225 protein-coding genes, 2 pseudogenes, 1 riboswitch and 2 other annotated features (1 of these 230 cut by a window edge) are annotated in these 230,686 nt (G+C 36.4%); of the genes and pseudogenes, 164 read left to right on the top strand and 63 right to left on the bottom strand.

Annotated elements, in window-relative coordinates; translation table 11 throughout:
* On the top strand, positions 1–253 hold the 3' portion of the coding sequence (locus ACFTQ7_RS05360; protein WP_386827633.1) for a hypothetical protein. 449 nt of this gene lie to the left of the window's left edge; 253 of the gene's 702 nt are visible here — the last part of the coding sequence; the start codon falls outside the window, past its left edge; its stop codon occupies positions 251–253.
* A gap of 130 nt (positions 254–383) precedes the next feature.
* On the opposite strand, the gene ACFTQ7_RS05355 is transcribed toward ACFTQ7_RS05360, so the two are convergent.
* A complete protein-coding gene (locus tag ACFTQ7_RS05355) occupies positions 384–1,673 on the bottom strand; it encodes a replication-associated recombination protein A (protein WP_386827632.1) in 1,290 nt (429 codons plus the stop codon).
* A gap of 255 nt (positions 1,674–1,928) precedes the next feature.
* On the opposite strand from ACFTQ7_RS05355, the gene cymR reads away from it, so the two are divergent.
* The 4 genes from cymR (at position 1,929) to ACFTQ7_RS05335 (ending at position 5,694) form a co-directional block, all read left to right on the top strand.
* The gene (cymR, locus tag ACFTQ7_RS05350) at positions 1,929–2,348 is read left to right on the top strand and encodes a cysteine metabolism transcriptional regulator CymR (protein WP_053484768.1); all 420 of its coding nucleotides are present in this window, start codon (positions 1,929–1,931) and stop codon (positions 2,346–2,348) included.
* A gap of 82 nt (positions 2,349–2,430) precedes the next feature.
* The gene (locus ACFTQ7_RS05345) at positions 2,431–3,579 is read left to right on the top strand and encodes a cysteine desulfurase family protein (RefSeq protein WP_349660043.1); all 1,149 of its coding nucleotides are present in this window, start codon (positions 2,431–2,433) and stop codon (positions 3,577–3,579) included.
* A gap of 246 nt (positions 3,580–3,825) precedes the next feature.
* The gene (gene mnmA / locus ACFTQ7_RS05340; RefSeq protein WP_349660044.1) at positions 3,826–4,950 is read left to right on the top strand and encodes a tRNA 2-thiouridine(34) synthase MnmA; all 1,125 of its coding nucleotides are present in this window, start codon (positions 3,826–3,828) and stop codon (positions 4,948–4,950) included.
* Positions 4,951–5,034: 84 nt separating this feature from the next.
* The gene (locus tag ACFTQ7_RS05335) at positions 5,035–5,694 is read left to right on the top strand and encodes a tetratricopeptide repeat protein (RefSeq protein ID WP_349660045.1); all 660 of its coding nucleotides are present in this window, start codon (positions 5,035–5,037) and stop codon (positions 5,692–5,694) included.
* 131 nt (positions 5,695–5,825) lie between these two features.
* Here ACFTQ7_RS05335 and ACFTQ7_RS05330 read toward each other — a convergent pair whose 3' ends face one another.
* On the bottom strand, positions 5,826–6,107 hold the full coding sequence (locus ACFTQ7_RS05330; protein ID WP_349660046.1) for a 3-isopropylmalate dehydrogenase: 282 nt from the start codon (positions 6,105–6,107) through the stop codon (positions 5,826–5,828).
* A gap of 350 nt (positions 6,108–6,457) precedes the next feature.
* Between ACFTQ7_RS05330 and ACFTQ7_RS05325 the strand changes: the two genes are divergently transcribed.
* The gene (locus tag ACFTQ7_RS05325) at positions 6,458–6,859 is read left to right on the top strand and encodes a helix-turn-helix domain-containing protein (protein WP_386827631.1); all 402 of its coding nucleotides are present in this window, start codon (positions 6,458–6,460) and stop codon (positions 6,857–6,859) included.
* Between the two features lie 309 nt (positions 6,860–7,168).
* Here ACFTQ7_RS05325 and ACFTQ7_RS05320 read toward each other — a convergent pair whose 3' ends face one another.
* Together ACFTQ7_RS05320 and hisA are read right to left on the bottom strand one after the other, a co-directional pair.
* On the bottom strand, positions 7,169–7,912 hold the full coding sequence (locus ACFTQ7_RS05320) for a GTP pyrophosphokinase (protein ID WP_386827630.1): 744 nt from the start codon (positions 7,910–7,912) through the stop codon (positions 7,169–7,171).
* 254 nt (positions 7,913–8,166) lie between these two features.
* Positions 8,167–8,934 (bottom strand): phosphoribosylformimino-5-aminoimidazole carboxamide ribotide isomerase, encoded by a 768-nt coding sequence (hisA, locus tag ACFTQ7_RS05315; protein WP_386827629.1) that lies wholly within the window; start codon positions 8,932–8,934, stop codon positions 8,167–8,169.
* Between the two features lie 263 nt (positions 8,935–9,197).
* Between hisA and recD2 the strand changes: the two genes are divergently transcribed.
* Positions 9,198–11,630 carry an SF1B family DNA helicase RecD2 gene (recD2, locus tag ACFTQ7_RS05310; protein WP_386827628.1) on the top strand — a complete coding sequence of 811 codons (2,433 nt, stop codon included), beginning with the start codon at positions 9,198–9,200 and terminating at the stop codon, positions 11,628–11,630.
* Positions 11,631–11,677: 47 nt separating this feature from the next.
* On the opposite strand, the gene ACFTQ7_RS05305 is transcribed toward recD2, so the two are convergent.
* On the bottom strand, positions 11,678–11,866 hold the full coding sequence (locus ACFTQ7_RS05305) for a hypothetical protein (protein ID WP_386827627.1): 189 nt from the start codon (positions 11,864–11,866) through the stop codon (positions 11,678–11,680).
* A 343-nt stretch (positions 11,867–12,209) separates the two neighbouring features.
* Here ACFTQ7_RS05305 and hpaB point away from each other — a divergent pair, with 343 nt between their 5' ends.
* From hpaB to mtnN, 21 genes are all read left to right on the top strand, one after another.
* Positions 12,210–13,646: a 4-hydroxyphenylacetate 3-monooxygenase, oxygenase component gene (hpaB, locus tag ACFTQ7_RS05300; RefSeq protein WP_386827626.1), complete on the top strand. Its 1,437-nt coding sequence runs from the start codon at positions 12,210–12,212 to the stop codon at positions 13,644–13,646.
* Positions 13,647–13,750: 104 nt separating this feature from the next.
* Positions 13,751–13,916: riboswitch (M-box (ykoK) riboswitch) on the top strand.
* A 284-nt stretch (positions 13,917–14,200) separates the two neighbouring features.
* On the top strand, positions 14,201–15,166 hold the full coding sequence (locus ACFTQ7_RS05295) for a magnesium transporter CorA family protein (protein WP_349660052.1): 966 nt from the start codon (positions 14,201–14,203) through the stop codon (positions 15,164–15,166).
* Positions 15,167–15,236: 70 nt separating this feature from the next.
* Positions 15,237–15,451 (top strand) — a binding site (T-box leader).
* A 78-nt stretch (positions 15,452–15,529) separates the two neighbouring features.
* Positions 15,530–18,190 (top strand): alanine--tRNA ligase, encoded by a 2,661-nt coding sequence (gene alaS / locus ACFTQ7_RS05290; RefSeq protein ID WP_386827625.1) that lies wholly within the window; start codon positions 15,530–15,532, stop codon positions 18,188–18,190.
* A gap of 280 nt (positions 18,191–18,470) precedes the next feature.
* Complete coding sequence (locus ACFTQ7_RS05285) at positions 18,471–18,737, top strand: IreB family regulatory phosphoprotein (protein ID WP_004226839.1); 267 nt, start codon at positions 18,471–18,473, stop codon at positions 18,735–18,737.
* 2 nt (positions 18,738–18,739) lie between these two features.
* Complete coding sequence (gene ruvX, locus ACFTQ7_RS05280; protein WP_386827624.1) at positions 18,740–19,156, top strand: Holliday junction resolvase RuvX; 417 nt, start codon at positions 18,740–18,742, stop codon at positions 19,154–19,156.
* An 18-nt stretch (positions 19,157–19,174) separates the two neighbouring features.
* Positions 19,175–19,483 carry a DUF1292 domain-containing protein gene (locus ACFTQ7_RS05275; RefSeq protein ID WP_049667728.1) on the top strand — a complete coding sequence of 103 codons (309 nt, stop codon included), beginning with the start codon at positions 19,175–19,177 and terminating at the stop codon, positions 19,481–19,483.
* A 382-nt stretch (positions 19,484–19,865) separates the two neighbouring features.
* Positions 19,866–20,393, top strand: a complete 528-nt coding sequence (locus ACFTQ7_RS05270; RefSeq protein ID WP_386827623.1) for a DUF1292 domain-containing protein — start codon at positions 19,866–19,868, stop codon at positions 20,391–20,393.
* 320 nt (positions 20,394–20,713) lie between these two features.
* On the top strand, positions 20,714–21,523 hold the full coding sequence (locus ACFTQ7_RS05265) for a MetQ/NlpA family ABC transporter substrate-binding protein (protein WP_386827622.1): 810 nt from the start codon (positions 20,714–20,716) through the stop codon (positions 21,521–21,523).
* Positions 21,524–21,570: 47 nt separating this feature from the next.
* A complete protein-coding gene (locus ACFTQ7_RS05260; protein ID WP_386827621.1) occupies positions 21,571–22,650 on the top strand; it encodes a methionine ABC transporter ATP-binding protein in 1,080 nt (359 codons plus the stop codon).
* Positions 22,592–23,245, top strand: a complete 654-nt coding sequence (locus tag ACFTQ7_RS05255) for a methionine ABC transporter permease (protein ID WP_197144998.1) — start codon at positions 22,592–22,594, stop codon at positions 23,243–23,245. The genes ACFTQ7_RS05260 and ACFTQ7_RS05255 overlap by 59 nt, the downstream gene beginning before the upstream one ends.
* A 12-nt stretch (positions 23,246–23,257) precedes the next feature.
* A complete protein-coding gene (locus ACFTQ7_RS05250; protein WP_386827620.1) occupies positions 23,258–24,094 on the top strand; it encodes a MetQ/NlpA family ABC transporter substrate-binding protein in 837 nt (278 codons plus the stop codon).
* A gap of 79 nt (positions 24,095–24,173) precedes the next feature.
* Complete coding sequence (locus tag ACFTQ7_RS05245; RefSeq protein WP_386827619.1) at positions 24,174–25,517, top strand: LLM class flavin-dependent oxidoreductase; 1,344 nt, start codon at positions 24,174–24,176, stop codon at positions 25,515–25,517.
* Positions 25,517–26,704, top strand: coding sequence for an acyl-CoA dehydrogenase family protein (locus ACFTQ7_RS05240; RefSeq protein WP_386827618.1), 1,188 nt, complete (start codon positions 25,517–25,519; stop codon positions 26,702–26,704). Before ACFTQ7_RS05245 ends, ACFTQ7_RS05240 begins: the two co-directional genes overlap by 1 nt.
* 351 nt (positions 26,705–27,055) lie before the next feature.
* Positions 27,056–28,183, top strand: coding sequence for an endolytic transglycosylase MltG (gene mltG, locus ACFTQ7_RS05235; RefSeq protein WP_386827617.1), 1,128 nt, complete (start codon positions 27,056–27,058; stop codon positions 28,181–28,183).
* Positions 28,184–28,721: 538 nt separating this feature from the next.
* The gene (locus ACFTQ7_RS05230) at positions 28,722–29,354 is read left to right on the top strand and encodes an O-methyltransferase (protein ID WP_349660149.1); all 633 of its coding nucleotides are present in this window, start codon (positions 28,722–28,724) and stop codon (positions 29,352–29,354) included.
* A gap of 5 nt (positions 29,355–29,359) precedes the next feature.
* A complete protein-coding gene (locus tag ACFTQ7_RS05225) occupies positions 29,360–30,292 on the top strand; it encodes a peptidase U32 family protein (protein WP_386827616.1) in 933 nt (310 codons plus the stop codon).
* 14 nt (positions 30,293–30,306) lie between these two features.
* Positions 30,307–31,587 (top strand): peptidase U32 family protein, encoded by a 1,281-nt coding sequence (locus ACFTQ7_RS05220; protein WP_386827615.1) that lies wholly within the window; start codon positions 30,307–30,309, stop codon positions 31,585–31,587.
* Positions 31,587–32,225: a uridine kinase gene (gene udk / locus ACFTQ7_RS05215; protein WP_386827614.1), complete on the top strand. Its 639-nt coding sequence runs from the start codon at positions 31,587–31,589 to the stop codon at positions 32,223–32,225. The genes ACFTQ7_RS05220 and udk overlap by 1 nt, the downstream gene beginning before the upstream one ends.
* Positions 32,226–32,412: 187 nt before the next feature.
* The gene (gene greA, locus ACFTQ7_RS05210; RefSeq protein ID WP_049667741.1) at positions 32,413–32,901 is read left to right on the top strand and encodes a transcription elongation factor GreA; all 489 of its coding nucleotides are present in this window, start codon (positions 32,413–32,415) and stop codon (positions 32,899–32,901) included.
* A 456-nt stretch (positions 32,902–33,357) separates the two neighbouring features.
* Positions 33,358–34,005, top strand: coding sequence for a YrrS family protein (locus tag ACFTQ7_RS05205; RefSeq protein ID WP_386827613.1), 648 nt, complete (start codon positions 33,358–33,360; stop codon positions 34,003–34,005).
* A gap of 61 nt (positions 34,006–34,066) precedes the next feature.
* Positions 34,067–34,759 (top strand): 5'-methylthioadenosine/S-adenosylhomocysteine nucleosidase, encoded by a 693-nt coding sequence (mtnN, locus tag ACFTQ7_RS05200; protein WP_049667743.1) that lies wholly within the window; start codon positions 34,067–34,069, stop codon positions 34,757–34,759.
* 441 nt (positions 34,760–35,200) lie between these two features.
* Here mtnN and sigK read toward each other — a convergent pair whose 3' ends face one another.
* Positions 35,201–35,908, bottom strand: coding sequence for an RNA polymerase sporulation sigma factor SigK (sigK, locus tag ACFTQ7_RS05195; protein WP_049667745.1), 708 nt, complete (start codon positions 35,906–35,908; stop codon positions 35,201–35,203).
* An 87-nt stretch (positions 35,909–35,995) separates the two neighbouring features.
* Positions 35,996–36,496, bottom strand: coding sequence for a CDP-diacylglycerol--serine O-phosphatidyltransferase (gene pssA, locus ACFTQ7_RS05190; protein ID WP_386827752.1), 501 nt, complete (start codon positions 36,494–36,496; stop codon positions 35,996–35,998).
* Between the two features lie 136 nt (positions 36,497–36,632).
* On the opposite strand from pssA, the gene ACFTQ7_RS05185 reads away from it, so the two are divergent.
* The 10 genes from ACFTQ7_RS05185 to ACFTQ7_RS05140 all read left to right on the top strand — a co-directional run bounded on the left by ACFTQ7_RS05185 (position 36,633) and on the right by ACFTQ7_RS05140 (position 44,034).
* Complete coding sequence (locus tag ACFTQ7_RS05185; RefSeq protein WP_386827612.1) at positions 36,633–37,415, top strand: phosphatidylserine decarboxylase; 783 nt, start codon at positions 36,633–36,635, stop codon at positions 37,413–37,415.
* A gap of 36 nt (positions 37,416–37,451) precedes the next feature.
* Positions 37,452–37,973 (top strand): YqeG family HAD IIIA-type phosphatase, encoded by a 522-nt coding sequence (locus ACFTQ7_RS05180; RefSeq protein WP_349660068.1) that lies wholly within the window; start codon positions 37,452–37,454, stop codon positions 37,971–37,973.
* A complete protein-coding gene (yqeH, locus tag ACFTQ7_RS05175) occupies positions 37,970–39,073 on the top strand; it encodes a ribosome biogenesis GTPase YqeH (RefSeq protein WP_349660069.1) in 1,104 nt (367 codons plus the stop codon). The genes ACFTQ7_RS05180 and yqeH overlap by 4 nt, the downstream gene beginning before the upstream one ends.
* Positions 39,074–39,103: 30 nt before the next feature.
* Positions 39,104–39,934, top strand: coding sequence for a shikimate dehydrogenase (gene aroE, locus ACFTQ7_RS05170; RefSeq protein ID WP_386827611.1), 831 nt, complete (start codon positions 39,104–39,106; stop codon positions 39,932–39,934).
* 5 nt (positions 39,935–39,939) lie between these two features.
* Positions 39,940–40,242 (top strand): ribosome assembly RNA-binding protein YhbY, encoded by a 303-nt coding sequence (gene yhbY, locus ACFTQ7_RS05165; RefSeq protein ID WP_386827610.1) that lies wholly within the window; start codon positions 39,940–39,942, stop codon positions 40,240–40,242.
* Between the two features lie 9 nt (positions 40,243–40,251).
* The gene (locus tag ACFTQ7_RS05160) at positions 40,252–40,842 is read left to right on the top strand and encodes a nicotinate-nucleotide adenylyltransferase (protein ID WP_386827609.1); all 591 of its coding nucleotides are present in this window, start codon (positions 40,252–40,254) and stop codon (positions 40,840–40,842) included.
* Entirely contained in the window at positions 40,811–41,383 is a 573-nt protein-coding gene (yqeK, locus tag ACFTQ7_RS05155; RefSeq protein ID WP_349660073.1) for a bis(5'-nucleosyl)-tetraphosphatase (symmetrical) YqeK, read from the top strand. Before ACFTQ7_RS05160 ends, yqeK begins: the two co-directional genes overlap by 32 nt.
* A complete protein-coding gene (gene rsfS, locus ACFTQ7_RS05150) occupies positions 41,380–41,724 on the top strand; it encodes a ribosome silencing factor (protein WP_386827608.1) in 345 nt (114 codons plus the stop codon). The genes yqeK and rsfS overlap by 4 nt, the downstream gene beginning before the upstream one ends.
* 2 nt (positions 41,725–41,726) lie before the next feature.
* Complete coding sequence (locus ACFTQ7_RS05145; protein WP_386827607.1) at positions 41,727–42,467, top strand: class I SAM-dependent DNA methyltransferase; 741 nt, start codon at positions 41,727–41,729, stop codon at positions 42,465–42,467.
* Positions 42,468–42,858: 391 nt separating this feature from the next.
* Positions 42,859–44,034: a DUF4085 family protein gene (locus tag ACFTQ7_RS05140; RefSeq protein WP_386827606.1), complete on the top strand. Its 1,176-nt coding sequence runs from the start codon at positions 42,859–42,861 to the stop codon at positions 44,032–44,034.
* Between the two features lie 373 nt (positions 44,035–44,407).
* On the opposite strand, the gene ACFTQ7_RS05135 is transcribed toward ACFTQ7_RS05140, so the two are convergent.
* From ACFTQ7_RS05135 to ACFTQ7_RS05125, 3 genes are all read right to left on the bottom strand, one after another.
* Positions 44,408–46,993, bottom strand: coding sequence for a polynucleotide kinase-phosphatase (locus ACFTQ7_RS05135; RefSeq protein ID WP_386827605.1), 2,586 nt, complete (start codon positions 46,991–46,993; stop codon positions 44,408–44,410).
* 106 nt (positions 46,994–47,099) lie between these two features.
* On the bottom strand, positions 47,100–47,567 hold the full coding sequence (locus ACFTQ7_RS05130; protein ID WP_386827604.1) for a hypothetical protein: 468 nt from the start codon (positions 47,565–47,567) through the stop codon (positions 47,100–47,102).
* An 87-nt stretch (positions 47,568–47,654) separates the two neighbouring features.
* Entirely contained in the window at positions 47,655–47,951 is a 297-nt protein-coding gene (locus ACFTQ7_RS05125; RefSeq protein WP_386827751.1) for a hypothetical protein, read from the bottom strand.
* 378 nt (positions 47,952–48,329) lie between these two features.
* Between ACFTQ7_RS05125 and ACFTQ7_RS05120 the strand changes: the two genes are divergently transcribed.
* From ACFTQ7_RS05120 to ACFTQ7_RS05110, 3 genes are all read left to right on the top strand, one after another.
* Positions 48,330–48,977 (top strand): helix-hairpin-helix domain-containing protein, encoded by a 648-nt coding sequence (locus ACFTQ7_RS05120; protein ID WP_386827603.1) that lies wholly within the window; start codon positions 48,330–48,332, stop codon positions 48,975–48,977.
* Positions 48,978–49,393: 416 nt separating this feature from the next.
* Positions 49,394–49,963, top strand: a complete 570-nt coding sequence (locus tag ACFTQ7_RS05115) for a ComE operon protein 2 (RefSeq protein ID WP_349660084.1) — start codon at positions 49,394–49,396, stop codon at positions 49,961–49,963.
* Positions 49,964–50,103: 140 nt separating this feature from the next.
* Complete coding sequence (locus tag ACFTQ7_RS05110; protein WP_386827602.1) at positions 50,104–52,233, top strand: DNA internalization-related competence protein ComEC/Rec2; 2,130 nt, start codon at positions 50,104–50,106, stop codon at positions 52,231–52,233.
* A gap of 51 nt (positions 52,234–52,284) precedes the next feature.
* Here ACFTQ7_RS05110 and ACFTQ7_RS05105 read toward each other — a convergent pair whose 3' ends face one another.
* A complete protein-coding gene (locus tag ACFTQ7_RS05105; protein ID WP_349660086.1) occupies positions 52,285–52,422 on the bottom strand; it encodes a YqzM family protein in 138 nt (45 codons plus the stop codon).
* Positions 52,423–52,586: 164 nt separating this feature from the next.
* On the opposite strand from ACFTQ7_RS05105, the gene holA reads away from it, so the two are divergent.
* On the top strand, positions 52,587–53,597 hold the full coding sequence (gene holA, locus ACFTQ7_RS05100) for a DNA polymerase III subunit delta (RefSeq protein WP_386827601.1): 1,011 nt from the start codon (positions 52,587–52,589) through the stop codon (positions 53,595–53,597).
* A gap of 144 nt (positions 53,598–53,741) precedes the next feature.
* Here holA and rpsT read toward each other — a convergent pair whose 3' ends face one another.
* Positions 53,742–53,990, bottom strand: coding sequence for a 30S ribosomal protein S20 (gene rpsT, locus ACFTQ7_RS05095; protein ID WP_079562884.1), 249 nt, complete (start codon positions 53,988–53,990; stop codon positions 53,742–53,744).
* Positions 53,991–54,152: 162 nt separating this feature from the next.
* Here rpsT and gpr point away from each other — a divergent pair, with 162 nt between their 5' ends.
* The 4 genes from gpr to lepA all read left to right on the top strand — a co-directional run bounded on the left by gpr (position 54,153) and on the right by lepA (position 60,510).
* Complete coding sequence (gene gpr / locus ACFTQ7_RS05090; protein ID WP_349660088.1) at positions 54,153–55,169, top strand: GPR endopeptidase; 1,017 nt, start codon at positions 54,153–54,155, stop codon at positions 55,167–55,169.
* Positions 55,170–55,221: 52 nt separating this feature from the next.
* Entirely contained in the window at positions 55,222–56,091 is an 870-nt protein-coding gene (gene spoIIP, locus ACFTQ7_RS05085; RefSeq protein WP_386827600.1) for a stage II sporulation protein P, read from the top strand.
* 495 nt (positions 56,092–56,586) lie between these two features.
* Positions 56,587–58,482 (top strand): acyltransferase family protein, encoded by a 1,896-nt coding sequence (locus ACFTQ7_RS05080; protein WP_386827599.1) that lies wholly within the window; start codon positions 56,587–56,589, stop codon positions 58,480–58,482.
* A gap of 201 nt (positions 58,483–58,683) precedes the next feature.
* Positions 58,684–60,510 carry a translation elongation factor 4 gene (gene lepA / locus ACFTQ7_RS05075; RefSeq protein ID WP_197144966.1) on the top strand — a complete coding sequence of 609 codons (1,827 nt, stop codon included), beginning with the start codon at positions 58,684–58,686 and terminating at the stop codon, positions 60,508–60,510.
* Positions 60,511–60,615: 105 nt separating this feature from the next.
* Here lepA and ACFTQ7_RS05070 read toward each other — a convergent pair whose 3' ends face one another.
* Positions 60,616–60,912, bottom strand: a complete 297-nt coding sequence (locus tag ACFTQ7_RS05070) for a tyrosine-type recombinase/integrase (RefSeq protein ID WP_386827598.1) — start codon at positions 60,910–60,912, stop codon at positions 60,616–60,618.
* A gap of 208 nt (positions 60,913–61,120) precedes the next feature.
* Between ACFTQ7_RS05070 and ACFTQ7_RS05065 the strand changes: the two genes are divergently transcribed.
* From ACFTQ7_RS05065 to ACFTQ7_RS05045, 5 genes are all read left to right on the top strand, one after another.
* Positions 61,121–61,540 (top strand): phage holin family protein, encoded by a 420-nt coding sequence (locus ACFTQ7_RS05065; RefSeq protein WP_386827597.1) that lies wholly within the window; start codon positions 61,121–61,123, stop codon positions 61,538–61,540.
* The gene (locus ACFTQ7_RS05060) at positions 61,537–62,205 is read left to right on the top strand and encodes a M15 family metallopeptidase (protein WP_386827596.1); all 669 of its coding nucleotides are present in this window, start codon (positions 61,537–61,539) and stop codon (positions 62,203–62,205) included. The genes ACFTQ7_RS05065 and ACFTQ7_RS05060 overlap by 4 nt, the downstream gene beginning before the upstream one ends.
* 304 nt (positions 62,206–62,509) lie before the next feature.
* The gene (locus ACFTQ7_RS05055; protein ID WP_386827595.1) at positions 62,510–62,869 is read left to right on the top strand and encodes a BLB8/JUQZ-1 family protein; all 360 of its coding nucleotides are present in this window, start codon (positions 62,510–62,512) and stop codon (positions 62,867–62,869) included.
* A 155-nt stretch (positions 62,870–63,024) separates the two neighbouring features.
* Positions 63,025–63,246 (top strand): transcriptional regulator, encoded by a 222-nt coding sequence (locus tag ACFTQ7_RS05050; RefSeq protein WP_386827750.1) that lies wholly within the window; start codon positions 63,025–63,027, stop codon positions 63,244–63,246.
* Positions 63,243–63,605: a YhjD family protein gene (locus tag ACFTQ7_RS05045; protein WP_386827594.1), complete on the top strand. Its 363-nt coding sequence runs from the start codon at positions 63,243–63,245 to the stop codon at positions 63,603–63,605. The genes ACFTQ7_RS05050 and ACFTQ7_RS05045 overlap by 4 nt, the downstream gene beginning before the upstream one ends.
* A 19-nt stretch (positions 63,606–63,624) precedes the next feature.
* On the opposite strand, the gene ACFTQ7_RS05040 is transcribed toward ACFTQ7_RS05045, so the two are convergent.
* The 5 genes from ACFTQ7_RS05040 to ACFTQ7_RS05020 form a co-directional block, all read right to left on the bottom strand.
* Positions 63,625–64,668: an Ig-like domain-containing protein gene (locus ACFTQ7_RS05040; RefSeq protein ID WP_386827593.1), complete on the bottom strand. Its 1,044-nt coding sequence runs from the start codon at positions 64,666–64,668 to the stop codon at positions 63,625–63,627.
* Positions 64,669–64,814: 146 nt separating this feature from the next.
* Positions 64,815–65,096: a hypothetical protein gene (locus tag ACFTQ7_RS05035; protein ID WP_386827592.1), complete on the bottom strand. Its 282-nt coding sequence runs from the start codon at positions 65,094–65,096 to the stop codon at positions 64,815–64,817.
* A 194-nt stretch (positions 65,097–65,290) separates the two neighbouring features.
* Positions 65,291–65,755: a DUF4429 domain-containing protein gene (locus tag ACFTQ7_RS05030; RefSeq protein ID WP_386827591.1), complete on the bottom strand. Its 465-nt coding sequence runs from the start codon at positions 65,753–65,755 to the stop codon at positions 65,291–65,293.
* Between the two features lie 276 nt (positions 65,756–66,031).
* Positions 66,032–66,478: a hypothetical protein gene (locus ACFTQ7_RS05025; protein ID WP_386827749.1), complete on the bottom strand. Its 447-nt coding sequence runs from the start codon at positions 66,476–66,478 to the stop codon at positions 66,032–66,034.
* A 408-nt stretch (positions 66,479–66,886) separates the two neighbouring features.
* Entirely contained in the window at positions 66,887–67,411 is a 525-nt protein-coding gene (locus ACFTQ7_RS05020; protein ID WP_386827590.1) for a SpoIIIAH-like family protein, read from the bottom strand.
* Positions 67,412–67,714: 303 nt separating this feature from the next.
* Between ACFTQ7_RS05020 and ACFTQ7_RS05015 the strand changes: the two genes are divergently transcribed.
* Positions 67,715–68,218 (top strand): GNAT family N-acetyltransferase, encoded by a 504-nt coding sequence (locus ACFTQ7_RS05015; protein ID WP_386827589.1) that lies wholly within the window; start codon positions 67,715–67,717, stop codon positions 68,216–68,218.
* Positions 68,219–68,325: 107 nt separating this feature from the next.
* Here the strand turns inward: ACFTQ7_RS05015 and ACFTQ7_RS05010 are convergent, their stop codons facing one another.
* Positions 68,326–68,751, bottom strand: coding sequence for a GNAT family N-acetyltransferase (locus ACFTQ7_RS05010; RefSeq protein ID WP_386827588.1), 426 nt, complete (start codon positions 68,749–68,751; stop codon positions 68,326–68,328).
* A gap of 823 nt (positions 68,752–69,574) precedes the next feature.
* Here ACFTQ7_RS05010 and ACFTQ7_RS05005 point away from each other — a divergent pair.
* Positions 69,575–69,805: a hypothetical protein gene (locus tag ACFTQ7_RS05005; protein ID WP_386827587.1), complete on the top strand. Its 231-nt coding sequence runs from the start codon at positions 69,575–69,577 to the stop codon at positions 69,803–69,805.
* A gap of 137 nt (positions 69,806–69,942) precedes the next feature.
* The gene (locus ACFTQ7_RS05000) at positions 69,943–70,938 is read left to right on the top strand and encodes a zinc-dependent alcohol dehydrogenase family protein (protein ID WP_386827586.1); all 996 of its coding nucleotides are present in this window, start codon (positions 69,943–69,945) and stop codon (positions 70,936–70,938) included.
* 141 nt (positions 70,939–71,079) lie between these two features.
* Here ACFTQ7_RS05000 and ACFTQ7_RS04995 read toward each other — a convergent pair whose 3' ends face one another.
* A complete protein-coding gene (locus ACFTQ7_RS04995) occupies positions 71,080–72,075 on the bottom strand; it encodes a PLP-dependent cysteine synthase family protein (RefSeq protein ID WP_386827585.1) in 996 nt (331 codons plus the stop codon).
* 441 nt (positions 72,076–72,516) lie between these two features.
* Between ACFTQ7_RS04995 and ACFTQ7_RS04990 the strand changes: the two genes are divergently transcribed.
* From ACFTQ7_RS04990 to ACFTQ7_RS04960, 7 genes are all read left to right on the top strand, one after another.
* Complete coding sequence (locus ACFTQ7_RS04990) at positions 72,517–73,962, top strand: DEAD/DEAH box helicase (RefSeq protein ID WP_376076445.1); 1,446 nt, start codon at positions 72,517–72,519, stop codon at positions 73,960–73,962.
* 435 nt (positions 73,963–74,397) lie between these two features.
* Positions 74,398–74,772, top strand: coding sequence for a hypothetical protein (locus ACFTQ7_RS04985; protein ID WP_386827584.1), 375 nt, complete (start codon positions 74,398–74,400; stop codon positions 74,770–74,772).
* Positions 74,773–75,935: 1,163 nt separating this feature from the next.
* Positions 75,936–76,694: a formate/nitrite transporter family protein gene (locus ACFTQ7_RS04980; RefSeq protein ID WP_386827583.1), complete on the top strand. Its 759-nt coding sequence runs from the start codon at positions 75,936–75,938 to the stop codon at positions 76,692–76,694.
* 318 nt (positions 76,695–77,012) lie between these two features.
* Positions 77,013–77,315, top strand: a complete 303-nt coding sequence (locus ACFTQ7_RS04975) for a hypothetical protein (RefSeq protein WP_386827582.1) — start codon at positions 77,013–77,015, stop codon at positions 77,313–77,315.
* A gap of 104 nt (positions 77,316–77,419) precedes the next feature.
* Entirely contained in the window at positions 77,420–77,845 is a 426-nt protein-coding gene (locus tag ACFTQ7_RS04970) for a GatB/YqeY domain-containing protein (RefSeq protein WP_386827581.1), read from the top strand.
* A gap of 136 nt (positions 77,846–77,981) precedes the next feature.
* On the top strand, positions 77,982–78,560 hold the full coding sequence (locus tag ACFTQ7_RS04965; RefSeq protein ID WP_386827580.1) for a TetR/AcrR family transcriptional regulator: 579 nt from the start codon (positions 77,982–77,984) through the stop codon (positions 78,558–78,560).
* Between the two features lie 69 nt (positions 78,561–78,629).
* Positions 78,630–79,565, top strand: a complete 936-nt coding sequence (locus ACFTQ7_RS04960; RefSeq protein ID WP_386827579.1) for an SDR family NAD(P)-dependent oxidoreductase — start codon at positions 78,630–78,632, stop codon at positions 79,563–79,565.
* A 94-nt stretch (positions 79,566–79,659) separates the two neighbouring features.
* Here ACFTQ7_RS04960 and ACFTQ7_RS04955 read toward each other — a convergent pair whose 3' ends face one another.
* The 3 genes from ACFTQ7_RS04955 to ACFTQ7_RS04945 all read right to left on the bottom strand — a co-directional run bounded on the left by ACFTQ7_RS04955 (position 79,660) and on the right by ACFTQ7_RS04945 (position 83,613).
* Positions 79,660–81,357, bottom strand: coding sequence for a methyl-accepting chemotaxis protein (locus tag ACFTQ7_RS04955; protein ID WP_386827578.1), 1,698 nt, complete (start codon positions 81,355–81,357; stop codon positions 79,660–79,662).
* The gene (locus ACFTQ7_RS04950; RefSeq protein WP_197144938.1) at positions 81,335–82,984 is read right to left on the bottom strand and encodes a pyridoxal phosphate-dependent decarboxylase family protein; all 1,650 of its coding nucleotides are present in this window, start codon (positions 82,982–82,984) and stop codon (positions 81,335–81,337) included. The genes ACFTQ7_RS04955 and ACFTQ7_RS04950 overlap by 23 nt, the downstream gene beginning before the upstream one ends.
* A 470-nt stretch (positions 82,985–83,454) precedes the next feature.
* Entirely contained in the window at positions 83,455–83,613 is a 159-nt protein-coding gene (locus ACFTQ7_RS04945; RefSeq protein WP_386827577.1) for a hypothetical protein, read from the bottom strand.
* A 596-nt stretch (positions 83,614–84,209) separates the two neighbouring features.
* Between ACFTQ7_RS04945 and ACFTQ7_RS04940 the strand changes: the two genes are divergently transcribed.
* From ACFTQ7_RS04940 to mtaB, 14 genes are all read left to right on the top strand, one after another.
* Positions 84,210–85,400 carry a DHH family phosphoesterase gene (locus tag ACFTQ7_RS04940; RefSeq protein ID WP_386827576.1) on the top strand — a complete coding sequence of 397 codons (1,191 nt, stop codon included), beginning with the start codon at positions 84,210–84,212 and terminating at the stop codon, positions 85,398–85,400.
* Positions 85,401–86,021: 621 nt separating this feature from the next.
* On the top strand, positions 86,022–86,867 hold the full coding sequence (locus tag ACFTQ7_RS04935) for a DUF5643 domain-containing protein (protein WP_386827575.1): 846 nt from the start codon (positions 86,022–86,024) through the stop codon (positions 86,865–86,867).
* A gap of 104 nt (positions 86,868–86,971) precedes the next feature.
* On the top strand, positions 86,972–88,132 hold the full coding sequence (chrA, locus tag ACFTQ7_RS04930; RefSeq protein WP_386827574.1) for a chromate efflux transporter: 1,161 nt from the start codon (positions 86,972–86,974) through the stop codon (positions 88,130–88,132).
* Positions 88,133–88,438: 306 nt separating this feature from the next.
* A complete protein-coding gene (gene hemW, locus ACFTQ7_RS04925) occupies positions 88,439–89,584 on the top strand; it encodes a radical SAM family heme chaperone HemW (RefSeq protein WP_386827573.1) in 1,146 nt (381 codons plus the stop codon).
* 89 nt (positions 89,585–89,673) lie between these two features.
* The gene (hrcA, locus tag ACFTQ7_RS04920) at positions 89,674–90,702 is read left to right on the top strand and encodes a heat-inducible transcriptional repressor HrcA (protein ID WP_349660142.1); all 1,029 of its coding nucleotides are present in this window, start codon (positions 89,674–89,676) and stop codon (positions 90,700–90,702) included.
* 18 nt (positions 90,703–90,720) lie between these two features.
* Entirely contained in the window at positions 90,721–91,293 is a 573-nt protein-coding gene (gene grpE / locus ACFTQ7_RS04915) for a nucleotide exchange factor GrpE (RefSeq protein WP_386827572.1), read from the top strand.
* A gap of 78 nt (positions 91,294–91,371) precedes the next feature.
* Positions 91,372–93,210, top strand: a complete 1,839-nt coding sequence (gene dnaK, locus ACFTQ7_RS04910; protein ID WP_386827571.1) for a molecular chaperone DnaK — start codon at positions 91,372–91,374, stop codon at positions 93,208–93,210.
* Positions 93,211–93,690: 480 nt separating this feature from the next.
* A complete protein-coding gene (gene dnaJ / locus ACFTQ7_RS04905; RefSeq protein ID WP_386827570.1) occupies positions 93,691–94,797 on the top strand; it encodes a molecular chaperone DnaJ in 1,107 nt (368 codons plus the stop codon).
* Positions 94,798–94,818: 21 nt separating this feature from the next.
* The gene (gene prmA, locus ACFTQ7_RS04900) at positions 94,819–95,760 is read left to right on the top strand and encodes a 50S ribosomal protein L11 methyltransferase (protein WP_349660145.1); all 942 of its coding nucleotides are present in this window, start codon (positions 94,819–94,821) and stop codon (positions 95,758–95,760) included.
* 82 nt (positions 95,761–95,842) lie between these two features.
* Entirely contained in the window at positions 95,843–96,580 is a 738-nt protein-coding gene (locus ACFTQ7_RS04895) for a 16S rRNA (uracil(1498)-N(3))-methyltransferase (RefSeq protein ID WP_386827569.1), read from the top strand.
* A gap of 386 nt (positions 96,581–96,966) precedes the next feature.
* Positions 96,967–97,782, top strand: a complete 816-nt coding sequence (locus ACFTQ7_RS04890) for a CsxC family protein (RefSeq protein WP_386827568.1) — start codon at positions 96,967–96,969, stop codon at positions 97,780–97,782.
* A 584-nt stretch (positions 97,783–98,366) separates the two neighbouring features.
* Positions 98,367–99,815 (top strand): BC_2427 family protein, encoded by a 1,449-nt coding sequence (locus ACFTQ7_RS04885; protein WP_386827567.1) that lies wholly within the window; start codon positions 98,367–98,369, stop codon positions 99,813–99,815.
* Between the two features lie 146 nt (positions 99,816–99,961).
* Positions 99,962–100,729 carry a CsxC family protein gene (locus tag ACFTQ7_RS04880; protein ID WP_386827566.1) on the top strand — a complete coding sequence of 256 codons (768 nt, stop codon included), beginning with the start codon at positions 99,962–99,964 and terminating at the stop codon, positions 100,727–100,729.
* A 368-nt stretch (positions 100,730–101,097) separates the two neighbouring features.
* On the top strand, positions 101,098–102,447 hold the full coding sequence (gene mtaB / locus ACFTQ7_RS04875) for a tRNA (N(6)-L-threonylcarbamoyladenosine(37)-C(2))-methylthiotransferase MtaB (RefSeq protein ID WP_386827565.1): 1,350 nt from the start codon (positions 101,098–101,100) through the stop codon (positions 102,445–102,447).
* Between the two features lie 74 nt (positions 102,448–102,521).
* On the opposite strand, the gene ACFTQ7_RS04870 is transcribed toward mtaB, so the two are convergent.
* Positions 102,522–102,803, bottom strand: coding sequence for a hypothetical protein (locus ACFTQ7_RS04870; RefSeq protein WP_386827564.1), 282 nt, complete (start codon positions 102,801–102,803; stop codon positions 102,522–102,524).
* Between the two features lie 191 nt (positions 102,804–102,994).
* Between ACFTQ7_RS04870 and deoC the strand changes: the two genes are divergently transcribed.
* The 5 genes from deoC to ACFTQ7_RS04845 all read left to right on the top strand — a co-directional run bounded on the left by deoC (position 102,995) and on the right by ACFTQ7_RS04845 (position 106,139).
* Positions 102,995–103,666 carry a deoxyribose-phosphate aldolase gene (gene deoC / locus ACFTQ7_RS04865; protein WP_079563484.1) on the top strand — a complete coding sequence of 224 codons (672 nt, stop codon included), beginning with the start codon at positions 102,995–102,997 and terminating at the stop codon, positions 103,664–103,666.
* Between the two features lie 579 nt (positions 103,667–104,245).
* Positions 104,246–104,731: a DedA family protein gene (locus tag ACFTQ7_RS04860; protein WP_349660400.1), complete on the top strand. Its 486-nt coding sequence runs from the start codon at positions 104,246–104,248 to the stop codon at positions 104,729–104,731.
* 227 nt (positions 104,732–104,958) lie between these two features.
* Positions 104,959–105,186, top strand: a complete 228-nt coding sequence (locus ACFTQ7_RS04855; RefSeq protein ID WP_079563482.1) for a spore coat associated protein CotJA — start codon at positions 104,959–104,961, stop codon at positions 105,184–105,186.
* A complete protein-coding gene (locus ACFTQ7_RS04850) occupies positions 105,179–105,442 on the top strand; it encodes a spore coat protein CotJB (RefSeq protein WP_386827563.1) in 264 nt (87 codons plus the stop codon). Before ACFTQ7_RS04855 ends, ACFTQ7_RS04850 begins: the two co-directional genes overlap by 8 nt.
* 127 nt (positions 105,443–105,569) lie before the next feature.
* Positions 105,570–106,139, top strand: coding sequence for a manganese catalase family protein (locus tag ACFTQ7_RS04845; RefSeq protein ID WP_079563480.1), 570 nt, complete (start codon positions 105,570–105,572; stop codon positions 106,137–106,139).
* Positions 106,140–106,207: 68 nt separating this feature from the next.
* Here ACFTQ7_RS04845 and ACFTQ7_RS04840 read toward each other — a convergent pair whose 3' ends face one another.
* On the bottom strand, positions 106,208–106,864 hold the full coding sequence (locus ACFTQ7_RS04840) for a potassium channel family protein (RefSeq protein ID WP_386827562.1): 657 nt from the start codon (positions 106,862–106,864) through the stop codon (positions 106,208–106,210).
* A gap of 25 nt (positions 106,865–106,889) precedes the next feature.
* Positions 106,890–108,227 (bottom strand): TrkH family potassium uptake protein, encoded by a 1,338-nt coding sequence (locus tag ACFTQ7_RS04835; protein ID WP_386827561.1) that lies wholly within the window; start codon positions 108,225–108,227, stop codon positions 106,890–106,892.
* Positions 108,228–108,450: 223 nt separating this feature from the next.
* Here ACFTQ7_RS04835 and rpsU point away from each other — a divergent pair, with 223 nt between their 5' ends.
* The 14 genes from rpsU (at position 108,451) to ACFTQ7_RS04765 (ending at position 123,010) form a co-directional block, all read left to right on the top strand.
* On the top strand, positions 108,451–108,624 hold the full coding sequence (gene rpsU / locus ACFTQ7_RS04830; protein ID WP_004227078.1) for a 30S ribosomal protein S21: 174 nt from the start codon (positions 108,451–108,453) through the stop codon (positions 108,622–108,624).
* Between the two features lie 323 nt (positions 108,625–108,947).
* Positions 108,948–110,276: an NfeD family protein gene (locus tag ACFTQ7_RS04825; RefSeq protein WP_386827560.1), complete on the top strand. Its 1,329-nt coding sequence runs from the start codon at positions 108,948–108,950 to the stop codon at positions 110,274–110,276.
* 3 nt (positions 110,277–110,279) lie between these two features.
* Positions 110,280–111,284 carry a flotillin-like protein FloA gene (gene floA, locus ACFTQ7_RS04820; RefSeq protein ID WP_349660395.1) on the top strand — a complete coding sequence of 335 codons (1,005 nt, stop codon included), beginning with the start codon at positions 110,280–110,282 and terminating at the stop codon, positions 111,282–111,284.
* A 27-nt stretch (positions 111,285–111,311) separates the two neighbouring features.
* Positions 111,312–111,794 carry a hypothetical protein gene (locus ACFTQ7_RS04815; protein WP_349660394.1) on the top strand — a complete coding sequence of 161 codons (483 nt, stop codon included), beginning with the start codon at positions 111,312–111,314 and terminating at the stop codon, positions 111,792–111,794.
* A 55-nt stretch (positions 111,795–111,849) separates the two neighbouring features.
* The gene (locus ACFTQ7_RS04810; protein WP_079563475.1) at positions 111,850–112,110 is read left to right on the top strand and encodes a hypothetical protein; all 261 of its coding nucleotides are present in this window, start codon (positions 111,850–111,852) and stop codon (positions 112,108–112,110) included.
* Positions 112,100–113,218, top strand: a complete 1,119-nt coding sequence (locus ACFTQ7_RS04805; RefSeq protein ID WP_386827559.1) for a sporulation protein YqfD — start codon at positions 112,100–112,102, stop codon at positions 113,216–113,218. The genes ACFTQ7_RS04810 and ACFTQ7_RS04805 overlap by 11 nt, the downstream gene beginning before the upstream one ends.
* Positions 113,219–113,220: 2 nt before the next feature.
* Positions 113,221–114,177, top strand: a complete 957-nt coding sequence (locus ACFTQ7_RS04800) for a PhoH family protein (protein WP_349660392.1) — start codon at positions 113,221–113,223, stop codon at positions 114,175–114,177.
* Positions 114,178–114,803: 626 nt separating this feature from the next.
* Positions 114,804–116,924, top strand: a complete 2,121-nt coding sequence (locus ACFTQ7_RS04795) for an HD family phosphohydrolase (RefSeq protein ID WP_349660391.1) — start codon at positions 114,804–114,806, stop codon at positions 116,922–116,924.
* Positions 116,925–116,932: 8 nt separating this feature from the next.
* Entirely contained in the window at positions 116,933–117,406 is a 474-nt protein-coding gene (gene ybeY, locus ACFTQ7_RS04790) for an rRNA maturation RNase YbeY (RefSeq protein ID WP_349660390.1), read from the top strand.
* Positions 117,407–117,757 (top strand): diacylglycerol kinase family protein, encoded by a 351-nt coding sequence (locus ACFTQ7_RS04785; RefSeq protein ID WP_349660389.1) that lies wholly within the window; start codon positions 117,407–117,409, stop codon positions 117,755–117,757. It begins immediately after the preceding gene.
* Between the two features lie 458 nt (positions 117,758–118,215).
* Positions 118,216–118,629, top strand: coding sequence for a cytidine deaminase (locus ACFTQ7_RS04780; RefSeq protein WP_386827558.1), 414 nt, complete (start codon positions 118,216–118,218; stop codon positions 118,627–118,629).
* Complete coding sequence (gene era, locus ACFTQ7_RS04775) at positions 118,616–119,533, top strand: GTPase Era (RefSeq protein ID WP_386827557.1); 918 nt, start codon at positions 118,616–118,618, stop codon at positions 119,531–119,533. Before ACFTQ7_RS04780 ends, era begins: the two co-directional genes overlap by 14 nt.
* Positions 119,534–119,667: 134 nt before the next feature.
* The gene (gene recO / locus ACFTQ7_RS04770) at positions 119,668–120,462 is read left to right on the top strand and encodes a DNA repair protein RecO (protein ID WP_349660388.1); all 795 of its coding nucleotides are present in this window, start codon (positions 119,668–119,670) and stop codon (positions 120,460–120,462) included.
* 829 nt (positions 120,463–121,291) lie between these two features.
* Positions 121,292–123,010 carry an HD-GYP domain-containing protein gene (locus tag ACFTQ7_RS04765; protein ID WP_386827556.1) on the top strand — a complete coding sequence of 573 codons (1,719 nt, stop codon included), beginning with the start codon at positions 121,292–121,294 and terminating at the stop codon, positions 123,008–123,010.
* 218 nt (positions 123,011–123,228) lie between these two features.
* Here the strand turns inward: ACFTQ7_RS04765 and ACFTQ7_RS04760 are convergent, their stop codons facing one another.
* Positions 123,229–124,614 carry a glycine--tRNA ligase gene (locus ACFTQ7_RS04760; RefSeq protein WP_079563879.1) on the bottom strand — a complete coding sequence of 462 codons (1,386 nt, stop codon included), beginning with the start codon at positions 124,612–124,614 and terminating at the stop codon, positions 123,229–123,231.
* Between the two features lie 456 nt (positions 124,615–125,070).
* Here ACFTQ7_RS04760 and ccpN point away from each other — a divergent pair, with 456 nt between their 5' ends.
* The 11 genes from ccpN to ACFTQ7_RS04705 all read left to right on the top strand — a co-directional run bounded on the left by ccpN (position 125,071) and on the right by ACFTQ7_RS04705 (position 135,679).
* Positions 125,071–125,703 (top strand): transcriptional regulator CcpN, encoded by a 633-nt coding sequence (gene ccpN, locus ACFTQ7_RS04755; protein WP_079563877.1) that lies wholly within the window; start codon positions 125,071–125,073, stop codon positions 125,701–125,703.
* Positions 125,704–125,722: 19 nt separating this feature from the next.
* A complete protein-coding gene (locus ACFTQ7_RS04750) occupies positions 125,723–126,535 on the top strand; it encodes a pyruvate, water dikinase regulatory protein (RefSeq protein ID WP_386827555.1) in 813 nt (270 codons plus the stop codon).
* 207 nt (positions 126,536–126,742) lie between these two features.
* Positions 126,743–128,575: a DNA primase gene (gene dnaG / locus ACFTQ7_RS04745; protein WP_386827748.1), complete on the top strand. Its 1,833-nt coding sequence runs from the start codon at positions 126,743–126,745 to the stop codon at positions 128,573–128,575.
* A gap of 32 nt (positions 128,576–128,607) precedes the next feature.
* Positions 128,608–129,735 carry an RNA polymerase sigma factor RpoD gene (rpoD, locus tag ACFTQ7_RS04740; protein WP_386827554.1) on the top strand — a complete coding sequence of 376 codons (1,128 nt, stop codon included), beginning with the start codon at positions 128,608–128,610 and terminating at the stop codon, positions 129,733–129,735.
* Between the two features lie 250 nt (positions 129,736–129,985).
* Positions 129,986–130,549 carry a hypothetical protein gene (locus tag ACFTQ7_RS04735; protein ID WP_386827553.1) on the top strand — a complete coding sequence of 188 codons (564 nt, stop codon included), beginning with the start codon at positions 129,986–129,988 and terminating at the stop codon, positions 130,547–130,549.
* 473 nt (positions 130,550–131,022) lie between these two features.
* Entirely contained in the window at positions 131,023–131,373 is a 351-nt protein-coding gene (locus tag ACFTQ7_RS04730; protein ID WP_349660383.1) for a c-type cytochrome, read from the top strand.
* Positions 131,374–131,863: 490 nt separating this feature from the next.
* Positions 131,864–132,556, top strand: a complete 693-nt coding sequence (locus ACFTQ7_RS04725; RefSeq protein WP_349660382.1) for a tRNA (adenine(22)-N(1))-methyltransferase — start codon at positions 131,864–131,866, stop codon at positions 132,554–132,556.
* Between the two features lies 1 nt (position 132,557).
* Positions 132,558–133,679, top strand: coding sequence for a Nif3-like dinuclear metal center hexameric protein (locus ACFTQ7_RS04720; protein WP_386827552.1), 1,122 nt, complete (start codon positions 132,558–132,560; stop codon positions 133,677–133,679).
* Positions 133,680–133,694: 15 nt separating this feature from the next.
* Positions 133,695–133,919, top strand: a complete 225-nt coding sequence (locus tag ACFTQ7_RS04715) for a hypothetical protein (RefSeq protein ID WP_386827551.1) — start codon at positions 133,695–133,697, stop codon at positions 133,917–133,919.
* Positions 133,920–134,681: 762 nt separating this feature from the next.
* Complete coding sequence (locus tag ACFTQ7_RS04710; RefSeq protein ID WP_349660379.1) at positions 134,682–134,930, top strand: DUF2164 domain-containing protein; 249 nt, start codon at positions 134,682–134,684, stop codon at positions 134,928–134,930.
* 212 nt (positions 134,931–135,142) lie between these two features.
* Complete coding sequence (locus ACFTQ7_RS04705; protein WP_386827550.1) at positions 135,143–135,679, top strand: NADPH-dependent FMN reductase; 537 nt, start codon at positions 135,143–135,145, stop codon at positions 135,677–135,679.
* A gap of 97 nt (positions 135,680–135,776) precedes the next feature.
* Here ACFTQ7_RS04705 and ACFTQ7_RS04700 read toward each other — a convergent pair whose 3' ends face one another.
* On the bottom strand, positions 135,777–136,277 hold the full coding sequence (locus tag ACFTQ7_RS04700; RefSeq protein ID WP_386827549.1) for an amino acid oxidase: 501 nt from the start codon (positions 136,275–136,277) through the stop codon (positions 135,777–135,779).
* Between the two features lie 290 nt (positions 136,278–136,567).
* On the opposite strand from ACFTQ7_RS04700, the gene lepB reads away from it, so the two are divergent.
* Together lepB and ACFTQ7_RS04690 are read left to right on the top strand one after the other, a co-directional pair.
* A complete protein-coding gene (gene lepB / locus ACFTQ7_RS04695; protein ID WP_386827548.1) occupies positions 136,568–137,134 on the top strand; it encodes a signal peptidase I in 567 nt (188 codons plus the stop codon).
* A 40-nt stretch (positions 137,135–137,174) separates the two neighbouring features.
* Positions 137,175–138,061: pseudogene (locus tag ACFTQ7_RS04690) on the top strand (PhzF family phenazine biosynthesis isomerase).
* A gap of 64 nt (positions 138,062–138,125) precedes the next feature.
* Here ACFTQ7_RS04690 and ACFTQ7_RS04685 read toward each other — a convergent pair.
* From ACFTQ7_RS04685 to ACFTQ7_RS04670, 4 genes are all read right to left on the bottom strand, one after another.
* Positions 138,126–138,305 carry a hypothetical protein gene (locus ACFTQ7_RS04685; protein ID WP_349660374.1) on the bottom strand — a complete coding sequence of 60 codons (180 nt, stop codon included), beginning with the start codon at positions 138,303–138,305 and terminating at the stop codon, positions 138,126–138,128.
* A gap of 382 nt (positions 138,306–138,687) precedes the next feature.
* On the bottom strand, positions 138,688–139,227 hold the full coding sequence (locus tag ACFTQ7_RS04680; protein ID WP_386827547.1) for a tubby C-terminal domain-like protein: 540 nt from the start codon (positions 139,225–139,227) through the stop codon (positions 138,688–138,690).
* A 201-nt stretch (positions 139,228–139,428) separates the two neighbouring features.
* The gene (locus tag ACFTQ7_RS04675) at positions 139,429–140,691 is read right to left on the bottom strand and encodes a dicarboxylate/amino acid:cation symporter (protein ID WP_349660372.1); all 1,263 of its coding nucleotides are present in this window, start codon (positions 140,689–140,691) and stop codon (positions 139,429–139,431) included.
* A gap of 317 nt (positions 140,692–141,008) precedes the next feature.
* Positions 141,009–142,058, bottom strand: coding sequence for a TRAP transporter substrate-binding protein (locus ACFTQ7_RS04670; protein WP_386827546.1), 1,050 nt, complete (start codon positions 142,056–142,058; stop codon positions 141,009–141,011).
* A gap of 112 nt (positions 142,059–142,170) precedes the next feature.
* Between ACFTQ7_RS04670 and ACFTQ7_RS04665 the strand changes: the two genes are divergently transcribed.
* Positions 142,171–143,751 (top strand): ATP-binding protein, encoded by a 1,581-nt coding sequence (locus ACFTQ7_RS04665; protein ID WP_483869431.1) that lies wholly within the window; start codon positions 142,171–142,173, stop codon positions 143,749–143,751.
* A gap of 233 nt (positions 143,752–143,984) precedes the next feature.
* Complete coding sequence (locus ACFTQ7_RS04660) at positions 143,985–144,686, top strand: response regulator (protein ID WP_386827545.1); 702 nt, start codon at positions 143,985–143,987, stop codon at positions 144,684–144,686.
* Positions 144,687–144,729: 43 nt separating this feature from the next.
* Here the strand turns inward: ACFTQ7_RS04660 and ACFTQ7_RS04655 are convergent, their stop codons facing one another.
* The 4 genes from ACFTQ7_RS04655 to ACFTQ7_RS04640 form a co-directional block, all read right to left on the bottom strand.
* A complete protein-coding gene (locus tag ACFTQ7_RS04655; protein ID WP_386827544.1) occupies positions 144,730–145,698 on the bottom strand; it encodes a 4-hydroxy-3-methylbut-2-enyl diphosphate reductase in 969 nt (322 codons plus the stop codon).
* Between the two features lie 73 nt (positions 145,699–145,771).
* On the bottom strand, positions 145,772–146,314 hold the full coding sequence (gene vrrA / locus ACFTQ7_RS04650) for a VrrA/YqfQ family protein (protein ID WP_349660368.1): 543 nt from the start codon (positions 146,312–146,314) through the stop codon (positions 145,772–145,774).
* A 754-nt stretch (positions 146,315–147,068) separates the two neighbouring features.
* Positions 147,069–147,773, bottom strand: coding sequence for a response regulator transcription factor (locus tag ACFTQ7_RS04645; protein ID WP_386827543.1), 705 nt, complete (start codon positions 147,771–147,773; stop codon positions 147,069–147,071).
* 132 nt (positions 147,774–147,905) lie between these two features.
* Positions 147,906–150,623 (bottom strand): DUF4118 domain-containing protein, encoded by a 2,718-nt coding sequence (locus ACFTQ7_RS04640; protein ID WP_386827542.1) that lies wholly within the window; start codon positions 150,621–150,623, stop codon positions 147,906–147,908.
* 770 nt (positions 150,624–151,393) lie between these two features.
* Between ACFTQ7_RS04640 and kdpA the strand changes: the two genes are divergently transcribed.
* The 3 genes from kdpA (at position 151,394) to kdpC (ending at position 156,101) form a co-directional block, all read left to right on the top strand.
* The gene (gene kdpA / locus ACFTQ7_RS04635; protein WP_386827541.1) at positions 151,394–153,097 is read left to right on the top strand and encodes a potassium-transporting ATPase subunit KdpA; all 1,704 of its coding nucleotides are present in this window, start codon (positions 151,394–151,396) and stop codon (positions 153,095–153,097) included.
* A gap of 278 nt (positions 153,098–153,375) precedes the next feature.
* Positions 153,376–155,439 carry a potassium-transporting ATPase subunit KdpB gene (gene kdpB / locus ACFTQ7_RS04630; RefSeq protein ID WP_386827540.1) on the top strand — a complete coding sequence of 688 codons (2,064 nt, stop codon included), beginning with the start codon at positions 153,376–153,378 and terminating at the stop codon, positions 155,437–155,439.
* 11 nt (positions 155,440–155,450) lie between these two features.
* A complete protein-coding gene (gene kdpC / locus ACFTQ7_RS04625) occupies positions 155,451–156,101 on the top strand; it encodes a K(+)-transporting ATPase subunit C (RefSeq protein ID WP_386827539.1) in 651 nt (216 codons plus the stop codon).
* Between the two features lie 142 nt (positions 156,102–156,243).
* Here kdpC and ACFTQ7_RS04620 read toward each other — a convergent pair whose 3' ends face one another.
* Positions 156,244–157,299 carry a 2,3-butanediol dehydrogenase gene (locus ACFTQ7_RS04620; RefSeq protein ID WP_386827538.1) on the bottom strand — a complete coding sequence of 352 codons (1,056 nt, stop codon included), beginning with the start codon at positions 157,297–157,299 and terminating at the stop codon, positions 156,244–156,246.
* A 502-nt stretch (positions 157,300–157,801) separates the two neighbouring features.
* On the opposite strand from ACFTQ7_RS04620, the gene ACFTQ7_RS04615 reads away from it, so the two are divergent.
* Together ACFTQ7_RS04615 and ACFTQ7_RS04610 are read left to right on the top strand one after the other, a co-directional pair.
* Entirely contained in the window at positions 157,802–159,103 is a 1,302-nt protein-coding gene (locus ACFTQ7_RS04615; RefSeq protein WP_386827537.1) for a DEAD/DEAH box helicase, read from the top strand.
* A gap of 12 nt (positions 159,104–159,115) precedes the next feature.
* Positions 159,116–160,009, top strand: a complete 894-nt coding sequence (locus tag ACFTQ7_RS04610) for a deoxyribonuclease IV (protein WP_386827536.1) — start codon at positions 159,116–159,118, stop codon at positions 160,007–160,009.
* Between the two features lie 120 nt (positions 160,010–160,129).
* Here ACFTQ7_RS04610 and ACFTQ7_RS04605 read toward each other — a convergent pair whose 3' ends face one another.
* The gene (locus ACFTQ7_RS04605) at positions 160,130–160,366 is read right to left on the bottom strand and encodes a Nif11 family protein (RefSeq protein ID WP_386827535.1); all 237 of its coding nucleotides are present in this window, start codon (positions 160,364–160,366) and stop codon (positions 160,130–160,132) included.
* A gap of 307 nt (positions 160,367–160,673) precedes the next feature.
* Here ACFTQ7_RS04605 and ACFTQ7_RS04600 point away from each other — a divergent pair, with 307 nt between their 5' ends.
* From ACFTQ7_RS04600 to ACFTQ7_RS04590, 3 genes are read left to right on the top strand one after another with little or no spacing between them, the layout of a single operon-like run.
* On the top strand, positions 160,674–161,420 hold the full coding sequence (locus tag ACFTQ7_RS04600; RefSeq protein ID WP_386827534.1) for a metal ABC transporter ATP-binding protein: 747 nt from the start codon (positions 160,674–160,676) through the stop codon (positions 161,418–161,420).
* A 13-nt stretch (positions 161,421–161,433) separates the two neighbouring features.
* A complete protein-coding gene (locus tag ACFTQ7_RS04595) occupies positions 161,434–162,297 on the top strand; it encodes a metal ABC transporter permease (protein WP_386827533.1) in 864 nt (287 codons plus the stop codon).
* A complete protein-coding gene (locus ACFTQ7_RS04590) occupies positions 162,294–162,716 on the top strand; it encodes a transcriptional repressor (protein ID WP_197143382.1) in 423 nt (140 codons plus the stop codon). Before ACFTQ7_RS04595 ends, ACFTQ7_RS04590 begins: the two co-directional genes overlap by 4 nt.
* 220 nt (positions 162,717–162,936) lie before the next feature.
* Here ACFTQ7_RS04590 and serC read toward each other — a convergent pair whose 3' ends face one another.
* The gene (serC, locus tag ACFTQ7_RS04585; RefSeq protein ID WP_386827532.1) at positions 162,937–164,025 is read right to left on the bottom strand and encodes a 3-phosphoserine/phosphohydroxythreonine transaminase; all 1,089 of its coding nucleotides are present in this window, start codon (positions 164,023–164,025) and stop codon (positions 162,937–162,939) included.
* Between the two features lie 614 nt (positions 164,026–164,639).
* Between serC and ACFTQ7_RS04580 the strand changes: the two genes are divergently transcribed.
* Positions 164,640–165,179, top strand: coding sequence for a hydrolase (locus ACFTQ7_RS04580; RefSeq protein WP_386827531.1), 540 nt, complete (start codon positions 164,640–164,642; stop codon positions 165,177–165,179).
* Positions 165,180–165,214: 35 nt separating this feature from the next.
* On the opposite strand, the gene ACFTQ7_RS04575 is transcribed toward ACFTQ7_RS04580, so the two are convergent.
* Both ACFTQ7_RS04575 and ACFTQ7_RS04570 read right to left on the bottom strand, forming a co-directional pair.
* Complete coding sequence (locus tag ACFTQ7_RS04575; protein ID WP_386827530.1) at positions 165,215–165,724, bottom strand: PCYCGC motif-containing (lipo)protein; 510 nt, start codon at positions 165,722–165,724, stop codon at positions 165,215–165,217.
* Between the two features lie 79 nt (positions 165,725–165,803).
* Positions 165,804–168,116, bottom strand: coding sequence for a YhgE/Pip family protein (locus ACFTQ7_RS04570; protein WP_386827529.1), 2,313 nt, complete (start codon positions 168,114–168,116; stop codon positions 165,804–165,806).
* A gap of 203 nt (positions 168,117–168,319) precedes the next feature.
* On the opposite strand from ACFTQ7_RS04570, the gene ACFTQ7_RS04565 reads away from it, so the two are divergent.
* The 5 genes from ACFTQ7_RS04565 to ACFTQ7_RS04545 all read left to right on the top strand — a co-directional run bounded on the left by ACFTQ7_RS04565 (position 168,320) and on the right by ACFTQ7_RS04545 (position 173,731).
* The gene (locus ACFTQ7_RS04565; RefSeq protein WP_386827528.1) at positions 168,320–168,799 is read left to right on the top strand and encodes a thioredoxin family protein; all 480 of its coding nucleotides are present in this window, start codon (positions 168,320–168,322) and stop codon (positions 168,797–168,799) included.
* Between the two features lie 204 nt (positions 168,800–169,003).
* Positions 169,004–169,705 (top strand): O-linked GlcNAc transferase, encoded by a 702-nt coding sequence (locus ACFTQ7_RS04560; protein ID WP_386827527.1) that lies wholly within the window; start codon positions 169,004–169,006, stop codon positions 169,703–169,705.
* 295 nt (positions 169,706–170,000) lie between these two features.
* Complete coding sequence (locus tag ACFTQ7_RS04555) at positions 170,001–172,205, top strand: bifunctional diguanylate cyclase/phosphodiesterase (RefSeq protein WP_386827526.1); 2,205 nt, start codon at positions 170,001–170,003, stop codon at positions 172,203–172,205.
* Positions 172,206–172,286: 81 nt separating this feature from the next.
* Entirely contained in the window at positions 172,287–172,841 is a 555-nt protein-coding gene (locus tag ACFTQ7_RS04550) for a hypothetical protein (protein ID WP_386827525.1), read from the top strand.
* A gap of 236 nt (positions 172,842–173,077) precedes the next feature.
* The gene (locus ACFTQ7_RS04545) at positions 173,078–173,731 is read left to right on the top strand and encodes an alpha/beta hydrolase (RefSeq protein ID WP_197143428.1); all 654 of its coding nucleotides are present in this window, start codon (positions 173,078–173,080) and stop codon (positions 173,729–173,731) included.
* Between the two features lie 509 nt (positions 173,732–174,240).
* Here ACFTQ7_RS04545 and proC read toward each other — a convergent pair.
* The gene (gene proC, locus ACFTQ7_RS04540; protein WP_386827524.1) at positions 174,241–175,041 is read right to left on the bottom strand and encodes a pyrroline-5-carboxylate reductase; all 801 of its coding nucleotides are present in this window, start codon (positions 175,039–175,041) and stop codon (positions 174,241–174,243) included.
* 241 nt (positions 175,042–175,282) lie between these two features.
* On the opposite strand from proC, the gene ACFTQ7_RS04535 reads away from it, so the two are divergent.
* Both ACFTQ7_RS04535 and cyoE read left to right on the top strand, forming a co-directional pair.
* Complete coding sequence (locus tag ACFTQ7_RS04535; RefSeq protein ID WP_386827523.1) at positions 175,283–175,540, top strand: hypothetical protein; 258 nt, start codon at positions 175,283–175,285, stop codon at positions 175,538–175,540.
* A gap of 231 nt (positions 175,541–175,771) precedes the next feature.
* A complete protein-coding gene (gene cyoE / locus ACFTQ7_RS04530; RefSeq protein WP_386827522.1) occupies positions 175,772–176,722 on the top strand; it encodes a heme o synthase in 951 nt (316 codons plus the stop codon).
* Between the two features lie 34 nt (positions 176,723–176,756).
* Here cyoE and ACFTQ7_RS04525 read toward each other — a convergent pair whose 3' ends face one another.
* From ACFTQ7_RS04525 to ACFTQ7_RS04500, 6 genes are all read right to left on the bottom strand, one after another.
* The gene (locus tag ACFTQ7_RS04525; RefSeq protein ID WP_386827521.1) at positions 176,757–177,485 is read right to left on the bottom strand and encodes a metallophosphoesterase; all 729 of its coding nucleotides are present in this window, start codon (positions 177,483–177,485) and stop codon (positions 176,757–176,759) included.
* Between the two features lie 456 nt (positions 177,486–177,941).
* A complete protein-coding gene (locus tag ACFTQ7_RS04520; RefSeq protein ID WP_386827520.1) occupies positions 177,942–178,391 on the bottom strand; it encodes a helix-turn-helix transcriptional regulator in 450 nt (149 codons plus the stop codon).
* Between the two features lie 170 nt (positions 178,392–178,561).
* Entirely contained in the window at positions 178,562–178,966 is a 405-nt protein-coding gene (locus tag ACFTQ7_RS04515; RefSeq protein ID WP_349660343.1) for a hypothetical protein, read from the bottom strand.
* 167 nt (positions 178,967–179,133) lie between these two features.
* A complete protein-coding gene (locus ACFTQ7_RS04510) occupies positions 179,134–180,462 on the bottom strand; it encodes a hemolysin family protein (protein ID WP_386827519.1) in 1,329 nt (442 codons plus the stop codon).
* Positions 180,463–180,494: 32 nt separating this feature from the next.
* Positions 180,495–180,878 carry a MerR family transcriptional regulator gene (locus ACFTQ7_RS04505; protein WP_386827746.1) on the bottom strand — a complete coding sequence of 128 codons (384 nt, stop codon included), beginning with the start codon at positions 180,876–180,878 and terminating at the stop codon, positions 180,495–180,497.
* Positions 180,879–181,859: 981 nt separating this feature from the next.
* A complete protein-coding gene (locus ACFTQ7_RS04500; protein ID WP_386827745.1) occupies positions 181,860–182,354 on the bottom strand; it encodes a hypothetical protein in 495 nt (164 codons plus the stop codon).
* A gap of 198 nt (positions 182,355–182,552) precedes the next feature.
* Between ACFTQ7_RS04500 and ACFTQ7_RS04495 the strand changes: the two genes are divergently transcribed.
* A complete protein-coding gene (locus ACFTQ7_RS04495; RefSeq protein WP_276207774.1) occupies positions 182,553–182,681 on the top strand; it encodes a hypothetical protein in 129 nt (42 codons plus the stop codon).
* Between the two features lie 345 nt (positions 182,682–183,026).
* Here the strand turns inward: ACFTQ7_RS04495 and ACFTQ7_RS04490 are convergent, their stop codons facing one another.
* The 4 genes from ACFTQ7_RS04490 to ACFTQ7_RS04475 form a co-directional block, all read right to left on the bottom strand.
* Positions 183,027–183,599, bottom strand: coding sequence for a 5' nucleotidase, NT5C type (locus ACFTQ7_RS04490; RefSeq protein WP_349660341.1), 573 nt, complete (start codon positions 183,597–183,599; stop codon positions 183,027–183,029).
* A gap of 12 nt (positions 183,600–183,611) precedes the next feature.
* Entirely contained in the window at positions 183,612–184,727 is a 1,116-nt protein-coding gene (ispG, locus tag ACFTQ7_RS04485; RefSeq protein WP_349660340.1) for a flavodoxin-dependent (E)-4-hydroxy-3-methylbut-2-enyl-diphosphate synthase, read from the bottom strand.
* A gap of 95 nt (positions 184,728–184,822) precedes the next feature.
* Positions 184,823–185,167, bottom strand: coding sequence for a hypothetical protein (locus ACFTQ7_RS04480; protein ID WP_349660339.1), 345 nt, complete (start codon positions 185,165–185,167; stop codon positions 184,823–184,825).
* Between the two features lie 52 nt (positions 185,168–185,219).
* Positions 185,220–185,738: a DUF1189 family protein gene (locus ACFTQ7_RS04475; RefSeq protein ID WP_349660338.1), complete on the bottom strand. Its 519-nt coding sequence runs from the start codon at positions 185,736–185,738 to the stop codon at positions 185,220–185,222.
* A 451-nt stretch (positions 185,739–186,189) separates the two neighbouring features.
* On the opposite strand from ACFTQ7_RS04475, the gene ACFTQ7_RS04470 reads away from it, so the two are divergent.
* The 4 genes from ACFTQ7_RS04470 (at position 186,190) to ACFTQ7_RS04455 (ending at position 192,048) form a co-directional block, all read left to right on the top strand.
* Entirely contained in the window at positions 186,190–187,821 is a 1,632-nt protein-coding gene (locus tag ACFTQ7_RS04470) for a Na/Pi cotransporter family protein (protein ID WP_349660337.1), read from the top strand.
* Between the two features lie 382 nt (positions 187,822–188,203).
* Positions 188,204–188,683 carry a DUF456 domain-containing protein gene (locus ACFTQ7_RS04465; protein ID WP_386827518.1) on the top strand — a complete coding sequence of 160 codons (480 nt, stop codon included), beginning with the start codon at positions 188,204–188,206 and terminating at the stop codon, positions 188,681–188,683.
* Positions 188,684–188,859: 176 nt separating this feature from the next.
* Positions 188,860–189,465 (top strand): superoxide dismutase, encoded by a 606-nt coding sequence (locus tag ACFTQ7_RS04460; RefSeq protein WP_349660335.1) that lies wholly within the window; start codon positions 188,860–188,862, stop codon positions 189,463–189,465.
* A 378-nt stretch (positions 189,466–189,843) separates the two neighbouring features.
* The gene (locus ACFTQ7_RS04455; protein WP_386827517.1) at positions 189,844–192,048 is read left to right on the top strand and encodes a peptidoglycan D,D-transpeptidase FtsI family protein; all 2,205 of its coding nucleotides are present in this window, start codon (positions 189,844–189,846) and stop codon (positions 192,046–192,048) included.
* 137 nt (positions 192,049–192,185) lie between these two features.
* Here ACFTQ7_RS04455 and ACFTQ7_RS04450 read toward each other — a convergent pair whose 3' ends face one another.
* Entirely contained in the window at positions 192,186–192,383 is a 198-nt protein-coding gene (locus ACFTQ7_RS04450; RefSeq protein ID WP_349660333.1) for a hypothetical protein, read from the bottom strand.
* A gap of 383 nt (positions 192,384–192,766) precedes the next feature.
* On the opposite strand from ACFTQ7_RS04450, the gene ACFTQ7_RS04445 reads away from it, so the two are divergent.
* The 9 genes from ACFTQ7_RS04445 to ACFTQ7_RS04405 all read left to right on the top strand — a co-directional run bounded on the left by ACFTQ7_RS04445 (position 192,767) and on the right by ACFTQ7_RS04405 (position 202,368).
* The gene (locus tag ACFTQ7_RS04445) at positions 192,767–193,741 is read left to right on the top strand and encodes a PstS family phosphate ABC transporter substrate-binding protein (protein WP_386827516.1); all 975 of its coding nucleotides are present in this window, start codon (positions 192,767–192,769) and stop codon (positions 193,739–193,741) included.
* Positions 193,742–193,805: 64 nt separating this feature from the next.
* On the top strand, positions 193,806–194,753 hold the full coding sequence (pstC, locus tag ACFTQ7_RS04440) for a phosphate ABC transporter permease subunit PstC (RefSeq protein ID WP_386827515.1): 948 nt from the start codon (positions 193,806–193,808) through the stop codon (positions 194,751–194,753).
* Position 194,754: 1 nt separating this feature from the next.
* Entirely contained in the window at positions 194,755–195,633 is an 879-nt protein-coding gene (pstA, locus tag ACFTQ7_RS04435; RefSeq protein ID WP_386827514.1) for a phosphate ABC transporter permease PstA, read from the top strand.
* 12 nt (positions 195,634–195,645) lie between these two features.
* A complete protein-coding gene (pstB, locus tag ACFTQ7_RS04430; protein ID WP_386827513.1) occupies positions 195,646–196,479 on the top strand; it encodes a phosphate ABC transporter ATP-binding protein PstB in 834 nt (277 codons plus the stop codon).
* 13 nt (positions 196,480–196,492) lie between these two features.
* Positions 196,493–197,152 carry a phosphate signaling complex protein PhoU gene (gene phoU / locus ACFTQ7_RS04425; RefSeq protein ID WP_349660328.1) on the top strand — a complete coding sequence of 220 codons (660 nt, stop codon included), beginning with the start codon at positions 196,493–196,495 and terminating at the stop codon, positions 197,150–197,152.
* 583 nt (positions 197,153–197,735) lie between these two features.
* Entirely contained in the window at positions 197,736–198,608 is an 873-nt protein-coding gene (locus ACFTQ7_RS04420; protein WP_386827512.1) for a vWA domain-containing protein, read from the top strand.
* A gap of 250 nt (positions 198,609–198,858) precedes the next feature.
* Positions 198,859–199,929, top strand: coding sequence for a mechanosensitive ion channel family protein (locus ACFTQ7_RS04415; protein WP_386827511.1), 1,071 nt, complete (start codon positions 198,859–198,861; stop codon positions 199,927–199,929).
* Between the two features lie 37 nt (positions 199,930–199,966).
* Positions 199,967–200,231 (top strand) — a binding site (T-box leader).
* 182 nt (positions 200,232–200,413) lie between these two features.
* Positions 200,414–201,799, top strand: a complete 1,386-nt coding sequence (trpE, locus tag ACFTQ7_RS04410) for an anthranilate synthase component I (protein WP_386827510.1) — start codon at positions 200,414–200,416, stop codon at positions 201,797–201,799.
* Complete coding sequence (locus tag ACFTQ7_RS04405; protein ID WP_386827509.1) at positions 201,796–202,368, top strand: anthranilate synthase component II; 573 nt, start codon at positions 201,796–201,798, stop codon at positions 202,366–202,368. The genes trpE and ACFTQ7_RS04405 overlap by 4 nt, the downstream gene beginning before the upstream one ends.
* Before the next feature lie 80 nt (positions 202,369–202,448).
* Here ACFTQ7_RS04405 and ACFTQ7_RS04400 read toward each other — a convergent pair whose 3' ends face one another.
* On the bottom strand, positions 202,449–202,943 hold the full coding sequence (locus tag ACFTQ7_RS04400) for a hypothetical protein (protein ID WP_349660323.1): 495 nt from the start codon (positions 202,941–202,943) through the stop codon (positions 202,449–202,451).
* A 3-nt stretch (positions 202,944–202,946) separates the two neighbouring features.
* Positions 202,947–203,390 carry a hypothetical protein gene (locus ACFTQ7_RS04395; protein WP_386827508.1) on the bottom strand — a complete coding sequence of 148 codons (444 nt, stop codon included), beginning with the start codon at positions 203,388–203,390 and terminating at the stop codon, positions 202,947–202,949.
* Positions 203,391–203,549: 159 nt separating this feature from the next.
* Here ACFTQ7_RS04395 and rpmG point away from each other — a divergent pair, with 159 nt between their 5' ends.
* From rpmG to ACFTQ7_RS04375, 4 genes are all read left to right on the top strand, one after another.
* Complete coding sequence (gene rpmG, locus ACFTQ7_RS04390; RefSeq protein ID WP_008408521.1) at positions 203,550–203,699, top strand: 50S ribosomal protein L33; 150 nt, start codon at positions 203,550–203,552, stop codon at positions 203,697–203,699.
* Positions 203,700–203,766: 67 nt separating this feature from the next.
* Positions 203,767–204,351 (top strand): 5-formyltetrahydrofolate cyclo-ligase, encoded by a 585-nt coding sequence (locus ACFTQ7_RS04385; protein WP_386827507.1) that lies wholly within the window; start codon positions 203,767–203,769, stop codon positions 204,349–204,351.
* A gap of 2 nt (positions 204,352–204,353) precedes the next feature.
* Complete coding sequence (locus ACFTQ7_RS04380; protein WP_386827506.1) at positions 204,354–204,563, top strand: YqgQ family protein; 210 nt, start codon at positions 204,354–204,356, stop codon at positions 204,561–204,563.
* A 271-nt stretch (positions 204,564–204,834) separates the two neighbouring features.
* Positions 204,835–206,730, top strand: a complete 1,896-nt coding sequence (locus tag ACFTQ7_RS04375) for an LTA synthase family protein (protein WP_386827505.1) — start codon at positions 204,835–204,837, stop codon at positions 206,728–206,730.
* Between the two features lie 350 nt (positions 206,731–207,080).
* Here ACFTQ7_RS04375 and ACFTQ7_RS04370 read toward each other — a convergent pair whose 3' ends face one another.
* On the bottom strand, positions 207,081–207,260 hold the full coding sequence (locus ACFTQ7_RS04370) for a DUF2759 domain-containing protein (RefSeq protein ID WP_079563420.1): 180 nt from the start codon (positions 207,258–207,260) through the stop codon (positions 207,081–207,083).
* A 168-nt stretch (positions 207,261–207,428) separates the two neighbouring features.
* Between ACFTQ7_RS04370 and ACFTQ7_RS04365 the strand changes: the two genes are divergently transcribed.
* Positions 207,429–208,073 carry an MBL fold metallo-hydrolase gene (locus ACFTQ7_RS04365; RefSeq protein WP_349660319.1) on the top strand — a complete coding sequence of 215 codons (645 nt, stop codon included), beginning with the start codon at positions 207,429–207,431 and terminating at the stop codon, positions 208,071–208,073.
* A 184-nt stretch (positions 208,074–208,257) separates the two neighbouring features.
* Here ACFTQ7_RS04365 and ACFTQ7_RS04360 read toward each other — a convergent pair whose 3' ends face one another.
* Positions 208,258–208,500 (bottom strand): DUF2626 family protein, encoded by a 243-nt coding sequence (locus ACFTQ7_RS04360; protein WP_024361272.1) that lies wholly within the window; start codon positions 208,498–208,500, stop codon positions 208,258–208,260.
* Between the two features lie 119 nt (positions 208,501–208,619).
* A complete protein-coding gene (locus ACFTQ7_RS04355) occupies positions 208,620–209,330 on the bottom strand; it encodes a helix-turn-helix transcriptional regulator (RefSeq protein ID WP_386827504.1) in 711 nt (236 codons plus the stop codon).
* Positions 209,331–209,739: 409 nt separating this feature from the next.
* Between ACFTQ7_RS04355 and ACFTQ7_RS04350 the strand changes: the two genes are divergently transcribed.
* The 5 genes from ACFTQ7_RS04350 (at position 209,740) to ACFTQ7_RS04330 (ending at position 212,921) form a co-directional block, all read left to right on the top strand.
* Positions 209,740–209,964 carry a hypothetical protein gene (locus ACFTQ7_RS04350; protein ID WP_386827503.1) on the top strand — a complete coding sequence of 75 codons (225 nt, stop codon included), beginning with the start codon at positions 209,740–209,742 and terminating at the stop codon, positions 209,962–209,964.
* Between the two features lie 496 nt (positions 209,965–210,460).
* A complete protein-coding gene (locus ACFTQ7_RS04345) occupies positions 210,461–210,832 on the top strand; it encodes a GntR family transcriptional regulator (protein WP_386827502.1) in 372 nt (123 codons plus the stop codon).
* 4 nt (positions 210,833–210,836) lie between these two features.
* The gene (locus ACFTQ7_RS04340; RefSeq protein WP_386827501.1) at positions 210,837–211,700 is read left to right on the top strand and encodes an ABC transporter ATP-binding protein; all 864 of its coding nucleotides are present in this window, start codon (positions 210,837–210,839) and stop codon (positions 211,698–211,700) included.
* The gene (locus ACFTQ7_RS04335; protein WP_386827500.1) at positions 211,693–212,277 is read left to right on the top strand and encodes an ABC-2 transporter permease; all 585 of its coding nucleotides are present in this window, start codon (positions 211,693–211,695) and stop codon (positions 212,275–212,277) included. The genes ACFTQ7_RS04340 and ACFTQ7_RS04335 overlap by 8 nt, the downstream gene beginning before the upstream one ends.
* A 173-nt stretch (positions 212,278–212,450) precedes the next feature.
* The gene (locus ACFTQ7_RS04330; protein WP_386827499.1) at positions 212,451–212,921 is read left to right on the top strand and encodes a hypothetical protein; all 471 of its coding nucleotides are present in this window, start codon (positions 212,451–212,453) and stop codon (positions 212,919–212,921) included.
* A gap of 462 nt (positions 212,922–213,383) precedes the next feature.
* Here the strand turns inward: ACFTQ7_RS04330 and ACFTQ7_RS04325 are convergent, their stop codons facing one another.
* The 4 genes from ACFTQ7_RS04325 to ACFTQ7_RS04310 all read right to left on the bottom strand — a co-directional run bounded on the left by ACFTQ7_RS04325 (position 213,384) and on the right by ACFTQ7_RS04310 (position 217,412).
* Positions 213,384–214,721, bottom strand: a complete 1,338-nt coding sequence (locus ACFTQ7_RS04325; RefSeq protein ID WP_386827498.1) for a sensor histidine kinase — start codon at positions 214,719–214,721, stop codon at positions 213,384–213,386.
* A complete protein-coding gene (locus ACFTQ7_RS04320; RefSeq protein WP_386827497.1) occupies positions 214,718–215,356 on the bottom strand; it encodes a response regulator transcription factor in 639 nt (212 codons plus the stop codon). The genes ACFTQ7_RS04325 and ACFTQ7_RS04320 overlap by 4 nt, the downstream gene beginning before the upstream one ends.
* A gap of 11 nt (positions 215,357–215,367) precedes the next feature.
* Complete coding sequence (locus ACFTQ7_RS04315) at positions 215,368–215,940, bottom strand: glycoside hydrolase family 73 protein (protein ID WP_386827496.1); 573 nt, start codon at positions 215,938–215,940, stop codon at positions 215,368–215,370.
* A gap of 206 nt (positions 215,941–216,146) precedes the next feature.
* Positions 216,147–217,412 carry a glycoside hydrolase family 5 protein gene (locus ACFTQ7_RS04310; protein WP_386827744.1) on the bottom strand — a complete coding sequence of 422 codons (1,266 nt, stop codon included), beginning with the start codon at positions 217,410–217,412 and terminating at the stop codon, positions 216,147–216,149.
* 372 nt (positions 217,413–217,784) lie between these two features.
* Between ACFTQ7_RS04310 and ACFTQ7_RS04305 the strand changes: the two genes are divergently transcribed.
* From ACFTQ7_RS04305 to ACFTQ7_RS04285, 5 genes are all read left to right on the top strand, one after another.
* Positions 217,785–218,642 carry a metallophosphoesterase gene (locus ACFTQ7_RS04305; protein ID WP_386827495.1) on the top strand — a complete coding sequence of 286 codons (858 nt, stop codon included), beginning with the start codon at positions 217,785–217,787 and terminating at the stop codon, positions 218,640–218,642.
* 278 nt (positions 218,643–218,920) lie between these two features.
* The gene (locus tag ACFTQ7_RS04300; protein WP_386827494.1) at positions 218,921–219,907 is read left to right on the top strand and encodes a DUF418 domain-containing protein; all 987 of its coding nucleotides are present in this window, start codon (positions 218,921–218,923) and stop codon (positions 219,905–219,907) included.
* A gap of 183 nt (positions 219,908–220,090) precedes the next feature.
* Positions 220,091–220,648 carry a class I SAM-dependent methyltransferase gene (locus ACFTQ7_RS04295; protein ID WP_386827493.1) on the top strand — a complete coding sequence of 186 codons (558 nt, stop codon included), beginning with the start codon at positions 220,091–220,093 and terminating at the stop codon, positions 220,646–220,648.
* 40 nt (positions 220,649–220,688) lie between these two features.
* A complete protein-coding gene (locus tag ACFTQ7_RS04290) occupies positions 220,689–221,375 on the top strand; it encodes a response regulator transcription factor (RefSeq protein ID WP_386827492.1) in 687 nt (228 codons plus the stop codon).
* Positions 221,372–222,424: a HAMP domain-containing sensor histidine kinase gene (locus ACFTQ7_RS04285; RefSeq protein WP_386827491.1), complete on the top strand. Its 1,053-nt coding sequence runs from the start codon at positions 221,372–221,374 to the stop codon at positions 222,422–222,424. Before ACFTQ7_RS04290 ends, ACFTQ7_RS04285 begins: the two co-directional genes overlap by 4 nt.
* A gap of 195 nt (positions 222,425–222,619) precedes the next feature.
* On the opposite strand, the pseudogene ACFTQ7_RS04280 reads toward ACFTQ7_RS04285, so the two are convergent.
* Positions 222,620–222,859 (bottom strand): annotated as a pseudogene (locus tag ACFTQ7_RS04280) (FtsX-like permease family protein); the annotation flags it as partial.
* A 413-nt stretch (positions 222,860–223,272) separates the two neighbouring features.
* Between ACFTQ7_RS04280 and ACFTQ7_RS04275 the strand changes: the two are divergent.
* From ACFTQ7_RS04275 to ACFTQ7_RS04230, 10 genes are all read left to right on the top strand, one after another.
* Positions 223,273–223,530, top strand: coding sequence for a hypothetical protein (locus tag ACFTQ7_RS04275; RefSeq protein WP_386827490.1), 258 nt, complete (start codon positions 223,273–223,275; stop codon positions 223,528–223,530).
* A 658-nt stretch (positions 223,531–224,188) separates the two neighbouring features.
* A complete protein-coding gene (locus tag ACFTQ7_RS04270; protein WP_386827489.1) occupies positions 224,189–224,329 on the top strand; it encodes a hypothetical protein in 141 nt (46 codons plus the stop codon).
* Between the two features lie 43 nt (positions 224,330–224,372).
* Positions 224,373–224,642, top strand: a complete 270-nt coding sequence (locus tag ACFTQ7_RS04265) for a hypothetical protein (protein WP_386827488.1) — start codon at positions 224,373–224,375, stop codon at positions 224,640–224,642.
* Positions 224,643–225,220: 578 nt separating this feature from the next.
* A complete protein-coding gene (locus ACFTQ7_RS04260; protein ID WP_386827487.1) occupies positions 225,221–225,607 on the top strand; it encodes an ATPase, T2SS/T4P/T4SS family in 387 nt (128 codons plus the stop codon).
* Between the two features lie 128 nt (positions 225,608–225,735).
* Entirely contained in the window at positions 225,736–226,392 is a 657-nt protein-coding gene (locus tag ACFTQ7_RS04255; RefSeq protein WP_386827486.1) for an EcsC family protein, read from the top strand.
* Positions 226,393–226,473: 81 nt separating this feature from the next.
* Positions 226,474–226,722 (top strand): hypothetical protein, encoded by a 249-nt coding sequence (locus ACFTQ7_RS04250; RefSeq protein WP_386827485.1) that lies wholly within the window; start codon positions 226,474–226,476, stop codon positions 226,720–226,722.
* Entirely contained in the window at positions 226,697–227,116 is a 420-nt protein-coding gene (locus ACFTQ7_RS04245) for a hypothetical protein (protein WP_386827484.1), read from the top strand. The genes ACFTQ7_RS04250 and ACFTQ7_RS04245 overlap by 26 nt, the downstream gene beginning before the upstream one ends.
* Before the next feature lie 84 nt (positions 227,117–227,200).
* Positions 227,201–227,773, top strand: a complete 573-nt coding sequence (locus ACFTQ7_RS04240) for a hypothetical protein (RefSeq protein ID WP_386827483.1) — start codon at positions 227,201–227,203, stop codon at positions 227,771–227,773.
* A gap of 49 nt (positions 227,774–227,822) precedes the next feature.
* Positions 227,823–229,889: a tetratricopeptide repeat protein gene (locus ACFTQ7_RS04235; protein WP_386827482.1), complete on the top strand. Its 2,067-nt coding sequence runs from the start codon at positions 227,823–227,825 to the stop codon at positions 229,887–229,889.
* Between the two features lie 243 nt (positions 229,890–230,132).
* Positions 230,133–230,378 carry a toll/interleukin-1 receptor domain-containing protein gene (locus ACFTQ7_RS04230; protein ID WP_386827743.1) on the top strand — a complete coding sequence of 82 codons (246 nt, stop codon included), beginning with the start codon at positions 230,133–230,135 and terminating at the stop codon, positions 230,376–230,378.
* The last annotated feature ends 308 nt before the right edge of the window (positions 230,379–230,686 follow it).

The following is a 230,686-nucleotide window of genomic DNA, read 5'->3' as shown; positions in this document are numbered from 1 at the left end:
GGAGGATCAACTCTCTCCGTCAAGGGAGCAATCAATCGGTCAAGCGATTGCTGTAAAAGCAATTCGCTTTGAAGTACGGGAGAACTCTCAGGAATTTGCTAGTCTACTGTATCAAACTTATAATTTTCTTCATTATTTACATGATGAGCAGAAAGAGACGACTAAATTATCTGCAATTAGAAATATGAAAGATATATTGAACCGATTTTACAATAACCGTTACACAACAAATAAGGAGACTTTTACAGGATGATTGCTTAGACTCTTTCTGTTTTTAGGAATTAAGGGAATAAAAAAAGGCACTTCTAGTTCAGATTGAAGTGCCTACTTTTATGAAAAAACAGTATATTATGATTTTCAGTTAAGCTAATCAAGTAAAGATATTACTTTTCATCCTTATGAAAAGATTTAAGCTTTTCGTAGATTCCTGCCATTCGTTTTTCTTCACCTGCAATAACAGGTTTATAAAATTCTGTGCCTACTAGCTCATCAGGTAAATATTGCTGGTCAACCCAACCACCAAACGTGCCAATAGGGTTGTTGTGGGGATATTGATAGCCTACGTGACCTAAATCTTTTGCTCCCTCATAATGAGCATCGCGTAGATGATGAGGAATATCGCCAGTTTTTCCTTCATGAATGCTGGCAATAGCGGCATCGATGGCTGCAATTGCAGAATTAGATTTGGATGCAAGGCACATTTCAATAACAGCACTTGCAAGCGGGATACGTGCCTCAGGTAGCCCTAAACGCTCTGCCGCTTGTACAGCCGCAAGCATATGTGGTCCTACATCAGGATTGGCAAGGCCTATATCTTCATAAGCCATCACAAGTAAGCGTCGACTAACAGCTACTAAATCACCTATTTCCAATAAATGAGCTAAATAAAACAATGCTGCATTCGTATCACTTCCGCGAACAGATTTTTGCAACGCAGATAGCAAATTATAAAAATGAGATCCCTTTTTATCACCATAAACACCAATTCTCCCGATAAGATGCTTAAGAATATGATCAGCAGCAATTGTTCGACCATCGACTTCATCACTTGCATAATAAAGCGATTCAAGCAAAGTTAATGCCTTCCGAGCGTCACCATTAGCTGCTTCAGCAATTTGTTCAATTTGAGGATCTGTTAAGACAAAATGATGTTTACCTAACCCGCGTTTCTCATCAGAAAGTGCATTTTTTATAAGTTCGATGATATTTTCTATCGTTAAACGTTGTAGTTGGTATATTTCTCCGCAACGTGAGCGGATAGCGGGATTTACATCATGGTATGGGTTTTCCGTCGTAGCTCCAATTAACACGATTGAGCCATTTTCCACATGTGGCAACAAAGCATCCTGCTGTAATTTATTAAAACGATGAATTTCATCTAAAAAAAGAAGGACTTTTCCTGAGATTCTAGCTTCTTGTACAATATCCTCGACATCCTTTTTACCAGCGCGAGTAGCATTAAGCGCGAAAAAGGGAAGGTTCGAGCTTCCTGCTATGGCATTCGCAATTGACGTTTTGCCGATACCTGGTTCACCAAATAGTAGCATGGATGGGACGTGCTCATTTTGAATCATTTTATAAAGAGCAGTATTAGGACCGATAAAATCTTGGTGTCCTACAATTTCATCAAGGGTTAAAGGACGCATACGATAAGCGAGTGGTTCATTATGCATTGAAAATTCCCCCTTTCAACTGTTTTTATTGATTTTCAACTTATTTCAGCGGATGTCATGTAATTATGCCGAGGCATAGTTGATTTGCTGAATGTTTTTTTGCTTAAAATAAAACGATAATAGTATTTTGCCTAACTATACTAAGGCGCAATTAATAGTATATCATAACCTCCTGAGAGTATTTCCGAGTTATACGAGAGGAGATTATGATATACTGTTTGTAGTATTTTGACTAGACTATTTGAGGGTGATAAAATGAAAATTTCTACAAAAGGCCGTTATGGTCTAACGATTATGATTGAATTAGCAAAGCATTATGGAGAAGGACCTATTCCACTGCGAAAAATTGCTGCAGAAAAGGAGCTTTCTGAGGCATATTTAGAGCAATTAGTTTCACCATTACGTAATTCAGGCTTAGTGAAAAGTGTGCGTGGAGCATATGGTGGATATATGCTAGCAAATCCACCAAGTGAAATTTCTGCGGCTAATGTAATTAGTGTGTTAGAGGGTCCTATTCAACCAGTAGAAGGTATTGAAAATGAAGAAGCTCCTCAGCGAGAATTATGGCTTCGTATTCGTGATGCTGTGAAAAATGTATTAGATACAACGACAATTGAAGATTTAGCACAATATACAGAGGAAAATGTAGCGGAAGGCTATATGTTCTACATTTAAAATGTCTAGGCTAAAGCACATCTCCTTGCTCAATGGCATGGAGATGAATCTTTAGCGCTTTTCGTACAAAGGAGTTTTCAACATGAATTCATATATTTATCTCGATCATGCTGCGTCTTCACCAATGAATGACAATGTAATAAACGCTATGACTACAGCAATGCAACAAGTTTATGGGAATGCATCAAGTATTCATGGGATAGGTCGAGAGGCGCGCAAATATTTAGATGATGCACGTGAAATACTTGCCAAATCTATTGGTGCTCAACCTGGGGAAATTATTATAACAAGTGGTGGAACAGAGGCGGATAATACGGCTATTTTTGGCACTGTTTATGCACGGGCTGCTGAAGGAAAGCACATTATTACTACACAAATTGAACATCACGCGGTGTTACATACTTGTGAGAAGCTTGAGCGAGATGGCTTTGATGTGACATATTTACCGGTAGATGAAAATGGACGTGTGTCTGTAGAAGACGTGCGAAATGCATTGCGTGAGGATACAATTTTAGTAACGATTATGTACGGTAATAATGAAGTCGGTACAATTCAACCGATTGCCGAAATTGGTAATTTGCTACGCGAGCATAAGGCTGTTTTCCATACAGATGCTGTTCAAGCATATGGTTTAGAGTCGATTAATGTTGCTGATTTACATGTTGATTTACTAAGTGTTTCCGCACATAAAATTAATGGGCCTAAAGGTATTGGTTTCCTATACCAAAAAGCCGGAATACCATTCACTAGCTATGCATTAGGTGGCGCACATGAGAAAAAACGTCGTGCAGGTACTGAAAATGTGCCCGCAGTGATTGGCTTTGCAACTGCAGTGCAAATTGCAAATGAGTTGCGAGAAGAGAAGCGTGCGCTATATAATCGCTTTAAGCAAATTATGCTGGATGTTTTCACGAAGGAAAATCTAGCATTTCATGTGAATGGCGAGTTAGAAAATACGCTCCCACACGTTTTAAATGTAAGTTTTTCTGGTATGGAAGTAGAGTCATTCCTTGTAAATCTGGATATGGCAGGTATTTGCGTATCTAGCGGTTCTGCATGTACTGCTGGCTCCATTGATCCATCACACGTATTAGTTGCGATGTTTGGTCAAGATACAGAGGAATTACGTAACTCGATTCGTTTTAGCTTCGGCCAAGGTTTAACAGAAGCTGATGCACAACATGCGGCAGAAAAAACAACAGCGATTGTGAAAAGACTCGCGAAAAAATAGTTTGCAGAAAAATTCAGGCGTGTTGATTAGGAAAAAATAGGATTATTATTGAGCGATAAAAGGATTTTTTTATGGCCAATTTAACTGATTGTAACGTAGGGCTACTCGAGTGCTCCTGTCGCTTCGTATTCGTCGCAGAGCAAAGTTTCCCACGGGAAAGCGCATAACCCTTAGCGGAAATAGATGATCCGAATGGTTAATCAATACACTGTTAATGGAATTTAAATAAAAGAAAAGGTGACCATAATGAAAGAAACACGTGACCCCTCACAAATTCGTGTTGTTGTCGGCATGTCGGGTGGGGTAGATTCTTCGGTTGCTGCATATTTACTGAAACAACAAGGATATGAAGTAATCGGGATATTTATGAAAAACTGGGATGATACAGACGAAAATGGCGTTTGTACAGCTACAGAAGACTATGATGATGTTATTAAAGTATGTAATCAAATCGGTATTCCTTACTATGCTGTGAATTTTGAAAAGCAATATTGGGATAAGGTTTTCACTTACTTTTTAGAAGAATATAAAGCAGGACGTACACCAAATCCTGATGTTATGTGTAATAAGGAAATTAAATTTAAAGCGTTTTTAGAGCACGCGATGGATCTTGGAGCTGATTATTTAGCGACAGGTCACTATGCTCGAGTTGATCGAAGTGGTGATGGCGAAGTGAAAATGCTTCGTGGTATTGATAATAATAAAGATCAAACGTATTTCTTAAACCAATTATCACAGGAACAATTGTCGCATGTAATGTTCCCAATTGGACATATTGAGAAAAAGGAAGTCCGTAAAATTGCGGAGGAAGCTGGGTTAGCAACAGCGAAGAAAAAAGATTCAACAGGAATTTGCTTTATTGGAGAGCGTAATTTCAAAGAATTCTTAAGTCAATTTTTACCAGCTCAACCTGGTAAAATGGAGACGATGGATGGTGTCGTAATGGGCCAGCATGATGGATTAATGTACTATACGCTTGGTCAACGTCATGGTCTTGGAATTGGTGGCGACGGTGAACCTTGGTTCGTGTTAGGAAAAGATTTGGAGCGCAATGTGCTGCTAGTTGGACAAGGTTTCAATAATGATTCATTATTTTCTACTTCGCTGACTGCTGTGAAAATGAGCTATACTTCGACAAAAAAATTGCCCGGGAAATTTTCATGCACTGCAAAATTCCGTTATCGTCAAACAGATACACCAGTAGAAGTGGAAATTTTAGAAGATGGACGTACTCATATTACGTTTGCTGAGCCAGTACGTGCGATTACACCTGGACAAGCTGTAGTACTATACGACGGTGAAGAATGTTTAGGTGGCGGTACAATCGACGAAGTCTTTAAAAATAACGAAAAACTAACATATGTAGGTTAATTAGCGAAAAGACTGCTTATACTACTTTTTCTAAAGCGTATAGAATTAAAGCAGTCTTTCGCTACATAGAGGTGAAGAAAAACGATGAATTTTAACGAGCAGGGCATTCAAGCCTTTCAAGAAAAGCGCTACGAGGATGCTGCACAACTTTTTACACAAGCAATTGAAGCAGAGCCAGGAAACCCAATTGGTTATGTGAATTTTGGAAATCTCTTAGCGGTCTTAGAGGATACTGAACGTGCAGAACGCTTCTTTCAAAAAGCAATCACTGTTGATGAAACGGCAGCAACTGCTTATTATGGTTTAGCAAATTTATATTATAACGCTGAACGATATGCGGAGGCAGTAAAGCTTTATGAACAAGCGCTAAAGCATAAAATTGAAGGCGCAGATGTGTATTATATGATGGGCAAATGCTTTGAGCGAATGGAAAATCCGAAGCTTGCACTGCCATATTTACAACGAGCTTCAGAGCTTGCGCCGGAAGACACACAAATTCGTCTAGCATATGCAATCGTGCTATGTGCGCTAGAAATGTTCGTAGAAGGTAAAAAAGAATTAGATTATTTGATCGAACAGGATTGGAATAACGCAGATGCACATTACAATTTGGGTGTACTATATGCGGTATCTACTGAGCAAACAGAAGATGCTATGTACCACCTAAAACAAGCCTTTACGTTACAGCCAGAATACGACCAAGCACGTTATCTTTATGATATGATTGCACAGCGCTTTAATTAAAATATTAAAAGTTCTAAAAACACGAAAAGGATGCCGAAAATATATTGGCATCCTTTTGTGTTGCTGAACAATAAGATAATGCTGTTATTCAACTAACGCCCCTGAACGTATAAGTACATTTCTTCGCAAATTTACCCTATTACTTTCTTTACTACTGTTATTAAAATTGCAATAAACAATACAATCACGCCATTAATCATCAGAATGTACCCTATTTGCAAACCATAAAACATTGCAAAGGGATCATTAATAATAGCTATTGCTAATAAACTTCCTGCTCCACCAAATGCTATAGCTAAACCTAATATAGTTAAGGCGGCAGAATATACACTTTTCTTCTTTATAAACACAACGAATCCTATAATGTTAGCAATAATTGTAAGCATAAATATAAGTATTGTGAAGAAATCCATTATTTCGCTCCTTTAATAAACTTTGTTAATTCTTGTTTAAATTATATAATAATTACAATTTTTTTGTAAGAAGCTTATGTGCGAAAGCGAAGCGGCAGCAACAACGTGTTTTGTCTGTGCGAAAGCGAAGCGGCAGCAACAACGTGTTTTGTCTGTGCGAAAGCGAAGCGGCAGCAACATACGACGGAGTGACCTGACATCACTTTGGCCCAAAACCTCTGGCGGACGAAATTTTGCCGTGGCATAATTGATTTGCAACGGAGCGTTGCCAACTTGATACTATTGGTTTCTTTGCAATCGAAATAAATTTGGTATGGTGATGGTATCAAATATAAAAAGGAGTGATAAAGATGAAAATTAGCAGATCGATTTTAGATTATCGTAAACATAATAATGTAAGCCAAGAACAATTGGCAAATAAAATTGGTGTTACTAGACAAGCAATTTCAAAATGGGAACAAGAGAAAGGTGCTCCGGATATTGAAAATTTAATTTTATTAAGCGATGAAATGAATATTAGTTTAGATAATTTGATTAAAGGTGACATCAATATAAAAAAGCAAATCGTGAATAATGAAAAATCAGTAAAGTTTCATTTTCTAGTAATTTTATTTTTAGTTGCTATTGTAATTTATATAGCGTATTTTGCACTTGTACATGAAATTTTTATGATTGGATTCTTAATAGCAACACTCTTTATGCTAGGTATTGAACTGTATACTTATACGAAAAATTTTCGAATTAAAAAATAATGATGTTATTTATTTTTCTTTTCAAATGAGTGCAGCAAACTAGCGGTACGAGTTTCACCTTGCAACAAGTAAAAACGTTTTTTCACCAACGTTAAAACAACCTGCTTGATTTATTTGTTAACTGCATTTTCAGAGTTAGCATTCAACAACTTTTATCTCTGTGCATTCGCATGTTTCTTCTGACGTGAAATGTTAATTCAAAACGAGTGACGAGTAGATTGAAGCCAAGCACGAGGAAAGCGTCAATGCGGAGTGGTCATGTAGATAAATTGAAAGGATGCCAAAATTATTTCAGCATCCTTGTTGATTTTAGTCTTTATTGACCTTTGGAGGATAATAAAATGGTAGTTGATAAATATATTGTGCTAAATGTGCAATTGGGGCAGCATCTAACAATGAAGGTTCTGCTTCGTTCGCTTTTAAAATATTAATTTCTTTATTCAGTCTTTCCATCTTTCGATCCAGCTCAGCTACTTGAATAGCAGCTTCCTTCAATTCAAAACGGATATGTTCAGGTACTTCCTTGCTGTATTTGTAATAGATTTTATGTTCAAGGCTAGCCCAGAAGTCCATTGCAATGGTACGAATTTGAATTTCGGCATATACCTTCTCCATACGATCAGACATAAAAATAGGGATTTTTATTATAAGATGCAAGCTTTGATAACCATTTCCCTTTGGCGATGCAATATAATCTTTTACCTCTACAACTTCAATATCATTTTGTGCCTGTATCATCGCACTCACTTTATAAATATCTTCTACAAAGGAGCATGTAATTCTGATACCTGCAATATCACGAATGTTATCACGAATCGTTTCAATAGATGGCTCAAGGTTATTTTTCTTCATTTTCAATAATATACTTTTGGGTGATTTTACTCGAGTTGTTAAATGCTCGATCGGATTATATTCATGAATTAGCTGAAATTCTTCTTGTAAAATATTTATTTTCGTTTCTATTTCCTGCAAAGCGAATTTATAGACTAAAAAGAAGCGTGTTAATTCTGTTTGTAAAGTTTTTAGAGTAGTTGCTTCAAGTTCATTTCTCATGGTTCATAAAATCCTTTCTTTTAATAATATGTGCATAATGAAGTAGCAATATTATTTAACATTTTCAATACTAGCTTAACAAAAATAACTACTAAATAGAAATAAGTGCTCTGAATCTATGTATAGTATTCCTATTTCATAAATTTATATTGTAAAATCAAAAAAAGGGGATGTTTAGTCCCCTTAGTTAAACGATAATTTCAATATTTAAAGATTTCGAAAACTTAAGTAACATTTGTTCATCATCAAGCTGATCACAATACCCCGTTTTTTTTGCAATAATCCACCACGTCTGGATATGGTAAATTTCCACCAAAAATTGAAAGAGCGCTACCAATTGTAACGTGAAGTTTACCATTTGAAATATTTTCAAACCTCTTTAAGTCATCTAAAGATCGAACACCACCAGCATATGTTGTAGGAATCGTTGACCAGGTAGCTAAATCATGCACTAAACTTTCCTGCATACCGCCTTTTTTTCCTTCCACATCAACTGCGTGAATAAGTAGTTCATCACAGAAATTTTCGATAAATGCAATAGACTCAGCATTTACTTCAAAATCACTAAACTTTGTCCATTTATCAGTAACAACAAACCATTTTCCATCGCGCATACGGCAGCTTAAGTCGATGACAAGATGTTTTTTACCAATATTTTGTGCTAATTGTTTGAGTCGATCTAAATGGAGCTTACCATCATTGAATATAAATGATGTGACAATAACGTGAGTAGCACCTGCATCGATAAACTTTTTTGCATTTTCTGTCGTGATGCCGCCGCCAACCTGCAATCCTTGAGGATATGCTGCTAATGCTGCTAATGCGGCCTCTTCGTTTCCATCACCTAGCATGATGACGTGACCACCTGTTAATTGATCCTTGGCAAACATTTTTGCATAATAACTAGAGTCATGATTTGAAATAAAGTTCTCGACAACTTCTTGATCTTTATGACCTAGTGTGCTGCCAACAATTTGTTTTACTTTGCCATCGTGTAAATCGATGCAAGGTCTAAATTCCATTAGCTTCACAATCCTTCCGTACAATAAGTTCACCTATATCATAGCATGGATAGGTTGATAATAACTGTGAATTGTCAGTTATCGAAATATTCTTTCAGTAAAACTTTCGGATGCACTGTTACTGTACGAAAGCGAAGCGACAGCAATTATTATATCGAGGCATACGTGATTAAAATTTAGAGAATTCTCTTTTTAAACGATTTTTCAAGTTACGGTGTGGTAAAATATAATGATTGAAATGAACGGGAAAGGACGAACCGAAAATGGCAGATAATCTTGATTTATTTGAACTAAATAAATTTTTTATACTCGGACGTCCAATCGTCTCTATCTTCCATAATGCACAAAATATGTACTCAATAGTTCGTGTGAAAATTCAAGAGACTAACTTACAGTATGAAGATAAAGAAATAATTGTTGTTGGATATTTTCCACCTTTACAGATGGATGAACAATATCGTTTTACAGGATTATTGAAACAACATCCAAAATATGGTGTTCAATTTCAAATTGAGACGTTTACAAAGGAAGTGCCAGCAACTGAGCAAGGAATTATTCATTACTTATCGAGTGATTTGTTTGTTGGAATCGGAAGAAAAACTGCTGAAACAATCGTAGAAAAACTAGGCGCAAATGCGTTACGTCTTATTTTAGAGGATCCAAATGCGCTTGATGCTGTACCTCGTTTATCTGCTGAAAAAAAAGAGGTTATCCATCGGACGATTGAACAAAATCTAGGCTTAGAACGAGTGATGATTCAACTTAATGAATGGGGTTTCGGACCACAGCTCGGCATGAAAATTTACCAAACGTATCGCACAGAGGCAATCGAATTATTAACAGAAAATCCATATCGCTTAATTGAAGATGTAGAAGGTGTAGGTTTCTTTCGTGCCGATGAACTAGGTTCTAAATTAGGAATTACTGGCAATCATCCAGACCGTATTAAGGCGGCGATTCTACATACTCTCAATACTGCAGCATTATCGGATGGGCATGTGTATTTAGATGCAGAAAATGTTTTACCACTTGTAAAAGATATGCTTGAGCAGAGCCAACGAGAGGAAATTCCCTTTGAGACTATTTCTAAAGCTTGCATCGAATTGCGTGAGGAAAGTAAAATCTGTGGGGAAGAAACGAGACTCTATTTGCCATCCCTATATTTCTCGGAAGTAGGTATTGCATCAAAAATAGTAGCCTTAATCGAACGTAACAAGAAGGCTGAACATTTTAGTAAGGATGAAATACGCAAAGCGATTGGTGAAACAGAAGAGCTGCTCAATGTTACATATGCTGAAACACAAGCGAATGCTATTCAACAAGCGCTAAACTCAGCCGTTATGATTTTAACTGGTGGACCAGGTACAGGTAAAACAACAGTTGTTCGGGGAGTAGTAGAAGTGTATGCAAAGCTTCACGGACTATCATTAAACCCGAAGGAATATGCACAAAAAGAAGAGCCTTTTCCGATTATTTTATGTGCTCCAACAGGACGTGCAGCCAAGCGTTTATCGGAATCGACAGAGCTTCCCGCAATGACGATTCATCGATTGCTAGGCTTTACTGGTCAGGAAAAAGAGGAAGAAACTGAGCGTGAGGTTACAGGGAAACTCATTATTGTTGACGAAATGTCGATGGTCGATACTTGGCTCGCGCATCAATTATTAAAATCCTTGCATGAGGATGTACAAGTTGTATTTGTCGGCGATCAAGATCAGCTTCCGCCAGTAGGACCAGGACAGGTGTTAAAGGATTTGTTGGCTTCCGAGCAAATACCTACTGTCGAATTAACAGATGTTTATCGACAGGCCGAGGGCTCAACTATTATTGAACTTGCTCACCAAATTAAACGAGGAAATATTACAAATGACCTAACGTTAAAAACGTCTGATCGTTCATTTATTAAAGCCGCATCAGATCAAGTAGCAAGCGTTGTCACTCAAGTTGTGAAAAGTGCAGTTGCGAAAGGTCAAGAAATCCGAAATATCCAAGTGCTTGCACCAATGTACAAAGGTCCAGCAGGAATAGATAATTTAAATAAAATGATTCAGGAGCTCATTAATCCAAACGATACGGGTACTAGAAAAGAGCTCGTCTTTGGGGATGTCACATATCGAATAAAGGATAAAGTCTTACAGCTTGTCAATCAACCTGAAAGTAATGTTTTTAATGGTGATATGGGTGAAGTAATTAGTATTATCAAGGCCAAGGAAACAATTGAGAAACAAGATTTACTTGTTGTATCATTCGACGGTATTGAAGTAACGTATCAACGTAGTGATCTCAATCAATTGACACTTGCCTACTGTTGTTCTATTCATAAATCCCAAGGATCTGAGTTCCAAACAGTTATTATGCCGGTTGTACGAGGGTATTCTAAAATGCTGCGTCGTAATTTGCTATATACAGGTATTACGCGTGCGAAAAATTTCTTAATTTTATGTGGTGAGCCTGATGTGCTAGTGGATGGCTTACAGCGTACAGATGATTTACAGCGCTTTACGTCTCTACGTGCAAGGCTCAATCCAATGGATGTTGCAGAGGAAATTGTAGAAGTAGAAATGAATCCAGTAAACGAAGATTTACAAAATGAAAAACAAGCCATTGATTTCAAGCTAACTGTAGAAACAGAATCATATATCCATCCATTGATTGGCATGGATGGTATCTCACCATATGATTTCTTAGATGAGTAAAATACAAAACCCGATCAATTCTGAATTGATCGGGTTTTGTTGTACGATTAGTGAATACCAACTAAGTGATGTTTTACTACTTCATATGCTTGGCACACATTTTTAAATTGATCTTTTTCTTTGGCAATCAAATCTGAAGCTATAGAAAATAAAAGATTCTCTTCATTATGATCCTCCATTTTGTTCATTAAAACAGCTTCCATTTGAGCTACGTACGAGAGGATTTGTTTATTCATATATATTCTCCTTTTATTTAAAAGATGTTTTCGTTTTGGTTTCGAAGCTATCTTACACCTGCATAAATAAAAAATCTAGCAATTCTGTACTAGTCAAAGGAGACTTTTTCGTGAATGTGTCGCAAAAATGAACTTGTTTAAAAAGTGCTGATTGAAACCGTTTTTCTCTAAAGTAACTGAAAAATCATGCAATAAAGGCGGATTTTCAACTGTATTTATATATTGGTACAGTTTGTGGAATTCGAGGTCTGATATAATACAGTTTACTGAGACGGAACCTAAATTAGGAAGTTTCATATACTAAATTAGTATAAAATCATTTGTGACGTTTAGGGGTGACTGCATGCCAGTAATTACAGGACAGCAATATATTGACCGTATTGACGCTTTGCAAACCTACATTTCGATTGATGGGAAGGTTGTCACAGGGAAAGTGTCGGAGCATCCAGCATTTAAGGGGGTTATGAAGAGTCAGGCAAGGCTTTTTGATTTACAAAATGAAGATGCATTGTTCGAGGAGATGACATATGTTTCGCCATCGAGTAATAACCGTGTAGGTATGTCTTTTCTTCAGGTGATGGCAGTCGAAGATCTCGTGAAAAGACGCAATGCTGCACGACAATGGGCATTATCCAATAATGGCCTTATGGGTAGAAGTCCGGATTATATGAATACGACATTAATGGCTTTAGCATCCGCTGCGGAGTATTTAAAAGATAAGCCAAATTGTTTCCCTCAGCATTTATTAAAATTTTATGAGTATGCCCGTGAAAACGATTTAACTATGACACATACATTCATCGAGCCACAAGTAAATCGCCGAAAATTTTATTATGAAGATGAAGATGTTATTATAGCTGCTAAAATTGTAGATAAAACGAGTGAAGGGTTAGTAATTAAAGGTGCGAGACTGCTAGCGACACAAGGAGGAATTACAGACGAACTCCTTGTTATATCAACAAATGGCTATGATGAAGGTAAAGGCTTTGCTTTCTCAATACCAAGTAATACAAAAGGATTAAAGTTTTTATGTAGGCAATCATTTGTCGGAGGGGAATCGGCTTTTGATTATCCATTGAGTAGTCGTTATGAGGAAATGGATGCAATCGTTGTATTTGATAATGTTGTAGTACCGTGGGAACGTGTCTTTTATTATGAGAATGTGGAAGTTGCCAATAACTTTTTGAACGTAAGTGGTTTTCAAACATATGGTTTACATCAAGTTCTTACACGTCAAATTGCCAAAACAGAATTTGTCTTAGGTGTTGTACAGTCAATTGTAAATACGATAAATATCGGCGAATACCAACATGTGCAGCAAAAGGTTGTTGATATTATCGTGGCATTAGAAACGATGAAGGCTTTACTGTTAAAGTCTGAAATAGAAGCAAAAAGAGATGCTTTTGGTTTTCTAAGACCTGACCATGCGACAGTACAAGTAGCTATTCAGATTTTTCCTAAAGTGTATCCGACCTTTACAGAAATTATCCAGTTACTTGGCGCAAGCGGATTAATGTCCATTCCAAGTGAAAAAGCATTTGCGTCGGATGACAGCGACCTTGAGCATTATTTGCAGTCTTTTCAAGATGGTGGAGAGGAGCGCGTTAAAAAATTCCGCTTAGCGTGGGATTTAACGATGAGTAACTTTGGTACACGACAAACACTGTATGAGCGCTTTTTCTTTGGAGACCCTGTCCGTTTAGCTAGCGCGCTTTATAATTCTTACAATAGGGAAGAATTAGTTAGTCGTGTAGATAATTTTTTTGAAAATAACAATTAGTTTTCTAGAAGTCAGACGTAGCAATACTATTTATTTTTCTTATTTGTTTGACAATTACTTTACTTTACACTATGATTTACAGGAACTATAAAATAACTAAATAGCAATCCCTTCGTTAGGTGAGGCTCCTATGCTGGAGATACGCTACTGCCCAAAAATGTCGAGAGACGCCAATGGGTCAACAGAAATCATCGAAATAAGGTGTTTTTTAACGTAGCTGGTGTAATCCCTATGCCGCATAGTGCTAAAACTCAACGTTTGAAGGAAGAAAGCAGAGTAGTTTTTTAACGATACTGTTCTTTGTTATGTGTATTCAACACGCCTTCATTCGTAGAAGGCGTGTTTTTGTTATTTAAGGAAGGTGATGAGAAATGGATAGTAGCCCTGAACCGAATACGAAAATGTTAAGTAGTAGTAAACAAGTAAGGATTGTCGATTTCTTATCGCCAAAACAAATGGGTATTGATGAGAAATGCTTCTAAAACAAGCTAAATTACAATCAATAACGTCACCTGTTTGTTTCCCTTAAATAATAAAACATGAGGTGAAGAACAATGATTAAAATTAATTATTTTAAAAAAGGAAATAACACAGTACAGCATAATTTTGATATTAAAAAATTTAACCATAACCTTCATACAGAGGATTTGTTATGGGTTGATTTGTATGCATACAACTACAATGAATTGAATGATATAGCCGAAATATTTGGTTTCCACCCATTAGCAGTTGAGGATTGTCTTCATGAAGGCTCACGTCCTAAGATGGATAATTACGGAGAATATAAATTTTTCGTTTTTCATGCACCAATTTATAATGAAAAAAGCAGCAATGAAATAACAACAGTAGAATTAAATATTTTTATGGGTCCTAACTATGTTGTAACGGTTCATAAACAGAAACTTAAATGGCTAGGTCACATAGAGAATGTTTGCTTAAACAGTACAAAGTATTTAGATAAGGGTTCCGATTTTCTATTGCATACGATTATCGATGGAATTACGGATGAATATTTCCCGGTTTTAGAAAGAATTAGAGCACGGATAGATGAGCTTGAAGAAGAAATATATGAATATGAACCAAAAGAAGTTACAGAAGAATTCCTGGCATTAAAACGAACTATTATTTTAATTCGACAAGCAATTATGCCGCAAAAAAGAATTTTTTCAAATAGTAATGGTCAGTGGAAATTTGAAATTCGTGAGGGAAATATACCTTTCTATAAAGATTTAAATGACCATCTAGAACGAATTGTAGAATCAACAGAAACATATAGAGATTTGGTAAATAGTACGCTAGATACGTATTTTTCTATTATAAGTGGTAAATCGATTGAAAAGCTCAATTTATTAACTGTCATCTCGACTATTATGTTGCCTTTATCAGTAATTACAAGCTTTTTTGGAATGAATGTTCCGTTGCCATATCAAGATTCCCCAATAGCAACAATAACAATTAGTGTGTTCCTAGTCATTTTTACTTGGGGAATGTGGGCTTATTTTAAAAAAATGATTGCTTAGTTATGATTAGCAATTATAGTGCCAATTGACAGAAGAACATATTTTTTTTATAATTCTTGTTAGAAAATTGTAAAAAACGATGATGGAATAAGTACGTATTTGTGCGTGTAAAAGAAAGGGATTTCTTGGCTGAAAAAATCCTCACTATAACGAATACCGAAAGCTACTCCAGAGTGCAGTTAATCCCTGCCGTTCACTTACGTTACAAGTGCTAAAGAGGTAAGTATACTTTTACTTACAACTAGGGTGGTACCGCGAGACAAATTACAAGTCCTCGTCCCTTTTTTGGGATGAGGGCTTTTTTATGTTTATTTGCGGATTCATCTCGTAATTTTACAAAACATATAGGGAGGAACTTTTCAAATGAAAGCAGTAGAAATTCGTCGCATGTATCTAGAATTCTTTAAAGAAAAAGGCCATCATCATGAGCCATCAGCACCACTTGTGCCGATCAATGACCCATCATTACTTTGGATTAACTCAGGTGTTGCAACACTTAAACCATATTTCGATGGTCGTATCATTCCTGAAAATCCACGTATTACAAATGCCCAAAAATCAATTCGTACAAACGATATTGAAAACGTAGGTAAAACAGCTCGTCACCATACGTTTTTTGAAATGTTAGGTAACTTCTCAATTGGTGATTACTTTAAAAAAGAAGCTATTCATTATGCTTGGGAGTTCTTAACGGATAAAAAATGGATGGGCTTTGATCCAGAACTTTTATCGATTACGATCCATCCTGAAGACCAAGAAGCGTATGACGTTTGGCATAACGAAATTGGTATTCCGGAAGAGCGTTTAATCCGTCTAGAAGGGAACTTCTGGGATATCGGTGAAGGTCCTTCAGGTCCCAACTCAGAAATTTTTTATGACCGTGGGGAAGAATATGGTTCAGATGAAACTGATTCAGAAATGTATCCAGGTGGTGAAAATGAACGCTATCTAGAAATTTGGAACTTGGTGTTCTCTCAATTCAACCATAATCCTGATGGCACATATACACCACTTCCGAAGCAAAATATTGATACTGGTATGGGTCTAGAGCGTATCGTATCGGTAGTTCAAAATGTTCCAACGAACTTTGATACTGATTTATTCATGCCTATTATTGAAAAAATCGAGCAGTTAGCAAATCGCAAATACAAACGTCCAGGTGAAGTAGCACTAAGTGAAATCTTCGGTTCAGAAGAAGATATCAATACACCATTTAAAGTAATCGCTGACCATATTCGTACAGTGGCGTTTGCTATTGGGGATGGTGCTCTTCCTTCAAATGAAGGTCGTGGATATGTATTACGTCGTTTACTACGTCGTGCTGTGCGCTATGCAAAACAAATTGGCATTGAGAAGCCATTTATGTTTGAATTAGTACCAACTGTTGGTGAAATTATGAATGATTTCTACCCAGAAGTAACGGAAAAATGCGAGTTTATCCAACGTGTTATTAAAAATGAAGAACTTCGCTTCCATGAAACATTAGACGGTGGTCTTGCTATCTTTAACGAAGTGGTAGAAGCTCAAAAAGCAGCAGGCCATGACTATATTCCAGGTGCAGATGCATTCCGTTTATATGATACTTACGGTTTCCCAATTGAATTAACAGAAGAGTATGCGGAAGAAGTAGGCATGAAGGTAGATCATGAAGGCTTTGAGGTAGCAATGGAAGCACAACGTGAACGCGCACGTGCAGCTCGTCAAGATGTGGATTCTATGCAAGTACAAAACGAAGTGCTAGCAAACTTGACGGTTGAAAGTGAATTTGTAGGCTATGATACATTAACGACAGAAACAGAAGTGGCAGCGATCATTGTGAACGGCCAAGTATCAAAAGTAGCATCTGAAGGGCAAGAAGCATTAGTTATTTTAGCTAAAACACCGTTCTATGCTGAAATGGGTGGTCAAATTGCAGATAGCGGTGTGATTGCTAATGATAGCTTTACTGCCATTGTAAAAGATGTACAAAAAGCTCCAAATGGTCAGCCGCTTCATACTGTACTTGTAGAATCAGGAGAAATGCATGTTGAAGATGCTGTAAAAGCAGTAGTTAACCGTAATGAACGTAATTTAATTATTAAAAACCATACAGCGACACATATTATGCAACGTGCATTAAAAGATGTACTAGGCGACCATGTTAGCCAAGCTGGGTCATATGTAGGACCAGACCGTTTACGCTTTGACTTCTCTCACTTTGGACAAGTGACAAAAGAGGAATTACAACAAATTGAACGTATTGTAAATGAAAAAGTGTGGGATGATATAGAAGTCGTTATTGAAGAAAAAGGCATCGATGAAGCGAAAGCTATGGGAGCAATGGCACTATTCGGTGAGAAATATGGCGATATCGTTCGCGTTGTATCAATTGGGGATTACTCTATTGAACTTTGCGGTGGCTTACACGTAAAACGCTCTTCTGAAATTGGCTTCTTCAAAATTGTTTCAGAAGGTGGTATCGGTGCAGGTACTCGTCGAATCGAGGCTGTGACAGGTAAAGTTGCTTATGAAGCCGTAAAAGAGGAAGAAGCTTTATTAAACGAAGCGGCAGCATTATTAAAAGCAAATCCAAAAGATCTTGTGACAAAAGTACAAGCGTTGCAAGCTGATTACAAAGATTTACAACGCGAAAATGAAGCATTATCACAAAAAATTGCCAACGCACAAGCAGGAGCTATTGTGGACGCGGCGCAAACTTTTGGGGATGTAACTGTTCTTTCCACTAAAGTTGAAGCGAAGGACAACAATCAACTGCGTCAAATGATGGATGACTTGAAAGCTAAAATGCCTAAGGCTGTTATCGTTCTTGGTGCTGTCGATGGCGAAAAAGTTATGCTATGTGCTGGAGTAACAAAAGATTTAGTTGGTGGCAATTACCATGCCGGAAATATCGTAAAAATGGTAGCAGAAGCATGTGGTGGTAAAGGTGGCGGTCGTCCAGATATGGCGATGGCAGGTGCAAAAGAAGCATCAAAACTTGATGAAGCACTACTTTCTGTGTATGATTATGTTAAATCCATTTAACTTCTTTCAGTGGATGTCCAAACATCCACTGAAATAGAGGAACTCAGGCTAAGAACTTCACATCCTATGAAAACGCCTGAGTGACCAGCATCGTGCTGGCCTAAAGCCTCCGGCGGATGTCACGGAATCGGAAAAGGAGTTCTTTGTGCAAACACAAAGCCGATTCCGGACGCAATTATGCCGAGGCATAATTGATAATACGCCAAAACATGTTATAATAAAGAGAAATTGGAGATGAGCTTTTGCACATCTCCTTATTTCTGAAAGCGAGGTGCTGGTCATGAGTTCATTTGATCAAACTATGAAATTTAATTTTCCAGAAGAATCAATGGAACAGGAAGTCAAGCAGGTAATGTTGAAGGTACATTCTTCATTAGAGGAAAAGGGATATAACCCTATCAATCAGATTGTCGGTTATTTACTTTCTGGTGATCCGGCGTATATTCCTCGCCATCAGGATGCTCGTAATTTAATTCGCAAGCTTGAGCGTGACGAAATTCTAGAAGAGCTTGTTAAGTTTTATATTAAAAAGAATAACGAGGACTAGAAATGAGAATTATGGGATTAGACGTTGGGTCAAAAACAGTTGGCGTTGCTGTAAGTGACGCTTTAGGGTGGACGGCTCAAGGTATTGAAACCGTAAAGATTGATGAAGCTAACGGTGAGTTCGGTATTGAGCGAATAGCTGAGTTAGTGAAGGAGTACGCTATAACAGAATTTGTTGTAGGATACCCGAAAAACATGAATAATACGGTTGGACCGCGTGGGGAGGCTTCTGAAAACTATAAAAAGCTTTTAGAAGAGATATTTTCACTACCGGTCAAACTTTGGGATGAGCGTTTAACAACGATGGCTGCTGAGCGTATGCTAATCGATGCAGACGTGAGTCGCAAAAAGCGTAAGCAAGTCATTGATAAGATGGCTGCTGTGATGATTTTACAAGGCTACTTGGATAGCAAAAATTAATTGATGAGGTGACAAGCCATGGCACAAGAGCATAACCATGAAGAAGAACTACACGTACAACACATTACAGTAATTGATGAGAACGGAAATGAACAGCTTTGTGAAGTGATTCACGTACATGAATCAGCTGAATTTGGCAAATCATACGTATTTTACTCTATGGTAGGCGCAGAAGAAGATGAGGATGGCTCTGTTGAAATCTTCGTATCTTCATTCGTTCCATCTGAAAATGGTGAAGATGGTGAGTTAACACCAATCGAAACTGAAGCAGAGTGGGATATGGTAGAAGACGTATTAAACGCTTTAGAGGATGAAAACGAAGAATAATCATCATCGTAGTCACTAACTTCTTTCAGTATGCATCTCTCAACTCTATAGGTGGAGAGATGCATACGGCTATTAGTCACTTTTCAGCAAGTGTCCTGAAAGAAGTTAAAGCCTCCGGCGGATGTCACGGAATCGGAAAGGAGTTCTTTGTGCATGCACAAAGCCGATTCCGGACGCAATTATGCCGAGGCATAATTGATAAGTGTGGAACAAGGATGGCAACAAGCACTCCTTGTTCCTTTTTTACTTTTGAAAGAATAAAGCTGGCTCATTACTAAAAGTTGTGGAGGACATTTATATACATGCCCTATATATTGTTCCGAAATGGAAATCAACCACACGTTATGGTAATGAGCCATAAGGCTGTTAAGGAGGAAATTAAATGAACGAAGAAACGCAAGAATTTCTGATTATTGGAGAGAATGGCAAAGAGCAAAAGTGTCGTGTTGTTTTCACCTTCGATGCAGAAGAAAAATCATATGTATTGTTTTCGTTAATCGACGAAGATGGTAATGAAATTCCTGGTGACATTTCTGCTATGACATTTGATTATGATGATAACAATGGAGAAATGACAAATTTACAGCCTGTTGAAACAGAAGCAGAATGGGAAATGATTAATGAAGTAGTCCTAACACTTCTAGACGAGTTTGAAGAAGGGCCACAGCAATTTACAATTACAGATGAGCATGGGGCAGATCAAGTATGTGAAGTTATTCATACATTTTCATCAGAACAATTTGGCAAATCTTATGTACTTTATGTTCTAGCAACGGACGAGCCAATAGAAGATCGAGATATTTTTGCTTCTCAATACGTATCTGGAAATGACGGAACGATTGAAGATTTATTACCAATTGAAACAGATGAAGAATGGGCATTTGTTGAAGATGTATTAAATGAATTGTAATTAGAGCTCTGAGTAGTAAGTTGCTACTCAGAGTTTTTTTATTGAGTAACGATTAACATGGAGCGACGCCTGAGAAGTATTAATAGAAAATTTCTATCTATTATGTAAAAACATTCTATATAAAAATGATATTTATGTATTTTCGAGCAAATTTATATATTTTTCTAGATAAAATTAAATTTCTTGTATTTTATTTTATCTGAATTTTTAAATATCTATAAATAAAACGAGATATCAAACGTTGACCAATCATAAGTAAACAGATAAGATTTGTTTTACATTAAACCAAGTAAGTTTATTTACAAAGGGGGAAATTGAAAATGAGGACAAAATGGGGACTGCTAGTCGGTGTACTAGTGATAGGTTTGTTGGTAGGCTGCACAAACAAAGGAGAAGCAAGTGAAGACGAAACAGTAACATTAAAGGTAGGGGCAGCCAATGTACCACATGCGGAAGTATTAGAGTATTTAGCAAAGGATCTTGAAAAAGATGGCGTGGAATTAGACATTTCCATTTTAAAAGATGCTGTTCAAACAAATCAGCAAACGGCAGATGGTGAACTAGATTTCAATTACTTTCAACACATTCCGTTTTTAGAACAAACAAATAAAGAAAGCCATTTAGATTTAGTGAGTGTAAAAGGAATTCATATAGAACCATTTGGTGTGTACTCTAAAAAAATCAAAAATATAAATGATTTACCGCAAAACGCAAAGGTTTCCGTTCCAAATGATGTCGTCAATTTTTCTCGGGCTTTACTACTATTTCAGAATAATGGACTAATCGAATTGAATAAAGCAAAGGAAAATGATTTTACAATCGAGGATATTACAAAAAACGAAAAAAATATTCAATTTATCGGTGTTGATTCTCAGTTATTAACTCGTTCACTAGATGATGTAGACGCTTCGGCAATTAATACGAACTACGCCTTAGAAGGGGGCTATGACCCTGTGGAAGATGCACTTATTATCGAAGGACCCGAATCGCCATATGTCAATATTATTGCGACGACAAAAGAAAAGCAAAATGATCCAGCAATTCAAACAGTCGTTAAATGGCTGACGAGCGAAAAGGCGCGTACTTTTTTTGAAGATCAGTATAAAGGGGCTGTCGTTCCAGCATTTTAAGTCGGGCGTATCAAAAATAAATGAAATGCTAAGGAGGTAGACGTGAAATGATTGAATTTATCGAAACGACAAAGGAATTTCAGGTAGGAACAACCGTTGTAACGGCATTAAATCATATTAATTTAACGATTCAAAAGGGTGATGTTTTTGGTGTTATCGGCTTTAGCGGTGCTGGCAAAAGTACATTAATACGGGCAGTGAACTTACTGGAGGAACCATCGTCTGGTCGGGTTCTTGTGAATGGCAAAGAGCTGACAACATTAAGTAAAAAGCAGCTTCGCGAGGAAAAGAAAAACATTGGTATGATTTTCCAACACTTCAATCTTCTCCGTTCTAAAACTGTCTTTGAAAATGTAGCGATGCCATTAGTATTAAGTGGCATAAAAAAATCAAAAATTGAAGATCAAGTAAGTGAAGTTTTGGCATTTGTCGGTTTACAGGACAAAGCCGAGCGTTTTATCGATGAACTGTCAGGTGGACAAAAGCAGAGAGTGGGCATTGCTCGTGCACTTGTCACAAAGCCAACAATTTTATTATGTGATGAGGCGACTTCCGCTCTTGATCCACAAACGACTAAATCTATATTGGAGCTACTCAAGCGAGTCAATATTGAGTACGGCATTACCATTTTAATGATTACACATGAAATGGAAGTCATAAGGGACATTTGCAATCGTGTAGCTGTTATGGAGAATGGAAAAGTTATCGAAACAGGCAATGTACTTGAAGTTTTTTCTTCACCGCAAGAGGAGACAACTAAAAACTTTGTACAATCGGTAGTTCGAGATGAAATTCCACAATCTGTCTACGAGCAACTTAAAACGATAGATCATTCTAAAAAAATTTATAACCTGAAATTTATAGGTGTAGACGTTGGGCAACCAGTTGTCTCTCAAGTGGCAAAAAAGTTTGATGTTGATGTAAATGTATTGTTTGGCAATATTACAGAGCTACAAGGGATTCCCTTTGGTAATTTAATCGTTGAACTAGTTGGCGTAGACAAAGAAATAGAAAAGGCACATCAATTTATTCGAACGAAAGATATTCAAATAGAGGAGGTTATTGCACATGAAGGTGAGCTCACAAATCATTATCGACGCAGTGTTAGACACGCTGTACATGGTTAGTATTTCGTTATTTTTTGGTGCGATTTTAGGCTTTATTTTAGGGATTACTTTAGTTGTGACGAGAAAAGGGCATATTCTTGAAAATACAATAATTTTCTCAATCATCAATCCCATCGTTAATACCTTGCGCTCCATTCCGTTCATTATTTTGCTTGTTGCTATCATTCCATTTACACGCTTGCTCGTTGGAACAGCAATAGGTACGACAGCTGCCATTGTGCCACTCGTGTTGCATATCGGTCCATATATATCAAGATTAATAGAAAATTCATTATTGGAAGTAGATGAAGGCATTATTGAAGCAGCAAAGGCAATGGGTGCATCTCCACTTCAAATTATTCAAAAGTTTTTACTACCTGAAGCTTTCCCCTCTTTAATATTAAGTGTTACGACGGCAACAATTGGGCTTATTGGGGCGACTGCAATGGCAGGGGCAGTTGGAGGAGGTGGCCTTGGTGATGTAGCCATTACTTACGGCTATCAACGCTTTGACAATGTCACGATTTTAGTCACAGTGGTGATTCTAGTAGTACTCGTACAAATCATTCAAAGTATTGGAAATAGTCTTGAACGAAAATTACGCAGAGTGTCATAAAGGAGAATTGAAATGAGGAAACTAAATTATTTTTTCGGTTTAATCGCATTACTATTCCTACTAGTTGCTTGTGCAAAAGCAGATGAAAAAAATGCTGTGAAGGTTGGAATCCGCAGCTCGGAATTGAAAACATGGGAGTATATAAAAAAACAGGCTGCTAAGGAAGATATAAATCTCGATTTAGTGACATTCTCAGCACAATATGATCCGAACCAAGCATTGGCGGAGGGGGAGGTTGATATGAATGCATTTCAGCATGTCGCTTACTTAAATTTATTTAATACGAGTAACGATACAGATTTACAGGCAATTGGCACAACGATCATGGCTCCGATAGGCTTATATTCTAACAAATATAAATCCTTGGATGATATGAAAGAGGGCGCCAAAATTGCTGTACCAAATGATCCTTCTAACTGGGGTAGAGCGTTACTGCTGTTACAGGAAAATGGATTACTGACGGTTACGGATAATTTTGATGGCAACGGTGGAGAGGATCGGATTAAAGATAATCCGAAAAAATTAAACATTTTACCAGTAGATGGTGCGACGACACCGAGGGTTATGGAAGATGCCGATTTTGCGATCATTAATAATGGGGTTGCTGTCGAAGCAGGACTACTATTGAAAGACGCCATCATTCATGAGAATGAAACGGCGAAACCTTTTATTAATGTCATTGTTGCAAGGTCTGAAGATAAGGTCAATGAGACATTGAAAAAAATTATTGACATTTATCAGCGTGAAGAGACAGCTAAATTCATTGAAGATATTTCCAAAGGGAATTATATTCCTGTGAAAATGCCTTTAGATGAATTAGCTACATGGAAGGAATTTTACCTTCATTGACCAACACTATATTGACCTAATGCCTTTGTTTATATATGGATAGTGAAATTGATTCATATGAAAGGAAGATGACGACAAAATGACTAAGAAAAAAGAGTTAAAGCTTGCATTATATTTAATTGGGGCAGGTATGCATGTTGCAGCTTGGAAACATCCTTCAGCGAAAGTTAATGCAAGCATCGATATGAAAGCTTTACAGAAGGTGGCGCAAATAGCTGAAAAGGGTAAGTTTGATATTGCTTTTGTTGCGGATAGTTTAGCAATCAATCATGAATCACATCCACATATTTTAAATCGCTTTGATCCTCTTATACAGATTACAGCTTTGGCAGCTGCGACAACAAAAATTGGCCTTGGTGCCACTGCATCAACCACTTATAGTGAGCCATATGTATTAGCGCGACAGCTAATGTCCGTAGACCATATTAGTGATGGGAGAGTCGGTTGGAATCTAGTGACAACAGCAGATGCCACGGGAGAGACGGCTTTAAACTTTAGCCGTGACAAGCATTGGGAGCACGATCATCGTTACGAACGTGCGGAGGAATTTATCGATGTAGTTCAATCATTATGGGATTCATGGGAGGACGATGCTTTTGTTTACGACCGTGATAATAATATTTTTTATGACCGCAATAAAGTGCATGAGACCGCTTTTAAAGGCGAATATTTATCAGTGAAAGGTCCATTGAATATTGCACGTTCCGTTCAGGGGCAGCCTGTTATTATTCAGGCTGGTGCTTCAAAACCAGGGCAAAAATTAGCAGCACGAACAGCGGAGGTCGTTTTTGTGCATTGGGATGATATTGAGAAGTCCAAGGAGCATTATCGTCATTTAAAGGCACAGCTTGCTCCATTTGGACGCACTGAGGAGGAGCTTCTTGTGTTCCAAGGGATATCGCCAATTGTGGGGGATACTGAGGAAGAGGCTATCCATAAGTATAATGAATTACAGGCGTTGATTGACCCATATGAGAGTTTAAAATTTGTTTCGGGCTATATGGGAAATGTAGATTTTTCTAAATACTCGTTAGATACACCTGCAATCGAAGTGGATTTTCCTAAAGTCAACAGTATTCAAAGTCATTTCTATGAGCATTTAGAAATTATCAAAAAAGAAAATTTAAAGGTGGGCGAATTATATGCACGCCTATTTGGTCCTGCGAAGCGCGATGCCTTTGTTGGAACACCAACACAAATTGCTGATGAGATGGAGCGCTGGATTACAGAGGAAGCGGCAGATGGCTTTATGTTAATGTTTCCGTTATTACCACGTGATTTAGATGACTTTGTGAACAAGGTCGTGCCTATTTTACAAGAGCGGGGTATTTATCGAAAAGAATATACTGGTTCAACACTGAGGGAACATTTAGGACTCAAAAAACCACAAAATCGATTTACGAAAAGTAGGGTGACTTATTGATGAGTGATGTTTATATTCGTAACGATCGTGAGCAAAAGCTAGTTCAATATGCTAGTGAATTGGCACAACAAATTGACAAGACTGCTGATAAATATGATGAGAGTGGAGAATTTCCGTTTGAGCAATTTAAAATTTTAGAGGATGCTGGCTATTTTAAATTAACCGTGCCGAAAAAATACGGCGGTGAGGAAATTTCGCTTTATGAAATGTTATTAGTACAGGAACAATTAGCAAAAGGCGATGGTTCTACTGCATTGTCTGTTGGTTGGCACTTATTAACCTTTTTGAACGTTCGTGAGGCAAAGACGTGGCCCGAGCCAATATTTGCAGAATTAAGTCGTAAAGCAGTTAAAGAAGGCTATCTATTAAATATTATCAATAGCGAACGAGGGAAAGGTAATATTTCTCGTGGAAGTTTACCTGGCACAATTGCAAAAAAAGTGCCTGGAGGCTATCTCATTACAGGTGAAAAGGCTTTTGCTTCCCTAGCCCCCATTTTAAAACAATTTACGATTATCGCCTATATAGAAGAAGAGAATTTAACGGCTGAATTTTTAGTAACTAAAAATGATCAGGTAGAGGTTGTTAATACTTGGGATGCAATGGGAATGCGTGCAACAGGTAGTCATGATATTATTTTTCATGACACGTTTGTTCCGGAGGAGGCATTGCTATACAAGCATCGTCCAAATGAAATAAACCGTTTTTTAGCTGATGGTCGTGTCTATTCATTAGAAATTCCAGCTGTTTACTTAGGGGTTGCAGGGGCTGCTAGGGATTATGCAATAGAATTTGCTAAAAATACTTATTCATACAGTTTAGAAAATACAATCGCACACGCAAGTCATGTCCAACAAAAAATTGGTGAAATAGAAATACTTTATCAAACGGCACGTCGAACATTGTATAGTATTGCAGCGCAAGTAGAGCATAATCCTGCGATAAAGGATCAACTTTCTGAAGATGTTAGCATTGCAAAGTATGTCATTAGTAACAATGCCATTGATATCGTAACAAAAGCAATGCAAGTTGTTGGTGGACGAAGTCTGTCTAAGACTAGTAAATTACAGCGACTATTTCGAGATGTTCAATGTAGCCGCTTTAATCCTCCAGCAGATGATGTAGTTATAACACAGCTTGCAAAGGGATTATTAGTCGATGTCAAACAAGGAGCTTTTCAATTATAGATATCACTTTATCTAGATGTTTTTCCAACCGTTTTTGTGGAAAAACTATTACCTAGTCTGCTAACAATATTGTTGGCAGATTTTTGTTTTCTATGAAGGGGCTTTCCATACCAAATAATCAAAACGACCCATTATTATCTATCTAGTTTTCTCTAATATGTTATCAATGCTTTAAAACTGTTTTTGTCTCAGCTTTTTTTACTAATTCTAGGGAATCAACTTTTATTAATTATACTCATTCTATTGTCGCAAGCTATTTTTTTATGTGTGCTTTTTCTACTGAATTATCTATTTCTGTTTGTCGTGAAAGTTGATTTCTAGTATGATAATGGAGTGATAGGGGGGAAACCCGTGAATAACGGTTCAAAAAAACAAGAAATGTTTTCAAAAATGCAAGAAAGAAAATCCGAGGTAAAAATTGTGAGAAAAATCGTTGCTATTGTTGCAATTGCTTTGGTCCTAATTTTAGGGATAGTCGGTTTATTTGGCTATAATTATGTAAAGAGCGCATTAAAACCAGTAGATCCAGATGCGACTAAAACAATAGCAGTTGAAGTACCAATTGGTTCAGGTTTAAGCTCTATTTCGACTCTATTAGAGGAAAAAGGGTTAATTAAAGATGCTCGTGTTTTTAAATACTATGCCAAATTTAAAAATGAATCTCAGTTCCAAGCAGGCAAATATGATTTATCACAGTCAATGACATTAGACGAACTAATCAAAAGTTTAAAAACCGGAAAGGTCTACCGTACGCCAGTCTTTGCAATGACCATTCCTGAAGGCTTAACACTTGAACAAATCGGTAATATTGTGGAAAAGAAAACACCTTACACTCAAAAGGAATTTATGGACTTAGTAACAAGCGATACATTTGTTCAACAAATGAAGGCTAAATATCCTGAGCTTGTAACGGATGCGGTTTTAGCCGATAATATTCGTTATGATTTAGAGGGCTATTTATTCCCTGCAACGTATTCTTATTTTGAAGAAAAACCAACATTGGAATCGATTGTAGACGAAATGGTAGGGGCAATGGACAAGGTTGTGAAAAATTACAGCGATGTTCTTACTGAAAAACAAATGTCAGTACATCAATTAATAACGTTTGCTTCATTATTGGAAGAAGAAGCTACTGCTCAAACAGATCGAGAAACAATTGCGAGCGTATTCTATAACCGTATCAATCAAGGAATGCCTCTACAAACAGACCCAACTGTTTTATATGCACTAGGATCTCATAAAGATCGTGTACTTTATAAAGATTTAGAAGTAGATAATGCCTATAATACCTACAAAAATAAAGGCTTACCACCAGGTCCTATTGCGGGTGCTGGGAAAACTTCAATTGAAGCAGTGCTTAATCCAAGTGAAACAGATTATCTCTTCTTCTTAGCGGATAAACAGGGTGTCAATCACTTCTCGAAAACATATGATGAACACTTACAGAAAGAGCAAAAATATTTGCGCAATGCAGAGTAATTTCTGTTAACTTGTGAGATGTTAAGTTACTTTTCAGCGGGTGTCCATACATCTGCGAAAAAACGTAATTATGCCGAGATATACTGGATATTATTAAAAAATAAATAGTAATAATGTGGATAGAAGGAAAGAAAAATAGCTTTCCTTCTATTTTCATGCTATTATAAGTTGTGATTTTTAATCGATCCGCATGGGAAAAATTCAATCAGTCCGTTAATGCGGAAAAATATACGTGGTGGCAATTGTTTAAAGCTTATAAAAACAATTGCTCATTTTTGTATGACGAAGTACCAAGACATCACGTTTGGTCTTTTTCTTTTTGTTGTTAAATGATGAAGTACAGACAACGAGGATTACTTGTTGCCTTTTAACTTCTTTCAGCAGATGTCTTTTGTAGCGATAGCTACAGACGTCCAAGCATCCGCTGAAAGAAGTTAAAGCCTCTGGCGTATGTCACGAAATCGGCTGTGTGCTTGTACAAAGCCGATTCCAGACGCAATTATGCCGAGGCATAATTGATATGAGGGTGAACTTAAAAATGGAATTATCAGATGCATATATTCAATCATTTATTCAACCACGTAATGAATTGCTTTTAGAAATGGAAGCATTTGCGGAGGAGAATCATGTACCGATTATGCAGCTTGCAGGCATTGATGCACTAAATCAACTGCTACGTATTCAAAATCCGTCAAAAATTTTAGAGATTGGTACAGCAATTGGTTATTCTGCAATAAGAATGGCTGACGCTTTACCTAACGTGCATATCGTTACAATTGAGCGAGATACTGAGCGTGTTGCGAGAGCAAAGGCTTATATTGAACGTTCTACAGTTTCAGATCGTATTACGGTTATTGAAGGTGACGCCTTAGAGGTGAATGATGAAGCAATTCATACAACCTTCGATGCAGTTTTTATCGATGCTGCAAAGGGACAATATCAACGCTTTTTTGAAAAGTATGCGCCTCTTGTAAAATCTGGCGGAGTTCTATATATCGATAATATGTATATGCATGGCTTATCAGATTTGGATTTAAAAGATGTACCGCGTCGCAAGCGTACAATGATTCGAAATTTAAAAAACTTTACCGATTGGATTATGGAGCACCCTGATTATACAAGTGCATTTTTACCGGTCGGTGATGGTTTATTACTATGTTTGAAGAGGTGACTATTATGAAAAAACCTGAATTGCTTGTTACACCGCAATCAGTGGACCATGTAAAAGCACTTTTACAGGCTGGAGCAGATGCTTTTGTCATTGGTGAACAACAATTTGGTCTTCGTCTAGCAGGGGAATTTTCTGTTAGTGAAGTGGAAGAAGCTACAAAGTTGATTCATGCAGCGGGTAAAAAGGTTTATGTTGCGGTAAATGCGCTATTCCATAATGAAAAAATGGATGCGCTTGCCGAATATTTAAAAGAAATGCAACGTATTGGTGTTGACCGTTTAATTTATGGGGATCCAGCAGTATTAATCATTCGTCGTGAACAAGGTGTTACAATACCGCTACACTGGAATCCAGAAACGACTGCAACGAACTGGTTTACAGCAAATTATTGGGGGAAACGCGGAGCAACTCGCGCAGTACTTTCACGTGAACTTTCTTTAGATGAAGTGCTAGAAATTAAAGAAAATGTAGAAATAGAGGTTGAGGTTCAAGTACATGGAATGACATGTATGTTCCAATCAAAACGCCCATTACTAGGCCATTATTTCTTATATCAAGATAAAGTAATGGAAATTGAAAATCGTAAGGAAAATCGCAATATGTTCCTTCATGATGATGAGCGTAATAATAAATATCCAATTTATGAAGATGCTAACGGTACGCATATTTTCAGTCCAAATGATATGTGTATTATTGATGAGCTTGGCGAATTATTCGAAGGTGGCATTGATGCATTGAAAATTGAGGGTGTTCTTCAAACGCCAGAATATGTGGTCACAGTAACAGAAGCTTATCGTCAAGCAATTGACACATATTTTGACGAATCAGAAGATGCTTACGAAGATATTAAAGATGATTTATTAGTTAAAATTGAAGAAATTCAGCCTACTATCAGACCTCTTGATACTGGTTTTATCTTCAAGGAAACAGTTTACTAGGAGGTGGCAAGAACATGGCATTAGTATTAGAGCAAAATGACAAAATCCGTGAGATTGTAGACGGTAAACGTGTCATTACAAAAAAACCAGAGCTACTTGCCCCTGCAGGTAGTTTAGAAAAATTAAAAGTAGCAGTTCATTATGGAGCGGATGCTGTATTTATCGGTGGACGAGAGTTCGGTCTACGTTCAAACGCAGATAACTTCTCAATTGAAGAAATGCGCGAAGGTGTTGAATTCGCCAATAAATACGGTGCAAAAATATATGTTACGACAAATATTTTCGCACACAATGAAAATATGGACGGCTTAGAGCAATATTTACAAGATATTGAATCTGCAGGTGTTACAGGCATTATTGTAGCAGACCCATTAATCATTGAAACATGCCGTACAGCTGCACCAAAGCTTGAAATTCACCTTTCTACTCAGCAATCTTTATCGAACTGGAAGGCAGTACAGTATTGGAAAGAAGAAGGCTTACATCGTGTAGTATTAGCACGTGAGGTTGGCGGCGAAGAAATGAAGCTGATGAAAGAAAAAGTCGATATTGAAATTGAGGCTTTCGTTCATGGAGCAATGTGTATCGCCTATTCTGGTCGCTGTGTACTTTCAAATCATATGACTGCTCGTGACTCTAACCGTGGTGGTTGCTGTCAATCTTGTCGTTGGGACTATGATTTATATGAGCTAGAAGATGGCGAAGAAAAGGCACTTTTCGATGATAACCACGCATCTTTTGCAATGAGTCCTAAAGACTTAAAGCTGATTGAAGCAATTCCACATATGATTGAGCTTGGTATTGATTCATTAAAAGTAGAAGGCCGTATGAAATCAATTCACTATGTTGCTACAGTTGTTTCAGTGTACCGCAAAGTGATTGACGCTTATTGTGCGGACCCTGACAATTTCAAAATTAAACGTGAATGGCTTGAGGAATTAGACAAATGTGCTAACCGTGACACTGCAGAAGCATTCTTCCACGATGCACCTGGTCACGAGGAGCAAATGTTTGGTGTACATGGCCGTAAAACAACTTATGAGTTTGCTGGTTTAATTTTAGAGCATGACCCAGAAACGAAAATGGTAACAATGCAACAACGTAACTATTTTAAACCTGGCGATGAGGTAGAATTCTTTGGACCGGAAATCGAAAATTTCCGTCTTACAATGGGTGAAATTTGGGATGAGGATGGCAATAGCTTAGATGCTGCACGTCACCCACTACAAATTGTTAAATTTAAATGCGATACACCATTAAAACCACATAACATGATGCGAAAGGGGAATAATTAATGGCAGCAAAGCGTCCAGTCGTCATCGGAATCGCTGGTGGCTCGTGCTCGGGAAAGACGAGTGTGACCCGTGCTATTTATGATGTTTTTCGCGATCATTCAGTAGTTGTTATTGAACAAGATTTTTATTATAAAGATCAAAGTCATTTAACGTTTGAGGAGCGTTTAGGTACAAACTATGACCATCCGTTAGCGTTTGATAATGATTTGTTAATTGAACACATAAAAAAATTATTGGTCCGTCAACCAATTGAAAAGCCAGTATATGATTATGTGCAGCATACAAGAGCTCAAGAAGTTATTCATGTAGAGCCTGTAGATGTTATTATACTTGAAGGTATTTTGGTGTTAGAAGATGCAGATTTACGTGATTTAATGGACATTAAATTATTTGTAGATACGGACTCAGATTTACGTATTATTCGTCGTATAATGCGTGATATAAAAGAGCGTGGACGTACAACAGATTCTGTAATCGACCAATATTTATCGGCAGTGCGTCCAATGCATAATTTATTTATTGAACCGACGAAACGTTATGCTGATATTATTATTCCTGAAGGCGGGGACAATGAGGTTGCAATTGATTTAATGGTAACTAAGATTAAAACTATCCTTGAAACCGACAACGTATTGTAATAAGATAGAGTGGTATTGACAATATTTACATGCATATCTGTACATATTTCAGAAAGGCATGCATACTATTAGGTCAAAGCGTAATTTGAAACCGTTTAAAAATAATAAAATTCGATTAAGTGAATCCTACTAGGCACTTAATCGAGTTTTATGTTTTTATATTGACGAAAACAAGGAGTGAAGAACTTTGGCAAACGAAAAACAGTACCCAATGACAGCTGAAGGTAAAAGAAAATTAGAAGAAGAATTAGTGAAATTAGAAACGGAAACACGTAAGGAAATCGTAGAACGTATTAAAATCGCTCGTGATTTCGGGGATCTTTCTGAAAACGCTGAGTATGACTCTGCAAAAGAAGAACAAGCCTTTTTAGAAGGTCGAATTTCTACATTAAAATCAATGATTCGTAACGCAGTTATTATTTCTGAGGATGAAACAGACAACAGTGTAGTATCACTAGGGAAAACGGTTACATTTGTAGAAGTAATTAATGGAAAACCATCAACTGATGAGGAATCGTATACAATTGTTGGTTCGGCTGAGGCAGATCCAATGGAATTCCGTATTTCAAATGAATCACCAATTGCTAAAGGCTTGCTAGGTCGTGCTGAAGGCGAAGAGGTTGTCGTACAAACACCTGGTGGAGAAATGAAAGTTAAAATTATTTCAATAAAATAATTTTTGTACAAGCAGTTAGCTTTCTTTGTAAAAGAGAGCTAGCTGCTTTTATCTTCATTCAGCACAATGTATTGTATCTACAGCACCGCCAAGGCGATACTGTTCTTGATTCAATCATCTATGTGAGTTTTTACACTTCTTTTAGCAAAAGGCATTTGTAGCGACAGACGATACAGGAGTATCCCACTTTTATAGGTTGTGAGATGAATGCGGAGTATTGTAGCAATTTAACTGTGCGAATGCGAAGCGACAACAACATATGGCTGAATAATCAACGTCTTGTTGGCATAAAGCCGATTCCGTACACAATTACGCCGTTGCATAATTGATTCAATAGCCAACATCCGATAAATACCTTAAGAGGTCTTTGGTTTTGTCTATGATATAATAGGAGCACAATTATTTTGCAAGTGCTGTTGAACTTGATAAAATATTGGCTAGAGAGGGGGAGACTTCATGAGTGAACGAAAAACTCGAAGCAGTCGTCATTTGCAGCCATCTCATAATAAAAAGCTAGATAAACTATTGAATGTATTAATTGGTATTGTCGTGATATTAATTATTATAGTAGCCACATTTGTGTTTAAATGGCAGGATGATGCAGGGCAAGTTGAGAAAGATGAGCCAATACAGGAGCAGAAGAACGATAAAGAAGACGTGAAGGAAGAGCCTTCTAAAGAGAAAAATAATGATGAAACAGCTAAAGAGGAAACTGAGGAAGAGCCTACAGATGAACCTGAAACATCTGAACAGGATGCTACTACTGAAACCACGTCAGACAACCCAATTGTTGATAAGGTTGTAACCAATAAAAGCTGGAAGCCTACACCTACAACACAAACAGGTCAGCATGTGTCTTCTTACGATGTTAAATCTGTAGACTGGGCTGAAAAGGTGGCCACAGTTACAGCCGCTACTGGCATCGAAAAGGACAATATGATTATTTGGCGTATACAAAATAACGGTGGCGCTAATTCGGCTATTGCAACAGTTTCAACTAATGATAAGACACAAATGTATCGTGTCAGCATGGAATGGGTCGACAACGAAGGCTGGTTACCAGTCAAACTTGAGCAACTAAATACATTAAATGGCGCCTATTGACGAAAATAAAACGTTTGTTTATTTTTAATAGAGTTGATTAAAGAAGGGAAGTAACAGAGAGATGAAAATTGCAGTAATCGGCGCAATGGAAGAGGAAGTAGAGCTTTTACGAGCATCATTAGATAATGCAGAAAGCTCAACAATCGCAGGCAGTGAGTATACAACAGGAACTTATAAAGGGAAAGAGGTAGTTTTATTAAAGAGCGGTATTGGTAAAGTAAATGCTGCAATGTCAACTACTATTCTATTACATGAATTTAAGCCTGATGTAGTCATTAATACGGGTTCTGCTGGTGGCTATGATGAAACTCTTGAAGTAGGTGCAGTCGTTATTTCGGATGAAGTTCGTCATCATGATGTAGATGTTACGATTTTCGGTTATGAAATGGGCCAAATGGCTGGTATGCCAGCAGCTTATAAATCAGATGAAAAACTTATGAAAGTGGCTGAAGAGGCAGTAGAGGCTGTTGGAGAGCACCAATATGGTATTGGTTTAATTTGCTCAGGTGATGCCTTTATGAATGATCCTGTTCGTGTAGAAGATGTCCGTCGCCATTTCCCACAAATGAAGGCAGTGGAGATGGAAGCAGCAGCTGTTGCACAAGTGTGTTATCAATTTGGTACGCCGTTTGTTGTTATTCGTGCATTATCAGATATCGCTGGAAAAGAATCGAATATTAGCTTCGATGAATTTTTACCAGTAGCTGCAAAGCATTCCACACAAATCGTACTTAAAGCTATAGAATCGTTATAAATATTCCAGTGGGGTTTTCTTCATCCCCACTGATTTTTCGTATTCACAAATCTGCGGGATAAACTACACAAAATAGTCAAAATGAGTGGCTTTTAGTGTGAGAAAAATCACAGTTTGAAAGTCTCGCTAATGCTAAACTGTTGTTAATTAAATCTCTTCATATTCAGATGGGAGGCATGCAAAATGCTATTTTTAACAACAGGTGTAGTCATTATAACAATGTTACTCGGTACACTTATTTCAGCAGAACTTTCAGAATCTGTTGAAATTCATTAAGAGAAAAAGCTCTCTTGCGACATTTTAATGACGCAAGAGGGCTTTCTTTATTTTAGCAAATGTTTTCGTAGCGAAAGTGAAACGTCAGCTACAAATGTCTCCTTTTGTACCGATAAAAATACAAGATTCATTGCGGAATAATTTCATATATTTATTGAATTATTATTACTCAATAATTTTTTGATCTCGTTTATATAATTGATAGAGTTTAATAAGTGCTCGCTTTTCAATGCGAGATACATAGCTACGAGAAATATTTAAACGTGCAGCGATTTCCTTTTGTGTGAGTGCATCCTGCTGGTTAAGACCATAGCGAAGAGTAACGATTTCGAGCTCACGTTCGTCGAGCATATGCAAATAGTGATATAGTTGTGCAACATGCTCTTTATGTTCAATTTTTTCTGTTGCACTTTCTTCATCGCATTGTAAGAGATCTCGGATTTGTAGGGCGTTACCATCCTTATCTGTACCGATTGGCTCAAATAAGGAAACATCTTTTTGCACTTTTTTTTGTGTACGCAGATGCATTAAAATTTCATTTTCGATACAGCGGGCGGCATAAGTGGCAAGACGGGTCTTTTTGTCAGGCGTATAACTTTCTACGGCTTTCATCAGACCAATCGTACCGATGGAAATATAATCATCAAGTTGTTCATGCTTTGGGTGGAATTTTTTTACAACGTGTGCGACAAGTCTCATATTACGTTCAATTAGGTCAAGACGCGCTTGCTCATCACCGCCTAAAAATCGTTCAATACAAGCAGCTTCCTCTTCTTTTGAAAAGGGTTTATGGAAAGTTTGCCCCTTTAAATAGCCAAGTAATGCTGGGATCTCAAGCCATAACTGCAACATAGATGTAAAAATTCCGCTCATTGAATGATTTCATCCTTTCCCCATTTTTCGACAGTATATGTTTTAAAGCTGTGTTAAATGAAAAAAAGTGCAACAGCAAATGCGCTGTTACACTTTTTTTAACGTGAGTGTACTAATCATTAGTAATGCTAGTATAGGGAATAGGAAAAGATAAAATACCGGGTGGAACGTATTAGATGCGAAATACGTTAAAGTTAAGACTGTACCTGCCGCAGTAATCGGTAGCCCTGTGAAATAGCCGTTTGCTTCTGAAATGTTGAAGCGAGCTAATCTCATCGCACCGCAGACGATATACAATACTGTCATGGTCATACCGACAAAACCAAAGTCGACTAAGACAACTTTATACATTAATAATGCAGGTGCCACACCAAATGATATAATATCACTCATAGAATCTAATTGTTTGCCTAAATCAGACACTTGTCCAAGTGCTCTAGCCACCTTCCCGTCATAGCGATCAAGAAGGGCTGCGATAAAGATAAACAAGACACTGTAGCTATAGTATTCATGTAGTGTAGCCATTATGGCCGCGCCGCCGAAGGACATATTACTGATTGTGATAAAATTTGCAGCTTGCGATTTCATTTTCTTAACCGTGGTATCCACCAACTTGTGATAAAAAAACAAGGGGGATCACTCCTTTGCACTTAAGATATTGTACCATTATACTTCGAATGCGAAAAAATTGACAGTCTAAATTAATCGATAGGGGTTTTGTTTTATGAAAGAAAAACTATATCAACGCTTAATTGAATTAACAAACGGTAAGCAATCTTCCCAGCTTTTGCAATCTATTGCAAAAGCAAAGTGGAGTAAACGTATTATTCCTAGTTACATGAAAGTATACGATATTAAACTTGAAGAGGTTGCGAAAAAACAACAACATTTTTCAAGTTTACATGACTTTTTTACAAGAGAACTTTTAGAAGATGCACGTACAATTGAACAAAATCCCAGTACTTATGTGAGTCCAGTGGATGCCAAAGTAGAATCATTTGGGCGTATCGAATGGGATATGACATTTCTTGTAAAGGGTAAACCTTATTCATTACAAGATTTACTTGGCAATACAGAACGTGCTTCACAATATGCAGATGGGCATTTTATCGTGTTTTACTTGAGTCCGGCAGATTATCACCGAATTCATAGCCCGATTGATGGAGAGGTGTTACGACAGTATACACTTGGTCAAAAATCCTATCCTGTTAATCAGCTCGGTCTTACATACGGTAAAAAGCCAATATCGCACAATTATCGTTCGGTAACGGAGCTGAAAGTGGCAAATAAACAGCAGATAGCGTTTATTAAAGTTGGCGCTACCTTTGTAAACTCTATTGTGCTCACTAATACAACAACCCAGTGGCATAAGGGTCAAGAAGTCGGATATTTTTCATTTGGCTCAACAGTAGTTATGCTGTTTGAAAAGGATGCAATAGAATTTACGGAAAATGTTGTACAAGGAAGCCCAATTCAAATGGGTGAAGCCTTCGCAAATATGCTATAATGGTCGAATAATACGTTTAGATTAGGGGTCGCTATTTTGTATAATTTTTTATTACCAAATGAATTTGTCACGAGTATTTATGAAATTACACCGGAAAAGCTACAAAACTTAGGTATTAAAGGGATTATTACGGATTTAGATAATACGCTTGTGGAATGGGACCGTGCAGATGCAACGGAAGAGCTTATTATTTGGCTTCGCATTATGAAAGAATCTGGCATTCGTGTTATTATTGCGTCGAATAACAAAGAAGCGCGTGTTAAGCAGTTTGCTGAACCATTAGGTATTCCTTATATTCATAAGGCAAGAAAGCCACTTCGTAATGCCTTTTATAGCGCCATTATTCAATTGGGGCTACGACCGCAGGAAGTAGTAATGGTAGGAGACCAACTACTAACTGATGTAATGGGCGCAAATCGTCTAGGCTTGCATACGGTACTAGTAAAGCCGGTTGCACAATCAGATGGGCTCGTAACAAAATTCAATCGATTTATTGAACGCCGTGTGTTCAATACTTTAAAACGAAAAGGAATCAGTACTTGGGAGGAAAAAGAATGAACGAAATGCCAAATTGTATTGGCTGTGGTACAACAATTCAAACAGAAGATAAAACAGCAGTTGGGTATGCACCCCCATCATCATTAGAAAAAGACGTGGTCATTTGCCAACGTTGCTTCCGTTTGAAAAATTATAATGAAATTCAACCAGTGTCATTAACAGATGACGACTTTTTACGTATTTTAAACGGTCTTGGAACTCAGCAAGGCTTAATCGTAAAAATTGTTGATATATTCGACTTCAATGGGAGTTGGCTACCAGGACTGCACCGTTTCGTAGGGAAAAATCCTGTGTTATTAATCGCCAATAAAGCTGATTTATTACCGAAATCTGTGAAACCGAAAAAAGTGATTAATTGGCTAAAACGAGAAGCGAAAGCTCTAGGTCTACAACCTATTGATGTACTTTTAGTAAGTGCTCATAAAGGAAAAGGGATGGCTGAAGCGATGGAAGCCATTGATGAGTACCGTAATGGACAAAATGTTTACGTTGTAGGCTGTACAAATGTTGGGAAATCCACGTTCATTAATCGCATTATCAAGCAGGCTACGGGTGAAGGTGAAGTAATTACAACTTCTCATTTCCCAGGTACCACTTTAGATATGATTGAAATTCCACTAGATGATGGTAGCTCATTATATGATACACCAGGAATTATTAATCATCATCAGATGGCACACCATATTGACGCTAGTGAATTAAAATATATTATGCCTAAAAAAGAAATAAAGCCAAAAGTATATCAACAAAATGCAGGACAAACATTATTTATTGGTGCCCTTGCTCGTTTTGACTTTATTCAAGGAGATCGTTCCGCATTTACGGTTCATGTGGCAAATGATTTACCAATTCACCGTACAAAGCTTGAGAAGGCAGATACATTATATGCAGAACATAAGGGTGAGTTGCTTGCACCTCCAACTGCTGAATTTATAGAACAACTACCGCCATTAGTGCGTCATGAGTTCTCAATCAAAGAAGCGAAAACAGATGTTGTATTCTCAGGTCTTGGGTGGATTACTGTGCAGCATGCTGATGTAGTTGTAGCAGCTTATGCACCAAAGGGTGTACAAGTTTCAATTCGCCCATCACTAATTTAAGTTGTACAAGTAGAGAAGAGGGACTAGGAAATGAAGAAATGGTTTGCGGTTATTGGTGATCCGATCGAGCATTCAAAATCCCCATCGATGCATAATGCTTGGTTCGAGGAACTGTCGATAGATGCGACGTATATTCCAATTCGTGTATCTTCTGAAAGTTTGGAGTCAGCGGTTGCTGGTCTAAAAACATTAGGTGCAAGTGGTTGGAACGTTACAATTCCACATAAAACAGCGATCATTCCTTATTTAGATGAGCTAGATGAGTTGGCAGAAAAAATGGGAGCTGTCAATACGGTTGTCCGTACAAAAGAAGGAAAATTAAAGGGATACAATACAGACGGTGTTGGTTTTGTGCGCTCGCTTGAAGAGGCTGTTGGCAAGTCACATAAAGACAAGCCAGTTCTTCTGATTGGTGCGGGCGGTGCTGCTCGTGGCATTGCTTTTGCTATGCAGCAGCAAGGTTATACGAATTTAACCATTGCCAATCGCACAGTGGCAAACGCAAAGGTAATTGTCGATGAAATGGGTATAGGAAATGCTATTTCTTTAGCAGATGCAGAAGAATCATTAGCTGATTTCGGCATTTTAGTGCAAATGACATCGGCTGGCCTTGCTACGGGCAATTTTTCAATGCCATTTTCATTAGAACAACTTGCAGAAGGCGCAATTGTGGCCGATATTGTGTATAATCCATTAATGACGCCTTTTTTAAAAGCGGCTGATGAAAAAGGAGCAACCGTCGTTACGGGTCTTGGAATGTTTGTTCATCAAGGGGCTATTGCTTTTGAGCATTGGCTTGGTGAATACCCGAATACAAATTCAGTGATTGCCCAACTAAAGGTGCAATTAGGAGGATATTAATTTTTATGTTAACAGGTAAACAAAAACGTTTTTTACGTGCGGAAGCACATCATTTAACACCAATTTTCCAAGTAGGAAAAGGCGGCGTTAATGACGAAATGACAAAGCAAATTCGTGAAGCATTAGAAGTAAGAGAGTTGATTAAGGTACGTATTTTAGATAACTGTGAAGAAGACAAGCATGATGTGGCAGAAGCACTTGCTAAAGGTGCTCATGCAGAGCTTGTACAATTAATTGGACTAACAGTTGTTTTATATAAAGAGTCACGTAATAATAAAAAGATTGCATTACCAAAAGCAACGAAATAAGGTGAAACGATGAAAAAGGTCGGTTTACTGGGAGGTACATTTAATCCACCACATATTGGACATTTAATGATGGCTAATGAAGTACTTCATGCTTTAGATCTTGATGAAGTTCGCTTTATGCCCAATGCATTACCACCACATAAGTTTGCACCTCATGATGCTAGTGATGTGGAGCGCCTTGAAATGGTAAGGCGTGCAATAAGTCCATATCCGTATTTTTCTGTGGAGTCGTATGAGGTGGATAAGGGTGGCGTATCCTATTCATATAAGACACTTTCTGCGATGTGTATAAGAGAGCCTAATGTGAAGTTTTACTTTATCATTGGCGGCGACATGATTGATTCACTTCATACATGGTACTGTATTGATGAATTAGTGAAGCTTGTGCAATTTGTAGGAGTAAAGCGTCCAGGAACAGAGGCCACAACAGAGTATCCAATACTAATGGTGGAAGCTCCCCAAATCGATTTATCGTCCACACTGCTTCGTGAACGCCTTGCTACTGGAGGAACGGTTACTTTTTTACTGCCAGAAGCGGTAGAGACGTTCATACGAGAGGAAGGTCTTTATGGAACGCGAACAGTACCTAGCGGCGATTAAGCCACGCATGCCTGAGAAGCGCTATATTCATACCATTGGTGTAATGGAAACTGCCATTGAGCTAGCAAAATTTTATGGTGAGGATGAAAAAAAGGCTGAAATTGCAGCCATCCTTCACGATATTGCGAAATATGCAGATATTGAATGGATGGAGCAAATCGTCCTTGATGAAAAATTAGATGCTCGCCTTATTGGCTGGGGTAGTGAATTACTACATGGTCCAGTAGGTGCTTATATTGCAGAAAGCGAATTTGGCATTGTTGATGAGGATATGTTAAATGCTATTCGTTTTCATACAACAGGACGCGTAGGCATGAGCCGTTTAGAAAAAATTATTTTTGTTGCAGATATGATTGAACCGAATCGTAAATTTGATGGTGTTGATCGTCTGCGAAAAAAAGCAAAGAAAAGTTTGGATAAAGTGATGAGCGCTTGTGTACGCCATACATTGGGATTTTTAATTGACACAAAACAACCAATTTATCCATTATCAATAGAATGTTACAACGATATGATGAAAAGAGAGGACAGTGAAGGATGACTTCAACTTTATTACAATCAGCTTACAAAGCAATTGACGACAAACACGGTGAGGATATTGTCGTTTTAAATATGGAGGGCATTTCACTTTTAGCAGATTACTTTATTATTGCTCATGGTAATTCTGACCGCCAAGTGCAAGCAATCGCACGTGAATTACAAGAGGTAGCAGTAAAAGAGGGCTATGAAATTCGTCGTGTAGAAGGCTTCGATGCAGCACGCTGGGTTCTTGTGGATCTTGGAGATGTTGTAGCGCATGTATTCCACAAAGATGAACGTGCTTATTATAATTTAGAACGTCTATGGGGCGATGCACCGCAATTAGACATGCCAGAGGCTTAAGTGTGAGTAGCTACGAACGATTTGCACACGTGTATGACGAGTTGCAAACGGATATCCCTTATGAACGTTATGTAGGATGGGTTTTGCAGCATGCACCGAGCACTCAATACCCGAATCTTTTAGATATCGGCTGCGGTACAGGCGTGCTTAGCCTGTCGTTTGCGCAGGCAGGCTACAAGGTGAGTGGGGTTGATTTATCGGAAAGTATGCTCTCCATTGCTGCAGAGCGCTTTGCTGATGCAGGATTACATGTGCCTCTCTATTGTATGTCGATGGATGAATTAGATGGATTTGGGGCGCTTGACGTTGTAACGATTGCTATTGATTCGCTGAATTATGTAATGGACGAAAAAGCAGTTTATTCAACATTAGAACGTATTCATGCTGCTTTACGAGATGAAGGCCAACTGTTTTTTGATGTGCATTCGTTATTTAAAATGAATGATATATTTTTAGACGGTCCGTTTACGTATGACGATGGTGACATTAGCTATGTATGGCATACGGAGCCTGGCGATTTTGAACATTCCGTTGTCCACCAAATGACCTTTTATGTGCGTGATGCTGCGAGTGATTTGTATGAACGCTTTGACGAAGAGCATAATCAGCGCACGTTCTCAATCGATCAGTATATGGCATGGCTTCAGGCAATTGGCTTTAAACATGTAGAAGTAACAGCTGATTTTACTGATGAAGGTCCTGAATATGAAAGTGAACGCATTTTTATCCGTGCGGTGAAATAAAAGAACAGCTTGCTGGTAAACTGACTAGCAAGCTGTTTTTTTGCTTGTCATTATCAAACATTATTTTGCTCATCACCAGAACGTGTGGTTGATTTCCGTTCTGACTGGGCGCTTTGCTGCTGTCGCTTCGCTTTCGCACAGAGCAGAGCTTCCTGGGGGCGTCCGATGAGCCGCTTCGCTTCGCTGCAGGGTCTCGGGCCAACAGATGTCTTTTGCGCGAAAGCGTGAGTGGCAGCAGCAGGAATTGGTCACGAAGGCGTTATCACAGGATGTGATGCTCTTAGCCTTCGTTCCCCTATCGCTGATCCCCAAGGAGTCGCCCAGTCTCCACTCCAATCAACTTGAGCCAAGAGGTTTTTTCTTTTACTACCCAATTAAAGGAGCTGAAATTATGTGGCACTTAACAATGCAAGATAAAAAAGCATATGAAAATGCGATGAGACTATTTATTTACGAATCAGATGAAGAGTGGACAGATTACCTTGCCTATGCAAAGGAAAATGATATTGATCCATATAAGGAAAAGAAGCAAGAGTTAGATGTAATACGCGATAGTTTAATGAACTATTTACCACTGCGATTTCATCCATATATTTTAGATAGAACGTTGAATACACCAGATGTACCTAAACAAGTACGAGAAGATTTTTTAGGATGGAGAAATGAACAGGAGCAGCTATTTGAAAATATTCTCGATGCAGCATATGAGGAAAAGCAGAAAGCGTTAGTTTATATGAAACCGAAGGAGAGAGAGGTCTTTGAACAAAGCCTTCATGATGCAACAATAGTTAGCATTCAACGTAATGCTACTCATGTTGAATTAACATTTGATATGGCAGGGGGCTTTACTGCAAAATCAATCATTTCTCTAACGTTTAACAAAATTTTAAGTGAGGTAGGTCAAGTAGAACCAGAGCAGTTTTATATTTATGATGAGCTCAGAAAAACAGCGAATGGAATGGCACTACGTGTTATTTTTGATTGTCCAGAAGTGGAATGGACGATTGAAGCAGCGGAGTTAGACGCTGAATTTTATTATCGCCCAAAAACATATAGTGATTTTGCTGAAAACGGTAATTTTTCTACATACGTTCAAACATTGCAGCTAGAGCATGGTTTAATCTTTATTACACCACAATTAAAAAAACGAGTAATTGGGATTCAGCAACACGCACCATTTTTAGTTTTAGAAAATAGCAATCTATATGAAAATGATCAAGGCGTTTTTGTAGATACAATATGTGTGGCAGACAAATTAGATGATTGTATTCATTTTTTACATACAGATATATATGAAGACCCGTATGCACATTTTAGTGAGCCAGTACCAATACAGGACTTGGAGGAGGCGGCCCTCGGTACGGATTTAGAGTTAAAGGTTCGCGCATGGAATACAATGTATGCCAATCCAGTACAGCTCGCGGAGAAGATTAATCATATTTTAATGAAGATGAATCCCGCTCAAGAGGATGATATGATGCAAAATGTGTTTATTCGCCATTTTTACAATGAGGGAATCTTAACAATCGAGCTCCAAGCGAAATTTAAAGATATCTTAGCAGAATAACGCTTGTAGAAAGTAATGCTGAAAAGAGGCCGGGACAAAACTGGTCGAAACCTTAAAAAGTGCGAGAAATCAATTTAGAAACGTTGATTTCTCGCGCTTTTTTGATGTGAAAATTTTTATACGCAAATTATTAGTGCGGTCAGATAGTGTTGCATGAAGGTAGATGTCGATATTTTTCGAAAGTTGGTAGATAAATCGATAAAGTTGGTCGATAAACAATCAAAAGTTCTCGATAAATCTCAAAACTGCAGCTCAAAATTTATGACCATAAAAATAAAAGTGACGGATAGAATGTCAGAAAAAGAGTTCTTCACCAAAATGTTTGAGAAAGCAACACATTGTGTTCACCTCCACATGATGAGTGGCGATATTACTAAAGTCTAGGGTCGACAGGGTCACTTTCGAGTGCTAGTGTCCCGAGTACACATTCATGAATACGGGCAGTCGATTCCCCTTTAACAAAACGTTCTATTCCTTCTAGTCCGAGTGCGAATTCACGCAATGCATACTTCATTTTTTTACTTGGATTACGTTCCTTCAGTTTCGTTAAATGTGAAGGCTCTAAATAGTCCATACCATAAATAATTCGTAAATACTCACGACCACGTACTTTAATTGCGGGCTGAATGAGCTTGCCATTATATTTTGTGACAAATATTTCAGGTTTAATAACTATACCTTCATGACCAGCAGCAGTCATTTCCTCCCACCAAGTAATGATCTCCTGTTCAGAAGCTTCATCCGTAATGACTTTAAACTCTGTTTCAATAAATAGTGTTGAATTTTTGGCAAATAGTCGATTCATTTCCATATGCCATATATGCGGTTTATGGAAAAACGTTTCCGAACTATGAGCTAATACATGGAAGGGTGCAATTTGAATAGATGAAGCATCCTGGACATCCCAACAATAATTTTGGTAAACAGTTGAAAATCGTTGTGCATTTTCAAGTAATCCCTTATACTCCTGAAGCCATTCTGAAACATCGGTTTGTACTGTGTCACGTAGTTTCTCCATAAGCTTTGTACGGTCCATTAGTGCTTGCTCAGCGACATGTGCATACTGTTGATCGATTAGTTGTTGCGCTTTTAAGTTCCAAGGTAAAATTTCTGCATCGAGTAGTACGAAATTTGTATTAAACTGTTCGAAATAATTTTTCTTTATTAATTCTGTATGAAGTTGTTGCAAAATTTTTTGTTCCGTCTCTTTATCGAAAAACCGTCTTCCTGCTCTAGTTGTAATTATACCAAGTGTTTCTGTATCAACGTATTCCTTTGCAATAAGCGCATCTTTAAACAGTAAAAGAACAGCGCGACTGCCCATATGTTTTTTCTCGGCAATCATTGTCTGGACACCGTGCTTTTTATAATAAGCAAATGCTTCAGAAGGGTGTTCCAACGTATCTGCTAACGAAGATGTTTGTGGTGTTGGGCTCATCGTTGGTGGAATATAAACTAGCTGTTCTAACGGCAATGCATAATGAGAAACACTGTCGATCGCTGCCTTTGCATGAGCACTGCCTATTTGTACATTGTTAAAGTAGGCAGTTTCCACTGTGAATCCTTCTAAAAATGCCCCGATGTTTGGTGGTGCAAAACGTTGAGCTTTTGCCTCAATTAGAGGATTTCGTTCGATACCGGCATAGTTTTTATACGCCTTCACAAAGTCAATTGTCTTTTCAGGGTAGCGAAAAGCAGTTAGCTGCCCCCCGAAAACAACTCCTTGATCAATATTCAACGTATTATTTTGCTTTAACGGCTGAATTTTAGGATCATGCCCCCAAATAATAAGCTGTGATGTTTGATGCTCTATAAACCAATCATTACGAATAGGTTTTCCAGATTTATCTTGCCCCTGAACATCACCGTAACGACAAAAATCAGAAATTCTTGTCGATTGTTTGTCTATATAACGGTCACGGATACCTGCGTGTGTAACAACAGCTGAAGAAATGCCATTATTCACTAACAAATAGTGAGAGGGAGCAGCAAGTAAACATTTTGCGAGACGAGCTTTTAAGGCATTTGTTTTCTCCGCTCCGTAATCTTCTTCATAAACGTTAAATTCAGCTTCAACAAGCTCATCCCCATGATTTAATGTTACTTTGCGTCCATCTAACCAACGAGCGATTTTCCAGCCATGATTACTGTCAGTCATATAGGCAAGCCCACGATCAATATGGCGATCGAAAAAGTCCATTGTTGCGATTGATTTTGGTCCTCGGCTCATAATATCTCCAACTGAAACAAAGCGTCGACCTTGTGGATGAATATAGTAACCTTCCTCATTTTCTTCGTAGCCTAGCTTACCAAGTAATTCGATAAATTCATCAAAGCAGGCATGAATATCACCAATAATATCAAGCCCAGACTCTACATTTAACAGTAGCGTCGACTTTTGTCTTGATAATGTTAGTCCATCCGTCTCTGTTACAAAATAGGTTTTAGTAAACGACTCTTTTTTAATAAATCGTTTTTCTGATTTTAATAAGCGTGCCTGCTGTTTAATACGTTTACTACCTCTTGGGTCTTTGCGCAATGTATCTCGATGTAACAATTCATCAAGAGGAATGTCCAATACAATTGCACTAACAGGGACATGTAGTTTTTTTCCAAGCGAAATATATTTTTGACGTTCCTCTGATTGTAAATGTGTAGCATCAACAAGAGTACATTTATTTAATGAGCTTCTAGCCTCTATTACGCGTTCCATAACTGCAAAGGCTTGTGCTGAAATAGCGAAATATTCATCATATAATAAATCTGCTTCTTCCTTCGAAAGATGTTGAAAATCGATATAATCCGTATCGGAAACAAGTGTCCGATATGCATCAGAGCTAATAATTTCAGAAGGAGAAAGCATACCTGTATTAACCCATTGTTGTAAAAGAGTAGATTTTCCACTATTGGATGGACCAATTAGCAGAACAATCCCTGCATGTGGAATCTTGATGTTCATACATTCTCCTCCTTTTTCGTATAAATGCACATTTGGGTAGGTTGTCCGTATATTTCATGTTGATGGCCGATGCCAGTAAATGAAAGCGCATATTGTTCATTGCGATTCATCGCATGAACCACTCTTGAAATTGTTGGCGTGTCCATTCAAATCGGTGATCATCATGAAATCGTGCATCGTAATAAAATAGCGAGCCCCATGTAGGTTTTGGGGTTACAAATGCATCCGCTAAGCCTTCAAAACGCTTTATTGCTTTTTTCATTGCAGCTTTACTTGGTTCAACCGCAAGCAACTCATCAATTCCTTTAACATAGGCAAGTAAACTTGAAAGCTTTCCTTCACCAGAACCAAAGTCAACGATTGATGATTTTCGAGGTAGATTTTTAATGGCTTCAACAATTTTTTCGTAGTTTAATGTATTGAGTGACCGCGTTACATTTTGTGATGCTGTGTTACCATCATATAAATGGGAGAAGCGTAGAGCTTTTTTATCTTCATTCAGTAGAAGACTTCCATCTCTGAAGGCGGCGAGATAAATACAGATGTGTTTCCTTTTCAGTGGGTATCCAAACACCTACTGAATTAAGATAATGCCTCCGGCGGATGTCACGGATTTTGAAAGGAAGAAATTGTGCGAGCACAATTCAAAATCCGGACGCAATTATGCCGAGGCATAATTGATTGCAGTACCTAAAGCAGAACGGATAAGGGATAAAAAAATACTACTAGCGGCGAATTCACGGTCATTAATATAATGTGTAATATCAAGTGCATTGTCATTTTGAACAAGAGCGAGTGCATTTGGTGTAACGAATATTGTCACAACAAGGCTTGTTTCAGAAAGCTCGTGATAAACAAGTCGAACTAAATGATCTTTTACACGCCGTTCATATAAATTATTCGGATTTTTTGATAGTAAGTGGGAGATCGCTTTCACATTTTCTCCCTTTGCCTGTATTGTTAGCTACATATTCTTCCTCCATTCAGTACGCAAAGGCATTATGTATCTTTTTTATGTGGCTCATCACCAAAAGTTGTAGATGGCATTTGTTAAAACGTATGCCATATATATTGATTGGTTGAGTGGAGACTGGACCATAGACCCGAGAAAGCGCCCAGCCGGAACGGAAATCAACCACACGTTTCAGTGATGAGCCCTTATTATTCAAAGCATAACATAATTTTACTTCATTATGTCAGTGTCATAATAAGCAAAGATCAATGATGCTTTCGTTTTTGTCTTAATAAATAAATTATCTTTTCAACGCATGAATGATATTGTAAGATGAAATAGACTCCATATGATTACCTTTTGCAAAGGAAAGGATGTTAGTTGATGATCCAATCTTTTTGGCAAAAGTATAAAAAAAGTATGTTGATCCCCGGCATACTTGTTATCAGTGGACTTAGTTACTTCTTTTTTTCGAGTTCTGACTCTTCACCTCCCCAAGAAGAGCTCATCGAAACAATCCAACCTATTGAACAACATGAAATAAAAGAATCTGTTGATGAAGCGGTCAGACAGCAGGTATTTGTTGATATAAAGGGTGCTGTTATGTATCCTGGTGTCTATGAGTTACAGCCCGATAAACGCATTATAGATGCCGTACAGCTTGCAGGTGGCTATACCCAGGATGCTGATACGCAACTCATTAATCATGCGCAAAAAGTGGAGGATGAAATGGTTATTTATATTCCTCAAAAGGGTGAAAAACTGGACGAAATTTCGTCCTCTATTTTGACGATGCCTACTAGCGGAACTTCACAAGGCGACAACGGTTTGAAAGATCAAAAGGTCAATTTAAATAAAGCAGATGAAGCAATGCTTACGACATTATCAGGTATTGGTCCATCAAAGGCGCAAAGCATTATTTCGTACCGTGAGGAAAATGGTGGCTTTAAAACAATTGAAGATTTAAAAAAAGTGAGCGGTATTGGCGACAAAACATTTGAGAAGCTAAAGGATTTTATTACAGTTAAGTAATGGTAGCAGGCGTGTTGATTGATAAAAAACAGGTTTATTATTGAGCGATAAAATGATTTTTTTGTTGCTATTTTGCTAATATATGTCCATTTTTAAATGAATGTAGGGTAGGGCTACTCGACTCCCGCGGGAAAGCGAGACAGACGAGACCCTGCACGGAGCGGATGTTTTCTGTGCGACAGCAACGAAGCGGCTCGACGCTCGCCCGCAGGAAAGCGAGTAGCCCGTAGCGGAAATCAGTGCCTTCTAATTAATTAGAGTGGATAAAAATGGTTAATCAACATACCTGTAATGGCAGTAAGTTTTGAGATATTGACGACTCTTTTCAAAAAGGGCTACACTATAGTAGAAAAGGACTGTTGCAATAAAAGCACAGCGTAAATAATCAATATAAGTAAATTTTCGGAGGTAGTCATATGGAGCGAATTACTTGGGATCAATTTTTCATGGCGCAAAGCCATTTACTCGCATTACGTAGTACATGTACAAGGCTTGCAGTAGGAGCAACTGTCGTTAGAGATAAGCGAATTATTGCAGGTGGCTATAATGGCTCAATTACAGGTGATGAACATTGTATAGAAAATGGTTGCTATGTAGTTGATAACCATTGTGTGCGCACAGTGCATGCTGAAATGAATGCACTACTACAATGTGCTAAATATGGGACGCCTACAAAAGGTGCAGACTTATATGTTACACATTTCCCATGTCTACCATGTACGAAATCTATTATTCAAGCAGGTATTGAACGTGTTTATTACGCTACGGATTATAAAAATAACCCTTATGCACAAGAGTTATTTGAAAAAGCAGGTGTAGAGGTAGTACACGTTCCGTTTGATGAACGTAAAATCGACTTCTTAAGCGACGAAAAATTAGCCTTGTACATAGACATGCTAAATGAACTTCGTGAGAGTGGTATGCCAGCAGAAAAATTGCTTCCATATGAACAGAAGGTGAGTTCATTATTTGGCAAAAAGCTTTAAAGCATAAATGGATTTACGTAGCACTAGCTGTACTTGTTGCTTCAATAGCGGCACACAAGTCAGCTTGGCTACTTGCCGTTCTTCTACTTTTCACATTCTGGCTTAAATGGAAAGGTGAAATACGTTTAATTTCAGCGCTTGTGATTGTCTTTGGATTTCTTTCCTATTTCTTCATCGTTACAATTCAACTGACGGATTCTTCCCCTCTACCGTCAACATTCCCAATAACTTGGTCGAGTGAATATAAAATAAATGGTCAAAAGCTCAGAGGCTTTGTAAAAACTGAAACAGATGAGAAGCTGTATGTCGTCTATACTTTTTCGTCAGAAGAAGAGAAAAGCTTTTATGAAACTATGTCATTGACAGGTAGGACCTATTTAGTTCAAGGAGAACTAATAGCACCCCTTCCACCCGCACATGCGTATGCGTTTTCTATGGAAAAATATTTAATCAGTAAAGGTGCTAGGGGAATATATGAAGTTTCAACCTGGACCTTTATAGAAGAGAAAAAATCCATTCGTTCGTTTCTTTCTAAACAGAGACACTATATGAAAAAACATATTGAAATAACATTCCCGCAGTCGCTAGTTGCAGAAGCACAAGCACTTCTAATAGGATTGCCGGATCAGGTCGACCATGATCTTCAAAGAGCCTATCAAAAACTAGGCATCACACATATATTTGCTATCTCTGGTTTACATGTGGCGTTTGTCTCATGGTTGTTTTTTGAAGGTCTTCTACGTATAGGTGTAAGGAAGGAAATAGCGACCTTAGTGTTACTCATCATCTTACCAATATATGGTGTGATAGCTGGTGGTGCTCCTTCCGTATGGCGTGCAGTATCTGTCGTAGAATTAATCATGTTAATGCGGTACTTTAGGTGGCATGTATTTATTGATGATGCACTAGCCATTAGCTTTATTTGTTTTGTTCTTCTTGAGCCAGGTGTCATTTATCAGATTGGCTTTCAATTGTCATATTTAGCAGCGGTTAGTCTCGTTTATTCAGCTGTCATTTTTAGACGTTTTGCGAACTGGTTAATCCGCTCATTTTTCATTACATTCGTGTGCCAGCTTCTTGTTTATCCATTATTGCTCCATCATTTTTATGAAATTTCTATTTCTTCATTTTTAGCAAATATTATTTTCGTACCACTGTTTTCCTTTGTTATTCTGCCTTTTAATATGACTTTGTTTGTTATAACCATACTATCAAAGCCAGTAGCAAAAGCTTTATTTGATGTGTACGAGCCGCTCCGTATTTGGCTTACGAAGTTTATTTTATATCTTCAGGATTTGCCGTTTCAGCTGTGGTCGCCAGGGAAGCCTGTGATATGGCTTATTTGCGTGGCGTTAATAAGTGTCTTAGCTGGCCTCTATTTTATCGAGATAAAACAGTATGGTAAATTTGCAGTTGTGATCTTCATTCCTGCATTATGTATTCACTTTTTGCCGATGCTGTTTAGCGAAACTAAACTGACATTTTTAAATGTTGGTCAAGGTGATTGTACAGTTATTGAATTACCGTTTAGAAGGGCTGTGTATGTCATTGATTCAGGAGGCTTACTACGCTTTGAGCAGCAGGATATATGGAAGACGTCAGAAAGTCCATATGAGGTCGGGAGACAAGTTGTTGTACCGTTTTTGAAAGGAAAAGGGATACGAAACATTGATATTTTTATCGCCACTCATGCGGATGCCGATCACGTAGAGGGCGCTGAAGAGATTTTGCAAGAGATTAACATGCATGAAATTCACCTCACTCCAGGTTCAATGGACAAGCCAGTAATGCGGGATTTACTGATGGAAGCCAAAAAGAAAAAAGTTCCTGTGAAAGAAAAAATGAAGGGAACAGCGTGGCGCATAGGAAACACTAGTTTTCATTATTTATGGCCTCGTGACACTCTTTATGAGGGCAATGACGATTCGATCGTTTTATATATGCAACAGGGCTTATTTCGAGCATTGTTAACAGGTGACTTAGAGGAGCATGGCGAACAAGAGCTTCTTCATCTATACAACAAGCAGTTAGCGGATATGACATTGTTGAAGGCCGGGCACCACGGTAGTAAAACATCAAGTATTGAGCCTTTTGTAGAGCTGTTACGGCCTGAACTAACTATTTTCAGCGCTGGGCTCAATAATCGCTACCGTCATCCACATAAAGAGATTGTGGAGCGTTTTACAAGTCGACATTTATCTACATTAACAACTGGAATAGATGGGACGATTGAAGTAAGAATTCGTAAAAATAGTTGGTCTGTGCAATAGGAAAAAGACCTTGTCCAATGAGCAAGGTCTTTTTCCTAGACATAAAAATAATTATCTAGATGCTACTTCTACTATAATTGCGATAAGAAACATAAGCGTAAACATCCCAAATGATACACCGAAGCCAACTCCAGAATCGATTGCATCGTTGCGGCGACATTGTATGTTTTTTCCTTCAAATGGATTCATTGTTATCCCTCCAATTCTGATATTTATTATAAGACATCAATTTCATAAAAGCTATAAAGAAACGGAGAATTTGCCATATGGCAAGGAATCGACACAATTCGGTCAAAGTCACAAAGGAATATAAATCATGTATACTAGTAGTATTGCTACATGGAGGGAAAATTATGATTTCAACGGTTTGGAATAATATTAAAAAAGGCCAGCTCTCACCAGTTTATTTACTAGTTGGTGAAGAAAGCTATTTTATAGACGAAACAGTTAAACGGCTAAAAGAAGCGATAGGACCCGAAGAAGAGATTGAAATGTCAACATTTGATTTGGAAGAAATGCCGGTGGATGTCGTTATAGATGAAGCAGATACAATTCCTTTTTTCTCTGAGCGAAAACTTATTATTGCTAAAAATGCATCTTTTTTAAAGGCAACAGAAAAGGGAAAAGAAAAAATTGACCATGATATAAAACGTTTAGAATCATGGCTCGCTAACCCTTCTGATTTTTCAGTAACAGTATTTATCGCGCCATATGAGAAATTGGATGAACGTAAAAAAGTGACAAAGATGATGAAGGAGCATGCGTTATTAGTCCAAGCTGAAACACCAAAGGAGCAGGACTTAGCTGTGTGGATACAAAGTATAGTGAAAGCAGAAGGCAACAGCATAAATCAAAATGCAATTGAGCAGCTTGTCGCAATGGTTGGACCGAATATGCTACAGTTGCAAATGGAAATTGAGAAGTTAACTATTTATGTAGGCGAGGGTGGTGAAATAACTGCCACACTAGTCGAGGATTTAGTAGCAAAAACATTAGAACAGGATGCCTTTAAAATGTTAAATGCTTACTTTGCAAACGATTCTGTTGGAGCATTGTCTATTTATCACGATTTACTGCGTCAAAAGCAAGAGCCTATCATGCTTGTTGGATTGCTTGCATCAAATGTGCGTACGATGTCCAATGTCTTTTATTTATTAAAAAAGGGTTATCATCCACAGCAAATCGCAAAAAATTTAAAAATACATCCTTATCGTGTCAAGTTAATGGTTGAACAGCGTAATCGTCCGTCAGAGGAAAGCTTATTGAAGGCTTTATATCAGTTAGCAGAGGTCGATTTACAATTGAAATCAACAGGAGGCAATCGTGAGCGTTATTTAGAACTCTTCTTACTGCGCCGACTTTAAGGGAATAAAGGTTGTGTATAAAGAAAACAACTATTGATGAGCTGTCCGAAGCAATATGGGCAGCTCTTTTAGGCGTAATTAATTTTTCTTATAAATTAAAAAGATCAGCAACTCTTAATAGAGTATACTGATCTTTTACAACAATTACGCTTTTTTAGCAAGGCGAGACTTTTTACGAGCCGCCGCGTTTTTGTGGATAAGTCCTTTTGAAGCTGCTTTATCTAAAGATTTGTAAGCTGCTTGTAAAAGTTCTTGTGTGTTTTCAGCTTTAGCAGCAACAGCGTTTTCAGCTTTTTTCACTGTAGTACGCATTGCAGATTTAGCTTTTGTGTTAGCCGCGTTAGCTTTTTCGTTAACTTTTACGCGTTTAATCGCAGATTTAATGTTTGGCATATGTTTCACCTCCTAAAATAGGTACGAGATGATATCTTCTCATTAATTTCTTGTGTCAATACAACAAAAATCATTTTAACAAACGCTTGGCCAAATTGCAATAGATAAATGCAAAGAATATTTACTTGACAGTTTGAACAAACTACTGTTGAGGTGAACTGTATGCAAAATTTTAATTGGCAACGTACAGATTTAATCGATGAATCTGAAGAGGTTGTATTACATCAAACGAAAGAACAAAAAGAAACGCTTGAAGAGTCGAGTGGTATTCAAATTGAAGATCGGAATGCTGGTCGGGTAAAAATCACTGATGTAGTTGTGAATGCAGAAGGCGAACAACAAATTGGGAAAAAGAAGGGGCAGTATATTACCCTCTCTGTGCCTACTTTGACGTTGGAAGATCGAGATGGATTTGAGCAGCTTGAGAAAGAATTGCTTGTGAATTTTAAAAAAATGCATGAATCCATGTCATGGAAAGAAGATGACAAAATATTAATTATTGGTCTAGGTAATCGTACAATTACACCTGATGCTATAGGACCATATCTTATTGATCATTTGCATAGTTTAGATGTAATTGATGAAAAATTCGTCATGTATGCGCCTGGTGTAACGGGGCAAACAGGATATGAAACGGGTGAATTTGTAGCGGCGATAGCTGAACGATTAAAGCCAAAATTAATTATTGTTGTAGACGCACTTGCAACAAGAGCTAGTGACCGCTTATGTAAAACAATTCAATTAACGAATACAGGGATACATCCTGGTTCAGGCGTAGGAAATAAGCGTAAGGAAATCTCATATGAGATGCTTGGCATTCCTGTTACTGCAATTGGTATCCCAACAGTAGTTGATGCACCTGTACTAATTGCCGATGCTGTAGAGGTAATGCTACGTTCTATAGCTGCACGAGTGTCAGAGCGGAGTAAACCTTCATCAAAATTATCATTGTCTTCTTGGCAACCAGATATAAATAAAGAACTAGACATGTCTTTAGTACAGCCGATTTTTGGTGAATGGGCAACATGGTCTAAAGAAGAGCGTCAACAATTGTTTGCAGAGACTTTCGCCGGCTCTCATAACCAGCTGATGGTTACTCCAAAAGAAGCCGATTATTGGATAGATAATTATGCAAAACTCGTATCATCTATGCTTATGAATTGGGCAAATAATCTATAATTTTTTCCGTTCTAAAAGGCACATCCTCTCCATACGATAAGGGGAGGAGGGTGTGACTTTGCTAAAAAAACTACAGTGGTCATTTGGTTTATTATTGTTCTTCTTCGTATTACCTGTCATTGCTGGGCAACTTCCGTTCAACAAGCAAGCATCGACTCCGATTAAAGAGCCAGAGGATAAACCAGTCGTGTTTGCCGCTACTAATTCACCTGAACAAAGTTTCCTTGAGGAGACAAAAGAGGAGACAAAAGAGGAAATAAAAGAGGAAACAAAAAAGGAAACAAAAGATCCATTTAAAGTATTGTTAGTATTTACGCATTCAGAGGAAGCATATCAACCAATGGTGCAAGCTGTTAGCGGAAAAGCGGCAGTTTATGATGACAAAACAAATATTTTTAGTTTAAAAGATACTATTTCTAAGCATTTTAGTATGAACGGTATACAAACGGACGTTTTAGATGTTGATGTGATGAAGGAATTAAAACGTCAGAAAAAACTTTTTCCGGCAGCTTACAACGTCGTACGTCCTTATTTAGCAAAACGTTTACAAGAGCAATCCTACGATTTAGTGATTGATTTACATCGAGATTCTGCTAGGAAAAATGCGACAACGATAACTCATAATAATGAATCATATGCACGGATTGCAATTGTCATTGGTGCTGAGCATAAAAATTATAGATGGAATACTGCGTATGCAGAAAGTTTATCAGCTACAATGAATGAAATTGTGCCGAAAATTTCTAGAGGTGTTATATCAAAAAGTGGTGACACTGTGGATGGACGTTATAATCAAGATTTAACAAAAGAAATGGTCTTAATTGAAATAGGTGGAATTGACAATACAGAAGAGGAATTGAATCGTACAATTGCTGTAATAGGAAAAGCAATAGCAAAATCTTTCGTTACAGAAAAACAATAGTATTAGAGATTATCATAATAGTCTCTCTTTTGGCCAATTAGGCGTTGCATTTAATATTTTTTTAAAAGAATAAATGATGCAAAAATGCTAGAAATTTTTTTAGAAAAAATTGTAGTTAAGCCTTTTAATTATTCGTTTCTTGCCTTATAATTTTCGAGTCAGCACATAAGATTTGACTTTGAATTGTAAAAGTTTTGAGGCATATGCAATAGGCGAAATACGCTTTTGAAGCATCTACCATTTTTGGAGATGCTTTTTTGATGGGTAAAATGAACCTTTATTCCAAAAAGGATAAAGGGTAACTATACATATGAGAAGAATTTCGTGTTGTTTATGTGATAAAATGTAAACTTTTATAAATACTCATCCGTCAATTATATAAGTGAATGCACTGATTCAATCGTTAAAAGGGGACGATGTAACTTAAAACAAACGTTTACACTATAAAAATGTCGCAAAGGTTTATGGATTATCGGAAGAAGAGGACGGAATATTATGTCAGGCAAGGCAGTCAATCATCGTTATATCCCTGGGTTAGACGGGATTCGAGCTTTAGCAGTACTAGCTGTGATAGCTTATCATTTTAACTTCAGATGGGCCAGTGGTGGGTTCCTAGGAGTTGATATCTTTTTTGTTTTATCGGGTTACTTAATTACTTCTACTGTTTTACCCTTAAAAGGCAATCAGTTAACGGTAGGATTGGGGGCATTTTGGATTGGGCGATTTCGACGCCTACTACCTGCTGCATACGTAATGATTATTACTTCATTCGCGTGGGCTACCTTATTTCATAAGGAACTTCTAGATACATTGCGTGGAGATGCAATATCCTCTATTTTTTATTCAAGTAATTGGTGGTTCATTTTTCATAAACTCTCTTATTTTGATAGTTTTGGAACCCCTTCTCCTATAAAAAATTTATGGTCTTTAGCCATTGAGGAACAATTTTATTTGATTTGGCCAATTGTGTTAATGCTAGGACTTTTTCTTGTTAAAAAGCAGGCTAAATTAGCCATTTATATCTTTATCGCTGCAATATGCTCAGCTATTTTAATGGGCGTAATGTATGAACCAGGAGCGGATCCAAGTCGAGTATATTACGGGACAGATACGCGATCTTTTGAATTACTTATAGGCTGCTGGCTAGCGCTCGTATGGCCGATGAAAAGACTATCTTCTCAAAAATTATCTACTGACCATGTCAATAAACTAAATGCAATAAGTTTGGTTGCTTTTAGTATTTTTATTTTAAGTATTATTTTTGTAGATGAATATCAAACTTACTTATATAGAGGAGGTATGTTCCTTTTCTGTTTGAATGCAGCTATATTAATAGCATGTGTTTGTCATCCAATTAGCATTTTAGGAAAAATACTTTCGTTGAAGCCTCTGCGTTGGATAGGTTCAAGATCGTATGGAATTTATCTATGGCATTATCCGATTATGGTATTGGGTACGCCAGTCCATGAAATAGGTAATCCTGCGTACTGGCGAGTTGCATTACAATTAGTTCTTATTTTAATGATTGCTGAATTATCGTATCGATTTATCGAAATGCCAATACGGAAGGAAGGATTCCGTGCCTACTATCGACAGCACCTTGTCATTAATAAAAATAAGTGGAGTAGCCTAACAATTGCTAGAAAAATTTCAACGATGCTCGTTCCACTATTCTTGTTAGTATTTTTTACTGGGATGACAGGTGTAGTAGGTGAAGAAAAAACGGAGTCAAAAGAGTCTCAACCAACAGAAATTAAAATCGATGGCGGAGAACAACCGTCTAAGCAGAATGATGCAGTAGCGGAAAAAGAAGCACCAGAAAACGACTCAGGAAATGTTGAGAATGAAAAAGCTGAAGCTAGCCCTCCTGACAAAGAAGAACCTAAGCAAGGAGAAAATGATACAACTGCTAACCCTGAAAGTGAATCCTATAATGGAATATTAGCTATTGGAGATTCTTTAATGATAGATATCGCTTCAAGTTTACATAATATCTATCCAAACATTACAATTGATGCAAAAATTGGCCGCCAAGTTTCACAAGCAATCCAATTGGCACCTAATTATGCTAGTTTTAATCAGCCAAATAAAGCTGTTATTATTCAACTTGGCACAAATGGTTTCTTTACGAATGATCAGATTGATGCACTACTTGAAGCTTTCGCCAATGCCGATATTTACTTAGTGAATACACGGGTACCTCGTGCTTGGGAAGGTAAAGTGAATTATTCATTACAACAAAAAGCTCAAGAGCACGATAATATTACATTGATTGATTGGCATTCGACTGCTATCAATCATCCGGAATTTTTTGCTCCAGATGGCGTACATTTAGAACAAAAAGGTATTAATACGTTAACGAGCCTAATTCAACAATCAGTCAATATATAATTGTTCAATATTAAAATAGCTAGCAGGCACCATGTTATAGGTGTAGCTGGCTATTTTTTTGTTAAGAGTATAGGAAAACTAGAGGAAAACATACATTATTCAGCATAACGATTGACTTAACAGCATTTATGCCGTTCTATTGTTGTGGTTTGTATAAGGTTCATAGTATAATTCATTATAGTTTAATTAGGAGTGGAAAAGATGAACCGAGAAGCACGTTTAAAAAGACAAGAGAATATTCGAAATTTCTCTATTATTGCACATATTGACCACGGGAAATCAACGCTTGCTGACCGTATTTTAGAGCAAACGAAATCATTAACATCTCGTGAAATGAAGGCACAGCTCCTTGACTCAATGGATTTAGAACGTGAGCGAGGCATTACGATTAAATTAAATGCGGTACAATTAAAGTACGAAGCAAAAGATGGCGAAGTGTATACATTCCATTTAATCGACACACCAGGGCACGTCGATTTCACTTATGAAGTATCACGTAGTTTAGCTGCTTGTGAAGGTGCTATTTTAGTTGTAGACGCAGCACAAGGTATTGAAGCACAAACACTAGCAAATGTTTATTTAGCTCTTGATAATGACCTAGAAATTTTACCAGTTATCAATAAAATCGATTTACCAGCTGCAGACCCAGAACGCGTTCGTCAAGAAGTTGAGGACGTAATCGGGTTAGATGCTTCAGAAGCGGTTTTAGCTTCTGCTAAAGCTGGTATCGGAATTGAAGATATTTTAGAACAAATTGTAGAGAAAGTGCCTGCACCAACTGGTGATCCAGAAGCACCTTTACAAGCCCTTATTTTTGACTCTGTTTATGATGCTTATAAAGGTGTTATTATTTCCATTCGAATCATGAATGGTACAGTAAAACCTGGCGATAAAATTAAAATGATGGCTACTGGAGCAGAATTTGAAGTTATCGAAGTTGGTGTACACACACCGAAAGTTGTACCACAGTCTGAATTAACAGTTGGTGACGTAGGCTATTTAACAGCCTCCATTAAAAATGTAGGCGATACTCGTGTCGGTGATACAGTTACATTTGCTAATCGCCCAGCAGCTGAGCCATTAGCAGGTTATCGTCGTTTAAATCCAATGGTATACTGCGGATTATATCCAATCGATACAGCGAGATATAATGACTTACGTGAAGCGTTAGAAAAGTTAGAGCTTAATGACTCTGCACTTCAATATGAGCCAGAGACATCACAAGCACTAGGATTTGGTTTCCGCTGTGGCTTCTTAGGGCTTTTACACATGGAAATCATTCAAGAGCGTATTGAGCGTGAGTTTAACATTGATCTAATCACAACAGCGCCTTCTGTAATTTACAATGTTCACATGACAGATGGATCTACAGTTAAGGTTGACAACCCGTCATTTATGCCAGATCCTCAAAAAATTGATCGAGTGGAAGAACCATATGTAAAAGCGACAATTATGGTACCAAACGATTATGTAGGAGCTGTTATGGAGCTTTGTCAATTAAAACGCGGTAACTTCATGACAATGGATTATATCGATACTACACGTGTCAGCATTATTTATGAAATGCCGTTATCAGAAATCGTTTATGATTTCTTTGATTATTTAAAATCAAATACGAAGGGCTATGCGTCATTTGACTATGAACTCATTGGTTATCAGACTTCAAAACTAGTGAAGATGGATATCTTATTAAATGGCGAGCAAGTCGATGCACTAAGCTTTATCGTGCACCGTGACTTTGCGTACGAGCGAGGTAAAGTCATCGTTGAAAAATTAAAAGAATTAATCCCACGCCAACAATTTGAAGTACCAATTCAAGCAGCTGTTGGACAAAAAATTGTTGCTCGTTCAACAATTAAAGCTATGCGTAAAAACGTTTTAGCAAAATGTTACGGTGGGGATATTTCTCGTAAACGTAAACTTCTTGATAAACAAAAAGAAGGTAAAAAACGTATGAAACAAGTAGGTTCAGTCGAAGTACCACAAGAAGCATTCATGGCTGTTCTGAAGATGGATGATTCGAAGTAATATAGTAATGATAAGAGTTTGTGACGTGTTAAGGTGATTAATATAAGGGTTAAATGGTGGGGTTCCCCACCAATTCCCCACCATAAAAAAATATGTTAGCAATTCTTATATATCTTGAGCGAATGAATCAAAGATGTTTGCAGCATCTCTGGCCATTTTCTCACTGAGGTGGACATAGCGATCTTCTGTGACGGCAGCTCTGCTATGTCCCAATCTTTTTTGTACTGTTTTAACAGGTGTACCATTCTCTATTAGAGTTGTTGCATGTGTGTGACGTAATGAATGATAGTTAAAACTGATATTTAAATTTTCACTAATTTTTCTAGTATTATATTTGATGACACTTGGCGTACAATGTTCGCCATTTTCTTTTTTACATACATAATCATGTTCTGGATCCATTTTATAAAATTCACCGCAACAAGAAAACGATTTAAATAAAGCATATGACGATGCATACTCTAAACGTCAAATGTCATTAATGTCTTTTGCTGGATTGTTCGATGAATTTAAAGTTGAGATCAATAAAACAGGTTAAAACGATGGGGATTCTATGCCTTCCACAGATAATTGTGGAGGGCTTTTATTATGCAGAAAAGGAAGGTGTCAGATGAAAACAGACACATTATATAAATCATTAATTGGCGGTGCAATGGCATGGCTAGGATACCTTATTGGAGGTATTGACCACTTAATAAAAGCGCTAGCTATATTTATGGTTATCGATTACACATTAGGATTTATGGTTAGTTTAGTCTTCAAAAAAACTGAGAGTGAAAAGATGTTTAAGGGCTTAATCAAAAAGACAGCAATGGTATTGATGGTCATTGCAGCAGTACAGCTCGATTCAGCAACTGAGAGTGGTAATTTTATGCGTAATGCAATGATCCTGTTTTTAATCGGGATGGAAGGTATAAGTATGATTGAAAAAAATCTAGGGAAGTTAGGCATTATAGTACCTAAATTCTTAGCAAATGCTTTTACACAATTACAAATGGATAACGATGATAAGAAGGGTGATAAACAATGACTAGCGTAACTACAGCATGCAGAGACATTATGGAGCTATTACCAGCCTCACAATTAGCTTGTAAGCTATTGTTTCAAGAATGCTACAAAGCAGGTATCACTAATATCTTCATCACCGAAACACATCGCTCACAAGAACGGCAAAATTACTTATATTCACAAGGACGTACAAGACCAGGACAAATTGTTACTAGGACATTAAATAGCAATCATAAATCACGACTGGCATGGGACGTTGCTGTTGGCCCTCCACAATCTTTATATGATGTAGCAACACTTAGTCAAATAGGAGCCATTGCACGTAAGCTAGGCATTACATGGGGCGGTGATTGGGTAGGGAGCATTGACCGACCTCATTTTGAAGTTAAATCAAATTGGGTTATCCCTAAAGGTTATAAGCTTGAAGGACAAGTAATAGTTCCAACTAGTAGCGCAATAAAAGTTCAATTAATTGTGGAAGACAATAAGCCGAAAGAAACCGAAAAGGAGGATGATAAAATGCAATTTACAAACAAGACAACTAAAGCTGCAGTACGTGACCACATTAAACAAGCTGTAGATAAAGGTTTAATTGATAAGTCGTGGTTAGATAAATTTGATAATGGAACTATGACAAATGGTGATTATGAAGGTTTGAAACTCATCATTGTACAGCGTAGTAACTAAAAATTACTAAGACCAGCAAAGCTAATTTAGCCGAGCTGGTCTTTTATTATTGAACTCATAATATTAAAATTGATTGTTTAGTGAAAAAAATATATAAATATTTGAATGAAACTAAAAATATCAAGTACTTAAGTGAATAGTATACAAAAAAACATTACTTTTCTATTAAAAAATATTGAAAACACTAAATATTGGTAAAAAATAATTAATTGATTTCTATTTTAAGGAATATTAGAATAATAATAACTTTAGGGTAATATTATGCTATAGCAAATAAATATTTACATAGAAAAGGATGGAAAACATGAAAAAATTTAAAAAAATAGTTCTTAGTTCTGTATTAGCGTTATCTGCATTAGGGGTAGTTTCAGTTTCGGAAACAGAACAAGCATCTGCGGCAGTAGATAATTATTGGCCGGATAAATGTAAGAAAGACGACCTGTGCATGGGTGTCTTCCCTATGTCTATGAGAGTAGGAACAGAAAATGGATGGGCTCATACTAAGGTAGAGATAGTATCAGGTGCAGCTTCAGGTGTAGCTACTGTAACTTCTGATGGTAAAAAAGTTAAAGCATTGAAACCTGGGGAAGCAGTTGTTAAAATGTACGATAGAACTGGTGTCGAAACTGGCAAATATTCTATGTATATACTGACAATTAAATAAGTTATATAAAATTTTTAATTAAAGAACCAGACGCTCATAAAAAATGTGAGTACCTGGTTCTTTTTTTATTTCCAAAAACTTTTCCTTGCCAAAAGGCAAACAACTGTTCTAATATATTTACGAACAAACGTTCTTATTTGGAGGAGTTCTGAATGATGAAAGAACAACTGATTACAGCAATGCAGCGTAACCAATTTTTAAATATGATGTACATGGCTAAAGACGGTAAAGTGTCAAAAAGGCGTATCAAAGTTCTTAAGATTGTCGGTGATTCGTTTCAGGCATATTGTTTTACGAGGCAAGCAAAGCGTACATTTATGATTGATAGTGTGTTAGCAGTCGTTCCAATCATTCATAAGGAGCAAGAGGTTGTATGATAAGTTTTGAACAAAGGCGACTATTTCATAAATTTTTAATTCTAGAAATGGCTATGCAGTCATTGCAACGTGATTTCTCAGTAATTGAAAATTTGAAAATGAGTAAAGTTTATTTACCAATCCTTGAAAGGTTACTAAAAGACATAACCCAAGAATATTACGATTCAAAAAGGTTGCTGGCAAAAGAAAAAATAAGATTAGTAAAGCTAGAAAAGATAGACGAACATTTTACAGATGTTCATGTAGCTACAGCAGGAAATGATGTAGTTCTTCGATATGCTAATATGGCACTAAAAACGAAGGTTGAAAATTTATTATTGAGTCACCAAAATAAAGAACCAGGCGCTCATTGCAATTGAGTACCTGGTCTTTTTACGTTTAATATTCTCTTATTTCAAATGAAGCAATTTTATCATGTACGATATATTCTGTTACATTTTTATAAGGTGAAATTGTTTTTGAAAATTTGAATGTCGAAGTACCTTGTGCACTTTCAAACCAATTTAAGTAATTGTTTAAAACGGTATTTGTAACATCATATTCTTTTGTTACGCCGTTCACCAATGTGATACTTAGAATAGCATTCGATGATTCATTGTTTAATTTTTTAACGATAATTGTAGCAGTCGCAACTAGTTCAGTGTTTTCGACCTTGGCAGTAATAATTGCTTCACCTTCACGAATGGCAGTTACATTACCATTTTGATCTACAGTTGCAATTGATTCATCACTAGATGACCAAATTACTTTTGCTGTATCAGGTATAACCGTTGCTATTAACTTATCTTGACTAGCTTCTAGAAGTTCTAATACATTTTTATTTAATGAGATTGATTCAGGTTTTGGTGATGTTGAAATTTTTTCCATCATTTGTAGTTCTGATATTGCTGTATTTACGGCATGATATGTGCTATTAGTAAGTGTAATGTTAACCCTGTACTTGTTATAATAACTAGAATTTTCAAAAGTGAAGCTTTGTTTTGGATTCTTTCTCCAATCGTCTACTGTAACGTTGCTATGAGAATCTAATACTATCCAATTTGAACCGTCCCACGCCTCAAATGTCCATGTATTTGGAAAAAGTTCTGGCCAACTTCCTTGATTATTCATTACATATTTACTAATTGCTTTTGGACTTGAGAATTCATAGGCTAACCACCCAGTTTTTTCGGGCGTTCCCCAAGCATAGTTCGCATTGCCACTATTATAATATTCTATACCATCAAATGCTTTCCAACTAGGTGTTTCAACATGGTTACTTGAAGATGATGCTTTACCAAACTCTGATTCATCCGATGACATTTTAGGTATTAAATTTTCTGAATACCCATCTTCAGCTTGGGCATCTTCAACGCTAAAACTTACTATTGCTAAAAGAATTAATGTTAGATAAATAAAACTTTTCTTAAATAAATTAATCACTTATGTATCCTCCCTTTTCAAATCAAACTTGTAACATCTATTTTTATGTAACCTCCTTAAATAACAACTTTAACCATTTGTAATCTCATTTACCATGATAAAAATCGTTTATTTTTGACAATAAAAAAGCCACTCATTTGAGCGACTTAGTTTAGTTTAGCTTGCAATATTGCAGAATCATTTTCAATACTACTGTGGTATGTGTACATAAAAGGACTATGACTATGTGATTTAGTGTGATCAACTAATTTCCCATCACCTGTAAATCCAAGTTTCTCCAGAATAGCTGATTGTTGCTGAATACTTAACGTATTATCTACACTTTGTAATAATGCTTCGAATGCAATTTTTACTTCTTTATTTTGTGTTGCAAGAGCATTCGATGAGACAGCAGCACTAATTTTTTCAATGTGATTTTCTTTATTCATATCTATATCTCTTGCCATTTCATGAGTTAAATGGACATAGCTGTCTTCAGTAGTTTCTGATCTGCTGTGTCCTAATTTTTTTGGACAGTTTTTAAGGGTTGTCCACTTTCAATCAACATTGTAGCGTGCGTATGACATAATGAATGCTAGTTTTGATTTAAATTCCTAATAAAAAAGCCACTCATTTGAGTGACCTAGATCCCTAACAATTGCTTTTTCTTCGTGTCAAATTCTTCTTGTGTTAATATACCTGCATCTAATAGCTCTTTCATTTTAATAATTTCATCAGAAGCACTTAAAGCTGAAGTTTGAGCAGGAGATGAATTAGCATGACGTTTCAATTCAATCAAATCTACCATTTCGCGTGCTTGTTTTAATTCTTTTTTTATAAACGTAATTGAATTTTCGTCTTTTACAGCTGCCATTGTTCCGCCTTTTGTTTCACTAGACCCTGAATAAGCAAATTGAATATATCCAGTAGTAAGTCCAGGCTCTTTGAATTGAATAGCGGTTATAGATTTAATAGGTATAGATTTCTCACCTTTTGAACCACCTTTGTTAATGAAGTTTGAAAAACCTTTTGGCTTAATTTTTACATTGTAATCATCTACTGTTACTATAAATTTACCATTGGATTTAAACTCAAATATTTGTGTCATAACCAAACTTCCTCCCTTGAAATATATGCCTTTGTAATAAATTATATCAAATCATCCAAAATGTGTCAGTATTAAAAACAGACAACTAATTAGTAATCGAAAAAATTCTTTGTTCGTTTTGATTGCTATTAAGCCAATAAACAACTATTGACCAGGCGCTCATACAAAGTGAGTGCTTGGCCAATAGTTGTTATCATCAGACGGCATAATTTTTTGGGGGCGATGTCTGTTCATCTTTTTTTCTAGTAGCATGTCTTTAGGTAAGGGATGTTGTTTTTAAACAATATTAATTCCTGCACTCGCATTACCAATAATAATGTCAACTGCAATTTCTCCTGGTACCGATGAAATATAAAATACCATTAATAAACGATCACCTGCGGTTACTGGTACTGGTGGTATAGTAGCCGATGCAAATACTAAAAGGCCTACGGGTATAGGTGTTGTAATAGATGGAACTAAATCAACGCTAGCACTTGTACCAGTAAAAGTATTACTACCTACAGGTGCATGAAAAATTTGAGCACGGATTGTCAAAGCTCCTGATTCAACCTGCCCTGAGAGTGCATTATATGAGGCTGAAATAGCAGTTATCTTCCCGTCACGTGGGACGGTGAAGGCTTCACTAAAAAATGCAGTTAAATTAATCGTATTATTTGCAAGAGGTACAAGGTCTACAGCAGAACCAAACCCTATGAGACTAGCAAGTCTATTGCCAAGTATATTTTCAACGACTGTTTGTCTTCCAGAGGAGAAGGGAATTATTGAACCACCTTGATTTTATCCACCATTCCCATTTTTTGAATTGATACAATTGATATTTGTGGCCACAAATGGTCCTAGGTTATTACAGTCTTTTCTTACTGATGAACTATTACAATTATTTTTGCACACAAATTTCCCTCCTTTCATCGTTAGGATATGTGGGAGAAGGGAAGTGAGAAGGGCTATAAACTTGATAAATATTATTTCTTTGTTTTTAAACGATGAAAAAAGCCACTCATTTTGAGCGACTTAATGCTGTGATTTCTACTGGGTGAAGGGTGTATGCTATCGAAAAGATCATCTACATGTCGTAAATGCTACTCAGAAACGTTTGTTTATATATTGAAAACTATTTTTCTCTAGTCTTTAATAATTATTAGCACCGAATTTAACTTGCACATTAGCATCCCCGCATGCTTTTATTACCAGATAGATAATTTCGTTTGCGGAATATTTCGATAGTTCCTTTGCCATCACTGTTACATAAACTACTTTGCCTTCTATTTTTACTAAAGCATCGGGATAGCCTAGTAACTTAATTTGCATCTCAAGCATTGTTTCTGTAGATTCTTCTTTATTGAGAGTATCAATTTCAATAGCTGCCTTATTTTTTTCTTCAGCAAAATACCCATCTGATGTAATTTTTTGAGTTAATTTTTGGCGAAGTTGATTTCGTTCATTACTAACTTGTAGGCGCGTTTCTTCAAATAAAGAGCTTGGAGAGGAAACTTCCTTTGTCACATTCTGTAAAGTTTCTTTTTGATCTGTATCTTCTGTGAATGTAATCTCCTCTTTTGATTGTTTTGGTGAATCTATCAAAGAATAGACTGAAATAACCGCTACTAGAGTTAATAAAATAAGTAACCAAGACGATTTATTTTGTATGTGCATGCACTGTCGTCCCTCCATCAATAAATATGGTGAAATACCATTAAGCATCTTTTCAAAGTCTGTTTAATGAGAAATTTATGTAGCAGTATCGTTTATTATTTTAATGGCAAGAAATACGTAATTAATGAGCCCTCAATTGAATGAGAGTTAATAGAGCATCGTCTTATTTACCTTAAATATATTCCTAAGAAACTTAATTCTTACATAAACCTTGAAAATAAATTAAGTCCACAAATTTGCACAAGTCTGTTATGGATTGTTATAAACTTAGAATAAGAAAAACGATTTAAGGAGGGCATTATTTTGATAATTATGGAAACAGAAAGATTAGAATTACGAGAATTTAATGATGAGGATATTTCTGTCCTTTACACAATTTTTTCAGATGCTGAAACAATGAAATATTATCCTGCACCATTTAATTTAGAACAAACTAAAAATTGGATTGAGAAAAATAAACAAAGATATCGAGAAGATGGTTATGGTTTATGGGCTGTCTGTTTAAAAGAGTCGAATGAATTAATAGGAGATTGTGGCCTCGTTAAACAAATAGTTGATGGAAAAAATGAAGTTGAGGTGGGCTACCATATTCATAAAAAATATTGGTCTAAAGGATATGCAACTGAAGCAGCTAAATGTTGTGTGGAATATGGATTTGTACATTTGGGACAAGAAAAATTAATAAGTATTATTGACCCCAAAAATGGACCTTCTATTCGTGTGGCTGAAAAAAATGGTTTAATAAAGGAAAAGGAATCGTTTATTTTTAATAAAACTCACGATATATATTCATTAATTAAGTTGTAATTGTAAAACATAATGAAGACTAAATGATTACAACTACAACTTTTTGATACTTTATATAGAGGATTATTTATTATTTTAGTTAGATAGGAAGTTCCTTTAGGAGATTTTTATGAAAGATCCTTTTTTAAATAGTAGTGCTTATAATCCCGTCCAACATTGTCCAATGTACCGTAAACTTGATATCCGTGATTTTCATAAAAATCTAAAGCCTGAAAACTTAAAGTATCGACCTTTATGAAATCACAGTTGTTATTCAAAGCTATTTGTTCGATTTCTACTAATAATTTAGAGCCATAACCTAATCCGCGAATTTCCTCATCGATCATAAGTGTATGTATCTCTAACCAATTCCAACAAATTTCTCCCAATATGCCACCACGGACTAGGTCATTTTCATCTGTAAGGAAGAGGTTGATTTCTTGATATCGGCCTCTTAAATCTTTTGGAAAGTGTTTTAAATTGTATTCGTAAAGCTTTTTATTAATTAAAGATCTTTTATGTTCATTTTGCTCCTGTAAGATTTTATATTGCATAAATTTTTCCTCCTCTTTTATAATGGGAAATTTCGCTTCCAAATTATATGGTGACTATTCTCATTCTAATAATGCTCCGTTTCTGATTGTTCACATTTAAGGTAAATTTTAGATAATAGTAAAAAAGAAAAGAAATTACTATCCGTTATCTACCTTCGATATAATAAAATAGGGTCATCATAAAAAGTTTGGGATGGCATTCGTTAAATGTCTGTCACGTTATAAGTTTGGTTTGGTGATGAACTATACAATAGCAGGATTAATTTTTGTAGGTAAAGAAGCGGGTGGTAAAGTGAATTATATTCAAATTTATATTGGCCCAATGTCCGTTTGCAGTAGATATTATAGATGATTTGAAAAATATAGCAGAGAAAAGGGGCATTCCTTTTCATACATATAAACTAATGACGAAAGATGAAGCACAGAATGAATTATGAGTGCAAACAAATTCGAAAAAGTATTTAAATACATTATGAGCAGGTAATTTATCCCCTTTTGATGAACATTAAAATTAGAGCAAATAAACAAATACCTATAAAAGAACCTAGAGTAAACGACCAAGAAAAATAATCGAAAAAGATGTATGCAATTACGATTGCAAGCATATATCCGAGAACAGTGCCCAACAATTGTTTTTGGATATTCAACGTTCTCACTCCTTACTGCTTAGGATTTTTAAAAGTTATTACCCTTATTTATATTTTATAGAATTATCAGGTAAATATCCATAAGAATTAAGAATTCAGGTAGATCAGCTTTGAAATTTAGCAAACAGTATACAGAACATTGAATATGGGGAGATCAATATGATGGATGGCATTTAGTGAAAAATAATGATCTCAGTATTATTTTTGAGCGTATGGCTGCTAAAATAGTTGAGGTTAATCATAATCCCCATCATGCACAACAATTTTTCTTTGTGCTATTTGCAACAGCAACAATCGATATTGCCAGAGAACGAATTGTGTTACAAAAAAACGCACCAGATGGTAGAAAGTATAGTAAAGCTCACAAGTACAAAGGAGATGTTTTACGACCGAATCTCCTTAAGTGAAGCAAATCCAACAATAGAGTAATATATAGGATTACACCAAACAACAGGCTGGAACGCTTGGTGAGGATGAAGAAAGCTCCCTGAGAGGTTTCATTTTGGAGTAGTCACAAAAACTGCTATATAAAGGAGTTCATTTTTTGAAAGCAAAAAGCATTAAATTATATGAATTTGGAAGCCCTCGGGAAGTTTTGAAGTTTGAAAATAAAATGATTCAACCTCCTCAAGAACAAGAAATTCTTGTTCGAATGCTGGCGCGACCTATTAACCCTTCTGATTTAATCCCAATATGGGGGAGTTATGCTCATCGAATTTCTTTGCCAAATATCCCCGGCTATGAAGGGGTAGGTATTGTAGAGGATGTAGGCCCGTGTGTTTCTCAGAATCTTATCGGAAAGCGTGTATTACCTTTGCGAGGGGAAGGGACTTGGCAGGAAATTGTAAAAACAAGCGCAGAATTCGCAGTAGCCATTCCAGATACTATAGCTGATTTTACTGCGGCACAAATGTATATCAACCCAATGACAGCTTGGGTAACATGTACAGTCATATTACAATTGCAGCCAAATGATGTTTTAATAGTCAATGCTGGCGGGTCCGCAATTGGACACATATTTGCTCAGCTAGCAAAATTATTAGGTTTTCAATTAATCGCGGTTACGAGAAATAATAGACATACTAACGATTTAATTCAGCTTGGTGCTTCCTATGTAATAGATACTTCAAAAGCACCGCTTTATGAGACAGTAATGGAACTAACAAATGGTAGGGGCGCTGATGCTGCTATTGATTCTATTGGAGGGACAGCAGGCAATGACCTTGCTTTTTGTCTGAAATCTGGAGGGAACTTTTTAGCCATTGGTCTTTTATCAGGTGTACAAGTGAATTGGCAGAGAATCGTTAAAGAGGCAAATGTAAATGCAAATATGTTCCATTTGCGTCATTGGAATAAGCAAGTATCGGTGGAAAGATGGCAACGTACATTTCAGCACTTAATCCATCTAGTTAATAGTGGTAAATTAAAAATGATGACGGTGGATTCTCATTATGATTTGTTAGACATTAATAAGGCGATAACGGCTGTTGAATCGTCTAATACTACTAAAGGAAAGATTTTTTTAACAAGTTATCAATAAATAGAAAAACCGAACTATTCCGAAACACTTCATGAGCGTTTCATAGGGATAGCTCGGTATTTTTGTTAGCTGAAACACTTTTGTCCCAGCATCTTTCCTTATAAGTATGGCTTGCCTAAAAAATCTAAGCTTACTGTGATTCTAAAATAAATCAGTTGATAAATATCGCAGACCAGTATCAGGTAGGATAACGACAATTCGTTTTCCTTTGTTCTCTGCACGTTTTGCAAGTGCTGTGGCGGCAAATATAGCAGCACCTGATGAAGTACCTACTAATATACCATCTGATTTCGCAACTGCGCGTGCAGCCGCATAAGCTTGTGTAGTTTCTATCTCAAGTACTTCATCAATTATATCTAAATGAACATTTGATGGTACACGGACCTCGTCAGCATCGGAGAAGCGGTGAACACCTGTGATTTCAATGATATCTGGATTATTAATGGTTGCAATGGAATTAACAGCAGGCTCTACACCAATGATCTGAATAGCTGGATTTTTAGATTTTAAGTAACCACCAGCACCACTTATCGTACCACCTGTGCCGATTGCTGCCACAAAGATATCAATTTGTCCGTCTGTATCCTCCCAAATCTCAGGACCAGTGGTTAACTTATGAACATTTGGGTTGGCATCATTATTTAACTGATTTAAAAACACAACATTTTCTTCTTGTTCAACAACCGTTTCTCGAAATACTTTATTCGTTTCAACAAAGTCACCCTCTGTTTCCTCAAAAGCAGCGACCATTTCTGGGACATCTGAAAATGGTACAACCTCCGCTCCGTATGCCTTTACAACCTTTGTGCGCTCTTCACTAACACCATCTTGCATGTAAATTCGAAGATTATAGCCTTTTGCTGCTGCAATTGCTGCTAGACCAATACCAGTATTGCCACTTGTTGTTTCGATTATTGTTTTATCTTTTGTTAATACACCACGAGCTTCAGCATCCTCAATCAACGCTTTAGCAACACGGTCCTTCACACTATTTGCAGGATTAAAATACTCTAGCTTTACGATAATTTCGGCTTCTAGCTGTTGCTCTTTTATATACTGATTTAATGCTAATAGTGGTGTATGACCGATTAATTCTGTAATAGATTGTTTGATCTTATTCGTTACAATTTGACCCATCACAATCAACCCCTTATCTTTTGCCTACTTAACAAACTTGTTTTATATGAATTGATGGAATCGTATCACGATAAATCCTTATAAGCAATAAAATTCCAGATAGAAAGATTGAATATAGTAATAGAAAAAAATAATTAATTAAATTTGCTAATACAACGTCCTTCTTTTATGAATAGGTAACATGTAAGTGCACTATATACATGTCATGATCTATCTATTCATAATGCAAGGACTGGATCATTCCATCTGTTCAAATTGTAAATATTTTCGCAGGAGAATGTCTGAGAAAGCCTAATGGATAGAAGGTAAACTGATAATTCGGTAAGTTGAAATAACTCCGAGAGTAGTTATTATTCACTTTCGTATGTATAATGGGAGTCTATGTTAGGTAATTATCTTTCAGAAATAGTAAAAATAATTGAACATAAATGAGGCTTAATGATGAGTAAAAAAAGGTTTAAAGATTATGAATTAAGTAATGAAATAATAATGGCACTGGATAGCTTAGGATATGAACAACCAACAGAAGTTCAGAGTAAGGTCATTCCGTTAGCATTAGCAAAAACAGATCTTGTTGTAAAATCACAAACAGGTAGTGGGAAAACTGCATCTTACGGGATTCCAATTTGCGAAGCCATTGATTGGCTAGAAAACAAACCGCAAGCCTTAGTGTTAACTCCGACAAGGGAGCTTGCTGTTCAAGTAAAAGAGGATTTTACGAATATTGGCAGACTGAAGCGCATTAAAGCAACAGCGGTTTATGGAAAACAGCCGATTGCCATTCAAAAAACAGAGCTAAAGCAAAAAACACATGTTGTTGTTGGTACGCCGGGACGCATGTTAGATCATATTGAAAGAGGCACGCTTGTCTTAGACAAAATACGTTATCTTGTCATTGATGAGGCGGACGAAATGTTGAATATGGGGTTCATAGAACAAGTCGAAGCCATTATTAAACAAGTGCCTCAAAATCGTGTGACGATGTTATTTTCAGCTACGTTGCCAGAGAAGGTAAAAGACTTAGCTCTTAAATATATGAAAACACCTACTGATGTAGAAATTCAAGCTACGGGATTAACAACAGATAAAATTGATCATTCCCTTTACGTAGTGGATGAAGAACTAAAACTATCCCTGCTGCGCAAAGTTACGATTGTTGAAAATCCAGATAGCTGTATCATTTTTTGCCGCACAAAGGATAGAGTCGATACGTTATGTGAGCAGTTAATCAATTTCGGATATAGCTGCGATAAAATTCATGGCGGTATGATACAGGATGTACGACTTGAAGTGATGAATGATTTTAAAAGAGGCGATTTTAGATATTTAGTTGCCACAGACGTAGCGGCTCGAGGAATTGATATTGATAATATCACACATGTCATTAACTATGATCTGCCATTAGAAAAAGAAAGTTACGTCCATCGTACGGGAAGAACTGGACGAGCAGGTTTAAAAGGGAAAGCAATTACGCTTGTAACGCCGTTTGAAGATCGTTTTTTAAGTGAAATTGAAGACTATATTGGTTTTAAAATTCCAAATAAAGTAGTGCCAACTGAAGAAGATGCTTTAAAAAAGAAAGCAGCTTTTGAAGCGAAAATGGATATTGAACCAACCCTGAAAAAGGCGAAAAGTGAAAAGCTGAACGAGCAAATCATGAAGCTATATTTTAATGGTGGTAAGAAAAAGAAGCTAAGAGCTGTAGATTTCGTCGGGACGATTGCCAAAATCGATGGTGTAACAGTCGAGGATATAGGCATTATTACCATTACAGATGCTTTTACTTATGTAGAAATATTAAATGATAAAGGCCCGATTGTTTTAAAAAACATGAAGAAAACAACAATCAAAGGTAAGTTATTGAAAGTATATGAAGCCAATAAGTAGTAAGCGGTAAGCTTTGATAGAGTTGAGGGTCAAGTGGAAAAGGTGCTTGCCTCTATATTGAAGTTAGTATAAAAAAACAGCCAGTTCGCGGTATTTCACCGGGGACTGGCTGTTTATTTTGTTGAATATTAATTGGACGCAGAATCTCGAAGTATATACTTTTTACAACAAGTACTTGAATCCAATTTAACCCAATTGATGTAAAATTTTATGTTTTTTTAAAAAAATCATCTTGAAAATGGCTCTACACCAAAATCTGTTCTTGAATCAGTATATATTGATAAAAAAACATGGAACGGAGGGCGGCGACTTGAGCGGGAAAAGCGTGAGAGCTGAGATCAACTGATGATGAAATCAGGGCAACACGCATATTCTTACGATTTTTGATTATTTGATAAAGAAACAACCGACAGTAAAATTCAACTTTCGTTAGACATGATGAACCAACTGCCACTATTAAAACAGCCGACGTATTTATTGTGCGATAGCTGGTATACATCCCGTACGATCATTGAAGCCGCACTCAAAACGAACCGTATTTTGTATCCACAAGGCATCTGTATTCAAGCCAAACAATTCGCAACGCATATCAAAAAAGACGACACCGATCTCGTGACGATTGGTGGGAAAGTGTATCGCTATGAAGGTGCCTTAAATGATATTGAATACGGTGTCGTACTTCTATGTTGGCATCAAGCGGCATCGATAGAGCCAAAGAATATGCGCTGTTTTTTGATTAGAACAGTTAAAGGTTTTCTTTCAATCTATATTCTTATTCATTTTGTAATCAGAATAAAAGGAGATAAGTGACAGCACAAGTAGGATTAGCGGAAGAAAGAAGAAGCCTGCATCATATTTCACTGAATGTTCCATTTTTAAACCAAATAAATAAATGAATAAAGTAAAAGAAAAACATAAAGCAATCGTTCCAGCTATGGTTTTCATTTAAATCTTCCTTTCTAATTTTTCCCGCAGTAGCGGCTCCAACCTCCTATCTTTTCAGTCATATTTCCTACCTTTCTTCAAAAAAGTTCCCCGATAACCCGATCTTTTAAAAGCTTATTCTAAGGCAATTATACGTCAGAGGATGACCTATTAACATTGAATTGTTTAACTTCTTTCAGAAGAAGTCACCCACCTCTATAGGTGGTGAGATGAATGCGGTTTTAAGTCACTTTTCAGCGGGTGTCCAAACACTTGCCGAAATAGAGGAACTCAGTCTAAGAACGCCACGTCCTGTGGCAATGACTGAGTGACCAACATCGTGTTGGCCTAAAGCCTCCGGCGGATGTCACGGAATCGGAAAGGAATTCATAAAGGATGTTAGCCTAAAATCATTGCATCCATGCGATAACGGCTAACTGACCTGCATCCTGTTGCTGCCGCTACGTTAGCACTGCGCTTTCGCACAAAAAACATCTGCAGGCCTAAGCACAAAGCCGATTCCGGACGCAATTATGCCGAGGTATAATTGTTCCTATTTAACCTACTTGTTTTGTAGAGATTATTGGAATCACATCATGATAAATCCATATAAGAAATAAAATGCCTGATAAAAAGATTGAATCTAATGATAGAAAAAAATAATGAATCAAACCTACAAATTAATTTTTCCTGAGTTTAATGGGAGAAATATGGATTATTATTGACAATGCTTCTATGCGAAAGTGAAAAGCCTGTAACACAAATTGACGTTTTATCAGAAAGAAATTCCTGCATTATTTTGGATTAACTATCCCTTTTTAATCCAAACGGACTAATAGAAAACATAAAGTAATCTTTAAAGTGCATAAATATATGTTTATTTGGAGGGATTTACTTTAAATTTGCTAATTAACGATATTTTGGAATAATATTTGTTAAAATATAAGCCTTGTATAAAAGTTGGTTAGAGTGGAAACTAGGTGACTACTTGAGATCAACGTTAAAAATGAGCTATTAAATTAGCTTGATGTTGTTTGGGAGATGAAAATATGAAAGAAACAATTTCTACTGTTTGTATAACAGCTGAAACAAAAATTAACATGATGAAGCAAAAGCCTGCTAATTATTTATTGTTAGCTATTTTTGGCGGACTTTTTATCGGATTTGGAATTTTGCTCATCACTACTATTGGCGGTCTATTAAGTCCAGCTGGGGTACCGAGTATGAAGATCGTACAAGGATTAGCATTTGGTGTGGCACTTAGTATGGTCATGATGGCTGGGGCCAATTTATTTACCGGTGATAATCTAGTTTTAACGGTTAGTACACTATCAAAAAAATCATCGCCATTAGAGATGTTAGGCATTTGGACGTTTAGTTACATAGGAAACTTCTTTGGTTCTCTTTTAGCAGCCGCATTATTTTTTTACTCGGGGCTAGCAGTTGGAGACATAGCAGCTTACATTGAAAAACTGGCAACAGCTAAGATGAGTGGTAGTTTCGTTGAACTTTTATGCCGAGGTATTTTATGTAATTTGCTTGTATGCTTGGGTGTATGGTGTACCTATAAATTAAAAACAGAGACTGGGAAATTAGTGATGATTTTCTGCTGTATTTTCCCATTTGTCACAATTGGATTTGAGCACTGTATAGCAAATATGACATTGTTTTCCCTTGCTCTCTTTATACCTCATGGTGAACTAGTATCATTTGGTGGAGCCATTTCAAATTTATTACCTGTAACACTAGGTAATATTATTGGTGGAGCCGTTATTGGTTTTGTTTATTGGGTAAATGGCAGAGATTAATAAATCGCTGAATATTGCTAAAGTAGTCAGCTTAATTCCTTAATTGGAGTTAAATACAGCGTGCCATAGCAATTTGAGAAGTGATTGTAAAGACCTGTTTACATATACAGGAATATAATGCGATGCAATTATAGCAAGTGAAATTAACGGATGAATACTTGACAAATTCCATCTTTTAATATTTTGACTTTAAGATAAATCGTAGATAGAATGACAAGTAGAGTTGCTTATGTAACTCTACTTATTTATGTTTATAAGATAATTGCTGTGAAATTAATAGATAATGTAATGAATATAAAAGAGCGGAGGAACTCAAAAATGGAACAAGAAATCAACCAACATACGATTCTTCAAGCAATTTTAGAGCTTTCAAAGCAAATGCAAGACATGAAATCGGATCTTCAACAACAAATCGAAGCAGTTGAGAAGAGATTAGAAGGAAAACTCGATGCAGTTGAAAAGAGATTAGAAGAAAAAAACGAAGCTTTGGAAAAAAGATTAGACAAAGTTGAACAAAATTTAAGTCGAAAAATGGATCTAGTAGATGCAAAATTTGATATTTTATCATCGGATTTAATAACGACAAAAGCTGAAGTATCTATGCTTAAACAAGTAAAATAATATCAATTATGCCTCGGCATAATTTTATGACACATGCTACCGTATCCCTTAAGGTTACGGTATTTTTTTATGGTATAATAAATGTCACAAAGGAGTGAAAAAGATTGTTAAAAACAGAGGTATTTGAACTATTAAAAAAGGCAATGAAAGAAAAGGATGTATTAGCAAAAGGCGTATTATCGATTTTGAAATCTGCTCTAGATTTAGCTGAAAAAGAAAAGGGAGAAGCTTTATCGCCTGAAGAGGAAATGGCTATTATAAATCGTGAAGTAAAGCAAACAAATCAGGCTCTTGAGGGTGCTCAAAATGCAGGTCGAGCTGACTTAATTGAAAAAGAGGAAGCAAAATTAGTTCTGTTAAAATCATTTTTACCGGAGCAATTAACTGAAGAAGAAATTGCAGAAAAGCTTGTGGCAGCTGGCGTTGTAAAGGGAATGAACATGGGTGAAGCGATGAAAATTGCAAAACCTTTATTAAATGGTCAAGCTGAAGGCGCTGTTATTTCAAAAGTTGTGAAGGGCCTTATTTAATATCGTTAGAAACAGCCCCCTACTCTTAAGTAGTACGGGGTTGTTTTTTTGAATTACTATATTTTTTTGTAGTATTGCCAAAAAATGAAAATGCTTTTATACTTATTGTTAACCACTGGTCAAAAAGGAGGGCACTATGTCGCCACGTAAGCCATCAACAAAGGATTTGACGAAAGAAATGATTATAAATGAGGCTCATAAGCAATTTATCACGAAGGATTTTCAGCAAATATCAATGCGTAGTATTGCTAAAGAGCTTGGTTGTAGTCATGGGGCTATTTATTATCATTTTAAAAATAAAGCTGAAATATTTTATGCGATATTAAGTGACTATTTTTCTGAACTAAATAATACTTTAAATGAAAATATGAAAGGTCCTGAAGATCATAACACTAAACTGCTGAATGTTTTTGTAGGCTTTATGGCGTTTGGTTTAAATAATCAAAGTCAGTATGAATTAATGTTTATCATGAGGGATAGAGAAATCGATGGGCTATCGCAAGAGGCAGCAAACCTTAGCTATGAAAAATTTGCACAATCTGTACGTTCCTTATCAAAGACAGAACTGTTGATTTCAGATATACATTCTACATTTATTGCTCTTCATGGATTTGTAGCACATTATCGTCATTATGTAAAAAATTATGAGGAAGCGAAAGAAGCCGTGGATGTTCATGCAAAATTTCTTATCAAGGCTTTGACATTTAGAGAGTAGCTCTAGAAAAAAATCTAGAGCCTTCTTTTAGCAGTTATTTGACCAGTGGTTAATTAAAGGGGATATAGTATGCAAAAAGCATTAGTTATTGGGGCATCTGGTGGTATGGGTTATGCGCTTGTAAATGAACTAGTTAGTAGAAATATACAGGTGAGGGCATTTGCTAGAAATGAAAAAAAGTTAGTTGCACTTTTTCGGCAGCACAAAAATGTCGAAATCATTTCAGGTGATGTATTTAATGAACAGGACATGATGAGAGCTTCAAACGGTGTGAATATTATTTTTCATGCTATTAGTTTTCTGTATCAGGATTGGGAAAAGCTCCATTTGCGATGCTTAGATATGGTGATTAACATAGCCGAGAGGCGAGGAGCGAAGATTGCGTTTGTAGATAATATTTATGCATATGGAAGACAATCGATAAACCCTGTAATAGAACAAGCTAGAAAGGAACCACAGACGAAAAAAGGGAAAATTCGCTTAGCGATGGAAAATAAATTAAAAAACAGTACTGCACCCTCGTTAATTGTACATTTTCCTGATTTATACGGACCAAATGCAGAGAATACAATACTCTATGAAACGTTAAAAAATGTTGCGCAAGATAAAAAAGCTAATTTTGTAGGGAATATGCAAGTGAAGAGGGAATTTCTTTATACAGTAGATGGTGCAAAGGCTATGGTTGAGCTTGCTTTACGAGACGAGACCTATAATCAAAATTGGAATGTGCCAGCTGTACACCCAATTGCAGGGGAAGAACTAGTGAAAATTTTACGTGACATTACTGGCTACAAAAAGGGTATTCGTACAGTTTCTAAAGGCATGATCCGGCTGATTGGAATATTTGCTCCTTCTATGAAAGAAGTAGTTGAAATCTTTTATTTAACAGAAGAACCGGTCATTTTAAGTGGGGAGAAATTTGAAAGGGAAATAGGCGCTTTACCAAATACTTCATATAGAGTAGGACTAGAAGAAACGCTTGCATGGATGAACAAGAGAGCATAAAAAGACTTTTAAGAGTCAATGAAAAAATCCGCATAAACTTCTGTTGGTAGAAAATTACCTACAGAAAGCATAGCGGATTTTTTATTAGTATTTCTTACAGCTGAAATTTTTGTATGATATTACGAAGTTGTTGTGCCATCTCAGCTAAATTATTTGAAGACGCCGTAATCTCCTCGATACTAGCTGATTGTTCCTCAGAAGCAGCAGCCACATTTTGAATGTTTCCAGACGCTTGAACGGCTATTACACCAACTTCCTCTACAGAAAATGCAATGTTGTTAACCCCGTCATTAATGTTAGAAATGATATTATTGACATAATCCATTTCTTGAGTTAATGAAGTAATATTCGAATATATTTCTTTAAAGGCTACACCTGATTCATTAAAGCTAATAGAGCTTTCTGCAAGATTATTACTGCTAATCTCCATAGATTTCACAGCTTGAGTAGACTCTTCTTTAATCGTCTCAATACGTGTTCGAATACTATTCGTCGCTGCTAAAGATTGGTCAGCTAATTTACGCACTTCTTCAGCTACAACTGCAAAGCCTTTACCATGCTCACCAGCACGTGCTGCTTCAATAGATGCATTTAAAGCGAGTAAATTTGTTTGATCAGTAATCTCGTTAATTAAAGTAACAATGTCGCCAATCTCATTTGAATAAGTGCTTAAACGTTTCACAACATCGGAAGTCTCTTGAATAGCATTAGATGTTAAGGCCATTTTTTCTGTAGCGCTTTGAATCGTCGTATTACCTTTTTCAGAAATAGAAGATGCATTAGATGCTTTAGTAGTGACATCATTTACGCTCGATACAACTTCTGACATCTTTGTGGAGATTGTCGTAATATGAGTTTCTACTTCTTCAATAGATGAAGTTTGTTTTTCTGATCCTGCAGCTACCTCTTGCATAGAAGATGTAATCTGTTGAATGGATGCACTTGTTTGCTCAGAGCCTGCCGACAACTCTTCTGACATAGCAGCTACTTGCTCAGCATTTTCAGCAATTTGCTGAATTAGTGAGCGTAAGTCTTCGGTCATATTTTCAATGCCATCTGAAAGCTGTGCAATTTCATTAGAACCTTTTATGTTAAGTGATTCAACAGCTAAGTCTCCTTGTGCCACCTTACCAACATAACCAGTCATATTTTTAATTGGTTTAATAATGCCTTTACTAATGACATAAGCCACAATAATACCGAATATCAAAAACATCACAGTCATGATGATACAAATCCAAAGAGTTTCTGTTTGAAGCTCAGAAATAAAGGAAGCGTCCATATCTAAACCAAAAAGAATATCAGTATCTTTAAATGGTAAAAAAATCGATTTATGAATTCCGTATTCATCTTCATAAATATCACTGGATTGAACAGTTCCATTATCTAGAGCATCATTCATGTCCTGGCTAAAAACATAGCTCTCTTGATAATCATCTTTATCACTTAATGCCACGATATGTTCCTTACCGTTTGCCCGGGAAAGAACGTAGGCATTTTGAATATCATACTCTTTAAGAGCTTCATTTAATTCCTTTAATAAGTCATCATATTTATCCTTATCGCCGTCATCTGCAGCTTTGACGTCATTTATGTCAATATCATCAAAAATTACATTTGATATAATTTCCAACTCTGACTCAAATTGTGTAATAACATAATCATCGATGATCCGATAAGCTGTAATAAATAATACGATACTAAATATTACTGAAATAATAGCAATTGGAATAGTAAAACTTGCAATGTATTTATAGAGTAACGAGCTTTTAAATTTTTTGACTATACTCAACTTTAGCAGCCTCCAATACTTTCACCTTTTGTTGTAAGAAATGAACCATATCACTAATATGTTCTGTCTCAGTATAAGGAGAGATTGAAAAGAATTTTGCAGCAGCGACTGGAATTTGTTGTTTTGTATCGCTAGTGTTGACAGTGCAGACACGTGTTGTATCACCGAAAAATACTTCGTCGCGACCTTCTCCTATAATTTCAAATAAAGAAGCATTTAGACCATTAATATATTCAATCTGATCTTGTGTATAGCTATCTGACTGTTCAGATTTCCAATTCATGCCTTCTGGATATAAACGGAAGGCTGTGACTGGTCCAATATTAGACTCGTTGACTACTTGTAACATTGGCGTTTTCTCAGCTAACTGCGCACGGAACGCTAAATTTACACGTACATAATTAGCTAATATTTGTTGGTAGCCTTCTTTACCAAATGCCTGTAATGCAGCATAAATAGCAATTGAACTACCCATACGAGAGCACTCTAATGTATAGCCTGTATGGTAAGAACCATAGCCTCGATTACCTACATAAGGTGTGTCGAAATCATCAATATCTAATAGCTGTAAATGCTTTCCTTCTTTTATTAAGAATAAGCTTGTTAAATACGGTGTTTGACCAAGCTTTTGGAAGTCGAAGCAAAGGCTATCTGCAATAGGTAGATATTGCATACGTTCTCTAATTTGTTCAAGTCCTTGTAAAACATCAGTCTCGAACTGAAGTGGGTTTGCCTTAAAATCATAATCGTTGAAAAATGCGTAAAAACCACCTAACGCTGAATCAGCGTGAATATGTATAGGCTTTAAGGAATGTTTTTGTTCTAGCTCAGTTGTAACATTTTTGATTGCTTGTACATCATCAATAGCAAATTGATCTGTAGCGCCTGTTGTAGCAACTACATACACTGGAATGCCACCATTTTCGATAACCTCAGTCATACGCAAACGTAAGTCTTCGATATCCATTGAATGATCTTGTCCAGCTTTAACACGAATTAAATGCTTGCTACCGATGCCGACTGCTTCAATTGATTTTAATAAGCTGTAATGAGCATTTTCTGAAGCGAAGCAATATAAATTATTAGGTACGCCATCTTCCTTTGCGTTAGGGAATTGTTTAGCGATTGCAAGTCGAAGCCCACTGAAAACAGCCCCTTGTCCGCCCCAAGTTGTGTAACCAAAGCTTTGTGTATAGTCGTAGCCAACTAACTTCGACATCATTGCAACTACTTTTACCTCACATTCTGCGGCAGCAGGTCCGTATACATCCCATAGATTGTTACCATTAAGTAGAGCATTTGTAAATTGGCCTAATATGCCAGGAATGCTGGCCATTGGCAAAACATTTGTTACAAAGTTGCGTGTATGGTAAGGGTGTCCTTGCATCAATTTCGTTAATTCATTTACAACTTGATCAAGCCCGACACCTGAAACTGGTACTTGATTTTCTTGCATTAACTCTTTGTAGAAATTGTCAGAGCGTTCTTTCATCGGTCCAAGAGTCGTTGTTTGTGGATCTTTTAATGCATCTAATGATGTAACAATTTTCTCTAATAGGGTTAAAAAGTTCTCTCTTTGTTCGATATTTCCATCTTCACTTTGGAATAATTGCTGGATTTTTTTCATAGTCATCGTCCTTTTTAGTTCATTTTTCCTCTATTTTTTGTTTCATAAAAATAGGTCGTTTTACTAAAATAATGATAACATATTATAACAATAAATGAATTTATATTTTACCAGAAAAATAATTTGGACATTTCTAAATAGTCCGATTTATTTTGAGGCAAAATATTTGGAAGAAATAGTGTAGTGGGATTTTTCTAGAAATGTTGATTTTAAAGGGTTTTCATGACTCTTTTTTTATGAATTATTGCAAAGTTAGTGGCGGGGAAGTGCTAAGAGGAAAAGAAGCTTTTTATGGTGAATACTATGAAAATAATAATTTTAATTAAATAAAAAAATGCTGATTATTAATACTTTATGACTATTTATGAGAAGCGAATATTACTCAAAGGGAGTATGCGTTTTATTGTGATAATGCAGTTGCTTCATTGAACTAGAAAGGCACATCAGATAATCTTATATGATGTGCCTTTCTAATTTCTTAAGCTCCTCAATAGTGACAAATGTATAACCTTCTTCAATAAGGTCTTTAAAATCCCTTCAATTGCTTGTGATTCATTTCCAGTATCATTGTACATAGGATGCATCAAAATTATAGAGCCTGGTTGAATTTTTTCTTTAACTTCTTTCATCGAGTGTCCAAACACCCGATGAAAGAAGTTAAAGCCTCCGGCGGATGTCACTGAATCGGAATGGAGTTCTGTATAGGTTGTTAGCCAAAAAATCATCGCATCCATGCGATAATGGCTAACTGACCTGCATCGGTAAAAACGCCACGTCTTGTGGCATTACCGAAATGACCGACATCGTGTCGACCCTCGTGCAGGCCTAAGCACAAAGCCGATTCCGGACGCAATTATGCCGAGGCATAATTGAGCATAATTGATTTTTTCTCGACCAATGAGAAATATGAATCTGGCTTCAAATTCCACGTAATGGTATAACGATTATTTTTACTTAAGTAAAAGGTAAACCAATTAGTTTTTTACCATATGGCGGTCGAACAAGGGGAGTTTCTGTATAACCAATACTTCCAATAAGTACATCGGTTTTGTCGATTTCATTTTTGTAAAAAGTAGAACTTTTAAACTCAATATGTACCAAACCCTAAAGCAACAATGAATAATAGACCAAGTCCTAAATAAGTAATTCTCTTTTTCAGCATAAACACTCCTAACAATACCGATAATTTTTTAATGTTAAACCATACTAATTGGGAGGTGAAAAAATGTATAAATTGCTATCGCATAATGATTTAGATGGAATAGGTTGCGGAATTTTAGCCAAACTTGCTTTTCAAGATCAAGTGAAGGTAAGGTACAATTCGATTTCATCGCTGGATCGCGAGATTGAATTTTTTTTAGACACGAACGACCAAGGTGCTTTTTTATTTATTACAGACTTATCCCCAAACGAGGAAAATGAAAAGAGATTAGATGATTTTTATACCGCAACTGGCAATGTTCAACTGCTTGATCATCATAAAACAGCTTATCATTTGAACGATTATGAATGGGGTAAAGTAATAGTAGAAGATGAAAATGGGTATTTAACATCAGCAACGTCCTTATTTTATCAGTACCTTGTTTCACATGGATTTTTAGAACAAACAAATGCCATCACAGAATTTGTAGAGTTAGTGAGACAGTACGATACATGGGAATGGGAAAAGAATGATAATCAACAAGCACGTCGGCTAAACACTCTCTTTTTTTTAGTATCAATTGATGACTTTGAAGAAAAAATGCTTGAACGCTTAAAGACAAGCGAACACTTTGACTTTGATGATTTTGAAAAGAAAATGTTACGTATGGAAGAAGAGAAAATAGAACGGTACATCCGCCGAAAAAAACGGGAGCTAGTACAAACATCGATAGGAGATTACTTTACAGGTGTAGTGTATGCAGAATCTTATCACTCAGAGCTTGCAAATGAATTGGGGAAAGAAAATGTACACCTTGATTTTATAGTTATTTTAAATATGGGTGGCAAAAGAATTTCATTTCGAACGATTCATGATCACGTAGATGTTTCGGCTATTGCAGCAGAATTCGGAGGGGGAGGGCATCAAAAAGCTGCTGGTTGCTCTTTAACAGATGAAGCGTATGAGCAGTATGTAACACAAACATTTCATATAGCACCAATACCGGAAGACGCCAAACGAAATCGCTATAATTTAAGGTTTTCTTCGTTTGGGACAATGTATAAAAACCTTGAAGAAGGAAATTTCCTCCTATATTCAATAAGTGATTTTGATTGGATAATTGAAAAAAATAAACTTCCATTAGATCAAATATTTACAAGTTTTTATGAAGCGGAATGGTTTTTGAAAAGAAATTATCAAGCATGGTTAGTGAAAGATGAGTTGTTTGTAGATTATTTAATGGAAGAAGCCAAAAAGGTTCGTCATCAAGAGTAAGGAATAAAGCTCTTCGCAAAACGAGGGGGTGATTTCCGTTCCGACTGGGCGTTTTGTTGCTGCCGCTACGCTTTCGCACAGTTAAAACATTTGTAGCTGCCGCTTTGCTTTCGCTACAGAAAACATTTGTTGTTACTGTCGCTTCGCTTTCGCACATAGCAAAGCTTCCTGGGGGCGTCCGATGAGCCGCTTCGCTTCGCTGCAGGGTCTCGAGCCAACAGATGTCTTTTGCGCGAAAGCGTGAGTGTAACGTAGCGGCAGCAGCACGAAGTTGGTCACGAGGGCGTTATCACAGGATGTGATGATTTTAGCCTTAGTTCCTCTATCGCTGATCCCCGAGGAGTCGCCCAGTCGTAACGAAGATCAACCTCTTCGCATAGCATATATTTTCAGGCATGAGAAATCACTCTAATTTAATGTACTGCAACAATCACAAACATTTCATTGACCATTTTGTTCTTCAAGATTTGCAACAACATTAAAGGAATATACATTATTCCTTTAGATACATAGCGAAATCAGCCAAATCAAGACAACGTTAGAGGTTATATAATGTTCAACTGAAAACTACAATAAATAAAAAGCTTTTGTGCAGACATACTTTCTTAAAATGAGGTGTACATGATGTCCGATATGCTTCTAGTTGAGAACCAGCCAAAGGAAAATCGAGGACGCAAAATATGGTTTATTGTAGTACTGCTTTTATTGGTAGCTACTTGTGTCATTGTTTATTATTTTTTATTTAAGAAAGATTTGAATTTTGAAGCATACAAAACAGTTGTCGACAAAACTACTGAAAATGTTCTCGGACGTTTAACGTTAAATGAAATAATCATTGATGATAACCAAATATTATTGAACGCTACTTTTAAGCCAGTTAAGGACTTAAATTTCGACAATCAAATCTTTTTCTTTCCACAAGTTTTTGTGAATGGAAAAGAGCTCACGGTTAGAAATGGAGGACAGACAATCCAACAATCCGATAAAAGTTATACAATCTATAGTAGTGTGAAATTAAGAGAACTACCAGAAGATAAAATATTAAGCTTAGATATTCGTTATAACGACTGGAACGGGGAAAAAAAGATTGACGAGCCATGGGAATTTCAAGTGGAAGCTTCGCAAGAGCAATTACAAGCAGATAGAAATACCTTCTCTGTTGAGAAAAAAGTAAAGCTGTTAGATGGTCAGGAAATAACGATAGAAAAGGTTGTTTCTACACCAATATCTACAACGATTTACTTTCATTCCGAGAAAAGCTTACTAAATGAAGCGATACATTTTAAAATTCAATCAGCGTCAGGGGAAACTTGGCACATTAACTCTGCTTATCCTTTAAATGAAGATTATACGAAATGGGGTGTCCGCCTCGATGCATTATATTTGACCGATAATAGCTATGAGCTAATTCCGGTTGCTAAAAATGGAAGTGAACTGGGCTCTGCTATTAAAATTGAAGATAAATAACGAAACCTACATCCGTAAATTTTAAATTTTACAATATCTTAAACTAAAAAGATGATTACTCAATGTAATATGAATATATATGACATCGAAAGTAGTTGAAGATATTGCGAAGGTTATGGGGAATTTTTTTAGTTTCACTAAAATTAGGTTGTACATCCTTTGGGGGTCCTACTGCTCATTTAGGGTATTTTCAAAATGAATATGTTCAGAAACGTAAATGGTTACCTGATAAAGAATATAGTCAACTAGTTGGGCTCAGTCAATTTTTACCTGGGCCAGCATCGAGCCAGGTAGGGATGGGTATTGGCTTATTAAGAGGCGGCTTATTGGGTAGTATTGTGTCATTTCTTGGTTTTACATTGCCATCGGTTTTGCTCCTTATGGCATTTGCGTATTTTTCTGCACATACAGGGTTGGATATGGGCTGGGTTCATGGCTTAAAATTAGTGGCTGTTGCAATTGTTGCACAAGCAATTTTTGAAATGTCCAAAAAATTAATCCCTAGTATTCGACATTTTATAATCGCTTTGTTAGCACTTGCAGTAGTGCTTTTATGGGTTCATCCACTTGCTCAAGTAACTACTATTATTGTTGCTTCTTTTATAGGCTATCTCTTTTTTAAGTTGACGAATCAAAGAGAAGAACCAAAAGAAACGATTGTGCCGATTTCAAAAATAACCGGTATATGTTTTTTAGCGTTGTATGTTCTATTGCTTATCGGTTTACCAATCGCTAGCCCATTTATTCAATATGAATGGTTTATGTTAATTGAAAAGTTTTATTTATCTGGTGCATTAGTATTTGGTGGAGGACATGTCGTATTACCTTTACTAGAGGCGCAATTTGTCCAAAGTGGATTAATGAGTTCTTCCGATTTTTTAGCAGGATACGGAATGACGCAGGCAGTCCCAGGCCCATTATTTACGTTTGCTTCTTATATAGGTATGGTCATTGCTGGGGTGCCAGGGGCTATTATTGCAACGCTAGCGATTTTTTTACCAGCATTTTTGCTAATAGTAGGGGCAATGCCTTTTTGGCTAACTCTTAATCGTATTGCCGGATTAAGAGGAGCGATGGCTGGTGCAAATGCAGCAGTTGTTGGCATATTAGCTGCAGCTTTTATTCATCCGATTGTTACACAGACAATTCAAAATGGACTCGACATCGTAATCGCAGCCTCTTTTTTATGGTGCTTGATACGTTGGAAAGTCCAACCTTATTTGCTTGTTCTAATTGGCATTTGTGTAGGAATTGTATGTTATTAAGCACACACAAAAATATATTAATTTGCATTTATTCCTTTCTCGATAAATCAAACCCACTTGTTGCGGTGGGTTTGATTTTTTTGTGAAAGTTGGCTAATTAAATAAAGTACATACAGCTTTTTAACAATCTTCCCCTTTTAAAACATGTCCAGCAGGATTGATGTCATGTAATTTCTTATAGAAAAATAATGTCCCTACCATTTAGTTTTGATTTAGTTATTTTACTGGTTGGATTCATGGCGTTCCATGTCTTGATTGTTTATAATGAGGAAATGGAAAAAGACTAACGAGAAAGAAGGGATAGCTATGGCACGAGGTGTTTACATTCATATTCCTTTTTGTCATCAAATTTGCAACTATTGTGATTTCAATAAATTTTATTTTAAAAATCAACCAGTTGATGAATATATAGAAATGCTTGGCAAGGAGATGGAGCTTGCGACTAAAAAATATCCTGAAAGTTTTAAAAAAATCGAAACGATATTTCTTGGTGGCGGTACACCAACAGCATTAACACCGCAACAAATAGAGAGACTTCTTGAACTTATTCGTACGTACATTCCAATGGGCAGTGTGGCGGAGTTTACGTCAGAGGCCAATCCGGACGAGCTATCAGAAGCGAAATTACAGGCATTATTTGCTGGTGGTGTAAATCGCATAAGCATGGGTGTGCAATCCTTTGATCAAGAGTTGTTAAAAAAGATTGGCCGTACACATAGCAACAATCATGTCTATGAAACAATTGACTTAGCGAAAAAGGTAGGCTTTAAAAACATTAGTTTGGATTTAATGTACGGTTTGCCGGGGCAGACGATGGCGCAATGGAAGGATACTTTAGAAAAAGCGTTCGCGCTTGATATACCACATTATTCCGCTTATTCACTAATTGTTGAGCCGAAAACGATTTTTTATAATCAATACACAAAAGGTAAGCTTCATTTACCAACTGAAGATCTTGAAGCGGATATGTACGAGGTGTTAATGAACCAGATGGAGGCACATGGACTTCATCAATATGAAATTAGTAACTTTGCTCAATCTGGTTTCAGTTCTACACATAACAAAATATACTGGGAAAACGATGAATATGCAGGCTTTGGTGCAGGTGCTCATGGATATTTAGCTGGTGTGCGATATTCAAATCATGGACCATTGAAAAAGTATATGGATGCAGTAAATGCAGGAGAACTACCAATTGTATATGAACATGTTGTAACAAAGAAAGAAAAATGTGAAGAGCAAATGTTTTTAGGACTGCGTAAAACGGAAGGAATTACACACACTATATATGAAGAAAAATTTAATGAATCCATGCATAGGCATTACTCACATATCATAGAAAAATTAGTTTCAGAAGGTCTATTGGAGCATGATACTAAAGGAATTCGCCTTACTCGAAAAGGTCGTTTTGTAGGGAATGAAGTATTTCAACAATTTTTACTAGAAGATTGAGCGATATCGTTGACATAAAATGTAGGATTTGATAACTTAATAATAGTATTAGCACTCCTCTTGGTTGAGTGCTAACAGAGGTGATGATCATGCTAACAAATCGGCAATTACAAATATTGCAAGCTATAGTAGACGATTTTATTATGTTTGCACAGCCGGTAGGTTCTCGCCAAATCTCCAAAAAGCAAGAGATTACATTTAGTCCAGCCACAATTCGAAATGAAATGGCGGATTTAGAGGAATTAGGCTTCTTGGAAAAAACGCACACTTCCTCTGGTCGAGTGCCTTCGGAAAAGGGTTATAGATTTTATGTAGATCATTTGCTGAGCCCGCAAGGCATTAATTCAAGGGACATTCAGCAAATCCAATCAATTTTCAATGATCGTTTAGTAGAAGTAGAGCATATTATCCGAAAGTCAGCCAATATTTTATCGGAGCTGACATCGTATACATCGATTCTTTTAGGACCAGATGTCCAAAGGCATCGTGTTAAGCGATTTTCAATTGTGCCACTCTCTAGCGATGCAGCAGTAGCGATTATCGTAACGAGTAATGGGCATGTTGAAAATCGCATGTTTAATTTACCTCCTAATTTTACCGCTTCTGATTTAGAGAAAATGGTGAATATCTTAAATGAACGTCTAATTGGTGAGTCATTAGAAGATATTCATAAAAAACTCGAAGCTGAAGTGCTAACAGTATTACAACAGCATGTTCAATCAGCGGATGATTTTATTCGCTCTCTCGTGACAGCGACGATGCATAATTCGGAAAGTAAAATTTTTTATGGTGGTAAAACAAATATGTTCAACCAACCGGAATTCCACGATTTAAATAAAGTCCGGATGATTTTGGACTTAATGGAAACGACTAGCCAAGTGCAGTCGCTCTTCCATCCTAATGAATCGGGCATTCATATTCGTATAGGCTCGGAAAATAAACAACTAGAAATGGAAAACTGTAGTGTCATTACGACCACTTATTCTATTGGTGAAGAACAGCAAGGGGCTATAGCAATTATTGGTCCAACACGAATGGATTATAAACGTGTTGTTGCTTTACTAGATGTAATGCGCATGGATTTAACACAAGCCTTTACGAAGAATCGTAGTGATTGATAATGAGGAGGATTTCAAGTGACGGAAACAACTGAAAACAAAGACCTTGTACAAGAAGATGTACAAGCTGAAAATGAAGTAGAAGAAACAGAAGTTAAAGTAGAAGAACAAGAAGTCGAATTAACAATCGAAGAACAGTACGAAGCAAAGCTAGCTGAGTTACAAGCAAAGCTAGACGATGAGGAAAACCGTCATCTACGTTTACGTGCTGACTTCGATAACATTCGTCGTCGCAACCAACTTGATCGTGAGGCTGCTGAAAAGTATCGCGCTCAAACTTTACTGTCAGATTTACTGCCAGTCATCGATAATTTTGAGCGTGCTTTACAAGTTGAAGCGACTTCAGAAGAAACGGCTTCTATCGTAAAAGGTATTGAAATGGTGTACCGTTCTCTGATCGAAGCAACTGAGAAGGAAGGCTTGCAAATTATTAAAGCTGAAGGTGAGCAATTTGATCCAAATGTTCACCAAGCTGTTATGCAGGAGCAAGATAGTGAAAAAGAGGCTGGTGTTGTCTTACGCGAGCTTCAAAAAGGTTATATGTTAAAGGATCGCGTATTACGCCCAACGATGGTATCTGTGAACGAATAGACTTAGTACTATTTAGTTAATTACAATTATTAGTTAGAAAACGCATCATTTGCGTTTCAATAATAGGAGGAAATTTTAATGAGCAAAATTATCGGTATTGACTTAGGAACAACAAACTCATGTGTCTCTGTCCTTGAAGGCGGAGAACCAAAAGTAATTCCAAACCCAGAAGGAAACCGTACAACACCATCTGTTGTTGCATTTAAAGGCGGCGAACGTCAAGTTGGTGAAGTAGCGAAACGTCAATCAGTAACAAACCCTAACACAATTATTTCTATTAAATCTAAAATGGGTACATCTGAAAAAGTTCAAGTGGAAGATAAAGAATATACACCACAAGAAGTTTCTGCAATGATTCTTCAATACTTAAAAGGTTATGCTGAAGATTACTTAGGTGAAAAAGTAACAAAAGCAGTTATTACTGTACCTGCTTACTTCAACGATGCTCAACGTCAAGCTACAAAAGACGCTGGTAAAATCGCTGGTTTAGAAGTAGAACGTATTATTAACGAACCAACAGCTGCTGCACTTGCTTATGGTTTAGACAAACAAGATACAGATCAAAAAGTATTAGTATTTGACCTTGGTGGCGGTACATTTGACGTATCTATTCTTGAATTAGGTGACGGTGTATTTGAAGTATTAGCAACAGCTGGTGATAACAAACTAGGTGGGGACGATTTCGACGATGCTATCATCGAGTATCTTGTAGCAGAATTCAAAAAAGAAAATGGCATTGACCTTTCAAAAGATAAAATGGCTATGCAACGTCTAAAAGACGCAGCTGAAAAAGCGAAAAAAGACTTATCAGGTGTAACTTCTACTCAAATTTCTTTACCATTCATCACTGCTGGTGAAGCGGGTCCATTACACTTAGAAATTTCTTTAACTCGTGCTAAATTTGACGAAATTACATTACCATTAGTAAACCGTACAGTAGGTCCAGTACGTCAAGCATTATCTGATGCAGGTCTTTCAACATCTGAAATTGACCAAGTAATCTTAGTTGGTGGTTCTACTCGTATTCCAGCTGTACAAGAAGCTGTACGTAAAGAAACTAATAAAGAACCACACCGCGGTGTAAACCCTGATGAAGTTGTAGCAATGGGTGCTGCAGTTCAAGGTGGCGTATTAACTGGTGATGTGAAAGACGTAGTTCTACTTGACGTAACTCCACTTTCATTAGGTATCGAAACTATGGGTGGCGTATTCACAAAATTAATTGACCGTAATACTACGATCCCAACATCTAAATCACAAGTATTCTCAACTGCGGCTGACAACCAACCAGCAGTAGATATTCACGTACTTCAAGGTGAACGTTCAATGGCAGCTGACAACAAAACATTAGGTCGCTTCCAATTATCGGATATTCCGCCAGCACCACGTGGCGTACCACAAATCGAAGTAACATTCGATATTGATAAAAATGGTATCGTATCTGTTAAAGCGAAAGACCTTGGTACAAACAAAGAACAAACAATTGTTATCCAATCTGATTCTGGTTTATCTGAGGAAGAAATCGAACGTATGGTAAAAGATGCTGAGGCAAATGCTGAGGCGGATACTAAACGTAAAGAGGAAGCAGATCTTCGCAACGAAGCTGACCAATTAGTGTTCCAAGTTGACAAAACAATTGCTGACTTAGGCGAACAAATTACAGAAGACGAGAAAAAATCTGTTGAAGATGCTCGTGATGAACTGAAAAAAGCGCTTGAAGCTGGCGAATTAGAAGGCATTAAATCTGCTAAAGAAAAACTAGAAGGTGTATTACAACCACTAGTAATGAAAGTGTATGAACAAGCTGCAGCAGCTGCTCAAGCAGCTCAAGGTGGCGAAGCAGGTGCAGAAGCTGGCGAGGGTAAAAAAGACGACATCGTAGATGCTGACTTTGAAGAAGTAAAAGACGATAAATAATAGTAAGTTACACAGTTAAGTGAAGAAGCCAAAGACCGCTTGCGGCTTTGGCTTTTCTCTTTATGTTTAGCTATATCCTATGACCATGTAGTCGTCTAGTTGCTATATTATTTGTGAGAAAAGGGAAAAAACATGGATTAGGAAAATATAGGTTTATTACTGATTGTAGCGTAGGGCTACTCGACTCCAGCGGGAAAGTGAGACAGACGAGACCCTGCACGGAGCGCAGCGGCGGAAGCGGCGGAAGCGGCTCGACGCTCGCCCGCAGGAAGCCTTGCTCTGCGCGAAAGCGAAGCGTCAGCGACAAAGCGAGTGGCCCATAGTGGAAATCAGAGCCTTCTAATTAATAAGATTGGATAAAAATGATTAATCAACCCCTTTGGTACAACAATTGTAATGTATATTTAATAATAAAATAGAGGCAGTTTTTTTAACTGCATGATACAATAGATTTTATGCAAAAAGAGCGGAGTGTGAATCATGGAGAAACGCGATTACTACGAGGTGCTTGGTTTAACGAAATCGGCTTCTAAAGATGAAATTAAAAAAGCATACCGTAAATTATCAAAGCAATACCATCCTGACCTTAATAAAGAGCCAGGTGCAGATGAAAAATTCAAAGAAATCGCTGAAGCTTATGAAGTATTAAGTGACGATCAGAAAAAAGCACGCTATGATCAATTTGGCCACGAAGATCCAAATGCAGGCTTCGGAGGCGGTGGCTTTGGCGGCTTCGAGGATATTTTCAGCTCATTCTTTGGTGGTAGCGGTCGCCGTCAGGACCCGAATGCACCACGCAAAGGTGATGACCTTCAATATCGTATGAATATTACGTTTGAGGAAGCAATTTTCGGAAAAGAAACTGAAATCGAAATTCCTAAAGACGAAGTATGTGATACTTGCCAAGGTTCAGGTGCAAAACCAGGTACTAATCCAGAGACATGTTCAACATGTCAAGGTGCTGGTCAAGTAAATCAGGCAGTAGATACACCATTTGGCCGTATGATGAATCGTCGTACTTGTTCTACATGTCAAGGTGCAGGTAAAATCATTAAAGAAAAATGTTCTACTTGTCGTGGTGAAGGAAAAGTTCAACAACGTAAGAAAATCAAAGTTAACATTCCAGCAGGTGTTGACGATGGTCAGCAAGTTCGTGTGTCTAGTCAAGGTGAGCCAGGTATAAATGGAGGACCTGCGGGGGATTTATATATTATGTTCCGCGTTCAAGGACATAAAGAGTTTGAGCGTGATGGCGATGATATTTATTTCGAACTAAAACTGACATTCCCACAAGCAGCTCTTGGTGATGAAATTGAAGTTCCGACTGTTCATGGGAAAGTAAAACTACGTATTCCAGCGGGAACACAGTCAGGTGCACAATTCCGTCTAAAAGACAAAGGTGTTAAAAACGTCCATGGCTATGGTACAGGGAATCAATATGTAACAGTAAAAGTTGTAACGCCAGAAAAATTAACAGAAAAACAAAAGCAATTACTACGTGAATTTGCGGAAATCAGTGGTGATATTCCTGAAGAGCAAGGAAGCACACTATTCGATAAAATTAAGAAAAAATTCCAAGGTGAATAATTAGAGGAGCTGAAGAGCTACGTGAAGTGGTCAGAGTTATCCATTCATACAAAAAATGAAGCGGTAGAAGCAATTTCGAATATTTTGCATGAAGCAGGGGCAAGTGGTGTGGTTATTGAGGATTCTGCAGAATTTGCGAAGCCACGAGAAGATCAGTATGGTGAAATTTATGCGTTAAATGAAGCGGATTTTCCGAAAGATGGTGTTATTGTTAAGGCTTACTTATCAGAGTCTAGTTTTTTAAATGAAACAGTCGAAGAAATTAAGGCGGCTATAACGAATCTAACGAACTTCAACATCGATATTGGTGAAAATGTTGTTTCGATTGTGGAAGTTAACGAGGAAGACTGGGCAACAGCATGGAAGCAATACTATCATCCTGTAAAAATTTCTGAACGCTTTACAATCGTACCAACATGGGAAGAATATGTACCAGTATCAACGGATGAACTAATTATTGAATTAGATCCTGGTATGGCTTTCGGTACAGGAACTCACCCTACAACTGTTATGTGTTTACAGGGGCTTGAGAAGGTTGTAAAAGAGGAAGATATGGTTATCGATATCGGAACGGGTTCAGGCGTTCTATCAATCGGTGCAGCCTTACTAGGAGCAAAGAGCGTGCATGCACTTGATTTAGACGAAGTAGCTGTACGTTCAGCACAAGAAAATGTTGCATTAAATAAAGTGGATGATAAAGTTTCAGTATTCCATGGGAACTTATTGGATACTGTAAAGGAACCAGCTGATGTCGTTGTGGCTAATATTTTAGCAGAAATTATTATGTCCTTTACTGACGATGCATTTTCAATTGTTAAACCGGGTGGATTATATGTCACTTCAGGCATCATTGCCGCAAAACGTGATGATGTAAAAGCAGCACTAGAAGCTTCAGGCTTTGTAATCGAAGAAGTATTATTAATGGAAGATTGGGTAGCGATCATTGCCCGTCGACCACAATAAGTGGACTGAGGAAGCGCCAAATCGGGAGCCGAGTGCTTGTGATTTGGCGTTTTCTCTTCTTTCTAGAAAGGAGTACGGTTAAATGCAGCGATATTTTATTGAGACATCCATAGAGGAAGCACGAATTAGCGGAGAAGATGCCCGACATATTGAACGGGTAATGCGTATGAAAGAGGGCGACAAAATCGTAGTTGTCGCACAAAATACTGCTCATATTTGTGAAATTTCAGCCTTTGAAGGGGATGAGGTACACGTTCAAACTACGGGTGAAATCGTTCCTTCACCAGAGTTACCTGTCCATGTAACAGTGGGATGTGGGTTGCCGAAGGGCGATAAGTTAGAACTGATTACACAAAAGGCGACAGAGCTTGGAATGTTTGCCTTGTTGCCATTTGAAGCGGAGCGTTCCATCGTTAAATGGGATAAAAAGAAAGGTGCCAAAAAGCAAGAGCGTCTACAAAAAATTGCAAAAGAAGCAGCTGAGCAATCCCATCGTACACATATCCCAGAAATATATGAACCGATCTCTTTTAAACAGCTAGTAGAACAAGTAGGCAATTTCGACGCCGTTTTTATAGCGGATGAAGAAGATGCAAAAGCAGAACAACGTACAAGGTTTGCAGAGAAGCTAAAAAACGTGTATGACAAGAAGTCAAAATCTATTCTTATTATCTTTGGTCCTGAAGGCGGCATTGCACGAAAAGAAGCGGATGCCCTGCTTCAAGCAGGTGCTCAAACGATGTCTTTAGGACCCCGAATTTTACGAGCAGAAACGGCACCACTCTATGCACTATCTGCAATATCTTATGAATTTGAATGAGACAGCGTTTAACCATGTCAAAAGAGGATTTTCACACACTTATCAGTGCATGAGTAAACATCATTATTATTGCGTATATATGCAGTCGTGCAAGGTTTAAAAACTACATTCAATGACTGTTTTTATTAGGTAATCCTATAAGTAGAGCCGATTCAAAAAACTTTGAATCGGTTTTTTTAGTAAAATCCCATGTTGAAGGAACGTTGTCAAATCAGGTATCACAACGGTGAGTATATGGCATTGTGTTCATTTTTAACCCTCACCTCAAAAATCCCTTTATTTAAATGAGTAAAAAACTAGTATACGCGTCCATTCATAGATTTAATTGCTACATATTCTGATACTGAGAGCTCTCGAATACTACAAAATGAAAAGAGGGGAATTTTTTGAGTGGTCAATGTGAAAATCAAAATCAAGTGCCACCTTGTCCAGTAACATCAACTGAACAAATACCATTAAATAGTGAGGCTACTATACTAGCCGCTACACCGGTTACGGCACCAACTATTAAAGTTCCAGTTGCACTTGCAGAACCAACACTTCAAATAGTTGTGGAATCAGATATTACGCTGGATCCTGCAGCAACTGAAATCAAAAGAGTGAAAAAAAATGTTTTCCTAAATCAAGTTAAATTAGTGCCGGTTCGATTTGCACGTATTGATAACACTGATTTTTTTAGGGTAACAAGAGCTAAATTGTTTGTAGCAGGACATATTCGTAAAAATATAGAATATGCTTCAGCGGCATGTAATGGAGCGCTACAAGATAGAATTGCTGATGTTCCGTTTTCTGGTTTTACAGAACTTATTTTCCCACAAACACCTGGAGGCACTACTCCGATCATCGGAATTTCCGAGTTTGCCGAAGCGAACTTCCTGAATGAAAGAACTCAATTGGATGCTCGGTTGGATAAGGCTTTCTTCCAAAATCTTGTGAAGTACAATGAACAACCATTTGGCGAGTTAGTCGCTGCGAACTTCTTTGAACTTGATTTTTCGCCAGTTATGACATCACCAGAAGGTACTTTCCGCACATTGCGTGAAAAAATTGTTCTGGATCTTACAGTAAAAGTACTGCAAGTTCAACAAGTCCGCCTTGGGGCTGGTAGTGCTGTAATAACGCCTGTTTTACCAGGATTGACTCCACCGGTTAGTCCTGCTGATCCACCAGTTAGACCTGAGCCTCCTTCTAATCCTTGTTAAATCATTAGTTTTAGAGGAGCAAGTAGATAAAAACTGGTATTTCTAGGGGTACTGAAAATCCAATATTTGAGTTTTGGCAGTTGACAGTTTGATTGAATAGAACTGTTAACTGCCTTTTTGCTATATATTATCGGGTTGAAAACGAAATAATGTAAAGATAGATATTTTCTATTTAAGTAATCGTCTTAAACGCATGAATATCGAATTTTCTACAGAGATTTGGAAAGTACCGAGTGGCAAAAGTAAAAGTAATGCATAAAATGGATTGTAATTATAAATGCAACACTTAGATCAAAATAAAAGAAAAAGAGTTTAGCTGTTATCAGACATTAGAAAGAGAAAATGATAATCGCTGTCTTTAACCGATCAATATTCATTAAGGCAACGTGGAAATAATAAAAACGAAAAAGGGTTATAGTGTGAGTTTTTCTTGAAGAAACGGATTTTGAACATATCTCTCAAGAATAACGCATAAAGTCTGAATATTTGATCAAAAAGCTGTCTTGGCTGGAAAAATGCGTAGGAGTTTTTTACGGATCAACTGTTGCACGTTATTTGTCAATACATTATTTAGGAGTGAACTAATGAAAACTCCATGGATTAATTTTAGAAAAATGAAAGAAATAAGTTCCAAACAAAAAGTTTTTATCAATTGTAATTATCAAATTAAACCCAAGAAAAAGATAGATCATACACCTCAACTAGATACTACATGTGACATTTCATATTCTTTAAATGCCGATTTTATAAATAATGACCTTGCTATAGAAAAAGATGAAACCAGCCTTGCAACGCATCTAAATCCCGATAGTGAGCTACTCATTCCTCCTGAAATTGATGTTGAAAATGAAATGAACGATCCCCTTAATAAAGAAGAAGCTGATGATACCAGTCCTGTAGAAGAAGAGGATCTTGCAACGCATCTAAATCCCGCTAGTGAGCTACACATCCCTTCTGAAGCTGATGTAGAGAATGAAATGAATGATCTCCTTAATAAAGAAGAGGCGGATGAAACCAGTCCTGTGGAAGAGGATCTAGCAGCGCATTTAGATCCTAATAGCGAGCTACACATCTCTTCTAAAGTTGATGTAGAGAATGAAATGAATGATCTCCTTAATAAAGAAGAGGCGGATGAAACCAGTCCTGTGGAAGAAGAAGGTCTAGCAGCGCATTTAGATCCTAATAGCGAGCTACACATCACATCTAAAGTTGATGTAGAGATTGATACAGAAGAGATGGAGAAAAACAATTCTACAGGTGATATTAGTGTATCTACTAGTTCAGCGCAAGGGCAAATAAATTCTATAACCAAAAAAAGTCTAATTTCTACTCATATAGAAATTGATGATTTTCTTCATGCTCCTATTTGTGGTGAGGTTGTTAAAAATACATTTGATTTTCTTGATTTAAACAATCAACTTACCCCTCAACTTGAAACCAAACTATTTAATACGTCAACGGATTATCCTGAACAGCCCGATTGTCGTCTAGTTCACTCAAAAATTAATGAAATAATATTTTTAATGAAAAATGATACTTATGAAAAAAATAAACAGACGAGTAATCCGTCTAAATCAGTTGTAGTTCCTTTACATAACACACAATCAATTAAAAAGGGAGAAACAAATAATCACTCTTACGCTTCTGATGATGTTATGCATATTAGAGTTCCTGTTGTAGTAGGGGAATATAAAATTGAAATATGTCTTGAAGAATTTATTCAATTTGACAAAGGAATTGTGGGGGTAAAAGATATCTCGAATGAGGTAGTACTAACCAATTGTAGATTCGTACCTAGTCAGTTTTCCCGATCATTGAATAATGGGACATGTACAGCGTTAAAGGGAAAATTATTTATTGAAGGCTTTATAAATCAAAATATTGAATATACTACATTTCAGACTACAAATGCAGTACCTGCACAAGATGAATCATTAATTCATTCAAACCAATTGTGCCAAAATATAGTATTAGAATTAATCATTCATATGCTACAAGTACAGAAAATTCGAGTCCGTTATGACAGTCAGTAATTAAAACGTATCTCTTAGCTCAAAAAACCCTTTTTTTAATATCAGAAAAAAACTAGTATATACGTCCATGCATAGAGTTAATAGCTACATATTCTAGCAATATAGAGAGCGCTCTCTAATGACAAAAAATGAAAAGAGGGAATTTTTTGAGTGATCAAATAGAAAATCAAATGCTACCTTGTCCTGTAGCATCAACTGAACAAATACCTTTAAATAGTGAGGCTACTCCACTAATCGCTACACCAGTTACAGCTCCAACTATTAAAGTTCCAGTTGTACTTGCAGAGCCAACACTTCAAATAGTTGTGGAGTCAGATATTACGCTTACTCCTGCAGCAACTGAAATCAAAAGAGTGAAAAAAAATGTATTCCTAAATCAAGTTAAATTAGTGCCGGTTAGATTTGCACGTATTGATAACACTGACTTTTTCAGAGTAACAAGAGCTAAATTATTTGTAGCAGGACATATTCGTAAAAATATTGAATATGCTTCATCAGCATGTAATGGCGCACTTCGTGATAGAATTGCAGACGTTCCGTTTTCTGGTTTTACTGAACTAATTTTTCCACAAACACCTGGTGGCACTACTCCAATCATAGGAATTTCTGAGTTTGCCGAAGCGAACTTCCTGAATGAAAGAACTCAAATGGATGCTCGATTGGATAAGGCATTCTTCCAAAATCTCGTGAAGTACAATGAACAACCATTTGGCGAGTTAGTTGCTGCAAACTTCTTTGAACTTGATTTTTCACCAATTATGGCAGCACCAGAAGGTACTTTCAGCACATTACGCGAAAAAATTGTTCTGGATCTTACAGTAAAAGTACTGCAAGTTCAACAAGTTCGCCTTGGAACGGGTAGTACTGTAGTAACTCCTGTTCTTTTAGGACTTACTCCTCCAGTTAGCCCATAATTTAGTTTTTAGAGGTGCAGAACAACAGTACAAATTAAAGGGCTGTTCAATGAGAAAATGTAATTGAAAAAACTGCCCAAGACTATTTAAAGGCACTGATAAAAATTTACTATTTGAGTTGGCAGTTGAAAATTAGAGTGAATCTAAATTTTTAACTGCCTTTTTGCAATTTATTTTGAGATTGGGCTTTTTTTCTTTTATATTATTTGTATTTTTAGTAGAGTAACTCTTATTAGTAATTACTTTTCATTTATATATTTTTTGAAGCCTAGCCAAAAAGCTAGGCTCATTATATTTATTTGTGCTATTATAAGACACGTTGATAATTTAATTTATTGTAGTGTACTCTTGAAAGGATGATATATATTATGAGTAACGAGCGATCAAAAATCGTGAGTTTCCATACTCTAGGTTGTAAAGTAAATCATTATGAAACAGAAGCAATTTGGCAGTTGTTTAAAGAAGAAGGCTATGATCGTACGGAGTTTGATCGTCAAGCAGACGTCTATGTCATTAATACATGTACAGTAACAAATACAGGGGATAAAAAATCACGTCAAGTTATTCGTCGAGCTATTCGTCAAAACCCAGACGCTGTCATTTGTGTTACAGGCTGTTACGCTCAAACATCTCCAGCTGAAATTATGGCGATTCCTGGTGTTGACATTGTTGTAGGAACACAGGATCGTACAAAATTACTTGGCTACATAGATCAATATCTTACTGAACGCCAACCAATTAATGCTGTGCGCAATATTATGAAAAATCGTGTTTATGAGGAATTAGATGTGCCTGCATTTACAGACCGTACACGCGCATCGTTAAAAATACAAGAAGGCTGTAATAACTTCTGTACGTTTTGTATTATTCCATGGGCACGTGGGTTAATGCGCTCTCGAGATCCTCAAGAAGTATTGAGCCAAGCCCAACAACTAGTGGACGCAGGGTATCTTGAAATTGTTCTAACTGGTATTCATACAGGTGGCTATGGACAAGACTTAAAAGATTACAATTTAGCCCAGCTTCTACGTGATTTAGAGGCAAATGTAAAAGGCTTAAAACGTCTTCGTATTTCTTCGATTGAGGCAAGTCAATTAACAGATGAAGTGATTGAAGTTTTACGTGAATCAAAAATCGTAGTTAATCACCTACACATTCCAATCCAATCTGGCTCTGATACAGTTTTAAAACGTATGCGTCGTAAGTATACAATGGAGTTCTTCGGTGAACGTTTAACTAAACTACATGAAGCTTTACCAGACTTGGCTGTCACTTCTGACGTAATCGTAGGTTTCCCAGGTGAAACTGAGGAAGAGTTCATGGAAACATATAACTTTATTCGTGACCATAAGTTTTCTGAATTACACGTATTCCCATTCTCTCCACGTACAGGTACACCAGCTGCACGCATGGAGGACCAAATTGACGAAAATATTAAAAACGAACGTGTTCACCGATTAATCGCTTTAAATGATCAATTAGCGAAGGAATATTCTTCTCGCTTTGAAGATCAAGTGCTAGAGGTAATTCCTGAAGAATTCGTGCATGATGAAAGCGGTGAGGCAGGGCTTTTAACAGGTTATACTGATAATTACTTAAAAGTAGTATTTGAAGGTCCTGAAAGCCTAATCGGTCAGCTTGTAAAAGTGAAAATTACGCAAGCTGGATACCCTCATTCTAAAGGACAATTTGTTCGTGTATTAGAAACTATAAAATAACAAAAGAGTACCTATGAATAGAAACACCGTTCAAACTTTGAACGGTGTTTTGCTATATTTTAACTTCTTTCTGTCTAAATACCGCGGAAGTGAGGAATACCCGCGGAAGCGTGGGAATACCCGCGGAAGCGAAGCGAATACCCGCGGAAGGAGAGTGAATACCCGCGGAAGGAGAGTAAATACCCGCGGAAGGAGAGTAAATACTCGCGGAAGGAGAGTGAATACCTGGGGAAGTGTGGAATACCCGCGGAAGGAGAGTGAATACCCGCGGAAGCGAAGCGAATACCCGCGGAAGGAGAGTAAATACCCGCGGAAGCGAAGCGAATACCCGCGAAAGCGGAGTAAATACTCGCCAAAGCAGAGCCACGGAGTCGAATGTGCAAGCACAAACACGATTCCGGATGTAATTATGCCTAGGGATAATGGAGTTGTTTCTAAAATAATTTGAATTCATCTAATTTCATTCAAAATTAGACGGAAACGTTAAAAAATGTTATGATTCCAGAGAGGTACGTACAACTTGTTGATAGAAGGAGAGTCTAATAAAATGGAGCAAAATTTCGCACGTATGATTGATCACACATTATTAAAGGCTGAAGCTACAAAAGAGCAAATCGAAAAATTGTGTGCAGAGGCAAAACAATTTAACTTTGCTTCTGTTTGTGTAAATCCAACTTGGGTGAAATATAGCAGCGAGCTTTTACAAGGCTCAGATGTTTTAGTTTGTACAGTAATAGGCTTCCCTTTAGGTGCTAACACACCAGCTGTTAAAGCATTCGAAGCGAAAGATGCGATTGCTAACGGTGCAAAAGAGGTAGACATGGTTATCAATATCGGTGCATTAAAGGATAAAAACTATGACCTTGTGCAAGCAGATATTGCTGCAGTTGTTGAAGCGGCAAAAGGTAGCGCACTTGTAAAAGTAATTATTGAATCTTGCCTACTAACAGATGAAGAAAAAGTTAAAGCTTGTGAGCTAGCTGTGGCAGCAGGTACTGACTATGTGAAAACATCAACAGGTTTTTCTACTGGTGGCGCAACTGCAGAAGATATTGCCTTAATGCGTAAAACAGTAGGCCCAGATTTAGGTGTAAAAGCTTCTGGCGGTGTACGAAGCTTAGAAGATATGCAAAAGATGGTTGAGGCTGGAGCTACTCGTATTGGAGCAAGTTCTGGTGTTGCTATTATGAACGGATTAATTGCAGATTCTAATTATTAATAGTAAGGACTACGGGGCTGTTCGTTATGGACTAGCCCCGTTTTCATTGAAAATTTGATTGAGAGTCTAATAATGGAAAATATTCATTTCCTGAAATGATATTCCTGTACATAAAAAATGAGCAAATTGATAAATTCCATTACCATTTATGGATGATTATTATAAAAATTTAACCTATTGAACGATTGTTGTTGTTTTATTCACAATACACCTCTTTTTAACTCATGGTAGATGATGTATTATGAAAAGTACTTGTAAAAATGTACAGAGAGGAATATCATCATTTTTATGTGTTATCATTAAGAATCTTATGAATATAAAAATCTTGATGATTGGGTCATTTTACAAGAACTTTGTATAGATACGAACCGAATTTTTACATAGCTTAGTAACATCGATAATATAGGGAATTTAAGATTGAATGCGTAGATCATTAGCAGGTCAATCAAATACTATTATTTAATCTTAATTGCCTCTCCGTTTTTAATAATCCTTCGAGTGTTTTAAATGAAAAATGGGGGAATATATGATGTTTAATGAAATAGGTAACGATTTGTATTAAAAAAGGAGAAACTATTCGTGGAATTCATAAGCAGTTTTATAAGTCAATATGGATACCTAGCTATATTTTTAATCTTATCTTTAGGAATAATTGGCTTACCCATTCCCGATGAGATCTTAATGACGTTTGTGGGATTTTTGTGTCATGAGGGACATTTAAACTTTCTATTGAGTATTATCTTAAGCTTTTTAGGTGCATCCACTGGTATGGTATTTAGCTATGCAATTGGAAATAAATTAGGAACACCATTAATAATAAAATATGGAAAGTGGTTTGGACTAAATAATAGACGGTTTACTAAAGTTGAACGTTGGTTTCATCGTTTTGGACCGTGGACAATAATTATAGGATATTTTGTTCCGGGGATTAGACACGTTACAAGTTACATGTCTGGAATCACACAGATGAAGTTTAGTACTTTTCTGGCTTTTGCTTGTTTTGGGGCGATGGTATGGGTAATTATTTTTATTTCTATAGGGTATTTTCTTGGAGTAACATTTTAAAAATAAATAGGTGTAATTTTTATCTGTGCGTCTGATGAGCAAAGAGACCCTACCAAACTAAACATAAAATATAGCTCGCATTTTTTAAAATGCGAGTTTTATTACGTGTTCGTACTTATACATGATACGCGAATTATTTGCTACGATAAAATAGATCTACGTCTGAATAAAAATTAAATCTACCTCATATACTCCACTGATGTAATTGATACAGAAGGGAGGATACAATGTTTACTCAATATAAGTATTGGAAGCCTTTTGTTAGTCCGTTCGATCCATGTCCACCTATAAGGGTTAAAAGTTTTTCAACACCGCCTCAATTATATATGGGTTTTCAACCGCCTGGGCTACCGCAATATCCAACCCCTAGAGAAGCTCTCAAATCTGGCACGTTATGGCCTCAATTATTTAGCCCCTATCCAAATCCCCAACAAGGAGGGATAAAGAATGAGTAAGGAGATGCCACCCGAATATTATACGCTACTTGAAGAAATCCAAGCCATTGATTTTGTAATAGTGGAATTAAATCTTTATTTAGATACTCATCCTCACGATTTTGATGCCATTCAGCAATTTAACGAAAACACTGAAATCAGTATGCGGCTTAAGGTTGAATTTGAACAGAAATTTGGTCCGCTTATGAATTTTGGGAGAAGTTATTCAAATTATCCGTTTAATTGGATAGATACACCTTGGCCATGGCAAGTTTAACTTTTTATTGAAAGTGAAACGTCGGCTACCAAATGTATTAGGAGTTTTTTGTGCATGCCCAAAGCCGATTCTAAATGCAATTATGCTCCAGACATAATTGATTATGAGTAACTAGGAGGAACTATTTTTGTGGTATTATGAAAAAAAGCTCCAGTATCCAGTAAGGGTTAGTACATGCAACCCTATGCTGGCTAAGTATTTAATTGAGCAGTATGGTGGTGCAGACGGGGAATTAGCAGCAGCACTTCGATATATGAATCAGCGCTATACGATTCCCGATAAAGTAGTTGGACTGTTAACCGATATAGCGACAGAGGAGTTTTCTCACTTAGAAATGATTGCCACGATGATTTATAAACTGACAAAGGATGCGACTCCAGAGATGCTAAAAGAGGCAGGTCTGGGAGAGCACTATGTTAATCATGACAGGGCATTATTTTATCAGAATGCAGCTGGATCACCGTTTACGGCAACTTATATTCAAGCTAAAGGGGATCCGATTGCTGATTTGTATGAGGATATTGCAGCTGAAGAAAAAGCAAGGGCGACATATCAGTGGATTATTGATTTATCAGATGACACTGATTTAAATGATAGCTTGAAATTTTTACGTGAACGAGAAGTTGTTCATTCTCAACGATTCAGAGAAGCTGTAGAGATTTTAAAAGACGATAGGGATAGCAAGAAAATCTTCTGAAAAATAACGAAGGCTGTTTCAAAGGGGAAATCTTCTTCGGACACAACCTTCGATATTTTGTATTTTATCTATTCAACACTTGAAAATATAGTAAGATCCTTTCTATGGCCAATCATAACTAATAGATCGCTTTCTTCAATAATCTGATCAGGAGAGGGTAAGATGGTAATATTACCATCCCGAACTATGGCAATAACACTGACATTATATTTGGAACGAATGTCTAAATCCCGTAAACTTTGTCCGACCATTTTAGAAGGAATCATAATTTCCTCTATACTGTATTCCTTTGATAATTCAATATAATTCAGCATGTTTGGTGAAAGAAGCTGATTAGCTACTCGCTCACCCATATCTCTTTCAGGGTAAATAACCCAATCAGCTCCAACCTTTTCTAAAACCTGTCCATGTCTTTTGCCGAGAGCCTTTGCAATTATTTTTTTTATGCCTATTTCCTTTAATAATGAGACCGTTAAAATACTTGATTGCATATCAATACCAATAGCGACAATGACACAATCGAAATTTCTGATTCCGATGGAGTTAAGTGCTTTTTCTTCTGTCGTATCAGCAACTACTGCGTGTGTAACATAAGGTTCAGCATCTTCGACTTTTTCCTCATTAATATCGATTCCTAAAACTTCAATCCCAGCTTCATATAATTTGCGGGCTACGCTTACACCAAACCTACCTAGACCTATAACAGCATATTGTTTGATCGTCATTGTGTGCATCGCTCCTTTATTATGGTTAGCCAATCATAATTTTTCCTTTTGGATGACGGAAAGCCTCCGTTTTTCGACGATTTGTAATGGCGAAAGCAATTGTTAAGGGGCCTAATCTTCCTACAAACATTGTTAATATAATCAGAAGACGGCCGCCGGTTGATAGCTCGGGAGTTAGCCCCATTGTAAGTCCAGCTGTTCCGAATGCAGAAGTAGCCTCAAATAAATACATCATAAAACTATGACGTTGTTCAATAAGACTTAAGACGATGGTAACGATTACGACTATCATCATCCCACACATTGTAACTGTTAAAGCTTTCAAAATCGTTTCATTAACAATTCTACGCCTAAAAAGCACTACATCTTCTTTCCCTTTCATTTGACACCACATCGTAGCAACTAAAACAGCGAAAGTCGTTATTTTGATACCTCCAGCAGTTGATCCAGAACCTCCTCCGATGAACATTAACCAAATGATTAAAAATAATGTTGAATGTGTTAAATCACCAATAGGGAGGGTATTAGAGCCAGCAGTTCTAGGTGTCACAGCTTGGTATAATGAACCAAGAATTTTGCCCCATTCAGATAGTGGGCCAATGGTTTTACTATTGTTGTATTCAAATAAGAAAATTAATAGCGTCGAGCCTACTGTTAATATGAACGTAGTAGTTAAAACAATTTTTGTATGCACTGAAAGTCGCTTCGTTCCGCGGTATTTATATAGTTCGTTAATAACAATAAATCCTAAGCCACCAATCGTAATAAGTGCACAAATAGTGAATACGACGAAAGGATCATCTACATACTCTGTTAAGCTCTTAAAGTCACCCATTATATCGAAACCAGCATTATTAAAATTCGAGATGGCATGGAAATATCCGAAGTAAAAGGCTTTACCTACAGGCATATCGAACGAAAAACGAATAGATAAAATGAAGCCACCTATCATTTCAATTAATGCAGTAAATAACAGGATCCTTTTAACTAATTTAACTAGGCCAGCTATTGTAACGTTATTAAATGCCTCTTTTAACAAAAGTCGTTCTTTTAAAGAAATTTTTTTTCCTAAGAGTAAAAATAATAACGTCGCAAATGTCATAAAGCCCAGTCCGCCAATTTGGATAAGAAAAAGAATAACTAATTCTCCAAATATCGAAAATGTATCGCCGGTATCTACAACAATCAGTCCTGTTACACAAGTAGCGGAGGTAGCGGTAAATAGAGCATCTAAAAATGAAAGACCATTAGCGTCGACCGTTGCAATGGGGAGGGTTAAAAAAAATGTTCCGATTAAAATGATGATGGCGAAGCCCAAAACAAGTGCTTTTGGAGGATTTAATTTATTGATAAATGTTTTCATTTTATTCTCCTCATTGAACCTATAATTAATAAAATTTGTATGTTTATTGTTGTCCAAAAGTGAGCTGAAAATTCTTAAGGGAATAAAACCAAAAATTCACCAGATTAATTCGTACACTTTCTATTGACCATTTTTAGACAATACGTTATAATTCTTTAGTACACAGCAAATGGTTATTAGCCTATTTGTGTATTGACGTGTGTTCGGAGGGAGGGAAAGAGAGATGTCAAAAACTGTCGTTCGCAAAAACGAATCGCTTGAAGATGCTCTTCGCCGCTTCAAACGTACTGTATCAAAAAGTGGTACAATTCAAGAAGTTAGAAAGCGCGAGTTCTACGAAAAACCTAGCGTAAAACGTAAAAAGAAATCAGAAGCTGCACGTAAACGTAAGTGGTAATTTAATTTCCCATTAAAAATCCCTACGTTCATAACACGCAATTGTATGATTCACTGAGCAGACAAAAATATACCTGAAATTAATCTCATGTCGATTAATTTCAGGTATTTTACATTAGCTCAATTTTACGTACATATTGGAGAAGCCGAATGGGATCTTTGTGATTCATTCGGCTTTTATGTTACATACTTATAGTAGAAGCCTTATCCGGGGCCACATAAGTTAATAATTCACTGTATAATAAAATTATTAGGATTTATGAAACTTTTTGCATAGTCAGTCGTATATACAGGAGAGAAGCATGTTAGAAGGGAGGGAAAAAGATGCGAAGACGAAGAATCCTCAGCTATTTACTAGTTATTTGGATGACATTTTTGTTAGCGTTTCCACTAACGTCTGCTTTTGCAAGTAGCAAGGTCTACCACATACCAATTCATAATGAAGTAGAAAGAGGACTTCACGCATTTTTAGAACGAGCTTTTAAAGAGGCGGAAGAAAACAATGCAGAAGCGATTATTTTAGACATTCATACACCTGGTGGTTTTGTGAATGCAGCCGGTGATATTGCAATGCTTATGGATGCAACGGATATACGTAAAATTGCGTACATTAACAAAGATGCTCATTCTGCAGGTGCCTTTTTAGCCTTACATGCGGATGAAATCTACATGGTGCCAAATGGAACGATCGGGGCGGCTGCAGTTATTGATTCAGCAGGAAATGCAGCAGATTTAAAGGCTCATAGTGCATGGGTTGCTCAAATGGAGGCAGCTGCAGAATCAAAAAAACGCGATCCAAAATATGCACGAGCGATGGCTGATGTATCTGTTGATTTACCAGAATTTCGAGCAGGAGAAGGGAATTTATTAACGTTATCAGCTTCAGAGGCAGAAAAAGTTGGTTATTCTGATGGAACGGTTTCGAATTTCCAGGATCTTTTAAAAGCAACGCAAATAGATGAGCGTGACATCGTTCCGATTGAACCTACTTTTGCTGAAAAACTTGCTCGTTTTATTACAAATCCGATTATCGTTCCGATTTTATTGTCGATTGCAAGCTTGGGGCTTGTAGTTGAGCTATATTCGCCAGGTTTTGGTGTTCCGGGTATAATGGGATTGTCAGCGCTAGGATTATTTTTCTTCGGTCATATGGTGGCGGGCTTGGCAGGTTATGAGACATTACTTTTATTTATTGTAGGTTTAGCGCTTGTTATAGCGGAGTTTTTTGTCCCCGGTGGTATTGTTGGTATTTTAGGTGGTGCGCTAATATTACTAAGTCTAATACTGGCAGGTGCAAACATGATGCAAATGATTATAGCGATTTTCATTGCATTTGTTGTAGCGATAATAGGAATGGTGATCTTGATGAAATTTTTCGGTAAAAAATTACATGTTTTAAACAAGCTTGTCTTGATGGATGCGACAACGACGGAAGAGGGCTATGTATCTAACGTAAATCGCACAGAACTGCTTGGAAAAGTGGGTAAAGCGATTACACCCCTTCGTCCGGCGGGTACAATGTTATTTGGTAGTGAACGCATTGACGTAGTATCGGAAGGTGGCTATGTTGATGCTGGAAATCATGTAGAAGTTATTAAAGTAGAGGGCTCACGAATTGTTGTGAGACGAACAGAAAAAGAGATGGAGGAATAGTAAATGGGTTTTGATTTAGCTTTATTAGGTCCAATTGCAGGGCTAGTCTTATTATTCATTGTAGTCGCGGTATTCTTTACCTTTGTACCAGTAGCGCTATGGATTTCTGCACTTGCTGCAGGTGTCCGTGTTAGTATTTTCACATTAATCGGTATGCGTTTACGTCGTGTAATCCCATCACGAATCGTGAACCCATTAATAAAAGCACATAAAGCAGGATTACCTGTTACGATCAATCAACTTGAAAGTCACTATTTAGCAGGTGGTAATGTTGACCGTGTAGTAAATGCGTTAATCGCGGCTCATCGTGCAAATATTGAGTTATCATTTGAACGTTGTGCAGCTATAGATTTAGCGGGACGTGACGTATTAGAAGCGGTACAAATGTCTGTTAACCCGAAAGTCATTGAAACACCATTTATTTCAGGTGTTGCGATGAACGGGATTGAAGTAAAAGCGAAGGCGCGTATTACTGTACGAGCAAACATTGAACGTTTAGTCGGTGGTGCTGGTGAAGAAACGGTTATTGCTCGTGTAGGTGAGGGGATCGTTTCGACAATTGGTTCGGCTGTGCATCATACAGAAGTTTTAGAAAACCCTGATATGATTTCTCAAACGGTTTTATCAAAAGGTCTAGATTCAGGTACAGCATTTGAAATCTTATCGATCGATATTGCTGATGTTGACATCGGCAAAAACATCGGTGCTGAATTACAAATTGAACAAGCACAGGCTGATAAAAACATTGCCCAAGCGAAGGCTGAAGAACGTCGTGCGATGGCTGTAGCGAACGAGCAAGAAATGATTGCACGCGTACAAGAGATGAAAGCGAAAGTAGTAGAAGCTGAAGCTGAAGTACCACAGGCTATGGCAGAGGCTCTACGTTCGGGTAATCTTGGTATTATGGATTACATGAACTACCGTAACATTCAAGCAGATACTGCGATGCGAGACTCCATTTCTAAAGTAGGCTCAGATAAATCAGAAACTAATGAATCTAACCAATAAAAAAACTGAAAGGAGCGGTACTAATAAATGGAACAATTAATTATATTTGTGATAATTGCCATAGTCAGCTCTATTTTCGGTAAATCAAAAAAGAAAGAACAAAAACCAATGCCTCCTTTTAACAAGGATTCACAAGTAGAGCCTCCTGTTATAAAAAGAGCAGAGGTGACGCAACAGCAACAATCTAAACCACAGAGTTTTGAGGATTTTGCACGTGGGTTTTTAGGTGAATGGGAAAATGAAAAGCCCCAATTCGAAGAGCCGAAAAAAAATGTCGAAAAAACAGTAATTGAAAAAACACCGAGCTATGTAGCTCCCTCTTTAGTCCCGACTGAGAAAATGGGTCGTACGTCGAATAGAGAAAGTATTGGCCGTTTGGCAGCTGGAAAAAAAGTCGAGGGAGTAGCTGAACCACAATCGGCTTTTCAATTACCGACATCAAAAAAATCATTCATGCAGGCTGTTGTAATGGCAGAAGTTTTAGGCCCTCCAAAAGCAAAAAGAAAATAACTAGCATGTCCTCCTTTTTCGATGCATATATTGCCGAAGAAGGAGGCATTTTTTTATGAGAAAACTATTTCAATTAACGCCACTACTTGAATTATTACAATATGAAACACTAAAAATCATTGGCCCGTATCGTTTTCTACATGCTGATGCTTCATCGTGCTCTTTTATCTATGCAGACTATCATATTACTGTGCGTGGAAAATCGGTGGAAATTAATGCTCTTAAAGAAGATATGTTGCATCTTTCTGTAGAGGATTTACAGGAGCTTCAGATGAAAATGACAAAGAATATGGGTGTGAGCGATAATGTGGAATAATCGGCCAATTATCATACGTATAAAGCGCCATGAAAATGTTCATCCTTTTATTCAAGCATTGCATGTGCAACATGTGCCATTAAAGCGTGTTGTTTTTCGTGAGCAAGAGGTTGTCTTTGAAACAACTATGCATTATCTACCAAAGATTCGCCGTGTGCGTAGTCGTTACCGACTTAAAATGGCAATCTATTATGCAGATGAACTTCAAGTTTTTCGAGCGCAGCTTTGGACTTTGCTTGGCCTAGCGTTGATGATATTAATACCATTACTATGTGCGCAGGTTATTTGGCGGATTGATATTAAAGCGGCAACACCGGAGTTAGAGGAACGTCTAGGAAAGACCTTTCAAGATACATTTCAATTAGAAACACCCATTTCTAAAAAAAACTTACCCTCAGATGCTGTCATGCGACAGAAGCTATTAGAAGGGCATCGAGACCTTTCGTGGGTGCATATTGAAAAGTACGGTGGACGTGTAATTTTACGACCTCAGGAGTCCCCAAAACAAACTAAACAAACGAATGAAAAGTTAGCGGAGCATTTAGTAGCAACAAAAAGTGGTGTAATTACTCACTTTAATATTCAAAATGGAGAACGGAAAATTTCAGTTAACGATACGGCTTACGAAGGTGATGTTCTCGTAAGTGGCGTAATTGAAAGTGGTGAAGATCAAGTCTTTGTTGGGGCTAAGGGAGAAGTTTACGCAGATTATTGGCTTGAATGTTCATTTAAAATTCCAACAAAACTAACGATGGAAACGCTACAACAAAAGCAATGGCGCGTATTAGTGAAAGGCATTCATGAAGAAAAAGATAAAGTTGACTATGTGCAAAAGAAAGATTTACCTGATTGGCTCGATCCATATGTTTCAGTTGTTGAGGAGCAGTACTCAAAAAAAGTGCAAGTAGAGCTTAATGAATCCAAAATAGATTCATTGCTCATACCATTGCTTCATGAAAAGGTACTTCGTTCACTACCTGCGAAAACGGTTATAAAAAAAGAAAACCTTTTACAGGTAAAGTGGGGGAATGGTACAGTTGAAGGGAAAGTTCTATTTTTAGTCAATGAAAACATTGCCAGTCCAATACAAGGCCTACAAGGAGAATGATTATGTCAGAACATTTAACTGTATTACAAGTGGATAATCCAAACGAAGCGGTCATGCTACTCGGAATTTCCGATGCAAATATGAAATTAATCGAAGAGGCTCTAAAAGTCCACATTATTACACGTGGTGAACAAATTCAGCTTGCTGGTGAAGAGGATGCAAAGGAACAAGCAACATTCCTTTTACATGCTCTTTTAAAGGTCATTCGTAAAGGAATTAATATTGATCAGCGTGATGTTGCAACAGCAATTGAAATGACACAAAAAGGAACGATTGAATACTTTGCAGAACTTTATGATGAAGAAATAGCTCGCACGACGAAAGGCAAGCCTATTCGTGCAAAGACAATAGGTCAACGAGAATACATACAAGCAATCCGTCATAAGGACGTTATTTTTGGTATCGGACCAGCCGGTACTGGGAAAACGTATTTAGCGGTAGTCATGGCAACACAGGCGCTAAAAAACGGGCACGTTAAGCGTATTATTTTAACACGCCCTGCAGTAGAGGCAGGCGAGTCTCTAGGCTTTCTTCCGGGGGATTTGAAGGAAAAGGTAGATCCTTATTTACGCCCTCTTTATGACGCTTTAAACGATATTTACGGATCAGAACAAACACAAAGGCTTATTGAAAGAGGCACAATAGAAATTGCACCTTTAGCATATATGCGTGGCCGTACATTAGATGATGCCTTTGTTATTTTAGATGAAGCTCAAAATACGACACATCAGCAAATGAAAATGTTTTTAACGCGACTAGGATTTGGCTCAAAAATGGTCATTACCGGCGACAAAACACAAATTGACCTACCAAAAAATATGGAATCTGGATTAATCGTAGCAGAACGAACATTAAAGTACGTAAAATCTATACATTTCCAAACTTTAGAACAAGGTGATGTAGTACGCCACCCAATCGTAGCAAAAATCATCCAAGCATACGAAGAGCAGCAACTTTAATATGACCGCTTAGCGGTCATATTAAAGTCTGTACTGAAAGCACCAAAGTAACGCGATATACAAAACTTAGGTTCATCACCAAAAGTTGTGGATGACTTTTGTTTAAAACTTCTACTATGTAAAAAAGTTGATCTTCGTTACGACTGGGCGACTCCATGGGGATTAGCGATATAGAGGAACGAAGGCTAAAAACATCACGTCCTGTGATAACGCCTTCGTGACCAACATCGTGCTGCTGCCGCTACGTTGCACTCACGCTTTCGCGCAAAAGACATCTGTTGGCCCGAGACCCTGCAGCGTAGCGGATGTTTTCTGTGCGAAAGCGCAGTGCTAACGTAGCGGCAGCAAATGTTTTTTAACTGTGCGAAAGCGAAGCGACAGCAACAACAACAAATGTTTTCTGTAGCGAAAGTGAAGCGGCAGTAACAAAGCGCACAGTCGGAACGGAAATCAACCACACGTTTTGATGATGATCCAACACTTAACAAGCATGAAAAAGGTTTGAAAATGGAAAAATTTGTGACGGCTATACGATGTGTATAGCTGTTTTTTTACTTTCTTATACATTTTTCGGGAAAAATGTTTTTTGAATTGGTATGATAGTAGGTAGATAGAGGAGGTGCAAGATGGAGAAACAATTAAAAAAAATAACAGAACTTATTGGCTTTCGCTACTTTTTAATTGTCGTTCTCATCTTAACAGGAGCCCTACAATTTACTTTTATGTATGGCAATGTTAAAGGTGTTACATATGATTTTAAACCATTACAGCTAGCGCCTGAAACAGTACGATCTACTAAAACGATAGAAGATACTTATAAAACGCAACAGGAACGAGAAAAAGCAACAAATGCAGTTGCACCAGTCTATCAATTTTCTGCGGATGTTGCTAAACAGCGAGCTTCGATTGTAACGTCTTTATTCGACTATGTTCTTGAGGTAAAGGCAGATGTTGAGAGTAGCAAAGAACCTATTCCTGTTGTTGATCAAGTGGCGCAGCTTCGTAAAAAACTTGAATCTATAGATTCAGAGCAAATGCCCATTGTCTTCACTGATTCACAACTAGAAGGATTGTTAGTACAAAGTGAAGCGGATCTAAAAAGAACAAGTACACAACTATCAAAACTCGTACAGGAATATTTACAAAAATCCATTCGATCTGAAAATGTGTTTGCGTCTCAAAATGATTTTGAGACAAAAATTCGTGGACAACGAGGCTATCCTGATAAAATATTTAATACGGTAGTTTTAATTGGTCGTACGAGTATTATTGAAAACGAGACGATAAACGAGGAACAAACGAAAATTCGAAAGGAACAAGTGAGGGAATCGGTTGAACCAACTCGAATTCTTCAAGGACAAATCATCGTACAGGAAGGGCAAATTATTGATAATGAGGCGTTCCGTCAATTAGAGCTTCTAGGTATGGTAAGTAATAAGGCATCGATGAAACCGATTGCAGGGCTGATTATTTTAATACTTCTTGAAATGATGTTCATGTTTGTTTTATTCGAACGCTGGCATATAGATGAGTACAAAAAACGTAATGCCCTGTTGGTAACAGTAATTGTTTATAGTTTATCGATCCTGCTGATGAAATTTATTAGTCTAGTCTCAGGAGGTTTTGATGTTACGATTGCCTTCCTTTTCCCAACAGCATTGGCAACGATGCTAGTACGGTTATTAGCGGATGACCGTGCTGCAGTTCTTATTACGGTTATGACAGCAGCATCTGCGGGTGTTATATTCCAAGAGGGTTATTCATCTGTTATGCAGATGGAAATTACACTGTATATAATTTTTGGAGGATTTGCGAGTTTATTCTTTTTGCAAAGTATGGAAAAACGTTCGCATATTTTACATACTGTAGGTATTATAGGGCTCGTAAATATGTTATTTATTGCATTTTATTTACTGATGACACAATCTTCCTACGGCTTGTCAGAGTTAGTGTTTTACTTTATCGCGGCAATGATATCGGCTTTATTATCAGGAGCTCTTACAATGGGTCTCTTACCATTCTTTGAATCAGCATTTAGCTTATTGTCGTCGTTGCGTTTAATTGAATTATCGAACCCGAACCATCCATTGCTGAAAAAATTACTAATGGAGGCTCCGGGAACATATCATCATAGTGTTATGGTGGCGAACTTAGCGGAGGCTGCATGTGAGGAAATTGGTGCGGATGGATTACTAGCTCGTGTAGGATGCTATTATCATGATATTGGCAAAACGAAGCGCCCTGCCTTCTTCATCGAGAATCAAATGTCTGGTATTAATCCCCATGATTCATTGTCTCCGGAAAAAAGCGCGGAAATTATAATTGCGCATACTACTGATGGGGCTGAAATGCTAAAACGATATAAGATGCCACAGGAAATTATTGATATTGCTTTGCAGCATCACGGATCTAGTCTGTTAAAATACTTCTACTTTAAAGCGAAGGAAGAAGGAAAATGCTTAGATGATACAACGTACAGATATCCAGGTCCGAAACCACAAACGAAGGAAGCGGCAGTTATTAGTGTTGCAGATAGCGTTGAGGCAGCGGTTCGATCGATGAAGGAACCGAATGCGGAGAAAATTCAAAAGTTGGTACGAGCAATTATTGATGATCGAGTACAAGACAGTCAGTTTGATGAATGCGATATTTCGATAAAAGAGTTAAAATGTATAGAGAGAGTACTTTGTGAAACGTTGAATGGAATTTTCCACTCACGAATTGAATATCCAAAGGCAGATAAGTAGGAGGATCTATGATTTTAACAATTGATTTTACAGATGAAACAAATGAAGTGGCTACTGAGCATATGGAGCTTGTTGAAAAGCTTTTGCAGCTAGCTGCGAAACTAGAGAATATTGAGCCGGAAACGGAAGTGTCAGTGACGTTCGTTACAAATGAAGCGATTCAAGAAATAAACCGAGAATATCGTGACAAGGATCAACCGACAGATGTTATCTCATTTGCCCTGGAGGAATTAGGTGCGGGAGAAATGGAAGTAACATTTGAAGGGATGCCTCGTATATTAGGAGATATTATTATTTCAACAGATCGTACAAAAGAACAGGCAGCGGAATATGGGCATACATTTGAGCGAGAATTAGGCTTTTTAGCAGTCCACGGTTTCTTACATTTACTTGGCTATGATCATATGGTGCCAGAAGATGAAAAGGTGATGTTCGGAAAGCAGGATGAGATTTTACAATCTTTCGGCTTAGGACGAGAATAAATGAATGTTCGCAAATTTGTACGCTCTTTTGGGTATGCCTTTAAAGGTATTATTACAGCCTGTGCGGAGCAAAATTTCAAATCCCACTTACTTAGTGCGGGAATAGTTTTGATTGCTGGCTATTTTACGGGTTTATCTCGTATAGAATGGTATATTGTATTGTTATTAATTGCTCTAATGTTTGCACTTGAAATGATTAATACAGCAATTGAACGAGTAGTGGATTTAGCTTCACCTACGATCCATCCGCTTGCTAAGCAGGCGAAAGATCTTGCTGCAGGTGCAGTACTTGTATTTGCGATATTCAGTGCTATAATCGGATTACTCATATTTATACCGAAATGGTTTTAATACTACTGTTCGGTCATGAAGTAGTAGCAATTGTGCTGGAGAATTTACGATTTATTAGACTCACCAAAAGTTCGGGATGTCATTTGTTAAAATGAATTTTAAGTAGATTGGAGTGGAGGTTGGGCAACTCCTTGGGGCTCATCTGACGCCCTTAGGAAAGTGCCCAGCCGGAACGGAAATCAACCCCGCTTTAAGGTGATGAGCTATTTATCTTCATTCATGAAGATAAAGCCTCCGGCGGATGTCATGGATTGTGAAAGGAATGTACTAAGGATGTTAGACTAACAACTTTGCATCCTGCGAAAACGGCTAACTGACCTGCATCGGTAAAAACGCCTCGTCCTGTGGCATTACCGAAATGACCGACCTCGTGTAGGTCCTCATGCAGGCCTAGGCACAATTCAAAATTCGGACGCAATTACGCCGAGGCGAAATTGATTATGTAGAGGTGGACATTGATGACAATTGATATGCAAGCATTATTAGAAGAATCAAAAAAAGCGCGTGAAAAGGCTTATGTACCTTACTCAAAATTTAAAGTTGGCGCGGCGATTTTAACGAAAGATGGAGAGGTCATTCATGGCTGTAATATTGAAAATGCGGGCTATAGTATGACAAATTGTGCTGAACGTACAGCATTTTTCAAAGCTGTGTCAGAAGGTATTTATGATTTTGAGGCGATTGCTATTGTAGCTGATACGGATGGACCATGTGCGCCATGCGGAGCTTGTCGTCAAGTGATGATGGAGTTTTGCATGCCATCTATGCCTGTATATTTAACAAATTTAAAAGGTGATGTCACGGTAACGTCTGTAGGCGAATTACTACCGTTTGCATTTACAACGGAGGATTTAGAGAATGCTGGAAAATAATAATGGCTATAAGTCAGGTTTTATCTCCATAATCGGTCGACCGAATGTTGGGAAATCAACATTTTTAAACCGTGTTATTGGTCAAAAAATTGCGATTATGAGTGATAAGCCACAAACAACACGAAATAAAGTACAAGGTGTACTAACATCAAATGATAGCCAAATGATCTTTATAGATACACCAGGAATCCACAAGCCTAAACATAAGCTAGGGGATTTTATGCTAAAGGTTTCTAAAAATACATTGCGTGAAGTGGATGTTATTATGTTCATGGTTAATGCAGAGCAGAAACTTGGAAAGGGTGACGAATTCATCCTTGAAATGCTAGCGGGTAATCCAACGCCTGTCTTCCTGGTAATCAATAAAATCGATCAAATTCATCCGGATGAATTAATAGGGATAATTGAAAGCTACAAAGAGCGTTATGACTTTGCGGAAATTGTACCGATTTCAGCATTACAAGGGAATAATGTAGAAGATTTATTAACGACATTAACGAGATATTTACCCGAGGGTCCGCAATATTATCCAGCAGATCAAGTAACGGATCATCCTGAACGTTTCATTATTTCAGAGTTAATTCGTGAAAAGGTGTTGCATTTAACGCGCGAAGAGATACCTCATTCTATCGCTGTTGTGATTGATAAAATTCGCCGTGATGAAGAAAATGAAGATAAAATTCGTGTAGCAGCAACGATTATCGTAGAAAGAGATTCGCAAAAAGGGATTGTCATTGGTAAACGTGGTGCGCTATTAAAAGAAGTAGGGATACGTGCTAGAAAAGATATTGAGATGCTTCTTGGTTCAAAAGTGTATTTAGAGCTTTGGGTAAAGGTGCAAAAGGATTGGCGAAATAAATCAACGCATTTACGTGACTTCGGTTTCCGTGATGATGAATATTAATAGGATCTGTTTTTAAGTTAAGAAGCAACTTTACAACAATCTTATTTGTCGCTGTAGTTTTAAATGGAGCTGTCCAATAATTTTATTGGAGAGCTCTATTTTCATGCGAAACAGTGTAGAAAGGAGGGGGATCGATGCTTCATAAATGGGAAGGGATTGTCCTAAAGGTGCGTGCCTATGGAGAATCAAATAAAATTGTAACATTACTAACAAGAGAAGCTGGAAAGGTTGCGACGATGGCTCGTGGAGCGAAGAAGCCTTCCAGTAGACTAGCATCTGTGACGCAGCCATTTACGTATGGCATGTTTATGGTGCAGCATCATACTGGTATGGGAACATTGCAACAAGGTGAGCATCTCAATTCAATGCGCCATATTCGTGAGGATATTATGGCAACAGCATATGCTAGTTATATAATGGAACTTGTCGAGCGAGTAGTAGAAGAGGGTAAGCCTGAGCCATATGCATTTGATGTGCTCCTACAAGCATTACAAGCCATTGAGGAAGGTTATGACCCGGAGGCCATTACATTGTTCGTAGAATGGAAAATGCTACCCTATACAGGTGTGCAGCCTATTTTACATACTTGTGCTGCTTGTGGTGCCGTAGACGGTGAATTTGCATTTTCTTTTGCACAAGGTGGTTTTTTGTGTCATCGCTGTTATCACCATGATCCTTATATCATTCGATTAACACCGACCCAGCTTAAGCTTATTCGGATGTTCTATACTGTACCAATTGACCAGATTGGGAAACTAGACCTGAAAAAGGAAACAAAATATTTTATTAAAAAAATAATTACAACCATTTACGAGGAACAAACAGGAATTCGTTTTAAGACTAAAAAATTTATTGAACAGCTAGAGCGAACGCCTGAATTTCAGATAAGAACAAATACAGAACAAGAAAAAACGCCAGAAGACCATTAACATTGATCTTCTGGCATTTTTATGTTTTTAACAAATGTCATCCGCAACTTTTGGTGAAATACAGGGAAAAGGTTATTTTCTAATGTTCCTTATTCGCATGCTTGGTAGTTATTTTATCAAAATGCTATTTATTTTGGAGTTGCATTGATTTTTGTAAATGGCATTAGGACAAATTGATTAATCCTTTATCAATTGTAGAAATATTATTTATGAGAGAAATTTAACTATAACTTATAAATAAAAACTTATACTTATTGATATATAGGTCTTTATATACTTTTCATTTCAAATTAACGAGTGTTGCAATACAATTCGTTAGGTATAAAATATTAAATTTAGCAGAGTTTTTAATATAAACATAGTAGAAACTATTCATTCTTATGCCATATACTAGTTGAAAAGGCATTTTAATCTATGATATTGTAATTGATATAGATGATGATATTTAACTTCTTACAATAAATAATCTCTGTAGCGAAAGTTACGCATGTGAAAGAAGTTAAAGCCTCCCGCAGATGTCATGGAATCGGTAAGGAGTTAGCGTTGGATGTTAGCCTAAAACCATCTCATCCATGTGATAACAGCTAATGGACCTGCATCTGTAAAAAAGCCATGCTGTGGCATTACCGAAATGACCGACATCGTGTTGGCCTTCATATTGTTGCTGCTGTCGCCTTGCTTTCGCACAAAAAAAATTTGCAGGCCTAAATAAAAAGCCAATTTCGGACCAATTATGCCGAGGCATAGTTGACGAATAACGAACAACGCAGTCTTACGGGAGAAGGAGGGAGTCACATAATGCTTAAGCATCGCGTATGTGGCAGAAATTATGCTAAGAAAAGTGACGTTAAGTATTGATGAAGTCGAAGCGAATGATATTTTAGCTGAAGATATTTTTTCTGAATATCGTTTATTAGCTAAAAAAGATCTTGTTTTAACGGAACGAATTATTGCTTTACTTAAACTTAGAAAAGTTGATGAATTATCTGTTTATTTACCGACTGATTCAGTCCGAATTGTTCATGATTTGAGTGTTCAGCGTTCAAAGGATTACGAGGATGTTTTTGCACCGCTAATGGATAAAAATGATGATGCAGATGAGTATAAAGAAACAGTAAGTCAGCTTTTTATGACTACATTAGAGAATGTTGTGCATGAATTACGCTATGGCCAAATTTTAAAAAGCATCCAAGACACTGCTTATGTACGAGGTGTTTTTGAAAAAATTTTAGAAAAGAAACATCGCTATGAATTACTCATGCGATTAAAAGAATGGGATGAATATTCTTTTGTTCATTCATTTGATGTTTTCGTTTTAGGTACAATCTTCGCCCGTAATTTAGGTTTAATGGATATTGAAACGCTAGCAAGAGGCTATTTGTTCCATGATATTGGGAAGGTATGTATTCCACAAGATATATTAAATTTAAAACGAAAATTATCGGAAGATGAGTTTGATATTGTCAAAACTCATACGACTAAAGGTTATGAGCTACTCGTTGAAAATGGGGAAGACGATATTGCCTATTTAGCACGGGATCATCATGAACGCTTTGCTGGTAAAGGTTATCCGAATCAGCTTTGTGAGGATGATATGTGTGAGGGAGTTCAAATACTGCAGATTATTGATGTTTATTCAGCGATGACATCAAAGCGAGTATACCATTCGGGATATGCTGCAACAGATGCATTAGCTGTTTTATATCGTGATCGACATTTATATAACGAGAAATTTATGCATAAATTTGTAGAGTGTCTAGGAATTTTTCCTGTCAACTCAGTCGTTCAATTATCAGATAATCGAAGTGCACAAGTAGAACTTGTCTATGATTTATTCCCGACATTGCCTAAAGTTAAACTATTAGATGAGCAAAAGTCAATGATTTTACCTTTGAATTATAGTGTGAAAATTTCGAAAATGATAGATTATCGTACAAACAGCTTTGAAGAAATTTTTAACTTATTTGTAGAACAATTAATTCGCTGTGATGAAAATAGCTTAAGAGTTTACTTTAAAAGATTAATAGATCATTTACATCCTAAAGAAATTGTTTTAAAAATATTTTTACCTGCTTTTCAAATTCTACGTTTATTAACAAGAGAAATCCAAACGGATATGACAAAGTATAGAAATTCTATTGATATTCTAAAAAAGTTATTAGAAGAGCAAATAAATATATTGTATATGGATTACCAGCATGAAAAAACAACTGTAGTAGTTGTGAAAACTGCACTTCGTGAAAATTTCTTTATAAAACTTGTGCAAAGTATTTTGTATATTGACAAAATTGTTCCGTTTTTTATTAATCCAGATGATGACCAACGTATTTCGCAATTGATGGAACATTGTAACGTAAATGTAGCTTACTTTATTGAAGATAAACTAACAATCGATAAGAGGGTTCGCCCAATGCGAGAAGGAACCTTCCTTTATTATACGCTTGGAGATATAGAGGAAATTCTAATAAGCTTAGTAGGTATGAGTATGAAAAGATTTTCATTTGAGGAGAAGATGCAAGAGCGCTTGTTTTCATCAATTAAGACCTGACAAAAGATTGAAATGTGTATCCAAAAACTAAGGTTGATTTTCACTCCGAGTGGGCACTTTCTGCGGGCTTGGCCTCTACTTTCCGGAAGGGCTTACATTGCAAGTCATCTTGCTGGCCGAGGTAAATCGCCGGTTCCTCATCATTAGTACGAGTAGTCATTTTTCCACAGAAAGAGGGAGTCGCTTAAAATGCGACTCCCTCTTTATATCTTATGAACTTAGAATTGAAGATGTTTTTCAATGTATGCTTTAACATCTGTAATTGGCATACGAACTTGAGACATTGAGTCACGGTGACGTACTGTAACTTGACCATCCTCTTTTGAGTCAAAGTCGTAAGTGATACAGAATGGTGTACCAATTTCATCTTGACGACGGTAACGTTTACCAATTGATTGTGACTCATCAAAGTCAACTGGGAATGATTTACGAAGCTCTGCCCAAACATCAGTAGCCTCATCCGAAAGCTTTTTAGAAAGTGGTAGGACCGCAGCTTTAAATGGCGCTAGAGCAGGGTGGAAGCGTAAAACTGTACGTTTATCGTCGCCTTCAAGCTCTTCCTCGTCATAAGCATCGCAAAGGAATGCTAATGTCACACGGTCTGCACCTAAAGATGGCTCGATGCAATATGGTACATAACGTTCGTTTGATACTGGATCGATGTAAGTGAAATCTTCACCAGAATGCTCCATATGCTGTTTTAAATCGTAATCTGTACGATCCGCTACGCCCCAAAGCTCGCCCCAGCCGAATGGGAATTTGAATTCGATATCAGTTGTAGCATTTGAGTAGTGAGATAGTTCGTCTTCTTCATGATCGCGAAGGCGCATAGACTCTTCCTTCATGCCTAAATTTAATAACCAGTTTTTACAAAACTCTTTCCAGTATGCGTGCCATTCAAGATCTTCGCCTGGCTTACAGAAAAATTCAAGTTCCATTTGTTCGAATTCACGTGTACGGAAAGTGAAGTTACCTGGCGTAATTTCGTTACGGAAAGACTTACCGATTTGTGCAATACCGAATGGTGTACGTTTACGCATAGAACGTTGTACATTTTTAAAGTTCACGAAAATACCTTGTGCTGTTTCTGGGCGTAAATAAATTTCGTTAGTAGAAGATTCTGTTACACCTTGGAAAGTTTTAAACATTAAATTAAATTGACGAATATCTGTAAAATCAGCTTTACCGCAATCTGGGCAAACTACGTCATATTTAACCATTGTTTCTTTCATTTGATCAAATGTCATACCATCAACAATGATTTCATCGCCTTTAGCTAGCGCAGCATCCTCGATGATTTTGTCAGCACGATGACGCGCTTTACATGCCTTACAATCGATCATTGGATCATTAAAGTTACCAACGTGACCAGAAGCAACCCAAGCTTTTGGATTCATTAAAATTGCAGCATCGATCCCAACGTTGTGCTCTGATTCTTGGACAAATTTTTGCCACCATGCTTTTTTTACATTGTTTTTTAATTCAACACCTAGTGGACCGTAATCCCAAGTGTTTGCTAAGCCTCCGTAGATTTCAGAACCTGGGAAGACAAAGCCGCGATGCTTCGCTAATGATACAATTGTTTCCATTGATTTGTTAGCCATAAAAATAGCCTCCTTTATAGTTTTCAAAGAGTGAACTTTGATTTTGTTTTAGCGTATTTATACAATTGATAAATTCGCTGAGTATTTTTAATTTAGGTAAGACTAAATTAAAAATAGCACCCGTCTCCGGGCACGATAAATGCCCAGGGACGAGTGCTAAAACCCGCGGTTCCACCCTGATTGTTTTAAACGAATTGTTTAAAACCTCTTTTCAAAAAGTTAGCTCAAGGAGTGCCTTTTCTCTGTTGCTGTGTAGACTTTCACCATCTTCTACTCGCTTTAAAATGGAACAGATACTTTTTTCCCGTCATCGCCTATATAACGCAAATCACTCGAAAATACATCGAGAACAAGCGTATGTGTCAATATTGTAGCATGTAGTTCTTTTCTTCGCAATAATTATTAAAATAGTATATAATAATTGAGCATAAGTATAACACTATTAGATTTGAGGCGGTGAGTCCAATCGAACTCAATAAACGTCAGGAAGACATTTTACAAATTGTGAAAGAAAACGGCCCTATCACAGGCGAACATATTGCAGAACGTCTCAATCTGACAAGAGCAACTTTAAGACCAGATTTAGCAATACTAACAATGGCAGGCTTTTTAGATGCTAGACCTCGTGTTGGCTATTTCTATTCAGGTAAAAAAACATCCGTTACATTGACGGATAGTATTAACAATTTAAAGGTGAAAGATTTTCATTCAGGACCTGTTGTTGTACCAGAAACAATGACTGTTTATGATGCGATTTGCTTCATGTTTTCTGAGGATGTTGGTACACTATTTGTCGTAGATAAGAATGAATTTTTGACAGGGGTACTTTCTCGTAAAGATTTACTACGTACAAGTATTGGCACGCAGGATTTAAACAAAATTCCTGTACATATAATTATGACACGCATGCCAAATATATCGTACTGTGAAAGATCAGATTCTTTAGTCGTCGCAGCGAATAAACTAATTGATCGAGAAGTGGATTCGCTACCAGTAGTTGAGCCACAAGAAGGTGGATTGACGATTGTTGGACGTCTAACAAAAACGACGATTACACGAGCTTTCTTATCACTTGCACAAAATGACTAAATAGTTGAAGGAGAGCAGTATGAAAAGACTACGGGTTTTTGTTGTATCTGATTCAGTCGGTGAAACTGGTGACCAAGTAGCGAAAGCGGTTATTAGTCAGTTTCGACCTGGTTTGGAAAACACGATAATTCGTCGTTTTCCTCATATACAATCAGAGGAGCTCATTCGTAAAATTGTATGCCTCGCAGCGAAACAGAAGGCATTTATTGTATATACACTAGTTCGACAGGAGATGCGATCGTTATTATGTGAACTGTGTGAGCAAGAAAATGTATATGCCGTCGATATTTTAGGGCCTGCTTTAAAAACAATGGCAACCTTTGTGGAAGAATTTCCATTAGAGGCTCCAGGAATTGTTCACCAGCTAGATGATGATTATTTTAAAAAAATAGAGGCTATTGAATTTGCAGTGAAATATGATGATGGTAGAGATCCTCGTGGTCTTTTACAGGCGGATATCGTGCTAGTTGGTGTTTCCCGTACCTCTAAAACACCGCTATCACAATATTTAGCACATAAACGATATAAGGTGGCGAACGTACCCTTAGTACCAGAAGTGGAGCCACCTGAAGAACTTTTAAAAATTGATCCGAAAAAATGTTTTGGTTTAATTATTTCTCCTGATAAATTAAACTCAATTCGAAAAGAGAGATTGATGTCTCTAGGATTGAATGATGATGCTATCTATGCGCAGCATAATCGAATATTAGATGAAATCCAGCATTTTGAAAAAATTGTCTCTAAAATTGGTTGTAAAGTTATTGATGTGACAAACAAAGCTGTTGAAGAAACAGCAAACGTCATTATTGAGCATATTTTAAACTGTAAATAAGAAACAAATGATGATAAACCACCTCGGTTATAAGAGGCGGTTTTTTTGAGTCGGGTTTGAAAATAGTATAGATAAAAACTAATTTATGTTTTATAATAATAAAATTGTGGTAAAAATATTTATTAAGAGAAAAATCCTATTTTTTTGTCGAGAAATAAAGGATTTTTAAATCGGATAGCGAATTGTGTTTTAGAACGTAATTTAAAGATGGTGATGGATTTGGCAGGGAAGATTCCTGAAGAAGTGATTGAACAGATTCGCACACAATCGGATATTATTGATGTCATAAGCGAATACATGCAGCTTACTAAGCGTGGGCGCAATTGGTTTGGACTATGTCCTTTTCATGGAGAACAAACGCCATCTTTTTCTGTGTCATCAGACAAACAAATTTTTCATTGCTTCGGTTGTGGTGCGGGTGGTAATGCTGTTACTTTTGTCATGGATATAGAAGGTATTTCTTTTCCTGACGCTGTTGTGAAACTTGGTGAACGTATTGGCATACATTTAGATGTTGGGCCAAGTTTACCAGAAGTAACGAAAAAGGTATCTAAAGCAGAAGAAAGGATGAAAGAAGCACACGCTTTTGCAGCAGATTTTTTTCATCATTTACTGTTAAATACGGAAGATGGTGAAGAACCTTTAAATTATTTGCTAGAAAGAGGATTTACAAGGGAACTTATAGAATCTAATAGCATTGGATGGTCTCTTCCAAGCTTTGATGCATTAACGATATTGCTTGAAAGAAAAGGTTATAACTTACAAGAAATCGCGGAAAGTGGTTTAGTGATTAAGCGTGAAGGGGAAGAACGCTATTTTGATCGTTTTAGAGGGCGTATTATGTTTCCCATCCGTGATGAGAACGGTAAGATTATAGCATTCTCAGGACGAATTCTTACATCGAATGGTGAAGAGGCAAAATATTTAAATAGTCCAGAATCACCGATTTTTCAAAAGAGTGAAGTGCTATATAACCTAGATAAAGCACGAACCTCCATTAGAAAAAATCGTCAAGTAGTATTGATGGAAGGGTTTATGGATGTTTTAGCAGCAACTTCTGTTGGTGTAACGAATGCTGTAGCAACAATGGGCACTTCGCTTACGAATCAGCATATCACAAAGCTAAAGCGCTTAGTAGAGCAGGTTACGGTTTGCTATGACGGTGATAATGCAGGTTTTGATGCGGCAAAAAGAGCGGCACAGTTACTTCAAGTAGAACGTATGAAAGTCAATATTGCAGTGTTACCAGATAAGCTAGATCCCGATGAATACATTCGTAGTTTAGGTGGACAAGCATTTAAAGAACAAATTTTGGAAAACCCTCATGCGTATATTGCTTTTATGATGATGCATGCTAGACGAAATAAGAACTTTCAGTTTGAAAATGATACGCTTCAATATATTCAAGAAGTTCTTGAACAACTGGTAGGTAGATCGTCACCAGTTGAACGAGATTTGTATATAAGACAGCTATCGAATGAGACAAATATCTCGGAAGAAGCGATTTATGCTCAATTCCGAAAGCTAGAGGCAAATCAGGTGCGTTCTACAAAAGTAGAAATGCCAGTTCAGGCGCCTTCGATGCCGGTCACTCAGCAACATAAGCCTATGGACGCAGCAGAACGTGCAGAACGTTTATTACTGGCTCATATGCTTCATAATATAGATGTAGTGGACAGGGTATTACGTAGTGAGCAAAAAGAACCGTTTGTACGAGATGCCTATTTGGCTGTTTTTGTTCGCTTAGTAGGATTTTATGAGGAATATGGTCATCCTGATTATCAGCGTTTTGTTGAAATATTAGATGACTCTGAATTACGCAAGATAGTAATGGAAGCGGCTTTAACGGAACGGGATCCCGACCAAGCAGAGGCAGAGGTCACAGACTCAATACGTCAGCTGCAAAAATATAGAATTGAGCAAGAAATTCAACAAAAGATGCATGAGTCAAAGGAAGCGGAGAAGATGCACGAGTATGCGCGTGCACTTGAAATCGCCCAACAGATTATTCATTTAAGAAAATCGTTATCGGCGATTTAACCCGATTCGGTTGTTTAGAAGGAGGAAGGTTTATGGCGGACAAGTCAGAACGTTCAAAAGAGGTAGAAGTAGAAATTACATTAGATGAAGCAAAAAAGCTACTACAAGAAAAAGCAAAAACAGAAGGTGAAATTTCAATGAAAGAAATTTCAGAGAAACTTGCGCCTTATGAATTGGAGAACGAAGAGATTTTCCACTTTGCTGAGGATCTTGAAAAGGCAAAAGACATTCAAATCATTGGAAAAGAAGAGTTTGAAGAAGAAAGCTTAATGAAAGAAGAAGCAAGTGAAGAGACTTTCGATTTAAATGATTTGAGTGTACCACCGGGTGTTAAAATAAATGACCCTGTACGTATGTATTTAAAGGAAATTGGTCGGGTTGATTTACTTTCTGCCGAGCAAGAAATCGCTCTAGCTGAGCGTATTGAGCAAGGTGATGAAGAAGCACGTAAGCGTCTAGCGGAAGCAAACTTACGTCTTGTTGTATCGATTGCAAAGCGATATGTTGGCCGTGGAATGCTATTCCTTGATTTAATTCAAGAGGGTAATATGGGGCTTATCAAGGCTGTTGAGAAGTTTGACTACCGTAAAGGCTTTAAGTTCTCTACTTATGCAACATGGTGGATCCGTCAAGCAATTACACGTGCTATTGCGGACCAAGCACGTACAATTCGTATTCCAGTGCATATGGTCGAAACAATAAATAAATTAATTCGAGTACAACGCCAATTACTACAAGACTTAGGTCGCGAACCATCTCCAGAAGAAATTGGGGAAGAAATGGATTTAACACCTGAAAAAGTACGTGAAATTTTAAAAATTGCGCAAGAACCAGTATCTCTTGAAACACCAATTGGAGAAGAAGATGATTCACATTTAGGAGACTTTATTGAGGATTCTGAAGCTCAATCTCCATCTGACCATGCAGCTTATGAATTGTTAAAAGAGCAATTAGAGGATGTGTTAGATACATTAACTGACCGTGAAGAAAATGTACTTCGCTTACGTTTCGGTCTAGATGATGGTCGCACACGTACGTTAGAAGAGGTAGGAAAAGTATTTGGTGTAACACGTGAACGTATTCGCCAAATTGAGGCTAAGGCACTTAGAAAGCTACGCCACCCTTCTCGTAGCAAACGTTTAAAAGATTTCTTAGAATAAGGTTATACAGGATAGGGCTATCTAATTAGTGATGACTAATTGGATAGCCCTTTTTGTGCTACTATTGAATCAGGAGAATACTCGTGTATACAAAGTCTATCAAAAGAAAATATTGTTTAGAGAATGTTTATATCATGTACTAGAATGTAACAAACTAAATGTTTTTGCTACTTTATATAGATGTGTTCTGCAATGTTTTGAGATAAAATTGGAATAACAACCATATAAAGCAATGTTTGGAGCAAAAATTATGACAAATCCTCGAAAAAAAATAATCTTGAATGAGATTTTGTTTTGGAAGCAAAATAAGCTATTACCAGAACATTACTGTGACTTTTTAGCCGCTCTTTATGCAGAGGGGGAAAATTTAGAGGAGTTAGAACCAGTACATCATAAACAAGCTATTTTGCCTTCTGAAAAGAGAAAGCTGCTACTTGTAATTGCAGGTATATGTATTGCGATGATTACTCTGCTAACTTTTTATTTTACAATACCATCTTTCATGATCATATTAACGGTTGTTGTTGGAATAGCTGCTGTAGCGTTATTTCTGACGGCATTTCGAATGGCAAGAAAAAATGATTTATTAGCGCCTGTTTTCCATTTGCTAGCCGCTGTTTTATTGTTCAGTATGTCTATTCGAATTTACACTACATATTTTAACGGAAATAATATCGCATTGTTTTGCTTGATTGCAGCGAACTGTGGGGTTTGGCTTTGGTCAGGTTTAAAAATGAAGCTACTTTATTTCACGGTCTCAGGTGTCCTAGGGTTACTAGCACTGATCAGCTATTATATTATAAACTTATTATAACAACTCATTTTGTAAATTAGTTCGCCGACAAATGACAAGGATCTGTATGCTTTTATAAAGCTTACAGATTCTTTTTTTTGCTTCATGATTCTACATATAAGCTTAATTAGTAGCTGTATATTAAAGTGCAGCATATTCATTAGCTATTGAATTATTTCGATAGCAATTTTAAGAAGTTATTTTAATTTTCTTGGTATATGAATGCGCAAATAGAGGAAAGATAACAACGTGTAAAGAATCTGGACGCGATTTTGGAAAGGTATAATTAATTGCTAAAAAGATAATAGTTAGTCCAAATATTGGCGATTTCAAGACATATTTTATCCATTAGATACAGAAATGTCGAATTTGTTACAAACAAAGGAAAACTTAGCGAATGGTCTTTTCGTTTCACGGTTAATGAAGTACAATATTAGATGTTGACTGATTCTATATTATAATAGAAGTAGATTTACAATGAGGAGGGGAAACATATGAAAAACAATCCAGTCGTTCCTTACATCTTAATTCTTGCATTTGGTATTGGTCTTATTTTCTTCATGTCTTTAACAGGTGCAGATAACAAAAAAGAAATTGCTGCTGAAAAAGAGGGCGGTGGCGAAAAGACAGAAGCTACTGATGACGGCTCAGCTTTAGTACAATCTTGTATTGGCTGTCACGCTGCTGACTTAACTGGTTCTGTAGGGCCAAACTTACATGGTTTAGATGAGGCTCATATCGTAGACGTTTTAACTAACGGTATCGAAGGCACACCAATGACGCCTGGAATGAAAACTGAAGCGGAAGCAAAAGAAATCGCTAAGTACATTTCAACTCTAAAATAGTTTAACTTCTTTCAGCGGATGTCCAAATAAACATCCGTTGAAATATAGGAACTCAGTCTAAGAACGCCACGTCCTGTGGTAATGACTGAATGACCAACATCGTGTTGGCCTAAAGCCTCTGGCAGATGTCACGGAATCGGAAAGGAGTGCCTAGGGGATGTTAGCCTAAAATCATCGCATCCATGCGATAACGGCCAACTGACCTGCATCGGTAAAAACGCCACGTCCTGTGGCATTACCGAAATGACCGACATCGTGTCGGCCCTCGTGCAGGCCTAAGCACAAAGCCGATTCCGGACGCAATTATGCCGAGGCATAATTGATAAAAGTAGCTGCACTGAAAGCGTTTAATCGTAATTGGTGCAGCTACAATTTATTTATCTTCAATCAAAATGGAGTTGCTCAAAATTTTTGAGACAACTCCATTTGTTTTTTTTCTCGACATCATACATACTAAGAATGGAAACTATTGAAGACAGGCGGTAAAAAAATGAATGCACAAAAATTATCAAAACGATTAGAAACAGTAGCAAGCTTTGTTCCCTCAGGCGCAGTTGTAGCTGATATTGGGAGCGACCATGCATATTTACCATGCTACTTAATTCATAAAGGTATTGCTTCTTATGCAGTAGCAGGAGAAGTTGTGAAAGGGCCATTTGAATCAGCAGTAGGACAAGTGCAAAAAGAAGGCTTAACAGAAAAAATTACAGTACGACTTGCGAATGGTTTAGCAGCAGTGGAAGAAACGGACCATGTTGATACTGTTACTATTGCTGGAATGGGCGGTCCTTTGATTGTCTCCATTTTAGAGAAGCATCCTGAAAAATTAAATGGGGTAACAAGGCTTATTTTGCAGCCAAATATTCATGCTAAAGTGATACGCGAATGGGCATTAGCACATAATTGGGCAATCCAGGACGAAGAGATTTTAGAGGAAGACGAAAAAATTTATGAAATTCTTGTATTGCAAAGAAGCACAATGACGTTAACGGAACCGGAAATTATATTTGGTCCGAGATTAATGCAACGAAAATCACCAGCATTTATTAAAAAATGGGCGCGTGAAAAAGAAAATTGGCAGCGTGTATTACAGTCAATTGAAGGGGCAGATCAAACACCTGAAATTGAAGAAAAACGTGCAGAGTTAGTTGCTTTACTCAATTTAGTGGAAGGGGTTCTGTGAGATGAAAACAGTAAACGGTCAGGAAGTTATTCAATTGTTTGAATCATGGTCGCCTAAAAAGCTAGCCTGTATGGAAAATGACCCTATTGGTCTTGCAATTGGCACTTTAAACAAACCTGTATGTAAAGTATTAGTCACGTTAGATGTTAATGATGAAGTAGCCGATGAGGCTATTGCTCAAGGATGCGAACTAATCATTGCACATCATCCACCGATTTTTAGACGACTTTCGAATATTCGTACTGACAATCCAGCTGGGCGTTTATATGAAAAGCTAATTAAAAATGATATTGCTGTTTATGCAGCACATACGAATCTAGATGTGGCTGAAGGTGGTGTTAACGATTTACTAGCAGATGCTCTCCAGCTTGAAAACCGTTTTATTCTCGAAGAAACATATGCGGAAAATATGTTGAAGCTGGCTGTTTTTATACCGACTGCAAATGCCACTGATTTACGTGAGGCATTAGCAAAGGCAGGAGCAGGTCGAATTGGAGATTATGAAGCGTGTAGTTATACTACAATGGGGGAAGGGCGCTTCCGTCCACTAGAAGGTGCAAATCCACATGTAGGTGCTATTGGTGAATTACATGTTGAAGAAGAAGTGAAAATAGAAGTAGTATTTCCGGAATCCGTAAAAAATCGTGTGTTAAAGGCAATGTTAAATGCACATCCATATGAAGAGCCTGCCTATGATCTCATTCGTCTAGACCAGCAAACAAATGTAATGGGCTTAGGGCGAGTTGGTTATTTACCACAAGAAATGACTCTTCACGAATTCACACAATTTGTCAAGGAGCAGCTAGACGTACCTGCTGTACGAGTTGTTGGCGATTTACAGTCGAAAGTGAAAAAAGTAGCGCTTGTCGGAGGCGACGGCAATAAATATATCTATTCTGCGAAACGCGCTGGGGCAGATGTATTTTTAACAGGAGATATGTATTTCCATACTGCCCAGGACGCTCAAGCAATTGGTCTGCAAATCGTAGATCCAGGTCATCATGTGGAGAAGGTGATGATTGCCGGAGTAGCAAAAAAGATGGCAAGAATGTGTGAGGATAAAAAATATTCTGTTGAATTTGTACAATCTACTATTCATACAGAACCGTTTTTATTCGTGTAAGAGAGGGGAATATCTGTGGCGAATGAAAGGCCTGCTGGCAATAAAGGCGGCAAGTTATGGATCATGATCGGTTTGCTAATTGCTGTGTTTGGGCTAGGAATGACATTTATGACAAATACGATGAATGTCAAAAAAATTGATGCAATGACCGAGCAATGTGAAAAAGATGGCGGCGAAGCCATCGTCTCAAAAGAAAAGAAGTTTCTATCAACAAACTATTCATTTAAATGTAACCAGTAATAATAAAAAGGCTGAATTATAGTTGTAATATAATTCAGTCTTTTTATGTTGTTGAAAAACTATTGTGTCAATGAAATTTAGGTGTCCTATTAAATAAAGTATGATCTTCGGCAAAACTAGGGGCTAATGTCCGTTCCGGTTGGGCGCTTTCCTGGGGGCGTACGATGAGCCGCTTCACTCGCGTTGCTCGCTCCAGGGTCTCATCTGTGACGCTGATCCCCAAGGAGTCGCCCAGCCTCCACTCCAATCAGCCACTTCACATTATATAACTTCTTGCATGGTAGCCTAATTTATAGTTTAAAGCGAAATTTAGCAATGTATGATCTGTGCGATAGCAACAACAAGTGTAATATGTCGCGAAAAGATGGTATTAACAGGTGTGAAATTGCATCACTGATATAAGTCTTTTTTTGTTCGATTATGGTGAGTAGCACAATTATTTATAAAGACTCTACGCTATCGCTGATTGGAGTGGAAGGCTACTCGACTCCTGTGGGAAAGCGAGACAGGCGAGACCCTACACGGAGCGCAAGCGGAGGAAGCGGCTCGACGCTCGCCCACTGGAAAGCGAGTAGCCTGGAACGGAGATCACCCTCACTGAAAGTGCAATAACATTCACCAAATTTTTTTGCGTATTTTGTTTTTCAACACTATAAAAAGGCTGAATTATAGTTGTAATATAATTCAGTCTTTTTATGCATGGATTAATTTTAGAGTGTTATGATAGGTGAGAATAAATTGTAATGAGAGGAGAGTTTTGGATTGTTTATTCGATTAACAAAAGAACAACAAGAAACAATAATAGCTGATATTCAACGATTTTTTTACAATAATCGAGATGAGGATATTTCTGAATTTGAAGCAGAAAGAGTATTTGATTTTATAAAGGAAAATATTGCTCCGCATATTTATAATGCAGCTATATCGGATACCAAATATGTTGTAGAAAGACAATATGCATCAATTGAGGATGAACTCGCAGCATTAGAAAGACCTATTAAATTAAAATAATTTAGTTTGGATGAAATAATTGGCAATTTTTTAAAATATATGATATTTTTATCTTGGATTAAAGATAATTTAATTCAAAGTAAAAATGGTTTAATTAACTATATGTGTATTGAATAAAGAAATGGATTCCTGTGCAATATGGCTAAGAGAACCGTTTTAATGTAAGTGAATGATTCGGTCACAATTTGAGGGATGGATGAAGGAGGAGTCATATGTTGAAAATTGGGGTTATTTTAGGGAGTACTCGTGAAGGGCGTTTAAGCCCGCAAGTTGGCGAATGGGTAAAGGCAGTAGCAGAAAAGCGTAGTGATGCGGAATATGAAATAATTGATATCGCTAACTTTAAATTACCACTGCTAGGTGAGCCAGGAGGAGATACTTCTGGAGTAGCTGAGTGGTCACAAAGTGTTGCTGCATGTGATGGGTTTATTTTTATCGTTGGAGAATATAATCATTCCATTACCGGTGCACTAAAAAATGCATTAGACTACTTACGCGTGGAATGGAATAATAAGGCCGCAGGTATTGTTTCTTACGGTTCTGTCGGTGGTGCAAGAGCGGCTGAACATTTACGTGGAATTCTTGGTGAATTATTAGTAGCAGATGTTCGCGTGCATCCCGCTTTATCCTTATTTACTGACTTCGAAAACGGCACGGTCTTTAAACCGAAGGATGTGCAAGCAGATTCAGTAAATCAAATGTTAGATCAGCTTGTCCCTTGGGCAACAGCATTAAAAACGATTCGATAGGGATCTTTAGCAGTATGTACAGTAAAAAGTACATATTGCTTTTTTTATTTAACTCTTAATTGTTGTTTTTGATTGGCAAATACATAAAAATCTACCTTTATAACGTTTCAATCTTTTGAAAAATCTCTTTGTATAGGATATCTAACTCTTTTTCATCTTTTAAATAAAAATACCAAGCATCTTCGCGATTTGCATCGATATCAGATATATAAATTGTCGTATGAGAACCATTATTTAATGATTCCCAATGGGCTGTTTCATAGGTAAGCCCTTCGTTTGTAAATGGCAAATTACGTTTTCTTGAATCAAAAAAAATAATAGGCATTTTAGAATTTTTATAAACTTTAACAAATCTATCTTCTGATGCTTCTTCAAACATCACTGGTGTTATCATAACAGCATCAAAATTTGTTGAAATAGTCAATGTATCTTCACTAAATTCATCTAATGAAATTGGTTTGAAATGAATTTTTTCGTTATATAATTCAGGAATATCACCAACTACTGCAATTTTTAAAGGAGCTCCATCATATTTAACTTCATTATTTGAACACGCAACTAATAAAAACAAACTTACTATAAATAAAATTTTTTTCAAATTTATTAATGCCCCTTTTTTGTAATTCCGCCCTTTTATTAACTAAGATTGCTTATGTTTCTTTCATTATATATCGAAATAATACAAATATTCCTAAAAATTTATTGAGCTAATATTTTTCTTAAAGGTGTCGTTGAGGTAAAAGCTTCTGTGCTAATCCTTTTTATTAAAAGTAGAATATTTCAGAAACAATCAATGATTTTTAGAATTATGGAACTTTTCAGAATGGCACCCGTCTCCATTAATGTAATCAAATTGGATTTGAAGGAAAAAGGATTGGAGTGTAAAGTGTGACACAAAAACAAACTAAGAATGAATTTTGGTCATGGTTTAAAGTGATTGGAATAGCAATCATTTTTACAATGAGTGTACGTTATTTTATTCTATCTCCTGTTGTTGTAAAAGGAGCTTCAATGGAGCCGACTTTTGAAACTGGAGATAAAGTTATTGTTAATAAAGTGGGACCACGAATAACCAATTATGACCGCTTCGATGTTATTGTCTTTGAAACAAAAGAAGATAAGCATTATATTAAAAGAATTATCGGTTTACCAGGAGATCATGTAGCCTACAAAGATGACGTTTTATTTTTAAACGGGGAAGCTTTTGATGAGCCCTATTTAACAGAATATAAAGAAGGGTTACTTGATAAAGGTGATTTTACATATGATTTCACCCTTGAGGAGCAATTAGAAGAAATGACTGTACCAGAGGGGCATTTTTTCGTTCTTGGGGATAATCGCCGACGAAGTATAGATAGTCGGAGTTCGGATATCGGATTCGTGTCGCAGGATACAATTTTAGGGACAACAGACTTTATATTGTGGCCATTTGAAAGGCTTGGTAGTACACATTAGTTAGTGCGTAGCCTAACTTAAATAAAGGAAGGAAAAGAATTTGAAAATGGTTACCGTTGATCATTATGATGCGTTTAGCACGATCCCTAATATGGGGAATCCGGCAGGTGTCGTCGTTGTGGGAAATCAGTATAGTGAAATAGAAATGCAGCTATTGCTAAACAAATAGGCTTTAATGAAACAGCTTTTGCGCTAAAATCGGATAAAGCCGATTTACGTATACGTTATTTCACACCAGGGCATGAGGTGAATTTATGTGGACACGCAACAATGGCAACGATTTATGCACTAAAAACAAAAGGATTACTAGAAGATAAATCAAAACTAACTATTGAGACGAAGGCAGGAATTCTCGCAATTGAGATAAAAGAACAAAAAGCAGGACGAATTTACATTACTATGCAACATGCAATACCTCAGTTTGAAGCCTTTAACGGTTCAAAATTTAAACTTGCTCAATCAATTGGACTAACAGAGGACGCGATACATCCCGAATTACCGATAGTTTATGGAAGCACAGGAATTTGGACATTGCTAATCCCTATTTTATCATACTTTGACAAAATGACGCCGCATTCTGCAGATTTTCCAGCTATCCTAGAAGAAATGCCAAAAGCATCTTTGCATCCTTTTTGCTGAGAGGCAATTGATAAGAATGCTGATATGCACGCAAGACATTTCTCATCACCTTATTCTGGAACAATTGAAGATATAGCTACAGGTACTGCCTCTGGTGTTATGGGAGCATATTTTGCAAATTATATCAATCGAGAAACTCAATTGCTAAAAACAATTATTGTAGAACAAGGTCAGGAACTTGGAAAGGATGAGCGTGTGTATGTACATGTGAAAAACGACAAGGGGAAACTGAATATATCGATAACTGGAACTGCTGTACATGTGAAAGAACTACAAGTGCATATTTAAAAAGGGCTGCTTACAGTATTTTTATTGCTTAGGAAGTAGCCCTTTTGGATATGCATCCACTCCATTAATGTTTTATTTCTTCAATGACTTTCTCTTTTAAATCTGCATCCATAGAGGAAAGTTTAACGTTATTAGTGAGACGTTCTTTTAATTCTCTATCTGTCATAATACCGCGCTCCTCTAGAATTTGAACAAGTAGATCTAGTGTCATTAAATTTTTGATGTCTGCTGCTTTTGTACCCATTTTAAATACCCTCCAAAAGTATAGTATTTCTACCTCTTTAGTGTACTCCTCTTTTTGAGGGATAGCATAAAAAGGTCAAAACAAAGCGAATTTATTTCGTGTCCCGGAATATATTGAATGATTCTAGCAGTAGTGGAAGACATACACTGGCTTTTATGAGAAATTAACGACAAGTAATTGTAAATGCAATGAAGCTACTTATATAATTTCTACCATCAAAAAAACTCCTAGCAATAGGAGTTTTATCGTTCATATCTATTTAAACCGAATTTTTATGTATATACATTGGTGCGAGGCTTGTTGACTCCTAGGAATTTGCGACTGAAACCCCTAGGAAAGTGTCCAATTGGAATGGAACCGAATCACCGTTTTGGTGAGGAGCCTACTTATTACTCATTGAGAATAAAGCCTGATACAGAGTTGCTAGCAAAGCAACAAAGAGCGTATCGTCAGAGTTAAAAAGTTTAAAAGATATTCCAATACGCACAAGTTCAGTTTCTATAGTACTAGCACTTGCGATTTTTTCATCATTACAATACAAATAGGCGGTTGAAGTAAAATCCTTTTCAAAGCGAAAAGCGAGTCCATCCATTGTAAAGGCGTAGGAGGATTCAAGTAATTGAACCGTCTTCCGTTGTATCGGTAAAATGGATCCATCCGGCATAATAAGCTGATGGCTAACACCCTTTGTTAATGGTGTAAATTGCACTTGAAAAAGCGGTGCCCCTAAAGTAGTACGAGTTTCATAGCGATGTGGCAATGTCTGCTGTGCAGCAACTAACATTACAGCGTTGATTACTTTTCCAATAGATGAACGTTCTATCTTTTGTAGCAGACAAACCGTCTCATTTTGTTCATTCACAATAGGGATATTTGCAAAGCTTTCGAAAGCTTTTGGATAGGTAAGGGTAAATGTAGTCATAAAAAAGCCTCCAATCTACTTACTATACGGGGAAGCATAACCCCAGGTTTCACCTTCAACAAAAATTTTGATAGACAGTTAGAGAGAGGAATCACAAATGAATGATAAAATGCGTAAGTTTTTTTAAATAAATAAAGTTTAACAATAAAAAAGGCTGACCGATCATGCGAAATTTTCACGTTCGGACAGCCTTTATTTTTATTATTGAGTTGTGACTTCTCCTGCAAGGGCACGTTTTTCTTGTTCTGGATCGAATTCTTTTTCCATTTTTGACACGACAACAGTTGCTACACCATTACCAATTAAGTTTGTCACGGCGCGAGCCTCAGACATAAAGCGGTCGACCCCGATTAAAAGTGCAATCCCTTCCACTGGAATCATAGGGAATGCTGCTAATGTTGCTGCGAGCGTAATAAAGCCTGAGCCTGTTACACCAGCTGCGCCTTTAGATGTTAGCATTAAAATAGCAAGCAATGTAATTTGATGCCAAACATCTAAATCAACTCCATAAGCTTGTGCGATAAAAATAGCCGCCATGGATAAGTAAATGGACGTGCCATCAAGGTTAAAGGAGTACCCTGTTGGAATGACAAGACCAACGACCTGTTTTGAGCAACCATAGTTCTCTAATTTGCGCATCATCGAAGGCAATGCAGATTCTGATGATGATGTCCCAATAACGATAAAAATTTCATCTTTAATATATTTAATAAACTTAAAAATACTAAATCCGAAGTATCGTGAAATAAGACCAATGATCACTACGATAAAGATAAACATTGTAATATACACGGATAACATTAAAAATCCTAAGTTTCCAAGTGATTTAAGACCAAAATTTCCGATTGTGTAGCTCATTGCACCAAATGCACCAATCGGGGAAACCTTCATGACCATATTAACAATTTTAAAGAATATATCTGCTACTCGTTCGAAAAATGTAATAACTGGTTTAGCTGGTTCACCAATAGCAGCAGCAGCTACGCCAAATAAAACAGCTGAGAATAAAACAGGTAATAACTCTCCATTTGCAAGTGCTCCTACAACATTATCAGGTATAATTTGCATAATGAATGCACCAATACCATGTTCTGTAGCGGCTGCCGCCTCTGTATATTGAGAAACGTCTGCACCGTTAGCAGCTGCTGTATTAAATCCTTTACCAGGTTGTACAAGATTGACAACGATTAAGCCGATCGCAAGTGCGAAAGTAGAGACAATTTCAAAATAAATTAATGCCTTCCCGCCAATTTTACCAACTTTTTTTACATCACCCATACTACCAATTCCAATAACAACTGTTAAGAAAATGATAGGAGCTATTAACATCTTAATTAATTTAATAAAAATATCTGCTAATATTTTCAACTTCGCTCCGAATTCTGGGAACGTAGCACCTACAATAATACCTAGCACAATGGCAATCAGTACTTGTACAGTTAAGTTTTTAAAATTTATACGCATAAAGTTCTCCCCTTACACTACTTATGAATATTATGTGAACGCTTTCATGTGGTTATCATAGCTGAAATTTTCCGACAATAGTTTTTATGACCGTAATGTTTCTATTGTTCATTTTGTTCATTTTTAGTCGGAGGGCCGATAAAACTAGTCATAGTAAGGGTTTGGGGCTGTTTTATAGTAGATTTGCAATTTTGGAATCTATTATAATACAAAAGAAAAAAATCCCCACGAAAGTGAGGATTTCATCATTAATGAACAAAATTATTAATTTCATATTAATAGGCAGTGAAGAAACCTCACTGTTTAACAGTCTCACTTTAAGGAGATACAATTTTTTCTATTTCCGATAAAACATCGTTATTTTGTACATTGTTTCTATAAAAATCATAGACAGGTGCTAGTTTTTCTTTAAAACGTTGTCGTTCCTCATTGCTCATCGTATAAATCTCAAAATTATCTTGCTGCTCAAGTTTTTGTAAATCTTCTTTGTTCATTTCTACAGCTTGTTCAAATTGCCAGTCTGTTGTTTCTTTCATAGCCTCCATAATCTGTTTTTGGATTTTTGGAGGTAAAAATTTCCAAAATTTATCATTAATTAAAACCGCGTATCCTAAAATGCCATGCTTAGTTAATGTCATATGCTTTTGCACCTTATAGAAACCTTTAGAATAAATGTTTGACGCTGTGTTTTCCTGAGCATCAATAGTTTTCGATTCTAAATCAGTAAAAACCTCGCTAAAGGAAATTGGAGTTGGGGTAGCCCCAACAGCCTCGAATTGCTTTTCAAGCGTTTTACTTGGCATTGTACGGACTCGTAGGCCTTTTAAGTCTTCAAATGTACGAATAGGGTGATTGACAGTAGTTAAATGTTTAAAGCCATTATGCCAAAAACCTAGTCCTTTTATATGAAAAGGTTCAAGCTCATTTAACAATTCTTCACCAATCGAACCTGTAAGAACTTCGTGGACCTCATCATCCGTATTAAAAAGGTAAGGTAAATCAAGAACCTGCAAATTTGGTATATAGGATGTCATCTTTGAAAAAGTAGGGATAATCATTTCTACTTCTCCATTTTCTAAAGCCTGAAACTCATTTTCATCATTAAACAAAGAAGAGTTTGGATAGACGTGTACCTTCACCTCACCATTTGTTTTTTCCTGAACAAGTTCGGCGAATTTACTTGCCGCCTGTCCTTTTGGTGTATTCTCAGCTACCACATGACTTAAGTGAATCGTTATTTGTGTATCCAAGCCTTTTTGCTCATCGTCATAGGGAAGAGGCTTGGCGAATAGTAAGCCTTGTTGAACACCAATCGCTATCGTTAATAATAAAACGGTTACTATTGTTCCAATAATAAATTTTTTCATCAATTACACCCAATTTATTCGTATTTTCTGATGTTTTTGTTATTCTAACATATGGAGTAAGCTAAAATATAGTAGGAGGGAGGCGTACATCTTGAAATTTCAAAAATTATCGATGAAGAGAAAAATTATGTCTCTGACTTTTTTTATTCTCATGCTCTCCTTTAGTATAGGTGGTACATTTTTGCTAGGGTATGTCATGAATGAACAAAAAGATAAGCTTGGAAATCAGGCGCTGCTTGTCGCAAAAACAGTATCACAGCTTCCTGAGCTGAAAACGTACATTGCAAATAATAATTTTAACGAGGCTACGGAACACATTAACCCTGTAGTGGAAGAAATACGTGATATAAACGGAGCGCAGTATATTGTTGTCCTTGATATGCAAAGGCGCAAGTATTCACATCCAAAAACAGAAGAAATTGGTCGAGTTTCGCAATCAGGTGATCTAAATGCAGCGTTTTCTGAGCATTATTATACATCTATTGCACATGGTGAACATGGAGATATGATACGAGCATTCGTCCCGATTATGAGTAAAGAAGGAAAACAAATTGGTGTAGTAGTAGTAGGCTATAGTGTTTTAACTATTGCGGAGTTACTACAATCGATTCAAACAGAATTAATCATTACAATCTTATTGTCTCTTTTCTTTAGTGCATGGGGGGCTCATACGTTAGGCCTTCATATGAAAAAGCAAATGTTTGGGTTAGAGCCTCATGAAATTGCTAAAATGTATGTAGAACGAACAGAAACCTTTAACGCAATGCATGAAGGGATTATTGCTATAGATAATGAATTGACAATCACAATATTTAATGAAAAAGCATGTGAAATATTAGGTGTACATAAACAACCATCAACATTAATAGGGAAGAAAATTTTTGATATATTACCGGATACACGACTACCGGAAATTTTGGAGCTAGATCAACCTATTTTCAATCGTGAGCTCTATATTAATGATCACAGTATTATGAGTAATCGTATTCCTATACAAGTTAATGGAAAAACGGTTGGCGCTGTGGCCATGTTTAAGGATCGTACTGAAGTGAAAAAGCTTGCAGAGGAATTAACGGGTGTTAAGGCATTCGTACAAGCATTACGCGTACAAACACATGAGCATAAAAATAAATTGCATACAATTGCTGGTCTTTTGCAGCTTGGACATCAGGAACAAGCACTAACTTACTTAACGCAAGTAAAAGAAGAACACGATGAAATTACAAACTTTTTAAATGAACGGATTAAAAATGAAAATATTTCAGGGCTTCTCCTTAGTAAAATTTCCTATGCGAAAGAGCAGGGAATTCTACTGGAAATTGATAGAGAAAGCCGTTTGACAACTTTTCCTAACAATTTAGACCATCATGATTTTGTTATTTTATTTGGTAACTTAATTGAAAATGCTTTTGATGCATTAAAGGATGTACAAATTGAAGAAAAATTGATCCATGTTTCTGTTGATGAGGATGAGGATGTGCTTGCAATCCTAGTAACAGATAATGGTATAGGCATGACAAATGAAGTAAAATCACATATTTTTGATAACGGTTATTCAACAAAAGAGAAAAAAGGTCGAGGCATTGGACTTTATTTAATAAAAGAAATTGTACAAAAAGGAAAGGGGGAAATAGAAGTCATAAGTGAGCCGAATAAGGGAACAAGCTTTTTAATAACTTTTTACCATACTTAATAGGCGTATTACCAAAGGCTGAGAGTGACAATTGTTTTTTTATTAGAGTAAAGCCTGGGCAACTACTAATGGTTCATTTGACGTTCTAGGAAGTGGAAAGTTAAGGGATTTAAGTATTTATAATTGAAGTAGAAGCGAAAAATTTTATGGGAACGGTGTGACTTTCTTTAGAAGCATACTTTAGTGAAAATTTACACATTTAGAGATAGAACAGAGTGTATGGAGGGCTAACAGTGACACAAACAAAGGTTTTATTAATAGAGGACGATCCAATGGTGCGAGAAGTTAATCGCCAATTTATTGAAAAGATAGCTGGTTTTGAAGTAATTGGACAAGCCTCAAATGGAGTAGAGGGGATTGCTCAAATTCGAAAACTTAAACCAGAATTAGTATTTATGGATATTTTCATGCCAGAGCAGGATGGAGTGACAAGCTTACGAAAAATTCGTGAACTTGAATTACCAGTAGATGTAATTACGGTAACCGCTGCTAATGATATGGAAACTGTAAAACAGGTCCTTCATCTTGGCGTCTTTGATTATATTATGAAACCTTTTTCATTTGAACGAGTGCAAGGCACGCTTGAAAATTATTTGCGCTTCAAAAAGCAAATACAAATAGAGCGTGAGTTAACACAGGGGGAGCTCGATCAATTATTCCATTATCATGATGGGCATAATGAGGTGCAGCAAACAAATGTCGTACGCCCGGAAAAAAGTTTACCTAAAGGTTTTAATCGTGCAACACTAGAGAAAGTTGTGCACTATTTGCAATCTGTAGAAGGAGCATCGGCCGAAGAAGTTGCCAGTGGTGTAGGTATTGCACGCGTAACAGCAAGACGATACTTAGATTATTTAGAAAAGCAAAAGGAAATTACGATGGATGTACATTATGGTGGCATTGGTCGTCCGGTCAACTATTATTTTAGTAAATAATGAAAAATCCTGATTGTCGAAACAGACAATCAGGATTTTTCAGTTAGTACGGCATAATTTTATCAACAGGCTTTGGCGTTTTAATTTTAGGTAAAATTTTATTTAATGTAACTGTACGCTTAATGTCATGTGTTGATTCATCATTTTCATCGAATTGCTCAAGGAATGAAATAACCTCTTTTACAATTGGTGTTGGTGTTGACGCACCTGCAGTGACAGCGACGGAATTAATGCCTTTTAACCATTCAATTTTTAGCTCAGAAACGTCTGAAATTCGATATGATGGTGTACCTGCTATTTCAACAGATACTTGTGTTAAACGATTTGAGTTATTGGATTTTGGGTCACCAACAACAACAAGTAATTCTGCTTCCCCGGCTTGCTGAGCAACTGCCTCCTGACGTACCTGGGTTGCCAAACAAATCTCCTTATGCACTTCAATATGTGGGAATTTCTCTTTTAAACTATCCATTAAATGAGCGACATCCCATTGACTCATCGTCGTTTGATTCGTTACTAGTAATTTATCATTCGTTAAATTTAATGCATCAATATCAGTGGAGGATTGCACTAAATGCACGTGATCAGGTGCAACGCCAATAGCTCCTTCTGGCTCAGGATGGCCTTTTTTACCGATATAAATAATATCATAGCCATTTGATGATTTTTCACGAATTAAATCGTGTGTAACTGTTACGTCAGGACATGTAGCATCAATGGATACTAAGCCTTTTCGCTTCGCAATTTCACGAATTTCAGGTGAAACACCGTGCGCTGTGAAAATAACAGTGCCAGTTTCAACTTGTTCAATAATATCTAAACGATTCTCGCCATCTAATGTGATGATGCCATCTGCTTCAAAGGCATCCGTGACATGTTTATTATGCACAATCATACCTAAAATGTAGATAGGTCTTGGTAATGTTTTATCTAATGCGGCGTTTCGAGCGATGACCATCGCATCAACAACACCGTAGCAATAGCCACGTGGATTAATTTTTAATACTTGCATGGTTGTGACTCCTTTCAAGCTTACCTATCTACATTATAACGGACAGGAACGGCGAATACAAAGAAACCTTCATTTACATAGGTGGCTGGAAAATACGAGGCTTAGACGGAAGTGGATTAGCTGGCGTATATGATGTATTTTCTCGAGAAGCTGTTCGACTTTTGCTAGAACCTCCTCCTCCACTAGCTGCTGCTTCAGCTGCTACTGCTCCAGCCCCTGCGGCAGCTCCTGCAGAAGGAAGACCTTGAAATCCTTTATACAATTTTAAAAGTGACGGAATATTTTTCACCATTGGCATTGCTTGCTGAATGTAAGGCGTATATGTTTTCGCTGAGTTAAATAAGCTATTCGCCTGTTGTAGAAATGAACCAATTTTTGACGGTTCCTGCATAGATGGCATTGGCATTTGTCCTCCAAATGATCCTATTCCACTAGACATTGGAAAGCCACCCGGCATTCGTGCTTGATTTGGGAAGCCTCCGGGCGGGAAAAAGGACTGTGGTGACATCTGTGGAGGCATTTGCATTGGCATTTGCATCGGCATTTGCATGGGCATTCTTGGCATCCCCATGCCACCAGGATACATTGGGAACTGATAAGGTGGTCTAAATACCATAACGATCTCCTTTCAATAGTGATTTATCATTGATGACATACCTGATTATAAATATGATATGCAGAAGGGTAAGTTAGCGTTCGACACACAAAAAAATAACTAGGGCGATTGTAAATCTGCGACCATCAAGAAATTAATGCTGTTGCAAGGCATTAAGTGAAGAAGGGGGATCAGAAGGAAGAAATGAATAAATTTAAGAGGTTCATCACTGTTTTAAGGCTCACAAAAAAGCGAGATAGTTCCAATGGAATTTTTACATTTGGAATTACCTCGCTATATTCTCTACAAATTCATTTATGTGAAATATCTCTCTGTTTAGAAGGAGGGACACAAGTGTTAGAGGGCTGTTATAAATATAGAAACCATGTTTTTTAGTAATAGCCTTTATTTACATCTATTTGCTTCTTTATAGTATCACGCATCCTAGCTAACTGTTCAAAGTATTTCTTGTCTTTCAAATAGCATTAACAGCTTCATGTCCCATTAAAAAATGAATGATACATCCTCTTCTTTGTATGTCAAGAATATGCAATAATGCTTCAATTTTTGCGATAGCTTCTTCAATTAGGTCATCATAGGTTAATATAAAACGTTGTTGAGTACGGTCTAGGCATGAATAGCAGCATAAATACCTTGATACCTTTACTGAAGTAAGTGATAATCATTTTCAAAAAAATCGTTTTTATCAAGTCAATCAATAATAAATACCCTGTTTAAAGCAATGGCGATTAGCAAAGTTAAGAAAGGTCGAATCCTATTCTTCTTCATGACAACGAAGCATTCTGTACCCAACGCGGACATGTGTCTGGATTAACTTTGGGTTAGTTGGATTATCCTCTATTTTCTTTCTAAGAGTAGCCATGAAAACTCTTAAACTTGGAACATCCGATTGAAGTACGTTGTGCCAAATTTCCTTTAAAATAAAATTATGCGTTAATACTTTGCCGACATGCTTTGATAAAACAACCAAGAGCTTATACTCAATAGGCGTCAAATGTACTTCTTTACCATTTACAAACACAGTATTTGCCGCGTAGTTTATTTGTAAATTCCCATTTACAAAGACAGATGGTTCGTTTTCTAGCTGATGCTCGAACAACATTCTTCTCAAAGCTACTCGAATTCGGGCTAAAAGCTCTTCAACACTGAAGGGCTTTGTAACATAATCGTCTGCTCCAGCATCTAAAGCATTGATTTTATCGTGCTCTTCGCCACGTGCACTAACTACGATAATAGGTGTTTGAGTCCAGCTTCTAATCTTTGTTATAAGCTCTACACCGTCTATGTCTGGTAGTCCTAAATCCAATATAAATACGTCTGGATTCATGGCAAGAGCCTTTTGTAGAGCGCTATTACCATCTCGTGCAATGTCGAATTCATACTGCTGAGTAGCTAATGTCATTTTAATTAAATTTCCAATAGCTACATCGTCTTCTACTACTAGAATTCGTTTATTCATCGAATTTCATTACTCCTTTTTCAGCTCATCCCCATAACGCGGATGGGAGTTATTTCTGTTGCGATTGTGCGCTTACAAAGGGGGTTAATCAGAATCCCGCCTATGACGCTGATCCCAAAAAAGTCGCCCAATTTAATAAATGTTATCCTTAACTTTTGGTAAAGAGCTTTTTCTCAGTGGAAAATTAAAAATCGTTCCGTTTGGTTTATTATCTGATGCTGTTATTTCACTTCCATGTAATTTTAAAATTGTTTGACATAGAGCCAAGCCTAAACCCAGACCTCTTCGACTATCACTACGTTGTATTTTTCCAGTTGTAAATGGCTCAAAAAGGCTGCTTTTTATAGCATCATCAATGCCAGGTCCATCATCAGAAATGCTAAAGTGTACGAAATGTTCAGATTCTTTTACCCGTATAGTAATAACACTACCTGATGGTGTATAGGTCAATGCATTATCAATAATATTAATGAGAACTTGAATAATAAGTCGCGCATCCATTAAAGCAAATACAAATTCAGGTTCAATATGATAGGTTATTTCATGGGTATTATTTAGACGAACAACATGTGTTAGTGCCTCTTGAATAATTTCTTCTACAAGTTCCATTTGTAACTCTAAAGCAAATTGTCCATCTTCTAACTTAGACACAGCAAGTAAGTTTTCAACCATTTGTACAAGCCATTTCGAATTTTTATAAATATCCTCGTATATTTTGCTTTTTTCATCCTCTCGAATTTGGGATGCATTTGATAGTAATATATCTGCATTACCAGAAATAGCAGTTAGCGGTGTTCTTAAATCATGAGAAACTGCACGCAAAAGGTTTGCTCGTATTTGTTCCATTTCAGCTTCTCTAGCTACTTCTTCATTGAGTTTTTGTAAATACCATTTATCAAGGGCGAATGAAAAATCATTGATAATGGCATGCAAAATATTTCGCTCAAATGCAGGTAATGGTGATTGTTTTGACAGTGCAATACCAATCACGCCCTTAACACTCCTGTTTGAAATAACCGGTAAGTAGTAGGCATTCACTTCAGGAAATATATCAGTGGACACACCTGCTACATGCTTGTTATTGATAACCCAGCTTACTACACCATGTTCATTCGGATTCTCAAAGAAAGAAGCTATTTTATTATTTTCAATACTAGATATGCTTTCAGTACGGAAAAAAATTGAGTTCACAATTAAATTATTTTCTATTTCAAAAAATTGAACGGGTCTTTCTACTAACTTAACGATTTGTGACATGCCTTCAGTAATGATTTCTTCTATAGATTTAGCATGTTGAAGCCTGCGATTCGTATCAAGGAGCACTTCCATTCGATAAGATTTACGAACAGCTACAATAGTTTGCTCCTTTATTTTTTTTGTTAAGCTACTTGTAATCACTCCTGAAAGGAACATGATAACAAAGGTCATCGGATAGTCACGATGATAGGCGTTAAATGAAAAACGTGGTTCTGTAAAAAAGTAATTAAAAAGCAGTACAGCTATGATGGAGCTAATAATGCTCATCATCCATCCTGATGACCAAATGGCAAGAATTAAGACACCTAAAATGTAGATAGTGATGATGTTCGAGTCGCTTACACCAATTTTGTAAAAATATAGCCCAACAACTGATACTATGCCAAATACTATAGCCATTTTTAATAAGTCAAGCCATTCAAATGACAACTTATTTTTTACAGTAGGGAAATAGAATTGTTCGTTTTCCTGATCAGGCACTATGTGAATTGCTAAATTCGGTACAAATTCGTTGAGTCGATCACTAATTTTTGTACTTGGTCGCCACCATTTTTTTCTCATACTAGTTCTACCGATGACTAATTTGGTGACACCACTAATTTGTGCATAGTTGGCAAGGGCAGCAGCTACATCATCTTCCTGAACTATTACGACATGGCCGCCAAGCTGTTCAACAAGCTTCAGATGCTGCTGAAGTCGTTCTGAATTTGCGTTATTTTTATCATGCTCCTGTACGTTTTGTACGTAAAGAGCGGTGAATTTTCCATGTAATGCCTGTGCAAGTCGAGCGGCAGTTCGAATAACCTTAGCATTAGTAGGAGAGCTACTAATACCAACAAGTAAATGCTCTTCGATTTGTATAGGATTTTTCATAGATTCACTGCTGTTTACCTGTTTATAGTTAATCGTATCTGCAGCTCTTCGTAGTGCAATTTCTCGAAGTGATACTAGATTCTGTTTACGAAAAAAAGATTGCAATGCTTTTTCAGCTTGTTGTTTTACATAAATTTTGCCTTCTTGTAGGCGTTGAATTAACTCATCTGGTTCAATATCGACAATTTTTATTTGTGCAGCTTGATCAATTAAATAATCTGGAATACGCTCCCGCACTTTTATTCCGGTTATTTCCTCTACAATATCGTGTAGACTTTCAATATGTTGAATATTTACTGTTGTATATACATGAATGCCCTTTGCAAGTAATTCCTCTACATCTCCAAAACGTTTTTTGTGACGCATCGTTGGAACATTGGTATGTGCCAATTCATCAATAAGGACAATTTCCGGTTTACGCTTCAGTACTTCATCAATATCTAATTCCTGGAAAGGTTTACCTTTATAAATTATTTTTTTCGTAGGGATTTGCTCAAGTCCCTCAAGTAAAGATAACGTATCTGGACGAGGATGTGGTTCTACATAGCCAACTACCACATCTTTACCAAGTTTTTGTGCTTGATGTGCTGCATCTAGCATTGCATAAGTTTTACCTACTCCAGCAGCATAACCAAGAAAGATTTTTAATTTCCCTATAAATTGTTCTTCCTGTTGAAGCCTCGCTAAAAACGTCTCTGGAGTTGGACGTGTATTTTCCATCCTCTTTCACCTCAATTGTATTATAGCGCTATCTTCCATTAAGAAAGTATTAAGATTTTCTCTCTTTATAGTTTCTTAATAGAAAAAACGATTTCCTAACACTACATTAATTTGAAAGTCAGTATGATGAGAGCATCCAAAAGAGAGAAGGGGTGTTTCGAATTGATGGACTTTTATATGATTGGCGTACTCATCTTAAGCTTTGTATGTCTTTATGCGTTAACCGCATGGTGCTTTAAGCTAGTCGAAGAAAAGTAAGGGGGAATAACAGGCGTATTAATTAAGAAAATGTAGGTTTAATTATTGGCTGATAAAAGAATTTTTTGTTGATATTTTGCTAGTGTATACCTATTTTAACTGATTGTAGCGTAGGGCTACTCGACTCCCGCTGGAAAGCGAGACAGATGAGACCCCGCAAGGAGCGAATGTTTTCTGTGCGAAAGCGAAGTGCTAACGTAGCGGTAGCAAATGTTTTATCTTTGCGAAAGCGTAGTGACAGCAACAACACCAGCGGAGGAAGCGGCTCGGCGCTCGCCCGCAGGAAGCCTTGCTCTGTGCGAAAGTGAAGCGTCAGCGACAAAGCGAGTAGCCCGTAGCGGAAATCAGGGCCTTCTAAATAATTAGAGGGATAAAAATGGTTAATCAACACATTAGGGGGAATAAAAATGTGGATTATTATGGGGATTGTACTTGTGTTCCTTTTCGGTTATTTAGGGCATGCATTACTTTATCCTGAAAACTATTAATAGGCTTGTAGGAGGTATTGCGGTATGTGGCAAATCGCCATCGTATTAATTATTTATTTACCGATCGTCATTTTAACTGGGCACTATCTATTTCGGGTGACGATGCAACAAAAAACATGGCTTGATCCAATAATGGATAGATTTGATGCCGTTATTTATAAATTAAGTGGCATTAAGCAAGTAGATATGACTGGAAAACAGTATGTACTTTCGTTAATTTTGTCGAACGCTTTTATGGTGTTTATTGGATATGTTCTATTACGCATTCAAGCTATGCTGTTTTTAAACCCAAATGATATTGACAATATGGAAGCAACACTTTCGTTTAATACTATTATTTCCTTTATGACGAATACGAATCTTCAACATTATAGTGGCGAATCAGGACTTAGCTATTTATCTCAAATGTTAATCATTATCTTTATGATGTTTACATCTGCAGCTACTGGATATGCCGCTTGCATGGCGTTCTGCCGTCGCCTTGTTGCTAAAACAGATACTATAGGAAATTTCTTTGTAGATTTTGTTCGTGTTATTACACGTGTGTTAATGCCTTTATCTATTGTTATTGCCATTATTTTAGTATCTCAAGGTTCTCCGCAAACCTTAAGTGCGAATCAAACTGTTCAAACAATAGAAGGTAAAGTTCAAGATATTGCACTTGGGCCTGTGGCTTCTCTTGAATCCATTAAGCATATAGGCACTAATGGTGGTGGTTTTAATGGAGCGAATTCAACGACGCCTTTTGAAAATCCAACGGTCATTTCTAATATTGTGGAAATGCTATCTATGATGTTATTACCTGGTGCTTGTATAGTTGCATTTAGTTTAATGGTCGCACATAGAAAAGAGAAAACGATATTTGGCAAACAAGGGCTATCCATTTTTGCGGCGATGAGTGTGCTGTTCCTAGTCGGATTGGTGACTGTGTATGTGGCTGAGAGAGCGGGTAATCCAATCATTAGTGAGCTCGGAATTTCGCAGGAGCTTGGAAGTATGGAAGGAAAAGAGATGCGCTTTGGGGTAGCGCAATCAGCGTTGTTTACAACAGTGACTACAGCTTTTACAACGGGATCTGTTAACAATATGCATGATACATTAACACCGCTTGGTGGTCTTATCCCGATGTTTAATATGATGCTGAATGTTGTGTTTGGAGGCAAAGGAGTCGGCCTGATGAACATAATGATGTATGTGCTACTGACAATTTTCATCGCCTGTTTAATGATTGGTCGAACACCTCAGTTTTTAGGCAAGAAAATCGAAGAGAAGGAAATGAAGTTAATTGCTCTTTGTATATTAATCCACCCTGCTATTATCCTACTATTTTCAGCACTTGCAGTTACAACAACAGCAGGGGTAGCGGCCATAACGAACCCAGGTGCACATGGGTTATCGCAAGTTTTATATGAGTTTGCATCGGCCTCTGCGAACAACGGGTCAGGTTTTGAAGGATTAGCCGACAACTCAACATTTTGGAATGTGACGACAGGGCTTGCAATGTTCTTTGGACGTTATTTGACGATTATTATTCAACTAGCTATAGCGTCTTTACTTGCTAAAAAAATGTTTCATAGGGATTCGGTGGGAACATTGAAAACGGATAATACAACCTTTACATTTTTACTTGTTGCTATCGTTTTAATGATTGGTGCTCTTACGTTTTTACCAGCATTAGCTCTTGGGCCAATTACAGAGCACTTACAACTTTATCTTTATTCAGCTTAAGACTCCTATCTTTAATGTGGTGAGATGAATGCGGATGTGGCTCCTTTTCAGTGGAATACCTACTGAAATAGAGGAACTCAGTCTAAGAACGCCACGTCCTGTGGCGAAGACTGAGTGACCAACATCGTGTAGGCCTCTGGCGGATGTCAAGGATTTTGAAAGGAATAAATTGTGCGTGCACAATTCAAAATCCGGACGCATTGTTTATCTGCGCGAAAGCAAAGCGTCAGCGGCAATTACGCCAAGGCGAAATTGATTTTTAATAAGGAGAGACACTTATGGAAACAGCAAGAAAAAGTTTTATTACGGGCACTATGTTTAAAAGCTCTATGAGAGACGCTTTAAAGAAGTTTAGCCCAGCATATATGGTGAAAAATCCTGTTATGTTTGTAGTAGAAATAGGATTTATGTTCGTACTGTTATTAACACTTTTTCCGAATATATTTGGTAACGAGGTAGGAGAGCATGACCGATTGTATAATGCGATCGTCGCTGTCATTCTTTTTGTTACCATTCTATTTGCTAATTTTGCTGAGTCGATTGCAGAAGGACGGGGGAAGGCACAGGTTCAAACATTAAAAAAGACGAAAACAGTGACACAGGCTCGTGTTTTGCTTAGTGATGGCTCTGAAATACTTAAACAGGCACATGAGTTAAAAAAGGGCGATATCGTTTTAGTTCAGGCAGGAGAGGTTATTCCAAACGATGGTGAAGTCATTGATGGAATTGCAACAGTAGATGAATCGGCAATAACGGGTGAATCTGCTCCTGTTGTAAAGGAGCGAGGTGGTGACTTTTCATCAGTGACAGGTGGCACGGCGGTTACGAGTGATTGGCTGATGATCGAAATTACCTCGATGCCAGGGGAATCATTTTTAGATAAAATGATTACGCTCATCGAGGGAGCCAGTCGTAAAAAAACGCCAAATGAGGTAGCGCTAAACACACTTTTAGTAAGCTTAACAATTATTTTCTTATTAGTTGTTGTGACACTCTATCCAATGACAACTTATTTAAATGTTCCGATTTCTATTGCAACATTAATAGCCCTGACTGTTTGTTTAATTCCTACAACAATTGGAGGATTATTGTCGGCAATCGGTATTGCAGGAATGGATAGGGTAACACAGTTTAACGTTATTGCGATGTCTGGAAGAGCCGTAGAGGCGTGTGGAGATGTAGATACTTTAATATTAGATAAAACTGGAACGATTACTTATGGCAATCGCATGGCAGCTGAATTTCTTCCAGTAAAAGGGGTGGAAAGTAAAGATTTGATTCAAGCTGCATGGCTTAGTTCTTTAACAGATGATACACCTGAAGGAAAATCAATTTTGTCACTTGCTTGTGAATTAGGAGTGAATACTGACGATGAAGAAAACATTATCAAGTCAAGTGAACATATTCCATTTACCGCACAGACACGCATGAGCGGATTGGATATGAAGGATGGTACAAAAATTCGAAAAGGAGCCTATGATACGATAAAAAAAGAAAGCATGAATGCAGGTCATAACATTCCTACAAATATGGAACAGCTGATTCAGCAAGTATCTTCTGTTGGTGGAACACCGCTTGTAGTAGCGTTAAACGATAAAATTTTGGGTGTTATTTACTTAAAGGATGTCGTAAAGGCTGGACTCAAGGAACGCTTTGATCAGCTTCGTGCAATGGGTATTAAAACGATCATGTGTACAGGAGATAATCCACTAACTGCAGCAGCTATCGCAAAGGAAGCTGGCGTAGATAGCTTTATTGCAGAAAGTAAGCCAGAAGATAAAATTCAAGTTATTAAAGATGAGCAGGCACAAGGTAAAGTTGTAGCTATGACTGGTGACGGTACGAATGATGCGCCAGCACTGGCACAGGCGAATGTGGGGCTTGCCATGAATTCCGGAACGAATGCAGCGAAGGAAGCTGCTAATATGGTCGACTTAGATTCAAATCCAACTAAAATTATAGAAGTTGTAGAAATTGGGAAGCAATTGCTGATGACTCGAGGTGCCTTAACAACATTTAGTATTGCAAACGATATCGCAAAATATTTTGCCATTATCCCAGCTATGTTAATGGTTGCTGTGCCTGAGATGAGTGCATTAAACATTATGAATCTCAATTCACCTACAAGTGCGATTATTTCTGCTTTAATTTTTAATGCGGTCATTATTCCATTGTTAATACCAATTGCAATGAAAGGCGTCAAGTATAAGCCGATGAGTGCTGCAAAATTATTAAATAAAAATTTACTCGTTTATGGTGTAGGTGGTATTATTGCTCCCTTTATTGGTATTAAGTTGATTGATTTATTAGTTGGACCACTATTCCATACGTTTGGGTTATAGGAGGAAGTTACATGCGAAAGTTTTTTGAAAACTCAAAGCAAGCAATACTCATCACACTAACAATGTTCGTTTTATGTGGTTTTATATACCCATTTGCAGTGACTGCATTAGCCCAAGGGTTGTTTCATCACAAAGCAAATGGCAGTTTAATAGAGACGGATGGTGAAGCTGTTGGCTCAGAATTAATCGGTCAAGCTTTTACGGCACCAGAATATTTCTGGGGGCGTGTCTCATCTGTTAACTATAACGTTTATATGAAAGAGGATACGATACCAGACGAAAAGGGTCGGGTGAAATATAGTGGTGTTAGCTCTGGAACGTTTAACTATGCACCATCTAATCCAGAATTGGAAAAACGGATAGAAGCAGATATCGAGAAGTTTTTACTAGCAAACCCATCCGTAAAACGACAAGATATACCTGCTGATTTAATGACCGCTTCAGGTTCAGGATTGGATCCACATATCAGTGTGAAGGCTGCAGAAATACAAGTCGAGCGTATTGCCCAAGCAAGTGGGCTTTCGGAGGGTGAGATTGAAAAAATTATAGAAACTAATACGGAAGAACGTGCATTAGGGATATTTGGAGAGAATAAGGTGAACTACCTTATGGCCAATCTGGATATTATGAAAAAAATAGAGGGAAAAGTTGCTCGTAAATAAAAGTTAGGATGACTTATGTTAAAACGTATGCCATGAAAAGTTGATCTTCGTTACGACTGGGCGACTTCTATATAGGAGGAAACAATTTTAACAAATCAAAAACAGGTAGAGAAACTATTTTCTCTACCTGTCTCTCTATATATTATGCTTGTGAATTTACAAGGATTTTAATATGGTTTCGCTCTTTCATTAGTACTTCAAAGCCTTCTGTTACGACTTCCTCAAGAGCAATTCGTTTTGTCACAAGTTTTTCAGCAGGGAAGTAGCCTTGTTTCATTAATTCCATAACTGCTGGGAAAATATCGCGATAAGCAATGATACCCTTAACAGAACGCTCTGTTAGTACGATATTATTCGGTAGAATAGAAGCGTCTGTTTCCCAAATAGAAACGATAATTGTTTCACCTTCAAATGTTGTTGAATCAATTGCTTGCTGCAATACGACAGGAACACCTGTAACTTCAAATGCAACATCTACGCCACCATTTGTTAAATCATGTAGACGAGCTACTGCATCTTCATCTTTAGGATTAATAACGGCTGTAGCGCCAAGCTCTAATGCTTTAGTAGCACGCTCTGCTGAAAGTTCTACCGCATAAATTTCCGCTGCTCCAGCTGCTCGCAATGCTTCGATAACAAGAAGACCGATTGGCCCAGTACCAAAGACAGCTGCTGTATCGCCAGCTTTTAGTTTACTTTGACGAACTGCATGTAATGCTACTGCCGCTGGTTCAACTAGTGCACCTTGTTCATAGGAAAGGCCCTCAGGCATTTTATGTACCATTTTTTCATCTACCATTGTATATTCAGAGAAACCTCCGCCACCGCCAGAAAGACCGTGGAATCCTAAATGCTTACAAATATTATATTTCCCTTTTTTACAAGCGGCACATTCGCCACACGCAAGAATAGGTTCTACAACGACAGGATCTCCAACTTGTACCTTTGTAACACCATCGCCAATTTCTACTACTTCACCAGAAAACTCATGGCCCATAACAATTGGCGCAATATCTTTACTTACATAGTGAGGTTGTTCCACTGGAATGAATATTGGGCCAGCTGCGTATTCATGTAAATCACTACCACAAATCCCTGTCCAATGAACTTTAATTTTTACTTTTCCAGGTGCGATTACTGGTTCTTCAATGTTTTCTACACGGATGTCTTTTGCTTTATACCATCTTGCTGCTTTCATGATAAGTCAACCTCCTCTAGTATCTTACATCCTTATCGTAACATATGGTAATTCTGTAAGGCATTAGTTAACAATGAATTGACATAAATAATACTTATTTTCATAGCTTCTTCCAATAGCATTATGGTGCTTTCAGCTTGTCGACAAAATATTAAATATAAAACAAAGTGTCAGATGTGTTGATTAACCATTTTTATACATTTAAATTAATTCGAGGAGGCTGATTTCTGTTACGGGCAACTCGCTTTGTAGCTGCCGCTTTGCTTTCGCTACAGAAAACATTTGCCGCTGCCGCTTCGCATTCGCGCAAATGGGGCTTCTGTCTACGGGTCTGAGCGGATTTTTTATTGCATATTTACTGCATTTCGAGTAACTTTGATAAGGGCTTTGCTACAGCCATGATAAAAATATAAAATTCTGTTCATGCTTGAGATAAAAGGACGTTAATATACCTGGAGTTCGAATCATGATACAATGTGAAAGATGTTAGGAGGAACGAATTATGTCAAAATATACTGATTATAATTTTCAGCCATTTTTGCAGGACGCAATTGCAAAACTTGGCTTTACAGAACCAACGCCGATTCAAAAGGAAATCATTCCGCTATTATTAAAAGGAAAAAGTGCAATCGGACAAGCGCATACAGGAACAGGAAAAACACATAGTTTTTTAATTCCAATAGTGCAACGAATTAATGCTGACAAGCAGGAAGTACAAGCTATTATTACGTCACCTACACGTGAGCTTGCACAACAAATTTTTGATGCGTTAAATCAATTAATAGAAGGAACAACGATTCAAGCGAAATTATTTATTGGAGGTACGGACAAACAACGCTCCATTGATAAGTTAAAAACGCAACCACAAATTGTTGTCGGAACGCCAGGACGTATTCGTGATCTCGTTTCAGCGCAAGCGTTATTTGTGCATACGGCGCCAATTTTAGTTGTTGATGAGGCAGATTTAGCCTTCGATATGGGCTTTATAGAGGAAATCGATGGTTTTGCTTCCCAAATGCCAGAAAACCTTGAAATGTTTGTATTCTCAGCAACAATTCCAGAAAAGCTTCAGCCTTTCTTAAAAAAATATATGGAAGCACCTGTTCATATCCATATGAACGATAAACGCCCGGTCGCAGAAGGAATTGACTTTGTGCTTGTACCAGTGCGTTCTAAATCACGTAACAAACGTTTGTTGGAAGTTATTGAAGGAATCAATCCATTTTTAGCTGTCATTTTCACTAACACACGTAAAACTGCAGAGCAAGTTGCAGGCTACTTAAATGAAAACGGGATTCGCTGTGGTCAAATACATGGTGATTTAAGTCCGCGTGATCGTAAGAAGATGATGAAGCAAATTCGAGATTTAGATTATCAATATATCGTTGCAACAGATCTTGCAGCGCGTGGTATCGATATTCAAGGAATTTCACATGTCATTAACTACGAAATTCCAGAGGACTTAGAATTCTTCGTTCACCGTGTGGGACGTACAGCCCGTGCAGGGAATAAAGGAACGGCTATCACATTGTTTGAGCCATCAGATGAGGATGCAGTAGTACGTGTTGAGAAAATGGGCATTCCATTTGTTCAAAAAGACGTGAAAAATGGCGAATGGTCTGAACTAAAAGAGCGCCATGCACGTAAAAATCGTGTGAAGCAAGAAAATGAAATCGATGCGAAAGCTAAAGCATTAGTACGTAAGCCGAAAAAAGTAAAACCAGGCTACAAACGTAATATGAAATGGGAAATGGAAAAAATTAAAAAACGTGAACGTCGCATAAAAGCTCGCGGGAAAAAATAAGGAGGTATTCAAATGCTACTTGGATCACATGTTTCAATGAGTGGAAAAGAAATGCTCCTCGGGTCAAGTAAAGAAGCTCTTTCATATGGGGCAAATACCTTTATGATTTATACAGGAGCACCTCAAAATACTCGTCGTAAGGCAATTGCTGACCTTAATATTATGAACGGTTTACTACACATGAAAGAGCATGGCATGACAAATATTGTTGTACATGCTCCATACATTATTAATATTGCGAACACAGAAAAACCTGAAACTTTCCGCCTAGGTGTAGATTTTTTACAAACTGAAATCGAACGAACAGCGGCTTTGGAAGCAACACAAATTGTGTTGCATCCGGGTGCCCATGTTGGCGCGGGAGCAGACGCAGGGATTGCCAAAATTATTGAAGGTTTGAATGAAGTACTGTCACAGGATTACCCGGTACAAATCGCATTAGAAACAATGGCGGGAAAAGGAACTGAATGTGGTCGTTCTTTCGAAGAGCTTGCGAAAATTATAGATGGTGTAACACATAATGAACGTCTTTCAGTATGCTTTGATACGTGCCATACGCATGACGCTGGTTATAATATTGTAGAAGATTTTGATGGCGTCTTAAATGAGTTTGATAAATTAATAGGTGTTGACCGTATCAAAGTCTTGCATATCAATGATTCTAAAAATGTTCGTGGTGCAGGAAAAGACCGTCACGAAAATATTGGCTTCGGTCATATTGGCTTTGATGCATTAAAGAATGTTGTCCATCATCCGCAATTAATGGAGATTCCTAAAATCCTAGAAACACCATTTGTCGCATTAAATAGTGATGCCAAATCAAAATCGGCTCCTTATAAACATGAAATTGAAATGCTTCGTAATGGAGAGTTTAAACCAGAGTTAATCGACGCTCTAAGAGGATAGAATAAATAAGCCCGAAATCAGCTGCATGAGTACTGATTTCGGGCTATTTTATTTTTATTTAGTAAAAGTAATTGTAGCTAAAGTACAACGTCAGCTATAAGTATGCGAAGGTGAAATTGATTATTTCGTAAACAATGCAATTAGTTGTCTAGAACGCTTTCTACCTAAAACATCTTCAACCTCTACAAGAATATCTTTTGGAATACCTAAAAAGAGCCATGAAAATGAGAATTGCTCCAAATAAGGCCGGAGTTTTTTTACTTCAGAAGTAGTAATTTCAAAACCTTCAGAACGTGCAATCGCAACAATTTCCTTATCACTACTTTGTGTTAATTGCTGTAAAAATTGAATACTCAAAGCTAATCCTCCTTTTAAAGTTGTTTACTTTTTTAAAACAAAATCATTCTTGTGAACGTCGTGACAGCTATGAAATCCTTCACAATAAAATCTTATTTTCTGGCCATCACCAAAAGTTGTGGATACCATTTGTTAAAACGTATGCCATGTATTTAAGTTGATTGGAGTGGAGACTGACGCGCCCAATAGGAACGGAAATCAACCACACGTTATGAAAATCTTATTTTCTTTACAAAAACTGTACTTTCATTTATACTTACAACTTGTTAAATCGTAATGATTTTGAATTAGAAAGAAGAGAACATACATGAAAGCATCATTAATTGATATTGAAAACGTGTCATTTCAATATGACTATACACAAGTATTAAAAAATATCTCTTTCCGTGTGGAAGAGGGAGATTTTTTAGCACTTCTAGGTCCGAACGGTTCTGGGAAATCTACATTATTAAAAATTATTTTAGGGTTACTAAAACCAATGTCTGGAGAAATTAAACTATTTGGTGAACCAAGTACGACTTTTAATCATCGTGAATGGATTGGGTATGTGTCACAAAAATCGAATGCCTTCAATTCAGGGTTTCCAGCAACCGTACAAGAAGTTGTGAAAAGTGGATTATCCAAAAAATTAGGCTTATTTAAAAGACCTGGACGAGATGCAAAGGAAAACGTCTTAGAAGCATTAAAAGCTGTTGGAATGGAAGCATTTATGAATCGTAATATTGGAGAGTTATCTGGTGGGCAACAGCAACGTGTCTTTATTGCAAGGGCATTAGTTAGTGAACCGAAGCTATTAATATTAGATGAACCAACTGTCGGCATTGATCACGAGAATGTGCAGTCCTTTTATGATATGCTGGCGAAATTGAATCGGGAACAGGGAATTACAATGATTCTTGTTACACACGATGTGGATACAGTGTCCAACCGTATCAGTCATGTAGCATGTTTAAATCAAACTATCCACTTCCACGGTTACAAAAATGAATTTGATACAATTTCTCACGATGCGCTTGATGCTTGGTACGGTCATTCTGTGAGAAAGATTCACTAGAAGGAGAAGGCTAATGATTGAAGCAATATTTAACTATGAATTTTTACAAAATGCCTTTTTCTCTGGGCTAGTTATTGGCATATTGGCACCGCTGCTAGGTGTTTTTATTGTCGTTCGAAGGCTCTCACTTATTGCTGATGCCTTATCACATGTGACACTGGCAGGTATAGCGGGAAGCTTATATATCAGTCAATCTGTTACAGCCTTGGCAATGCTAAATCCAATATACTTAGGTATACTGGCCTCTGTCAGCGGTTCCATTTTAATTGAGCGTCTAAGACGTGTATATAAGCACTATGAAGAGCTTGCTATTCCGATCATTATGTCAGGTGGGATTGGTATTAGTGCAATCTTTATCTCGCTTGCAAGCGGCTTTAGCACCGATTTAATGAGCTATTTATTTGGTTCGGTGTCAGCTGTATCACGTCAGGATTTATGGGTAGTAGTAGGGGTTGCAGTTGTTGTCATTATCTTTTTGTTTATCTTTTTCAAGGAACTCTTTGTTTTATCTTTTGACGAGGAATATGCAAAAGCTAGCGGTCTACCTGCACGCTGGATTCATCTTTTATTTATGATTGTTACAGCGCTTGTTATTGCTGCAAGTATGCGCATCGTCGGCATTTTACTTGTATCATCACTTATGACGTTACCAGTGGCTGCTGCAATGCGACTTGCAAAGGGCTTTAAGCAAACAATCATCTATGCAATTGTCTTTGGCGAAGCGGCTGTGTTAGTCGGTTTAGTTAGTGCTTTCTATTTAGATTTAGCACCTGGTGGTACAATTGTCGTTACTTCTATCTTAATTTTGTTACTTGTTATTCTAGTGAAGAAAATAGTATTTAAAATGGCTACAAAACGGGAGGAGGTAGCGCAGTGAACGTTTCTAAAGCGTGGGAAATTTTAAAAGAAAACGGCTATAAAAAAACAGATAAGCGGGAGTTAATATTAGATATGTTTGCAGCAACAGATAAATATTTAACTGCTCGAGATTTATTAGGTGTTTTGAAAAAAGATTTTCCGGGTATGAGTTTCGATACGATTTATCGCAACCTTTCAACGTTTGTGAAGCTAGGAATACTGGATGAAACTGAGTTATCAGGGGAGCGGAATTTCCGTATGCATTGTGAATCTGAACATCATCACCATCATTTTATTTGTATGGATTGTGGCAATGTGAAGGAATTAAATCTCTGCCCTATGGAAATGCTTGGAGAAAAGCTGCCAGACTATGAAATTGAAAACCATAAATTTGAGATTTACGGTAAATGTCCCGAGTGTAAACCTGAAGCTTTGTAAAATTTGAGATGATAATACTTAAAGAAAGGGGTAATTCCAAGTGAGGTTTCACTAGGAATTACCCCTTTTATCATAACTATGTTGTTCTACTAGGAGCTTTAATGCCTCTTGACTATTATTGCTCTTATCCTATGAAAAGATATATCATGGAAATTTGACTTCGATCGCAAATAATAAAAAAGACGAATGATTTTAAATAAATCATTCGTCGATTTTTTTATTATTGATGTTTTTGTTGGAATTCTACCATAAAGTCACGTAATGCTTCGCAAGCCTCTAACGGTACAGCATTATAAGTAGAAGCACGGCAGCCTCCTACAGAACGGTGTCCATTAAGTCCAACAAAGCCTGCTGCTTTTGCTTCAGCAAGGAATTGCTTTTCTAGCTCCTCGTCAGTAACACGGAAAGTGATATTCATTAAAGAACGGCTTTCTGGTGTTGCATGGCCTTTATAGAATCCGTTGCTATTGTCAATGGCATCATAAATGACTTTTGCCTTTAACTCATTGTGCTTCTCAATTTCTGCAACGCCACCTTTTGATTCTACCCATTTTAATACTTCACCTAACATATAGATACCGAAAGTTGGTGGCGTATTGTATAAAGAGTTGCTGTCAGCATGCGTTGAATATTTTAACATTGTAGGAATGTTTTTATTCGCTTTCTCTAACAAATCTTTGCGAATAATAACTACTGTTACCCCAGATGGACCAAGATTTTTTTGTGCCCCTGCATAAATAAGACCAAATTTACTTACATCAACTGGTTTAGAAAGAATATCACTAGACATATCCGCGATTAAAGGTACATTTCCTGTTTCAGGGAATTCCTTCCATTGTGTACCGTAAATCGTATTGTTTGAAGTAATATGCAAATATGCATCCTCTTCATTGAATTGAATATCCGCTAAAGCAGGGATATTACGGTATTTATTTTCTTTTGTACTTGCAGCTTCTACAGGCGTACCAAATAATTTAGCCTCTTTGATTGCTTTTTCAGACCATGACCCTGATAATACGTAGCTTGCTTTTTGATCTGCTTGAAGGAAGTTCATTGGAATCATCGTAAATTGAAGACTAGCTCCACCTTGTAGGAAAAGGACTTCATAGTTTTCTGGGATAGCATAAAGCTTTTTCAATAAAGCAATTGCTTCATTATGTACTTCATCGAAAATGGCACTACGGTGGCTCATTTCCATAATAGACATGCCTGAGTCACGGAAGTTTACTAATTGTTGTTGGGCTTTTTCTAATACTTCTAGTGGTAGGGCAGATGGTCCTGCGTTAAAATTGTTTGCACGTTGTGTCAAAGTGGTACACTCCTTGTTTGGTTTTATAAGGTTAAACCTTATTCATAGGTTATTTAGTTCCTACTAATTGGTTGATGAATCTATCATGCTTTTACAGTCAGTTCAATATCATCTAGCAAAATTTTGCATTTAAGAACTTAGAAATAGATACCGACCGTTAAAGCGGATAAAAGCACTTTACTGGATTATAACTCAATTTTCAAGAGAAAAAATAAAATTCTCACTATTCGAGCAGAATAATGACAGGCTCGCAACAAAATGTACAAAATTGAGTTAAATTTATAATCGATATTGAAGATTAAACACGAACAAATAGACATATAGATATGTCAATATGAGTTAATACTTCGTGATTTAATACATTGCTTCCTCGGTGGAATTAAAAAATGTTCGTGTTTGTTTATGTGAGGAATAATTCCTCCCCAAATATGTACTCACGTGCATATTCCTCCTCGGAAGGACACATTTCGTGGGTAAGGTCTGAGCCCGGAGATGGTGTAGATCAAATATCGTGAAGGGTGGCCTACTGAAAGGACGATATTTTTCTAACCTTTCACAAAACCCAGTAACTTTCGGTATAATGAACTGTGAATATGGATTTAAGGGGTGTTTTGATGTTTACAATAGAAGAGGCGTGTTTAGTTGTCGTTGATGTACAAGGGAAGTTAGCGACAATTGTTGATGAAAGTGAAGCGGTGATTGAAAATGTGGCCAAGCTGGTACAGGCTATGGAAGCATTGGAGATACCGATTTTATGGCTTGAACAAAATCCTAGTCGTTTAGGTGGGACAGCGTTAGAGATTGCTCAGCATATTAAAGAGCAACAACCTATCGCTAAATTGGCTTTTAGTGCATGCCAGGAACAAGAGTTTATAGATGCATTGAAGGCAAGTGGTCGTTCTCAATTTATCGTGACAGGTATCGAAACACATATTTGCGTCTACCAAACAGCTCGACAGCTAAAAGAGCAAGGGTTTGAGGTTGAAGTGGTTGCAGATGCAGTGTCGTCTCGTACAAAGGCCAATAAAGAGGTAGGACTTGAGAAGATGAAGGCTCTTGGAATTTTACCAACAAGCGTGGAAATGATTTTATACGAGTTATTACAGCGTGCAGATCATCCACATTTTAAAACAGTGTTACAACTCGTTAAATAACAAAAAAACTCATCATAACGATGAGTTTTTTGTTATTAAGCAGGCATATCAGTCGGAGTTGGTTTTGCGTAGCCTTCTTTATAGTTATTATCAATTGTTTGACGAATTTCTTTGAGGTCCATACCATCTTTATGCATCTTTGCAGCTTGTACAGCAATTTCTAGGCAAACGAGACAACGGGTACCGTGATCATCCCAGACAATTGTTCCATCCTCTCGTTTTTCTTCAATAAAGCAGTTTAAATTGCTTTTATGACCAGCTGATTCGCCACAGCCACAATAGCAGGGCATCCACTCTAAAATTTCTGTAGATTGTCCAGCGATTTGATACACTAAGCGAATATCTTCTGATTTATTGTTTAAAAATGATGGTAAAACATCCGCTGATGCAGTTTCCTCCTGAATATCTCCAGAAGCATGTGCATGTTCTTCGTGTGAAGCTTCTTTTTGTGCTTCATTCTGATTTTTTTCAACAGCTTGTTGATCTTCACCACAAGCACTTAACACTAATAACGACAAAGCAAAAAAAGATAGAAGTTTTTTCAACAAAAGCGCCTCCTATATGTTTACAATACGCCCATTATAACATTGTTCGTTGAAATATTTACAAGGAGGCAAGTGAAAATCAATGAAATATATCTGATCCGCGTGTTTTGTTCATGAAATGTTCCATTTTTTCACTCAGTAATTTTTTCAAGAAGAAACCAAATAGAATGAAAATGAGCCAGAAGAATGATAAAAAGGCTAGATCAACCCATACCTTTGACCAAATAATACCACCAACTGCCTCGCGCATCATTTCAATTGCATAAGTGAAAGGAAGAAATGGATTTATAATTTGGAAAAATCCGGGTAGTAATTCTACTGGATATGTGCCACCAGAACCTGCAATTTGCAGTACTAACATGACAATGGCTAAAGCCTTTCCGACATTTCCGAATACGGATACTAGTGTATAGACAATCGTAACGAACACTAAGCTAATAAATAGCCCAAATGGAATAAAGAAGTAAGGGGCATTAATGGACCCGTTTAAAATAACAATATCTCCAATTGTAATAATGAGCGTTTGTATAAATGAAAAAGTTGCAAATGTTAATAAACGTCCAAAGTAAACTTGGCGAATACTGTAATGATCATTATTGTGAATATTGACAGATAGAAGAGAAATTAATAATAAACAACCAACCCAGATGGAAAGTACAGTGTAAAACGGTGTCATAGCTGTTCCATAATTAGCAATTGGAAACATTCTATGTTCCTGAAGCTTAATAGGCTCCTCAAAGAAATCTCGTTCTGCATTAACGTCGTTTTTCAATAATTGAACGATTTCTGAAATATCGGCTTCACTTTCTAATGTTCTCAGCTTGTCTGCAAGGTCCTTAATTTTTGTACTTAAAGCAGGGAAATTCGTTTGTACTGTACCAAGCGTCTTATTAGCCGTGGCTAACATATTTTTAGCATTTGTTAAACGATCTGTTGCTTGAGGCAGAAAACTTTTTACATTCGTCAGCATTGTAGATGCATTTGTTAATGTATTTTTGGCAGAAGCTAACGTCGTATGAATTTGTGGCTCTAACTGATCGTTATAATGAGTAAGGAATTGCTGCAGATTGTTAGAAACATTTTGGGCAACGTTTTGCACATCAGCAAGGTCTTTTTTTATCGTTTCGACATCTATCGTATTTAACTGCTGTACTTTACTTGAGATGTCCGTTAGTAATGTATTCAGCTGATTTAAAGCGGTTAGAGTGCTAAAAGAATAATCAGTAAAACTAGGATTTGCCTGTAAATCTCCACGTATAGTTTCAAGTTGTTCAATTATTTTATTGTTAGTTAGTAAAGTCTTCACATCTTCAGAATTACTTTGCTGTAGTGTCGTCTGGATGTTTTGAACCTTGTTTTCAAGCTGTTTACGAGTCGAAGCATCAGCTTGTGTTAATTTTTGAAGCGCTTCAATTGTTTGGATGCTAGTAGTTACTTTCTCACGTGATGCATCTAGCTGATTTTTAATTGTATCTTTTATTTGTGCAATGGTAGCTGAATCTACATTCGCATTTTGAAGCTTCCCTATTATATCTGTAAATCGTTGAGCAATATTTTGTACTGCTTCTAGATCTTTTTTGATGATAGGGGATAGCTCATTGAACAATGTATCAGCTTCATTGATCAAATTTAAACCTTGATGGATCGTGGTTAGACCATCATTCGTTAATTTTTCTACTTCGGGAACTTGGGTAATTGTGTGGTTTAGTAATGTCTCAGCTTCTTTTCCACCTTTAGCAGCTTGCGCTAAATATGTTTCGATACCTGGGAGATGTTGTTCGATTGTAAAAATATAATTTTCAAATTTTCTAAAGTCGGGAATTTCCCGTTCCATCTCAACACCGACCGTATTAAAAATAGAGAAAAGTGTTCCGCTGACAGTTGAAATAAACTCATTAGTTACTTGTTGCGTTAGGCCACTTGCACCTTTACTTGTGATTTTAGGAGCGATTGGATTGATTTTTTCATTTACATAATAATCGATATGCGCTTTTGTAGGCACATTTGACAGTATGGAGGTCAGCTTTTGTGAAAAATCATTAGGGACAACTATAACCGCAAAATAGTCCCCATTTTTTAAGTAATTTATAGCTTGTTCATGAGAAGTAAACTCCCAAGTAAAGTTTTGATTAGTACTTAAATTGTCTACTACCTCGTTACCAACATTAATATCTTCTCCTCTAACATTCGCGCCTGTGTCTTCGTTGACAACTGCAATTTTCATGTTGGCAGTATGGGCATAGGGATCCATAGAGGCGTAAATATTAAGCCACGCATAAAGAGAAGGTAAAAAAATGAGCCCACCAATAATGACAGCAACTACCCAGTTTGTTAATATATTATGGATATCACTTTTATAAATTTGAAAAATATTTCGGATAGTGTGTTTCATTTTATTTATCCACTCCACATTCATATTGAGCATTATAGATGTTATATGTATGTTTCCAAATTTGGAGCGAAATATGTTTGAATTATGAAAAAAGTCATTTTGAAAGACTAATTAGTTTACTAGGATTTAAAAACCATTTATAATCAATCGCGAATACACTAAAAATAGGGTTTTTTAGTGTGGAAAGGGAGGAATACATTCTCGTGAAAAAACTACTAATTATTGGATCGGTAATTGTTTTGTTATTTGCAGCAATTATTGTGTTAACTAAAGTCTCGAACAATAGCAAATTAGCAGGCGCAGAGAAACTTTATGGCGACAAAGATCTAAAACAAGAAACAATTGATCAATTGGATGATAAAAATTACCAAAATATTATGTTACCAGACGAACTTGAAAAAAAATTAAAAGCTGGTGAAGATGTAAATGCTTATTTCTTCAGTCCGACATGTGTACACTGTAAAGCTTTTACACCAGTGCTAATGCCGATTGCTAAGGAGCTTGGTGTTGATATTGCTCAATTAAATGTTTGGGAATACGAAGATTTATGGAATAAATATAACATTGAATACACTCCAACGTTCATTCGCTTTGAAGGTGGTAAAGAGGTTAAACGTTTTGTAGGTGCATTACCAGAAGAAGATTTACGTACATTTCTAAATAAAGAAGTATTAAAAAAATAAGCAAAGCTGAGACTGTATCAAAAGTTATTTTTGATCAGTCTTTTTTATAGTGAAAGTGAAGCGGGAGTTACTGAAGTCTTCTACCTCTATTGTTGAAAGAAGTTAAAGCCTCCAACCGATTATGGAATCAATTATGTCGAGGCATAATTGATTTTGTAGTGTATACTAAATATACTGAAGAGTTGTACATTGGAGGAATAATGAATGACAATGGATGATTATTTTTATAATGGTGAGCTGATGAAGTGCTATGAGGTAGCTAAGCAAGTTACTAATGAAAATGAGAAAAAGTTGGCTAAAAAATATATTAAATTATTAGAAGAGTATGATTTTGCGAGTTATCCAAAACCTACGCTGTCTGTGGAAACCCAACATGCAGAACGAGCAGATGAAAGCTATCCTGAATCGGATACCGTCGTCGAAATTCGTGCGATAAAAGATGAAGGAGAGTTTTCAAATCGTATTAAAGAACTAGAGGCTATAGCGACAACAGGCACTCCGAATGAAAGAGCCAATTCATTTTTTACACAGGGTGAACTGTTTTTGTTTGCACATCATTACAACGAGAGTGTTCATTGTTTTAAACAAGCAGTAAAAGAAAACCCTAACAAGGCGGTATATTGGGGAATCACAGGTCAAACGATGCACCGCTTTGGATGGATGCCATTCGATGCACTTGGCTACTTAGAGCAAGCTATTAACTTAGATCCAAATAATGCGCGTTGGAAATGGAATAAAGCACTTGTTCTTATTCAATTAGCGAAGGATTTGCAGATGGCACCGTTAATGGCAAATGCTGCGATTACATTGGAGGAGTCACTAGCGGCTTGTGCTGAGCATCAGCGATCGTTGAAAGATGCTATCCAAAATACAATAGATAATATGGATAGTTATGTATTTTCATAGCAAATAGAAGATGTCTCAAAAGATGAGGCATCTTTTTTATCTTTATTCAGCACATGTTTTTTGTAGCGATACTTTTCGAAAAAAGCCCAATTAGTAAAGATTAATAATCAGTGTAGGATGAAGAACCCTTTTTGCTGATTAAAATTTCACTTTATTTTATGATTTAGTCCTGAATTTTTATTCTTATTTTGGTTAAAAAGTAGATGATTCATAATAATTTTATAGTATAATTATCCTAAAACCATCAAATGAAACAGTAGATGGAGGAAATTATTTAGAGCTTAAGAAGGGAGTTATGATGTGGAAATATAATGAGGATTTTTCATTTGTGAAGCAGGGCATTCAATTCATCCTATTATCACTGATTTTATTAATTGTAATTGTTTTGGGCAGTGATAAATTTTATTGGATATTTGCAGAGAACAATTATGTAACGATTCATTTAATGATGGAAATGCTTATTACTGTAGTGACAATGTCTATTTCAATTCAGACATGGTTAATTACACCTTATATTTTATCAAATAGAGTCCTCTATGTTGGGGCATTATTTTTAACAATTAGCTTATTAGAAATGGCTCACGCACTTTCCTATAAAGGAATGCCATTTTTCATTACTGAAAGTACGCCGTATGCATCAACATGGTTTTACATGTTTTGTCGATTACTATTATCGATTGGTTTTCTCATCATTATTTTTATAAAGGAGAGAGAAATAAAAACAATTTATCGTTGGTTTATTTATAGCTTGCCGTTTCTAATAATCACTGGTTGTTTTGTCGTCATCTATGCCCCAACGCCTATATTGCCACCACTTTTAATAGAAAGTGAAGGTCCTACTGTTTTAAAAAATACTTTGCAATATATAGCTGTAGCGATACATTTAGTGGTTATGGTCCTGTTGCTTAAAAGTTTTAAAAAAGCACCTAAAATCGTATTTTTATTATTTGGTAGTTCGATTTATTTAATAATGAGCGATTTTCTTTATACAATTTATCAAGATGTTTATGATATTAAAAACTTCATTGGACATATTTTTGAGTTAGGTGCATCTTATCTTTTATTTAGAGCAATTTATTTTTCATCGATCGAAAAACCTTTTCAGCAGTTAGTTGATACACAAGAGCATTTAGAAAAATCTCGTGAAAAAATGCATTTCATGGCTTACCATAATGAGATTACAAATTTGCCAAATGAACGTTTTTTAATGGAAACTTTAAAAAAAGATTTATACATATCTAAATCACAAAAGGCAATACTTGCGATCGGTATAGAAAGAATATCTGCGATTAAAGCGTCTTTAGGTAGTACATATGCAGACCAAATGATAGGCTTAATCGCGCAAAGATTGAAAAATGTTTTACCGGAGAAGTATTTACTATGCATGCTGAGAGAAGACTATTTCGTCGTGTATATTGATGAGGTGAGCAATACCCATCAATTGACGCAGCTTAGTCAACAACTTCAAGTTGTCATGGAAGAATCATTCCAAATTCAACATTTTTCTTTAAATAGTCAATTAAATATTGGTATCGCTTTATTTCCAACAGATTCTTATAAAGAAGAGGAGCTTATTAGATTTGCACTTTATGCTATGCATGAAGCGCAGAAGATGCCAACTCGTATACGATTTTATGAGTCTTCGATTTCTAAAGAAACGACTGAACGTCTTATATTAGAAAATGATTTACATGATGCTTTAGCAAATCAAGAGCTTTTTTTAGAATATCAACCGCAACTTGATTTACGTACGGGTCAAATTAAGTCGGTAGAGGCTTTAGTTAGATGGCAGCATCCAAAGAAGGGGTGGATTTCGCCAGGAGTATTTATTCCAATTGCAGAGGAATCGGGATTAATTATTCCTATTGGACAGTGGGTACTAGAAACAGCCTGTCAACAAGTAAAGAGGTGGGAAGCAGCTGGATTGCCACCGATTAAAGTAGCGGTCAATCTGTCGTTAGGTCAACTTTTTCAGCAAAATTTAGTTGAAATAATTCATAATGTTCTTGAGAAAACACAATTAGAGCCCAAATATTTGCAACTCGAAATAACAGAAAGTATGACGATCAATATCGATCATATGACGACGATCTTACACAAATTGAAGGCACTTGGGGTTACGATCGCGGTAGATGATTTTGGGACAGGCTATTCATCATTATCTTATTTAAAGGATTTCCCTATAGATTGCTTAAAAATTGACAGGTCTTTCGTTCAGAAAATACAATCGAACTCTACCGATAAAGCATTAGTTGACATGATTCTCTCTATGGCCAAGCATCTACAGTTAAAGGTAGTCGCAGAAGGAATAGAAGAGATAGAACAGCTATCATATCTAGTAGCAAGCCAGTGTGATACTATACAGGGCTTCTTATTTAGTAAACCTGTATCTCCAAGAACATTACAGGAGAACTACCAAACGCTTCACGATGATGCAAAGTATATTTTAGATTCAATTTCTGCGTCTAAAGTACAAGGTGAGCATACATTGCAGACTTAAACGTTAACCGTTTCTTTATATTCTACAATCATGGTATGATAGGGAGGAATTGATTTGTAGATATAAAGGACGGGTTTTTTGATGGCACAAGAAACAGCAAATAAATTTATTGAAAATGTATGTAATCATTTAGTGCGCAACATGAATATTACGAAGGTTGAAGAGCACTTTAAAGCGGCAATAGAAATGCAGCGTAAATCAGCACAATCTCAAGTTGATTTTTGGGATATGTTAATGATGAATATGCTGTATTTTACAGAAATTGAGCAAGTTTGGGAAAAAGAATTTTTGAAGATGCTCGAAAAGAAAGAGTGGTTAAAGACCACGGTACTTGAGGAAGAGCTATTGATGCATCAAATGCGTATTCGTCAGCAGGTCGCGGAACAAATGGATGCCGCAAAGGAATTGTTTCATAAGCAGTATGTGACAGAAAATATGACAGAGGAAGATATTGTTTACGATTATGCGTATAGCTCTGCAGGACATTCCATGCGTGTAGATTTACTAACAGTACTTGTCTCAACACCAGAGCAATCAAAAGTGCTATATAACGCAGATCCACAAGAAACAATTCGCATAATTAACGGCTATATTGCTTATCACACTGATGGGATTATTAATAAAGTAAAACTTTAAAACGCATTCGTGACCATCATGTGCTTTTATTGAGTTTTTGTACATAATAGCTTCGTATCTCAAGCAGCTTACCGTATTCCTTAGGAAAGCGCCTGATCGGACAGACATCATTCTATCGTTATGGTGATGAGTCTATAGAAAAAGCTATTTATGATAACGGAGCAATCCTGTTTTTGTCTAGATATATTATGCAGTATAATAAGGTGACACTAAGTTCACCTGAAAGGAATTTTAAAATGAATACACCGTTTACATTTAAACATACACAACCAACGAATATGGACCCAAATAAAAAATATCCAGCGATTTTTTTATTACATGGAATGGGTAGTAATGAAGACGATTTACCACAATTAGTACAGGACTTTAAAGAGCAATGCCATGTATTTAGCTTACGTGGCCCTATTACGCAAAAACCTGGCTATGCTTTTTTCACAATCCAGGAGGTTGGTAAACCAGACCGCGAAGTTTTCGATAAAGTTTTAGTGGCTCTACAACAATTTGTTCTAGAGGCTATTGCTGAATATCAAATTGATCCACACAAAGTGTACGTACTTGGATTCAGTCAAGGGGCAGTTTTGGCACAGTCACTTGCTTTTGCAATGGGGAATTTAATTACAGGAATAGTAGCATTAAGTGGCTACACGCCAAAATTCGTTACAGAGGAATATGCAATTCGCCCAGTCAATCATTTACATGCATTTATTTCTCACGGTGATTATGATTATGTCATCCCGTCACAATGGGGCGTAGAAAGTAAAGAAAAGTTTGAGCAATTTGGTGCTACTGTGACATTTAAACAATATCCAGATGGTCACGGTGTTACACCAGAAAATTTACGTGATCTAACTGCATTTTTAGCACAGGAATTACAAGATAATATTCAATGACAAACAAAATAGTCAAGGAAATCCTTTAAATGAGTTGATTTCCGTTCAAGGCCATTCTCTTATGGGGTTATGTTGAGCCGTTCCAAAGCTTATGTTGTTGTTGCTGACGCTTCGCTTTCGCACAGAAAACAATTTGTTGCTGACGCTTCGCTTTCGCACAGAAAACAATTTGTTGCTGACGCTTCGCTTTCGCACAGAAAACAATTTGTTGCTGACGCTTCGCTTTTATGCAGACAAAACGATGATGTTAAAGTTTCGATTTATATAAATTATAGTTACATGACAGTAAGTTCATGTTACGTGAAGTGGTTGATTGGAGTGGAGACTGAGCGACTCCTTGGGGATCAGCAATAGAGGAACGGAAATCAACCCCTTGCTTTGCCGAAGAGCTATACTTTAATTAAAATTACCCTTAATTCCATTGATAGAATTAGTTTTTCAACAAAATGAAAACCGAGACATTTAAGGATGTCTCGGTTTCGTTTTATTTTTTAGTGTATCAATCAATATTATTTTGATAAGCTTCGATCTTTGTTAGTCACGGCCGTTACTGCATCGTGAATCGTTGTTTCAAAATGATTGCTTTGTAATGAAGATACACCTTGGATAGTAGTCCCACCTGGAGAGCATACTTGATCTACAAGTGCCCAAGGGTGTTCTTGTGATTGTAAAATCATTTTCGCACTGCCGAGGACTGCATTTGCCGCAATATCAAGCGCCATGTCTTTTGGCATCCCTTCACGTACAGCAGCACGTGCTAAAGCGTCAATATACATATAGGTGAATGCGGGTGAAGCACCACCAATCGTTGTAAATATTGAAAATAAGTTTTCAGGCACCTCGATAATTGTACCAACTGTTTCAAATAGGGAATTGACAAGCTGAAGTTGCACATTTGACACTTGTTCACTCGCTGTAAAACAGCTTGTAGAGGCACCGATAAGCGCATTAATATTTGGCATTACACGAACAATAGGGGTAACTTCAGATAGGTAACCTTGTAAATATGTTATATTTTTACCAGCAGCGATGGAAACAATTACGTGGTTATCTTGTAAATGCTTTTTCACCTCTGGTAAAACATCTGGTAACATTTGGGGTTTGACACCGAGGATAATAACGTCACATTTTGACATAATATCTTCAATAGAGCTTGCGGCTTGAATACCGTAAGAGGTTGTTAATTTTGTTGTTTTTGCTTTTGTACGATTATAGCCATAAATAAAAGTAGGATCAAAATCACCGCTTTTACACATTCCTTTAATAATAGCTGTAGTCATATTTCCAAGGCCGATAAATCCGTATTTCACGTGTTAGACACTCCTTCATATTGTTAAAACATACACCTTAGTATAGAGTAGATTGTTTTACTTGAATAGTAATATGCTAAGAATCAAGTCAATTAGGTTCAAATTCATGTCAGTCGGTGGTATCATAGAAGATGCTGTGAATGAACGTATATCTCTATATGAAAATAAAAAGAGTAAAGAAAATCATGTACTTTATGTGAACATTGAGACAGACTTTATCTAGAAGAGGTAGAATAATATTTTGATATGTTTACTTTTTTCAGCACATATCTTTCGTAACGAAAGTGAAGCGGCAGTTACATGTGTTTTAGGTAACGAAAGTGAAACGGCAGTTACATGTGTTTTAGGTAACGAAAGTGAAGCGGCAGTTACATGTGTTTTAGGTAACGAAAGTGAAACGGCAGTTACATGTGTTTTAGGTAACGAAAGTGAAACGGCAGTTACAAATGTTTTGGGTAACATAAGCAAAGCACCTGCTAAAAATCTACTACCGCTATAGGTGGGTGAGATGAATGTGGTTTTAAGTTACTTTGTGAAGGGTGTCTAGGCATCCGCTGGAATAGAGGAACTTAGGCTAAGAACTTCAGATCCTTTGAAAACGCCTAATTGACCTAACATCAATTGGCTTAAAGCCTCTGGAGCAAATAGGCCGAGGTATAATTGTTTTAATAATTTGTCGCTTTCTAATGGTAAAGCGTGAGAAATTAAGAGAGAAAAGGAATTAAGATGAATGGAACAAAATCTAAAAACGGAGCCTAAACTACAGTCTTCCAAGAAGTCAATGGAGAAGTCCACACGCTCTACTATTTTAGCGCAGACAGTGAAAACAGGAATCATTAAATCCAATTTAATTCCTATGTGGGCTGGATTAACGCTAGGTATGTACAAAAACAAAATGACTTTTGTAGAAAATATACCTGAAATTATTTTCGCGACAATTGGCTCTGCACTTGTTATTGGTGCCGCTGGAGCATTTAATAATGTGTATGATCGCGACATCGATGCTGTAATGCCTCGTACGCAAAGTCGACCAACTGTAACAGGTGAAATGTCAGCTAAATCAGCGTTAATTTTAGCTTTTGCGATGCTCATTATCGGGGCATCTGTGTTGGCACTTGCTTCACCACTAGCTGCAGCATTTGGTCTCTTAGGGGTGTTTTTATATGTAGTACCTTATACAATGTGGACCAAACGACATACGATTTATAACACGGAAGTTGGGAGTATAGGAGGGGCGATTCCACCGTACATTGGCTGGACGGCTGTTTCTTATGATATTACACATCCTGCGATACTTGGCCTATTTTTAGTTATGGTCATTTGGCAGATGCCACACTTCTATGCCATTGCTATTCGTAAGCATGCTGATTACGAAGCAGCCAACGTTCCAATGCTTCCAGTTGCAAAAGGGATGCGCCGTACTTATTATCAAACGAACTTTTATTTAATTTTATTGATCTTATCAAGCTTCTTATTTGGCACTTTAAGTGTTGGCATTATGCTTGTTGCACTATTGTTAAGCATTGCATGGCTTGTTATGAGTATTTACGGTTATCGCAGTAATAAAGATCAAACAAAGTGGGCAACAAAAATGTTTGTTTTCTCACTTATTCATATGACAATTTTATTTACAACAGTTATTGTCTACTCTTTAGTAGGTGTTATTTTTAAATTATATTAAAGCTTTCAATTAGCAGAAAAGCCAACAGGTTAATCTAACTTGTTGGCTTTTCTTTTTCCACCGAGATTATTTGACGACTTGGCCATTCTAATGCATGTAACTGCCCCCCAAAAACAGCCCCACCATCAATGCCAATTATATTATTTTCTCCAAAGTAGACATTGTAATCTGTTGGATTTTGGTGAAGTTTATAGGTAGGTGTATGGCCAAAGATTACCGTTTTCCTCCCTTGATAACCTGCATGAAATTCTTCACGTATCCATAAAAACTCCATAGGATCTGTATCTGCCATAGCTACACCAGGTACAACACCGCCATGTACAAAAATGGCATCCTCTAATTCGATGTAAATATCAAAGGTTTCGATAAGTTGTAAATGTTCTTCGAGCTTTGGTAAGGTTTGAATAAAGCTAGGTAATGTATCGTTTTCAATGGCTTCCTTAAAATCTTCTAATTGATAGCCATAGCTTGCAAGTGTTGCATCGCCACCGCAAAGTCCAACCCAATGATTCCACGGCTTAGGGTGACCAGAACGACAAGCTTTAAGCATGATGGCTTCATGATTTCCTAATAGAACACGTGCACCTTTTGTCTGTAATTCTGCCACTAAGTTTAAAACGCCACAAGATGCTGGTCCTCGGTCAATATAGTCGCCAAGTAAAAATAATCGATCTTGCAAAGTATCGTAATTAGCTTTCAATAATAATTCCTCAAAAAGTTCTAATTCCCCATGTATATCACTAATTGCTAGTATTCGATCCATAAAAAAGCATCCTTTCCAGTATTAGAGAAGCTACTATAAAGTATAGAGAGTGGTGTTGTAAAATTCTACTAATGTAACTTTCAACCAAAAGATTGATTGTAAAGATATCACTTTAAACGATTGTTTTCTAGTTACCTTTTATCATATGACGAAGTGAATTCATTATCTTATTCATTCGTCTATCTTGATGGAAAATAGCTAGGGGAGAGTATTGGCTATAGTCGGTTCATTTTCTAGTGCTTTTATTTTGTATGAAAAGCGTGAGAGGTGAGGGGAAAGCTAGTAAAGAAAATAATCCAACAAATGCAAAAGGAACATACAAATGAAGAAAATGAGCGAATGGAGAAGGTTAGTAGCGCAAGTATAGCAGCAACTACACTTGTTCTTGCAAACTTTTTATACTCCTCGCGCATAACGTAGGAGTATTTGGTATGTATGCGCGAGTACAGTATTTAATTATTCTTGAAGATTTTCCCATACTTGCTTAGCTATTGACTCGTCGAACGTTGAAAGTAGTCGATAGTTGTCTGTATTTAAAATTCGAAAATGCTGACTAATGACATTTTGTTGTAGGCAATAGCCATTATACTCGCTAAGATTTTTCCACCATATGTATCCTCCCATTGTTTTTTCCTTAGGTTGTAAGGTTCCGTTATTAGCGATTAAATCGACAACTTCAAGTGGATCTCCGCCAAGCTCATGCTGTAAAATCGTGCTATCTCGGCATAATGCACAAACCGCAATCGTTGTAGTCCAGCCAGTTTGAATTCGGCCCTTTTCAATTTGAACAAGTGTTTTTTTAGAAAGTCCAAGTAAATCGCTCATCTGATCCTGTGTTAAATCTCTTTCGGTCCGGATTAATTTCAGTTTTTCTGAAATAAGTGTGATTAATTGTTCACGATTCAAATCCAAAACACCCTTTCTTTCAGATAGTTAATACTATTATACATGAAAGTAGTATGAGATGTTTTGTTTAGCTGGTGACTGTGATAAAAATTAGCGTTACCTAATTAACAATTGAAACATAAAAAAACAGACTGTCCCATCATCGATTCATTGGACAGCCTGTTAGGTGTTTAAATCTCGTATTTTTTCGTGTCAGAAATAACACGGAAATGGATACCTTTAATTTGAGCACTTACTTTATGACGAAGTGTATCAATATCTACTAACTCATCATTATCATTGACACATTCTGCAATCTCTTGTAATAGCTTCGTAAATGCCTCTTTAAAGAGTGTACGCATATTATCAAAATCTAGGCTACGGAAGTTTCCGTCAATATCAAATGCCTCCACAGAATTTAATTGCTTTGAAGCACCAGCAAAACGATCATCGTAAACCGTGTAGTTTTCATCCGTTACTACGATAATATATAATACTTCACCTGTAATTGTTTTTAATTCAATATTCGTTTTGTGTTTTTTGACGTCGGTAATAATATGAATACCGTCCGAATGATATAGTTTAAACAATTTCATATGTAATGCCCCCTGAAAATAGAATCATATCCATATATTTATTATATATGGATATGCCTAATAATGGTATGAGACGAAAGTATTTGGAAAAACTAGAAAAGCCCTGTTGAATGTTAATTCTATAGCTAAATTTAATATAAACTATTAATAAAATCGTATTATCCGTATTACGCTTCTAATACGGTAGGTAAAATATTGCTAAGGGGACGAACCTCGATGTAATGAATACGATGACCTTGCTGCTCATATACGCTAAATATATATGGGGTTAATTCAATGTTTTTAGTTGCTTTAATGCCGTTGTTCACTGTTAAAAACCAACCGCCCAATGTTTCAACTTCTTCTGCTTCAAGCGTTACTTTTAATAGTTTTTCAACATCTTCAATAAGCATTTTTGCGTTTAATATATAGTGATTGTCATTTACTTTTCGGATTTCTGCAATTTCATCATCGTCGAACTCATCGCGAATCTCACCTACAATTTCTTCTAAAATATCCTCGACTGTTACAAGCCCAGATGTCCCGCCATATTCATCCATTAAAATGGCCATATGAATGCGCTCTTTTTGCATACGCACAAGTAACTCCTGAATAGGGATCGTTTCAATTACTCGTATAACAGGGTTAATGAAATCCTCAAGGATTAATGAATCGTCTGTAAGTTGCTCAAGCAAACCGTGTGTAAATAACTCCTTGGCATTGATGAATCCTAAAATATTATCACGATCACCATCATAAATAGGGTAACGAGTATATTTTTCAGCTGCGATGAAATGAATCATATTTGTAAAAGATTCATTTTTTTCAATTCCAGCAATTTCTGTTCGAGGAACCATAATTTCACGAGCAATACGCTCATCAAATTCAAAGACATTATTCACAAATTTTAGCTCTGTTTTATTGATTTCACCATTTTTAAAGCTTTCAGATAGCAGTAATCGTATTTCTTCCTCTGTATGTGATAGCTCGTGCTCAGAGGCAGGCTTCATACCAAATATACCAACTAATACTCGTGCTGAGCCGTTCAAGAACCAAATAAAGGGATACATCATTTTATAAAATATCATAATAGGTTTGGCAAAAAGAAGTGTAATCGCTTCAGCCTTTTGAATGGCAGCAGTTTTTGGTGCCAACTCCCCGACAACAACATGTAAAAATGTTGCAATGGCAAAGGCACTACCGATTGTAAAAATCGTCATATATTTATCTGAAATACCAACCAAATCAAAAAGAGGATGTAATATAAATTCAAAGGTTTTTTCACCGACCATCCCGATACCAAGTGCTGTTACAGTTATACCAAGCTGACAGGCAGATAAGTACTCGTCTAAATGATTGACAACATACTTTGCAGAAATGGCTTTTTTATTGCCCTCTGCAATCAATTGATCAAGCCTTGAGGCACGTACTTTTACAATGGCAAACTCTGTTGCCACGAAAAACCCAGTTAAAGCTAATAAAATGGTGAAAATCGATAAGTTGAGTATGGTCTCCAAATAGTCGTTCTGTATGAACAGAACGTCACCTCCTAATTATGAATAAGTAAAAGTAAAGATTGCATGAGTGCAATACTTTCGGGGGAAACATTTTTTTTAATCTTTTCGATATCTTTATTGTCTTGTTTGTTTATTTGTTCAAGTAGAGTAGTTACATCCTGCTCTAAGTCCTGCATTTTTACACGTAGCATCTGTACATCGATTTCTTCGTGCGGAGTGATGTTTAGTTCATGTTGTATTTCTATGAGTGAAAGACCTTGCTGTTTGCGTTGTTCAATATAGTGAAGTCGTTCAATCATTGTAGGGGCATAGTAGCGATAATTGGATGCAGAACGTTCAGCCTTTAATAAGCCGATGTTTGTATAATAATCGATTGTTCTTTTTGTAATGCCAGTTTTTTCTGCAAGCTCGCCAATTTTTAATTTCTCTGTCCCAATATAAACACCTCCAAACCATCACGTGATACTTTATTATAACTTGCTCGTATCGTCGTTTTCAAATAGAAGAGCCGAATATTTCTAAATTGTAAGATTTCTTATTGGGAGGATTATTAATATCATGAACATAAAAAAACTTTTCTAACGACTAAATTGTTAGAAAAGTTATATGTTCTTGAAAAACTAATAAGTTAATGAAATAGTCATGGTATACAAAATACGGCACTTCGGCAGTGCGAGGGTTGATTTCCGTTCCAGGCTACTCGCTTTCCTGTGGGCGAGCGCCGAGCCGCTTCCTCCGCTTCGCTTCGTGCAGGGTCTCGTCTGTCTCGCTTTCCCACGGGAGTCGAGTAGCCTACCACTCCAATCAACAATAGCAGAGAACTTATATAAATTTTATATATTTTAAAAGTAAACGTTATGACTATTTATTATAATCGAACCGAATAAACATATAACAGTGATTCAATTGTACATCTACTGGCACAAAAACTTCTTACTGAAGTTTCGTTTTCACTATAAATTAAAGTGACATGCCTGAAGATACATGTTGTGTAAAAGTAGTTGATTGGAGTGGAGACTGGGCGACTCCTTGGGGATCAGCAATAGAGGAACGAAGGCTAAAAGCATCACATCCTGTGATAACGCCTTCGTGACCAACATAGTGCCGCTGTCGCTACGTTAGCACTACGCTTTCGCGCAAAAAACATCTGTTGGCCCAAGTGGCTCATCGGACGCCCCCAGAAAGCTCTGCTCTGTGCGAAAGCGTAGCGACAGCACAACAAATGTTTTCTGTAGCGAAAGCAAAGCGGCAGCTACAAATTTTTTAACTGTGCGAAAGCGTAGCGGCAGCTACAAATTTTTTAACTGTGCGAAAGCGTAGCGGCAGCAACAAAGCGCCCAGTCGGAACGGAAATCAACCCCGCGTTTTGCCGAAGAGACAAAATTATTTCTTAAAAGCTACGGAGTTTCTTTTTGTAAATATGTATCATATAGGTGTTGAAGTGCATCTTCACCAGCCGTTTCTACAATTGTTTTGTCATTGAAAATAAGTGTTACATTTGTGCGAGCGCTATCAATTTTATCATTCTTAATAGTGCACGTAACCTTTACTACACCTGTTTCTGCTAGTTGTTTTTTCATTGTGTCATCCCATGGTTGCTCAGAAAATAGTGGTGCCAACCATGTGCCTCTCACATGAAGCTCACTTTTTTCAGCGTCATAATCCCAGCGCACGTCACGTAAAATAGTTTTAAATAGGTCATTAACTGTAAAGGATGTATCTTTATAGTCAATGGCAATTGCTCGTATAGCATGTACATCACGACCAACTGCACTGGCTGCAGTTTCGGCTGCTGAATTGATGCCTGAAACCGCTTCTTTAACATCAGATAATCGATCACTACATCCAGCTAGCAGCGCGCAAAGACATGTTATACAAGTTACCTTTGTCATCCATCTCACATGTAGTCCCTCCAGTATTGCAAGTTGATACTACTATAGTAACGAAAAGAAAACTATGAAAAAAGGGCATGAAAGCTGGAGATTGTGACGGTTTTGCAACGATGCAACCTCCACTAGAATGTGCGAGAAATTGGAAGTTTAGATATCTGAAAATTCGGTGAATAAATCAACGAAAGGGAGCGGTTTGTGATGAAGATTAATGATGAATTACTTGAGAGATTAGGAACTTATTTCGTGTATCATGCTGTTTATGAAAATTATGGCATTACCTTTGAAAATTTTGTAGAGCGTTGGTTACGGGGGATACTTGTGATATAAAAGAAGAAGAGTCGTGTTCAATGCAAGAACACGACCCTTTTAACTTATTTCAGAAGAGGTCTACCACTTCAATAGTGGTTGAGTTGAATGCGATTATTCGTTACTTTTCAAACATCCACTGAAAGAAGTTAAAGCCTCCGGCGGATGTCACGGAAATCGGAAAGGAGTTTAATATAGGATGTTAGCCTAAGATCATCGCATCCATGCGATAACGGCTAATTGACCTGCATCGGTAAAAACGCCACGTCCTGTGGCATTACCGAAATGACCGACATCGTGTCGGCCCTCGTGCAGGCCTAAGCACAAAGCCGATTCCGGACGCAATTATGCCGAGGCATAATTGATTTATTTAAAATAGTTTGTGATGAATTGGTTGGCTTCTTGCCAATTATAAACGCGTACGACATTGTCCGGAACAGCAAGGCGGTTATATGGAGTGTCAAATAATACGACAGGTATTTTTAATTCCTCTGCAAGCATAACCGCATTATCATGCTTATCCTCAAAAAATGCCTCAACGCCATACTTTTTCGCTGCGGAAATCTTATCGTGACTGCCAATCAGCTCAATATGGTCGTATGGTATAGACTGTGATTTAAACCAATTTACCGTAACATCTGATACATTCTCACCACGAGCAGAAATGTAAAAAAGTTCGTAGTTTTCTTTCCATGTGTTTAAAATATCTTTTGCATCTTTAGCTGCTTCAGATACTTCGTACATAAACGGCTCATTTTCTTTAAACCATGTATTAAATGCTACACGATCAACGGGATGTGGAAATGCTGATAAAAAATCATATTCGCACACATCGTCAAGCGTAATGTTAACTTTATATTGTTTATTGATATGTGGGATTAGTGTACTAGGACATGTTACTGTTCCATCGATATCAATCCCAAAGCGGGGCTTTTTCATGCTAGCACCTCCTTAGGCGTTCGCTTTTTCTGCTTCTTCAGCTGCGCGTTTTTCTGCCATTTCAGCAGCTAATTTATCGATTTCTTTTTTCAACTCTTCTACCATTGTTTCTTCAGGCACTTTACGAACTGTTTTACCCTTCATAAATAGTAAACCTTCACCACGAGCACCAGCAATACCGATGTCGGCTTCACGTGCTTCACCAGGACCGTTTACCGCACAACCAAGCACAGCTACTTTTAACGGTACATTAAGTTTAGAAATATATTCTTCTACTTCATTGGCAATTGAAATTAAATCAATTTCGATACGACCACATGTTGGGCAAGAAATAAGGGTTGCCATATTAGAAGCAAGACCAAATGATTTTAATAGCTCACGTGCTACTTTTACTTCTTCAACAGGGTCTGCAGATAGTGAAATACGTAATGTATTACCAATACCTTTTGATAAAATTGCACCAAGGCCAGCCGCTGATTTTACTGTACCAGCAAATAATGTACCTGATTCAGTAATACCTAAGTGTAGAGGGTAATCAAAGGCTTTAGCTGCTTTTTCATAGGCTTCAATTGCTAGATTTACATCTGATGCCTTCATAGATACGATAATGTCGTGGAAGTCCAAGTCTTCCAAAATTTTAATATGGTGAAGTGCAGATTCTACCATACCGTCTGCAGTAGGGTAACCGTATTTTTCTAAAATATGACGCTCTAATGAACCAGCGTTTACCCCAATACGGATAGGAATACCTTTCGCTTTTGCCGCATTAACAACAGCCTCTACTTTTTCCTTACGCCCAATATTACCTGGGTTAATACGAACTTTATCGATACCATTTTCAATTGCTTTTAATGCTAATTTATAGTCAAAGTGAATATCAGCTACTAATGGAATATTGATACGTTTTTTAATATCTGCAATCGCATCAGCTGCACGCTCATCTGGTACTGCGACACGAACAATTTGACAACCAGCTTCCTCAAGACGAAGAATTTCAGCTACTGTTGCTTCGACATCATGTGTTTTTGTTGTACACATACTTTGAATGAATAATTCATTACTACCACCTATTGTTAAGTTACCGACACGTACGGGACGTGTATTTGTACGGTGACAAATTTCACTCATTAAATTTCTCTCCTTTTCGGGCCATACTTTCGACCGTCACTGACATTTATTTTAGCAGTGTAAGAAAATAAGGACAAGGAAGAAACGCTAACTTTTCATTTTCCGCATTTATTTTCAATTTCAAATGATAGCGGAAGCTTAATTTTTTCACCAGGAACAGGAGCCTGTAATTGTAAGTGTGGATTCAATTCATAAAAAAGCTGTAAACGTTCAGGAAAGGTCATGGGTACTTTTGCAGGATGTAGTGCAAATAAACTGTGAATGCTATCGCCTTGAATAGTCTGTACAGTGATATAATTTGGCTCTCGCTCCTTCTCACACAGGGCGTTTTCTGTTTTTTTCTGAGAAAAGGCAGCAAGTTGTAATGATCCTTCAGTTAAATCTACTTTTATAACAAAAGCAAAAATAATAATGATAGCGGTTAACACTAAAGCACGCAAAAAATCCCCTCCTTTTCTACACTATATTTAGCAGAGAGGGGAATCATGCACATTATTTTGTAATTGGTTGTTTTGGGTATTTTGTGATGGCTACGATAAGTAGAGTTACTGTTAAAAGTACAGAAAAAGCAGAGATAATCGTACTGTTGATTGGTAGATAATCTGATAGCATACTTAGTAGAGTTGCCCAAGTCATAGCAAATGTTGTCGTACGCCAAATGTGACGGTATTCTCCGCGACGCTTCATGACATTCAAAATCAGCAGACCCGCAAAGGCGTAGAGAGCAATTTGTGCAAAAATAAGCATCGTTGTAAAAACAAAAAGCATGATGATTGTCACGGGATATAAAACCCATTTAACATCTTCTATGTATTCAGTTATTCCATTTAAACTATTCATATCAAATGTATCAACAGACATACCAGCCGTAAAACGACCAAAAGAGTATACTGTAACAACAGTAATTAGCAGAAAAGTATATTGAATGACTTTCCCGATAGGTAATAAACGATAGGCAGCAAGTTTTTTTGGATGAATTAAGCTATCGATAAATAGTTGTGAGTGTTTCATAAACATATCTCCTCCAATCGCTATTTTACCATGTTCAACTTTGACAAGATATGAAAATAGAAATAATAACTGAGAGTACGATATTGAAATGGTTCATCACCGAAAGTTGTGGATGACTTTTGTTAAAACATATACTATGTAAATAAGTTGATCTTCGTTCTGACTGGGTGACTCCAGGAAGCTTTGCTCTGTGCGAAAGCGTAGCGACAGCAACAACAAATGTTTTCTGTAGCGAAAGTGAAGCGGCAGCAACAAATGTTTTCTGTAGCGAAAGCGAAGCGGCAGCGGAAAGCGCCCAGTCGGAACGGAAATCAACCAACACGTTTTGGTGATGATTTATTGAAATGTTAATATTGTGTAAAGAAGTTAAAGGTTATCTTTACTTTTTCTTTATTATCATTTAAAGATTATGAATAGAGTAGTAGAGATGTAGGAATTGGAGCGAATACAATTGACAATAGATTGGCAAAGTATACTATTTCAATTTTTAGGCGGTTTAGGAGTCTTTTTATTTTCCATTAAATTCATGGGGGATGGGCTCCAAAAATCGGCAGATGATCGACTGCGTGAATGGTTGAATCGATTTACAACAAATCCTCTAATGGGCGTGTTAGTGGGTATAGTTGTAACGATTTGTATCCAGTCGAGCTCTGCAACGACGGTGATTACGGTTGGGCTAGTGAGTGCAGGGTTTTTAACATTACGACAAGCAATCGGTGTCATTATGGGAGCTAATATAGGCACGACAATTACCGCATTTATTATTGGTATAAATATCGGCATTTATTTTTATCCGTTATTAGCGATTGGTGCAGGGATGTTATTTTTCTTTAAGAAAGCCACCTTTCAGTATATCGGACAAATATTATTTGGCTTCGGGGGATTATTTTTAGGATTAGAGTTAATGAGTGCAAGCATGCAGTCACTACATCAATTAGCTGATTTTAAATCATTAACGCTTCAGCTAAGCAATCTGCCCGTTGTAGGGATTTTTCTAGGCGCAATTTTTACATTGCTTGTTCAAAGCTCAACAGCGACTGTTGGTGTGCTACAGGGCTTATACGCTGAGCATTTAATTGGCTTAGATAGTGCTCTACCTATTTTATTTGGTGAAAATATAGGCACGACCGTTACAGCAGTATTAGCTTCAATAGGTGCTTCTATATATGCTAAACGTGCGGCAGCGGCACATGTGTTATTTAATATTATAGGTACAATCATTTTCATGTTGTTCTTTACACCTTTTATGCAGTACGTTCTATGGATTAGTGGGCTATTCCATTTAGAGCCGAAAATGCAAATAGCGATAGCGCATGGCTCATTCAACATTATTAATATGATGATCCAGCTGCCATTTATCGGAGGATTGGCTGCACTTGTCACGAAGATAGTGCCTGGGCGTGATGGCAATATTGATGTGACAACGAAACATTTAGATCCGTCATTCATCGATTCCTCTCCAGCGATTGCACTTGGGCAAGCGAAGGAGGAAGTACTACGTATGGGGGAGCACGCGCTTCGTGGTTTAGAAGAAACATTTTTATATATGAAAACAGGTGAGGCTACTTATATTCCTACAGTTTTACAACTAGAAGTAGCGCTCAATCATTTAGACAAGGAAATTACAAATTATTTAGTAATGGTGTCTAAGCAGCCACTTTCTCGCGCAGACTCAGTAAGACACCATACACTTCTAACAAATGTACGGGACATTGAGCGTATTGGCGATCATTTTGAAAATATTTTAGAGCTTTTACAATATAAAGATCATCATGAGGTAACTTTAAGTAAGTCAGCACGACAAGATTTAATAGGGATGTTTAGCTTAGCGATTGAAGCTGTACGAAAGAGCATTGCGGCACTGGATACAGCTAGTTTGAGCTTGGCGCAGGAAGTAACAGAGCTCGAAAGTTTGATAGATGATATGGAAGATAAGCTTAGACAAAAGCATATTGCACGCTTAAATACAAATGAGTGTAATGGAGCTGCGGGAATCGTCTATACGGATATCGTTAGCAATTTAGAGCGAATAGGAGATCATGCTGTAAATATAGCTGACTCTATTTTAGGAATTAGAAATTAGATCAATTTCGCTCTGGCGTAATTCCTCTATTTCAGTAGGTGTTTGGACACCCACTGAAAAGGACCCATATCCGCATCTATAGGTGGGAATCATATGTAGCTGCCACATTACTTTCGCTACAAAAACATTTGTAACTGACGTTGCACTTACGATACAAATACATCTGCTGAATGAAGATAAATGAAACCTTCAGCTTAGTAAATCCGTATGAAAGGCACTGCGCAATCCGGCAGGTTAAATAGAAATTTGAGGATTTCTTTGTTGAGAATGAGCTATCTATGCCTTTATTAGTTACGAGGAAACAGCCCAACTCTATCGCGCATAGAGAAAATCAGGACTTCTAATTATCTAACTGGATGCACGACAAAAGGGGAGGTTTTTTATGGAAGTTGTAGGCTGGATATTAGTGATTGCCTGCTTTATCATTTCATTTGTTGGATTGGTATACCCGATCATTCCAGGGGTGCTTTTTTTACTTGGTGGTTTTTTAGTATATGGATTATTTTTTTCATTTGCAGAGTTAAGCTGGTTGTTCTGGGCGAGTGAAATTATTTTTGTTGTCATATTATTTGTTGCTGATTCTGTAGCAAATGCCTTTGGTATTAAGAAATTCGGTGGCTCCACTGCAGGTATGTGGGGCAGTACTATTGGTTTATTGATTGGCCCGTTCGTCATTCCGGTTCTAGGAATAATAGTAGGTCCATTTTTAGGAGCGGTAATTGCAGAGTTAATGGTAGAGCGTCGTACATTTGGAGAGGCTGTAAAAAGCGGTGTTGGCTCTCTCGTTGGCTTCTTAACATCGACACTTGCAAAAGCTGTGATTCAAATCGTCATGATTGTTGTGTTCTTTATAGCGATATGATTTTCTTCCCTAAGACGTTTAACAATTAAAGAAACAGGTTAGGATAGTAATCGTATTGGCTTTTCAGTCAAAAGGCTGAAATCTTTAATTTGAAGTATTTTTCGTTGAATGGTTTGACCAATTTTGATAATCTAAGAATGTATTAATTATTTCTTTACTTTAGGAGGAACTTAACAATGGCTTATGTATTACCACAATTAACTTACGCTTATGACGCATTAGAACCACATATCGATGCAAAAACAATGGAAATTCACCATTCAAAACACCACAATACTTATGTAACAAACTTAAACGCAGCAGTAGAAGGCACTGAATTTGCTGAAAAAGACATTAACGAACTTATCGCAAACATGGATGCTCTTCCAGCTGACAAACAAACTGCTGTTCGTAACAATGGTGGCGGACATGCTAACCATACATTATTCTGGGAAGTAATCGCTCCAGGCGGTTCAAACACTCCAGTTGGCGAAGTAGCAAAAGCAATCGATGCTAAATTCGGTTCTTTCGATGCATTCAAAGAAGAGTTTGCAAAAGCTGCTACAACTCGCTTCGGTTCAGGTTGGGCTTGGTTAATCGTTGATGGTGACTCAGTTGCTGTTACATCTACTCCAAACCAAGACTCTCCAGTTATGGAAGGTAAAAAGCCAGTCCTAGGTTTAGACGTTTGGGAGCATGCTTACTACTTAAACTACCAAAACCGTCGTCCAGATTACATCGGCGCATTCTGGAACGTAGTAAACTGGGATGTAGTAGAAGCTAAATTCCAAGCTGCAAAATAATCTCTATTTAGTTAGAAGGCTATGCCTCGGTGTTGTATCACCGAGACATAGCCTTTTTTGCTGTTTTTTAGGTTCTATACTGGTTGGGGATGTTCCCATACGCTCGCTAAAAAATTGGCAGTCAGTCGGTTAATTGAAAGGGGCGTTCCACCGAACTGTTTGAAGAAGTTTTATATTGTGCCTCACCCTTCCAATAATTTATGTAAAAACATTTTTCAAGTAATCAATAAAAAACAGAAACTTTTCATCTTAAAATGCCGTCAAATAAATGATGTTTTCAAACATAAATTCACAAGTACATGCTTTCCTGACGTACCTTCGAATGGTATACTAAGTATCGTGTATTTAAATTGTAATTAGATGAGGAGGGGAATACATATGCGCAAAGCACCGGGAAAAAACCGCGCGACGAATGTTAAAGCAAAACATCACTCTAATTTAACATTTCGTATGAATGTCCTTTTCTTTGCTATATTTATCGTATTTTCGTTGCTAATTTTTAGGCTTGGCTATATGCAGATTGTAAAAGGGGAAGATTATGTACGCGAATTAGAGCGTAAAGAAGAGGTACCTGTTAATACAAGTGTGCCAAGGGGACGTATGTATGATCGATACGGACGTATTTTAGTGGATAACCAACCAGAAAATGCTATTACGTATACGAAAATGCCGACGACAACAACTGAAGAAATGCTGGAAATAGCGGAAAAGCTGGCACAATTGATTGAGCAGCCTATAAACCGTGTCACTTTACGTGATAAGCAGGATTTTTGGATTATTAAAAATCATGACGCTGCCTATGAAAAAGTAACAGATGCAGAAGAAAAGAAAATTAGAGCCCAAGAAAATATTTCGACAAGTCAAATCAATGGAGAGATAGATAAACTTGTTCGTGAACGAATTACAAACGAAGAATTATTACAACTGACAGACAAGGATATGGAAGTATTAGCAATTTTCCGAGAGATGGTATCAGGCTACAATTTATCACCGCAAATTATTAAGAGTGAAAATGTATCAGATAGTGAATTTGCAATTGTCTCTGAGCGTTTAACTGAATTACCAGGTGTTAACACAACAACGGACTGGAAGCGTTTGAAATTATCATCACTCGCTATTTTAGGACGCACAACCGTACCAGCAAAAGGGATTCCGAAAGAAAAGCTGCATTATTATTTAGCTCGAGATTATTCACGAAATGACCGTGTTGGTGAAAGTTATATTGAAGCGCAATATGAAGATTTACTGCAAGGACAAAAAACCGTTGTTAAAAATATTACGAATAAAAAAGGGCAAGTAGTCGATACCGTTACGACTTATGAAGGTAAACCTGGTAAAGATTTAGTCTTAACACTGGATAGCGAGTTAACAGCTGAACTTGACAAAATTGTTGAGGAAGAATTGCTTAAAGTAAAATCACAAGGAGCTTCAGCTTTACTGGATCGTGCCTTTTTAGTTATGATGGACCCAAATACAGGCGATGTTATATCAATGAATGGTAAAAAAATCGAAAAAAATCCTGAAACAGGCAAGAATGAAGTCGTTGATTATTCGTATGGAACCTTTACAACAGCTTATGAGGCAGGTTCTGCAGTTAAGGCAGCAACATTGCTAACTGGTTATAGCCAAGGAGTAATAACACCAAGTACTATATTAGGAGATGAACCAATCACGTTAGCTGGTACTAAACCAAAAAAATCAGTTTTTAATCAGTCCGGCTATATTTCAATGGATGGTTTAAGGGCTCTAGAGCAATCTTCAAACGTTTATATGTTTAAAACAGCTTTACTTATTAACGGAACACCATATAGCTATGGGATGCCACTTCGTTTAAATGACGATACATTCCCAAAAATGCGTAATTCTTATGCACAATTCGGGTTAGGTGTAAAAACAGGAATTGATTTACCAAATGAAGTTAGTGGGGTACAAGGTCCGACTGGTCCAACCTATGGGGGTAAAGCACTCGACTTAGCTATTGGACAGTATGATACGTATACACCGTTACAATTGGCACAGTATATCTCGACAATTGCAAATGGTGGCTATCGCATTCAGCCACATGTTGTGAAGGAGATACGTGAACCATCAACTGATGGGCAATCGCTAGGCCAATTAGTAACAGAAATAGGACCAACAATTTTAAATCAGATTAATAATTCATCAGATGAAATTAACTATGTAAAACAGGGGTTACGTCGTGTTTATACTGGCGCAAATGGTACAGCAAAAAGACATTTTGCAAATGCACCATATACAGCTGCAGGAAAAACAGGAACAGCTGAAGTAATGTATTACGGGGATTTACGACAGTATTGGGGTCAGTATTCACTTACTTATACGCATGTAGGCTTTGCCCCTTATGAAGATCCTGAAATTGCCTATGCTGTAGTTATTCCTTGGGCATCAACAAACCCTAGACAGCCTTTTTCGGCTAATAATGAGATTGCAAGAAGAGCTGTAGATAAATATTATGAGTTAAAAGCAAAATATAACACTGAAAAAGTGACAGAGAGTAATGTAAAACAACCAATTTTACCAGCTATTACACAAGATAAAATTGGTGAAGACGAGCAAAAATAAGAGAAAACCGCTAGTGCATTTCAATGCCTAGCGGTTTTTTTACAGTTTCAGAGTATTATTGAATACCCGTGAAAAAACCACGGTATGAAAAAATCATAACTTTCATACCGTGGTTTATTTATTCTTCAATGGAAGACTTATTGTACAGATAATTGTTGAATAGCTATTTCAAATTGTTGTTTCGGTTTTATTCCATAAAGCTCTATATTATTACAAAAATAAGACTCTACCATAAAATCAACGGCTTCCTGTAGAGTATATTCCCGATGATCCATAATAAGTGTTAAATATGTTTTAAAGTAATTGGCATTTTGTACTTTTGCATGTTTAATCACAAAGTCAAACTCCTCTTAGATTATTTCCTGACACAATTGCTTATTATAGCATCTTTCCATTAGGACGCAAGTTTATCCTCACTTTGAAGAATGCTCCTACCTCTGAAGGTAGTGAGATCCATGCAGCTGTGGTTCCTTTCAGAGGGGAGCAAGCACCTAAGTAAATAGAGGAACTCAGTCTAAGTAGGTCCCATACCGTGGCAATTTATCTATAACGACAGCACAAATAAGTCAATTGTAAATCCATCTTTACAATCATTTACAAAACATTACATTCCTTTACGTCTCTTTTACGAACTGTTTATACGACTTCAACAATTAGTCATTATAGTAAAGATTGTAAGACAAACAACTATAAAATGTTAATGACGGGGGCAAATGAGATGAAAAAGTGGAAGTACTTAACGATGACAGCGGTAATGGGGTCAGCATTAATGCTTGGCGCATGTGGTAGCGACTCTGCACAAAAAGGTAACAATGCAGAAACAAACGCACCAGCGAGCTCAGGACAAGACGCTGCAGATGAAAAACTGCAAGGGGCTGTATCTGGAGATGGTTCATCAACAGTCGCACCTATTATTGAAGCAGTTGTTGAAGAATATGCAGGGACTCAACCGAATGTCAAAGTATCGGTAGGTGTTTCGGGTACTGGTGGTGGCTTTGAAAAATTCATCGCAGGTGAGACAGACTTTTCAAATGCATCTCGTCCAGTAAAAGATGAAGAGAAAGCAAAACTAGAGAAAGCAGGAATTGCTTTTACAGAGCTTCCTGTAGCATATGATGGTTTATCAGTAGTCGTGAATCCTGAAAATGATTGGGCAAAGGATTTAACAGTAGACCAATTAAAGAAAATTTGGGTTGAGGATGGGAAAGAGAAAAAATGGTCTGATATCGATCCATCGTGGCCAAATGAAAAAATAGTCTACTACTCACCTGGTACTGACTCAGGGACGTACGATTATTTTGATGAAGTCATTTTAGACGGCGCTGATCTAGCAAAATCAGCAACATTATCAGAGGATGATAACATGCTAGTTCAAGGTGTAGCAGGTGACAAAAACGCAATCGGCTTCTTTGGCTACGCTTATTACCTAGAAAATAAAGATAAATTAGGCATTGTAAATATAAATGGTGTTGAGCCAACAAATGAAACAATTGAATCTGGTAAATACGAACCGCTTTCACGACCATTATTTGTCTATGTGAAAAATAGCGCGATGAAAGATAACGAAGCAGCATACGATTTCGTCAAATTTACACTTGAAAACGCAGGAGATATGGCAGAAGCAGTAGGTTATGTCAGTCTACCAGAAGATAAATATAGTGAAGCTTTAAAAACATTAGAAGGCTTAAAATAAGTAGACATGCATAGAGGGAAAGAGATGTATGCTCTTTCCCTCTCTTATTTGAAAGGAGCACCCAATGGTTTCTCAAAAAGAAAACAAGACATCATCTGTGCAGCAATTAATTGCAAATTCGCGCAATCAAAAAACGAAGAAAATAGTGGAAAAAGCAATGCCAGCACTATTATTTTCTGCAGCTTTTATCTCAATATTGACGACATTTGGCATTGTTTTCACCCTTATTTTTGAAACGTTTGAATTCTTTAAACGTGTTTCGATTACGGATTTCCTATTTGGTACACAGTGGCTACCGTTTTCAGGAAAGGAACCGTTATTTGGGATATTACCTTTAATCGCTGGAACATTGAAAGTCACACTTATTGCAGTTGCCGTAGCAGTTCCGTTTGGCATAGCTTCAGCCATTTATTTAAGTGAATATGCAAGTGAAAAAGTAAGACGTACAGTTAAGCCTATTTTAGAAGTGTTAGCGGGTGTACCAACAATCGTTTATGGCTTCTTTGCATTAACATTTGTAACGCCGATGTTACAGCAAATTATTCCAGGATTAAAACTTTTTAATGCACTTAGTCCAGGGATTGTTGTAGGGATTATGATTTTGCCAATGATTACGTCACTTTCTGAGGATGCGATGTCATCGGTCCCAAATAGTATGCGTGAAGGTGCTTTAGCTCTTGGAGCAACAAAGTTTGAAGTAGCTATAAAAGTAGTATTACCTGCAGCATTATCAGGCATTGTCGCTTCAGTTGTTCTCGCCATTTCCCGGGCAATTGGAGAAACTATGATTGTGTCGCTAGCAGGTGGATCAACGCCTAAATTCGATTTAAATGTGACAGATTCGATTCAAACGATGACTGCGTATATTGTGCAAGTTGCAACTGGAGACGCTGGTTATGGTACGACAATTTATTATTCTATTTATTCAGTCGGATTCACATTATTTATCTTTACTTTAGTGATGAATTTACTAGCCCACTATATTTCGAAACGCTTCAGGGAGGTTTACTAGCATGCGCTATATGGATGACACGGTCGTCATGAAACGAATGACACAGCGTATTACATTCAATAAAGTTTGGAAGTCATTTTTCTTCTTAGCAACAACCTTTGCTTTAGTGACGCTTGTTATTTTGCTTTACCGCATAGTAACACAAGGTGTTGACTATTTATCCATCGATTTTTTAACAAATTTTGCTTCACGTTTTGCAGATAAAGCGGGCGTTAAGGCAGCTTTAATAGGCTCACTTTGGCTGATGGCAGTCGTCGCTCCAGTATCGATACTATTAGGTGTAGGGACTGCGATTTATTTAGAGGAGTATGCAAAGAAAAATAGACTAAATGATTTTATTCGTATGAATATCTCGAACTTAGCAGGTGTCCCTTCCATTGTTTTTGGTTTACTTGGGTTAACAATTTTTGTTCGAATGCTGGGACTAGGAAAAAGTGTTTTAGCTGCCGGCTTAACAATGAGTTTATTAATTTTACCAGTAATCATCGTTGCCGCGCAGGAGGCAATTCGTGCGGTACCGAATGAACAACGAGAAGCTTCTTATGGTATGGGTGCGACAAAGTGGCAAACGATCGTGCATGTTGTACTACCAGCAGCCATTCCTGGGATTTTAACGGGAAGTATATTAGCAATGTCTCGTGCGATTGGTGAAACAGCACCACTAGTAGTTATAGGTATTCCAGTTATTTTACAATTTTTACCTAACGGGTTATTAAGTCAATTCACAGCTTTGCCAATGCAAATATACGATTGGGCAAAACGTCCGCAAGAGGCATTTCAATATGTAGCGGCAGCCGGTATTTTAGTCCTTATGACAGTGCTGTTACTGATGAACTCTATTGCCATCTTTATTCGAAATAAATTCCAAAAACGTTATTAATGAGGTGACCTTATGGTACTGGGTATTAAAGAGGAAAAATCAATTGTCAAATCTGTTCATACGGCTACAAAGTCATCTGCTGATTTTGCTAAAAAAATAGTATACGATACACGTAATTTGAATTTGTGGTATGGGGATCATCATGGTTTAAAAGACATCAACTTAAGCATCTATGAAAATGAAGTAACAGCTATAATTGGACCTTCTGGCTGTGGGAAATCTACTTATTTAAAAACTTTAAATCGAATGGTAGAGCTTGTACCGAGTGTTCGAACATCAGGGGAAATAGTTTATCGTGAGCGCAATATTTTAGATAAAAGCTATACAGTCGAAGAATTACGTACCCGAGTAGGTATGGTATTCCAGAAGCCAAATCCATTCCCAAAGTCTATCTACGATAATATAGCATATGGTCCACGTATTCATGGCATTAAAAATAAGAAGATTCTTGATGAGATTGTCGAAAAGTCTTTACGAGGTGCGGCAATTTGGGATGAAGTAAAGGATCGCTTAAATCAAAATGCATATGGCCTTTCAGGCGGACAGCAACAACGAATCTGTATTGCGCGTTGTTTAGCGATTGAACCAGATGTTATTTTAATGGATGAGCCAACATCCGCACTTGATCCGATTTCTACATTAAAAGTCGAGGAGCTTGTACAAGAGCTGAAAAAAGATTATTCAATTATTATTGTGACACATAATATGCAACAAGCAGCGCGTATTTCCGATCGTACAGCATTTTTCCTAAGTGGAGAGGTTGTTGAATACGATAAAACAGACGTTATCTTCCAAACACCAGCAGATCAACGTACTGAAGATTATATTTCAGGTCGATTCGGCTAAGGAGGAGCAGTAAATGGTAGTGCGTGAACGTTTTGAACAGGAATTAAAAGAAGTCCAAGAACAATTTATTGAGATTGCTAATAAAAGTGTCAACGCTCTTAAATTAGCATTTGAAGCATTATTAAATCAGGATTTAGAGACATCTTTAAAAATTCTTGAGGACGATTTAATCATCAATCGTCTTGAAGAAGAAATCAATGATCATGTTATTTTAATGATTGCGAAGCAGCAGCCAGTAGCTACTGATTTACGACGTCTCATGGTGCTTGTCAAAGCGGCATCTGATATGGAAAGAGTAGGGGACTATGCAGTTAATATTGCAAAAGAAACGATTCGTATAGGAAAGGAGCCCCTAGTCTTTCCTACAACAAATTTGCAAACGATGTGTAATAAGACTGTAGAAATGCTCGAAAGTATTATTAAAGCTTTTACAGAGGAAGATACTTCTCATGCCAAGGAAATTGCTGAGCTAGATGATTATGTTGATGATTTATATGGAGCGACAGTAACGCTATTGCTACGTGCCGGAGCTGAAAATCCAGCACATATTTCTCAAATCACACACCTAACATTCGTTTGCCGATATTTAGAGCGCTCAGCTGACCATGCAACAAATATTGCTGAACATTTATTCTACTTAGTCAAAGGTAAACATTATGAATTAAATAATTAGTAACCGGAGAGCCAATTATAGGCTCTTTTTAGTTTGTCGACATAAGAATAAGCTCATCCAGCAGGGGTTGCCACTCTCTATGAAAAATCAACAGTTCCTATCGAAAGTATGAGTAAACATAAAACTTTATTCATTAGGACTAACGTTTGTTGTGCAGTCAGATAAGAGCCAATTATAGGCTCTTTTTTCATAGTGTTGAAAAACAAACGCTTAAGGGGATTTTTTGTAAATATGGTGTAGGGTGATTTTGTGCTACTAATTCTCCTGTGAGCCAGTGTCGAGCCACTTTGTTAACACCCCACTTTTGCACATATAACCAATGCTATTGATGCTTCATTTTCGCACATGAAAAAATGCTGAAGTTTTATTTTATTACTAAAATTAGTGTCATGCTAGAAGATACATACTAAGTGAAATTAACCCCTCTCCTTGCTGAAGAGCCGTATTTTATTAATACTAAGTAACAGCAACATTTTATTAAAAATAGCGTCAAAATACTGTATGCGTTATTGTATTGTCAAAAAAGTATTTTGGTTATACTATAGACATTATCCGAAAAAATGTACTGAGGTGGTGCTGTTTCGTGAAAGACGCTGTAGAATCACTCATAGAGAAATTTGATCTGGAATTCACACCAGAACAACGAGACTTTTTACGTTTTCTATATGAAAACTTACATCTTGAGGAATTAAGTGACAAAGAACAAAGTTTTTTTATTGACTATTTTTACAAGAGTGAAACATTACGAAATATGGCAGCATTTGCATTTGAATTGGCAGATATCATGCGTGAAATTTTCGAACTTATACCAGCTATTGAGAAAGCCGAACGATTGACCAATGGAAAAGAGCAACGCTTGTATAATGAGCGAAAGTGGCAGATAGCTAAGCGTCAAAAACTAAGTCGTCAAACAATAAAAAAAGGAAATATCCTATATGTTCCTTTTGAAGAATACAAAGAAGAAACAGGTCCAATTATTATCTGTCTTGAACAAACAACAGGAATGGCTGCATATTCTGAACTTTGTAAAAGCATAATTTTACCGTTATTTATGAACGCGCACCGTGAACGTCGCGATTTATATATCGTTCCATATGACTGTCAAATTCATGTGCATTATCGATTCGAAAACGGTCATTTAAATTTATCAGATTTTAAGGGTTTTATTGAATATAAGGCAAAGGGAGAAGCTGCCATTCTGCCAGTACTTCATTTTGTAAAAGGCTTGCTTCAAGAAAATCAGCATTGTACAGAAGCGGATATTATCATTTTTACAGAAGGTACACCAATCGATGGACAGCATCTCGTTGGAAAACAAGCGAAAGCTTTACTTGAGGAAATGAAGCGTAAGTATCATGCTGAATTTTCGGTTATCGCTATGCATGAACATAATTTTAACGAGCAGCAATTTTGGTTCGCCAACAAGGCTTTTTTTGCGGATGACGCTATTCAATAAAAAGGAGCTGATCGTAGTGTTGATTGGGCTCTTTTTTTGTGGTAAAGGAAACTAGAGATTTTTTACCTTGGATAACCTAAGCATAGTCGGCGTCTAGGCTAAAGTGTTACATCCTCGAGGTCGTTTCGATCCCTCGGGCAAAAGTGATGGAACGTTTCCTTTTGCTTGGGGCTCTCCAGCACTTGTCGGATGTAAACGAGCGCTATAGCGCATTTGTTTTGAATATACATAGTAGTTAGAGGAGAATGATATGGATTCATTGAAGTGGTTATTACCTAACATTACAGCACCAACATGGATGGACGTTATTATTGCCATCGCTCTTTGTATTGTTGGTTGGCTGTTTCAGCATTTTGTTATAAAGAAAATGATTAATCGCACTGTTATATTTTTGAAAAATCGTCAGCGTAACTTTCAGGCAACAGTGCTCGCGCAATTTAATAAAGCAATTCGCTATGCTTTCATGTTTGCAGTGATTGTACTCAGCTTAACAATATTATTAAAAGAAAATTTATTTACAAATGCAGTGACAAAGAATTTTGTTTTGTCCATTATTGTTTTTTTTCCCTTTAAAGGCGTATATGATGTATTACATTTTTATACCAAACAGCCACTAACATTGAATAATGATGAAGAACCGAATGTCCTATTACCATTTTTTCTTCGTATAGGAAAAGTACTTATCATGATATTGGCAATGTTTACGATTGCTTCATTTTGGGATTTTAACTTGAATGGCTTTTTAACGGGGATTGGTTTAACGGGTGTAGCGATTGCCTTCGGTATTCGAGATACACTAGCCCATGTTTTTGGTGGGATGTCAGTCGCATTAGATAATCCGTTTCAAATTGGTGATTGGGTAGCAACAGAGGACCAAAAAATTGAAGGAACAATTGAGGATATTAATCTTCGAAGTACATTAATTCAAACGGGTGATAAAGGGCTTGTTTATGTACCTAACTCTTATTTAGTAAATCGACCAATCTATAATTTATCAAAAAGGGAGAAACGAAAATGTGAGCAATTTTTATTTGTAGCTGCGGAAAATGAAGAAGAAACATTACGCAGTGCTTTAAGTGCCATTCAAAAGGAAATTTATTTGCATGCTCAAACAGAAAAAGATATGATTCATGTATTTATAGATGAGTTTTATCCAACTTCCTATCGAGTCCTTGTACGATTCTTTGTGGCAACAAATGATACGGCGGTAATGTTAAATGTGCGACAAGATATTTTGTTTGCTATTCGTCAAATCTTTCAAGAACTAAATATTATAGTAGCTAATCCGGCTGAAGAGGAATGGATTAGCAATGAAAAATAATTTGAATTGTTAGTTTTCATGTTTTACAATGTATATATAATCAGCTTTGATGAAGAGTAGTAGCCATTATTATTTGTTATAGAGAGCTAGTGGTCGGTGGAAACTAGTACAAAAACTTGGCGAATGGACTTCGGAGCTCTAATCCTGAATAAAGTATGGATTAGCGTCTGCCTACGTTATAGGGCATAGAGAGGGTCTTTAAATCTTTCAGCGGCTATCCAAGCATCAGCTGAATGTAATTATGCCGGGGCATAATTGATTAAGACCAATGAAGGTGGCACCACGGCTTTTCCGTCCTTTTGTGATGGAAAGGCCTTTTTATATGTTTTGGTGGAACTGAACCATGTTATACAGTTCAAATTCCTGACACAATGTTTAGTTAAACGAAAGCGAAATGCTAACGAAACGACAGTGTCAAAACGCCAGTGCATAATTAATAGATTTTGGTGTAGAAGAGCAGAGCATAGAGAAGGAGAGAAAGAGGATGACAGTTGAGCTTAGAAAGTTTGCCGTGAAGGCATTACAGGGTGATATGATGACGCCAATTTCCGTTTATCAATCACTTGAAGGGAAGCATAAAATGCTTTTCGAATCGTCAGCCAAGCATGAAGAAAGCGGGCGTTATTCGTTTATCGCCGTCAACCCAATTGCAGAACTGATTGGAGATAGGGATGGTTATTCTTTTACAAAAGAAGGAGAAACAGAAAAATCGAATGACAATGTATTGCTAAAATTACAGCAAGTTATGCCATTTCATAAGACAAAATACCCTTTCGCCTTTTTTGGAGGAGCAATTGGGTTCTTTGGTTACGAAACAGCATTTTATACAGAAAAAATAGGTGAATACTTGCAAGATGCTCTAGAAATGCCCGATGTTCATGTCTTTTTTTATGATACATTTATTGTTTTTGATCATTTAAAGCAAGAGGTTACATTAGCAGCAATCGATTTATTTAATGAAGGGCGTTCTCTTGAATCGATGGAATTGGCTATTTCTACAATGCAGAAGCAGCTTCATGCAGGAACAACATTTGATGCCATGACGTTTGGAGAGCTAAATTTCAGACCAATGATTGCCAAAGAAGATTTTGTAGCAATGGTTGATCGCGCTAAGCAGCATATTCGTAAGGGTGACATTTTTCAAATAGTCTTATCACAACGCTTCACTTCACCATATACAGGGAATCCTTTTGCTTTATATCGTCAGTTACGTACTTCTAACCCGTCACCATATATGTTCTATATGGATTTTGGTACGTATACGATTTTAGGGACATCTCCTGAAAGTCTCGTTAAGGTGAAGGATCGAAAGGTCACGACAAATCCAATAGCAGGAACGAAGCCTAGAGGAAAAACGGTGGAGCAAGATAACGCGATTGCGGAAGTGTTATTAAATGATGAAAAAGAAATTGCTGAACATCGTATGCTTGTAGATTTAGGTCGTAATGATCTGGGGCGTATTGCTAAAGTCGGTTCAGTGAAGCTTATAAAATATATGAATATTGAGCGTTATAAACATGTTATGCATATTGTATCGGAGGTTATCGGTGAATTACGTGAGGATGTACATGTTTTGGATGTTCTTAGAGCTTGCCTCCCTGCTGGTACAGTATCAGGTGCGCCGAAAATTCGCGCTATGCAGCTAATCAATGAGCTAGAGCCAGTGAAGCGTGGTGTCTATGCTGGCGCAGTAGGTTATATTTCCACTACAGGTGATATGGATTTAGCGCTAGCCATTCGGACAATGATCATCAAGGATTATCGTGCGCATGTTCAGGCAGGGGCCGGTATTGTGTATGATTCAGTGCCTTTGTCAGAATACGAGGAAACACTAAATAAAGCTCGTGCACTATTGGAGGTAAAACAATGATTTTACTAATCGATAATTATGATTCATTCACATATAATTTATTTCAGCAAATAAGTATGCTTGGGAAAGAAGTTAAAGTAGTACGTAATGATGAAGTGACAATCGAAGAAATTAAGAAAATGCAACCAGAAGCTATTATTTTATCTCCTGGACCAGGTACGCCGATAGATGCTGGAATAACAGTAGATGTTGTCAAAGAACTTTATACGAAATTTCCGATTTTAGGCATTTGCCTTGGACACCAATCGATAGGGCAGGCTTTTGGGAGTAGTATCGTTCGAGCTAAAAATATAATGCATGGAAAATTATCGACGATTCAATACGAAAAAACAGGCTTATTTGCTCAGTTGGACGGTAAAATAGAAGTAATGCGCTATCATTCCCTCGTCATTGAGCCAAGTACGTTACATGATGATTTTAATATTTTAGCAAAGTCTAGTGGTGATGGTGAAATAATGGCGATTCAACATAAGGAGTACCCACTTTATGGGCTACAATTTCATCCAGAATCAATTGGAACACAAGAGGGTAGCATAATGATGCAAACCTTTATAGAACAAATTTCTTAAACGAAATAAAACAGGCTGCCATCAAAAATCAGAAGTTGTGATTTTTGGTGACAGCCATTTTTACAATTAGGATGGTTATATTATTGCTTTTTCCCTGTAATCAATTTCGCAATTTCCTCTAATGACATCGAAGAATTGACATCGTAGGCACCGATTTGTAAGCTTCGAGCGTATTTAGGATTAGCAAGTAAAAGTTCCATTTCAACACTATTTTCGATGACGCCACCATCTTCAAGCTTTTGCGCTACAGTATATGGTTCCATACCGCCATAAATTTGAAGTGTCATAGTGGTAACGTTTCCTTGAGAAGCCGATTCATCTTTATCTTTAGCAGTTGTTTTAGGTGCATCTGTCTTCTGTGTGTTTTCCTTCGGCTCTTGTTTAACTTGTTCCTTTAACAATGCAATTTCTTTATTTGCCTGATCGAGCTTTTTTTGCAGCTCCTCTACATTTTCTGTGTTGTTGGAAGCTTTCGTCGGAAGACCGATATTGAGATCAAAACGAACTGCTAAAGCTAGCAATGCTCCGATAAGAAAAAGTGCAATGCCAAATGCGCGGATAGCGGTATTATTCATAGATTACCGACCTCCGTTTGCAATCACTTGGCGGACTTGCTCTTCAGTTAAATTCGAACGAATACTTATATCGGCTACAGAAAGACCCTGCTTATTAAGTTCAAGTACTTGACTTATAATAATTTGATGGATAGGTTTCGTTTTTGTAGCAGCTTGTCCTGTTTTTGATGTCTGAGCAGCTTGTTGAACAGTTTGTAAGACCTGTTGGATGTTCGGATTTGGTATCGTGTTATTTTGTGCAGATGATGATTTAACCTGAAACTCTGGCTCTAATAACAGCTCCTCCTCAACAATTTTCAGACGACGTTTTAAATTATTTGTTTCTTGAAAAATAGAGATGGATAGCTCCTCTACATCTTGTTCGACTTTTTTTGAGTTATTTTTGAAAAAGAACGACACGATAATTAGGAGTATTCCCACAATCATAAGTATGATGGATAAATCCACTAGTTTCACCTCATTAAGTATGTAATTATAAGGTATTTTACCATATGCAAACTTAATATGAAATGAAGGTAGATTTTTTTTCAGTTTATGTTATAATAGGTTAGTCGTATAAATCATGCTCAAAATTTAAATTCTTGATATAGAGTGGGAGGGTTAATAATGCGCGTAAACATTACTTTAGCTTGCACAGATTGCGGCGAACGTAACTACATTTCTAAAAAGAACAAGCGTAACAATCCAGAGCGTCTTGAACTTAAAAAATATTGCTCTCGCGAGAAGAAATACACTCTTCACCGTGAAACTAAGTAATCGCTCATTAAGCCAAAACCACACGTGGTTTTGGCTTTCTACATTTTTAAGAGGAGGATAGCTTAACATGGATAAAACAACTTTACGGGACGAGGTAAAGGAAGCTCTTGCCGAAATGAGCGAAGTAGCTTACCACGATCAATCATTTGCTGTATTAAAAAAAGTGTTACAGGAACCATATATAATAGAAGCAACTACAATCGGCATTACTATTTCCAATAAGCCAGAAATCGACACAATTCAATTAATAGAAGAACTGTGGCGACTTGGTAAAAAAGTGGCAGTACCTAAATGTAATCCAAAGACAAGAGGAATGTCATTTTATGCCATTGAATCATTTGACCAACTTGAAACTGTTTATATGCATTTGCGTGAGCCAATTCCAGAAAAGTGTGAGTTTGTTGACGCAAATGAAATGGATGTCATCCTTGTTCCAGGAGTTGTTTTTGATCCGTTCGGCTATCGAATCGGCTACGGCGGTGGTTATTATGATCGCTATGTATTAAACTGTAAAAAGGGTAAGCTTATGTCTCTCATATTTAACGAGCAGCTATATGAACATATCCCAAGAGAAACGCACGACTGCCCAGTAGATATCATTGTGACACCGACAAAACGTCTTGACTGTGTAACACAACGAGGAGCGAACTAAAAATGGACAAAATGTTAGATATTTATGAATTACTAAAAACATATGGCACTTATATTTACACACGAGATCCAATCGGTGATTTGATGTTAATGGAGGATGAAATTCGCGAGTTGTATAAAGCGAATGTACTAGATATTAAAGATTACCAAATGGCATTGTTACTAATTCGACAAGAAACAACAAAACTTCGTATGAAAGAAAATAGCCATTAGGGTTTAAAATAAATCATTTGGGGTATTGTAAAAATAATGTAATATGTATGTAATATTCTTAAAACAGTGGTTTTCCACTGTTTTTATGATTTGTGAAACTTTTTACAATTAAAAACGTATATATTATTGTCCAGAGCGAACAAGGAGAACAGTTTTCCATAAATATATCTATTGATTATCTGTAAAAAATGGATTAAGATATATTTTGTTTCAGTAACAAATTGTAAAAATTATTATTTTTTTTTGTAAGAAAGTAAGGAGGATGTTAGGAATGAAATCAATGAAGTGGCCTAAACATTCATTTATGATACTAGCAATTGTAGCAACTTGGATAAAAACGGTCATTGTTTATCACACAAGCTTTGAGATGAAAATTGAAAATGCAATGCAACAATTTATTTTGCTTATTAATCCATTGAGCTTTGTGCTATTTGCTTATGGTATTTCGTTATTCTTTAAATCACCGAAAGTTAAAAGTCGCTATATAATTACGATCAGTGTTATTTTATCGATTGTTTTATACGGAAATGTGGCATTCTATCGTTTCTACAACGACTTTATTACGCTACCAGTATTATTCCAAACAAGTAACTTTGGCGATCTAGGAACTTCAGTAGCAGCGATTGTCAGCCCTTGGGATTTATTATATTTCATCGACGTGCTGATTTTAATTTTAGCGAACAAATATTTGCCAAAAATGAAGGAAGCAGTAAAAGTCAACGTAGAATTCCGTCGCGCGTACTTCGTATTAGCGATTGCGATGACATTCTTAAACTTAGGATTAGCTGAAACTGAGCGTCCACAATTGTTAACACGTAGTTTTGACCGTGAATTACTTGTGAAAAACATTGGTACGTATAACTACCATTTGTATGATATTTATATTCAATCAAAATCTTCTGCTCAACGTGCGTTAGCGGATGGCAGTGAATTAGTAGAAGTGAACAACTATATTCGTTCTAATCAAGCAGCAATCAACCCTGAAATGTTTGGTAAATACAAGGGGCGTAATTTGATCCTTGTATCGATGGAGTCTTTACAAAACTTTGTTATTAATAATCAAATGGATGGTCATGAAATTACACCATTCTTAAACTCTTTAACAAAAGATAAAGATACGTTTTATTTCAGTAACTTCTATCACCAAACTGGGTTAGGGAAAACTTCTGACTCAGAGTTTATTACAGAGAACTCATTGTTCGGCTTAGGTCGAGGTGCGGTATTCTTCACGCATGGTGGAAATACGTATAACTCAATGGCTGAGCGCCTTGGAGATAATGGCTACTTTACAAATGTCATGCACCCGAATAATAAATCATTCTGGAATCGTGACATGATGTATCAATCATTACACATTAATAAATTCTATGATATAGATTCATATAAGATTGGCGAAGGGGAAGCAGTTAACTGGGGTATGAAAGATGTTCCATTCCTTGAGCAATCTGCAGCTTTAATGAAAGATATGCAACAGCCATTCTATTCTCGACTAATTACTTTAACGAACCACTATCCATTCACATTGGACCCAGAAGATGTAATGATTCCTGAATATACGTCAAACTCAGGTACATTAAATCGTTATTTCCAAACAGTTCGTTATATGGATGAAGCTCTTAAAGACTTCTTCCAAAGTTTAAAAGATCAAGGTGTATATGATAACTCTATTATTGTAATGTATGGTGACCATTATGGTATTTCAGAAAACCATAACAAAGCGATGGCTCAATATTTAGGAAAAGAAAGCATTACATCATTTGATAATGCAATGCTACAAGAAGTACCATTATTTATCCATATCCCTAACTCAGGAGATGGTAAAGAAATGACAGAGATTGCAGGACAAATGGATTTACGTCCAACAATTTTACACCTTCTTGGCATAGAAACTTCAAAAGATATGCAACTTGGTGCAGACCTATTCTCACCAGAGCATGAAGATTTCGTTGTTTTCCGTGACGGTCGTTTTGTAACAGATAAATATGTATACGTTGGTGAAGCTTGCTATGACAAAGCAACTGGTGAAGAAATTGATGGTGAGCCATGTGAGCCATATGCTGAACGAGCTACGAAAGAACTAGAAAATTCTGATGCTATCATTAACGGTGATTTACTCCGCTTCTATGACCAAAAGACAGGTAATTTGAAGCAAGGAGTAGTTAAGTAAACAAAAAAAGAGATCTCATGTTTAGTGAGATCTCTTTTTTTGTTGTATATTAAGCGTCCATTAGCGAGTTTTCATCAGAAGTGACGATTTTATTTCCATATAGTCTGGAAACTTCATTAAACACTTAAATGGGAGTGTTTGGAAGGGTTTTTATGTATCCCTATCAACTGATAATTTAAAACGTTCTGGAAGCCATGTAAGCAGCTTAGAGGAAAGAGGACATATAACGTGTTAGAATAGGTGAATAATTAATCCTCACTGCTCGTAAGGTCAAAAAGAACAGCTCAAATAGGAAGTAAATAGAAAAAAGAGCAGCCTCGTTATGAGACCGCTCTTTTTTTGTCTGAATTTTAGTGTAATGTTGGTGGGTATCCGCTGTGAATTACAGTCATAATTACGAACCAACCGAATACTACTGCACTTAATAAGTTGAAAACAACGCTTAAAAGGTTCTTTTCTTTAAGTGCTTGGAATGTACCAACTACAGCTAAAATTGAAACTAGACCAAAAATAACCATTAATAAGTTCATTAAAAATTGACACTCCTTTCGACATCAGAAAATGAATGTCGTCAACAATATTCCTCCTTAATTGTAAACGTTCTACCTGTTTTTGTCGAGAACTAAAATAGCTTAAACTATGAACATTTATCGTCAAATTGTGGTAAAGGCTGTATAATTGATATAGAGGTGATAGTAATGATGAACGTACGAAGTTATTCACTTGGACCTGTCCAAACGAATTGTTATATCGTATCGAATAAAAATAAAGAATGCATAATTTTTGATCCAGGAGAAGAAGCAGATCGAATTATCAAGGCAATACGTAGTAACGGCCTAAAACCATTAGCCATTTTTTTAACACATGCGCATTTCGATCATATCGGTGCCGTAAACGCTGTCCGCGAAGCTTTTAATGTGCCATTATGGATTCATGAAAAAGAAGTAAGCTGGTTAGGAGATCCAACAAAAAATGGCTCTAGTAAATATGCGGCATTACCAGATTATATTGTAGATGCTCCATCTGAAGAAAATATAATTAAAAAAGAACAACTATTTGAAATAAGCGATTTTGGTTTTAAAGCAATTTTTACGCCAGGACACTCACCAGGTAGTATTTCATATATATTTGAAAATGATGGCTTCGCTATTGTTGGAGATACACTCTTTGAGCAAGGTGTCGGTCGAACGGACTTACTAGGAGGATCAACAAAAATATTACTTGCATCCATTCATGATAAGCTGTTGACATTACCTGAAGATACTATTATCTACCCTGGCCATGGTAATTATACAACAGTCGGTGCAGAAATGGAGACAAATCCCTTCTTGAATGGTTTTTAATAAATGACATCCCAAAACTTTTGGTGATGAACTTGGAGAATGTATACTATAAAAATCCCCCTGGCATTTTCGTAATGCAAAGGGGGATATTACTATGCTTTGATTATATTTTATTGTTCTAATGAATAAATTTACATAAAAAAAGCATGTCTCATATTGGATGAGACACGCGTTTTTCTTTGTATTAATGACCGCCACCAGGTACGTGAATGAATGTTGTATAGTACGTGAAGCCAGCAAAGAATACAGTTAAATATGCTCCGAAAATGTACATGTACATACGTTCTGAAAGGTTCAAGAAGCCTAATAATAAGAATAAACCTGTATTACCTACGAATAATAGCGATACTTCGTTCATACCACCAAGGTAGAACATGACTGCAAAAATACCTGTCCAGAATGCCATAACTTTATACATATTATCCATGAAGATTTCCCCTCCTTTTGCCCACGACACAATAATCTCTTACTCATTATAAATGATATGAAAGGTATCTGTAAACTGGAACTTCTTCTTCTTTGTGACAAACCATTGGATTTTAAAAGTTAGTTATCAATTTCTGTCACGTTTATTTCATATTTACATAAATCACAATTATGTACCATGCTATCAATTTGTATAAAATCATTGCTCGAAAAAAGCGCATCAACCTGTCCTTTTAAATACGATTCATGTAAAGAACAAACAAGGTCTGAATGAGTAGTAAGCTGCCCTTGGAATGGACAATTAAAAATGGAGAACGTCACTTTTTTACCGTTTTCTGTTTGTTGTACTTGCGGAATATAGCCAATTAATGCTGCATTGTCAGTTAATAGCTGAAGCTTTTGTTCGAAGGAAAGGCTATTATTTAATTGTAATTCGGCAATTACATAATTCTTCATTTGCTGATAACCGTCTTGGTAGCTTATATCTTGGCATCTTTCTAGTGCAGATGGTCCGAATTCTTGAATTAATTGGATTGTCCACTTTAATAGTCGCTCCTCATCACGTCTCGGGAACGTTAGTGATACACCTTTATCTGAAGCTTTATAAACACGACCAGGTCTTCCGCCTTTCCCAGTTTTAGCAAAATCAGCTGTGATGATATTGATTTCTGATAGCTTTGTTAGGTGTAAACGTGCAACGTTTGGATGTATGCCGAACTTATCAGCGATGTTTTGGACCGTTACGGTTTTCTTCTCTTGCAGGATGTACTCATAAATAGAGTATCTAGTCTCATCGGCTAATGTACTAGTAATTTTTAATGGATGGATCATTTACTTCACCTCTATGTAATTTTTGAATGTTATTTAATTTTACCAAGTGTTAGAAAAAAAACCATGTTAATTCTATTATATTGTATTATTTAAAAAGATACAGTTCCTTTAGGCATAAATATTAACTTTTTCATAAGATACTGTTCATTTTTAGTGAAAATTTGCATGTTATTCACACTTTTATAGCAAAAAACACGTTTGATAGGAAATTTTATAGCAAATTTTTATTTTACGAAAAGGGCTTTTTTCATAATTGGTGATTATCTATACTAGGAAATAACGAATAGAGCGATCATATTCGAATGAGGTAGAAGAGGGGATTTAATTTACAGAATTTTTAGATAAAAATGTATCCAAGTCTTTTAAGGGATATAGAAATATATTTGAATTATGGGGAATGGGGCTGGGTATGAATAATAAATATGCAAAAAAAGATGAAAATAATGATACTATTCTGGAAGCTTCGAGATGTACGCTCGCTATTGTACTCGCAACTTTATTAATTTGGGGAATTTTTGATATTTTCAATGCGCAAAATACTGGGTTTGGGTTTCCGTGGTGGCTAATAATTGAAATAGTTTTTGTTTATACTGTCTCAAGATACTACTTTACATTCAAAAACTTAAAAAAATAAACTAAAGATGGATTTTGATCTGCAGTAGCGCTTAATACAATGTTAGGTTCAACACATATGGTTTAAATCAATATAAAATTCTGGTATCAAAATACGTCAGTCGAGGCTACGCAAATTTATGAACATTAATTTTTCGATGGGACCAATCGTAAATAAGAGGCTCTGTAATTAGGTGCCTTGTATTTTTTACGTAAAAATCTGGTAATTCAACATTTTAGAGGCGCATGTGAAGACAAATTAATTAAGCGTATTAATTATGAAACGTAGCGAGCAGCAAGCTGGTTTTACATGTTTATTTGATCGATTGATATAATTAACAGTTATGCTGTCCTTTATTCCGTTATCTTAAAAATAATCGTTCTACCCAGCTCATTAAATAAAATAGTTGCATTGTATATTGCAATGTGTTAAATGTGTATAAAGTATATATATATTGTGTTATATTGAGGGTTTTACTAGTATGTTCTCAATCAACAAATGAAGAAGAGGGATTAGCATGCAAATCATTATTTCAAATAGTTCAAAGGAACCGATCTATGAACAAATTACAAATCAAATTAAGTCATTGATTTTAACAGGTGACCTCTTGGAAGGGACAGCATTACCCTCTATGCGTCAATTAGCAAAGGATCTACAGATTAGTGTAATTACAACCAAGCGTGCTTATGAAGAATTAGAGAAAGCTGGCTTTATTTATTCCATTGTAGGTAAAGGCTCTTTTATTGCGGAGCAAAATTTAGAGGTAATCAAAGAGAAAAAATTAAAAGTCATTGAAGAGCAGTTGAGTGCAGTCATAAAAAATAGCAGAGAAATAGGAATGTCACTTCATGAATTGCAAGAACTATTGAGTATTTTGAATGAGGAGTGAAGCAATGGAAAATGTCATTGAAATAAGGAATATAAGCAAAAAATTCAAAGTTTTTTCTATTGATAATCTTGACTTGCAAGTGAAGAAAGGGTACATAACAGGGTTTATCGGGGCAAATGGTGCCGGAAAGTCGACAACAATTAAAATGATAATGAATTTATTGAAGCCAGATACTGGAGAGGTTAAACTTTTTGGATTGGACTACAAAACACATGAAAAAGAGATTAAAGAGCGTATTGGGTTTGTATATGATGAAAATGTATTTTTTGAAGGGTTGAACTTAAAGGATATAAGGAAAATTGTTGGTCCAGCCTATAGAAGCTGGGATGATGCACTGTTTTATCAATATGTAAAAAAATTCGATTTACCATTAAATAAACCTATAAAAACTTTCTCAAAAGGGATGCAAATGAAGGTATCTTTAGCGATAGCCTTGTCACACCATGCAGAGCTGATTATTATGGATGAACCGACAGCAGGTTTAGACCCTATTTTTAGACGAGAGTTCTTAAATTTATTGCAAGAGTTAATGCTTGATGGTAGTCGTACTATCTTTATCTCTACACATATAACAACTGATTTAGATCGTATTGCAGATTATATAGCTTTTATACAGAATGGGGAATTAGTATTTAATCATTCGGGTCATGATTTAGTCGAAAATTATGCCTTAGTGAAAGGAGGACTAGATCTTCTAGATAGAGACACTGAAAAAGCATTTGTGCGTGTTCATCGTGCATCAACGGGATTTGAAGCTTTAACGATAGATAAAAGAACTGTAAATGAAATTTTTGGAGACAGTGTTGTAATTGAACGTGCCTCTTTAGAAGACATAATGTACTATTTTAAGGAGCTGAACCATGCTTAATTTAATTAGACGTGATGTTATATTACAGAAGAAGCATTTGCTGGTATTTATCCCCTTTATTTTAGTCTTTGTTATTTTTGATACATCACCAGTTTTGGTATTTCTCGTTGCTAGTATTTATATTCCCTTTAATACGTGTGGTTACGATGAGAAAGGAGAAACAGATATTCTATTAAATTCCTTACCGTATACTCGTAAAGAAATTATCTCATCTCGTTATATAGGTGCTATTGTTTATATGTTTTTATCTATTGCAGTAACAAGTTTAACACTGCTTGTTTTTGATAAACCTTTTGCAATTACAGATATTGTAATCAGTAGCGGATTATTTTTATTATTTGTTGCTTTTACTTTTCCGTTATTCCAACTATTCAAGACAGGCTACTTTACAATAGTAGTTCTCATTAGCTTTGTTATTCTAACTAGAGTAACAGGGCCTATTGTGCCCTTTATTAGTGATTTTATTGTCAATATACCTTTACAAATTTTATATATGAGCGCGGTAATTACGATCATCACAATCTATGCTATTTCATGGGGAATTACTACGGCTATTTATCAACGAAAAATATTCTAAATGTAGTTTTTACTAGTAAACATTATTTTAAAAATAAAAGAGTTTACTAAAGAATTTTTCATTAACAGTTGAAGGTGAAATTACTGATAAATATATTTTTTACTTTTATATTTGTTGCATTTTTAATTGTTCAAAATATGTAAACATTAAAGAGAAACAGGAGCAAATTATTATTGAAAAAATTTCGTGGGAAAAAGCGTTATTTTCATAATTTATCGAGGCAACTAGACGTAGCGCACTATGATTTAGATTTTGGGGAGGAAGGATGGTTTGATTTCTGGCATACTCATCTTGATTTTTATGGCTATGGAGATAATAGTTTAAAGTTAAGAAAAGAGCATATAAAGGCTCATATAATTTTATACAAAAGCTTATTGGAAAATCTTCAAGTATTTGAAAAACCTTATCAATCTTGGATAGAATTAGTTGATGAAGACGCAGGATCGGATGCTGTTTATATCCATACCCCTAACCCTAATGATGATAACTTCCCTCTTAAGTTAGAAAATATAAAGTGGGATTGTCCTATTCCAAAAGAGTACAAGGATTTAATAAATCTAAATGAGTTTAATGTAGGTCTTTATACTGGAGAATCGATTAATGTCCTCATAATTCAATCAAAAAATAATGGGATAAAATTATAGGATTTTATTTAACGATAGACTTTCATAATTACCTATATAAAGAGGCTACCGTATTATTTTGGTAGCCTCTTACATTTTATCAGTAAAAGCAAAGTAAAATATTATGATGCTTAATTCAATTGAAAAATATGTTGATGTTTACCGAATGGATTACATATATGGTGAGGTTGGTATCCGTCTTAAAGGATGCTTTATTTTGTAAGTTTACATATATTTTTGCCGGGTTGGTAAGGATATACTTAATTTTATTTTAGGTAAGATTATACTTAAAAAGTAAGCTTGTAATCAAATTACGAATATTAATAACTTATCATCTCCGATATGATTGACAGTGCTTAAGTTTTGGCTATTACTCAATATGCAGGGGATGTCATGCTCGAAGCAGACGAGCTTTTATTAAAGTGCATTTTAGACAATATAATAACTAATGCTAAAAAATATACTCCTGATGGTACTAAGGTATTATGATTTACCAAAAACGATTTTAAATTTGATAGTACCATTGGAAAGCGTTGTTTGCGTTTTATATCCTAATTGTTCAGCAAGGCTTTTAACAGTTGCAAGTCCGAGCCCAGTACCTGAAAAGTTCTTGTCACGAGAACTTTCTCCAACATAAAAAGGTTGCCATATTCTAGAAATATCTGTTAGCGTAGTATTATTACTAATTTCAAACACACCGTCTTGGTGAAAGATAATTTGAATTTGATTCTCAGAAGCGTATTTGACGGCATTACTAATCATATTTTCAAAAATGAAACGTACTTTATCTTGCTCAGTCGTCAGCATAAATTCAGTAACTTCATTATTAAAATTAATTTGTTTTTCCCCTTGTATATGTCGATAATTATCCAATATCTCATTAATCAACATAATTAAATCAAAGTTAGTTTTATTAGAATCGTTTTCTTCTGTTTTGGCGAAATAAAGCATATCTGTTATTATTTTTTCCATTCTATCAACTTGCTTGTTAATGGTTGTAAGATAAGTTCCATCATCCATACCATCTTCAATTCCACTGGAATATACCCTAACTAATGCTAAAGGAGTTTTAAGCTCATGGGTTAAACCAATCATAAATTGCTTTAAGTCAATGTTCCGTTTAGATAAATCCTGTTGCGCTTTTTCGAGTGCCTTACTCATTTTATTAATACTTTTTGCAAGATCCTCAATTTCATCTCCTGTCCGAATTTCAGCCTGTTTAAAATCCAACTCGCCAATTTCTTTTGCAACCTTTTTAAGTTCAATTAACGGTCTTGTTAGTTTTCGGGATAGAAAGGCAGTAATTATAATAATTACTAAGATACTGACTATCAAAAAGAATATGTTAAAACGATTAATAAAATAGGCTATATCAATAAAATTAGCCATAGAGGCTCCAATCATAATTAGCTGATTACCTTCTTTTGAATAATGTGCGATAAAACTGGACTTTTGTTTTCCCTGATTGTAAACTTTGCCCACAATTTTATCCTCATTAACTTTTTGTAATACTTCTTTAGAAACCCAAAATTTATTAAGTGCAATATGTTCTCTTGCAAGTTGCTGTTTTAAATTTTCATTCAGGACATTAATATTATCTTCTAGCGATACTGAAAGAATAGTTACATCAAATCGATGCTCCACCAAACTCTTATCCTCAAATTCCTGGTACACTGAAAAAGCATTAGTTACGTTTTTGTTCAATTGATGAAGATAATATCTCGGTAGAAAAAAATGACTTACCGCAAGTGAAATGCTAAATGTGATGATAACAACAAGAGTTATATAGATAGTTAATTTTGTTCCAATTTTTTGTTTCATTCCCTTGTACTATAACCAACGCCTCGATGCGTTTGGATAATATCCTCTCCAATTTTTTCACGTAGACGTCGAATATGTGTATCTACTGTCCGTGGATCACCCTCATAGTCCATACCCCATATTAAATCAAGTAGTTGATCTCTCGTTAATATTTGTCTTCTATTTTGGCTAAATATACGTAAAAGCTCGAATTCAGTCTTTGTTAAAATCAATTCTTCTCCAGATTTCCATACACGTTTGCTTGAAATATCAAATGAAACATCCTTTATTCGTTGAATGGATTCCATTTGCAACAATTTTTTTGCCCTCATTATTAAAACTTTTGGATAAAATGGTTTATTTACATAATCATCAGCGCCATCAGATAGGGCAATAAATTCATCTTCTCCTGTATCTCTAGCTGTTAGTATTAATACTTTAATTTTTTGATTCTTCTTCATTTCGCGGCAAACTGTAATCCCATCTTTTTCTGGCATCATCCAATCCAAAATGGCCAAATCAATTTTTTCATTATAGAAAATATCAAGTGCCTCTGAACCATTTGTAGCCGTAAATACCGTAAATCCTTCCTTTTTGAAATAACTTTGTAAAATCCTTAACATATCTTGTTCATCATCAGCGATAAGTACATTCATATATTTATCTCCTAATTGTCATATTTCTCTAAATTATACTGTTCAATAATAGCAATTAATTTTTCAGGATATATAGGGTCTGTGGCATAATGATTTTTCTTCAAAGCATGTGCTGCTTCCTGATAATTCGCTGCAGCAAGAACATCATAATATTGATGCTTATTCCAACTCGTTCCTTCTAAAAATAATTTAGTATGGTCAATTAAGGCACTTTTCAAATCTGGATAAGCTCTAAATTCAGCTTCTATTGTATAACTTTTATTATTTTTATATTCAATAGTTGCCATTTTTACTGACATGCCATTGTAGCTACCTTTTATCCCAAATAAATTATTTGCTTTTACAGCCAATTCACTTTCACCATAATTCGATTCTAATATAGCCTGAGCTATTATTATGCTCGGTAATACGCCTCCTGTTTGTTGGTTTAATTCTACAGCTATTGGAGCGATTTCATCTATAAAATGAATTTCTCTATTTTCTTTCTGGAATAGTCTTATAAAAAAAACAGAAAGTAAAGCTAAACTAACTACTAGTATAATTAAAAACACTTTGTATTTTTTATATTTGCAGATTCTTTTCATTATATAACCTCTTTTTAAATGAATTTATTACATGTATTTTAAAAGAGGAATGTTACAGTCATTTTACAAAAGAATAAGATTTGATGAAAAACCTTTAATACGATTAATGAATATTTTGTTCGTTTCTTTCTAAAAAAAGTAGTACAAACAATGGTTTGTACTACTGATAAATAATTTTTTCTAAACCTATGTGTAAAAGAACAAGGTTATTTGTTCAGTCCTTTTTTCAATGCATCCCAAATCGAATTATCAACTTCTATATCTTTTCTATCCGGTAGTTGGCCATTATCCTTAGCTTTCCAATAGGCCTCCTTGACTGGCTGACTTCCTAATTCAAAATCCATACCTTCCCACGTATCTTCACGAAATGCATAAAATGCCCAGTGCCAGCCATAATCATCGAAAATATCAATTAAATCCTTTATATATTGATCGGCACCGCCAACCATTCGGTTAATTCCAAACTCTTCAGCAATAATTCGGTTGTTTGGTATATTGTGTTGCTCTGTCCATTGTACAACTGGTTCTAAAAAATCTTTCAATGCAGCTTTATCGAACATTTTTTCTGCTTGATCTTCACCAACCTTTACCTTGCCAGGATAAGTGTATGTGAATCCTTTTTTTCGATTTTGGCTTGTCATTTCATAAGGTTCATACATATGGAAAGCATATAACACATTATCGTCATCTATTGGTTTTAAATATTTAATCGCCCATGGAGTGGCAAATAAACCTGAATCTAAAATAATTGGTGTGTCAGAATCTACAATTCGTATAGAATCTACAATTGTTCCATAAAGCAGGTTTAAATCTGCAGGAGTATTTTCCAATTTGTTGTACCATTTGTTATAATCTTCAGTCCAAAAATCATTAAATCCCGTAACTGTTTCAGGGTGTGGCTCATTCACTACGTTATATCCAACCACTGCAGGATGATCTTTCAAACGGAAGGCAAGATCTTTCCAAAAAAGTGCTGCCTGCTCATGATATTTAAAGTCTTGCCAAATACGGTCGTCATTTTCATAGTTATTAAACTGCCTCCAACGATTTCCTGGAAGACTTAGAACAGTCAGTACAACTTTTGACCCTCTTGCATATGCTGCATCCAAATCCTCTTTTAACTTTATAAAATCTTCTTCAACAATTCCCTCATATTGATCTGCATTTCCGATTAAGAAATCCTTTTTAGGACTAGGGTCAGGTTCGTCATTAAATAAGAAGCCTCTATCTTTTGCCCATTTATCAGGTGCTAAACGGATAAATTCAATATTGAATTCATTCGCCTCTTCATAATTTTTCGGTAAAGAAGAAGAATTCATAAAGTTCGTTCCTTTTCGTTGTTCATTCCAAAAATCATTCTTTCCCTCCTTAACTTCCTTTACTTCCTGTATTTCATGTTTCTTTTCTTGCTCTAAGGAACTACAACCAGCAGCAAGTGCTACTGTTAAAAAACAACCAAGGGAGGCTATCATTTTGAATTTTCCTTTCAGCCATTTCCTTTGATTTATTTCTCTCATATTATCACCTCGTTATATATACTACTGAACCAATGTTACGTGAAAGTGACAAATGAGCAGAGTTTAACGAGGGGTATTCGCAAGGGGAGAGATAGCAATTTTAGTTTGTTAATAAATTGCTAATCGAGATTGATTCTTTGAATCTTTTTTATATAAATCTCCAAAATGACAACTTCCTGTAACAATAAGATGCTACAACATTTAATAAATTGTAGTTTTTTATGATAAATATAGAGGTGACATATGAAAGGTAATACGAAAAACACACAAAAAAATAGGTTATCAATGGTAAAATTAATCGCTCCCTTGAAACTGTTAATAAGAAGGATGTTTCAACAGAAAATTAAGTGGAAATGTGTGATTTCCCTTATAATCTTCATGTTTCCAATCGCTACTTATTTATACGCGTCCCACTTTGAAACAAAATCATTGTCTATTACATGGACTGATATTAAAAATCCTAATATTCCTGAAAGTTTTCAAAATGTAAAGATTGTACAATTCTCTGACACACACTTCGGACCGAATTTTTCTCATAAGCAACAGAAAATGCTAATCGATCAAATAAATGAAATTAATCCCGATATTGTAGTCTTTACAGGTGATTTAATTGACAAGTTTCGTGAGTATACTTCCGAAATAAAATACTCACAAACTATTTTGTCCCAAATTCACGCACCTCTTGGAAAATATGCAGTGTTCGGTAATCATGACCGTGGAGGCGGCGGGGGGTATTTGTACGAACAGTATATGGAGGAAGCGGGTTTTACAGTTTTAGTTAATGAAACTATAAAAATTAAGGCAAGCGATGATGACTATATTACGTTTTCCGGTCTTGATGATTTTTTACTTGGCAAGCCAAAAGTGCAGCATACCCTTCAACACTTACAAGAGAAGGACTTTAACATATTGTTAGTGCATGAACCCGATGCAGTAGATGAAGTCCTTGATTATCCAGTTGATTTTCAAGTATCTGGTCACAGTCATGGAGGACAAGTACAACTTCCATTCATTGGCCCTATTATCACTACTTCATTAGCAAAACAATATGTAGAAGGCATGTATTCATTAAAGGGGAAATCAAAACCATTACAGTTGTATGTAAATCGAGGTATTGGTACAACAAGAATGCCTATACGCTTCTGGAGTAAGCCAGAACTTTCTGTTTTTTTATTGAAAAATTGAAGATACTCGCAAAAGTTCCTTTCCTTTTAATCTAGGAGAATAAATAAGAGGCCTAATCATTTCGATTAGGCTTCGTTTTTATTTCGAACCATAATTAGAAGTATATGTGATTCCACAGTAATTGAGAAAGTGAAAATCATAAGTGAAAAATAAAAAACTTATCACTATGTATTTTTCTAAATCTTAAGGATTCTTAAGTATTTTTCCTACTGTTTCTTTAGGTTTGAAATGTATTCTAAAGCCGTAGAAAAGTTCAAACTAAGGGAGTGGTAAAAACAATGTCAACAAACCGTGTTACCTTCATCGATACAATGCGTGGTTTTAGTTTACTTGGCATCTTAATGGCGAATTTGTTGATTTTCCAGTATGGTATGTCTCGCTCAGACGCAGTAAAAGATCTATCCGCCATCGACAATGTATATTTCCGCGTATTAGAAATTTTTATAGATGGATCATTTATGCCGATCTTCACTATTTTATTCGGTTACTCTTTTATTAAACTTATCGAATCTATACGTAAGAAAAAGGAGAAGAGTCTATGGTCCATCTTTCGTCGTGCAACGGGGCTAATTGCTTTAGGTTTACTCCATTCACTATTATGGAAAGGCGATTTTTTATTAATCTATGGAATTATGATTTTACTTTTAATCCCATTTATTAATCGCAAGCCAAAAACATTATTTATTTGGGCTGGTATCTTACTTTTACTTTCGCAAGTTTTTGTGTTAATTTATCCATTATTACTATTTGGAATGGGTCTGGCGAAAACACAAGCTTTTACAAGTATGGAGAATGAAAAGAAATGGTATTTGATTGGATCTTTACTCGTTCCTGTAGGTCTAGTTTGTAAATGTATTAGTTTTATAAATAGTAACTTTTCTGACATGTTGCTGGTAGTTGGTTCACAGCTACTTTCAATTGGCTATGTCTGCCTTGCAGCTTTGTTATATAAAACTCGCCCTGTACAAATGCTAGCACCTGCGTTTGAGAGTGTCGGTAAACTATCCTTAACCAATTATCTAATGCAAACTATTATTTGTATGACTGTATTTAATGGATATGGTTTAGGATTACATGGAAAATTAGGCGTTTTTGGTGGAATTTTATTTGGCATAGTTCTTTACAGTTTGCAATGTATTTTCAGCTTAGCATATTTAAAGAAATTTAAACGAGGGCCATTTGAAACGATACTTCGAGTTTGGACAAATTTGTCTTGGAACGGACAGATTAAGATTAAACAGAACGGAAGTATTTTACATGAATAATGACTCCGAATATAAACGGTTCCATGGGAATTAAGAAAGTAAAAAGCATAAATGAAATTAAAACTTATCACTATGTACTTTATTAATCTTAAGGATTCTTAAGTATTTTTCCTACTGTTTCTTTAGGTTTGAAATGTATTCTAAAGCCGTAGAAAAATTCAAACCTATGGAGTGATTGTGTACATGAAATCTTTCAGTTTTATTTTTCAATATTTATTAAATCCAAGGAAAATAGGTGCGGTTCTGCCAAGTTCAAATTATCTTGCAGAAAAAATGGTAGGTAGTATTGATTTCCATAATGCGAAATACATAGTAGAATTGGGCCCGGGTATAGGAGTCTTTACAGATAAGATTATTGAAAATAGAAATCAACATACGGTAGTCATGTTGATTGAGAATAATAAAGAATTTTGTACGTTATTAAAAGAAGAGTATAAGAACGAAAAGAATTTGATCATTATTAATGATTCAGCTGAGGAAATCGACAAGTATACAAAGGACTTTAATATTCCATATATTGATTATGTAGTTTCTGGCCTTCCTTTTGCAAGTTTGCCAAAAAGTTCCTCAAGTGCTATTTTAATTAAAACCAAAAAGCTCTTAAGGAAAAATGTGATTTTCATTACTTTCCAATATACGCTATTGAAGAAAGGTTTAATTGGTCACTATTTTAAGCAAATTAATATAAAACGTGAGTACAGAAATATACCCCTAGCGTATGTATTCAGTTGTAGTAATTAATATGCCATTTGGGGAGATCTTATAGAGGGTGGGAATAGGTTTGAATGGAAAGGTATTAATTGTTGATGATGATCCAGAAATTAGAAATCTAATTTCCATCTATTTAGAAAATGAAGGATTAGAAACAATCAAGGCGAGCGATGCACTAGAAGCATTGGAATTATTGGAAGTCCATCATTTTGATTTGATTATTTTGGATATTATGATGCCGGAAATGGATGGAATCGAAGCATGTTTGAAAATTAGGGAAGAACGTATTATGCCTATCATTATGCTATCAGCTAAATCTGATGATATCGATAAAATTCAAGGTTTATCTTCTGGTGCAGATGATTATCTAAGCAAACCGTTTAACCCGTTAGAATTAATAGCTAGGGTCAAATCTCAGCTCAGAAGGTATAAAAAATATAATATTGCAACAGAAAGTACTAAGAGTGTATTTAAAATTGGTGATTTAACGATAAATACAGACACTCGCCAAGTATGGATTAATAATAGCGAAGTAAGGCTTACACCCAAAGAATTTGATATCCTTGAACTTCTAGCCCGTAATAAGGGCATTGTACTAAGCATTGAGAAAATATATGATGCTGTTTGGCAGGAAAACTACTTTAAATCTGACAACACTGTGATGGTTCATATTACAAAAATCAGATTCAAAATTGAAGATGATCCGAAAAATCCTATTTACATCAAAACCGTTTGGGGAGTGGGTTATAAAATATGAGGAGTAAAAAGCTAAGCGTTCAACTCCTTACAGCAATAGCAATTAGCTTTATGATCTCAGTCATAATTATAGGTAGCATTTTACTATCTGTTTTGGGATATTTTTTTGAAAACCCTAATGATGTAACGCTATTTAATTTATTATGGTTACTTGCTGTTATTTTAACTTTTATTATAAGTCTTTTAGTAATAATACGAAAAAAAATAAAATACATTCAGCATATTACAGATAGTGTTCAAGCCATTGCAAACGGAAAACTGGGTAATACAATTGAAATTAAGGGGAATGATGAGTTAAGTCAACTTGCCACGAATATTAACTATATGTCAAAAGAATTGGAAAATAAATTCAATCATGAGAGGCAAATAGAGAGTGCAAAAAACGAACTTATTTCAAATATTTCTCACGATTTGCGTACACCTCTAACGTCCATCATTGGATATGTAGATTTATTGAGAAAAAAAGAATATAGAGATGATGAACAATTAAATGAGTATCTGGAAACTGTTTATTCTAAATCACAAAATTTTAAGAAACTTATTAATGAACTATTTGAATACACAAAACTTACAAGTCCTGATCTAAAATTAAATTTTACTGAAGTTGAATTAGGTAGATTACTCGAACAAATAATTGGAGAATATACACCTATTTTAGAAAAGGAAGGTCTGGTTATTCAAAAATCAATACCTGAAGAAGACATACACGTATCGATGGATATTGAAAAAATGGTGCGTGTTTATGATAATCTTCTAATGAATGTAATCAAATACAGCATGAAACCTTCTATTATAAAAGTAGATCTTTATGTAGTTGACATAAAAGCTATTTTGTCTATATCCAATCAAGTAGAGAAATTACCAGTACAAGACGTTACTAAATTATTTGAACGCTTTTATCGAGGGGATAAGGCAAGAAAGGAAGACGGAGGGTCTGGTATTGGACTTGCCATCGCTCAAAGAATTATAGAGCTCCATGGCGGAACAATTAAGGCTGATTATAGAGAGGATTGGTTAACTTTTACAATTGAATATATCATTAAAGAATAATAGCTTATGGGAAGTTTGAGTAAAATCAGCTCTCCTCTATAGATTTCTTATCGGATGTTTATGGTAATGTTAACTGAACCCTGAATAGTAGACACTTAAAAAAGTGGATCTATTCGGGGTTTTTCTATATTTAATTAGATTCAGTCAATTTCGTAGGTTCTACTTCACCTAAAGTGCCATCAAAAACAGTTTTTGAAGAAAGTGAAACCTGTTAAACCACTGTTGGAAAGGGGAATAGGGTACGTAAAATGGGAGTCCTTCTTCAATAAGTAACAGACTGTTACTCATAATTAAAATAAACTTCGAGAATATTATCCCAATTGTTATTCCTGAAGCTATACCTATTATTAAGTTTTCAATAAATATCAACTTATTCAATTGATAGTGTGACATTCAAAGTAACATAAAAATTCCAAAGTCTTTTTTCTTGTCTTTAAAATTAAATTCACAGAATATTACATTTAAAAATTAGCACGTTATCCACATTTGTATAGCAAAAAACATGTTTGATAGGAAATTTTATAGCAAATTTTTAATTTAAGAAAAGGGCTTTTCTTGCGACAGGTTCCTATCTATACTAGGAAATAACGAATAGAGCGGTCATATTCGAATGAACTAGAAGAGAGAAAGTAATATACAAAATTTTCAAACAATTATTAAGCGGAAATGTGAGTAACTTTTACTAAAGGCCTATTATTTCGGTGCATCAGATTGATTATTAGTTCCAAAAAGTGTACGATATCTTATTTATTTTTGAAAATATGATAAGTTACTCAAAGCAGATGAATTACCAAATGATCTTACGAACCGAAAATTATAAATTAACTTTGAAAAGGAGAATCACAAAAATGAAAAAAATAATATCTGGTTTATTAGTCTTGCTTTTACTAGTTAATATAGCAATTCCAACTAATTCTTTAGCTGCTTCTAATTATTCCAAAAATGAAAATTTAATAGGGCTAAGGACTTTTGAAGTCCAAGTATTATCCCCTTTAAGTAGACAGTGTAAAAAAGACTATAATTATAGTCAATTACATGTCCTATTTGGAGGGGATTTTTCTATTAGCATAACAAATAAAATATCATTAACGTCGTATAATTTTTAATTGAATTTTCTGTTTTTTGTTCCTTGTGTTTTAGAATAAAATGAAAGACATATAAATAGAAATAGTGAATATCCATTTTTTACTATAACCTTTAACTGGAGCAACTGACAGTTCAAAATCCTAAAGGTACCGTATTTCCTTCTATTTTCCGAAGCTAAATATGTGCCGGTTTCCATAGTACTGTTTTTAAGTACCTAATTGGGGAAACTTATATTGAATCGATTTTAGATGAAGATTTTAACACTCTTTTGGGATATTTAAATGATGTGGGTAGCCCAATTTTAATTGAAAGTGATTATGTTTGTCAGCGATTGTAGTCAAATATTCGTTAAAAGCAGTGTAGACTAGGGAGCTTGAGCAATTTTTTACACAAATTCAATTAGATATCCAATATATCCAAACTTATAGTATGCATCAAAGGGAATATATCTCGATGAAGTTTGAGAGTTCATCAAAGAGATACATTATTAAAAAGGATATTTTTACAGAATTATATGAACGCCCTTTTCCGAAAGGGGTTGAGTTTATGCATCGAGTTCAATTTACACGATTATATACAACTATAATGGAAACGTCATGACGCCAGGGACTGTTTATTTTAAAACGCCTCAAGGCAAAAAAAAGGTTGTGATTACATTAGGACGAGGGAGATCGAGGGTTGAATGAATCTGGTTATTCATTTGTGGAAACAATATTATCAGTAGTCATTGTCATGTTAGTATGCACGACATTAATACCGATTAGCTATATCTATGCTATTTCATGGGGAATTACAACGAAAAATATTCTAAATGTTTAGTAATGAAACGCTAAAGAATCTAATAAGGGATTGTAAAACTTTTATGAAAAATAAAGATATTATCGAAAAAAAAGATACTATTTTATTAATGAGCCTTCAAGAAAAATATTTTTTATCAATGATAAATGGTGAAAAAAAGTATGAATATAGAAAAAAGTACAGAAAAGAAAAACCAAAGCCTTTATTTATATTTCTAAAACCAGAAAAAGTATTTGTGCTTTTATTGAGTTTGGTGGACCAATTTTTGGAACTTCAGAATATATTTCAGATATCGTGGATAATGAAAAAAGAGGTAGTTTTGAAGGGGTGTTGAAATATTTAGGGAGGGGAAGAACAGGCGATGCAATACCTATATCAAAAATTAATATTTTAAATGATATCAATTTTTCAGAGTTAAAAAAAGATTTTCAGGAATTTGTTGCTCCACAATCATAACATTTATTAAAAAAAGAAAACGAATTAAGGGGATTTTTAGAAAGTTGAGAAATTATAGATGTATTAGAATTAGAATCTATTAGATGACTTAGGTATTCCACTGGAGTAATCTCATTTAAGGGCTCTAATGTCTTCTCGATTCGTTAGTAAGCTTGAAATATAAAAATGTACGCACAACGAATTGCCAACTATCTGAGATTTTTTTCGGATAGTTGGCTATTTTGCGCATGTAGCTTCGTTTCTAACCTGTTTTGATACTTTTTTAAGTTTATGTTCTTATTTAGTGCAAATTAGCACGTTATCCACATTTTTATAGCAAAAAACATGTTTGATAGGAAATTTTATACCAAATTTTTAATTTAAGAAAAGAGCTTTTCTTCCGGCAAATTCCTATCTATACTAGGACATAACGAATAGAGCGGTCATATTCGAATAAACCAGAAGAGGGGTGCGAATATGCAAAATTTTGAAACGGTTGTTGAACGAAAATGTGAGCAACTTTTACTTAAAGCCTATCATTTCGGTGCATCAGATTTACTTTTAGTTCCGGAAAGTGAGCGGTACCGTATTTATTTTCGCAAATATGATAAGCTACTCCAAGCAGGTGAGTTACCAAACAATCTTGCGGAACGAATGATTTCCTTTTATAAATTTTCAGCGGCATTAGATATTAGCGAGCGGCGAAAACCCCAAAGCGGCTCCTTCCAAAAAGCTATGGAACAAGATCAATATGCCTTTCGTATCTCGACACTTCCCTCCGTATTTTTAAAAGAAAGCCTAATTATCTGTGATTTTAAGTATATCTTTGCCGCGTCGGCAAAGATATACTTATTTTTATTTTAGGTAAGATTATACTTAAAAGTAAGCTTGTAATCAAACCATTTTGACGTACTATAATGATTTTAGTATTATATTACCAAATCTACTAGAATCAATGTGTACAGGGCTTAATTATATTGGAGGAAATACTTATGGGACTTAATGAAGGGAATGTCCAAAAATTTTTTGACTGGACGTATGAGAAAGTTTTAGATGGTGTACCTGGTTCAGATACAGTGTACGAGCTTTCAAATAGCTATTTATCGAAACATCCGAATAAAGATAAGGCCATTGATAGCTTAATCCGCTGGCAACAAGGAAAAGCAGGAGCAAATGGATTTGCAGCAGGGTTAGGAGGAATTGTTGTCATGCCTGTAGCCATACCTGCTAATCTCGCTTCTGTAATGTATATGCAAATGCGAATGGTTGCAGCAATTGCTCATATTCGTGGGTATGATTTAAAGGATGATCAAGTACAGACTTTTGTATATGCGTGTTTAACAGGTCAATCCGCTTCCGAGATAGTTAAACAAAGTGGTATTAAAATTGCTTCCAAGATTGGTGAAGCTCAAATTAAAAGAATACCAGGTGAAGCAATAAAACAGATTAATCAAAAAGTTGGCTTTAGATTAGTAACAAAGTTTGGTGAAAAGGGTGCTGTTAATTTAGGAAAGATGGTTCCAATATTAGGGGGTGTAATTGGTGCAACATTTGATGCTTCAACTACCTACGCCATAGGAAAAGCTGCTAAAAAAACATTTATTGAAGGCGATTATGATCCAGGTGAAAGAATTATTATAGATATTTGATAAATTAACTATTCAATTAACCATAATTAACATAAATTATCACCTATATAATTAAATGAAAGATTGGAGATTTAAGGAGTAATGAAAATAGTAGTTCCTTTAAAAAATCTAGTAACAGACGAAGATTTTCTTTTAAATAATATTCAATTTATTTCTACTTTTTCTACAGAAGAATATTTAAATAATCTCAGCATTAGAGATGATTACGAAAAGAATAAGAATACATTATTACCGGATTTAATCGGATTTGATTTAGATTGGTATTATGGAAAAACATTAGCTCTTATTGAATTATCTGAGATTAATGAGAGAGATCATTTGTTCTCATGAACAAATGATAGTATTCGCACATAATATTACAGAAAAAATAAATAGAACATTAGATTTAATAAGAATAATGCAATGTAATATTACAGAACAGGAAAAATTACCAAGCTATCCAGGGATATGTTTAGATGGCTTTAGTAGTATTTTATTAGTTAATGAAAAAGATGAATATATTCCTTTTGTATACAGGATGCAGAAGTTAAGTAGTGTAGAGGGCTTGGGTCTATATTTAGAAGATGTAAGTGATTACGATGAAAACCCATTATATAGTGTTCTATATAGTAACAAACCTAGTTATGTTTCCAATACTATTAGACAAGCAGTTAAGAGATTGAATGAAGCTATGTATATTCCAGATCCTAATTCGCAGTTTGTATACTTAATGAGTACATTATAAGTTATTTGTTCACCAGAATATATAGGTTTTTCAGAAGTAAGGCAAAGAATTGCTGCTATAGTATGTTCAAGTAATGATTCATATTTGAAAACGGGAAAAAAATTAAGAGAGCTCTCAGAAGTCTATAGAACAGATATTGTTCACAACGGTATAGATATGTTTAAAAATGAGTTTGAAAAAATGAAACACAATTTGTTGTTTTTAGAGCGTATTATAGTGAAGTGTGTTAATAAATTAATAGAAAGTGAAGCAAAAAGCGAAGAAGAATTTTATGAATATATCGAAAAGAGAAAGTTGGAATTAGATGTCCAACCCAATCAGAAATTAGATAAAGATAAGCTAGTGGAAGATATTTTGAAAATGTACAATGAAGAAGATGTAATTAATTTAAGCTACGATGAGTGGTCTGAAATTTTGAATAATGTAAATAAAAATTTTTTGGTATCTACATGCGTTTCATTATGTACTTCATTGGTTGGAGCATATGAAAATATTAGACAAAAAGTTTTTGATCCAATTTCTCAATACAAATGTAAAACTTGTACTAGCAAGAAGTTAGAAATAGTTGATGATGAAGCAGGTGAAGATGGAATAGTCAAAAAACTTTTCTTGCAATGTGAAGAATGCAGTGATATTACAGAGATTATTTTCAGATAGAAAATAATAGCAAAGTTAAGTATAAGAATGTTTACAGTGAGGAGAAATTATGGACACATATTTTAGTAAGAAAAATACAGGTGGAAGTTACGCTTCAAAGGGCTTTGAATATCAGGATTACTGTTGTCTTTCAACGGTGTTTATGAATCTCTCAGAGAATGATTTTAAAAGCGTATCTGTGGAAACAATTAATGATTTTACTATAATGTTTGAAACATATGAAGTTTGTGTACAAGTTAAAAGGCAACATATAAATATCAGTTATGCTAAAACTTTATTAGAAGGTATAGAAATTAAAAAGGATAAAATGTACGAAATTATAGGTACCAGCATAAGCGAAGACCTAAGAAATTTAATGACAAACATTATGTGGCTGAAAAATATTAAAAATTCTAGTCGTAATGATAGTGAAAAAATTGATGCGGAGGAATCTCTGAAAAAGATTTTAGAAAAACAAAAATTAGAAAAGTACTATGAAAAGTTATTAATTACCAGTTTTGCACCTATCCCGGAAGATATGGCCCCAATGGCGTTATATGCCAACTATAGTTATTGGCTAGATACAAATAGCTATAGTTGTAATAAGGAAGACTTGCTAAATAATATGTTACTTAAAATCAGTAAGATGAGAAGTGACAGAGCTTATCTTAATAAGGAAGATTTGGAGGCAACTATAAATCAATATCGAATTGAAACTGCTGTAACCAAAGTTCTTGATGAGTTCTATGATCGCAAATTCAAAACTCCTTCTGAGATATTGAGAATATTAGGAGGAGATAAAGAAGAAATATTAAAGAAATTAGAAGTACATATTATTGAAGCTGATAAATATATTAAATCAAAAGATTTCTCTAAAGCATTAAAAATTTATTCTTCTCTGGCTGTTTTATATCAGGAAGAAGTTGTTTTAATTAATTGTGCGATGTTATATGAAGTTCTAGATAATTATTCTGAAGCAATTAGTTATTGTAATAAGATTTTGCAATTAAATCCAAGAAGTTATGAAGCCTATTTTATATTGGGAACTTCCTCAGGACAATTAAATCAAATTGATAATGCATTGGAATATTTAAATAAAGCAAAAGAATTAAAGGAGACTGCAGAAATATATTATAATCTAGGATTTATATATTATCTTAGAAAAGATAATGATAAAGCTTATTCTTGTTATAGAAAATGCTTAGAATTAGATGATACTTTTGCAGATGCACATTTAAATATTAGTGATTTTACAGAGAAAGAAAATGCGATTTTTCATCTAGACAGAGCAATTGAGTTAAATAGTCATATGTATCAAGCATATGGGAAAAAAGGAGAACTTTTAAGGGATATAGGGCTACATAATCATGCCATAAGATATTTTAAAAAATGTCTAGACTATGATAAAACTAATTTTCAAGCATTACAGGGTATATCTTTATGTTTGCTAGATTTAGGGAAACCAGAAGAAGCGGCTATTTATTTTGCAGACTGGATAAGTGAATACAAGGAACAATTACTACCTTCTAAAATGAATAATGGTCAGTCAAATATGATTGTTGATATAACTTGGCATAGAACAAGATTTCTGCATTATAAAAAAATAGATGAAAATATAATAAGAGTGGATATGCCATATGGTAGTGTAGAAATTAATATATCAGAAGATAAAGGTTTTATTTTTATAGGCTGTCTTATGAATCTTGATAAAAGTGAGACTGTTTTACCTATAGTAGGAAAATTGTATAAAAATGAAAAAGAATTTCTTAAGTGCGTTACCAGTATAAAAAATAATTCAATTTTAACAAATGATAATGCAACAATGGCTAGATCAATAAAAGTTCTAGTCCGTGAATATAACGACCGTATTTTTATATCAATAGATGTGGGAAATTATCAGATGTCAGGTTTCACAGATATGATAAGCGATGGTTATAGGAATTTTCTAAATGGTTATAATTCAAAGAAGGAAATAGGAGTTTTAATTAGCTGCCTAGATAGTAAAAAAGATTTCTTAATAGAAGGCATTATTAATGTTACTCTGGAAAAGTTTGAGGAGGAACCATTGAAAAAGTTAAAGAATGATATAACAAAGGAAATGCTTAATAAAGCTATGGAATCAGATAGTAATAATTAATCTTTAATGGTATTAGTCTTGTAACTGGGTTTTATCCAAATACCAACACACTGTAAACGTAAAACTGTTGGTTAGAACTATCCCCTGACTTTCTCACAAGATTAAGTTTTTCCAGCTAATGTTTAATAATTTATTAATTATATATTTCGGTATTAAAGGGTAAAAGGAGTAGGTACTATGAGTGAAAATAGTTTTGATTTTTTTATTAGCTACAATTACAAAGATGAAGCATAGGCAAGTTGGATTGCTTTCCTTTTAGAAGAGGCAGGTTATAAAACATTTTATCAACCTTGGGATTTTAAAGCTGGAAACAACTTTGTCCTTGAAATGCAAAAAGGAGCAAAATTTGCTATCCATACACTAGCTCTTATTTTCGAAAATTATCTTGCATCTTTGTATACTCAACCTGAATGGGCAGCAGCTTTTGGAGCGGATCCAACAGGGACACAACGAAAGCTAATCCCAGTTAGGATTCAAGATATATACTAAAACTAAAAGCTCCCTTTTGTAACATTCCTTTTTACCTTGAAAAATAGACAAAGAGGAAGTTAAGAAGACTGAAGACTTTATACTGAAATCTATTGGATAAAACCAGTTCAACTTTTTTGCAAAATGGATTCTCTTTAAATCTAGTTATGAGATAGTGTTAGTCTGTTTTAAAAGTATTTTTTAATCATAATAAAGCTAAAAAAAAGAATAATCGGCGAATAGTAGAATCAAGTTGAACACTTTAGAAAAATAAAAACATCGTACGCGAAATCGTGTATTATTGAGGTTCCTACACCAATCAATAAGAA

Origin of the sequence: Lysinibacillus sp. NPDC056959 (assembly GCF_042674095.1) — a bacterium.
GTDB classification, from domain to species: Bacteria; Bacillota; Bacilli; order Bacillales_A; family Planococcaceae; genus Lysinibacillus; species Lysinibacillus zambalensis.
This window is presented reverse-complemented; position numbering and strand designations above follow the sequence as displayed.

Bases quoted from the DNA above. Each gene is read 5' to 3' on its own strand.
- ACFTQ7_RS05355 (WP_386827632.1), bottom strand. From the start codon at position 1,673: ATGCATAATGAACCACTCGCTTATCGTATGCGTCCTTTAACCCTTGAT.
- cymR (WP_053484768.1), top strand. From the start codon at position 1,929: ATGAAAATTTCTACAAAAGGCCGTTATGGTCTAACGATTATGATTGAA.
- ACFTQ7_RS05345 (WP_349660043.1), top strand. From the start codon at position 2,431: ATGAATTCATATATTTATCTCGATCATGCTGCGTCTTCACCAATGAAT.
- mnmA (WP_349660044.1), top strand. From the start codon at position 3,826: ATGAAAGAAACACGTGACCCCTCACAAATTCGTGTTGTTGTCGGCATG.
- ACFTQ7_RS05335 (WP_349660045.1), top strand. From the start codon at position 5,035: ATGAATTTTAACGAGCAGGGCATTCAAGCCTTTCAAGAAAAGCGCTAC.
- ACFTQ7_RS05330 (WP_349660046.1), bottom strand. From the start codon at position 6,107: ATGGATTTCTTCACAATACTTATATTTATGCTTACAATTATTGCTAAC.
- ACFTQ7_RS05325 (WP_386827631.1), top strand. From the start codon at position 6,458: ATGAAAATTAGCAGATCGATTTTAGATTATCGTAAACATAATAATGTA.
- ACFTQ7_RS05320 (WP_386827630.1), bottom strand. From the start codon at position 7,912: ATGAGAAATGAACTTGAAGCAACTACTCTAAAAACTTTACAAACAGAA.
- hisA (WP_386827629.1), bottom strand. From the start codon at position 8,934: ATGGAATTTAGACCTTGCATCGATTTACACGATGGCAAAGTAAAACAA.
- recD2 (WP_386827628.1), top strand. From the start codon at position 9,198: ATGGCAGATAATCTTGATTTATTTGAACTAAATAAATTTTTTATACTC.
- ACFTQ7_RS05305 (WP_386827627.1), bottom strand. From the start codon at position 11,866: ATGAATAAACAAATCCTCTCGTACGTAGCTCAAATGGAAGCTGTTTTA.
- hpaB (WP_386827626.1), top strand. From the start codon at position 12,210: ATGCCAGTAATTACAGGACAGCAATATATTGACCGTATTGACGCTTTG.
- ACFTQ7_RS05295 (WP_349660052.1), top strand. From the start codon at position 14,201: ATGATTAAAATTAATTATTTTAAAAAAGGAAATAACACAGTACAGCAT.
- alaS (WP_386827625.1), top strand. From the start codon at position 15,530: ATGAAAGCAGTAGAAATTCGTCGCATGTATCTAGAATTCTTTAAAGAA.
- ACFTQ7_RS05285 (WP_004226839.1), top strand. From the start codon at position 18,471: ATGAGTTCATTTGATCAAACTATGAAATTTAATTTTCCAGAAGAATCA.
- ruvX (WP_386827624.1), top strand. From the start codon at position 18,740: ATGAGAATTATGGGATTAGACGTTGGGTCAAAAACAGTTGGCGTTGCT.
- ACFTQ7_RS05275 (WP_049667728.1), top strand. From the start codon at position 19,175: ATGGCACAAGAGCATAACCATGAAGAAGAACTACACGTACAACACATT.
- ACFTQ7_RS05270 (WP_386827623.1), top strand. From the start codon at position 19,866: ATGAACGAAGAAACGCAAGAATTTCTGATTATTGGAGAGAATGGCAAA.
- ACFTQ7_RS05265 (WP_386827622.1), top strand. From the start codon at position 20,714: ATGAGGACAAAATGGGGACTGCTAGTCGGTGTACTAGTGATAGGTTTG.
- ACFTQ7_RS05260 (WP_386827621.1), top strand. From the start codon at position 21,571: ATGATTGAATTTATCGAAACGACAAAGGAATTTCAGGTAGGAACAACC.
- ACFTQ7_RS05255 (WP_197144998.1), top strand. From the start codon at position 22,592: ATGAAGGTGAGCTCACAAATCATTATCGACGCAGTGTTAGACACGCTG.
- ACFTQ7_RS05250 (WP_386827620.1), top strand. From the start codon at position 23,258: ATGAGGAAACTAAATTATTTTTTCGGTTTAATCGCATTACTATTCCTA.
- ACFTQ7_RS05245 (WP_386827619.1), top strand. From the start codon at position 24,174: ATGACTAAGAAAAAAGAGTTAAAGCTTGCATTATATTTAATTGGGGCA.
- ACFTQ7_RS05240 (WP_386827618.1), top strand. From the start codon at position 25,517: ATGAGTGATGTTTATATTCGTAACGATCGTGAGCAAAAGCTAGTTCAA.
- ACFTQ7_RS05230 (WP_349660149.1), top strand. From the start codon at position 28,722: ATGGAATTATCAGATGCATATATTCAATCATTTATTCAACCACGTAAT.
- ACFTQ7_RS05225 (WP_386827616.1), top strand. From the start codon at position 29,360: ATGAAAAAACCTGAATTGCTTGTTACACCGCAATCAGTGGACCATGTA.
- ACFTQ7_RS05220 (WP_386827615.1), top strand. From the start codon at position 30,307: ATGGCATTAGTATTAGAGCAAAATGACAAAATCCGTGAGATTGTAGAC.
- udk (WP_386827614.1), top strand. From the start codon at position 31,587: ATGGCAGCAAAGCGTCCAGTCGTCATCGGAATCGCTGGTGGCTCGTGC.
- ACFTQ7_RS05205 (WP_386827613.1), top strand. From the start codon at position 33,358: ATGAGTGAACGAAAAACTCGAAGCAGTCGTCATTTGCAGCCATCTCAT.
- mtnN (WP_049667743.1), top strand. From the start codon at position 34,067: ATGAAAATTGCAGTAATCGGCGCAATGGAAGAGGAAGTAGAGCTTTTA.
- sigK (WP_049667745.1), bottom strand. From the start codon at position 35,908: ATGAGCGGAATTTTTACATCTATGTTGCAGTTATGGCTTGAGATCCCA.
- pssA (WP_386827752.1), bottom strand. From the start codon at position 36,496: ATGAAATCGCAAGCTGCAAATTTTATCACAATCAGTAATATGTCCTTC.
- ACFTQ7_RS05185 (WP_386827612.1), top strand. From the start codon at position 36,633: ATGAAAGAAAAACTATATCAACGCTTAATTGAATTAACAAACGGTAAG.
- yqeH (WP_349660069.1), top strand. From the start codon at position 37,970: ATGAACGAAATGCCAAATTGTATTGGCTGTGGTACAACAATTCAAACA.
- aroE (WP_386827611.1), top strand. From the start codon at position 39,104: ATGAAGAAATGGTTTGCGGTTATTGGTGATCCGATCGAGCATTCAAAA.
- yhbY (WP_386827610.1), top strand. From the start codon at position 39,940: ATGTTAACAGGTAAACAAAAACGTTTTTTACGTGCGGAAGCACATCAT.
- ACFTQ7_RS05160 (WP_386827609.1), top strand. From the start codon at position 40,252: ATGAAAAAGGTCGGTTTACTGGGAGGTACATTTAATCCACCACATATT.
- yqeK (WP_349660073.1), top strand. From the start codon at position 40,811: ATGGAACGCGAACAGTACCTAGCGGCGATTAAGCCACGCATGCCTGAG.
- rsfS (WP_386827608.1), top strand. From the start codon at position 41,380: ATGACTTCAACTTTATTACAATCAGCTTACAAAGCAATTGACGACAAA.
- ACFTQ7_RS05140 (WP_386827606.1), top strand. From the start codon at position 42,859: ATGTGGCACTTAACAATGCAAGATAAAAAAGCATATGAAAATGCGATG.
- ACFTQ7_RS05135 (WP_386827605.1), bottom strand. From the start codon at position 46,993: ATGAACATCAAGATTCCACATGCAGGGATTGTTCTGCTAATTGGTCCA.
- ACFTQ7_RS05120 (WP_386827603.1), top strand. From the start codon at position 48,330: ATGATCCAATCTTTTTGGCAAAAGTATAAAAAAAGTATGTTGATCCCC.
- ACFTQ7_RS05115 (WP_349660084.1), top strand. From the start codon at position 49,394: ATGGAGCGAATTACTTGGGATCAATTTTTCATGGCGCAAAGCCATTTA.
- ACFTQ7_RS05105 (WP_349660086.1), bottom strand. From the start codon at position 52,422: ATGAATCCATTTGAAGGAAAAAACATACAATGTCGCCGCAACGATGCA.
- holA (WP_386827601.1), top strand. From the start codon at position 52,587: ATGATTTCAACGGTTTGGAATAATATTAAAAAAGGCCAGCTCTCACCA.
- rpsT (WP_079562884.1), bottom strand. From the start codon at position 53,990: ATGCCAAACATTAAATCTGCGATTAAACGCGTAAAAGTTAACGAAAAA.
- gpr (WP_349660088.1), top strand. From the start codon at position 54,153: ATGCAAAATTTTAATTGGCAACGTACAGATTTAATCGATGAATCTGAA.
- ACFTQ7_RS05080 (WP_386827599.1), top strand. From the start codon at position 56,587: ATGTCAGGCAAGGCAGTCAATCATCGTTATATCCCTGGGTTAGACGGG.
- lepA (WP_197144966.1), top strand. From the start codon at position 58,684: ATGAACCGAGAAGCACGTTTAAAAAGACAAGAGAATATTCGAAATTTC.
- ACFTQ7_RS05070 (WP_386827598.1), bottom strand. From the start codon at position 60,912: ATGGATCCAGAACATGATTATGTATGTAAAAAAGAAAATGGCGAACAT.
- ACFTQ7_RS05065 (WP_386827597.1), top strand. From the start codon at position 61,121: ATGAAAACAGACACATTATATAAATCATTAATTGGCGGTGCAATGGCA.
- ACFTQ7_RS05060 (WP_386827596.1), top strand. From the start codon at position 61,537: ATGACTAGCGTAACTACAGCATGCAGAGACATTATGGAGCTATTACCA.
- ACFTQ7_RS05055 (WP_386827595.1), top strand. From the start codon at position 62,510: ATGAAAAAATTTAAAAAAATAGTTCTTAGTTCTGTATTAGCGTTATCT.
- ACFTQ7_RS05050 (WP_386827750.1), top strand. From the start codon at position 63,025: ATGAAAGAACAACTGATTACAGCAATGCAGCGTAACCAATTTTTAAAT.
- ACFTQ7_RS05045 (WP_386827594.1), top strand. From the start codon at position 63,243: ATGATAAGTTTTGAACAAAGGCGACTATTTCATAAATTTTTAATTCTA.
- ACFTQ7_RS05035 (WP_386827592.1), bottom strand. From the start codon at position 65,096: ATGAATAAAGAAAATCACATTGAAAAAATTAGTGCTGCTGTCTCATCG.
- ACFTQ7_RS05030 (WP_386827591.1), bottom strand. From the start codon at position 65,755: ATGACACAAATATTTGAGTTTAAATCCAATGGTAAATTTATAGTAACA.
- ACFTQ7_RS05020 (WP_386827590.1), bottom strand. From the start codon at position 67,411: ATGCACATACAAAATAAATCGTCTTGGTTACTTATTTTATTAACTCTA.
- ACFTQ7_RS05010 (WP_386827588.1), bottom strand. From the start codon at position 68,751: ATGCAATATAAAATCTTACAGGAGCAAAATGAACATAAAAGATCTTTA.
- ACFTQ7_RS04995 (WP_386827585.1), bottom strand. From the start codon at position 72,075: ATGGGTCAAATTGTAACGAATAAGATCAAACAATCTATTACAGAATTA.
- ACFTQ7_RS04990 (WP_376076445.1), top strand. From the start codon at position 72,517: ATGAGTAAAAAAAGGTTTAAAGATTATGAATTAAGTAATGAAATAATA.
- ACFTQ7_RS04985 (WP_386827584.1), top strand. From the start codon at position 74,398: ATGATGAACCAACTGCCACTATTAAAACAGCCGACGTATTTATTGTGC.
- ACFTQ7_RS04980 (WP_386827583.1), top strand. From the start codon at position 75,936: ATGAAAGAAACAATTTCTACTGTTTGTATAACAGCTGAAACAAAAATT.
- ACFTQ7_RS04975 (WP_386827582.1), top strand. From the start codon at position 77,013: ATGGAACAAGAAATCAACCAACATACGATTCTTCAAGCAATTTTAGAG.
- ACFTQ7_RS04965 (WP_386827580.1), top strand. From the start codon at position 77,982: ATGTCGCCACGTAAGCCATCAACAAAGGATTTGACGAAAGAAATGATT.
- ACFTQ7_RS04960 (WP_386827579.1), top strand. From the start codon at position 78,630: ATGCAAAAAGCATTAGTTATTGGGGCATCTGGTGGTATGGGTTATGCG.
- ACFTQ7_RS04950 (WP_197144938.1), bottom strand. From the start codon at position 82,984: ATGAAAAAAATCCAGCAATTATTCCAAAGTGAAGATGGAAATATCGAA.
- ACFTQ7_RS04945 (WP_386827577.1), bottom strand. From the start codon at position 83,613: ATGAAAGAAGTTAAAGAAAAAATTCAACCAGGCTCTATAATTTTGATG.
- ACFTQ7_RS04940 (WP_386827576.1), top strand. From the start codon at position 84,210: ATGTATAAATTGCTATCGCATAATGATTTAGATGGAATAGGTTGCGGA.
- ACFTQ7_RS04935 (WP_386827575.1), top strand. From the start codon at position 86,022: ATGATGTCCGATATGCTTCTAGTTGAGAACCAGCCAAAGGAAAATCGA.
- hemW (WP_386827573.1), top strand. From the start codon at position 88,439: ATGGCACGAGGTGTTTACATTCATATTCCTTTTTGTCATCAAATTTGC.
- hrcA (WP_349660142.1), top strand. From the start codon at position 89,674: ATGCTAACAAATCGGCAATTACAAATATTGCAAGCTATAGTAGACGAT.
- dnaK (WP_386827571.1), top strand. From the start codon at position 91,372: ATGAGCAAAATTATCGGTATTGACTTAGGAACAACAAACTCATGTGTC.
- dnaJ (WP_386827570.1), top strand. From the start codon at position 93,691: ATGGAGAAACGCGATTACTACGAGGTGCTTGGTTTAACGAAATCGGCT.
- ACFTQ7_RS04895 (WP_386827569.1), top strand. From the start codon at position 95,843: ATGCAGCGATATTTTATTGAGACATCCATAGAGGAAGCACGAATTAGC.
- ACFTQ7_RS04885 (WP_386827567.1), top strand. From the start codon at position 98,367: ATGAAAACTCCATGGATTAATTTTAGAAAAATGAAAGAAATAAGTTCC.
- mtaB (WP_386827565.1), top strand. From the start codon at position 101,098: ATGAGTAACGAGCGATCAAAAATCGTGAGTTTCCATACTCTAGGTTGT.
- deoC (WP_079563484.1), top strand. From the start codon at position 102,995: ATGGAGCAAAATTTCGCACGTATGATTGATCACACATTATTAAAGGCT.
- ACFTQ7_RS04855 (WP_079563482.1), top strand. From the start codon at position 104,959: ATGTTTACTCAATATAAGTATTGGAAGCCTTTTGTTAGTCCGTTCGAT.
- ACFTQ7_RS04850 (WP_386827563.1), top strand. From the start codon at position 105,179: ATGAGTAAGGAGATGCCACCCGAATATTATACGCTACTTGAAGAAATC.
- ACFTQ7_RS04840 (WP_386827562.1), bottom strand. From the start codon at position 106,864: ATGACGATCAAACAATATGCTGTTATAGGTCTAGGTAGGTTTGGTGTA.
- ACFTQ7_RS04835 (WP_386827561.1), bottom strand. From the start codon at position 108,227: ATGAAAACATTTATCAATAAATTAAATCCTCCAAAAGCACTTGTTTTG.
- rpsU (WP_004227078.1), top strand. From the start codon at position 108,451: ATGTCAAAAACTGTCGTTCGCAAAAACGAATCGCTTGAAGATGCTCTT.
- ACFTQ7_RS04825 (WP_386827560.1), top strand. From the start codon at position 108,948: ATGCGAAGACGAAGAATCCTCAGCTATTTACTAGTTATTTGGATGACA.
- floA (WP_349660395.1), top strand. From the start codon at position 110,280: ATGGGTTTTGATTTAGCTTTATTAGGTCCAATTGCAGGGCTAGTCTTA.
- ACFTQ7_RS04815 (WP_349660394.1), top strand. From the start codon at position 111,312: ATGGAACAATTAATTATATTTGTGATAATTGCCATAGTCAGCTCTATT.
- ACFTQ7_RS04810 (WP_079563475.1), top strand. From the start codon at position 111,850: ATGAGAAAACTATTTCAATTAACGCCACTACTTGAATTATTACAATAT.
- ACFTQ7_RS04805 (WP_386827559.1), top strand. From the start codon at position 112,100: ATGTGGAATAATCGGCCAATTATCATACGTATAAAGCGCCATGAAAAT.
- ACFTQ7_RS04800 (WP_349660392.1), top strand. From the start codon at position 113,221: ATGTCAGAACATTTAACTGTATTACAAGTGGATAATCCAAACGAAGCG.
- ACFTQ7_RS04795 (WP_349660391.1), top strand. From the start codon at position 114,804: ATGGAGAAACAATTAAAAAAAATAACAGAACTTATTGGCTTTCGCTAC.
- ybeY (WP_349660390.1), top strand. From the start codon at position 116,933: ATGATTTTAACAATTGATTTTACAGATGAAACAAATGAAGTGGCTACT.
- ACFTQ7_RS04785 (WP_349660389.1), top strand. From the start codon at position 117,407: ATGAATGTTCGCAAATTTGTACGCTCTTTTGGGTATGCCTTTAAAGGT.
- ACFTQ7_RS04780 (WP_386827558.1), top strand. From the start codon at position 118,216: ATGACAATTGATATGCAAGCATTATTAGAAGAATCAAAAAAAGCGCGT.
- era (WP_386827557.1), top strand. From the start codon at position 118,616: ATGCTGGAAAATAATAATGGCTATAAGTCAGGTTTTATCTCCATAATC.
- recO (WP_349660388.1), top strand. From the start codon at position 119,668: ATGCTTCATAAATGGGAAGGGATTGTCCTAAAGGTGCGTGCCTATGGA.
- ACFTQ7_RS04765 (WP_386827556.1), top strand. From the start codon at position 121,292: ATGCTAAGAAAAGTGACGTTAAGTATTGATGAAGTCGAAGCGAATGAT.
- ACFTQ7_RS04760 (WP_079563879.1), bottom strand. From the start codon at position 124,614: ATGGCTAACAAATCAATGGAAACAATTGTATCATTAGCGAAGCATCGC.
- ACFTQ7_RS04750 (WP_386827555.1), top strand. From the start codon at position 125,723: ATGAAAAGACTACGGGTTTTTGTTGTATCTGATTCAGTCGGTGAAACT.
- dnaG (WP_386827748.1), top strand. From the start codon at position 126,743: ATGGTGATGGATTTGGCAGGGAAGATTCCTGAAGAAGTGATTGAACAG.
- rpoD (WP_386827554.1), top strand. From the start codon at position 128,608: ATGGCGGACAAGTCAGAACGTTCAAAAGAGGTAGAAGTAGAAATTACA.
- ACFTQ7_RS04735 (WP_386827553.1), top strand. From the start codon at position 129,986: ATGACAAATCCTCGAAAAAAAATAATCTTGAATGAGATTTTGTTTTGG.
- ACFTQ7_RS04730 (WP_349660383.1), top strand. From the start codon at position 131,023: ATGAAAAACAATCCAGTCGTTCCTTACATCTTAATTCTTGCATTTGGT.
- ACFTQ7_RS04725 (WP_349660382.1), top strand. From the start codon at position 131,864: ATGAATGCACAAAAATTATCAAAACGATTAGAAACAGTAGCAAGCTTT.
- ACFTQ7_RS04720 (WP_386827552.1), top strand. From the start codon at position 132,558: ATGAAAACAGTAAACGGTCAGGAAGTTATTCAATTGTTTGAATCATGG.
- ACFTQ7_RS04705 (WP_386827550.1), top strand. From the start codon at position 135,143: ATGTTGAAAATTGGGGTTATTTTAGGGAGTACTCGTGAAGGGCGTTTA.
- ACFTQ7_RS04685 (WP_349660374.1), bottom strand. From the start codon at position 138,305: ATGGGTACAAAAGCAGCAGACATCAAAAATTTAATGACACTAGATCTA.
- ACFTQ7_RS04680 (WP_386827547.1), bottom strand. From the start codon at position 139,227: ATGACTACATTTACCCTTACCTATCCAAAAGCTTTCGAAAGCTTTGCA.
- ACFTQ7_RS04675 (WP_349660372.1), bottom strand. From the start codon at position 140,691: ATGCGTATAAATTTTAAAAACTTAACTGTACAAGTACTGATTGCCATT.
- ACFTQ7_RS04670 (WP_386827546.1), bottom strand. From the start codon at position 142,058: ATGAAAAAATTTATTATTGGAACAATAGTAACCGTTTTATTATTAACG.
- ACFTQ7_RS04665 (WP_483869431.1), top strand. From the start codon at position 142,171: ATGAAGAGAAAAATTATGTCTCTGACTTTTTTTATTCTCATGCTCTCC.
- ACFTQ7_RS04655 (WP_386827544.1), bottom strand. From the start codon at position 145,698: ATGCAAGTATTAAAAATTAATCCACGTGGCTATTGCTACGGTGTTGTT.
- vrrA (WP_349660368.1), bottom strand. From the start codon at position 146,314: ATGGTATTTAGACCACCTTATCAGTTCCCAATGTATCCTGGTGGCATG.
- ACFTQ7_RS04645 (WP_386827543.1), bottom strand. From the start codon at position 147,773: ATGAATAAACGAATTCTAGTAGTAGAAGACGATGTAGCTATTGGAAAT.
- ACFTQ7_RS04640 (WP_386827542.1), bottom strand. From the start codon at position 150,623: ATGGAAAATACACGTCCAACTCCAGAGACGTTTTTAGCGAGGCTTCAA.
- kdpA (WP_386827541.1), top strand. From the start codon at position 151,394: ATGTGGCAAATCGCCATCGTATTAATTATTTATTTACCGATCGTCATT.
- kdpB (WP_386827540.1), top strand. From the start codon at position 153,376: ATGGAAACAGCAAGAAAAAGTTTTATTACGGGCACTATGTTTAAAAGC.
- kdpC (WP_386827539.1), top strand. From the start codon at position 155,451: ATGCGAAAGTTTTTTGAAAACTCAAAGCAAGCAATACTCATCACACTA.
- ACFTQ7_RS04620 (WP_386827538.1), bottom strand. From the start codon at position 157,299: ATGAAAGCAGCAAGATGGTATAAAGCAAAAGACATCCGTGTAGAAAAC.
- ACFTQ7_RS04615 (WP_386827537.1), top strand. From the start codon at position 157,802: ATGTCAAAATATACTGATTATAATTTTCAGCCATTTTTGCAGGACGCA.
- ACFTQ7_RS04610 (WP_386827536.1), top strand. From the start codon at position 159,116: ATGCTACTTGGATCACATGTTTCAATGAGTGGAAAAGAAATGCTCCTC.
- ACFTQ7_RS04600 (WP_386827534.1), top strand. From the start codon at position 160,674: ATGAAAGCATCATTAATTGATATTGAAAACGTGTCATTTCAATATGAC.
- ACFTQ7_RS04595 (WP_386827533.1), top strand. From the start codon at position 161,434: ATGATTGAAGCAATATTTAACTATGAATTTTTACAAAATGCCTTTTTC.
- ACFTQ7_RS04580 (WP_386827531.1), top strand. From the start codon at position 164,640: ATGTTTACAATAGAAGAGGCGTGTTTAGTTGTCGTTGATGTACAAGGG.
- ACFTQ7_RS04570 (WP_386827529.1), bottom strand. From the start codon at position 168,116: ATGAAACACACTATCCGAAATATTTTTCAAATTTATAAAAGTGATATC.
- ACFTQ7_RS04560 (WP_386827527.1), top strand. From the start codon at position 169,004: ATGACAATGGATGATTATTTTTATAATGGTGAGCTGATGAAGTGCTAT.
- ACFTQ7_RS04555 (WP_386827526.1), top strand. From the start codon at position 170,001: ATGATGTGGAAATATAATGAGGATTTTTCATTTGTGAAGCAGGGCATT.
- ACFTQ7_RS04550 (WP_386827525.1), top strand. From the start codon at position 172,287: ATGGCACAAGAAACAGCAAATAAATTTATTGAAAATGTATGTAATCAT.
- ACFTQ7_RS04545 (WP_197143428.1), top strand. From the start codon at position 173,078: ATGAATACACCGTTTACATTTAAACATACACAACCAACGAATATGGAC.
- cyoE (WP_386827522.1), top strand. From the start codon at position 175,772: ATGGAACAAAATCTAAAAACGGAGCCTAAACTACAGTCTTCCAAGAAG.
- ACFTQ7_RS04525 (WP_386827521.1), bottom strand. From the start codon at position 177,485: ATGGATCGAATACTAGCAATTAGTGATATACATGGGGAATTAGAACTT.
- ACFTQ7_RS04515 (WP_349660343.1), bottom strand. From the start codon at position 178,966: ATGAAATTGTTTAAACTATATCATTCGGACGGTATTCATATTATTACC.
- ACFTQ7_RS04500 (WP_386827745.1), bottom strand. From the start codon at position 182,354: ATGACAAAGGTAACTTGTATAACATGTCTTTGCGCGCTGCTAGCTGGA.
- ACFTQ7_RS04495 (WP_276207774.1), top strand. From the start codon at position 182,553: ATGAAGATTAATGATGAATTACTTGAGAGATTAGGAACTTATTTCGTG.
- ACFTQ7_RS04490 (WP_349660341.1), bottom strand. From the start codon at position 183,599: ATGAAAAAGCCCCGCTTTGGGATTGATATCGATGGAACAGTAACATGT.
- ispG (WP_349660340.1), bottom strand. From the start codon at position 184,727: ATGAGTGAAATTTGTCACCGTACAAATACACGTCCCGTACGTGTCGGT.
- ACFTQ7_RS04475 (WP_349660338.1), bottom strand. From the start codon at position 185,738: ATGAAACACTCACAACTATTTATCGATAGCTTAATTCATCCAAAAAAA.
- ACFTQ7_RS04465 (WP_386827518.1), top strand. From the start codon at position 188,204: ATGGAAGTTGTAGGCTGGATATTAGTGATTGCCTGCTTTATCATTTCA.
- ACFTQ7_RS04460 (WP_349660335.1), top strand. From the start codon at position 188,860: ATGGCTTATGTATTACCACAATTAACTTACGCTTATGACGCATTAGAA.
- ACFTQ7_RS04455 (WP_386827517.1), top strand. From the start codon at position 189,844: ATGCGCAAAGCACCGGGAAAAAACCGCGCGACGAATGTTAAAGCAAAA.
- ACFTQ7_RS04445 (WP_386827516.1), top strand. From the start codon at position 192,767: ATGAAAAAGTGGAAGTACTTAACGATGACAGCGGTAATGGGGTCAGCA.
- pstC (WP_386827515.1), top strand. From the start codon at position 193,806: ATGGTTTCTCAAAAAGAAAACAAGACATCATCTGTGCAGCAATTAATT.
- pstA (WP_386827514.1), top strand. From the start codon at position 194,755: ATGCGCTATATGGATGACACGGTCGTCATGAAACGAATGACACAGCGT.
- pstB (WP_386827513.1), top strand. From the start codon at position 195,646: ATGGTACTGGGTATTAAAGAGGAAAAATCAATTGTCAAATCTGTTCAT.
- phoU (WP_349660328.1), top strand. From the start codon at position 196,493: ATGGTAGTGCGTGAACGTTTTGAACAGGAATTAAAAGAAGTCCAAGAA.
- ACFTQ7_RS04415 (WP_386827511.1), top strand. From the start codon at position 198,859: ATGGATTCATTGAAGTGGTTATTACCTAACATTACAGCACCAACATGG.
- trpE (WP_386827510.1), top strand. From the start codon at position 200,414: ATGACAGTTGAGCTTAGAAAGTTTGCCGTGAAGGCATTACAGGGTGAT.
- ACFTQ7_RS04405 (WP_386827509.1), top strand. From the start codon at position 201,796: ATGATTTTACTAATCGATAATTATGATTCATTCACATATAATTTATTT.
- ACFTQ7_RS04400 (WP_349660323.1), bottom strand. From the start codon at position 202,943: ATGAATAATACCGCTATCCGCGCATTTGGCATTGCACTTTTTCTTATC.
- rpmG (WP_008408521.1), top strand. From the start codon at position 203,550: ATGCGCGTAAACATTACTTTAGCTTGCACAGATTGCGGCGAACGTAAC.
- ACFTQ7_RS04385 (WP_386827507.1), top strand. From the start codon at position 203,767: ATGGATAAAACAACTTTACGGGACGAGGTAAAGGAAGCTCTTGCCGAA.
- ACFTQ7_RS04380 (WP_386827506.1), top strand. From the start codon at position 204,354: ATGGACAAAATGTTAGATATTTATGAATTACTAAAAACATATGGCACT.
- ACFTQ7_RS04375 (WP_386827505.1), top strand. From the start codon at position 204,835: ATGAAATCAATGAAGTGGCCTAAACATTCATTTATGATACTAGCAATT.
- ACFTQ7_RS04370 (WP_079563420.1), bottom strand. From the start codon at position 207,260: ATGAACTTATTAATGGTTATTTTTGGTCTAGTTTCAATTTTAGCTGTA.
- ACFTQ7_RS04365 (WP_349660319.1), top strand. From the start codon at position 207,429: ATGATGAACGTACGAAGTTATTCACTTGGACCTGTCCAAACGAATTGT.
- ACFTQ7_RS04360 (WP_024361272.1), bottom strand. From the start codon at position 208,500: ATGGATAATATGTATAAAGTTATGGCATTCTGGACAGGTATTTTTGCA.
- ACFTQ7_RS04355 (WP_386827504.1), bottom strand. From the start codon at position 209,330: ATGATCCATCCATTAAAAATTACTAGTACATTAGCCGATGAGACTAGA.
- ACFTQ7_RS04350 (WP_386827503.1), top strand. From the start codon at position 209,740: ATGAATAATAAATATGCAAAAAAAGATGAAAATAATGATACTATTCTG.
- ACFTQ7_RS04345 (WP_386827502.1), top strand. From the start codon at position 210,461: ATGCAAATCATTATTTCAAATAGTTCAAAGGAACCGATCTATGAACAA.
- ACFTQ7_RS04340 (WP_386827501.1), top strand. From the start codon at position 210,837: ATGGAAAATGTCATTGAAATAAGGAATATAAGCAAAAAATTCAAAGTT.
- ACFTQ7_RS04335 (WP_386827500.1), top strand. From the start codon at position 211,693: ATGCTTAATTTAATTAGACGTGATGTTATATTACAGAAGAAGCATTTG.
- ACFTQ7_RS04325 (WP_386827498.1), bottom strand. From the start codon at position 214,721: ATGAAACAAAAAATTGGAACAAAATTAACTATCTATATAACTCTTGTT.
- ACFTQ7_RS04320 (WP_386827497.1), bottom strand. From the start codon at position 215,356: ATGAATGTACTTATCGCTGATGATGAACAAGATATGTTAAGGATTTTA.
- ACFTQ7_RS04315 (WP_386827496.1), bottom strand. From the start codon at position 215,940: ATGAAAAGAATCTGCAAATATAAAAAATACAAAGTGTTTTTAATTATA.
- ACFTQ7_RS04310 (WP_386827744.1), bottom strand. From the start codon at position 217,412: ATGATAGCCTCCCTTGGTTGTTTTTTAACAGTAGCACTTGCTGCTGGT.
- ACFTQ7_RS04305 (WP_386827495.1), top strand. From the start codon at position 217,785: ATGTTTCAACAGAAAATTAAGTGGAAATGTGTGATTTCCCTTATAATC.
- ACFTQ7_RS04300 (WP_386827494.1), top strand. From the start codon at position 218,921: ATGTCAACAAACCGTGTTACCTTCATCGATACAATGCGTGGTTTTAGT.
- ACFTQ7_RS04295 (WP_386827493.1), top strand. From the start codon at position 220,091: ATGAAATCTTTCAGTTTTATTTTTCAATATTTATTAAATCCAAGGAAA.
- ACFTQ7_RS04285 (WP_386827491.1), top strand. From the start codon at position 221,372: ATGAGGAGTAAAAAGCTAAGCGTTCAACTCCTTACAGCAATAGCAATT.
- ACFTQ7_RS04275 (WP_386827490.1), top strand. From the start codon at position 223,273: ATGAAAAAAATAATATCTGGTTTATTAGTCTTGCTTTTACTAGTTAAT.
- ACFTQ7_RS04265 (WP_386827488.1), top strand. From the start codon at position 224,373: ATGAAAAATAAAGATATTATCGAAAAAAAAGATACTATTTTATTAATG.
- ACFTQ7_RS04260 (WP_386827487.1), top strand. From the start codon at position 225,221: ATGCAAAATTTTGAAACGGTTGTTGAACGAAAATGTGAGCAACTTTTA.
- ACFTQ7_RS04255 (WP_386827486.1), top strand. From the start codon at position 225,736: ATGGGACTTAATGAAGGGAATGTCCAAAAATTTTTTGACTGGACGTAT.
- ACFTQ7_RS04250 (WP_386827485.1), top strand. From the start codon at position 226,474: ATGAAAATAGTAGTTCCTTTAAAAAATCTAGTAACAGACGAAGATTTT.
- ACFTQ7_RS04245 (WP_386827484.1), top strand. From the start codon at position 226,697: ATGAGAGAGATCATTTGTTCTCATGAACAAATGATAGTATTCGCACAT.
- ACFTQ7_RS04235 (WP_386827482.1), top strand. From the start codon at position 227,823: ATGGACACATATTTTAGTAAGAAAAATACAGGTGGAAGTTACGCTTCA.